This window comes from Mesorhizobium sp. B2-2-4 (assembly GCF_006442375.1).
Classification (GTDB): Bacteria; Pseudomonadota; Alphaproteobacteria; order Rhizobiales; family Rhizobiaceae; genus Mesorhizobium.
Map to the genome: position 1 here is coordinate 1 of NZ_VFWB01000007.1, position 223,503 is coordinate 223,503.

Annotated in this window: 219 protein-coding genes, 2 tRNA genes and 1 riboswitch; of the genes, 130 read left to right on the forward strand and 91 right to left on the reverse strand. The window is 63.2% G+C overall.

Features of this window, described 5'->3' with window-relative positions; all coding sequences use genetic code 11:
* Positions 1-385 precede the first annotated feature (385 nt).
* From FJ959_RS18565 to FJ959_RS18585, 6 genes are all read left to right on the forward strand, one after another.
* Entirely contained in the window at positions 386-595 is a 210-nt protein-coding gene (locus FJ959_RS18565) for a cold-shock protein (protein ID WP_010915421.1), read from the forward strand.
* 334 nt (positions 596-929) lie between these two features.
* Entirely contained in the window at positions 930-1,157 is a 228-nt protein-coding gene (locus tag FJ959_RS18570; protein ID WP_140515521.1) for a hypothetical protein, read from the forward strand.
* The gene (locus FJ959_RS18575) at positions 1,157-1,561 is read left to right on the forward strand and encodes a hypothetical protein (protein ID WP_140631394.1); all 405 of its coding nucleotides are present in this window, start codon (positions 1,157-1,159) and stop codon (positions 1,559-1,561) included. The genes FJ959_RS18570 and FJ959_RS18575 overlap by 1 nt, the downstream gene beginning before the upstream one ends.
* A gap of 1 nt (position 1,562) precedes the next feature.
* Positions 1,563-1,730, forward strand: a complete 168-nt coding sequence (locus FJ959_RS31835; RefSeq protein WP_181165129.1) for a hypothetical protein — start codon at positions 1,563-1,565, stop codon at positions 1,728-1,730.
* A 60-nt stretch (positions 1,731-1,790) separates the two neighbouring features.
* On the forward strand, positions 1,791-2,117 hold the full coding sequence (locus tag FJ959_RS18580; RefSeq protein WP_140583833.1) for a YkgJ family cysteine cluster protein: 327 nt from the start codon (positions 1,791-1,793) through the stop codon (positions 2,115-2,117).
* 77 nt (positions 2,118-2,194) lie between these two features.
* Positions 2,195-2,806 (forward strand): LysE family translocator, encoded by a 612-nt coding sequence (locus tag FJ959_RS18585; protein WP_140494286.1) that lies wholly within the window; start codon positions 2,195-2,197, stop codon positions 2,804-2,806.
* 100 nt (positions 2,807-2,906) lie between these two features.
* Here FJ959_RS18585 and FJ959_RS18590 read toward each other — a convergent pair whose 3' ends face one another.
* From FJ959_RS18590 to FJ959_RS18605, 4 genes are all read right to left on the reverse strand, one after another.
* The gene (locus tag FJ959_RS18590) at positions 2,907-3,185 is read right to left on the reverse strand and encodes a hypothetical protein (protein WP_140494284.1); all 279 of its coding nucleotides are present in this window, start codon (positions 3,183-3,185) and stop codon (positions 2,907-2,909) included.
* Between the two features lie 106 nt (positions 3,186-3,291).
* A complete protein-coding gene (locus FJ959_RS18595) occupies positions 3,292-3,666 on the reverse strand; it encodes a nuclear transport factor 2 family protein (protein ID WP_140583819.1) in 375 nt (124 codons plus the stop codon).
* A 17-nt stretch (positions 3,667-3,683) separates the two neighbouring features.
* Positions 3,684-4,130 (reverse strand): OsmC family protein, encoded by a 447-nt coding sequence (locus tag FJ959_RS18600; protein WP_140631396.1) that lies wholly within the window; start codon positions 4,128-4,130, stop codon positions 3,684-3,686.
* The gene (locus FJ959_RS18605) at positions 4,127-4,963 is read right to left on the reverse strand and encodes an NAD(P)-dependent alcohol dehydrogenase (protein WP_246678982.1); all 837 of its coding nucleotides are present in this window, start codon (positions 4,961-4,963) and stop codon (positions 4,127-4,129) included. The genes FJ959_RS18600 and FJ959_RS18605 overlap by 4 nt, the downstream gene beginning before the upstream one ends.
* Positions 4,964-5,063: 100 nt before the next feature.
* On the opposite strand from FJ959_RS18605, the gene FJ959_RS18610 reads away from it, so the two are divergent.
* On the forward strand, positions 5,064-5,675 hold the full coding sequence (locus tag FJ959_RS18610) for a TetR/AcrR family transcriptional regulator (RefSeq protein ID WP_140494276.1): 612 nt from the start codon (positions 5,064-5,066) through the stop codon (positions 5,673-5,675).
* Positions 5,676-5,775: 100 nt separating this feature from the next.
* On the opposite strand, the gene groL is transcribed toward FJ959_RS18610, so the two are convergent.
* From groL to FJ959_RS18625, 3 genes are all read right to left on the reverse strand, one after another.
* Positions 5,776-7,431: a chaperonin GroEL gene (groL, locus tag FJ959_RS18615; RefSeq protein WP_140494274.1), complete on the reverse strand. Its 1,656-nt coding sequence runs from the start codon at positions 7,429-7,431 to the stop codon at positions 5,776-5,778.
* Positions 7,432-7,500: 69 nt separating this feature from the next.
* Positions 7,501-7,797: a co-chaperone GroES gene (gene groES / locus FJ959_RS18620; RefSeq protein WP_006203049.1), complete on the reverse strand. Its 297-nt coding sequence runs from the start codon at positions 7,795-7,797 to the stop codon at positions 7,501-7,503.
* Positions 7,798-8,190: 393 nt separating this feature from the next.
* Positions 8,191-8,817: a TetR/AcrR family transcriptional regulator gene (locus tag FJ959_RS18625; protein ID WP_181165128.1), complete on the reverse strand. Its 627-nt coding sequence runs from the start codon at positions 8,815-8,817 to the stop codon at positions 8,191-8,193.
* A gap of 126 nt (positions 8,818-8,943) precedes the next feature.
* Here FJ959_RS18625 and FJ959_RS18630 point away from each other — a divergent pair, with 126 nt between their 5' ends.
* From FJ959_RS18630 to FJ959_RS18640, 3 genes are read left to right on the forward strand one after another with little or no spacing between them, the layout of a single operon-like run.
* Positions 8,944-10,125, forward strand: a complete 1,182-nt coding sequence (locus tag FJ959_RS18630) for an MFS transporter (RefSeq protein WP_140583816.1) — start codon at positions 8,944-8,946, stop codon at positions 10,123-10,125.
* A gap of 12 nt (positions 10,126-10,137) precedes the next feature.
* Complete coding sequence (locus tag FJ959_RS18635) at positions 10,138-11,430, forward strand: D-arabinono-1,4-lactone oxidase (RefSeq protein WP_140631399.1); 1,293 nt, start codon at positions 10,138-10,140, stop codon at positions 11,428-11,430.
* Positions 11,427-12,566, forward strand: coding sequence for an alanine racemase (locus FJ959_RS18640; protein WP_140631400.1), 1,140 nt, complete (start codon positions 11,427-11,429; stop codon positions 12,564-12,566). The genes FJ959_RS18635 and FJ959_RS18640 overlap by 4 nt, the downstream gene beginning before the upstream one ends.
* Before the next feature lie 139 nt (positions 12,567-12,705).
* Here the strand turns inward: FJ959_RS18640 and FJ959_RS18645 are convergent, their stop codons facing one another.
* From FJ959_RS18645 to FJ959_RS18675, 7 genes are all read right to left on the reverse strand, one after another.
* Positions 12,706-13,161: a DUF2442 domain-containing protein gene (locus FJ959_RS18645; RefSeq protein ID WP_181167562.1), complete on the reverse strand. Its 456-nt coding sequence runs from the start codon at positions 13,159-13,161 to the stop codon at positions 12,706-12,708.
* The gene (locus FJ959_RS18650) at positions 13,154-13,381 is read right to left on the reverse strand and encodes a DUF4160 domain-containing protein (RefSeq protein WP_140515532.1); all 228 of its coding nucleotides are present in this window, start codon (positions 13,379-13,381) and stop codon (positions 13,154-13,156) included. The genes FJ959_RS18645 and FJ959_RS18650 overlap by 8 nt, the downstream gene beginning before the upstream one ends.
* Before the next feature lie 219 nt (positions 13,382-13,600).
* Positions 13,601-14,644, reverse strand: coding sequence for an ABC transporter permease (locus FJ959_RS18655; protein WP_140565109.1), 1,044 nt, complete (start codon positions 14,642-14,644; stop codon positions 13,601-13,603).
* On the reverse strand, positions 14,641-15,438 hold the full coding sequence (locus FJ959_RS18660) for an ATP-binding cassette domain-containing protein (RefSeq protein WP_140560600.1): 798 nt from the start codon (positions 15,436-15,438) through the stop codon (positions 14,641-14,643). The genes FJ959_RS18655 and FJ959_RS18660 overlap by 4 nt, the downstream gene beginning before the upstream one ends.
* Before the next feature lie 85 nt (positions 15,439-15,523).
* Positions 15,524-16,531, reverse strand: coding sequence for a substrate-binding domain-containing protein (locus FJ959_RS18665; protein WP_140631403.1), 1,008 nt, complete (start codon positions 16,529-16,531; stop codon positions 15,524-15,526).
* Positions 16,532-16,616: 85 nt separating this feature from the next.
* Entirely contained in the window at positions 16,617-17,522 is a 906-nt protein-coding gene (locus FJ959_RS18670) for a sugar phosphate isomerase/epimerase (RefSeq protein WP_181171938.1), read from the reverse strand.
* 2 nt (positions 17,523-17,524) lie between these two features.
* Positions 17,525-18,556, reverse strand: coding sequence for a Gfo/Idh/MocA family oxidoreductase (locus FJ959_RS18675; protein ID WP_140631406.1), 1,032 nt, complete (start codon positions 18,554-18,556; stop codon positions 17,525-17,527).
* Positions 18,557-18,737: 181 nt separating this feature from the next.
* Between FJ959_RS18675 and FJ959_RS18680 the strand changes: the two genes are divergently transcribed.
* The 7 genes from FJ959_RS18680 (at position 18,738) to FJ959_RS18710 (ending at position 26,727) form a co-directional block, all read left to right on the forward strand.
* Positions 18,738-19,763, forward strand: coding sequence for a LacI family DNA-binding transcriptional regulator (locus FJ959_RS18680; RefSeq protein ID WP_140631409.1), 1,026 nt, complete (start codon positions 18,738-18,740; stop codon positions 19,761-19,763).
* A gap of 62 nt (positions 19,764-19,825) precedes the next feature.
* A riboswitch (cobalamin riboswitch) is annotated at positions 19,826-20,035 on the forward strand.
* A gap of 256 nt (positions 20,036-20,291) precedes the next feature.
* Positions 20,292-21,080, forward strand: a complete 789-nt coding sequence (locus FJ959_RS18685) for an ABC transporter ATP-binding protein (RefSeq protein ID WP_140631411.1) — start codon at positions 20,292-20,294, stop codon at positions 21,078-21,080.
* A gap of 45 nt (positions 21,081-21,125) precedes the next feature.
* Positions 21,126-22,073, forward strand: coding sequence for an ABC transporter substrate-binding protein (locus FJ959_RS18690; RefSeq protein ID WP_140631414.1), 948 nt, complete (start codon positions 21,126-21,128; stop codon positions 22,071-22,073).
* An 8-nt stretch (positions 22,074-22,081) separates the two neighbouring features.
* The gene (locus FJ959_RS18695; RefSeq protein ID WP_181165125.1) at positions 22,082-23,101 is read left to right on the forward strand and encodes an iron ABC transporter permease; all 1,020 of its coding nucleotides are present in this window, start codon (positions 22,082-22,084) and stop codon (positions 23,099-23,101) included.
* A 128-nt stretch (positions 23,102-23,229) separates the two neighbouring features.
* Complete coding sequence (locus FJ959_RS18700) at positions 23,230-23,709, forward strand: MarR family winged helix-turn-helix transcriptional regulator (RefSeq protein WP_140495025.1); 480 nt, start codon at positions 23,230-23,232, stop codon at positions 23,707-23,709.
* Entirely contained in the window at positions 23,706-24,884 is a 1,179-nt protein-coding gene (locus FJ959_RS18705; protein WP_140494249.1) for an HlyD family secretion protein, read from the forward strand. Before FJ959_RS18700 ends, FJ959_RS18705 begins: the two co-directional genes overlap by 4 nt.
* A gap of 310 nt (positions 24,885-25,194) precedes the next feature.
* On the forward strand, positions 25,195-26,727 hold the full coding sequence (locus tag FJ959_RS18710) for a DHA2 family efflux MFS transporter permease subunit (protein ID WP_140494247.1): 1,533 nt from the start codon (positions 25,195-25,197) through the stop codon (positions 26,725-26,727).
* A gap of 38 nt (positions 26,728-26,765) precedes the next feature.
* On the opposite strand, the gene FJ959_RS18715 is transcribed toward FJ959_RS18710, so the two are convergent.
* On the reverse strand, positions 26,766-27,272 hold the full coding sequence (locus tag FJ959_RS18715; protein ID WP_140631417.1) for a CAP domain-containing protein: 507 nt from the start codon (positions 27,270-27,272) through the stop codon (positions 26,766-26,768).
* A gap of 329 nt (positions 27,273-27,601) precedes the next feature.
* Between FJ959_RS18715 and FJ959_RS18720 the strand changes: the two genes are divergently transcribed.
* Entirely contained in the window at positions 27,602-28,426 is an 825-nt protein-coding gene (locus FJ959_RS18720; protein ID WP_140515546.1) for a DUF2189 domain-containing protein, read from the forward strand.
* 22 nt (positions 28,427-28,448) lie between these two features.
* Here FJ959_RS18720 and FJ959_RS18725 read toward each other — a convergent pair whose 3' ends face one another.
* The 3 genes from FJ959_RS18725 to FJ959_RS18735 form a co-directional block, all read right to left on the reverse strand.
* Positions 28,449-29,081, reverse strand: a complete 633-nt coding sequence (locus FJ959_RS18725) for a LysE family translocator (RefSeq protein ID WP_140494241.1) — start codon at positions 29,079-29,081, stop codon at positions 28,449-28,451.
* Between the two features lie 114 nt (positions 29,082-29,195).
* Entirely contained in the window at positions 29,196-31,172 is a 1,977-nt protein-coding gene (locus FJ959_RS18730) for a TadE/TadG family type IV pilus assembly protein (RefSeq protein WP_181169905.1), read from the reverse strand.
* Between the two features lie 195 nt (positions 31,173-31,367).
* Positions 31,368-33,287, reverse strand: coding sequence for a pilus assembly protein (locus tag FJ959_RS18735; RefSeq protein WP_140565125.1), 1,920 nt, complete (start codon positions 33,285-33,287; stop codon positions 31,368-31,370).
* Between the two features lie 249 nt (positions 33,288-33,536).
* On the opposite strand from FJ959_RS18735, the gene FJ959_RS18740 reads away from it, so the two are divergent.
* A complete protein-coding gene (locus FJ959_RS18740) occupies positions 33,537-34,397 on the forward strand; it encodes a TIGR01459 family HAD-type hydrolase (RefSeq protein ID WP_140557138.1) in 861 nt (286 codons plus the stop codon).
* A gap of 6 nt (positions 34,398-34,403) precedes the next feature.
* Positions 34,404-35,384: a bifunctional riboflavin kinase/FAD synthetase gene (locus tag FJ959_RS18745; RefSeq protein WP_140495019.1), complete on the forward strand. Its 981-nt coding sequence runs from the start codon at positions 34,404-34,406 to the stop codon at positions 35,382-35,384.
* 174 nt (positions 35,385-35,558) lie between these two features.
* Here FJ959_RS18745 and FJ959_RS18750 read toward each other — a convergent pair whose 3' ends face one another.
* Positions 35,559-36,113 (reverse strand): HdeD family acid-resistance protein, encoded by a 555-nt coding sequence (locus FJ959_RS18750; RefSeq protein ID WP_140521651.1) that lies wholly within the window; start codon positions 36,111-36,113, stop codon positions 35,559-35,561.
* 229 nt (positions 36,114-36,342) lie between these two features.
* On the opposite strand from FJ959_RS18750, the gene FJ959_RS18755 reads away from it, so the two are divergent.
* A complete protein-coding gene (locus tag FJ959_RS18755) occupies positions 36,343-37,113 on the forward strand; it encodes a MipA/OmpV family protein (protein WP_224519163.1) in 771 nt (256 codons plus the stop codon).
* 12 nt (positions 37,114-37,125) lie between these two features.
* Here FJ959_RS18755 and FJ959_RS18760 read toward each other — a convergent pair whose 3' ends face one another.
* Entirely contained in the window at positions 37,126-37,560 is a 435-nt protein-coding gene (locus FJ959_RS18760) for an RES family NAD+ phosphorylase (protein ID WP_140494233.1), read from the reverse strand.
* 2 nt (positions 37,561-37,562) lie between these two features.
* Positions 37,563-38,006, reverse strand: coding sequence for an antitoxin Xre/MbcA/ParS toxin-binding domain-containing protein (locus tag FJ959_RS18765; protein ID WP_140557104.1), 444 nt, complete (start codon positions 38,004-38,006; stop codon positions 37,563-37,565).
* Between the two features lie 296 nt (positions 38,007-38,302).
* Between FJ959_RS18765 and ileS the strand changes: the two genes are divergently transcribed.
* Together ileS and FJ959_RS18775 are read left to right on the forward strand one after the other, a co-directional pair.
* Entirely contained in the window at positions 38,303-41,266 is a 2,964-nt protein-coding gene (gene ileS / locus FJ959_RS18770) for an isoleucine--tRNA ligase (protein WP_140631419.1), read from the forward strand.
* A 202-nt stretch (positions 41,267-41,468) separates the two neighbouring features.
* Positions 41,469-42,146: a hypothetical protein gene (locus tag FJ959_RS18775; protein WP_140494227.1), complete on the forward strand. Its 678-nt coding sequence runs from the start codon at positions 41,469-41,471 to the stop codon at positions 42,144-42,146.
* 43 nt (positions 42,147-42,189) lie between these two features.
* Here the strand turns inward: FJ959_RS18775 and FJ959_RS18780 are convergent, their stop codons facing one another.
* Positions 42,190-42,639: a nucleoside deaminase gene (locus FJ959_RS18780; RefSeq protein ID WP_140522168.1), complete on the reverse strand. Its 450-nt coding sequence runs from the start codon at positions 42,637-42,639 to the stop codon at positions 42,190-42,192.
* Between the two features lie 182 nt (positions 42,640-42,821).
* Here FJ959_RS18780 and FJ959_RS18785 point away from each other — a divergent pair, with 182 nt between their 5' ends.
* The 5 genes from FJ959_RS18785 (at position 42,822) to FJ959_RS18805 (ending at position 49,162) form a co-directional block, all read left to right on the forward strand.
* Entirely contained in the window at positions 42,822-44,843 is a 2,022-nt protein-coding gene (locus tag FJ959_RS18785) for a pseudouridine synthase (protein ID WP_140631421.1), read from the forward strand.
* A complete protein-coding gene (gene rsmD, locus FJ959_RS18790) occupies positions 44,840-45,394 on the forward strand; it encodes a 16S rRNA (guanine(966)-N(2))-methyltransferase RsmD (protein ID WP_140494223.1) in 555 nt (184 codons plus the stop codon). Before FJ959_RS18785 ends, rsmD begins: the two co-directional genes overlap by 4 nt.
* Before the next feature lie 140 nt (positions 45,395-45,534).
* On the forward strand, positions 45,535-46,917 hold the full coding sequence (locus FJ959_RS18795; protein ID WP_140631424.1) for a pitrilysin family protein: 1,383 nt from the start codon (positions 45,535-45,537) through the stop codon (positions 46,915-46,917).
* 2 nt (positions 46,918-46,919) lie between these two features.
* Entirely contained in the window at positions 46,920-48,296 is a 1,377-nt protein-coding gene (locus tag FJ959_RS18800; RefSeq protein ID WP_181165171.1) for a pitrilysin family protein, read from the forward strand.
* On the forward strand, positions 48,293-49,162 hold the full coding sequence (locus FJ959_RS18805) for a patatin-like phospholipase family protein (protein WP_140494217.1): 870 nt from the start codon (positions 48,293-48,295) through the stop codon (positions 49,160-49,162). The genes FJ959_RS18800 and FJ959_RS18805 overlap by 4 nt, the downstream gene beginning before the upstream one ends.
* 97 nt (positions 49,163-49,259) lie before the next feature.
* On the opposite strand, the gene FJ959_RS18810 is transcribed toward FJ959_RS18805, so the two are convergent.
* The gene (locus FJ959_RS18810) at positions 49,260-49,802 is read right to left on the reverse strand and encodes a dihydrofolate reductase family protein (protein ID WP_140515556.1); all 543 of its coding nucleotides are present in this window, start codon (positions 49,800-49,802) and stop codon (positions 49,260-49,262) included.
* A 171-nt stretch (positions 49,803-49,973) separates the two neighbouring features.
* On the opposite strand from FJ959_RS18810, the gene FJ959_RS18815 reads away from it, so the two are divergent.
* Positions 49,974-50,873 carry an HNH endonuclease gene (locus FJ959_RS18815; protein WP_140515558.1) on the forward strand — a complete coding sequence of 300 codons (900 nt, stop codon included), beginning with the start codon at positions 49,974-49,976 and terminating at the stop codon, positions 50,871-50,873.
* A 37-nt stretch (positions 50,874-50,910) separates the two neighbouring features.
* Here FJ959_RS18815 and efp read toward each other — a convergent pair whose 3' ends face one another.
* The gene (gene efp, locus FJ959_RS18820) at positions 50,911-51,480 is read right to left on the reverse strand and encodes an elongation factor P (RefSeq protein WP_140494213.1); all 570 of its coding nucleotides are present in this window, start codon (positions 51,478-51,480) and stop codon (positions 50,911-50,913) included.
* Positions 51,481-51,603: 123 nt separating this feature from the next.
* Between efp and epmA the strand changes: the two genes are divergently transcribed.
* Entirely contained in the window at positions 51,604-52,650 is a 1,047-nt protein-coding gene (gene epmA / locus FJ959_RS18825) for an EF-P lysine aminoacylase EpmA (protein WP_140565133.1), read from the forward strand.
* 26 nt (positions 52,651-52,676) lie between these two features.
* Here epmA and FJ959_RS18830 read toward each other — a convergent pair whose 3' ends face one another.
* The gene (locus FJ959_RS18830; protein WP_140494209.1) at positions 52,677-53,093 is read right to left on the reverse strand and encodes a VOC family protein; all 417 of its coding nucleotides are present in this window, start codon (positions 53,091-53,093) and stop codon (positions 52,677-52,679) included.
* Between the two features lie 157 nt (positions 53,094-53,250).
* Here FJ959_RS18830 and FJ959_RS18835 point away from each other — a divergent pair, with 157 nt between their 5' ends.
* From FJ959_RS18835 to lpxK, 6 genes are all read left to right on the forward strand, one after another.
* Positions 53,251-54,594: a TldD/PmbA family protein gene (locus tag FJ959_RS18835; RefSeq protein ID WP_140494207.1), complete on the forward strand. Its 1,344-nt coding sequence runs from the start codon at positions 53,251-53,253 to the stop codon at positions 54,592-54,594.
* Positions 54,581-55,384 (forward strand): 3'(2'),5'-bisphosphate nucleotidase CysQ, encoded by an 804-nt coding sequence (locus tag FJ959_RS18840; RefSeq protein ID WP_140631429.1) that lies wholly within the window; start codon positions 54,581-54,583, stop codon positions 55,382-55,384. The genes FJ959_RS18835 and FJ959_RS18840 overlap by 14 nt, the downstream gene beginning before the upstream one ends.
* A gap of 76 nt (positions 55,385-55,460) precedes the next feature.
* On the forward strand, positions 55,461-55,706 hold the full coding sequence (locus FJ959_RS18845; RefSeq protein WP_140494203.1) for a DUF4170 domain-containing protein: 246 nt from the start codon (positions 55,461-55,463) through the stop codon (positions 55,704-55,706).
* Between the two features lie 5 nt (positions 55,707-55,711).
* Positions 55,712-56,503: a lysophospholipid acyltransferase family protein gene (locus FJ959_RS18850; protein WP_140521674.1), complete on the forward strand. Its 792-nt coding sequence runs from the start codon at positions 55,712-55,714 to the stop codon at positions 56,501-56,503.
* Positions 56,500-57,816, forward strand: coding sequence for a lipid IV(A) 3-deoxy-D-manno-octulosonic acid transferase (waaA, locus tag FJ959_RS18855; RefSeq protein ID WP_140494199.1), 1,317 nt, complete (start codon positions 56,500-56,502; stop codon positions 57,814-57,816). Before FJ959_RS18850 ends, waaA begins: the two co-directional genes overlap by 4 nt.
* A 1-nt stretch (position 57,817) precedes the next feature.
* Positions 57,818-58,849, forward strand: coding sequence for a tetraacyldisaccharide 4'-kinase (gene lpxK, locus FJ959_RS18860; protein ID WP_140631432.1), 1,032 nt, complete (start codon positions 57,818-57,820; stop codon positions 58,847-58,849).
* Positions 58,850-58,941: 92 nt separating this feature from the next.
* On the opposite strand, the gene FJ959_RS18865 is transcribed toward lpxK, so the two are convergent.
* Positions 58,942-59,175: a DUF2093 domain-containing protein gene (locus tag FJ959_RS18865; RefSeq protein WP_140494196.1), complete on the reverse strand. Its 234-nt coding sequence runs from the start codon at positions 59,173-59,175 to the stop codon at positions 58,942-58,944.
* Between the two features lie 380 nt (positions 59,176-59,555).
* Here FJ959_RS18865 and FJ959_RS18870 point away from each other — a divergent pair, with 380 nt between their 5' ends.
* Positions 59,556-59,897 (forward strand): hypothetical protein, encoded by a 342-nt coding sequence (locus FJ959_RS18870; protein WP_140631435.1) that lies wholly within the window; start codon positions 59,556-59,558, stop codon positions 59,895-59,897.
* A 3-nt stretch (positions 59,898-59,900) separates the two neighbouring features.
* On the opposite strand, the gene FJ959_RS18875 is transcribed toward FJ959_RS18870, so the two are convergent.
* On the reverse strand, positions 59,901-60,827 hold the full coding sequence (locus FJ959_RS18875; RefSeq protein ID WP_140494194.1) for a LysR substrate-binding domain-containing protein: 927 nt from the start codon (positions 60,825-60,827) through the stop codon (positions 59,901-59,903).
* A 93-nt stretch (positions 60,828-60,920) separates the two neighbouring features.
* On the opposite strand from FJ959_RS18875, the gene FJ959_RS18880 reads away from it, so the two are divergent.
* Positions 60,921-61,814 carry an EamA family transporter gene (locus tag FJ959_RS18880; protein ID WP_140631438.1) on the forward strand — a complete coding sequence of 298 codons (894 nt, stop codon included), beginning with the start codon at positions 60,921-60,923 and terminating at the stop codon, positions 61,812-61,814.
* 135 nt (positions 61,815-61,949) lie between these two features.
* Positions 61,950-62,693 carry a hypothetical protein gene (locus tag FJ959_RS18885; RefSeq protein WP_140631464.1) on the forward strand — a complete coding sequence of 248 codons (744 nt, stop codon included), beginning with the start codon at positions 61,950-61,952 and terminating at the stop codon, positions 62,691-62,693.
* 37 nt (positions 62,694-62,730) lie between these two features.
* Here FJ959_RS18885 and mutL read toward each other — a convergent pair whose 3' ends face one another.
* Positions 62,731-64,608 carry a DNA mismatch repair endonuclease MutL gene (gene mutL / locus FJ959_RS18890; RefSeq protein ID WP_140631731.1) on the reverse strand — a complete coding sequence of 626 codons (1,878 nt, stop codon included), beginning with the start codon at positions 64,606-64,608 and terminating at the stop codon, positions 62,731-62,733.
* 67 nt (positions 64,609-64,675) lie between these two features.
* A complete protein-coding gene (locus FJ959_RS18895; RefSeq protein ID WP_140631467.1) occupies positions 64,676-65,578 on the reverse strand; it encodes a LysR substrate-binding domain-containing protein in 903 nt (300 codons plus the stop codon).
* A 92-nt stretch (positions 65,579-65,670) separates the two neighbouring features.
* Here FJ959_RS18895 and FJ959_RS18900 point away from each other — a divergent pair, with 92 nt between their 5' ends.
* From FJ959_RS18900 to FJ959_RS18920, 5 genes are all read left to right on the forward strand, one after another.
* The gene (locus FJ959_RS18900; protein WP_140515574.1) at positions 65,671-67,218 is read left to right on the forward strand and encodes a trimethylamine methyltransferase family protein; all 1,548 of its coding nucleotides are present in this window, start codon (positions 65,671-65,673) and stop codon (positions 67,216-67,218) included.
* Between the two features lie 39 nt (positions 67,219-67,257).
* Positions 67,258-68,907 carry an ABC transporter substrate-binding protein gene (locus tag FJ959_RS18905; RefSeq protein ID WP_140631470.1) on the forward strand — a complete coding sequence of 550 codons (1,650 nt, stop codon included), beginning with the start codon at positions 67,258-67,260 and terminating at the stop codon, positions 68,905-68,907.
* 115 nt (positions 68,908-69,022) lie between these two features.
* Positions 69,023-71,005 carry an FAD-dependent oxidoreductase gene (locus FJ959_RS18910; RefSeq protein WP_140631473.1) on the forward strand — a complete coding sequence of 661 codons (1,983 nt, stop codon included), beginning with the start codon at positions 69,023-69,025 and terminating at the stop codon, positions 71,003-71,005.
* A gap of 140 nt (positions 71,006-71,145) precedes the next feature.
* Complete coding sequence (locus FJ959_RS18915; protein WP_140565146.1) at positions 71,146-71,625, forward strand: DUF3828 domain-containing protein; 480 nt, start codon at positions 71,146-71,148, stop codon at positions 71,623-71,625.
* Between the two features lie 4 nt (positions 71,626-71,629).
* Positions 71,630-72,235 (forward strand): hypothetical protein, encoded by a 606-nt coding sequence (locus FJ959_RS18920; protein ID WP_140631474.1) that lies wholly within the window; start codon positions 71,630-71,632, stop codon positions 72,233-72,235.
* A 9-nt stretch (positions 72,236-72,244) separates the two neighbouring features.
* Here the strand turns inward: FJ959_RS18920 and queF are convergent, their stop codons facing one another.
* Positions 72,245-72,706 (reverse strand): preQ(1) synthase, encoded by a 462-nt coding sequence (gene queF / locus FJ959_RS18925; protein WP_140515582.1) that lies wholly within the window; start codon positions 72,704-72,706, stop codon positions 72,245-72,247.
* Between the two features lie 141 nt (positions 72,707-72,847).
* Between queF and FJ959_RS18930 the strand changes: the two genes are divergently transcribed.
* Entirely contained in the window at positions 72,848-74,893 is a 2,046-nt protein-coding gene (locus FJ959_RS18930; RefSeq protein ID WP_140631477.1) for an NADH:flavin oxidoreductase, read from the forward strand.
* A 128-nt stretch (positions 74,894-75,021) separates the two neighbouring features.
* Here FJ959_RS18930 and FJ959_RS18935 read toward each other — a convergent pair whose 3' ends face one another.
* Complete coding sequence (locus tag FJ959_RS18935) at positions 75,022-75,429, reverse strand: hypothetical protein (RefSeq protein WP_140560537.1); 408 nt, start codon at positions 75,427-75,429, stop codon at positions 75,022-75,024.
* A gap of 146 nt (positions 75,430-75,575) precedes the next feature.
* Here FJ959_RS18935 and FJ959_RS18940 point away from each other — a divergent pair, with 146 nt between their 5' ends.
* A complete protein-coding gene (locus tag FJ959_RS18940) occupies positions 75,576-75,974 on the forward strand; it encodes a MarR family winged helix-turn-helix transcriptional regulator (RefSeq protein WP_224655784.1) in 399 nt (132 codons plus the stop codon).
* Between the two features lie 67 nt (positions 75,975-76,041).
* Here the strand turns inward: FJ959_RS18940 and FJ959_RS18945 are convergent, their stop codons facing one another.
* Together FJ959_RS18945 and FJ959_RS18950 are read right to left on the reverse strand one after the other, a co-directional pair.
* Positions 76,042-76,776 carry a polysaccharide deacetylase family protein gene (locus tag FJ959_RS18945; RefSeq protein ID WP_140631480.1) on the reverse strand — a complete coding sequence of 245 codons (735 nt, stop codon included), beginning with the start codon at positions 76,774-76,776 and terminating at the stop codon, positions 76,042-76,044.
* Positions 76,777-76,848: 72 nt separating this feature from the next.
* Positions 76,849-78,921 (reverse strand): EAL domain-containing protein, encoded by a 2,073-nt coding sequence (locus FJ959_RS18950; RefSeq protein WP_140631482.1) that lies wholly within the window; start codon positions 78,919-78,921, stop codon positions 76,849-76,851.
* A 306-nt stretch (positions 78,922-79,227) separates the two neighbouring features.
* On the opposite strand from FJ959_RS18950, the gene FJ959_RS18955 reads away from it, so the two are divergent.
* Complete coding sequence (locus FJ959_RS18955; RefSeq protein WP_140565147.1) at positions 79,228-80,415, forward strand: glycine C-acetyltransferase; 1,188 nt, start codon at positions 79,228-79,230, stop codon at positions 80,413-80,415.
* Positions 80,416-80,467: 52 nt separating this feature from the next.
* On the forward strand, positions 80,468-81,502 hold the full coding sequence (gene tdh, locus FJ959_RS18960) for an L-threonine 3-dehydrogenase (protein ID WP_140494176.1): 1,035 nt from the start codon (positions 80,468-80,470) through the stop codon (positions 81,500-81,502).
* A 39-nt stretch (positions 81,503-81,541) separates the two neighbouring features.
* Here the strand turns inward: tdh and FJ959_RS18965 are convergent, their stop codons facing one another.
* The 4 genes from FJ959_RS18965 to FJ959_RS18980 all read right to left on the reverse strand — a co-directional run bounded on the left by FJ959_RS18965 (position 81,542) and on the right by FJ959_RS18980 (position 84,380).
* Entirely contained in the window at positions 81,542-82,189 is a 648-nt protein-coding gene (locus FJ959_RS18965; RefSeq protein WP_181165122.1) for a CDP-alcohol phosphatidyltransferase family protein, read from the reverse strand.
* Positions 82,190-82,193: 4 nt separating this feature from the next.
* Positions 82,194-83,144 (reverse strand): phosphatidate cytidylyltransferase, encoded by a 951-nt coding sequence (locus tag FJ959_RS18970; protein ID WP_140631484.1) that lies wholly within the window; start codon positions 83,142-83,144, stop codon positions 82,194-82,196.
* On the reverse strand, positions 83,141-83,779 hold the full coding sequence (locus tag FJ959_RS18975; protein ID WP_140495013.1) for a lysophospholipid acyltransferase family protein: 639 nt from the start codon (positions 83,777-83,779) through the stop codon (positions 83,141-83,143). The genes FJ959_RS18970 and FJ959_RS18975 overlap by 4 nt, the downstream gene beginning before the upstream one ends.
* Before the next feature lie 157 nt (positions 83,780-83,936).
* Positions 83,937-84,380, reverse strand: coding sequence for a MarR family transcriptional regulator (locus FJ959_RS18980; protein ID WP_140494170.1), 444 nt, complete (start codon positions 84,378-84,380; stop codon positions 83,937-83,939).
* 99 nt (positions 84,381-84,479) lie between these two features.
* On the opposite strand from FJ959_RS18980, the gene hmgA reads away from it, so the two are divergent.
* The 3 genes from hmgA (at position 84,480) to FJ959_RS18995 (ending at position 87,481) form a co-directional block, all read left to right on the forward strand.
* Positions 84,480-85,793, forward strand: coding sequence for a homogentisate 1,2-dioxygenase (hmgA, locus tag FJ959_RS18985; protein WP_140631486.1), 1,314 nt, complete (start codon positions 84,480-84,482; stop codon positions 85,791-85,793).
* A gap of 118 nt (positions 85,794-85,911) precedes the next feature.
* Positions 85,912-86,925, forward strand: a complete 1,014-nt coding sequence (locus tag FJ959_RS18990) for a fumarylacetoacetate hydrolase family protein (RefSeq protein ID WP_140521711.1) — start codon at positions 85,912-85,914, stop codon at positions 86,923-86,925.
* A 19-nt stretch (positions 86,926-86,944) separates the two neighbouring features.
* Entirely contained in the window at positions 86,945-87,481 is a 537-nt protein-coding gene (locus FJ959_RS18995) for a DinB family protein (protein WP_140494164.1), read from the forward strand.
* 9 nt (positions 87,482-87,490) lie between these two features.
* Here the strand turns inward: FJ959_RS18995 and FJ959_RS19000 are convergent, their stop codons facing one another.
* The 3 genes from FJ959_RS19000 to hppD form a co-directional block, all read right to left on the reverse strand.
* Positions 87,491-87,868, reverse strand: a complete 378-nt coding sequence (locus FJ959_RS19000; RefSeq protein WP_140494162.1) for a type II toxin-antitoxin system VapC family toxin — start codon at positions 87,866-87,868, stop codon at positions 87,491-87,493.
* Positions 87,865-88,089: a type II toxin-antitoxin system prevent-host-death family antitoxin gene (locus FJ959_RS19005; RefSeq protein ID WP_140557060.1), complete on the reverse strand. Its 225-nt coding sequence runs from the start codon at positions 88,087-88,089 to the stop codon at positions 87,865-87,867. Before FJ959_RS19005 ends, FJ959_RS19000 begins: the two co-directional genes overlap by 4 nt.
* A gap of 69 nt (positions 88,090-88,158) precedes the next feature.
* Complete coding sequence (hppD, locus tag FJ959_RS19010; protein ID WP_140631488.1) at positions 88,159-89,271, reverse strand: 4-hydroxyphenylpyruvate dioxygenase; 1,113 nt, start codon at positions 89,269-89,271, stop codon at positions 88,159-88,161.
* 138 nt (positions 89,272-89,409) lie between these two features.
* Between hppD and FJ959_RS19015 the strand changes: the two genes are divergently transcribed.
* A complete protein-coding gene (locus FJ959_RS19015) occupies positions 89,410-89,877 on the forward strand; it encodes an Lrp/AsnC family transcriptional regulator (protein ID WP_140494158.1) in 468 nt (155 codons plus the stop codon).
* On the opposite strand, the gene FJ959_RS19020 is transcribed toward FJ959_RS19015, so the two are convergent.
* The 4 genes from FJ959_RS19020 to aztA form a co-directional block, all read right to left on the reverse strand.
* Positions 89,874-90,212 (reverse strand): TIGR01244 family sulfur transferase, encoded by a 339-nt coding sequence (locus tag FJ959_RS19020; RefSeq protein ID WP_140494156.1) that lies wholly within the window; start codon positions 90,210-90,212, stop codon positions 89,874-89,876. The two genes, FJ959_RS19015 and FJ959_RS19020, sit on opposite strands and share 4 nt — an antisense overlap.
* Before the next feature lie 144 nt (positions 90,213-90,356).
* Positions 90,357-91,298, reverse strand: coding sequence for a zinc ABC transporter substrate-binding protein AztC (gene aztC, locus FJ959_RS19025; protein ID WP_140631491.1), 942 nt, complete (start codon positions 91,296-91,298; stop codon positions 90,357-90,359).
* Between the two features lie 29 nt (positions 91,299-91,327).
* Complete coding sequence (aztB, locus tag FJ959_RS19030) at positions 91,328-92,203, reverse strand: zinc ABC transporter permease AztB (RefSeq protein ID WP_140631493.1); 876 nt, start codon at positions 92,201-92,203, stop codon at positions 91,328-91,330.
* Positions 92,203-93,036, reverse strand: a complete 834-nt coding sequence (gene aztA, locus FJ959_RS19035) for a zinc ABC transporter ATP-binding protein AztA (RefSeq protein WP_140494152.1) — start codon at positions 93,034-93,036, stop codon at positions 92,203-92,205. The genes aztB and aztA overlap by 1 nt, the downstream gene beginning before the upstream one ends.
* A gap of 220 nt (positions 93,037-93,256) precedes the next feature.
* Between aztA and FJ959_RS19040 the strand changes: the two genes are divergently transcribed.
* Positions 93,257-93,601 (forward strand): RidA family protein, encoded by a 345-nt coding sequence (locus tag FJ959_RS19040; protein WP_140631496.1) that lies wholly within the window; start codon positions 93,257-93,259, stop codon positions 93,599-93,601.
* Positions 93,602-93,662: 61 nt separating this feature from the next.
* On the opposite strand, the gene hutC is transcribed toward FJ959_RS19040, so the two are convergent.
* The gene (gene hutC, locus FJ959_RS19045) at positions 93,663-94,409 is read right to left on the reverse strand and encodes a histidine utilization repressor (RefSeq protein WP_140557053.1); all 747 of its coding nucleotides are present in this window, start codon (positions 94,407-94,409) and stop codon (positions 93,663-93,665) included.
* 13 nt (positions 94,410-94,422) lie between these two features.
* Positions 94,423-95,778 carry a formimidoylglutamate deiminase gene (locus FJ959_RS19050; protein ID WP_140631498.1) on the reverse strand — a complete coding sequence of 452 codons (1,356 nt, stop codon included), beginning with the start codon at positions 95,776-95,778 and terminating at the stop codon, positions 94,423-94,425.
* 96 nt (positions 95,779-95,874) lie between these two features.
* Here FJ959_RS19050 and hutI point away from each other — a divergent pair, with 96 nt between their 5' ends.
* From hutI to FJ959_RS19090, 8 genes are all read left to right on the forward strand, one after another.
* On the forward strand, positions 95,875-97,110 hold the full coding sequence (gene hutI / locus FJ959_RS19055) for an imidazolonepropionase (RefSeq protein WP_140631501.1): 1,236 nt from the start codon (positions 95,875-95,877) through the stop codon (positions 97,108-97,110).
* Positions 97,107-98,642: a histidine ammonia-lyase gene (hutH, locus tag FJ959_RS19060; RefSeq protein WP_140631504.1), complete on the forward strand. Its 1,536-nt coding sequence runs from the start codon at positions 97,107-97,109 to the stop codon at positions 98,640-98,642. The genes hutI and hutH overlap by 4 nt, the downstream gene beginning before the upstream one ends.
* Before the next feature lie 70 nt (positions 98,643-98,712).
* Entirely contained in the window at positions 98,713-99,528 is an 816-nt protein-coding gene (gene hutG / locus FJ959_RS19065) for an N-formylglutamate deformylase (RefSeq protein WP_140494141.1), read from the forward strand.
* A 36-nt stretch (positions 99,529-99,564) separates the two neighbouring features.
* Positions 99,565-101,235, forward strand: coding sequence for a urocanate hydratase (gene hutU, locus FJ959_RS19070; protein ID WP_140631507.1), 1,671 nt, complete (start codon positions 99,565-99,567; stop codon positions 101,233-101,235).
* A gap of 11 nt (positions 101,236-101,246) precedes the next feature.
* A complete protein-coding gene (locus tag FJ959_RS19075) occupies positions 101,247-101,834 on the forward strand; it encodes a HutD family protein (protein ID WP_140583760.1) in 588 nt (195 codons plus the stop codon).
* 267 nt (positions 101,835-102,101) lie between these two features.
* Positions 102,102-110,678 (forward strand): glucoamylase family protein, encoded by an 8,577-nt coding sequence (locus tag FJ959_RS19080; protein ID WP_140631510.1) that lies wholly within the window; start codon positions 102,102-102,104, stop codon positions 110,676-110,678.
* A 354-nt stretch (positions 110,679-111,032) separates the two neighbouring features.
* Positions 111,033-112,805 carry a glucan ABC transporter ATP-binding protein/ permease gene (locus FJ959_RS19085; protein WP_140494133.1) on the forward strand — a complete coding sequence of 591 codons (1,773 nt, stop codon included), beginning with the start codon at positions 111,033-111,035 and terminating at the stop codon, positions 112,803-112,805.
* A 165-nt stretch (positions 112,806-112,970) separates the two neighbouring features.
* Complete coding sequence (locus tag FJ959_RS19090; protein WP_140521733.1) at positions 112,971-113,735, forward strand: heme ABC transporter permease; 765 nt, start codon at positions 112,971-112,973, stop codon at positions 113,733-113,735.
* 24 nt (positions 113,736-113,759) lie between these two features.
* Here FJ959_RS19090 and FJ959_RS19095 read toward each other — a convergent pair whose 3' ends face one another.
* Positions 113,760-114,818, reverse strand: coding sequence for a D-TA family PLP-dependent enzyme (locus tag FJ959_RS19095; RefSeq protein WP_181169604.1), 1,059 nt, complete (start codon positions 114,816-114,818; stop codon positions 113,760-113,762).
* Between the two features lie 185 nt (positions 114,819-115,003).
* On the opposite strand from FJ959_RS19095, the gene FJ959_RS19100 reads away from it, so the two are divergent.
* Positions 115,004-115,690: a D-lyxose/D-mannose family sugar isomerase gene (locus tag FJ959_RS19100; RefSeq protein WP_140560557.1), complete on the forward strand. Its 687-nt coding sequence runs from the start codon at positions 115,004-115,006 to the stop codon at positions 115,688-115,690.
* A gap of 94 nt (positions 115,691-115,784) precedes the next feature.
* Here FJ959_RS19100 and FJ959_RS19105 read toward each other — a convergent pair whose 3' ends face one another.
* The 4 genes from FJ959_RS19105 to FJ959_RS19120 form a co-directional block, all read right to left on the reverse strand.
* Positions 115,785-116,789, reverse strand: coding sequence for a L,D-transpeptidase (locus FJ959_RS19105; RefSeq protein WP_140631515.1), 1,005 nt, complete (start codon positions 116,787-116,789; stop codon positions 115,785-115,787).
* A 352-nt stretch (positions 116,790-117,141) separates the two neighbouring features.
* Entirely contained in the window at positions 117,142-117,636 is a 495-nt protein-coding gene (locus tag FJ959_RS19110) for a hypothetical protein (RefSeq protein ID WP_246673005.1), read from the reverse strand.
* A gap of 148 nt (positions 117,637-117,784) precedes the next feature.
* A tRNA-Gln gene (locus FJ959_RS19115) sits at positions 117,785-117,858 on the reverse strand.
* Positions 117,859-117,981: 123 nt separating this feature from the next.
* Complete coding sequence (locus FJ959_RS19120) at positions 117,982-118,914, reverse strand: lysylphosphatidylglycerol synthase domain-containing protein (protein WP_140494126.1); 933 nt, start codon at positions 118,912-118,914, stop codon at positions 117,982-117,984.
* Positions 118,915-119,341: 427 nt separating this feature from the next.
* Here FJ959_RS19120 and FJ959_RS19125 point away from each other — a divergent pair, with 427 nt between their 5' ends.
* Together FJ959_RS19125 and FJ959_RS19135 are read left to right on the forward strand one after the other, a co-directional pair.
* Entirely contained in the window at positions 119,342-120,691 is a 1,350-nt protein-coding gene (locus tag FJ959_RS19125; RefSeq protein WP_140557040.1) for a Ppx/GppA phosphatase family protein, read from the forward strand.
* 343 nt (positions 120,692-121,034) lie between these two features.
* Positions 121,035-121,748 (forward strand): RlmE family RNA methyltransferase, encoded by a 714-nt coding sequence (locus tag FJ959_RS19135; RefSeq protein WP_140557038.1) that lies wholly within the window; start codon positions 121,035-121,037, stop codon positions 121,746-121,748.
* A 56-nt stretch (positions 121,749-121,804) separates the two neighbouring features.
* Here FJ959_RS19135 and FJ959_RS19140 read toward each other — a convergent pair whose 3' ends face one another.
* Positions 121,805-123,226, reverse strand: coding sequence for an MFS transporter (locus FJ959_RS19140; protein ID WP_140557037.1), 1,422 nt, complete (start codon positions 123,224-123,226; stop codon positions 121,805-121,807).
* 209 nt (positions 123,227-123,435) lie between these two features.
* Between FJ959_RS19140 and FJ959_RS19145 the strand changes: the two genes are divergently transcribed.
* The 5 genes from FJ959_RS19145 (at position 123,436) to FJ959_RS19165 (ending at position 126,796) form a co-directional block, all read left to right on the forward strand.
* Complete coding sequence (locus FJ959_RS19145; protein ID WP_140521745.1) at positions 123,436-123,681, forward strand: type II toxin-antitoxin system prevent-host-death family antitoxin; 246 nt, start codon at positions 123,436-123,438, stop codon at positions 123,679-123,681.
* Positions 123,678-124,127: a PIN domain-containing protein gene (locus FJ959_RS19150; protein WP_140515645.1), complete on the forward strand. Its 450-nt coding sequence runs from the start codon at positions 123,678-123,680 to the stop codon at positions 124,125-124,127. Before FJ959_RS19145 ends, FJ959_RS19150 begins: the two co-directional genes overlap by 4 nt.
* A 137-nt stretch (positions 124,128-124,264) precedes the next feature.
* Positions 124,265-125,767, forward strand: a complete 1,503-nt coding sequence (guaB, locus tag FJ959_RS19155) for an IMP dehydrogenase (RefSeq protein ID WP_140494114.1) — start codon at positions 124,265-124,267, stop codon at positions 125,765-125,767.
* Positions 125,718-126,347: a hypothetical protein gene (locus tag FJ959_RS19160; RefSeq protein ID WP_140494112.1), complete on the forward strand. Its 630-nt coding sequence runs from the start codon at positions 125,718-125,720 to the stop codon at positions 126,345-126,347. Before guaB ends, FJ959_RS19160 begins: the two co-directional genes overlap by 50 nt.
* 29 nt (positions 126,348-126,376) lie before the next feature.
* Entirely contained in the window at positions 126,377-126,796 is a 420-nt protein-coding gene (locus FJ959_RS19165; protein WP_140557035.1) for an MAPEG family protein, read from the forward strand.
* Between the two features lie 30 nt (positions 126,797-126,826).
* On the opposite strand, the gene rnd is transcribed toward FJ959_RS19165, so the two are convergent.
* The 3 genes from rnd to FJ959_RS19180 all read right to left on the reverse strand — a co-directional run bounded on the left by rnd (position 126,827) and on the right by FJ959_RS19180 (position 130,402).
* Entirely contained in the window at positions 126,827-127,978 is a 1,152-nt protein-coding gene (gene rnd, locus FJ959_RS19170) for a ribonuclease D (protein ID WP_140631518.1), read from the reverse strand.
* Positions 127,979-128,053: 75 nt separating this feature from the next.
* Positions 128,054-129,298 (reverse strand): MFS transporter, encoded by a 1,245-nt coding sequence (locus tag FJ959_RS19175; RefSeq protein ID WP_140557032.1) that lies wholly within the window; start codon positions 129,296-129,298, stop codon positions 128,054-128,056.
* Positions 129,299-129,397: 99 nt separating this feature from the next.
* A complete protein-coding gene (locus tag FJ959_RS19180; RefSeq protein ID WP_318012625.1) occupies positions 129,398-130,402 on the reverse strand; it encodes a DMT family transporter in 1,005 nt (334 codons plus the stop codon).
* On the opposite strand from FJ959_RS19180, the gene FJ959_RS19185 reads away from it, so the two are divergent.
* The gene (locus tag FJ959_RS19185) at positions 130,402-131,268 is read left to right on the forward strand and encodes a LysR family transcriptional regulator (RefSeq protein WP_140557030.1); all 867 of its coding nucleotides are present in this window, start codon (positions 130,402-130,404) and stop codon (positions 131,266-131,268) included. The two genes, FJ959_RS19180 and FJ959_RS19185, sit on opposite strands and share 1 nt — an antisense overlap.
* A 179-nt stretch (positions 131,269-131,447) precedes the next feature.
* Entirely contained in the window at positions 131,448-133,238 is a 1,791-nt protein-coding gene (gene aspS / locus FJ959_RS19190; RefSeq protein ID WP_181165169.1) for an aspartate--tRNA ligase, read from the forward strand.
* A gap of 123 nt (positions 133,239-133,361) precedes the next feature.
* On the opposite strand, the gene FJ959_RS19195 is transcribed toward aspS, so the two are convergent.
* Positions 133,362-134,552 carry a hypothetical protein gene (locus tag FJ959_RS19195; protein ID WP_140557026.1) on the reverse strand — a complete coding sequence of 397 codons (1,191 nt, stop codon included), beginning with the start codon at positions 134,550-134,552 and terminating at the stop codon, positions 133,362-133,364.
* 312 nt (positions 134,553-134,864) lie between these two features.
* Here FJ959_RS19195 and parC point away from each other — a divergent pair, with 312 nt between their 5' ends.
* Both parC and FJ959_RS19205 read left to right on the forward strand, forming a co-directional pair.
* A complete protein-coding gene (gene parC, locus FJ959_RS19200) occupies positions 134,865-137,117 on the forward strand; it encodes a DNA topoisomerase IV subunit A (protein ID WP_140631521.1) in 2,253 nt (750 codons plus the stop codon).
* Positions 137,118-137,359: 242 nt separating this feature from the next.
* Positions 137,360-138,559, forward strand: coding sequence for an AI-2E family transporter (locus tag FJ959_RS19205; RefSeq protein WP_140515657.1), 1,200 nt, complete (start codon positions 137,360-137,362; stop codon positions 138,557-138,559).
* Here FJ959_RS19205 and FJ959_RS19210 read toward each other — a convergent pair.
* From FJ959_RS19210 to FJ959_RS19220, 3 genes are all read right to left on the reverse strand, one after another.
* A complete protein-coding gene (locus tag FJ959_RS19210) occupies positions 138,547-139,443 on the reverse strand; it encodes a DMT family transporter (RefSeq protein ID WP_140631524.1) in 897 nt (298 codons plus the stop codon). The genes FJ959_RS19205 and FJ959_RS19210 overlap by 13 nt on opposite strands.
* A gap of 126 nt (positions 139,444-139,569) precedes the next feature.
* Positions 139,570-140,334 carry an arginyltransferase gene (locus FJ959_RS19215; protein WP_140494092.1) on the reverse strand — a complete coding sequence of 255 codons (765 nt, stop codon included), beginning with the start codon at positions 140,332-140,334 and terminating at the stop codon, positions 139,570-139,572.
* Positions 140,335-140,472: 138 nt separating this feature from the next.
* Positions 140,473-140,943 carry an RDD family protein gene (locus FJ959_RS19220; RefSeq protein WP_140521755.1) on the reverse strand — a complete coding sequence of 157 codons (471 nt, stop codon included), beginning with the start codon at positions 140,941-140,943 and terminating at the stop codon, positions 140,473-140,475.
* A 201-nt stretch (positions 140,944-141,144) separates the two neighbouring features.
* Here FJ959_RS19220 and sthA point away from each other — a divergent pair, with 201 nt between their 5' ends.
* Positions 141,145-142,533, forward strand: a complete 1,389-nt coding sequence (sthA, locus tag FJ959_RS19225; protein ID WP_140494088.1) for a Si-specific NAD(P)(+) transhydrogenase — start codon at positions 141,145-141,147, stop codon at positions 142,531-142,533.
* A gap of 24 nt (positions 142,534-142,557) precedes the next feature.
* Here the strand turns inward: sthA and FJ959_RS19230 are convergent, their stop codons facing one another.
* Positions 142,558-143,748: a TCR/Tet family MFS transporter gene (locus FJ959_RS19230; RefSeq protein ID WP_140631527.1), complete on the reverse strand. Its 1,191-nt coding sequence runs from the start codon at positions 143,746-143,748 to the stop codon at positions 142,558-142,560.
* Between the two features lie 80 nt (positions 143,749-143,828).
* Between FJ959_RS19230 and FJ959_RS19235 the strand changes: the two genes are divergently transcribed.
* Entirely contained in the window at positions 143,829-144,449 is a 621-nt protein-coding gene (locus FJ959_RS19235; RefSeq protein ID WP_140494084.1) for a TetR/AcrR family transcriptional regulator C-terminal domain-containing protein, read from the forward strand.
* A gap of 24 nt (positions 144,450-144,473) precedes the next feature.
* On the opposite strand, the gene FJ959_RS19240 is transcribed toward FJ959_RS19235, so the two are convergent.
* The gene (locus tag FJ959_RS19240) at positions 144,474-145,133 is read right to left on the reverse strand and encodes an alpha/beta hydrolase (RefSeq protein ID WP_140494082.1); all 660 of its coding nucleotides are present in this window, start codon (positions 145,131-145,133) and stop codon (positions 144,474-144,476) included.
* Between the two features lie 201 nt (positions 145,134-145,334).
* Here FJ959_RS19240 and FJ959_RS19245 point away from each other — a divergent pair, with 201 nt between their 5' ends.
* Complete coding sequence (locus tag FJ959_RS19245) at positions 145,335-146,513, forward strand: OpgC family protein (protein ID WP_140631529.1); 1,179 nt, start codon at positions 145,335-145,337, stop codon at positions 146,511-146,513.
* Between the two features lie 15 nt (positions 146,514-146,528).
* On the opposite strand, the gene FJ959_RS19250 is transcribed toward FJ959_RS19245, so the two are convergent.
* Positions 146,529-147,605, reverse strand: coding sequence for a substrate-binding domain-containing protein (locus FJ959_RS19250; protein ID WP_140560566.1), 1,077 nt, complete (start codon positions 147,603-147,605; stop codon positions 146,529-146,531).
* Positions 147,606-147,770: 165 nt separating this feature from the next.
* Here FJ959_RS19250 and FJ959_RS19255 point away from each other — a divergent pair, with 165 nt between their 5' ends.
* Together FJ959_RS19255 and FJ959_RS31840 are read left to right on the forward strand one after the other, a co-directional pair.
* Positions 147,771-147,914, forward strand: coding sequence for a hypothetical protein (locus FJ959_RS19255; protein ID WP_140494076.1), 144 nt, complete (start codon positions 147,771-147,773; stop codon positions 147,912-147,914).
* 64 nt (positions 147,915-147,978) lie between these two features.
* A complete protein-coding gene (locus FJ959_RS31840) occupies positions 147,979-148,128 on the forward strand; it encodes a hypothetical protein (protein ID WP_181165119.1) in 150 nt (49 codons plus the stop codon).
* Positions 148,129-148,143: 15 nt separating this feature from the next.
* On the opposite strand, the gene FJ959_RS19260 is transcribed toward FJ959_RS31840, so the two are convergent.
* Complete coding sequence (locus tag FJ959_RS19260) at positions 148,144-148,509, reverse strand: DUF423 domain-containing protein (RefSeq protein WP_140521759.1); 366 nt, start codon at positions 148,507-148,509, stop codon at positions 148,144-148,146.
* Positions 148,510-148,545: 36 nt separating this feature from the next.
* Positions 148,546-149,799, reverse strand: coding sequence for a multidrug efflux MFS transporter (locus FJ959_RS19265; protein ID WP_140521761.1), 1,254 nt, complete (start codon positions 149,797-149,799; stop codon positions 148,546-148,548).
* 118 nt (positions 149,800-149,917) lie between these two features.
* Here FJ959_RS19265 and FJ959_RS19270 point away from each other — a divergent pair, with 118 nt between their 5' ends.
* Positions 149,918-150,583, forward strand: coding sequence for a GntR family transcriptional regulator (locus FJ959_RS19270; RefSeq protein ID WP_140494070.1), 666 nt, complete (start codon positions 149,918-149,920; stop codon positions 150,581-150,583).
* A gap of 130 nt (positions 150,584-150,713) precedes the next feature.
* On the forward strand, positions 150,714-150,947 hold the full coding sequence (locus FJ959_RS19275; RefSeq protein WP_246678980.1) for a DUF982 domain-containing protein: 234 nt from the start codon (positions 150,714-150,716) through the stop codon (positions 150,945-150,947).
* A 27-nt stretch (positions 150,948-150,974) separates the two neighbouring features.
* Here FJ959_RS19275 and FJ959_RS19280 read toward each other — a convergent pair whose 3' ends face one another.
* Positions 150,975-151,121 (reverse strand): hypothetical protein, encoded by a 147-nt coding sequence (locus FJ959_RS19280; RefSeq protein WP_140494066.1) that lies wholly within the window; start codon positions 151,119-151,121, stop codon positions 150,975-150,977.
* Positions 151,122-151,201: 80 nt separating this feature from the next.
* Positions 151,202-152,245 (reverse strand): aldo/keto reductase, encoded by a 1,044-nt coding sequence (locus FJ959_RS19285; protein ID WP_140515679.1) that lies wholly within the window; start codon positions 152,243-152,245, stop codon positions 151,202-151,204.
* Between the two features lie 239 nt (positions 152,246-152,484).
* Between FJ959_RS19285 and ppk2 the strand changes: the two genes are divergently transcribed.
* A complete protein-coding gene (gene ppk2, locus FJ959_RS19290) occupies positions 152,485-153,405 on the forward strand; it encodes a polyphosphate kinase 2 (protein ID WP_140494062.1) in 921 nt (306 codons plus the stop codon).
* 90 nt (positions 153,406-153,495) lie between these two features.
* On the opposite strand, the gene FJ959_RS19295 is transcribed toward ppk2, so the two are convergent.
* The 3 genes from FJ959_RS19295 to FJ959_RS19305 all read right to left on the reverse strand — a co-directional run bounded on the left by FJ959_RS19295 (position 153,496) and on the right by FJ959_RS19305 (position 156,315).
* The gene (locus FJ959_RS19295; RefSeq protein ID WP_140557014.1) at positions 153,496-154,143 is read right to left on the reverse strand and encodes a dihydrofolate reductase family protein; all 648 of its coding nucleotides are present in this window, start codon (positions 154,141-154,143) and stop codon (positions 153,496-153,498) included.
* 221 nt (positions 154,144-154,364) lie between these two features.
* Entirely contained in the window at positions 154,365-155,396 is a 1,032-nt protein-coding gene (hemB, locus tag FJ959_RS19300; protein WP_140631536.1) for a porphobilinogen synthase, read from the reverse strand.
* Between the two features lie 88 nt (positions 155,397-155,484).
* A complete protein-coding gene (locus tag FJ959_RS19305; RefSeq protein WP_140631539.1) occupies positions 155,485-156,315 on the reverse strand; it encodes a DUF2066 domain-containing protein in 831 nt (276 codons plus the stop codon).
* Between the two features lie 195 nt (positions 156,316-156,510).
* On the opposite strand from FJ959_RS19305, the gene FJ959_RS19310 reads away from it, so the two are divergent.
* The 13 genes from FJ959_RS19310 to FJ959_RS19370 all read left to right on the forward strand — a co-directional run bounded on the left by FJ959_RS19310 (position 156,511) and on the right by FJ959_RS19370 (position 169,109).
* A complete protein-coding gene (locus FJ959_RS19310) occupies positions 156,511-157,554 on the forward strand; it encodes an enoyl-CoA hydratase/isomerase family protein (protein WP_140515689.1) in 1,044 nt (347 codons plus the stop codon).
* Positions 157,551-157,973, forward strand: coding sequence for a DUF6163 family protein (locus FJ959_RS19315; protein ID WP_140515691.1), 423 nt, complete (start codon positions 157,551-157,553; stop codon positions 157,971-157,973). Before FJ959_RS19310 ends, FJ959_RS19315 begins: the two co-directional genes overlap by 4 nt.
* Positions 157,974-158,210: 237 nt before the next feature.
* Complete coding sequence (locus FJ959_RS19320) at positions 158,211-158,726, forward strand: winged helix DNA-binding protein (protein WP_013896002.1); 516 nt, start codon at positions 158,211-158,213, stop codon at positions 158,724-158,726.
* A gap of 349 nt (positions 158,727-159,075) precedes the next feature.
* Positions 159,076-160,329: a murein L,D-transpeptidase gene (locus FJ959_RS19325; RefSeq protein WP_140494050.1), complete on the forward strand. Its 1,254-nt coding sequence runs from the start codon at positions 159,076-159,078 to the stop codon at positions 160,327-160,329.
* A gap of 163 nt (positions 160,330-160,492) precedes the next feature.
* Positions 160,493-162,133 carry a Na+/H+ antiporter gene (locus FJ959_RS19330; protein ID WP_140631542.1) on the forward strand — a complete coding sequence of 547 codons (1,641 nt, stop codon included), beginning with the start codon at positions 160,493-160,495 and terminating at the stop codon, positions 162,131-162,133.
* A 181-nt stretch (positions 162,134-162,314) separates the two neighbouring features.
* Positions 162,315-163,628: a serine hydroxymethyltransferase gene (glyA, locus tag FJ959_RS19335; protein ID WP_140494046.1), complete on the forward strand. Its 1,314-nt coding sequence runs from the start codon at positions 162,315-162,317 to the stop codon at positions 163,626-163,628.
* Between the two features lie 81 nt (positions 163,629-163,709).
* Positions 163,710-164,294 carry a hypothetical protein gene (locus FJ959_RS19340; RefSeq protein ID WP_140631545.1) on the forward strand — a complete coding sequence of 195 codons (585 nt, stop codon included), beginning with the start codon at positions 163,710-163,712 and terminating at the stop codon, positions 164,292-164,294.
* Between the two features lie 139 nt (positions 164,295-164,433).
* Positions 164,434-164,913, forward strand: coding sequence for a transcriptional regulator NrdR (nrdR, locus tag FJ959_RS19345; protein ID WP_010915593.1), 480 nt, complete (start codon positions 164,434-164,436; stop codon positions 164,911-164,913).
* On the forward strand, positions 164,910-166,040 hold the full coding sequence (gene ribD / locus FJ959_RS19350; protein WP_181171940.1) for a bifunctional diaminohydroxyphosphoribosylaminopyrimidine deaminase/5-amino-6-(5-phosphoribosylamino)uracil reductase RibD: 1,131 nt from the start codon (positions 164,910-164,912) through the stop codon (positions 166,038-166,040). Before nrdR ends, ribD begins: the two co-directional genes overlap by 4 nt.
* Before the next feature lie 11 nt (positions 166,041-166,051).
* Complete coding sequence (locus tag FJ959_RS19355) at positions 166,052-166,669, forward strand: riboflavin synthase (protein ID WP_140515697.1); 618 nt, start codon at positions 166,052-166,054, stop codon at positions 166,667-166,669.
* Between the two features lie 237 nt (positions 166,670-166,906).
* Positions 166,907-167,401, forward strand: a complete 495-nt coding sequence (gene ribH / locus FJ959_RS19360; protein WP_140494037.1) for a 6,7-dimethyl-8-ribityllumazine synthase — start codon at positions 166,907-166,909, stop codon at positions 167,399-167,401.
* Positions 167,398-167,898: a transcription antitermination factor NusB gene (gene nusB, locus FJ959_RS19365; RefSeq protein ID WP_140521777.1), complete on the forward strand. Its 501-nt coding sequence runs from the start codon at positions 167,398-167,400 to the stop codon at positions 167,896-167,898. The genes ribH and nusB overlap by 4 nt, the downstream gene beginning before the upstream one ends.
* Entirely contained in the window at positions 167,895-169,109 is a 1,215-nt protein-coding gene (locus tag FJ959_RS19370) for an MFS transporter (RefSeq protein ID WP_140494033.1), read from the forward strand. Before nusB ends, FJ959_RS19370 begins: the two co-directional genes overlap by 4 nt.
* A 14-nt stretch (positions 169,110-169,123) precedes the next feature.
* On the opposite strand, the gene FJ959_RS19375 is transcribed toward FJ959_RS19370, so the two are convergent.
* Positions 169,124-169,696: an NADPH-dependent FMN reductase gene (locus tag FJ959_RS19375; RefSeq protein ID WP_140494031.1), complete on the reverse strand. Its 573-nt coding sequence runs from the start codon at positions 169,694-169,696 to the stop codon at positions 169,124-169,126.
* Between FJ959_RS19375 and FJ959_RS31845 the strand changes: the two genes are divergently transcribed.
* The 5 genes from FJ959_RS31845 (at position 169,613) to FJ959_RS19400 (ending at position 173,974) form a co-directional block, all read left to right on the forward strand.
* On the forward strand, positions 169,613-169,822 hold the full coding sequence (locus FJ959_RS31845) for a hypothetical protein (protein WP_181165181.1): 210 nt from the start codon (positions 169,613-169,615) through the stop codon (positions 169,820-169,822). The genes FJ959_RS19375 and FJ959_RS31845 overlap by 84 nt on opposite strands.
* Positions 169,823-169,901: 79 nt before the next feature.
* Positions 169,902-170,813, forward strand: coding sequence for an ABC transporter substrate-binding protein (locus FJ959_RS19380; protein WP_140515701.1), 912 nt, complete (start codon positions 169,902-169,904; stop codon positions 170,811-170,813).
* A 316-nt stretch (positions 170,814-171,129) separates the two neighbouring features.
* Positions 171,130-172,293 carry an ABC transporter permease gene (locus FJ959_RS19390; protein WP_140631550.1) on the forward strand — a complete coding sequence of 388 codons (1,164 nt, stop codon included), beginning with the start codon at positions 171,130-171,132 and terminating at the stop codon, positions 172,291-172,293.
* Positions 172,290-173,228, forward strand: coding sequence for an ABC transporter ATP-binding protein (locus tag FJ959_RS19395; protein ID WP_140631553.1), 939 nt, complete (start codon positions 172,290-172,292; stop codon positions 173,226-173,228). The genes FJ959_RS19390 and FJ959_RS19395 overlap by 4 nt, the downstream gene beginning before the upstream one ends.
* Positions 173,225-173,974, forward strand: a complete 750-nt coding sequence (locus FJ959_RS19400; protein WP_140494023.1) for an ABC transporter permease — start codon at positions 173,225-173,227, stop codon at positions 173,972-173,974. The genes FJ959_RS19395 and FJ959_RS19400 overlap by 4 nt, the downstream gene beginning before the upstream one ends.
* Before the next feature lie 25 nt (positions 173,975-173,999).
* Here FJ959_RS19400 and FJ959_RS19405 read toward each other — a convergent pair whose 3' ends face one another.
* Complete coding sequence (locus tag FJ959_RS19405; protein WP_224519177.1) at positions 174,000-174,341, reverse strand: hypothetical protein; 342 nt, start codon at positions 174,339-174,341, stop codon at positions 174,000-174,002.
* On the opposite strand from FJ959_RS19405, the gene FJ959_RS19410 reads away from it, so the two are divergent.
* Both FJ959_RS19410 and FJ959_RS19415 read left to right on the forward strand, forming a co-directional pair.
* Positions 174,313-174,813, forward strand: coding sequence for a DUF2165 domain-containing protein (locus FJ959_RS19410; RefSeq protein WP_140494019.1), 501 nt, complete (start codon positions 174,313-174,315; stop codon positions 174,811-174,813). The two genes, FJ959_RS19405 and FJ959_RS19410, sit on opposite strands and share 29 nt — an antisense overlap.
* Positions 174,814-175,043: 230 nt before the next feature.
* Positions 175,044-177,185 (forward strand): sodium-translocating pyrophosphatase, encoded by a 2,142-nt coding sequence (locus tag FJ959_RS19415; protein ID WP_140521791.1) that lies wholly within the window; start codon positions 175,044-175,046, stop codon positions 177,183-177,185.
* Positions 177,186-177,428: 243 nt separating this feature from the next.
* Here FJ959_RS19415 and FJ959_RS19420 read toward each other — a convergent pair whose 3' ends face one another.
* Positions 177,429-177,944 (reverse strand): outer membrane protein assembly factor BamE, encoded by a 516-nt coding sequence (locus FJ959_RS19420; protein ID WP_140494015.1) that lies wholly within the window; start codon positions 177,942-177,944, stop codon positions 177,429-177,431.
* Between the two features lie 114 nt (positions 177,945-178,058).
* Between FJ959_RS19420 and FJ959_RS19425 the strand changes: the two genes are divergently transcribed.
* The 7 genes from FJ959_RS19425 to FJ959_RS19455 all read left to right on the forward strand — a co-directional run bounded on the left by FJ959_RS19425 (position 178,059) and on the right by FJ959_RS19455 (position 182,914).
* Positions 178,059-178,607, forward strand: a complete 549-nt coding sequence (locus tag FJ959_RS19425; protein WP_140494013.1) for a ubiquinol-cytochrome C chaperone family protein — start codon at positions 178,059-178,061, stop codon at positions 178,605-178,607.
* A complete protein-coding gene (locus FJ959_RS19430) occupies positions 178,604-179,152 on the forward strand; it encodes a DUF177 domain-containing protein (RefSeq protein WP_140515709.1) in 549 nt (182 codons plus the stop codon). Before FJ959_RS19425 ends, FJ959_RS19430 begins: the two co-directional genes overlap by 4 nt.
* Positions 179,153-179,271: 119 nt before the next feature.
* A complete protein-coding gene (gene plsX / locus FJ959_RS19435; protein ID WP_140494009.1) occupies positions 179,272-180,342 on the forward strand; it encodes a phosphate acyltransferase PlsX in 1,071 nt (356 codons plus the stop codon).
* A 9-nt stretch (positions 180,343-180,351) separates the two neighbouring features.
* Positions 180,352-181,323 (forward strand): beta-ketoacyl-ACP synthase III, encoded by a 972-nt coding sequence (locus FJ959_RS19440; RefSeq protein WP_140494008.1) that lies wholly within the window; start codon positions 180,352-180,354, stop codon positions 181,321-181,323.
* Between the two features lie 100 nt (positions 181,324-181,423).
* Positions 181,424-181,747 (forward strand): integration host factor subunit alpha, encoded by a 324-nt coding sequence (locus tag FJ959_RS19445; RefSeq protein ID WP_140494007.1) that lies wholly within the window; start codon positions 181,424-181,426, stop codon positions 181,745-181,747.
* Positions 181,748-181,971: 224 nt separating this feature from the next.
* A complete protein-coding gene (locus tag FJ959_RS19450; protein ID WP_140494005.1) occupies positions 181,972-182,511 on the forward strand; it encodes a MerR family transcriptional regulator in 540 nt (179 codons plus the stop codon).
* A gap of 100 nt (positions 182,512-182,611) precedes the next feature.
* The gene (locus FJ959_RS19455; RefSeq protein WP_140515713.1) at positions 182,612-182,914 is read left to right on the forward strand and encodes a hypothetical protein; all 303 of its coding nucleotides are present in this window, start codon (positions 182,612-182,614) and stop codon (positions 182,912-182,914) included.
* 282 nt (positions 182,915-183,196) lie between these two features.
* Here FJ959_RS19455 and FJ959_RS19460 read toward each other — a convergent pair whose 3' ends face one another.
* Together FJ959_RS19460 and FJ959_RS19465 are read right to left on the reverse strand one after the other, a co-directional pair.
* On the reverse strand, positions 183,197-183,382 hold the full coding sequence (locus FJ959_RS19460) for a hypothetical protein (protein WP_140494001.1): 186 nt from the start codon (positions 183,380-183,382) through the stop codon (positions 183,197-183,199).
* A gap of 220 nt (positions 183,383-183,602) precedes the next feature.
* Complete coding sequence (locus FJ959_RS19465) at positions 183,603-184,214, reverse strand: hypothetical protein (protein WP_140583720.1); 612 nt, start codon at positions 184,212-184,214, stop codon at positions 183,603-183,605.
* 285 nt (positions 184,215-184,499) lie between these two features.
* On the opposite strand from FJ959_RS19465, the gene FJ959_RS19470 reads away from it, so the two are divergent.
* Both FJ959_RS19470 and FJ959_RS19475 read left to right on the forward strand, forming a co-directional pair.
* The gene (locus tag FJ959_RS19470) at positions 184,500-184,784 is read left to right on the forward strand and encodes a helix-turn-helix transcriptional regulator (RefSeq protein ID WP_140493999.1); all 285 of its coding nucleotides are present in this window, start codon (positions 184,500-184,502) and stop codon (positions 184,782-184,784) included.
* A gap of 138 nt (positions 184,785-184,922) precedes the next feature.
* Positions 184,923-185,384, forward strand: a complete 462-nt coding sequence (locus FJ959_RS19475; protein WP_140521801.1) for a YbaK/EbsC family protein — start codon at positions 184,923-184,925, stop codon at positions 185,382-185,384.
* A gap of 46 nt (positions 185,385-185,430) precedes the next feature.
* Here the strand turns inward: FJ959_RS19475 and FJ959_RS19480 are convergent.
* Positions 185,431-185,507: transfer RNA gene (locus FJ959_RS19480), tRNA-Pro, on the reverse strand.
* 389 nt (positions 185,508-185,896) lie between these two features.
* Between FJ959_RS19480 and FJ959_RS19485 the strand changes: the two genes are divergently transcribed.
* The 3 genes from FJ959_RS19485 (at position 185,897) to FJ959_RS19495 (ending at position 188,573) form a co-directional block, all read left to right on the forward strand.
* Positions 185,897-187,294: a cytochrome B6 gene (locus tag FJ959_RS19485; RefSeq protein ID WP_140631556.1), complete on the forward strand. Its 1,398-nt coding sequence runs from the start codon at positions 185,897-185,899 to the stop codon at positions 187,292-187,294.
* A 49-nt stretch (positions 187,295-187,343) separates the two neighbouring features.
* Entirely contained in the window at positions 187,344-187,946 is a 603-nt protein-coding gene (locus FJ959_RS19490) for a DUF4142 domain-containing protein (RefSeq protein ID WP_140493992.1), read from the forward strand.
* A gap of 117 nt (positions 187,947-188,063) precedes the next feature.
* A complete protein-coding gene (locus FJ959_RS19495) occupies positions 188,064-188,573 on the forward strand; it encodes a DUF892 family protein (protein ID WP_140493990.1) in 510 nt (169 codons plus the stop codon).
* A gap of 80 nt (positions 188,574-188,653) precedes the next feature.
* Here FJ959_RS19495 and FJ959_RS19500 read toward each other — a convergent pair whose 3' ends face one another.
* From FJ959_RS19500 to FJ959_RS19515, 4 genes are all read right to left on the reverse strand, one after another.
* The gene (locus FJ959_RS19500; protein ID WP_140493988.1) at positions 188,654-189,928 is read right to left on the reverse strand and encodes an O-antigen ligase family protein; all 1,275 of its coding nucleotides are present in this window, start codon (positions 189,926-189,928) and stop codon (positions 188,654-188,656) included.
* Positions 189,925-191,460, reverse strand: coding sequence for an undecaprenyl-phosphate glucose phosphotransferase (locus FJ959_RS19505; RefSeq protein ID WP_140493986.1), 1,536 nt, complete (start codon positions 191,458-191,460; stop codon positions 189,925-189,927). The genes FJ959_RS19500 and FJ959_RS19505 overlap by 4 nt, the downstream gene beginning before the upstream one ends.
* 93 nt (positions 191,461-191,553) lie before the next feature.
* Positions 191,554-192,684, reverse strand: a complete 1,131-nt coding sequence (locus tag FJ959_RS19510; protein WP_140631559.1) for a glycosyltransferase family 4 protein — start codon at positions 192,682-192,684, stop codon at positions 191,554-191,556.
* A 9-nt stretch (positions 192,685-192,693) separates the two neighbouring features.
* On the reverse strand, positions 192,694-193,257 hold the full coding sequence (locus FJ959_RS19515; RefSeq protein ID WP_140493982.1) for a polysaccharide biosynthesis/export family protein: 564 nt from the start codon (positions 193,255-193,257) through the stop codon (positions 192,694-192,696).
* A gap of 253 nt (positions 193,258-193,510) precedes the next feature.
* On the opposite strand from FJ959_RS19515, the gene FJ959_RS19520 reads away from it, so the two are divergent.
* Complete coding sequence (locus tag FJ959_RS19520; RefSeq protein ID WP_140631562.1) at positions 193,511-195,760, forward strand: exopolysaccharide transport family protein; 2,250 nt, start codon at positions 193,511-193,513, stop codon at positions 195,758-195,760.
* A 46-nt stretch (positions 195,761-195,806) separates the two neighbouring features.
* Here the strand turns inward: FJ959_RS19520 and FJ959_RS19525 are convergent, their stop codons facing one another.
* Positions 195,807-197,033 carry a GNAT family N-acetyltransferase gene (locus FJ959_RS19525; protein ID WP_140631565.1) on the reverse strand — a complete coding sequence of 409 codons (1,227 nt, stop codon included), beginning with the start codon at positions 197,031-197,033 and terminating at the stop codon, positions 195,807-195,809.
* Positions 197,034-197,121: 88 nt separating this feature from the next.
* Here FJ959_RS19525 and FJ959_RS19530 point away from each other — a divergent pair, with 88 nt between their 5' ends.
* Complete coding sequence (locus tag FJ959_RS19530) at positions 197,122-198,180, forward strand: polysaccharide deacetylase family protein (protein WP_140631567.1); 1,059 nt, start codon at positions 197,122-197,124, stop codon at positions 198,178-198,180.
* 17 nt (positions 198,181-198,197) lie between these two features.
* Here the strand turns inward: FJ959_RS19530 and FJ959_RS19535 are convergent, their stop codons facing one another.
* Positions 198,198-198,413, reverse strand: a complete 216-nt coding sequence (locus FJ959_RS19535) for a DUF2842 domain-containing protein (protein ID WP_140556977.1) — start codon at positions 198,411-198,413, stop codon at positions 198,198-198,200.
* A gap of 183 nt (positions 198,414-198,596) precedes the next feature.
* On the opposite strand from FJ959_RS19535, the gene FJ959_RS19540 reads away from it, so the two are divergent.
* Positions 198,597-199,685: a COX15/CtaA family protein gene (locus FJ959_RS19540; RefSeq protein WP_140565223.1), complete on the forward strand. Its 1,089-nt coding sequence runs from the start codon at positions 198,597-198,599 to the stop codon at positions 199,683-199,685.
* Positions 199,686-199,767: 82 nt separating this feature from the next.
* Here the strand turns inward: FJ959_RS19540 and FJ959_RS19545 are convergent, their stop codons facing one another.
* The 3 genes from FJ959_RS19545 to speB are packed head-to-tail and all read right to left on the reverse strand — an operon-like array spanning position 199,768 to position 202,570.
* The gene (locus FJ959_RS19545) at positions 199,768-200,610 is read right to left on the reverse strand and encodes an aminoglycoside phosphotransferase family protein (RefSeq protein ID WP_210239535.1); all 843 of its coding nucleotides are present in this window, start codon (positions 200,608-200,610) and stop codon (positions 199,768-199,770) included.
* Positions 200,607-201,533 (reverse strand): N-acetyl-gamma-glutamyl-phosphate reductase, encoded by a 927-nt coding sequence (gene argC / locus FJ959_RS19550; RefSeq protein ID WP_140493968.1) that lies wholly within the window; start codon positions 201,531-201,533, stop codon positions 200,607-200,609. The genes FJ959_RS19545 and argC overlap by 4 nt, the downstream gene beginning before the upstream one ends.
* A gap of 29 nt (positions 201,534-201,562) precedes the next feature.
* Positions 201,563-202,570 (reverse strand): agmatinase, encoded by a 1,008-nt coding sequence (gene speB / locus FJ959_RS19555; RefSeq protein WP_140631572.1) that lies wholly within the window; start codon positions 202,568-202,570, stop codon positions 201,563-201,565.
* A 122-nt stretch (positions 202,571-202,692) separates the two neighbouring features.
* Here speB and FJ959_RS19560 point away from each other — a divergent pair, with 122 nt between their 5' ends.
* The 3 genes from FJ959_RS19560 to FJ959_RS19570 all read left to right on the forward strand — a co-directional run bounded on the left by FJ959_RS19560 (position 202,693) and on the right by FJ959_RS19570 (position 206,524).
* Positions 202,693-203,901 (forward strand): acyltransferase, encoded by a 1,209-nt coding sequence (locus tag FJ959_RS19560; RefSeq protein ID WP_140631575.1) that lies wholly within the window; start codon positions 202,693-202,695, stop codon positions 203,899-203,901.
* A gap of 95 nt (positions 203,902-203,996) precedes the next feature.
* Positions 203,997-205,055 (forward strand): glycerophosphodiester phosphodiesterase family protein, encoded by a 1,059-nt coding sequence (locus FJ959_RS19565; protein ID WP_140521825.1) that lies wholly within the window; start codon positions 203,997-203,999, stop codon positions 205,053-205,055.
* 80 nt (positions 205,056-205,135) lie between these two features.
* Positions 205,136-206,524 carry an MFS transporter gene (locus FJ959_RS19570; protein ID WP_224646253.1) on the forward strand — a complete coding sequence of 463 codons (1,389 nt, stop codon included), beginning with the start codon at positions 205,136-205,138 and terminating at the stop codon, positions 206,522-206,524.
* Between the two features lie 61 nt (positions 206,525-206,585).
* Here FJ959_RS19570 and rpsI read toward each other — a convergent pair whose 3' ends face one another.
* The 4 genes from rpsI to FJ959_RS19590 form a co-directional block, all read right to left on the reverse strand.
* The gene (rpsI, locus tag FJ959_RS19575; protein WP_140493960.1) at positions 206,586-207,068 is read right to left on the reverse strand and encodes a 30S ribosomal protein S9; all 483 of its coding nucleotides are present in this window, start codon (positions 207,066-207,068) and stop codon (positions 206,586-206,588) included.
* Position 207,069: 1 nt separating this feature from the next.
* Complete coding sequence (gene rplM, locus FJ959_RS19580) at positions 207,070-207,534, reverse strand: 50S ribosomal protein L13 (protein ID WP_010915638.1); 465 nt, start codon at positions 207,532-207,534, stop codon at positions 207,070-207,072.
* 273 nt (positions 207,535-207,807) lie between these two features.
* Positions 207,808-208,380, reverse strand: a complete 573-nt coding sequence (locus FJ959_RS19585) for a LysE family translocator (RefSeq protein WP_246671730.1) — start codon at positions 208,378-208,380, stop codon at positions 207,808-207,810.
* A gap of 137 nt (positions 208,381-208,517) precedes the next feature.
* Positions 208,518-208,964, reverse strand: coding sequence for a PaaI family thioesterase (locus FJ959_RS19590; protein ID WP_140493956.1), 447 nt, complete (start codon positions 208,962-208,964; stop codon positions 208,518-208,520).
* A 152-nt stretch (positions 208,965-209,116) separates the two neighbouring features.
* On the opposite strand from FJ959_RS19590, the gene FJ959_RS19595 reads away from it, so the two are divergent.
* From FJ959_RS19595 to FJ959_RS19620, 6 genes are all read left to right on the forward strand, one after another.
* Positions 209,117-209,938 carry an enoyl-CoA hydratase gene (locus FJ959_RS19595; RefSeq protein WP_140493954.1) on the forward strand — a complete coding sequence of 274 codons (822 nt, stop codon included), beginning with the start codon at positions 209,117-209,119 and terminating at the stop codon, positions 209,936-209,938.
* 11 nt (positions 209,939-209,949) lie between these two features.
* The gene (locus FJ959_RS19600) at positions 209,950-210,372 is read left to right on the forward strand and encodes a VOC family protein (RefSeq protein WP_140515744.1); all 423 of its coding nucleotides are present in this window, start codon (positions 209,950-209,952) and stop codon (positions 210,370-210,372) included.
* The gene (locus FJ959_RS19605) at positions 210,372-211,154 is read left to right on the forward strand and encodes an AAA family ATPase (protein ID WP_140515746.1); all 783 of its coding nucleotides are present in this window, start codon (positions 210,372-210,374) and stop codon (positions 211,152-211,154) included. Before FJ959_RS19600 ends, FJ959_RS19605 begins: the two co-directional genes overlap by 1 nt.
* Positions 211,151-211,672, forward strand: a complete 522-nt coding sequence (locus FJ959_RS19610; RefSeq protein ID WP_140521835.1) for a CoA-binding protein — start codon at positions 211,151-211,153, stop codon at positions 211,670-211,672. The genes FJ959_RS19605 and FJ959_RS19610 overlap by 4 nt, the downstream gene beginning before the upstream one ends.
* 157 nt (positions 211,673-211,829) lie before the next feature.
* On the forward strand, positions 211,830-213,110 hold the full coding sequence (locus tag FJ959_RS19615; protein ID WP_140493947.1) for an O-acetylhomoserine aminocarboxypropyltransferase: 1,281 nt from the start codon (positions 211,830-211,832) through the stop codon (positions 213,108-213,110).
* An 83-nt stretch (positions 213,111-213,193) separates the two neighbouring features.
* Positions 213,194-213,544 carry a cupin domain-containing protein gene (locus FJ959_RS19620; RefSeq protein ID WP_181165167.1) on the forward strand — a complete coding sequence of 117 codons (351 nt, stop codon included), beginning with the start codon at positions 213,194-213,196 and terminating at the stop codon, positions 213,542-213,544.
* Between the two features lie 35 nt (positions 213,545-213,579).
* On the opposite strand, the gene FJ959_RS19625 is transcribed toward FJ959_RS19620, so the two are convergent.
* Positions 213,580-214,830, reverse strand: a complete 1,251-nt coding sequence (locus FJ959_RS19625) for a cytochrome P450 (RefSeq protein ID WP_140631577.1) — start codon at positions 214,828-214,830, stop codon at positions 213,580-213,582.
* A gap of 104 nt (positions 214,831-214,934) precedes the next feature.
* Here FJ959_RS19625 and FJ959_RS19630 point away from each other — a divergent pair, with 104 nt between their 5' ends.
* On the forward strand, positions 214,935-216,038 hold the full coding sequence (locus FJ959_RS19630) for an FAD-dependent oxidoreductase (RefSeq protein WP_140631580.1): 1,104 nt from the start codon (positions 214,935-214,937) through the stop codon (positions 216,036-216,038).
* Positions 216,039-216,040: 2 nt separating this feature from the next.
* On the opposite strand, the gene FJ959_RS19635 is transcribed toward FJ959_RS19630, so the two are convergent.
* Complete coding sequence (locus FJ959_RS19635; RefSeq protein ID WP_140493941.1) at positions 216,041-216,631, reverse strand: hypothetical protein; 591 nt, start codon at positions 216,629-216,631, stop codon at positions 216,041-216,043.
* A gap of 335 nt (positions 216,632-216,966) precedes the next feature.
* Between FJ959_RS19635 and clpP the strand changes: the two genes are divergently transcribed.
* The 4 genes from clpP (at position 216,967) to FJ959_RS19655 (ending at position 222,319) form a co-directional block, all read left to right on the forward strand.
* Complete coding sequence (gene clpP, locus FJ959_RS19640; protein ID WP_027028064.1) at positions 216,967-217,596, forward strand: ATP-dependent Clp endopeptidase proteolytic subunit ClpP; 630 nt, start codon at positions 216,967-216,969, stop codon at positions 217,594-217,596.
* Positions 217,597-217,891: 295 nt separating this feature from the next.
* Positions 217,892-219,166 carry an ATP-dependent Clp protease ATP-binding subunit ClpX gene (gene clpX, locus FJ959_RS19645; protein ID WP_140493939.1) on the forward strand — a complete coding sequence of 425 codons (1,275 nt, stop codon included), beginning with the start codon at positions 217,892-217,894 and terminating at the stop codon, positions 219,164-219,166.
* A gap of 272 nt (positions 219,167-219,438) precedes the next feature.
* Positions 219,439-221,850, forward strand: a complete 2,412-nt coding sequence (lon, locus tag FJ959_RS19650) for an endopeptidase La (RefSeq protein ID WP_140493937.1) — start codon at positions 219,439-219,441, stop codon at positions 221,848-221,850.
* Between the two features lie 196 nt (positions 221,851-222,046).
* Complete coding sequence (locus tag FJ959_RS19655; protein ID WP_006201846.1) at positions 222,047-222,319, forward strand: HU family DNA-binding protein; 273 nt, start codon at positions 222,047-222,049, stop codon at positions 222,317-222,319.
* A gap of 93 nt (positions 222,320-222,412) precedes the next feature.
* On the opposite strand, the gene FJ959_RS19660 is transcribed toward FJ959_RS19655, so the two are convergent.
* Positions 222,413-223,435 (reverse strand): aldo/keto reductase, encoded by a 1,023-nt coding sequence (locus FJ959_RS19660; RefSeq protein ID WP_140515754.1) that lies wholly within the window; start codon positions 223,433-223,435, stop codon positions 222,413-222,415.
* Positions 223,436-223,503: the final 68 nt, after the last annotated feature.

Consider the following 223,503-nt stretch of genomic DNA (forward strand, 5'->3'; position numbering starts at 1 on the left):
GACATGCCAAGCAACTCCCCTGCCTCCATCATCGAAAGATCGCCGCCATTCCAGCGGCTCAATACGTCCCGAAACTTTTGCATTCTCCGGTCCTGTAGCCATGCCGTCCGCTTCATCCCCAGCCTCCATCCGCTGGCGATAAAACCGGACAACTCACGTGCTACCTAATCCGGACAACTCATGTGCTTACGACAGGCGGGTGAGCCAAGAATTGACATGGCCGTTTAAATAGCTTACAAGACCTTTGTCGATATTTGTTGACTGACTTTTGTTATCCGCGCTTTGCAGCGCGCCTTTGACGAACTTCCCACATCAAAAATCGAGACAAACGACGTTGTGCATCCGCATGACGGCGAACGAGTATTTGCCATGGAAAGGGTTCGTCATGAGCACCGGCACAGTTAAATGGTTCAACGCCACCAAAGGTTTTGGTTTTATTCAGCCTGACGACGGCTCTGCCGACGTTTTCGTCCACATCTCGGCCGTAGAGCGCGCCGGCATGCGTGACATCGTCGAGGGCCAGAAGCTCGGCTACGAGATGGTCCGCGACAACAAGTCCGGCAAGATGTCGGCCGACCAGTTGAAGGCGGCCTGAAAAAGGATTCAGCCTTCCCGGTGACCACGGATGTACTGGCACTGGTGAATGGCGAATTCGGGCGCATGGCGGCGGAAACCTGAGTTTTCGCACGCTGCGTGCCGGAGCGTCCTGTGCATCCACTGGATGCGCGACGCTCTCATGGAAGGTCAGGCGGTGCCTGGCCTTTTTCACTTTGTGGGTCTCGCCGCCGAAAATGCGCTGCGCGTCGGCCTGAACGTGCTAAGGGACGCTCCAGCAAGTTGAATCCGCCGCCCCAATGCTTTTGTGCGTGGGTCCTGACTGAAGACCGGTCTTGCCCTATCGGCACGAGACTCCTGACAGGAGAAAGATTTTGACCGCCAATTCGAAAACAGCTGCTGATCAGGCAGTGCCCTTGTTCAGCAAGACGCAAACCCAGTCGATGTCGCTCAACCGCATCATTTCCGAACGCGATGCCCTCACCCAGGCGCGTGAAGCCAAGACCGCGCGTTTGCGCGAACTGCGCCTGGAAAAAGAGGCAGATGAAATGGCTGCGGCGGCCGCACAGGCGGCGTTGCCGAAACGGGCCGGAAGACGCTGATGGCGACGAAGCGTGTGCCGGCGACACCAATCGCCGCTGATGCGACCATCGCCGATATGGTCGAAACATTGGACAAGCCAGTCGAATATGTCCGGCGTGTGCTGGAAAAACTCGAACGCTGCAAGCGCGTCCATGGCGATGCACAGGTGCGCGTCGGCGTGCGGGGCCGCGCCGAGTGCCCGAACTATTTGATCGAATATGTCCGCCAAGACGCCAAGACCCACGAGCCGGTGACCCATCAGGACGCCGCCTACAGCGGCAGCACGCATCGCGAACTGGCGCCGCATCACATCGCGGAGGCGAGGAACTGGTCGCCTGAGGAAATGAACATAACGGCGGTTTCGGCCCTGATCGGCCGTTTGCGCAGTCCGCGCGCACCATCGCGCTTCGCCGACGAGGACTGAGATGGCCATAAAATTCTCCGCCAAGGATCACCCGCCGGCGCCCGCCGCCGCTGCAAAGCCGGTCAAGCCGGGTGCCGCGCCGAAGGCCGATGTAGCTGTCGAGGCCGCGACCGATCTATTCAAGTCGCCGACCGAGGCGCCGTCGCGCAAGGCAGGCAAGAAGAAATAGCGCCTTGCCGCAAGACGCCGACCGCAATCTGCTGTGCAGGGACCGTTCTCGTTGGTGACCGTGGCAAGCCTTTCATCGCCCCAACGAGGCACCGTCCCGGCATTTGATTGCCAGAGCTGCGGCGCCTGTTGCTCCTACTCGGCCGAGTGGCCGCGCTTTTCCACCGAGGACGACGCGCAGCTCGACCGTATCCCGGACAAGTATGTCGCGGCCGATCTATCGGGTATGCGTTGCGAGGGCCCGCGCTGTTCGGCTCTCTGTGGCGCAGTGGGCAAGGCAACCGCTTGCGGCATCTACGAGTTGCGCCCGGATGTCTGCCGCGCCTGCATGCCCGGCGACGAGGATTGCCTGATGGCGCGTCGGGCGCATGGGCTGCCTGTCCTCTGATCTGACGGCGCCGCGGCTTGTGCGCGGGGATTTCGCTGCTACGCTGCCCGCCGGGCAGCACAGCGGAGAACCAAATCGTGAGCATCGAATTCTTGTTGACGTCGCTGATCGTGGTGGCTTCGCCCGGCACCGGCGTCCTCTACACGCTGAGCGCCGGGCTTTCCCGCGGCGCCCGCGCCTCCATCGTCGCCGCTTTCGGCTGCACGCTCGGCATCATCCCGCATATGGCTGCCGCCATCACCGGCCTCGCCGCGCTCCTGCACACCAGCGCGGTCGCCTTCGAGACGCTGAAATATCTGGGCGTCGCCTACCTCCTTTACATGGCCTGGAACACGCTGAAGGAGAGGGGTGGTCTGAACGTCGAGGACAATGTCGCGCCGCGCTCCACCGGCAAGGTGATTGCGAGAGGCATCCTCGTCAATGTGCTCAACCCGAAGCTGTCGATCTTCTTCTTTGCCTTCCTGCCGCAGTTCGTCAGCACGACCGAGCCGCACGCGCTGTCGAAGATGCTGGAACTGAGCAGCGTCTTCATGCTTTTGACCTTCGTCATCTTCGTCGGCTATGGCATCTTCGCCGCCTCGATCCGCAGCCATGTCGCGTCGCGGCCGAGGGTGCTGACCTGGATGCGCCGCACGTTCGCCGGCGCTTTCGTCATGCTCGGCGCCAAGCTTGCGCTGGCGGACAGGTAGAATTCGTTCGCCTCGCCTTGGCACGAAATCGATGCCGAACAATGAGAAGGCGAGCCTTGGCCCGCCTTCTTTTGTTCTTCAACTCCGGACTAGCCGGCAATCATTTGTTCGCGCCGCCGAGCGCCTTCAATTTTTCGCAGAACGGGGCATACGGCTTGCTCATCGCCGCATCCTGACATTCCTTCATCATCATGGCTTGGTCGTCCTTGGACATTTTTGCCCAGGCGGCTTTCATCTCGGCGTCGGATTTCATCGTCTTCATGCTCGCATCGGTGAAGAACGGTTCCATCATCTTGGGCGAGTCGAGCGCTCCGGCAAGTGCCGTGCCGCTGAGAACGGTCAACGCGAGTGCTCCAAAGCAGGCGGTTCTGATGTTCATGACATTAGTCCTCCCTATGGTCTTTCTCGATCGTCGAATGGCGGTCGGACTCTATTCCTAGCACAAACCGATGTGTATTAGGAGTAACTCATATGGTGAAGCCGGCCTATCCCTTGACGTAGCCCATCGCCTCGACGATCCGCCCGCCCTCGACGCGCATCAGATTGACGCCGCGCAGCGAATTGCCGTCCGCCATCCAGTAGCGCCAGCGGATCGTCGCCCGCTCGCCGGCGACGAAGGTCTCCTCGATGTCGAAGCGCGTGCCGGGCTGGGTCGCGATCGCCGTCCATAGCCCGACGCAGGCCGCCTTGCCGGCATGGCGCGCACCGTCCGGTGCCGGCACGGTGTTTTCAATCACGCAGTCCTCGCCCACCAGCTCGGCGAGCGCCGACGGTTCGTGCAACTGGAACACATCGTTGAAGCGCCGCATGATCTCGGCTGTCCGCCGCGACTCTGGATGGCTGTCCATGATGCTGCTCATCTCGTGCTTCTCCTGATTCATTGTTGCGCGGCGGTACCCACGAGGGTCGCCTTGAGGTTGATCTGGGCCACGCCGGCCAGCGCGCGCGAAACGAGACAGCTCGCCTTGGCGGACTGGGCAAGGCGCTCGAACTGGTCTTCGGCGAGCCCCGCGACGTCCACCGCCGTTTCAAGGTCGATGCGGGTGATGGTCGGCCCGGCCTCCGTCGCTCCGAGGTGCACCCTGGCGATGGTGCGGATGTCCCGGGGAATATGACCTCCCTGGCCAAGGATGAAGGTCAGCGCCATCGAGAAGCAGCCGGCATGCGCGGCCGCAATCAGTTCTTCCGGGTTGGTGCCGGGGCCGTTCTCGAAACGCGACGGAAAGGAATAGGCGCCTTCGAACACACCACTGCCGAGCCACAGCCGGCCTGAACCTTCCCTCAGCGTGCCTTGCCACTCGGCCGAAGCTTCACGAATTGTCATTGCTGTTCTCCCTTCTGGTTCGATCGATATGAAAGATCAGGCTCCGTCGATGACGACCTTCCCGAACACGTCGCATTGCTGGAAATAGCGGTAGGCGTCGCGGGCTGCGACTGCGCGAAGGTCGGCGGGCCGCCGGTTTCGACGGTAAGGTCGATACCGCCGGTTTCGCCACGCACCATCGCCCCCCATTCCGGCATGTCGGTCGAGGACACGACGAGGTCGGCCCCCATCGCCCGCAGCTTGCCGACCTTCTCGGCGCGAGAGGTGACGGCGACGACGCGGCAGCCGAGCAGCTTGGCGAACTGCAACGCGAACAGCGAGACGCCGCCCGAGCCTATGACCAGAACCCATTGGCCAGGCTTGGGAATCTCCGCCCCGGTCAGTGCGTTCCAGGCTGTCAGGCCGGCGCAGCTCAGCGTTGCCGCCTCGCGCCAGTCGAGATGCTCGGGAAGTCGCACCGCCCATTGCTCGTCAAGCACGGCGTACTCGCCGAGCATGCCATCCAGCGTGCAGCCGAGCTGGTCGATCAGTCCGGCATTGATGCGGCCATCGATCCAGCGGGCGAAATAGCTGCCGGTGACACGGTCGCCGACGGCAAAGCGTGTGACATCATCGCCGATGGCGACGACCTCGCCGGCGCCGTCGCTGAGCGGAACGATCCCGCGGCGCGGTGTCAAGGGGTAGGTGCCATTGAGGATCATCGTATCGCGTCGGTTGAACGAGGTGGCGCGCACCCGCACCACGATCTCCTGGGGCCTTGGCTCCGGCCGCACCTCTTCCCGCATCACCAGACATTCGGTTCCGCCCAAACCTTCAAGACGATAGCTGCGCATTTCGGCTTCCTTTAATATATAGACTGATCTACATATTATATAGACCGGTTGTCATATTCATGGCAAGGCTTATAGTGACCCTCTCCTGACAGAGGTTGACATGGCCAACGATACGAGAGCCCGCATACTCGAAACGACCGGATTGCTGCTCAGGCGGCGCGGCTATCACGGCACTTCGCTCAATGACATACTGAGCGCCAGCGGCGCCCCGCGCGGCTCGCTCTATTTCCACTTTCCCGGTGGCAAGGATCAGCTGGTCGTCGAAGTGACGCGCGCCAGCGTGGCCGAGGTGACTGAGAGGCTTGGCGCCGAGCTCGCGGCGGAAAGCGATCCGGCGGTTGCCGTTCACCACATTTACCAGTCGGTCGCTCGCATGCTGGAGGACAACGAATTCTCGCTCGGCTGCCCGATCGCGCCGGTCGTGCTCGATGCGCCGAACGACGTGCCGGACTTGGAGGAAATCTGCCGCTCCGCTTTCGAGCAGTGGATCGGCCTGCTGCGCCAGGCGTTTGTCAGGGCAGGGGTGGTCGAGCGCCGCGCACGGGCGCTGGCGCTGTTGGTCGAGTCCTCGCTGGAAGGCCTGATGGTGATTGCCCGCGCCACCCGCGATCGCTCATCGATCAACGTCGTGGCCGATGAGGTGGCTACCCTGATCGAGCAGGCAGTCCTCGCCGGCAAGGCGACGCGGCAAGCGGAGAGCACTGCTGTCTGACGCTGGTTCCAACCGACTACGCTGAAGCAAAGCCTGAATGTGCAAAGAAAAGGGCGGCATCGCTGCCGCCCTTTCCGCATGCATAAAGCAGATGGCTGGATTAGAAGTCCATGCCGCCCATACCGCCCATGCCGCCGCCGCCCATGCCGCCAGGCATGCCGCCGCCAGCCGACTCCTTCTTCGGAGCCTCCGCGATCATGGCTTCGGTGGTGACCAGCAGGCCGGCGACCGAGGCCGCGTCCTGGAGAGCCGTACGCACGACCTTGACCGGATCGACGATACCCATGGCGATCATGTCGCCATATTCGCCGGTCTGGGCGTTGTAGCCGAAGGTCGCGCCCTTGTTCTCGAGGATCTTGCCAGCAACGATCGATGCTTCCGCACCGGCGTTGGCAGCGATCTGACGGGCCGGGGCCTGCAGTGCGCGGCGAACGATGTTGATGCCGGCGGCCTGGTCGGAGTTGACGCCGGTGGCCTTGAGGTTGCCCGAAGCGCGCAGCAGGGCCACGCCACCGCCGGCAACGATGCCTTCTTCTACGGCCGCGCGGGTCGCGTTGAGGGCGTCATCGACGCGGTCCTTCTTTTCCTTCACCTCCACTTCGGTCGCACCGCCGACGCGGATAACGGCAACACCGCCGGCGAGCTTGGCCAGACGCTCCTGCAGCTTCTCCTTGTCGTAGTCCGAGGTGGTCTCCTCGATCTGCTGCTTGATCTGGGCAACGCGGCCCTGGATCTCGGCCTTCTTGCCGGCGCCGTCGACGATGGTGGTGTTCTCCTTCGAGATCGACACCTTCTTGGCGCGGCCGAGCATGTTGAGGCCGACATTCTCGAGCTTGATGCCGAGGTCTTCGGAGATGACCTGGCCACCGGTGAGGATGGCGATGTCTTCCAGCATGGCCTTGCGGCGATCACCGAAGCCCGGAGCCTTGACGGCAGCGATCTTCAGGCCACCGCGCAGCTTGTTGACGACCAGCGTGGCCAAGGCCTCGCCTTCGACGTCTTCCGAGATGATGAGCAGCGGCTTGGAGGTCTGCACGACCGCTTCCAGGACCGGCAGCATGGCCTGCAGATTGGAGAGCTTCTTCTCGTGGAGCAGGATGTAGGCGTCCTCGAGATCGGCAACCATCTTATCGGGGTTGGTGACGAAGTAGGGCGAGAGATAGCCGCGGTCGAACTGCATGCCTTCGACGACTTCCAGCTCGGTCTCGGCGGTCTTGGCTTCCTCGACGGTGATGACGCCTTCGTTGCCGACCTTCTGCATCGCTTCCGCGATCATCTTGCCGACCGACTCGTCGCCATTGGCCGAGATGGTGCCGACCTGGGCGACTTCCTCGGAGGTCTTGATCTTCTTGGCGGCCTTGCCGAGAGCTGCGACCACTTCGGTCACGGCCAGGTCGATGCCGCGCTTCAGGTCCATCGGGTTCATGCCGGCGGCAACCGCCTTGTGGCCTTCCTGGACGATCGACTGCGCCAGAACGGTCGCGGTCGTGGTGCCGTCGCCGGCGATGTCGTTGGTCTTCGAAGCCACTTCGCGCACCATCTGCGCGCCCATGTTCTCGAACTTGTCCTCAAGTTCGATTTCCTTGGCGACGGTGACGCCGTCCTTGGTGATGCGCGGTGCGCCGAACGACTTGTCGATGACGACGTTGCGGCCCTTGGGGCCGAGCGTGACCTTCACCGCGTCGGCGAGGATGTTGACGCCGCGCAGCATGCGCTCACGGGCGTCGCGGGAGAATTTTACGTCTTTGGCAGCCATGTTCAACTCCTGGCAGGGGCTCGGATCGAGCCCGAAGATTCAAGATTCAGTTGATGGAAAGGCCGATATTCAGCCGATGATGCCCATAATGTCGGATTCCTTCATGATCAGAAGGTCTTCGCCATTGAGCTTGACTTCGGTGCCCGACCACTTGCCGAACAGGATGCGGTCGCCAGCCTTGACGTCCAGGGGCACGAGCTTGCCAGCTTCGTCGCGGGCGCCGGAGCCGACGGCGATGATCTCGCCTTCCTGCGGCTTTTCCTTCGCCGTGTCGGGGATGATGATCCCGCCGGCGGTCTTGGATTCGGATTCGACCCGGCGTACGACCACGCGGTCATGAAGCGGGCGGAACTTCGACTTTGCCATGTTTTCTTCCTCGATGAGAACGGTGAGAAACAGTTCCTCCGTCCGGCGAAGCCGGACAATCTACAAAGCCCGGCGGTACCGGACCTGTGGTTAGCACTCACCCAGGGCGAGTGCTAACGTGGCGGTGAAATAGGCTGCTGGCTGGCGAGAGTCAAGGCGCGCGCGAGCGGGCAGCGGCGCGAAATTTTGTTTTCCGCGAAAGCCCGCTCGCAGAACGTGCCAGTTGCCGCTGGCCTTTCATGCGAAATGCGCCGGTTCCTCCCGCAATCGACGGCAAAACAAGGCGCGGAGGGGTGCTCTGCCGCTATCGGTCAGAGATCCTGCCGCCCGATACTTCGATACGCAAGACGTGTCGATGTCACGGGAGAGGGGCGCGAAAGCCGCCGCCGAAAACTACAGAAACAATCTCAGCTGCGTATGGATGATGGACCTGTAGTCGTCGATCGTGCGGCGGCCTTCCTTCTCGTCCTGCGTCAGCGCTAGCCGCACGACGCCGCCGGCAAGCTGGAAGATCAGGAACACCACGCGCGCGAAGTCTTCGCGCCGGTCGGGCCGCAGCATCGGAGCGACGTGGTCGCAGAACATCTTGGCCTGGTGCCTTGTCTCAGCAATGTCGAGGTTCTGCAGCGCCTTGTCAGCCTGTATCGCGTTCTGCAGATCCTGGATGGCCGGGTCGTCGGCCACGCGCCGGTAATAGTCCTCGATCATGCGGTCCGCGGCAGCCGTCACGTCCTCAAGCCCACTTATTTCGGCGATGATCTCGCCGAAGCGTGCGCGGCTTTCCTCCGAGAAGCGCTCATAGAGCATCGCCAGGATCGCCGATTTGTTGGGGAAATAATGGTAGACGGTGGCGATCGGTCCGCCCGCCAGTGCGCCCACTTCCTTCATCGTCACCGCGTCGATGCCTTTTTCGCCGATCAGCCGCATGGTCGTCGAAAGGATCGCGTCGATGCGTTCGCGGCTCCGCTCCTGCTTGGGCCTGCGCCTCGGCGCCGTCGCCATCCGCCTTGCTTCCGCCATGCGCCCAATCTCTCGCGAGAGCTTCAAAATTCCCGGTTGACAAGAAACATGATCAAGTATCAGTTTCGTAATGCTGACAAGTTGTCAGCTTTTTTATCGCACTGCAAGGACGTTGGGAGGCGCCTCGTGACTGCGACGCAAGCCGTACAAGCGGAAAATGGCGATTGGCTGGTCGGCAACCCGACCGGCGTCGAGCTCGGCTCCGCATTATGGATCGGCTCGGTCGGGCTGCTGATCCTCGGGCTTCAGCCCGTGCTGCTTGGCGCGCTCTACACCGAGGGCCATGTCAGCGGCGATGAACTGGCGCTGGTCGCCACGGCGGAGATGATCGCGATCGCCATCGGTTCAGCCGTGGTGGCGATGCTGCTTTCCGCGCGCAACATGCGCTGGAAAAGCGCCGTCCTTTTGATCCTGCTGGCCCTGGCGAATGTATGGACCGCCCATGCCGCAAGCGCCAATGCGTTGATCGCCGCCCGCGCCATCGCCGGGCTGGCTGAAGGTGGTCTGGTCGCGATCACCACCGAACTGATCGCCCGTTCGCGACGGGCGGAGCGCATCGGCGGCTATTTCGTGACGCTGCAGACCCTGGCGCAATGTGCGCTCGCTCTGCTTTTGGCACTCTATGTCATTCCCGAGGCGGGGTCGTCCGGCGGCTTCATCGTGCTTGCCGTCGTCTGCGTCGTTTCGCTGGCGGCCGCTTTCACCGTACCCGGTGACTACGCCGACCTGCCGAAAGAGGAGAACCTGGCCAATGTGCTGACGGTTCCGTCGATCACCGCGCTATTGTCGGTCTTCTGCTACTTCATGTTCTTCGGCGCGATCTGGGCCTTCCTGGAACCGCTCGGTGCGCAGTATGGGATTGATAGCTGGACCGTCGGTCTGATCGTCTCGGCCAGCCTGGCGACGCAGGTCCTGGGCGCGATGACGGCGACCGTGTTCGAGGCGCGCATCGATTACCGCATTGCCATTACGGCCATCGGTGCCGTCGCGCTGGTCTCCTCCCTTGTTCTTGCCAGCGCACCTGGCCTGACGACATTCTGGATCGCCGCCTTGGTCATGGGCTTCATCCTGTTGTTCATCGTACCCTATCAGATCCGGCTGGCGATCACGGCCGACGAGACGCGTACCGCCGTGCTGCTGGTGCCGGCTGCACAGCTCTTCGGCCTGGCGATCGGGCCGGTCGCGGCGTCGCTGCTCATCGACGGCAAGGATTTCCGGCCCGTGCCGGAATTCGCCGCGGCAAGCGCGTTTGCCAGCGTGGCCCTGCTTGGCCTGTTCGTGGCCACTATGCGCCGTCGGCGCGTCTGACGGGACGGCTGGATGTCGACGATCACCGCGCGGAACTGGAGCAACTGGTCGGGCTTCGTGCGCGCCGAGCCGAAGCTGGTCGCCACTCCAACCGACGCCGGCGAGCTTGCCGATCTGGTGCGCACGGCACCTGGGCCGCTGCGCGTGGCGGGTGCTGGCCACTCCTTCACGCCGCTGGTGGCATCGCAAGGCTCGATCGTTTCCCTGGAGAAGATCGAGGGGCTGGTCTCGCACGATGTACAAAGCCATCGCGCGCGGGTGCGGGCAGGGACGCGGCTCGGCCCGCTGATGCACATACTGCAAGGCCTGGGCCAGGGCCTGCCCAATATGGGCGACATCGACCGTCAGGCGATCGGCGGGGCGCTGGGCACCGCCACCCATGGTTCCGGGCTGACGCTGGGCGCTTATCACACCCAGTTGGAGACGGTGCAGATCGTGGACGGGCGGGGCGAGTTGCGCGAATTCGATCGGACCCGCGACCAGGATATGATCCATGCGATGGGGGTCGCTCTCGGCGCCTTCGGCATCTTGAGCGAAGTCACGCTGAACAACATCGCGACCTACCGGCTGCGCCGCCGCAAGTGGGTGCTGCCGATCGCCGACATGCTGCGCGATTTCGAGACGATGATGGCCGCGCACCGGTCGGCCGAATTCTACTACATCCCGTTTTCCGGCTACGCGCAGTTTATCGCCAGCGACCTCAGCGACGCGAACCCGACCACCAGGCCTACCGAGCACGACGAGGCCGGCCTGGCGACGCTACGCAAGCTGAGCAGGGCGCTGCGCCGGCTGCCATGGCTGCGCCGCTCCTTGATCCGCGGCGCCGTGAAAAAGGTGCCGGCCGAGGATTATGTGCAGGACTGGCTCAATGTCTATGCCAGCGACCGCCAGACCAAGTTCAACGAGATGGAGTATCATCTGCCTTTCGAGGAGGGGCCGAAGGTGATCACGCAGATCATCGAGCTGACCGAGAAGCACTTTCCAGAAGTCTATTTTCCGATGGAGGTGCGCTCGGTGGCACCCGACATGTTCTGGCTTTCGCCCTTCTACAAGCGTCTGACCTGCTCGATCGCCATTCACCACGATGCCGCCAACGACCCTGAGCCCTTCATGCGGGCGGCCGAGCCGATCTTCCGCAGGCATGGCGGCCGGCCGCATTGGGGCAAGATGCACAGCCTGAAGGCGGCGGATCTCAAAAAGCTCTATCCGCGCTGGGATGATGCGATGGCCGTTCGGCGAGACATCGATCCCGAGAACCGTTTCGTCTCGCCCTACATGGCCGGCCTATTCGGCATCGGCCAATGAGCGGCTATTTCACCACGCTGTCGGATGCGTTGAGGGCGGCCGGCGTCTTTCAGCCTTGTCTGGTGCTCGACCGCGACCGGCTGGACCGCAACATCGACCTGGTGAAGCAGAGACTGGCGCCCGGCCTTGCCGTGCGGCTGGTCGACAAGTCGCTTGCTTGCCTGCCGCTGCTTTCGCACATCGCCGGGGCGCTCGGCACCCATCGATTCATGACGTTTCATCCGCCGATCACAAGGGCCGTGCTCGACGCTTTTCCCGATGCCGACATGCTTTACGGCAAGCCGATGCCGGTCGGCGCGGCAAGGCAAGCGATTTCAAGCGGTACCGCCGACTGGTCGCGCGCCTGCTGGCTGATCGACAGCGAGGAGAGACTGGCGGAATACGGCGCTCTGGCCGCCGAACTCGACGTCGGGTTGCGCATCGCTTTCGAGATCGATGTCGGGCTGCATCGGGGCGGGTTCGCCGAACCGCGTGCGCTGTCGAAGGCATTGAACGTGCTGCCCGCCCGGTTGCGCTGCGAAGGCGTCATTGCCTACGAGGCGCACGCGCCGCACATTCCCGGTCTGTTCGGCGGTCCCAAAAAGGCGCTGGCAGAGGCGTCGCAGCGGGCCGCGGCGTTCATCGCGGCTCTCGGCGAGGACCAGCGCCGAACACTGAACATCGGCGGCTCGAAGACCGCGTTGCTTCATCGTGGCGGCATGGCCAACGAAGTGTCGGTCGGCTCGGCCTTCGTGCTGCCCGGGGATTTCGACACGCCCGGCCTCGACGGCTTCCAGCCCGCGGCCTTCATCGCCACGCCTATCCTCAAGGTGGTCGAGCCGATGCTGCCAGGCCCGCCGGCGGTCACCCGCCTGCTGCAGACGGTCGGCCGGTTTCCGCGCAAGGGTTGCTATCTCTATGGCGGCAAATGGATGGCCGAACCGGTGTTTCCCGAAGGCATGGAGACCAATGGCCTGCTTGGCCTTTCCTCGAACCAGCAATTCATGGGCCTGCCCGGCGATGCCACCACCAGGTCAGGCGACTACGCCTTCCTGCGTCCGACGCAAAGCGAGGCGGTGCTGCAGCAGTTCGGATCGATCGCGGTTTTTTCGGGCGACAGGCTCGTGGACCGCTGGCCCGCGCTGCCAATGGGGTAGGCATGGTGCCTCGTTACGATGAGTCCAAACCAGACGCTTCGATGTAACAGACCGACCGTCAACCCAAAGCCACGATGCGCCGGCGACCAGCAGCCGCATGCTTGGAACAGTCAGCGAGCCTATCCGCCTCCAGACGGGGTCATCGTTGACCGGCCTTCTCGGCGAGATATCGAGTAGCCAACGCGATTGAATTGGGGATAGGTGTCGATCCTCTATAGTTGGCAATTTGGCGCCTGGAGATTTCCAACTGGAGCGCCATCCCCTCAAGCGAGAATTTCAGCAGATCGTCCATGATATGGCGGAATTCCCGGTTCTCCATACCAATTGAGGGCAGGGTATCGATCCATTCGGCTGTCAACTCGACTCCCCCGTCCCACTCGATTGCATTGCCGTCTTCGTTAACCCGCATGGTTCCAAACAGCTCGTCATTGTCGCGAAGCGGAATGAAGTGTCGATGGCTATTCAATACTGGATTCAGGTCAACCGTATTGGAGCGGCCGTCTCGCCAGGTGATGCGCACGCGGCGGCCATCAATCATGGTGACCGAGGCGATCCTGGGGAGCGGATTGCCGACTGTTACGATGTCGTCAACCATTGAGGCGGGTCCATTCATTGCGCAACTCCTCTTCATGCGAGTTAGCCCAAGCGATTACGGCATCGAGGTCTTTGCGATGCATTTGGCCACGCAACACGTTCCATGAGCCAATCCTGATCAGGACTTCATACTCACCCTTCAACGCGTGAAAGTGAGGCGGGTTATGGTCATCCGCAAAGACCTGAATCTTGATGCCGTCGAGAACCTTCAAAGTGGGCATGTGGCTGTTCCATCGCGCCAAATTTAATGCAGAGGGTGCACTAAATCAAGCGAAAGTGCACTGGGTGCACCCAAAGCGTCGCATTTCATCAGTTTGATCGATATTGCGCGTGACGTAAATCGACGACCCCGGCCCTGCGTTCTCGTCCGCGCGGCCGCCGTTGTAGCTACCGGATTGAGCTCGGACGGTCGCGCCGAACGGCCGGCCCTGGGCAGCGTTTCAGCGGTAGCGCGCCTGGTTCCAGCGGTGGCCAAGCAGCGACAGGATGATGATCAGCCCGTTGAAGAACTGCACATAGAAGCCGCTGAGGCCGGCAGCGACGACGCCGGTCTGGATGAACGCCACCGTCAGCGCGCCGATAGCGCCGCCAAACACGGTACCGATGCCGCCCCAAGTCGGCGTGCCGCCGACGAACACCGAAGCCAGCACCGGCAACAGATAGCCGTCGCCGGCGGTTGGCCACCAGGTGAAGTTGATCATCGTCGAGAAGGTGCCGCCGATCGCGGCCCCGATACCGACGAAGACGAACACCTTGACCTTCACCCGCTTGACGTCGATGCCCATCTGCTGGGCGCTGTCGGGATTGTCGCCGACCACCTTCACCTGCGCGCCGAAGCGGTGGCGGTTGTAGAGCAGCGCGGCGAACACGACGAAGGCGAGCGCCCACAGGATCTGTACCGGAATCCCGTAAACCTGGCTGGAGAAGATCGTATAGGTCCAGCTTTGCCCGAGCGTCGGCAGCGCGGTCGACTTGCCTTCGTTGATGATCTGGATCAGCCCGCGCAGCAGGAAGTTCATGCCGAGCGTGGCGATCAGCGACGACAGGCTGCCATAGACGACCAGCACGCCGACCAGGAAGCCGAGCAGCATGCCGGTGGCGAGTGCTGCGACGATGCCGAGGAAGGGATCGTAGCCGGCCTGAACGACCAGCGCGAAAACCCAGGAGGCAAAACCCATCGTCGCCGGAAACGACAGGTCGATTTCGCCGGCGGTAACGACAAAGACCAGCGGCACGACCACGAACAGCGCCACCGGCAGCGTGGTCAGCACCGAGCTGTAGAGGAACCAGGTGGTGAACACCGTCGGATTGGCGATGGTGAAGGCGACCATCATCACCACGAAAACGCCGAGCGTGCCCAGCGCCGCGCGATTGTCGAGAACGAAGCCGCGCAGCAAATGATCCGACGGGTGCTTCCACGCCGCTTCGCCCATTTCGGTATGGGGCGAGGGAGCCTGGCGATTGGGCTCGGCGATGTTGCTCATGGCCTTGTGTCCTCCGCGCGCTGGGCTTCGCCCAAGCCGGGCAGTCCGCCGGGATGCGCGAGGTCTTCCATGAAATTGACGAGCGTGTCGGCCGACTTGATGTCGCGCTTGTCGGCCTGCAGCGCCACAGTGCCACGATCGAGCACGACGAAACGGTCGGCGATGTCGAAGACATGGTGGATGTTGTGGCCGATGAACAGGATCGAGCGCCCGCTCGCCCGCACCTGGCGCACGAAGTGGAAGACCTTGGCGGTTTCGGTCAGCGACAGAGCCGTTGTCGGCTCGTCGAGGATGATCAGGTCGGCCTGCTTGTAGATGGCGCGCGCGATCGCCACGCCCTGGCGCTCGCCGCCGGAAAGCTGGCCGACGACGGACTGCGGCGTGAACACTTTCGAAGTGAAGCCGATCTCGCGCATAAGCCGGCTCGCCTCCCTGATTTCGGTGCCGACTTTCAGCCAGCCGAGGAAGCCGGTGAGTTCGCGTCCCATGAAGATATTGCGCACGATGGTCTGCTGCACGGCCAGCGCCCGGTCCTGGAACACGGTCTCGATGCCGGCGTCGCGCGAGCGCGCCGCGTTCCAGCCGGTGACCGGCTTGCCGCGAACGAGGATCTCGCCGTTGGTCGGCTTGACCGCGCCGGCGAGGATCTTGATCAGCGTCGACTTGCCGGCGCCATTGTCGCCGATCAGTCCGACCACCTCGCCGCGGTCGACGCTGAGATTGACCCCGCCAAGCGCGTAAACCTGGCCGTAGGATTTCGTGATGTCGCGCAGTTCGATGATGCGTTCGGCCATCGGGTCCTCGCTTGCTTGTCGCATGCCGGGCCTCGCCGGCGGTCCCGCCGGCCGGGCCTGAGCCCCCGGCCGGCGGCTTGGGAGGTCAGCGCAGTGCCAGCTTGGCCAGTTCGGCGACGATCTTGTAATTCTCAGGCGTGACGAAGCCGGCGCCGGTATCGACATTCATCGGTGCCAGCCCCAGCACCACTTGCTGGCAGAGGCTGAGGATCGGCAGATAGCCCTGCATGAACGGCTGCTGATCGGCGGTCAGCTGCACCCAGCCGCCCTTGAAGGCCTCGACGATCTGCGGGCTGGTGTCGAAGCCGAAATTGAAGATGTCGCCCGGCTTCCGGCCCGCCGCCGTCATATAGGTCTGGACGTTGCCGAGCATCTGTCCGCCGGGGTAGCCGACGGCCTTTACGCCGGGGTTGTTGAGCAAGGCGGCGGTGATCACCGGGATCGCCAGATTCGGATCGGCCGCCCATTCGGTTGCGGAATTGATTTGAACGACATCGATGCCGGCCTCTTTCAAGGCGGAGACGGTTCCTCGCTCGCGGGCGCCGCGGCTCTCATTCTCGAACGGGCCGATCATGATTGCCTTGTCACCGGCCTTGAGCTTGGCCAGCTTGAAGGCTTCCGCGCCGAGCGCGCGGCCCTGCTGTTCCTGCTGCGCGCCGACATAGCCGCCGCCGAAGGCCGTCACCACCGTCGGCACCGGCACGTTCTGGTACATCATCTTGATGCCGTCCTTATGCGCTTGTTCGGCCAGCGGCATGATGGCGGCGTCGCCGGGGTGGCCCATCATGGCAATACCGTTGGGCTTGACGGCGACCGCCTCGCGCAGCTGCTGGACCATTTTTTCGATGTCCCAGCCTGAGAAGATGTAATCCACTTTCGGTCCGAGATCGGCCGCAGCCTGCTTGGCGCCATTGTAGACAATGGTGCCGAAAGCGTCGCCCTCGGCGCCGCCGACGAAGAAACGGATGTGGACGTCCTTGCACCATTGCGCGTCGAGCGCCTGTGCCGGCAAGGTGGAGATGGCGGCGGCGAGCGCCGTGGCGGTCGCCACCACGGTCGTGCGCAGAAGTGTCGTTCTCTTGGCGATGCTCATGCACGTTCCTCCCTTTTGTCCTCGCGAGCGAGGGTTTCGACATCTGCTTCGGCAATCCCGTCCGGCTCCTCCCGCCGGCCAATCCTCACGTCGGGTTCGGCAGGTAGCTCAGGCCTCCCCTGCATTGCTGGAGGTATTCCAGCGCGCGGATCTGGCCTGTCATTTCAAGATCGTCGCGATAGACCGGGTCGTGCCAACCTTCGATGTCGATGGCGCCCTTGTATCCGGCCAGCCGCAATTCGCTGATCACCCGCGTCCAGTCGCTGTCGCCGAAGCCGGGCGTGCGCATCTGCACGAAGGGCAGGCGGCCGAAGACGCCGTGCTCGCGTATGACATCCCAGCGCACCGTCGCGTCCTTGCCGTGGACATGGAAGATGCGATGCGCCCATTTGCGGATCTGCGGGATCGGGTCGATCAGATAGACCAACTGATGGCAGGGCTCCCATTCCAGACCCAGATTCTCATCCGGCAATTCGTTGAACATCAGTTCCCAGGCGTCCGGATTATGGGCGATGTTCCAGTCGCCGGCGGCCCAGTTGCCATCCATGGCGCAATTCTCGAAGGCGATGCGCACGCCCTTGTCGGCCGCGCGTTTGGCCAATTCGCCCCAGACTTCGCGGTAGCGCGGCAGGCTGTCGGTCAGCGGCTTGCCGCGGATGCGGCCGGTAAAACCGCTGACCAGATTGGTGCCGAACAGATGCGCGCTGTCGATCGCCGTTTCCCAGGCCTTGAGCACGCCGCGGTCGGTGTCGCCGCTCTCGAGTGGATTGCCGAACACGCCGATCGAGCTGACGCTGACATCGGCATCGCCGATCGCGTCGCGGATCTCGCCGGCGAGCCGCCCCAGGTCCTTGCCGCCCAGCGTCTGCCAGAAGAAGGGCTGGACGCTCTCGAAACCGAGCGGCAGGATCTGCCTGACATAGGCGGCCGGGTCTTCGAGATTGGCCCGCACCATGGTGCCGATCCTGATGTCGAGAAGCGGGTCCGCCATGGTCATCCTTCCTGCCTGGGGATTTCGATCCGGCGCCCGGTCTCGGCGCTTTCGATCGCCGCGAAAACCATGGCCAGGCTCTTGATATTGTCGGCGCCGCGCGTCTCCGGCTCGGTGCCGGTTTCCACGGCGCGGACGAAATCTTCCATGACGCCGAGATGCCCGCCGATGCGGTCGGCAGGGTCGAGCGGCGGCACCGCTACCGGCACGACCTTGTCGAGCAGGCCTTCGCGTTCCGGCAGCACGGCTTCGGCCTTCAACTCGTCATGACCATCCCAGGTCAGGCTGCCGCGTTCGCCGACGATGCGCCAACTGCCTTCCCAACTGGTGCGGAAACCGTCGGCGCACCAACTGCCGCGATAGGTGAACATCTTGCCCTGGCCGAGCTCGAAGGTGGCGCTTGCCGACGATCCCTGCCGGTACCAGGAATTGGCCGGCTCCCATTCCCGGCAATACACTTCGGTCGGCTCGCCATCGACCATGTAGCGGGCGGCGTCGAATGTATGGATCGCCATGTCGAGCAGCAGCACATGGCGCATGCCTTCGCGGAAACCGCCGAAATGCGGCGCAATGAAAAAATCGGCATGGATGCTGGTCGCAGCGCCGATGGCGCCGGAGCCGAGGAAGCGCCGGATGCGCCGGACGTTGGCGACGTAGCGGCGGTTCTGCACCACGGCATGGATGCGCCGGGCGCGCCGCGCATCGTCGATGATGGCGCGCGCATTGTCCGGGCTGTCGGCCAGCGGCTTTTCCGTCAACAGATGACAGCCATGGGCAAAGGCCGAATTCGCCACGGCGCGACGGGCGGCAGGCACGACCACGTCGAACACCGCATCGGGTCTGGTCTGGGAGAGAACGACGTCGAGATCGGTCCCGATCGCGACCCCGGCGAGGTCGTATTCGCGTGCCCGCTGGCGCGCCCTGTCGGCGTCGAGGTCGACGAGACCGACGATCTTGACGGCAGGGGATTGGCTGATGGCCTCGAGCCAGGTTTTGCTCATGGCTCCGCACCCGACCAGGACGACGTGCATCATCCAGCGCTCCTCCGGCCAACCCCTCCTGGCTGGCACCCACGGCAGTCCGTAAATGACTTCCGTAAACGTTTACGATGACACACCCGATGGCATATATTGTCAATCGGATTTGTACCGTCGGCTCTGAAACGCCTTGGCCGCACGACCGGCTGGTGCTAGCCAGAAGCAGGAGGGGGAGGTCTTGGCGTCCAGCATTCACGATCTTGCGCGGCACCTGAACATTTCGATCGGTACAGTCTCGCGCGCGCTTAACGGGCGCGCCGACGTGAACGCCGAGACACGCCAGCGCGTGCTCGAGGCGGCCCGGAAGCTCAATTATTCACCGAACCACTCGGGCAGGAACCTACGCCGCGGCACCACCCATGCCGTGGCTTTCATGCTGCAGCCGCATCCGGGCGACCAGCAGTATGGCGAGCCGTTCTTCATTCCGTTCCTCACCGGACTGCAAGCGACATTGGCCGAGTGCGGGCTGGACCTGATCATCGTCATGGGCGCGCCGGCGGATTATCAACAGGAGCGGCTGCGCCGCGTCGTCGAGACGCGTCGTGCCGATGCCGTCGTACTGGCCTGGACGCGGCGCGAGGACGATCGCATCGACTATCTGAGCAAGGCCGGCTTTCCCTTCGCGACGCTCGGCCGAAGCCGGTCCGGCGACGACAGCTATCCCTCTCTGGATCTGGATTTCGAGAAGGCGGGCGCCGATGCGGTCGACCGGCTGGTTGCGCGTGGCCACCGCCGCATCGCCGCCATCCGGCCGTCGCTTGACCTGAATTTCGGTTATCTGTTTCTGGAGGGTTATTGCAAGGCGCTGCGGCGGCACGGCATCGAAGTCGATCCCGGCCTGATTGTGGACGGTTTTATCAACGAAGCCAGTGGCTACGCGGTGACACCGCAAGTCATGCGGTCGAAGGATCCGCCGACCGCGATTATCTTCAACAACGACTCGATGGCGCTCGGCGGCTGCAAAGCGCTCGCCGAAATGGGGATCAAGCCCGGGCAGGATGTCGCGGTGATCGTCATCGTCGACACGCCGCTCTGCCGTTATTTCTCGCCGGCGCTGACCGGCTTTCGTCCGAGCCTTGACCCGATGGGGCGGCGGCTCGGCGAAATCCTGCTCGCCTCGCTCCCGGCTTTCGCCGGCGCGAAAGGGCCAGAGATCATTCGCGAGGTCTGGCCGCTGGAACTGGTGGCGCGCGATAGTGATTGACCACACGTTTGTATCGTTATAACAGAACATGCATCGACCTTGCCTCGACGCTGCCTGCATCCTAGGCTGCGACTCGTGATGGTCCCCGCGCCGCAAGGCGAGGGGTGAAAAGGGAACATGGTGAGGCCCGATTTTCGGGTCGAAGCCATGGCTGCCCCCGCAACTGTAAGCGGCGAGCAAAATCCGAGAAGCCACTGGCCGGCAAGGCTGGGAAGGCAGGATGGCGCAACGACCCGCGAGCCAGGAGACCTGCCATCTGCATGGGTTGACCGGACGGGGTGTGCCGGGAGGAGACGCGGGGTTCGGTCTTGTCGACCGGTTCAAGCCAGCTTCCTTCCGTCGCCATTTTTGAAAGTGACGGAAGTTGGACGGCTCCATCGATCGCATTCACTGCATTCCCATGCATCGCATCATCGTGTGCACGCTTTGCCGCGATATCGCCACCGAGGTGAATTCAGGCCAGCGTCCGGCAGGATTGGCAAGCAAGACGCTGGCCCGTATTCCGGCAGGCCCTGCAAGGAATTGCCCATGACCGCGCCGCTTCTCGATGCCCGCGACCTGGCCGCAGCGGCGGATGGCCTGCATCTGGTGTATCCGGTCAGCCTTTCGGTGGCGGCGGGCGACCGTCTCGCCATCATCGGTCCCAACGGCGCCGGCAAGACGACATTGCTGCGCATGCTATCGGGCATGCTGAGGCCGAGTTCGGGCGAAGTGAAGCTAACCGGGCGCTTGCTGGACAGGATTTCGACCGCCGAGCGGGCGCTGCACATCGCCGTCGTCGGCCAGACCGATCAACCGGATCCACGGCTGGCGGTGATCGACTATGTCGAGCTCGGCCGGGTTCCGCATACCGGCCACAGGCACAGGAGCGAGGAACGCGACATTGTCGTCGAGGCGCTGCGCCGGACCGGGCTGTTGCCGCTGCTTGGCCGCACCATCGGCTCGCTGTCGGGCGGCGAGCGCCAGCGCGCCCAGCTTGCCCGCGCCATCGCGCAGGAGCCGAAGATCCTGTTCCTCGACGAGCCGACCAACCATCTCGACCCGCGGGCGCGCAGCGAGTTGCTCGAACTGGTTGCAGGCCTCGGCATGACCGTGATCGCGGTGCTGCACGATCTGGCGCTGGTGACGCCTTTCGCCACCAGGGTCGCGGTGATGAGCCATGGCCGGTTGCATGTGCTGGCGCCGCCACGCGAAGCACTCACCCAGCAGCTGATCCGCGAGATCTTCGGTATCGAGGTCTTTAGGTTGCGCCACCCGACGGAGGACCGCGAGCTGACGGTGTTCGAGGTTCCGAACCGTGCCGCGCCATCTTCGTGATCGAAGCCATTTCCGGCAGATCCTGTTCAACAAGGAGCAACATCCGTGAAACGCCTTGCCGTGTCTCTTGCCTTCTCCCTGCTCGGCTCTACGGCCTTCGCCTTTCCGGTGACGGTCGACAGCTGCGGCAAGCCGCTGACCTTCGACGCGCCTCCAAAGCGCGCCGTCATTCACGATCTCAACATGGCCGAGATGGCCTTCGCACTGAAGCTGCAGCCGTCGATCGTCGGCCTGACCGGCATCACTGGATGGTACAAGGTCACTCCCGAATTCAAGGCCGAACAGAGCTCGATCCCCGAACTGGCGCCCAAATATCCGACGCTGGAAAACCTGGTCGCTGTCGAGCCCGACTTCTTCTTCGCCGGCTGGTATTACGGCATGAAGCCGGGCGGCGAGGTGACGCCCGATACGCTGGCGCCACACGGCATCAAGACCCTGGTGCTGACGGAAAGCTGCGTCCATCTCGACAAGAACCGGCCCGCCGCTTCGATGGACCTGCTCTATGGCGATGTCGAGAAGCTGGGCAAGATCTTCGGCAAGGAGGCCGAAGCGGATAAGCTCGTCTCCGGCTGGAAGGCGCAGCTCGCCGAAATCACGGCCAAGGTCGGCGACCGCAGGGGAACGCGCGTCTTCCTCTATGATTCCGGCGAGGACAAGCCGTTCACATCAGGCAAGTTCGCCATTCCCAACGCCATGATTTCCGCGGCCGGCGGCGACAACATCATGGCCGACATGGACACCAGCTGGGGCAACACGGATTGGGAGACGGTGGCCTCGCGCAATCCGCAATTCCTCATCCTGCTCGACTATCAGGATGGCGGCGGCTACCGGAAGCTGCTCGATTTCCTGAAAGCGCATCCGGCAATGAAGGAGACGGACGCGGTCAGGAACGAACGCTTCGTGGCGCTTCGCTATGCCGAACTGACCCCCGGACCGGCCAACATCGAAGCGATCGGCAAGATCGCCAGGGCGATGCATCCGGAAGCATTTTAACCGGGAACATGACTTTGCGGCACAAGGCATTCCTATTGGCCATGACGGCGGCGGCGTTGGCAATCGCCGCGTTCGCGCTGCTGTCGATCGCCTATGGCTCGACGATGATTCCGCTGGGCGACGTCGTTGCAGCACTTGGCCATGCGATCGGATTGAAGGGGCATGACGTGTCCGGCCCGGTCGGCAGGATCGTCGTCGACCTCAGATTGCCGCGCATAATCCTGGCCATCTGTGTCGGCGGCGGCCTGGGCGTGGTCGGCGCGCTGTTACAGACGGTGACGCGCAACGATCTTGCCGATCCGTTCCTGTTCGGCCTCTCGTCGGGAGCCGCCGCCGGCGCTGTCTCCGTCATCACCGTCTTCGGCGACAGTTTCGGGATCTGGACGCTACCGATCGCTGCGTTCACCGGCGGTATTCTGGCGGCTTGCGTTGTGCTTTTGCTGGTTGCGCGGGTGAGGGGACAAGGCCCCGAACGGCTGATCCTCGCCGGACTTGCGGTCTCCTTCATGTTCACCGCATTGACCAATTACCTGGTCTTTGCCGGTGACCAGCGCGCCGCCCATTCGGTGCTGTTCTGGACGATGGGCGGGCTCGGCCTTGCGCGGTGGGACAATATCTGGCTGGGTGCGCTTGGGGCCGGCACGATTGCGGCGTACGGGCTGTGGAATCATCGCCGGCTGGACGCTTTCCTGGCCGGCGAAAATGCCGCCGAAAGTCTTGGCGTGCCGGTGGCGCGAATGCGACGGACGACGTTTCTGGTCGCCGCTTTTTCGACCGCGATCCTGGTTTCGGTCGCTGGCGTCATCGGCTTCGTCGGCCTCATGATCCCGCATCTGTCGCGGCCGCTGGCCGGCGCGCTGCATCTGCGCCTGATCGTAAGTTGCGCGCTGTTCGGGGCCGTGCTGTTGCTGGCAAGCGACCTTCTGGCGCGCACATTGCTGCCGCCGCAGGAACTGCCGATCGGCATCATCACCAGCTCGCTCGGCGCCTTCTTCGTTGTCACCATGCTGATCCGCAACCGCTTGTAATGGGTGTCGCGGCGGCCGAAACCATCGGACGCAGCCATGATTGTGCTGCACGGCTGCCATGCACGTTTGCCGGCTTCTGGAACAATGCCGGACTTGAATGATAAGCACGCTTATTATATATGCCACTCATGGTTTCCGAAGGCGTAGACAGATTGGGATTTTTGATCCACGACGTGCAGCGGCTGATGCGAAAGCGCTTCGAAGCGCGCGCCAGCGGCCTTGGCCTGTCCTCGGCGCAATGGCGCCTGATGGTTCGCGTCGCCAAGGAAGCGGGCGTTTCGCAGGCGCGGCTTGCCGAACTGCTTGAAATCGAGCCGATCAGCGTCTCGCGGCTGGTTGACCGGATGGAGGAGGGCGGCTGGATCGAGCGCCGCTCCGACGCCGCCGACCGCCGCGTGCGCATGATCTTCCCAACTCCCAAGGCAAGTGCCGCGTATGCGGAGGTCAAGAGCCTCGCCGGCGAAGTCTATGAGGAGTCGCTGACCGGCGTTTCGCCGGACGATCGCCGCGTCCTGATCAGGGCATTGGATGCGATGGCACAGAATCTCGCGGATGGCGATTCACCGTCCTGCGACAAGGTCAAGAATACGGAAGGCGCAGCAGCATGAACGCGGTAGCCAAGGTCGACGAAAACGCCGCCAAAGTGGAAATGGAAGCGCCGCAGCAGCCGGCCGCGGCCCCTGTTACAATGACACCTCCGGCAGAGCCGGCGCCGGTGCCAAAGAAGAAGCGCCGTCTCGGCCGCTTCTTGTTGATGTTCGCACTGCCGGCGGCGTTGGTCATTGGTGGCGGCTATGTCTGGGTCACTGGAGGGCGCTACCAGGAGACGGAGAACGCCAACCTGCAGCAGGCCAAGGTATCGATCGCCTCGGACACGGCGGGCCGCATCGTTCAGGTCGCCATCTCGGACAATCAGAGGGTGAAGCAAGGCGATCTTCTCTTCGCCATTGACCCCGAGCCTTACCGGATCGCACTTGCGCAGGCCGACGCGGCGGTGGCCGCCGCGCGGCTCAACGTCGAACAGCTGCGCGCCGCCTACAGCCAGGCCATGGCGCAGGAGAAATCCGCCAGCAGCGAAGTTGCCTATGCCCAGTCGCAATACGACCGTGCCGCCGATCTCGCCCAGAAAGGCATCAACGCCAAGTCTTCGCTCGATGAGGCCAGGAACGATCTCGATAAGGCAAAGCAGCAGCTTGCCGTCGCCCAACAGGGCATCGTCAGCGCCAAGGCGGCGCTGGGCGGCAATCCCGATATCGAGACCGACAAACATCCGACCGTGATGTCGGCGCTCGCAGCGCGCGACAAGGCTGCCTACGACCTGGCGCAGACCACGGTGAAGGCGCCTGCCGATGGCGTCGTCTACCAGGCCGCGTCCTTCAAGGTCGGCCAGTATGTCGGCTCCGGCACGCCGCTGTTCTCGCTGGTCGAGACCGGCGATACCTGGATCGACGCCAATTTCAAGGAAACACAGCTGACCAATATGAAGCCGGGCCAGAAGGCAGAAATCGTGGTCGACACCTATCCGGGCAGGACCTTCGAAGCGACCGTCAAGGCTATCGGCGCCGGCACCGGAGCGGACTTCTCGCTGCTGCCCGCCCAGAACGCTACCGGCAACTGGGTCAAGGTCACCCAGCGCATTCCGGTCCGCCTGGAGCTGAGCGATCCCGACGCCAAGATGATGCTGCGCACAGGCATGAGCGCGGCCGTTACCGTCGACACGGGCGTGGCGCGCGGCCTGCCTGGCATTTTCGGCCACGCCACGGCTGGCGAGGTCGCGAAGTAAATCAGCGGAAGCCCGCGGGGATCATGCGGGTGGACGCACTGAGCAGGGGGATTGGTCTGATGGGAGGAGTTGAAGGGGCAGCCTTCGGGGCAAACCGCATCGCGGCTTGATCGAAAGCTGAAATCTTCGACACGGACCCGTCGGTCCTCATGTTTCCGGGCGGCAGGCATCCGCTCAATCGAGACTTTCGGTCGATGTAACCCCCACATCGATAATCGCGTCCCACCGCGATGAGGGTCTCTCAACGGAAGGCTTTGCCGCCCGGAAACCCTGTGTACACGTTTTTGTTACCGGCTGGAAGTTCCGCATTATGAGCACGCCAGAACCTTTCAAAGAAGTGCCGCATCGTGGCCTGATCACGGTTGCGCTCATGCTGGCGACGATCATGCAGGCGCTCGACACCACGATCGCCAACGTCGCGCTACCGACCATGACCGGCGATCTCGGCGCCTCGCCCGACAACATCAACTGGGTGCTGACCTCCTACATCGTGGCGGCGGCGATCATGACGCCGGTCACCGGCTGGCTTGCGGACCGTTTCGGCCGCAAGGAACTGTTCCTGACGGCGGTGGTCGGCTTCACCATCTTCTCGATGCTGTGCGGCCTGGCCTGGAGCCTTGAAACCATTGTGTTGTTCCGGCTCATGCAAGGCGTGTTCGGCGCCGCGATCGTGCCTCTGTCGCAGACCTTCCTGCTCGACATCAACCCGAAGGAACGCCACGGCCAGGCAATGGCCATCTGGGGCGCCGGCATCATGCTGGGGCCGATTCTGGGTCCGACGCTTGGTGGCTGGCTGACCGAGAATTTCAGCTGGCGCTGGGTGTTCTTCATCAACCTGCCGGTCGGCATCGTCGCCTTCCTTGGCATGGCCGCTTATCTGCCGGCCATTGCGCGGCGGGTGCGAAGCTTCGACTTCTTCGGCTTCGCCATGATATCGCTCGGCGTCGGCGCGCTGCAGCTGCTGCTCGATCGTGGTGGCGAGGTCGACTGGTTCTCGTCGGTCGAGATCTGGATCGAGCTTGGCCTTTCGATAACCGGCTTCTGGGTGTTCATCATCCATACGATGACCGCGGAACATCCCTTCATCGACCCCAAGATCTTCCTCGACCGCAATTTCGTGACCGGGCTGGCGTTCATCTTCGTCATGGGCGTGCTCATCCTGGCGAGCATGTCGCTGCTGCCGCCGATGCTGTCGACCATCTTCGGCTATCCGACCATCACCATCGGCATCGTGATCGGGCCGCGCGGCGTGGGGACGATGATCTCGATGCTCGTCGTCGGCCGGCTCATGAGCAAGGTCGACGCCAGAATCCTCGTCGTCATCGGCTTCCTCCTGACCGCGCAGTCGCTCTACACGATGGCCGGCTTCTCGCCTCAGATGGACAACTGGCTGATCATCACTTCCGGCATCATCCAGGGCCTGGGAATGGGAATGGTATTCGTGCCGCTGTCGACGGTGGCCTTCGCCACGCTTGACGTGCGCTTCCGCACCGATGCCACGGCTTTGTTCAGCCTTGTGCGCAACCTCGGCTCGTCCATCGGCGTATCGGTCGTGACGGTGCTCATGGTGCGCAACACACAGATAAATCACGCCGAGCTTTCCACCTTTATCAATCCGTTCAACCCCAATCTGTGGGCGGTTTCGCCGGCGGCGGCCGGCGGCGACCAGATGGCATTGTCCCAGGTCGACAGGATGGTGAACATCCAGGCGATGATGATCTCCTACGTCAACGACTTCAAAATCCTGATGATAATGACGCTGGCCGCCATTCCGTTCGTGATCCTGCTGCGCAAGCCGAAGACGGCGCCGGCTGGCGGCGCGCCGGCGGCACATATGGATTGATATTCGCCGACGGCTGTCCGCTGCCGGCGATGGCTTTGCTACCTTCCGAGCACCAGGGCCCAGTAGCGGAGGCTGGGGTCGCGGCCGTCGCGGACATAGGCAAGCCCGAAACGGCTGAAGTCCGGGTCGAGTATGTTGCGCCGGTGGCCGGTCGAATGCATCCAGATATCGAACAGTTTCTGCTGGTCGAAGCGGCCTTCGGCGATGTTCTCGGCCGCAGCGCCGTGCACGCCATTGTCCTTCATGCGCGAGGCGAAATCCTTGCCCCAGCCGGTGGTGTGACTCATGCGCGTCCGCGACGCCATGTAGCCGGCTTGCTGCAACGCCGCCTGTTCGAGCTGGGTGTCCGCGGTCAGCGGAGTCCGCCCGGCCGCGGCGCGCAAGTTGGCCAGGGTGGCCGTGGCGGAGGAAGAGACACCTGCGCCCTCACCGGTGGGCACGGAAACGGTGCTGCAGGCGGCAAGCCCGGCTATGGCCGCAAGACCGATCAGCAAGGAGCGCCTTGTCCGGCGCGGTTCTGGAGGGAGGTCGATGACAATGCTCATTCCTACCTGCATAGTCGCGATCATGGCTTTTGACGGGCAAGCCGAAAAAACTGTCGAGGAAATTGATGCCTTGGCCTTCGCTGATCGCACCGCGCAGTCTTGAAGCGTTGCGTTCGGCCATCCAGCTCCGAATGGCCCATCATCCGAGAAATCCGATGCCGAAGATCGCGCGGCTTCTGCCGGGCAGCGATGACAATCCCGTGATGGCCTGTCCGGAACCATCGATTTGGCGACAGCCCCTGGCAAATCGGGTATGCTGTTACATCTACTAGTGGCAGCTACGGGCGGCCATCACGGTGGTGACCGCCCCCGACAACGGGAGGAAGCTTATGGCCAGCTTTCATGTCATGGCGGACGCGCGCGGAATGCATGTGCAGCCCACGGTGCGCCACATCACCACATCGGACCTCTGGGATGCGCTGCGGCTCGGCGCTGAGGATTTCTGGGCAAAACCGTCTCACTACGTTTTCCTGTGCCTGATCTATCCCATCGTCGGCCTGATCCTGACGCAGTGGACGTCTGGCTCCAACGCCATTCAGCTCGTCTATCCCTTGATGTCGGGTTTCGCCCTTGTCGGCCCTTTCGCCGCGCTCGGCCTCTACGAGATCAGCCGCCGGCGCGAGCTCGGCATGAACACCAACTGGCGACATGCCCTCGATGTCCGCCACTCGCCGGCGGTGCCTTCGATCGCGGTCATCGGCATCATGCTGTTCGTGCTGTTCCTGTTGTGGCTGTTCACCGCGCAGTCGATCTACACCAGCCTGTTCGGCGACCAGCCGCCGGCTTCGATCGGCGCCTTTGTCCGCGACGTGCTGACGACCAGCAAGGGCTGGACGTTGATCCTTCTCGGCAACGCCGCCGGCTTCGTTTTCGCCGTGATCGTGTTGGCCACCACTGTCGTCGCCTTCCCGCTGCTGCTCGACCGTGACGTCGGCGCCGTTTCGGCCATAGAAACCTCGGCGCGGGCGGTGATGGCAAATCCGCTGCAGATGGCTCTTTGGGGCCTGACGGTCGCGGTGCTGCTGGTGATCGGTTCGATCCCGCTGTTTGCCGGGCTCGCGGTCGTTATGCCTATCCTTGGCCATGCCACCTGGCACCTCTACCGCAAGGTGGTGGAACCGGAGCGGACCCAGCAGACAAGGCGGCCGATGTAGACCAACGCCGGGACCGCCGCCCTCAGCGCTGTGCGTCGGTCGCCATCTTCAGCGCCAGCGCCGTCAGCACCCCTCCCATCATCCAGCGCTGGATGACCAGCCACAAAGGCCGCCCGGCGAGAAACGCGGCGATCGAGCCGGCCGTCACCGCGATGATGGCATTCACGGTCAGGCTGATCGAAATCTGCGTCGCGCCGAGCACAAGAAGCTGAGACAGGACATGGCCTTTGCCAATGCTGATGAATTGCGGCAGCAGCGACAAATAGAGCACCGCCACCTTCGGATTGAGCAGATTGGTCATCAGGCCCATGGCGAACAGCTTGCGCGGCCCGTCTTTCGGCAGGTCGCGCACCTGGAATGGCGAGCGTCCGCCCGGCTTCACGGCCTGCCAGGCCAGCCACAGGAGATAGAGCACGCCGGCAAAGCGCAGCGCGTCATAGGCGAAGGGTACGGCCAGCAGCAGCGCCGTGATTCCGAATGCCGCCGACAGCACATAGAAGAGAAAACCGACGGCGACCCCGCCAAGCGAGATCAACCCGGCCTTCGGCCCTTGCGACAGGGAGCGCGAGATCAGGTAGATCATGTTTGGACCCGGCGTCAGCACCATGCCCAGGCAGACCAGCGCGAAGGCGAGGTGGTTGGCGGTATCGGGCATTGTTCGTCCCCAGGCGTGCCGCGATGGATGCGATCCAGCGTGCAGCCATTATGTGCCCGTTGCGGCAGGCGCCCACAAGGGCTTGGCGGCGTCGGGCGTTGCGCCAGAGTTCGGTTAACCGACCACGCGCAGGTTCGACAATTCGTTGCCGATTTCCTTGAAATCGTTGGACAGGCTGGCGCCCGTCGCATTCCAGAACAGCTTGGCGGGTTTGCTCGGGTCCGCCGGGTCCTTGCGGAAGCGCGAGACCGACGAGCATGATTTCAGCGCATCGATGGCGTTCTTGTCGGTGGTCTTGGTCGTGGACAGGTCGAGAGCCACTGTCATCACCATGATGTTGGCCGCCTTGGCGTTGTTGCAAAGCGTCGTCATCTGCTCGTTGAGCGCGCTGGTGTAATTGCCGTTCGAATAGTCGAACTGGCCGATGGCGCTCGATGTGCCCATGAACAGGCGCCCGACCGAGGTGCCGGCATAGCCGGGCTTGAGATAGCCGTAGGACGCGTAGGTCGACTTCGAATCGGCGGGGTCGGAATAGCTGAGCGAAGACGGCGTGTAATAGGTGTTGGCGCCGTCGGTCAGCACGATCACCACCTTGTCGTTGCCTTTTTCTGTTTCCGGGCGCCCCTGCGTGAACGGCTCGCCGCTCGAGACCACCCGCCAGCCCCAGCCCATGCCCTCGGGAACATTGGTGCCGCCATCCGGCTGCATCAGGTCGATCGCGGCTTTGATCGTGGCGAGCCCATCGGCGACGCTGACGTCGGTCAGCGGCGTGATCGGGTTGGTGGTGCAACTGTAGTTCGGGCCGTTGCCTGCGGGCAATACCGGCGCATCGATCGGCCGCGGCTGGAAATATTTGGTCATGTTGCGCAGCCGGGCTTGGCCGCTGCTGCTCGAAGGATCGTCGTTCCACCAGCTGTTGATGGCGCCGTAGGTCTTTGGTGCGGCTTCGTTGGGATCCTGGGTGATCTTCCAGTGATTGCCGGGTTCATCCGGGGCGAACATCGGCACGAACATCGTCGCCGGATCGCCCACGCCTATCCCGGTGTTGGCCGAGCCGCCGGACGGCGGGGCGTCGTTGACATTGTAGGGGTAGGGCCGGGCTTCGACACAGCCTTGCCAGCTGGCGAACGGACCGTAGGAATCGACATAGTCGTATGCGTCGTAACTGCGCTTGCAGGTATTGTTCCAGTTGTATTCAGCACAAACAACGTGCTTGCTGTTTTTAACACGCTCATGGCTGGTGACGACCTTCATGTCGCGGTAGAGCGAAAACCGGGTCAGCATCTGGCCTTCCTCGTCGCCCCAGCCGGTGCCGCGTTTGTACCAGATGCCGTTGGTCTGCTGGGCGTATTTGTTGGCGGCGTTCAGCGTCGACCAGTCGAAATTCTCGTTCGACACCGGTGACAGGCCCTCGGTGTCCATCCAGGACGCATTGCCATTGCCAGGACCGACATTGACCGAGGCGGCAAAGGGTACGAGGCCGAACTGCACCGGCTTGTCGACCTGCTTGATCATCGCGGCCTGTTGGGCAAGCGTGTCGACCAACTGCTTCGCCGCGGTCTTGAGGAGATCGATGCGCTTCTGCCCCGAGCCGGTTCCGGGCGTGACCATCGATCCGGAATTGTCGAGCACCAGCGCTACTTCGAGCGTGTTCTTCAGCCGCACCTCCGAGCACGCGGTGAAGCCGATATTGGTGGCGCCGGTGCCGCCGAGCAGTATCTTCGCCGTCGGCAGGAAGTAAGGATTATAGGTCAAGGTGCCGCAAAGCTTCATTGTTCCGCCGCCAGCGGCGTTGCTGGGCAAAGTGAGGTTGAGCGTCGTGTTGGCGGGATCGACATCGTTCAGATTGGCATTGAAGAAGTCGAGCGCATAGGCCCTAAGCTGGTCGTCGGTGGCGCCTTCCGTCACGCGGCGCGCCGTGGCGAAGTTGGCGGCGTCGAGCGCGTTCAACACCGTCTGCTTTTCGCGGTTCATTTCCGTGAAGTCGACCGCGAGCGCCAGCCCGCCCATCAGCGGGACCATCGCGAAGGCCGTCACGAGAGCATAGTTGCCGCGCCTGTCGCGGCGGAATTGATGCCAGATTTCACGCATGTCTTGCAGCGGCCCCCGCCGGCGGATTCTCGTTCGATGCCAGCTTTCCACAAAACGCTGAAGGACGGGTTTGGGAAACCGCTCGATTGCTTGGTTCGCGCTTCACCAAGCACTAACCAATCTGGAGCGGCCCCCCGGTGCCTCCAAAAAACGACACCCCGCCGGATGCAGGGCGTCGACGTGGAATTCGTCGGATCAGCTGACGATGCGCAGGTTGGACAGCTCGTTGCCGATCGCCTTGAAATCGTCGGACAGCGTTGCGCCCGTCGAATTCCAGAACAGCTTCATCGGCTTGCTCGGATCGGTCTTGTCCTTGCTGAAGCGGGAATCCGAAGAACAGGCCTTCAGCGCATCCATCTGCGTTTTCTCCGCTGTCTTGGTGGCGTCCAGATCAAGCGCGATGGTCATGACCATGACCCCGGCGGCCTTGGCGTTGTTACACAGGGCGGTGAAATGCTCGTTCATCGCTTTGGTGTAGTTGGCGTTGGAATAATCGTCCTTCGCGACATTGGCGCTGGTCCCCAAGAACATGCGGCCATAGCTGTAGCCGTTGCTGTAGGGGACGACGTAACCGAGAGCCGAATAGATCGCCTTGCTGCCAGCCAGGTCGTTACCGCCAGAACTCCAATTGGTTCCAGAGTAGGTCTGCGCCGTCACCGAGGTCGGCGTGTAGTAGGTGTTGGCGCCGTCGGTCAGCACGATCAGTACCTTGTCGTTGCCTCTTTCCGTTTCGGGCCGGCCCTCGGTGAAGGGTGCCGTGCTGGAAAGGGTCCGCCAGCCCCAGGCCATGCCTTCCGGCACGTTGGTGGCGCCGTCGTCGGCCATGGCATCGATGGCGTTTTTGATCAAAGTTGCGCCGGCTGTCGTGGAAACATCGGTTAGTGGCGTGATTGCCGTCGTGCTGCAGCTTGTATTCGGCCCGGCGTCCATGCCGTAGGCCGGCGTGACCTTGTTCACCCAGTCGAAATATTTTGGCATGTAGCGCTGGCGTGCGGCGTCGGACGCGCCTGAACTCACTGGGGCGTCGACATCCCAATTGTTATTGGCTGGCCTTGAAGAGCTATCGACGCGGTCGGTTTCGTCGGGCGCGAACATCGGCACGAAAAGCGTTGCAGGCAGTGTTGTCGATGCAGCTGTGTCCTGGATATTGTATGGATATGGGCGCGACTCGACGCAGCCACCCCAACTCGCGACCGGCGCATAGGTGAAGGTCGCGTTCGATGCACAAGTACCGTCCCCATTCTTGAGACTGCACGCTGAAATGCGTTTCATCTGTTTGTAGATCGAGAACCGGGTCAGCGGCTGGTCTTTCTGGCTCGCGTCCCAGCCGGTGCCTTTCGCGTACCAGATGCCGGCAATCTTCTGCGCGTATTTGGTGGACGAAAAGGACGAACTCATGGTCGTCCAGTCGAAATTCTCATGATGGATAGGCGATATGCCGGTCGTGTCCATCCACGCCGCCGAAGCGTTGCCCGCACCGACATTCACCGAGGCGGCAAAGGGAACGAGGCTGAACTGGACCGGCTTGGTGACCTGTCTCATCTGCTGGGCCTGGCCGGCCAACTGGTCGACCAACTGCTTGGCGGCGCTCTTGAGAAGGTCGAACCGCACCTTGTTCGAGCCTTTGCCGAGCTCCTTCATCGAACCGGAATTATCAAGCACCAGCGACACTTCCAGCGTGTTCTTCAGGCGCACTTCGGAGCAGGTGCTGAAGCCGATATCGGTGCTGCCGGCGCTGCCGCCCAGCAGTAGTTTAGCCGTCGGCTCGAAATAGGGCTTGTAGACCAAGGTCGCGCAGAGCTTCAGCGTCCCGCCGCCTGTGTTGTTGTTGGGCAGCGTCACGGCCAGCGTGGTGTTGGCCGGATCGATATGCGCGAGATTGGCTTCGAAGAAATTCTTGGCATAGGCCACGGCGTCGGCGTCGCTGGCGCCGGCAACGATCTGCTGGGCCGTGGCGAAGCCGGCCGCGTCCAAGGCGTTCAAGGCGTTTTGCCTTTGGCCCACCATTTCCGTATAATCGACGGCGATCGCCACGGCGCCCATCAGCGGCACCATGGCGAGCACGGTCATCAGCGCATAATTGCCACGCCGGTCGCGTCCGAATCTTCGGATCATTGTCACAGCTGCCCCGCCAAATCGATAGTCAGTGGGGACGGTGTCATAAATCGTTAAATTTCAGGTTTCTGGAATATATCCAAGGTCAGGCTGCATTTTCAAAGCTCGTTAACCAACCAGTGAACGGTGGCGGATGCCGGTACAGGCGGGCGAAAGCTGGTGACAGGCTGGGCCGGTTCGGATAATTCCAACCGGCTGCGGCGAACCGTCGGCTGCGGCACCGCAACGATCATGACTGAAGGATACGGCATGGCGGCCTCGCCTGACATCATCGGTTCGCTCGAAGACGTGTCGAAGAACTATTCGGCCATTCTCTGCGATGTCTGGGGCGTGGTGCACAATGGCGAAAGGCATTTTCCCGCGGCTGCGTCGGCGCTGGCGGCAGCCCGTACGGCCGGCATTCCCGTCGTCCTGATCACCAATTCGCCGCGCCGCAGCGCCGACGTCGTGGCCCAGATGAACGTCATCGGCGTTCCCCCATCGGCCTACGACCGCGTGGTCACCTCGGGCGACGTGACCCGCGACCTGATCGTGGAAGGCCCGCGAAAGATCTTCCATGTCGGCGCCGAGCGAGACTTGACCCTCTATGACGGGCTCGACGTCGATCTCGTCGAGGAGTTCGAGGCATCCGGCGTCGTCTGCACCGGCCTGTTCGATGACGAAGTGGAGAAGCCCGAAGATTATGCGGAGCTGCTGCGGCGGCTGCGCGCCAGGAACCTGCCTTTCATCTGCGCCAACCCGGATATCATGGTCGAGCGCGGCGAACGCATCATCTGGTGCGCCGGCGCTCTGGCGCGCGACTACGCACAGCTCGGCGGCCGCACGCTGATCGCCGGAAAACCTTATGCGCCGGTCTATGATGTGGCGATGAAGGAGGTGGCGGAGATCCTTGGCCGGCCGGTCGAGCGCCGCCAGGTGCTGGCCATCGGCGACGGCATGCTGACCGATATCAAGGGCGCGGCCGACAACGGTTTCGACGTTCTCTATGTCTCAGGCGGCATTCATGCCCGCGACTATGGCGATGCATCGCAACCGGATCCCGCAAGGCTCGCCGCGTTTCTTGACAGGCACGGCTATCATCCAGTGGCCGTCATTCCCAGGCTGCGGTAGATGGCGATGGACGCTTTCCAGCACCTTTCGGCAACCGCTCCGCTGCCCGCCGATTTGCGCGGCGGCGTTGTCGCGATCGGCAATTTCGACGGTGTCCATCGCGGTCATCAGGCGGTGCTCGAACGGGCATTGGCGGAGGCGCGGCGGCGTGGCGTGCCGGCGCTGGTGCTGACTTTCGAACCGCACCCGCGAAAGATATTCAGGCCCGAGATACCGCTGTTCGTGCTGACGCCGCCGCCGATGAAGGCGCGGCTCCTGTCGCTGCTGGGCTTTGCCGCGCTCGTCGAACAGCCTTTCACGCGCGACTTCGCCTCGCTATCGGCGGAAGCCTTCGTGACCGACGTGCTTGAGAGAACGCTTGGCATCACCCATGCCGTGACCGGCTTCGATTTCCATTTCGGCAAGGACCGCCAGGGCGGGCCGGCCTATCTGATGGCGGCTGGCGAGCGCCATGGCTTCGGCGTCACGCTGGTCGATGCATTTCGGGACGAAAGCGCCGAGGTGGTTTCATCGAGCCGCATCCGCGCCTTGCTTTGCGAAGGCGCGGTGGCCGAGGCCGCCGGCCTGCTCGGCTATCGCTTCACGGTGGAGAGCGAAGTCGTGGGCGGCCAGAAACTGGGGCGAACGCTCGGCTTTCCGACCGCGAACATGAGGCTTCCCGCCGAGGCCACCCTCAGGGAAGGCATCTATGCCGTTCGCTTTCGCCGCGCCGACGGAAGGCTGCATGATGGCGTTGCCAGCTTTGGCCGCCGTCCGACCGTCGACGATGATGGCGCGCCGCTTCTGGAAACCTTCGTCTTCGATTTTTCCGGTGACCTCTATGGCGAGATCTGCCAAGTGTCGTTCTTCGGTTACCTGCGCAGCGAGGTCAAGTTCGACGGGCTTGATGCGCTGGTCGCGCAGATGAAGCGCGACGAGGCCGAGGCGAGAGCACTGCTGGCCGGCGTCAAGCCGCTTTCGCAACTCGACGCGGCCATGGCTTTTTGAAGCATGGTCCCGAAAAGTGGAGTGCGGTTTTCGGGCAAGATCATGCTTTAACAAAATGAGCATGGTCCCGAAAAGTGGAGTGCGGTTTTCGGGCAAGATCATGCTTTAACAAAATGAGCATGATCCCGAAAAGTGGCGCCCGGTTTTCGGGTTAGATCATGCTCGAATCAGACGTTACTTTTTCAGCGCCAGACCGACGGCGATGAAGGTCCAACCCTGGAAGATCAGGTCGATTGCCAGGAACAGGCCGAGCACCCATACGCTGTTGACCGGCCAGCCCATAGCTATGATCAACCCGGCGATCACGCTGATGGCGCCGGCCGCGACGATCCAGCCCCAGCCGCGCTCAGGCCGGTGGCTGTAGCCGACCCAGGCGCGCAGCACGCCGGAAGCGACAAGCGCGACGGCCAGCAGGAAGGTCAGCACCGCCGAGGCCAGCAGCGGGTTGTCGAAGGCGAAAAAGCCCGCGACCGCGTAGAGCAATCCGCTGAGCAGCCAGTAGAAGAAGCGGCCCCACGTCTTGACCCCGAAGGCATGCATGATCTCGATGATGCCGGCCACCAGCATCAGCCACCCCACGACATAGACGGAAGCCACCGTGGCGATGAAGAGGTTGCCAAAGGCAATGCCGCCGAGGATCAGCAGCAACACGCCCAGACCAACAAACCACCCCCACTTTCCTCGCGTCTGTCCGATCGCGTTCTTCAGTGCATCGCCGTGCAAGGTCATGTCGCCATCTCCATCGAGGACCGCCAGCAGGGGATGAAGTTACCCTTGGTGCCGACCCGCGTCCAGCCGACGGCGGCCGGATGGTGCAAGCAATGCGAGCCGGACGTCTCGACCTTAAATCAAATTTTACCAAAGCCTCTTCAAAGCTGTGACCGAAAGACAATCGTATTGTGTTAATGGGGTAGCCATGAGTCCGGTCGGGAAAATTTCTGCAGCCTTGGCTACCGTCATGCTGGCTACCTCGGGTGCGGCCGATGCCGGCGAGGGCGCCTTCGGCTGGCTGTCCGGCGATTGGTATCTGACGGTCGGCGCCACCGGCATGGTGGCGCCCAATTTCGAGGGCGGCAAGAAGTACCTGCTCAGCGCCTCGCCGATCATCTCCTTGGGCAAGGCTGGCCCGGCGGCCCGCTTCACCTCACGCAACGACAACATTTCGCTGGCGCTGGTCGATGACGGCGGCGTTCGCGCCGGCCTGACCGGCAAGTTCCTGTTCTCGCGCGACGATGGCGATGCCGACGAGTTGAAGGGCCTCGATCCGGTCCGCTGGGGCGGCGAGGTGGGCGGCTTCTTCGAATTCTATCCGACGGACTGGATACGTGCGCGTGCCGAGCTGCGGCACGGCATCCGCGCCCATAACGGCTTCGTCGCCGACATCGCCGCCGACGCCTTCTACGATGTGACGCCAACCGTCAGGATCTCTGGCGGGCCGCGCGTCTCGTTCGCCTCCGCCAAATATTTCGACGCCTATTACGGCGTCGACGCGCAGGAAGCCGTGGCCTCGGGGTTGAACCAGTATAATCCCGGCGGCGGCCTGAAATCGGTCGGCCTTGGCGGTGCGGTGACGTGGAAGGTGACCGACCCGATGACCGCCAGCCTGTTCGGGGAATATTCACGCCTCGAAGGCCCGGCCGCCGATTCCAGCCTGGTCAAGGAGCGCGGCGACCGCAACCAGTTCATGATCGGCGTATCGACGACCTATCGCTTCGATTTCAAGATGTAGCCGGTATCGGCCTTATTCCAGCAATCGCGTATCGATCTGATGACTTGTGGTGCCGACGATGGCGATGCCTTCGCGTTCCAGCAAGGCGGGATTGAGAATATAGTTTCTGGCGAAGGGAACGATCACGCAAGGAACTTCCATGACTGGATGGCTGGCGGCACTGACAAAATCGCTGCCAATCTCGCGTGTCTTGGCCGGATTGTCTTTCCAGCCCTCGGGCAAATCGGGGACGGCAATGGAGACGCCGTCAGGCACTTCGATTTCCAGGAGCTGGAACGTGGGCGGCAAATCTTCCACGTCGACATGAACGAGAATTTCAAGAAGCGCCGTGGCGGGATGATCCGCGCAGTACACAATGGCGGTGCCCTTGATGTTCCAACGGCCGGAGCTAAGCATGCCGCCCCGGCCGGACAGGTCGGCGAAGTTGGAGATACGCCATAGACGCATCGTCAGGCGAAAATGCCATAATCGATGCGATGCAGTTCCTCTTCCACCAGGGAAGCACCGGTTTCCGACTGCAGGAGCGTGATAGGCGCTTCGTTGAGCACCCGGCTGCGTTTGCGCAACCAACGTTGCGCTTTTTCGTGGTCTCCGAAAACACGATCCGCCATTGTGGAAATGCGCTCGATGCGCATGACGCGATCGGACTCGGCAATACTCAGTTTCTCATTGCGTTCTTTCCTGCGCGCCAAAGTGCGCCGCGATCCTACGATCTTGTAGATTTCGTCATTGCTGAACCCACGGTGGCGGAGTTCTTCCACCTTGGTGAAGCTGACCAGGAATTGCCCCGTTGCGGCATCCCGGACCAAGCCATCCTGCGCAAGCTCGACCTTCTCCTTACGGGCGGCCCGTCTGGCAGCCGGCACGTGGACCTTGCGATGCGGATTGGACATGACGCGCCTCCGGTGCCATTTGCCCAAACATATATGCGCAATTGGCACAAGCGGCAAGGCGAGTGCCTTGGAGTTCGGGCTTTCCAAGCTGGCCCACCTCGTTTAAAAGCGCGGCCATGACAGTGGTCTCGCGTTCCGTCGCGATTACGATACGAATTACCAGCCCGGTGTTCCGGACGGCCTGAGAGCTGTCGGAGCCGCCGGGAATCTTGCGCGCGACCCCTCGCGCTTTTTCCAGATCATGATAGTTCAGGCCCGAGCTCCCTTGCCGCCGGGCAATCCACAATGGCAGATCAATGACCGATACAGCTGAAACGATCGACTATTCCAAGACGCTTTACCTGCCGCAGACGGACTTCCCGATGCGTGCCGGTTTGCCCGAGAAGGAGCCGGTGCTGGTCCAGCGCTGGCAGGAGATGGATCTCTACCGCAAGTTGCGCGAGGCCTCCGCCGGTCGCCCGAAATACGTGCTGCATGACGGCCCGCCTTATGCCAACGGCAACATCCATATCGGCCATGCGCTGAACAAGATCCTCAAGGACGTCATCAACCGCTCCTTCCAGATGCGCGGCCGCGACGCCAATTACGTGCCCGGCTGGGACTGCCACGGCCTGCCGATCGAATGGAAGATCGAGGAGCAGTACCGCGCCAAGGGCAAGAACAAGGATGAGGTGCCGGTCAACGAGTTCCGCAAGGAATGCCGGGATTTCGCCGCTCACTGGATCGGCGTTCAGGGGGCGGAATTCCAGCGCCTTGGCGTCATCGGCGACTTCAAGAACCCGTATACGACCATGGCCTTCCACGCCGAGGCGCGTATCGCCGGCGAACTGTTGAAATTCGCCATGTCGGGCCAGCTCTATCGCGGCTCCAAGCCGGTGATGTGGAGTGTCGTCGAGCGCACCGCGCTCGCCGAGGCCGAGATCGAATACCAGGACTACGAGTCGGATACGATCTGGGCGAAGTTCCCGGTCGCCAGTCTGGTGCGCCCCGTGGCTGACGGAGAGGCCGCACTGACCGAGAGCGCTCTCGATCTGCTGCAGGCCCATGTCGTCATCTGGACGACGACGCCTTGGACGATCCCCGGCAACCGTGCCGTCAACTATTCGCCGCGCATCGACTACGGTCTCTACGAGGTCACGGCAGCCGAGAACGCCTTCGGCCCGCAGCCGAGCGAAAAGCTGATCTTTGCCGATACGCTGGCCGAAGAGGCTTCGGTCAAGGCCAAAGTCACCTTGAATCGTCTTCGCAGCGTGTCGGCGCAAGAGCTTGGAAGTCTTACGCTTTCGCATCCCTTCAAGGGTCTTGGCGGCGGTTACGAGTTTCCGGTGCCCATGCTTGCCGGCGACCATGTCACCGATGATGCGGGCACCGGGTTCGTTCACACGGCGCCGGGCCATGGTCGCGAGGATTTCGACGCCTGGATGGAGGCGGCCCCGGACCTGCGCGCGCGCGGCGTCGACACCGCGATCCCGTTCACCGTCGACGATGCCGGCTTTTTCACCAAGGACGCGCCGGGCTTCGGTCCGGATCGTGAGGGTGGCGCGGCGCGCGTCCTTGACGACAACGGCAAGAAGGGCAATGCCAACCAAGCGGTCATCGATGAGCTGATCAAGCGCAACGCGTTGTTCGCGCGCGGTCGGCTGAAACACTCCTATCCGCATTCCTGGCGGTCGAAGAAACCGGTCATCTTCCGCAACACGCCGCAATGGTTCGTCTACATGGACAAGGACCTCGGCGACGGCACGACGCTGCGCAGCCGTGCGCTGAAGGCGATCGACGACACCCGTTTCGTGCCAGGGGCGGGGCAGAACCGCATTCGCGCCATGATCGAGGAACGGCCCGACTGGGTGCTGTCGCGCCAGCGCGCCTGGGGCGTGCCGATCGCGGTCTTCGCCGACGCCGACGGCAATGTGCTCCAGGACGAGGCGGTCAACCAGCGCATCATGGACGCTTTCGAGAAAGAAGGCGCCGATGCCTGGTTCGACGCCGGTGCCAAGGAACGTTTCCTCGGCAATCACGATGCCTCCAGATGGAAGCAGGTCACGGATATCCTCGACGTCTGGTTCGATTCAGGCTCGACCCACGTTTTCACGCTGGAGGATCGTCCGGACCTCAAATGGCCGGCCGATGTCTATCTCGAAGGCTCCGACCAGCATCGCGGCTGGTTCCACTCCTCACTGCTCGAAAGCTGCGGCACCAGGGGCAGGGCGCCCTACGATACCGTCGTCACCCATGGTTTCACCATGGACGAGGACGGCCGCAAGATGTCGAAGTCACTCGGCAACACCGTCGTCCCGCAGGACGTGATCAAGCAGTCCGGCGCGGACATCCTGCGCCTGTGGGTGGTGACGACCGACTATTGGGAAGACCAGCGCCTCGGCAAGAACGTGCTCCAAACCAACATCGACGCCTACCGCAAGCTGCGCAACACCATCCGCTGGATGCTGGGCACGCTCGCCCATGACGATGGCGAGGAGGTGCCGCTGGCAGGGATGCCGGAGCTGGAACGGCTGATGCTGCATCGCCTCGCCGAACTCGATGAGGTGGTGCGCCAGGGCTACGATGCCTTCGAGTTCAAGCGCATCACCCGTGCGCTCCTCGATTTCATGGTGGTCGAGCTGTCGGCCTTCTATTTCGATATCCGCAAGGACGCGCTCTACTGCGATGCGCCGTCGAGCGCGAAGCGCAAGGCCTCGGTGCAGGTGGTGCGCCACCTTTTCGACTGTCTGGTGAGATGGCTGGCGCCGATGCTGCCCTTCACCATGGAAGAGGCCTGGCTCGACCGCCACCCCGATGCCGTCTCGGTGCATCTCGACCAGTTCCCGGCGATCCCGGAAAACTGGAAGAACGAGGCGCTGGCGGAAAAATGGCGTAAGGTGCGGCAGGTGCGCCGCGTCGTCACCGGTGCGCTGGAAATCGCGCGTGCCCAGAAGGTGATCGGCTCGTCGCTGGAGGCGGTGCCGGTCGTTACCATCGACGATGCGGCGCTCGAAGCCGCGATATCGGATGTCGACATGGCCGAAATGGCGATCACCAGCGATCTCGTCATCGCCCATGGCGAGGCGCAACAAGGCGCCTTCACGCTCGAAGACGTCAAGGGCGTCGCCGTGGTGATCGAAAAAGCCGAGGACCGCGGCCTGGTCAAATGCGCGCGGTCGTGGCGTTACACCGCCGATGTCGGGCAGGATCCTGCCTTTCCCGATGTCTCGGCGCGCGACGCCGCCGTGCTGCATGAGCTTAGGGCGCTCGGCCGGCTTTGAAGGCCAGGCATATCGGTGCACAACTGCCACGCCGGTCGGTGCAAATCCGTCCGCGCGTTGCCCTTAACGAGTGGTTGAGGTAAACACGCGAAACTCCGGAAGACAAATTGTCGCCGGATTTTCGTCGCAAGTGCTTGGACACGGGGACCGGACCTTGGGGCCGGCGGCGATCGAGAGGCTGTCTAGAGTGGGACTTTTTGGCATGACCGAGAGATTTAACGCGCGCCTCGCGCTGTTGGCGCCGCTTGTCGCATCGGGGCTCGCTCTGTCCGGATGTGTCGGTTCTCCGACCTACGGCACCGACAAGACCGCCGGCGAACAATTGGCCGGCGATCTCACGGGCGCTTTTTCGTTCGCGCCGAAGCGGAAGGAACACATCGATTACAAGCCGCGTCCGACCCTGGTGAAGCCGGCGCCTGGTCAGAAGGAAGCGCTGCCGGCGCCACAGGATAGCATCGAGACCGCAAGCGCCGAATGGCCAGAATCGCCCGAGCAGCGCCGTGCCCGCCTGCGCGCCGACGCCACCGCACACCAGGATGATCCGTCCTACCAGTCGCAGATCGTCGACGACGTGCAGACGGATCCGGCCTCGGTGAAGAAGGCGATGGAAGAATCCGGCTCGAGTCACCCGCCGCGTTGGACGCCTGCCGATTCCGACAAGGGCCGCGCCGCCGATATCCAGCGCCGCCTTGCCGAAAGCAAGCAGGGCGATCCGAATACCCGCAAATATCTGAGCGAACCGCCCCTTGCCTATCGCGTCGCATCCGGCACGGCGCCGCAAAACGAACTCGGCGAAGACGAGTACAAAAAGGAACGCCGCCTGAAGAGAGAGGCGGAAGGCAAGAAGGGCGGCTGGTTCGACTGGCTGCCGTCCCTGTAAAAAGCGGGGCGCATTTGCTTTGCTGACGGGTATCGCACCCCGTTCAGTCGCGGCGTTCCCGAAAGAAATCCTTCAGCAGCAGGGCCGATTCGGCCTCCGCGATGCCCGCATAGATGTCAGGCGTGTGATGGCAGGTCGGCGAAGCGAAGAAGCGCACGCCGTTGACCACCGCGCCGCCCTTTTCGTCCGCGGCGCCAAAGTAGAGCCGGCGCAACCTGGCGAAGGAGATGGCGCCGGCGCACATGGCGCAAGGCTCCAGCGTCACATAGAGATCGTGTCCGGTGAGCCGCTCGCTCGACAGCCTTCGGCAGGCTTCGCGGATGGCCAGCATCTCGGCATGGGCCGTCGGATCGGCAAGCTCCCGGGTGCGGTTGCCGGCACTGGCCACGACCGTGCCGGCGCTGGCGATGACGGCGCCGACCGGCACTTCGCCGCGCGAGGCTGCCGCTTGCGCCTCCTCCAGCGCCAGCGCCATGAAATCGGGCCGCTTCACGCGGGTTTCCATTCCGATTATCTCCTCGCCACTCGACGGTGATCCTGTTATTGAGCGCATAACCTCGAAAATCGGGTACGGTTTTCGGAAATGATCATGCGCCAAATCAAAAATGCTACAGCGTTCGTTGCGCGCCCGAAAGGATGCGCCACGCTGTAGCAGCGCAAACGGACAAAGGCCACATGGACGACAACGACAAGAAATCTCCGCGCCAGAAGGGTCCGGGCAAAAGCGGTCCGAAACCGGCGGGCGCGCGTGGGCGCGATGCCGGCAAAGGCGGGAAGCCAGCCTTCGGCGCCAAGAAACCGTTTGCCAAGCGTGGCGACGGCGGCAAGCCCTTCGAAAAGCACGAAGGGCCGCGCAAACCCTACGCGCCGCGCGGCGAGCGGCCGATGGCCGCCGATGGCGAACGGCCCCAGAAGCGTGAGTACAAGCCGCGCGAAGGCGGCGAAGGCGGGCGCCCGGAGCGGCCCTTCAACAAGGGTCCGCGTCCGCAAGGCAAGCCTTATGAAAACCGCGAAGGCCCGCGCAAGCCCTACGCACCGCGCGGCGAGCGTCCAATGGCCGCCGATGGCGAACGGCCCCAGAAGCGTGAGTACAAGCCGCGCGAAAACGGGGAAGGCGGGCGCTCGGAGCGGCTCTTCAACAAGGGTCCGCGTCCGCAAGGCAAGCCATATGAAAACCGCGAAGGCCCGCGCAAGCCGTATGCACCGCGCGGCGAGCGGCCAATGGCGGCTGAAGGTGCGACGGGTGAAAGACGCTTCGATCGTCCTAAGCGTGATTTTGCCGATCGGCCCAAGCCCGACTTCTCTGACCGTCCGAAGCGCGATTTCGCTGCCGACCGGCCGCAAGGCGGTTTCAAGTCCCGTCCGCGTCCTGCGGAGGCGCCCGAGGAAGCCGGCGAGCGGATCGCCAAGCGGCTGGCTCGCGCCGGGCTTGCCTCGCGCCGCGACGCCGAGGAGTTGATCGCGGCCGGCCGCGTCAAGGTCAACGGCCGGGTTTTGTCTTCGCCGGCCTTCAATGTGATGCCGGGCGACATCATCCATCTCGACGGCATGGAGATCCCGCCGATCGAGCGCACTCGGCTGTTCCTGTTCCACAAGCCTGCCGGTGTCGTGACCACCAACCGCGACCCAGAGGGCCGCAAGACCGTCTTCGACGTGCTGCCGGCTGAATTGCCCCGGCTGATGACCATCGGCCGGCTCGACATCAACACCGAAGGCCTGCTGTTGCTGACCAATGATGGCGGCCTGTCTCGCGTGCTCGAACTGCCGGCCACCGGCTGGCTGCGCCGTTACCGGGTGCGCGTCCATGGCAAGGTCGAGGAAAGTGCGCTTGCGGGTTTGCGCGAAGGCATTGCCGTGGACGGCGTTTTCTATGGCGCCATCGAGGCGAGCCTCGATCGCGAGCAAGGCTCGAACGCCTGGCTGACGATCGGCTTGCGCGAGGGCAAAAACCGCGAGGTCAAGAACATTCTCGGCGCGCTCGGCCTCGACGTGACGCGGCTGATCCGCATCTCCTACGGCCCGTTCCAGCTCGACGAGCTCCCCGAAGGCCATGTGCTGGAGATCAAGGGCAAGGTGTTGCGCGATCAGCTCGGCGAACGCCTGATAGAGGAATCCGGTGCCAATTTCGATGCCGAGATAACAAAACCGTTTTCCAACTCGCCGGTGCGGCGGGTCGAGCCGCGCCGCGAGGAGGCCGAGCGGCCGAGATTTTCGCGCGAGGGTGACCACCGGCCGATCGGCGAGGGTGGCCTGATCAAGAACCGTAAGCGCCGCGAAGGCAGCCGTGACGAGGCGCTGGGCAAACTGTCGACCAGCCCCGACAGAGGCGCGAGGCCGGAAAAAAGCTTTGGTGACCGCGGCCCGAGACCCGAACGCGGTAGCTTCGGCGACAAGCCGCGCGGTGGTTTTGGCGGCAAACCGGGCGGCAAGAAATCCGAGCGCGAGCAGCGGCCGATCGAGCCGCCCGGCCAGCGCAAGGCCAATGTCTGGATGGCGCCGGGCGCGCGCCCAATCGGCAAGGGCAGGGCGGAAGCGGACGCTGCCAAAGCCGCTGAGGCCAAGGCCCGCAAGGCGTCTTTCAAGCCGGCCTATGGCAAGCCCGGCGGCCCCAAGCCGTTCGGCAAGCCGCGTGGCGAACGTCCGGGTGGCGGCGGCGAGCGGCCGCGCGGCGGTTTCAAGGGTCCAAGGGCGAAATGAGGATCGTCGGCGGCGAGTTTCGCGGGCGCCCGCTGGCGACGCCCCGCGGCAGCGCCATCCGCCCCACCACTGACCGCACCCGCGAGGCTGTTTTCAATGTGCTGGCGCATCGCTTTGCCGATCGGTTGCAGCGCGCGCGCGTGCTCGACCTGTTCGCAGGCACAGGCGCGCTCGGGCTCGAGGCGCTATCGCGCGGCGCGTCCTATGGCGTCTTCATCGAGGAGTCGGCCGAAGGCCGCGGCCTGATCCGCGACAATGTCGAGGCCTTCGGCCTGACCGGCCGCACCAAGATATTCCGGCGCGACGCGACGGCTCTGGGCGAGGCCGGCACGCTGGCGCCGTTCGACCTCGTTTTCGCCGATCCACCTTACGGCAAGGGTCTTGGCGAACGCGCGCTGAGGTCGGCCAAGCAAGGCGGCTGGCTGCGTCCCGGCGCGCTGTGCGTGGTCGAGGAGGCAGCGGCGGCGCCTTTCGAGCCGGGACCGGGATTTTCAGTTGTCGACGAGCGCCACTATGGCGAGACGCTGATCCGGCTTGTCGAGGCCGCCTGAGTTAAGCTTCATTTGCGGGCGAAGATGGAATGCGAGCCCTCTTCCCAGGGGAGCAGGTCGTGCCATGCCAGTAATCAACAATTCACTTTCACAACATCGGCTCGCCGCCTATCGTCCGTCATGAGAAACCGGAGCCATTGATGACATTTCAGGCTGAATGGCTGCGCAAGACGCTCTTGGCCACATCGCTGGCTTTGGTCATTGCCGGACTGGCCCCGGCGACCTTCGCCGCCGACAAGCGGCCGGCCGAGTTCAAGGTAACGGATTTTCTGCTCGACAATGGCATGGAAGTGGTCGTCATTCCCGACCATCGCTCACCGATCGTCACCCATATGGTGTGGTATAAGGTGGGCAGCGCCGACGAGCCGCCAGGCAAATCCGGCATCGCCCATTTCTTCGAGCATCTGATGTTCAAGGCGACGGCCAATCACGCCGCCGGCGAGTTCGACCGCGCCGTCTCCGACATAGGCGGCTCCAACAATGCCTTCACCTCCTACGACTACACCGCCTTCCACGAGACGGTGGCGCCGTCGGCGCTCGAGCTGATGATGAGCTTCGAGGCCGACCGCATGCGCAAACTCATCCTCACCGACGATGTCATCAAGACCGAGCGCGACGTCATCCTGGAGGAGCGCCGTTCGCGCATCGACAACAGTCCCGAGGCGGTGCTCGAAGAGGAACTCGACGCCACGCTGTGGCAGAACCAGCCCTACCGAATTCCGGTCATTGGCTGGATGCAGGAGATGGAGCAGTTGAACCGCACCGACGCCATCGCCTTCTACAACAAATACTACCAGCCCAACAACGCGGTGCTGATCGTGGCCGGTGACGTCGAGCCCGACACGGTCAAGGCTCTGGCCGAGAAAACCTACGGCAAGATCGCGCGCGGGCCCGACCTGCCGCCGCGCGTCCGCCCGGTCGAGCCGGAGCAGAACACCAGCCGCACGGTGACGCTGTCCGACGCCCGCGTCAGCGTGCCGAATTTCTCCACCCAATGGGTGGTGCCGTCCTACCACACGGCCAAGCCCGGCGAAGCCGAGGCGCTCGACCTGCTGGCGGAAATACTGGGCGGCGGCAACCGCAGCCGGCTCTATCAGGCGCTGGTGGTCAGGCAAGGCATCGCTTCCAACGCCGGGACCTATTTCCAGGGCACCATGCTGGACGACACCAACTTCACCGTCTATGGCACGCCGCGCGGCGACGCCAGGCTCGTCGATGTCGAGGCGGCCGTCGACGCGGAGGTCGTGCGCATCGCCAGGGAAGGCGTCACCGTCAAGGAGCTGGACAAGGCCAAGGACCGCTATGTCCGCTCGATGGTTTTCGCCCGCGACAAACAGGATTCAATGGCCAATATCTATGGCGCCGAGCTTGCCACCGGCGGCAATGTGCAGGACATCGAGCAATGGCCGGAGCGCATCCGCAACATCACTCCCGGCGAGATCAAGGCCGTCGCCGCGCGCTATCTGGTGCTGGCCCGGTCGACGACCGGCTATCTCTTGCCGCAGCAACAGGCGGGGAATTGATGATGAAGAGCGAGCAACACGGCTCTTTCCCGTCTCCCAAACGGGGAGAAGGGAGGGCACGCGCAGCGCTTGTCACTTTGCTCCTTTCCATCTTCTTCCTGGTCCTGCCGGCGCTTGCCGCCCGCGCCATGGACATCCAGCAGGTCACCTCGCCCAAGGGCGTCACCGCCTGGCTGGTCGAAGACTATTCGGTGCCGATGGTGGCCATCCGTTTCGTCTTTGGGGGCGGCTCGACGCAGGATCCGCCGGGCAAGGAAGGGCTGGCCAATCTGATGACCGGTCTGTTCGACGAAGGCGCAGGCCCTCTGGACAGCGACGCCTTCCAGGTGAAGCTCGACGACGCCGGCGCCGAGATGAGCTTCGAGGAGACCCGCGACGGCATCTACGGTTCCATGCGCATGTTGGCCGAGCAGCGCGACGAGGCGTTCGACCTGCTGCGGCTGGCGGTCAACGAGCCGCGTTTCGACCAGGCGCCGATCGATCGCATCGGCGCTCAGATCCTGTCCGGCATCATCGCCGGAGAGAACGACCCCGACACGATCGCGCAGGACAGATGGGCGCGCGCGCTCTATGGCGATCATCCTTATTCGCGCTCCGATCAGGGCACCAGGCAGAGCATCGCCGCCATCACGCGGGACGATCTGAAGGCGCTGCACAAGGCGGTCTTCGCGCGGAGCGGGCTGCATGTCGCGGTGGTCGGCGCCATCGACCCGGAAATGCTGAAGAAGAAACTGGACATGGTGTTCGGCAACCTGCCGCAGAACCAGGCGCTCGCTCCGGTTGCCGACGTCGAGCCGAATCTGGCGCGGCATATCGAGGTCGACTACGACCTGCCACAGACCTCGCTTCAGCTTGCCTGGCCCGGCGTGAAGCGCAAGGCGGCGGATTTCTTCCCCGCGGTTCTGATGAACGAGATCCTCGGCGGCGGCACTTTCACCTCGCGCCTGTTCCAGGAGGTGCGCGAGAAGCGCGGGCTGGCCTACAGCGTCAATTCCTCGCTGATCAACCAGGATCATGCCGACGCGCTGATCGTCACCACCGGCACGCGATCGGACCGGGCCGCCGAAACCCTCGGCATCGTGCGGGACGTGGTCAAGCGGCTTGCCGAAGACGGCCCGACCGACGCGGAACTGGCGGCAACCAAGAAATACATGATCGGCGCCTACGCCATCAACAACCTGGACTCCTCCAGCGCCATCGCCGCGACCCTGGTCGAGCTGCAGCTCGACGACCTCGGCGTCGATTACATTCAGCGCCGCACCGGCCTCATCAACGCAGTGACACTCGACCAGGTCAAGGCCGCGGCGAAGAAGCTTTTGTCGGCCGAGCCGACCATCATGGTCGTCGGACCGCCCTTGGCCGGAGCCAACAAGGGATGAGCCTCACCTTCGGCATCGCCTTTGGCGGCGGCGGCGCGCGCGGTCTGGCGCACATCCATGTCATCGAGGCGCTGGACGAACTGGGCATCAGGCCGGTCGCAATCGCCGGCTCGTCGATCGGCGCCATCATGGGCGCCGGCATGGCCTCCGGCATGACCGGCAAGGACATCCATGATTATGCCCGCTCGATCCTCGGCCGTCGCGCCGAGGTGGCGAGCCGCATGTGGCGGGCGCGGCCCGGCACGATCGCCGAGGCCATGCAGGCCGGCATCCGCGTCAGCCAGTTCAATGTCGAACGCATCCTCAAGGCATTCCTGCCCGAAGCCATTCCCGAAACCTTCGCCGAGCTGAAAATCCCGCTGAAGGTGACGGCGACGGACTATTTCGGCCACAAGCTGGCCGTGTTCGCCGAAGGCGACCTGCATTCGGCGCTCGCGGCGTCAGCGGCCATTCCTGCCGTGTTCCGCCCGGTGATGCGCGACGGCCGGCTGCTGATCGATGGCGGCATCTACAACCCCGTGCCCTTCGACCTTATCGAGGATGATGCCGACATCATCATCGGCGTCGACGTGGTCGGCGCGCCGGAAGAGGCCGACCACAGGCGGCCGACCTCCGTCGACCTGATGTTCGGCGCCACTCAATTGATGATGCAGTCGATCATCGCCAACAAGCTGAAGCAGTGCCAGCCCGACATCCTGATCCGCCCGGCGGTGTCCAAATACCGCGTGCTCGACTTCCTCAAGATCGAGGTCCTGATGACCGAGACGGCGGATATCAAGGACCAGCTGAAGCGCGAGGTGGAGAGGGTTGTGGAGGCTAGGGAAAGTGCTGCTGTCGAGCAAAGACGGGGAAAGCAGACCGGGTGACGCGAGGTCCACACGTTGCCTCACGTCACCGCTATAGTTTTGATCCCGAAAGCCAGGCGCCCTCCAGTCCTCTCTGGAAGAAGGGCACTCTAACCGATTACGATTTCGCCAGCACCGGCGCATACTCCAGCGCCACCACCCCATTGCTGAATGGCTTGGCGGAAATCAACTCAAACGACACCGGATCGCCGGCCGGAAACAGCTTTTTGCCTTGGCCAACGGTGCCGGGGTAGCTCAGCAGCCTGACGCGGTCGACCAGACCATGGCGCAACAGTTCCTGCGCGACGCTGAGGCTGCCATGCACATAGATGTTGCCGCCGCTACCTAGCTTCAGTGTCCTGACCGCCTCCGGCAGCGGCCCCCTGAGCAGCTCGGCCGGTTTCCAGTCGAGCACCTTCAAACTGCTGGACGCGACGTATTTCGGCAGCGCGTTGAACCGGTCGGCGAAGTCTCCGGTTTCGCTCGGCCACGAGCCGGCGAAAATCTCGTAGGTTGTGCGTCCCAAAAGCATGGCGCCGCTGTCAGCCAGCTCGTCCTCCTTGAACCTGTTCATCTCGTCGTTCCAGGTCACGCCAGGCAGTTTCTCGACTTCGGCGATGCCATCGACGCTGATGAATTCGGTGACGATAAGCTTTCTCATTGGCGTTCTCCTTCTTCACCCAAAGGACGAACTGCGCGAGCCATTTGCGACAGCTCTGTAAAAATCCGGGGAAGTTTATCGGAGAGGGGAGTTTCTCAAGGTAGAGTAAGCTCCCAAGATCGAGTTTTGGTGCTACATCTCCACGGATATCCCCCAAGCTGCAGGAAGATAATGGGATTCGGGGTCTTCATTCACCGGTCAGATTCGATCTACGATGACAGTCCCGCTGAGCGATATCAGTTTCCTAGCCAGTATCTGCGTCGTGTGGAAGCATGCGTCGGTGACTGGATCATCTACTACGAACCTAGCAAAGTAGACGATACCCGTGGCTATTTCGCCGTAGCCAAGGTCCAGCAGGTTCTCCCAGATCCAGTAGCGCCTGGTATGTATCTGGCTCTGATTGAGCCGGGAACCTACCTCGATTTGGCCACTCCTGTTCCCTTCAATGGGACGGATGGTCTCGTTGAACGCGGCCTGCTTAACGACCAAGGAAGGATTTCTGGTCGCGCCCAATCGGCCGTCCGACCAATCAGTCCAAGCGACTTCAATCGCATTATCGATCTGGGCTTTGACGACCATGAGCCGTTGCTGCCACGTGTGGATCAGATCGGCATTTCATCCGGGTTTCAGGACGAAAAGGCTCCATTCCAGTTCGAGGAGGGCCGTAGTCGTGTAAGCTATATCGGATCGCGAATTGTGCGGGATCGCATTTTTCGTCGCGTTGTCTTGCGCGCCTATGACGAGCGTTGCGCGATCTCAGGTCTCAAGTTGATAAATGGCGGCGGCCGGGCGGAAGTTTCTGCCGCCCACATTCGACCGGTTGAAAAGAACGGACCCGACATCGTCAACAATGGCATCGCGCTATCCGGCACAGCGCATTGGATGTTCGATCGCGGATTGATCAGCCTGTCCGATGATCTGGAAATACTGGTATCAAGGCAGGTTAACGACCTGGAGAGTGTGCAGGGATTCATAAACAGGAGCCGCCGCGCGCTTCCACCCCGTCGGCAGGTCGAGCGCCCACATCCTCGCTTCCTGCAATGGCATCGCGAACACTGTTTCAAACAGTGAGGCGGCGCTGGCTTCCGGGTAGACGTAAGAGTTCGCCTCAGTCCTTCGCGCGCTCCACATAGGACCCATCGGCCGTCATCACCACCACGCGGGTGCCTGGCGCGATATGCGGCGGCACGGCGGTGCGCACGCCGTTGGAGAGCAGGGCGGGCTTGTAGGAAGAGGACGCCGTCTGGCCCTTGGTCGTGGGCTCGGTCTCGACCACTTCGAAGGTGGCCCGCTGCGGCAGCACCAGGGAGATGGCGATGCCGTTGAACTGCGAGACCTGAACCGGCATGCCTTCCTGCAAATAGGGGGCGGCATCGCCGACGACGGCTTCCGACACCGCCACCTGGTCGTAGGTCTCGGGGTTCATGAAGTGATAGCCTTCGCCGTCGGCGTAGAGGAAGGTGTGCTCGCGCTCCTCAACATAGGCGCGCTCCACCTGTTCGGTGGTGCGGTAGCGTTCCGAAACCTTCACCCCGTCGCCGATGCGGCGCATGTCGAGCTGCGTCACGGGCGTGCCCTTGCCTGGGTGGATGTTTTCGGCAAAGAGGATCACATAAAGCTTGCCGTCCTTGTCGACGACATTGCCTTTGCGGAGCGAACTGGCGATGACTTTCACCACGGTTTTTTATCCTGCGAGAGTTGACGGGTCTTTGCCGGCTTGTGCGGCTTTGGATGGGGGCCTAGCGCATCTCGGCGCGAACCGCCAGCCCCCAACGCAAACCAGCGCGCCTTCAAACCGCCCATGACCGCCGCTTCGCCCTGGTGGACGCCGCATGTGCATGCCGATCGCCGTTCGCGCCTGATGCTGCGCAACGGCCTTGCCGCCGCCTTGCGCGACTGGTTCGCCCGTCGCGATTTCATCGAGGTGCAGGCATCGGCCCTGCAGATATCGCCCGGCAACGAGGCGCATCTGGCGGCCTTCGCAACCGAGGCGGTCGCGCCGGACGGGCAGCGCAAGCCGCTCTATCTGCACACGTCGCCGGAATTCGCCTGCAAGAAGCTGCTCGCTGCCGGCGAGACCAGGATCTTCAGCTTCGGCCCGGTCTATCGCAACCGCGAGCGTGGCCCTTTGCACCATCCCGAATTCACCATGCTCGAATGGTACAGGGTCGGCGAAGCCTATGAGAGCCTGATGCGGGATTGCGCGGATCTGCTGGCGCTGGCCGCGACAAGGGCAGGGGCCACGCGCTTCAGCTTTCGCGGCCGCGACTGCGATCCTTTCGCGGAGCCGGAGCGGCTGACGGTGGCGGACGCCTTCGCGCGCCATGCCGGGATCGATCTGCTTGCGACGGTCAGCGCCGACGGCATCACCGACCGCGATTCGCTCCATCAGGCCCTGACCGGTGCCGGCCTGCGTACCGCGCCCGACGACGGCTGGGCCGACCTGTTCAGCCGGGTGATGGTGGAGAAGATCGAGCCCAATCTCGGTATCGGCCGCGCGACCATCCTTTGCGAGTACCCGGTCGCCGAGGCGGCTCTGGCGCGACCGAGCCCACGCGACCCCCGCGTCGCCGAGCGCTTCGAGCTCTATTGCTGCGGCGTCGAACTTGCCAACGGCTTCGGCGAGTTGACGGACGCCGAGGAGCAGCGCCGGCGCTTCATCATGGAAATGGACGAGAAAGAGCGCGTCTATGGCGAGCGCTATCCGCTGGACGAGGATTTTCTCGCGGCACTCGCGGTCATGCCACAGGCCAGCGGCATCGCGCTCGGCTTCGACAGGCTGGCGATGCTGGCCACGGGCGCGCAAAAAATCGAGGATGTGATCTGGACGCCTGTTGCCGGGTCCTGAGTCCGCGCGCCACGGCTTGCACCATGTCAATGCGCGAAAATCTGCTCCAGCGAACGAAAGCCCTTGAATTCCAGCGCGTTGCCCGAGGGATCGCGGATGAACAGCGTCGCCTGTTCGCCGGGCTCTCCCTTGAAGCGGATCATCGGCCGCTCCAGCCAGTCTATGTCGGCGCGTGCTTCCAGCCGCGCGGCAAGCCGCTGCCAGTCATCCATCAAAAGCACGGCGCCGAAATGCGGGATCGGCACCGCCATGCCGTCGACCTTGCCGTCGCTGGCAGCCGGCGCGGCCGGTGGCCGCAGATGCGCCGACATCTGGTGGCCGAACAGGTCGAAATCGACCCAGGTCTCCGAAGAGCGGCCGATGGCGCAACCCAGCACCTCGCCATAGAAAGCGCGTGTTTCATCGAGATCACGGACCGGGAAGGCAAGATGGAAAGGCGTCATTGGAAATGCTCCGTGCTGGCGATGCGGTGCCGCGCTTCGCGATGGGCGGCTGAACCGATGCATTTTGATTGAAGCTTGTGCCATTGCACAAGCCGGACCGGAACAATAGATGGGGGACGGCGGCTCTCGGGCCAGCCGCAACAGCAGGATCACGCGCATGAGCGATATATCGGACGCATCAAGATTGACCGACCGCGTCGCGGCCCTGGTCGAGGCTGCCAAAAAAGCTGGCGCCGATGCCGCGGATGCCGTCGCGGTGCGTGGCCGCTCGACCGGTGTGTCGGTGCGGCTGGGCAAGGTCGAAAACACCGAGGCCTCGGAAGGCGACGACGTTTCGCTGCGTGTCTTTGTCGGCCAGCGGGTGGCAAGTGTTTCCGCGACTGCCGCGTCCGACCCGAAGGCGCTTGCCGAACGTGCCGTCGCCATGGCCAGGGTCTCTCCCGAAGATCCCAACCAGGGCCTCGCGGATCCGGCGCTGCTGGCCAGGCAGACGCGCGATCTCGACCTGTTCGATGCAACAGAAGTATCGGCCGACCAGTTGAAGGAAGCGGCACTGGCCGCGGAAGCGGCGGCCCTGGCCGTCAAAGGCGTGACCAATTCGGCGGGCAGCAATGCCAGCGCCGGGCTCGGAGGGCTGGTATTGGCCACCTCGCACGGCTTCCTCGGCCATTATGTCGCCTCGCGCTTCTCGCGCTCCACGAGCGTCATCGCCGGCGAGGGTACCGGCATGGAGCGCGATTATGAATTCTCCTCGCGCCAGCATTTTGCCGACCTGGATGCGCCGGAAGACATAGGCCGCAAGGCCGGGGAACGCGCCGTGCGCCGGCTCGGCGCGCGCAAGGCCGCGACCGGACCGGTCGACGTGGTGTTCGATCCCCGCGTGGCGCGCGGCATTGCCGGCCATCTCGCGGGCGCCATCAACGGCGCTGCCGTCGCACGCAAGACGTCGTTCCTGCGCGACATGATGGGCAAAAAGGTGGCTGCATCGGCCATTACCGTCACCGACGAGCCGCTGAGGCGGCGCGGCCAGGCCTCGCGTCCGTTCGACGGCGAAGGCGTCGAAGGCGACAAGCTTTTGATGATCGAGAACGGTGTGCTCAACCACTGGTTCCTGTCGACCTCGGCGGCGCGGGAACTGGGTCTCGTTACCAATGGACGCGGTTCGCGCAGCGGCTCGTCCGTCTCGCCGTCTTCGACCAATCTTGCCATCGAGCCGGGCGAGCGCTCGCCGGAAGAACTGATCGCCTCGCTCAAGACGGGCTTCTACGTCACCGAGGTGTTCGGGCAAGGTGTCGACATGGTGACCGGCGAATACAGCCGCGGCGCTTCCGGGTTCTGGATCGACAACGGCCAGCTTGCCTACCCCGTCGCCGAAGTCACGATCGCCTCCAACCTGAAGACGATGTTCCTCAACATGGTGCCGGCAAGCGATCTCGATCGCAATTTCGGCACCGCCGCCCCCACGTTGCTGATCGAAGGCATGACCCTTGCCGGAGCATGATCTGACCACGACTGGCGCCACGGAGGATCTGCCGCTGCTGCGCGACGCTGCCCGCGAGGCCGGCGTCATCGCCATGCGTTACTTCGGGAACAGCCCGCAGGTCTGGATGAAGGGCGGGACCTCGCCGGTCAGTGAGGCCGATCACGCCGCCGATGCGTATTTGCGCCAGACCCTGCTTGCGGCGCGGCCGGATTATGGCTGGCTGTCCGAGGAGACGGTCGACGATCCAGTGCGGCTTTCGGCGCGCCGAACCTTTGTCGTCGATCCGATCGACGGCACCCGCGGCTTCCTGGAAGGCCAGCGCACTTGGTGTGTCAGCGTCGCCGTCGTGGAGCATGGCCGTTCGCTTGCCGGCGTGCTCGAGTGTCCGGCGCTTAACGAGACTTACTGGGCGCTGCCTGGCCAGGGCGCCTTCTGTGACGGCAGGCGCATCGCGGTGCGCCAGCCCGGCGACAAGGCCGAAATTTCCGGATTGAAGCAGTTGCTCGACAGGATACCGGCCGGCTGGCAGGAACGGCTGAAGCGGGCGCCCTACAGCCCTTCGCTTGCCTATCGCCTGGCAATGATCGCCAACGGCACGCTCGATGCCACTTTCGTAAAGCCGAACGCGCACGACTGGGATATCGCCGCCGCCGACCTTATCCTGCGCGAGGCGGGCGGCCAGTTGCTCGACCCGCATGGCCGCGCGCCGCTCTATGCCGGCGAGGTGACCCGCCACGGCGCGCTCGCCGCCGGCAGCGGTGAACTGCTGGCGGTGCTCGTGGGCGTCATTGCCGGACTGGATGATTGAAAGCATTATCGAAGGTTCCAAAGTCGGCGGCTTTGGTCTAGACCTGTCACAAACTCACAATATGTGAAGGACCGAAATGGCCGCGGAAGACGGAAAGAAACAGCTTTTGCACCTGGTGTTCGGCGGCGAACTGAAGAAGCTTGGCGGCACCGAATTCCGCGATCTTGACGCGCTCGACATCGTCGGCATCTATCCCGACTATCAATCCGCCCATACGGCATGGAAAGCCAAGGCGCAGGCCAGCGTGGACAATGCCCATATGCGTTATTTCGTCGTGCACCTGCATCGGCTCCTGGACCCCGACCACAAGGCTGTCGGTTGACTTCGATGGATAATGATCTGGCGAAAGCGCCGCCCGGCCAGGCTACGCCGACGGGAAGGGGCCGCAGCCGCGCCACCAAGGCCTTCTGGCGCAGGATCCGCAAGCCGCTGGCGCAGTCGCGATTCGTCAAGAACATCATCGTCGGCCTGCTGGCGCAGTTCGTTCGGCTGGTGCGCCTGACCAACCGCGTCGTCGACGGCTCGGCGAAATTGACCGGCGGTGCCTATGCCCAGTTCGAGCCCGGCATCATTGCGCTCTGGCACGGCCAGCATCTGTTGACGCCGGCCTACTACCCCAAGGGCAGGCCGCTCGTCGCCATGGTGTCGCGCAGTGCCGATGCCGAACTCAACGCCCTGATGATCGAGAGATTCGGCATCGAGGCCGTACGCGGCTCCGGCGGGCGCGATAATGCCAAACATCTCGACAAGGGCGGCGCCAAGGCACTGATCGCCCTGAAAAAGTCGCTCGTCGCCGGCAAGAACGTCGCCATGATCGCTGACATCCCCCATGGCACGCCGCGCGATGCGGGGCTTGGCATCGTGCTCCTGGCGCGGCTCTCCGGCCGGCCGATCCTGCCGGCGGCCATTGCCACCAGCCGCCGCAAGGTGCTGGAGAAGAGCTGGGACAAGACGACCATCAACCTGCCGTTCGGCCGCTCGTCCATCATCATCGGTACACCGGTTTTCGTGCCGGCCAATGCCGATGACGCCGAGATGGAGCGCAAGCGCCTCGAAGTGACGGCCTCGCTCAATGCCGCGACCGCCGAGGCCTACCGTCTCGTGGATGCCCCGCGATGAGCGGTCGCTGGGCGCGTACCATGCTGACGGCATATCGTTTGGCGGGCGCTGTCGCCTATCCGCTGGTCGGACCCTATGTTGCCTGGCGCACCTCGCGCGGCAAGGAAGACCGCAACCGCCGCCGCGAACGCTACGGCGTCGCCGGCCGGCCTCGCCCCGATGGGCCTGTTATCTGGATCCACGCCGCGAGCGTCGGCGAAACCATAGCTGTCGTTCCCCTGGTCGAGAGCATACTCGACTACGGGGTCAACATCGTGCTGACGACCGGCACGGTAACGTCGGCCAAGGTCGCCGACGAGAGATTGGGCGACCGCATCATCCACCAGTATGTGCCGCTCGACCTCAAGCCGGCGGTCAGCCGTTTCCTCGACCATTGGAAGCCGGATCTGGCGATCATTGCCGAATCGGAGATCTGGCCGATGACGATTCTCGAGCTTGGCGCCCGCCACGTGCCGCAGGTTCTGGTCAATGGCAGGCTGTCCGACCGCTCCTTCACGTCCTGGAAGAAGCGCCCCAACATCGCCGAGGCGCTGTTCGAGAACCTTGCCCATGTCGTTGCCCAGTCCGATGTCGACGGCGAGCGTTTCCGCGCGCTCGGCGCCCGGCCGGTAACCGTTTCCGGCAATCTCAAGGTCGACACCAACCCGCCGCCCGTCGACGAACGGGCGCTGGCCACCTTGCAGCGGCAGATTGGCGGCCGTCCGACCTGGGCGGCGATCTCGACCCATGACGGCGAGGAAGTGGTTGCCGCCGAGGTTCATGCGATGCTGCACAAGCGTCACCACGGCCTGCTGACGATCGTCGTCCCGCGCCATCCCGACCGCGCCGGGGCCTTGGCCGAGCAGATTTCCGGCATGGGCCTCAAGGTAGCGCGGCGCAGCAAGGCCGACAGGATCGGGCCCGATGTCGACATCCTGCTCGGCGATACTATCGGCGAGATGGGACTCTATCTCAGGATGACCGAGATCGCCTTTGTCGGCCGTTCGCTCACCTCCGAAGGCGGCCAGAACCCGCTCGAGCCAGCCATGCTCGAGACGGCGGTCCTTGCCGGACGCAACGTGCAGAATTTCCGCGAGGCCTACCAGCGCCTGCTCGACAGCGGCGGCGCCAAGCTGGTGCGCGACCGCGACATGCTGGCCGGTGCGGTCAACTTCCTGCTCACCAACGAAGTCGCGCGCCATGAGATGATGGCGGCCGGCGCCGCGACCGTCGATGAGATGCGCGGCGCGCTGGCGCGCACGCTGAAGTCGCTTGAGCCCTATATCCAGCCGCTGGTCGTCAAGGCGCGCCTGAAGGGCGCGAACGGGCGCTAAAATGGCCTCCGAAGCACCGCCATTCTGGTGGGAGGAGCCGGACTGGCGCGTTTTCGCGCTGTCGCCGCTGTCGGCAGTCTATGCATTTGTCGCCGGACGTGGCATGCGGCGGGCCAGGCGCGAGAAGATCGAAGCGCCGGTTCTGTGCATCGGCAATTTCACCGTCGGCGGAACGGGCAAGACGCCGGTGGCGATCGCCATGGCCGAACACGCCAGGCGCATGCGGCTCAAACCCGGTTTCCTCTCGCGCGGCCATGGCGGCTCCTTCGCCGAGCCGCATGTCGTCGACATCAAACACGACAGCGCCAGGCATGTCGGTGACGAGCCACTGCTGCTGGCCGAACACGCGCCCGTGGCAGTGACGCCGCACCGCGCCGCCGGAGCACGGCTGCTCATGGAAAACCATGGCTGCGATTTCCTGATCATGGATGACGGTTTCCAGAGCGCGCGCATCCATATCGACTATGCGCTGGTCGTCGTCGATGCGCGGTACGGCATTGGCAACGGCCGTGTCATCCCGGGCGGGCCGCTCAGGGCCAGGGTCGTCGATCAGCTGGTCTTCACCAGCGGGTTGCTGAAGATGGGTGACGGCACCGCCGCCGACGCGGTGGTGCGCCAGGCGGCGCGCGCCGGCCGGCCGATCTTCGAGGCTCACACCGAGCCGAGCGGCAAGGAACGCCTCGCCGGCAAACGCTATCTTGCCTTCGCCGGCATCGGCCACCCCGAGAAATTCTTCGACACGGTAGAGGAGGCCGGCGGCGAGGTGGCTTTGAAGCGGCCGTTTCCGGATCATCATTTCTACGCCGAGGATGAGCTTGCCGAACTGGCGGCCACCGCGCGCGCCGAAGGGCTCGGCCTCATCACCACGGCCAAGGATGCCGCCCGGCTGCGCCACGGCGCTTCGAAGGACTTTCTCGATCGTCTCGACGTGCTGGAAATCGACGCGGTCTTCGAGCTCGACCACGTTCCCGAACATATCATCGAGGAGACGCTCGATGCCTGGCGCCAGCGTAAACTTAAGCTTAAGGGCTAAGGCGTTCAGCCTTCGATGGAATCGCCGACCCGCTCTGCTTCTTGGTTTTTACGCAACGGCGGATAGAAACCGCTGCGCATTCCGGGATTTGCTCAGCTTCGCTTGCGCAATTCCGGATGCGCCTCGATCTCGCGGCGCAATGAGGCCGCGGCGTTGATGTAGGGCTCCTGCCTCTCGACGCTCCAGTACTTCAGCTCATCGAGCGGAATGCTTTCGCCGGTCACGGCGCAGCGCACGAACGCGCCGGGGCTCGTCACCTGGAAGTCGCCGTCGAGATAGCGGATACGGGCTTCCTTGCCGCCGGGGCCTTCGAAACGGTTCATCATGCTTTGGTGCCGAGCTTCATGCCGAGTTCATCGCCACAAATTGCCGGCAAGGTCAAGCATGGGACAAGCTCGAGGCAATGCTGATATCCTATTTGATGAGCCGAAGAGTACCATTGGTGGGGACATCATGGACATTTCTTCCGCTCGGCCGGCTTCCTTGCTCAAGGAGGCGATGACGCCGCAGGCGGTGCCGTCGGCGAAACCCGATGCGCTCAAGGCAGCGCTGGTCAAGATGGCCATGCAACCGCCGCTACCGGTCTTACGCCCGCAACCGGCCTTGGAAGCGTTGGCGGCCCTGCCGCCCGCGTCGGCCGAGACGTCGCAGCAATTGGCCGCACCGCAGATCGTACGGGGCCTATCAGGCGGCGATGGAGCCGGACATGGACACCGCCGGAAAGACCGTTTCCGAGATTGCGGCGCGCAAGCAGACGTCGCCAGGCGACGAGGCTCAGCGCGGCGTGCCAGTGGCGGTCACAAGAGCCGAAGACGGTGGGGCTGCACGGCCCGCGCCGCTCTCATGGCTGGCGTTCATCTCGCCGCAGGTGTCTGGTGTGCAAAAGGCGTCGGCCGACAATGTGGTGCCGGGGCGCATGACCGGCCAGCCAAATGACGCCGCATCCGGGGATCGCAAACAAGGCACGGCCGGTATCGGGCGGGCTTCGGTTGCGATGGGGCTGCTGGTTGCCGCGCTCATTGCATTTGCCTGGCTGGCCATTCGCTGAAACCTACGTGTCGGCTTCGATGAAGTGTTCGATCTTTTCCGCCGACACACCGGCCTGCGCCGCGATGCGGCGCGACAGGTCGGCGGCAGCGGCGCGGGGCCTTCCGGCGGGACGATCGAGCCAGTAGGAAACGGGATTGAGCACAACACGATCGTCGACGGCCACGACGCGCCCCGACCGTATCTGGTGTTCGGTGAGCGGCGGGCGCGCCAGGGCGATGCCCAGGCCGTGTGCAGCGGCATCGAGCACCAGATTGTAGTCTTCGAAGCGTCGGTCCTGCGGGCGCGGCCGGTAATCCATGTCCTGCGCGGCGAACCATGCGCGCCAGCCGGATGCGTCGGAATCGTTGATCAGCGGGAATTTGAGCAGCCGGGCCGGGTCGCCGCAGCCGATCTCCGGCGCGAGGCTCGGCGAGGCGATCGGAAACAGATACTCCTCGAACAACTGCATCGAAACGCGGCCCGGGATGCGGCCGCGTCCGCAGCGCACCGACAGATCGATGCCTTCGTCGGCGAGATCGGCCTGGCGGTTGTCGACATCCAGCACGATGCGCAGGCGGGTGGGATCATTCTCAAGCGCCGCCATGCGTGGCATCAGCCACAAGCCGCTCACCGAAGGGATCGAAGCCAGCCGCACCACTGCGGTGCCGCGCGGTTCAACCCAACGGTCCGAATTGACCGAGATCAACGCGAAGGCTTCTGTGGTCCTGAGATGCAGGCGATTGCCTTCGTTCGTCAGCGTTACGCCGCGCGCCCCGCGTTCGAAAACCTTCAGGCCAAGCCAGTCCTCCAGCTTGGCAATCTGCCGGCTGACAGCGCCATGGGTAAGGTGGAGCCTCTGCGCGGCTGCCGAAAAACTCCCCGTGCGTGCCGCTGCATCGAAGGCGCGCAGTGTCTCGAGCGGCAAGATGCCGTCTAAGCTGTGATCCATAGTCACAGCTGACCCTCGATTTGGTCGTTTGTCAATTGGTCCGAAAAAGCGTTTTCTCCCCATCGAGAGGCGAAAGAACGGGAGGACGATGAGATGAGGGCGATGACGAGCACGTTGAATCCAGCACAGCGGATGGACACCACCGCGGCCGTAGCGGTGGCGCTGACGGTGATTGGCTGGGCCTCGGCCTTTCCGGCGATCCGGGCTGGCCTCGCCGCGTTCGGGCCGCTCGAACTCGGCGCCCTGCGCTTTGCCATCGCCGCGGTACCTGCGGCGATCTTCCTTGCTGTCAGGCGGCCGACGCTGCCGCGCATAGGCGAGTTGTGGCGCCTGGCCTTTGGCGGCGCCGTTTTCGTCGCGCTCTACACCGCCATGCTCAATTTCGGCGAACTGACGGTTTCGGCCGGTGCTGCCGGATTCATCATCAATGTCAGCCCGATCTTCACCGCCATCATGGCGATGGCGCTGCTCGGCGAACGATTCTCGACGATGGCCTGGGTCGGTACTGCCATTTCCTTCAGCGGCATCGGCATTATCGCCATGGCCGACGGACAGGGCCTGCATTTCGACACGGGTGCGCTCCTGGTGCTGGGATCGGCGCTCTGTTCGGCGGTCAACACCATCGTCCAGAAGCCGCTGTTCGCCCGCCATCATCCACTGACCATTGCGGCCTCGAATATGGTGCTCGGCGCGCTCTGCCTGGCGCCCTTCCTGCCGGCAGCTTTTTCGCAGGCGGCGGTCGCCGATATGCCGGGGCTGGGCGCGGTCATCTATCTCGGCGTCGTGCCGAGCCTGATCGCCTATGCCGCCTGGGCGACGGCGCTTTCGCGCTTGCCTGCGGCGCGTGCCTCGAACTTCCTTTATCTGGTCTCTCCCATGTCCGCCCTGATCGGTTTCTTTTGGCTGGGCGAAGTCCCGACGCTGCTCGGCCTGCTTGGCGGCGCGCTGGCGCTAGGGGGCGTCATCGTAGTGAATTTGAAACGATAAATCAGAGAGTTGCGGCTGTTTTCCGACTCAAATCCACAAGTCGCGCTGCTTCAACCGGCAACCCCTGTGATACGGGCATAAGGCGCGCTATCCTGATTTGCGCTGATGGAGGGGATCGGGATGGGAAGAGCGTTCGTGGCCGCGTTTTTCTGCTTGCTGCTGCTGAGCCAAAAGGCCGTCGCCGGCTGGTATCACGTGGAGAACTACGAAGGGTCGATAGGACCCGATCCCGTTCATCTATCGCTTCAGACATATGACAGCTATGGCAGCGGCATAACGGTCGAGGGAAGTTACTTCTACGACGCCAGGCAGAGTCCGATCGCGCTCTACGGCACGGTCAGCGGCACCAGGCTCTCGCTGTGCGCGATTTCGGACGACCAGGAATTTGAACGCATCATGGTGATGGGATCGAAGACACCAGTCGATACCACGAATTGCCCGCTTTCCCTCGACATCGGCGAAAGCGCTGCGAGAGGGACCTGGCGCAAAGGCGCGGACAAATTTCCGGTCACGCTGAAGAAGGTTGCAAGCCTGGACGACACGGGCGAGGCGAAACTCGACGGAACTGTCGAAATTCCCTTTTGGGCTGAGACCGCTGCCGACCGGTTTGCCGGACTTTACACAAACACCGGTTCAGGGATTTGCATGACGAAAATGCAGGTCATCAAGAAGACCAGCGGCAAGGTCGTCCAGCAAATCCCTTTCGATGACGATGGTTGCGATGCGGGCATGTTGATGACGCCTATCTACATGAACGTCCAGAAATGGGTGGAGCGTCGCAAGGACATCATCTCCGTGAACTTTCGTGGCGGCGGCAACGGACACACGATGGATTACATTTTCAATCGTTCCGCCAGGAAATACCAGCAAAAGAAGTGACCGATGGCGCCCGGCCTTGCCGACATAGGGCCAAACTTCACCGCCGCCCGAACAGCCTTTCGATGTCCGCCAGCTTGAGTTCGATATAGGTCGGGCGGCCGTGGTTGCAGGTGCCGGAGCCGGGCGTAGCCTCCATCTGGCGCAGCAGCGCGTTCATCTCCTCGGCCTTGAGCAGACGGCCGGAACGCACCGAACCATGGCAGGCCATGGTCGCCGCGATTTTGTCCAGCCTTTCCTTCAGCGTGTCGACGGTGTCGTTATCGGCGATCTCGTCGGCAAGGTCGCGCACCAATTGCTGAACATTGGTCTCGCCCAGCATCGACGGTGTCTCGCGCACGGCCACGGCGCCCGGCCCGAAACGCTCGATGCCGAGCCCGAAGCGGGCGAGCGTTTCGGAATGCGTGGCGAGCCGTTCGGCATCCTCTTCAGGCAGGTCGACGATCTCCGGCAGAAGCAGCATCTGCGACGGCACGGCGCGCGCGTGCAGCGCGTTCTTCAACGCCTCGTAGACCAGCCGCTCATGCGCGGCATGCTGGTCGACGATGACAAGTGAGTCCCTCGTCTGGGCGACGATATAGTTCTCATGCACCTGCGCCCGTGCCGCACCGAGCACCGTGTCAAGCAGCGTCTCCGCCGCTTCGCCCTGTCCCGCCCGGGCGTCGGCGCTGGCGATCGGGCCGGCATCGAACGCCGCCTGCTCGTTTTCGCCGAACCCGCCGTTTCGTTCGAATCCTGAACCCTGGAACTCCATGTCGAGTGGCCGTTGCGGCGAGCGTGCGTGGTCGAAACCGGCAGAGCCCGAGGCGCGGTAGGCCGCTTCGTAGCTGCGGTGACCATTGGCCGGGCCGCCATGGGCATATGACGCCGCTCCCGGCCGGAACGCCGCCATCATGCCGGCGGCACCGGAAGTGGCGGCGCGGATGCCGGCTTCGGCAAGCGCCTGACGGATGGCGCCGACGATCAGCCCGCGCACCAGGCCGGGGTCGCGGAAGCGGACATCGGCCTTGGCTGGGTGGACATTGACGTCGACGATCGCCGGGTCGAGTGTCAGGAAAAGCACCGTGACCGCATGGCGGTCGCGTGGCAGGACGTCGGCGAAGGCGCCTCTGATAGCGCCGGCGATCAGCTTGTCGCGCACTGGCCGGCCATTAACATAGGCATATTGCTGCAGCGCGTTTGCGCGGGTGAAGGACGGGATCGATACATGGCCGGTCAGATGCACGCCTTCGCGCATCGCATCGATGGCAATGGAATTGTCGGGAAACTCGGCCCCCATCACCTGGGCGATGCGGCGCAGGCGTCCGTCCGCGCTGTCATCGGTCGCCGGCAATTCAAGCGTCGAGCGGTCGGAACCGCTGAGCGTGAAGCGAACGGTCGGAAAGGCGATCGCGATGCGCTTGACCACGTCGCTGGTCGCCGAGCTTTCGGCGCGCTCGCCTTTCATGAATTTCAGCCTTGCCGGGGTGGCGAAGAAAAGGTCGCGCACCTCCACGGTGGTGCCGCGATTGGCCGCCGCCGGCCTGACGGGCGAGATCCTGCCGCCCTCGATGCCGATCTCGGCGGCGCTGTCGCTTGCCGCCGTGCGCGAGCGGATCGACAAGCGCGATACTGAGCCGATCGATGGCAGCGCCTCGCCGCGAAAGCCGAGTGAGCGGATGTCGTGGATGTCTTCGGCAAGCTTGGAGGTGCAATGGCGTGCGATCGCCAGCGAAAGCTCCTGTTCGGGGATGCCGAAGCCGTCGTCGGTGACACGGATCAGGTTCAACCCGCCGCCTGATGTGACGACCTCGACCTTTCCCGCACCGGCATCAAGCGCGTTCTCGACCAGTTCCTTCACCACGCTTGCCGGACGCTCGATGACTTCGCCGGCGGCGATCTGGTTGATCATCGTTTCGGAAAGCTGGCGTATGGGCATGATGACAGTATAGGCGGATTCGTGCAGAGCGGGCGAGGGTGAAGTACGGTGAAAACAGTGAACGACCTCACGCTTGCGCTGCCAGCCAATCCCGTACCTTGCGGGCATTCTCGCTAAGCTCCCGGTTCCTCGGCCAGATGACATAGAACGCCTTGCCGGTCCTGAGCACATGGTCCGTCACCGGCACCAGCAGTCCCGTCGCGAGCATCCGCTCGGCAAGGTGGCGCCAGCCGAGCGCGATGCCTTGCCCTTCCATGACGCCCTGGATTACCAGCCCGTAGTCGTTGATGCGCAGGCCGCGCGCGGTATCGCCGAGACGGGCGCCGGCCGATTCGAACCACTCATTCCAGCTCGCCGCCTCCCGATAGGGCTCCTCAAGATGGATGAGACGGTGCGTGGCCAGTTCCGCGACCGATTTGGGCAGGCCGAACTTCGCCGCGTAGCTGGTGCCGGCGACGGGAAAGATCTCTTCGTCGGCAAGCCGCAGCGAATGATAGTCCTGCCAGTCCCTCGGTTCGCCGCCGCGCACGGCAAGCGGGATCCCCTCTGCGATGATGTCGAGGTCGCGGTCGGCGGTCTGGATCCGCAGATCAATGCCCGGCAGTTCGTCGCGGAACTGCTGCAGCCGCGGCATCATCCAGAAGGAGCCGAACGCAGTCGAGGCGGCAAGCGTCACGTGGCCTCCGGTCGCCTGCAGGCGCAGATCCTCCGCCGACTTTCGGATGTGGGACAGGCCCAGCGAAACGTCGGCGTGGAAACGCTCGCCGGCCTCCGTCAGGCTGACCTGCCGGTGACGGCGCTGGAACAGCTTGGCGCCGAGCTGTTCCTCCAGCCCGCGCACCGCGTAGGAAACGGCGGCCTGGGTCATGCCGAGCTCTCGCCCGGCGGCGGTGAAGCTCGACAGGCGGCCCGCCGCCTCGAAGACGATCAGGCTGCCGGCCGAGGGCAGGAGGTGGCGCAGGTTTCGCATAAGCAGAGCTTATACAAGAGATCAGGATTTTCCAGCGTCACATTCCTGTTTTGTGCGTCTAGGCTGCGAGGTATAAGAGGAATGGAGTTGCCATGAACGCACCGGCCGCTGTGACCGAACACGCCAATCGTCGAGCCGGCGGCCGCCTGGGGCGCAAGGCGCTGCGGGGAGCTCCGGTAACGTCGTTTCCGACACTGGTCCGCCAAATCCCCGTCTATCAGATGGTGCCGGACGAGGCAGTGGAACTCATACACCAGGAATCGCTCGCCATCCTGGAGGACGTCGGATGCGAGTTCCGCGACGATGAGGCCATCGAAATGTGGAAGGCCGCCGGCGCGGACGTCTCCGAGACAAGAGTGCGGATCGACCGCGCCTTGCTGATGGAGCTCGTCTCGAAGGTGCCGTCGGAGTTCACGCTCAACGCGCGCAACCCTGAGCGTACGGTGCGCGTGGGCGGAAAGAATTCCATCTTCGTGCCGATGTATGGCGCGCCTTATGTGCGTGACCTCGACAATGTCAGGCGCTACGGCACGCTCGCCGACCTCAACAATTTCCACAAGCTCGCCTACATGGCGCCGGCCCTGCATTCCTCGAGCTCGATCATCTGCGAGCCGATGGAAATAGCGGTGCCCAAGCGTCACCTCCACATCATCCATTCGGCGCTGAAGCATTCCGACAAGCCGTTCATGGGCATCGTGACGTCGAAGGATCGGGCGGAAGACACGATGGCGATGGCGGGCATCGTGTTCGGTGAGGATTACGTGCGCGACAACCCTGTGCTGGTGTCGATCACCAACTGCAATTCACCGCTGGTATGGGATGCCACCATGCTGGATGCGATGAAGGTCTATGCCCGTCACAATCAGCCGCTGATCCTGGCGCCCTTCGCGCTCTGCGGCGCCTCGACCTCGGCCTCGGCCGTGGGCGCGGTGGCGCAGGTCAATGCCGAGGCGCTTGCCGGTGTAGCGTTCACCCAGCTCCTGCGTCCCGGCTCGCCTCAAATCTACGGCCAGTTCATGGTCACGGTCGACATGAAGACCGGCGCTCCGATGGGCGGCACGCCGGAGGCCGCGCAGATGATGTATCTGATGGGCGCGCTGGCGCGGAAATACGGGCTGCCGTGGCGCACGTCCGGCTTCCATGTCGGCTCGAAGCTGAACGATGCCCAGGCCGGCTACGAGGCGAACATGCTCATGCATGCCGCCATCCTTGCCGGAGCCAACTACATCTGGCACTCGGCCGGATGGCTCGAGGCGGGTCTCACCTGCGGCTATTCGAAGTTCGCGACCGATTGCGAACAGCTCGTCGGCTGGTACAAATATGCCGGCGGGCTGCCGTTCGACGATTTCAAGGAAGCGATGGCCGCCATCCGCGAGGTGGGGCCGCAGGGCCATTTTCTCGGCACCCAGCACACGCTTGAGCATTTCGAGCGGGCCTTCTTCATGCCCAGCATCATGGATTTCAATTCCTATGAACAGTGGAAGGCCGAAGGGGCGAAGGACCACGACACGCGCGGCCGGGAGAAAGCGCGTAACATGCTGGCCGATTATGAGGAGCCGAAGCTCGATGTGGGCATCGCCGACGGTCTCAGGGATTTTATCGCGCTGCGCGAGGAGAAATTGCCGGACAGCGTTAGCTGACGGGACGAAGATCTGACGGGAACCACAAGGGAGGAAAAAATGACGCTTTTCAAAAGCAATGGTGATCGTGTTCCAAGCGCCATAGAGGAGATGGCCAACGAGGCGCGTGCGGGTCGGTTCGATCGGCGCGAATTCCTGGCGTTGGCAAGCGCCTTCGGGGCATCGACGGCTCTGGCCTATGGCATGATCGGCCTTGCCGCGCCGACGAACGCCTTGGCCGAGGAGCCGAAGAAGGGCGGAACGCTGCGTGTCTCGATGTCGGTCAAGGCGCAGAAGGATCCGCGCACCTATGACTGGGTTGAGCTTGCCAACATCTCGCGCACCTGGCTGGAGCCGCTTGTGCGCTATACCAGGCAGTTCACCTTCGAGCCGGTGCTGCTCGAAAGCTGGGACATCAACGACGACGCCACCGAATATACGCTGCATGTGCGCAAGGGCGTCACCTGGAACAATGGCGATGTCTTCAACGCCGATGATGTGGTGCACAATCTGACGCGCTGGTGCGAGAAGGGCGTCGCCGGCAACTCCATGGCCGCGCGTGTCGGCGCGCTGATCGACGCCAAGACCGGCAAGGCGAGGGACGGCGCGATCACCAAGGTCGACGACAACACGGTCAAGCTGAAGCTCTCCGAGCCCGACATTTCGCTGATCCCGAACTTCACCGACTATCCGGCGCTCGTCGTCCACCGCAATTTCGATGCCGATGGCGCCGATCCGATCAAGAAGCCGATCGGCACCGGACCCTTCGAGCTGGTCTCTTACGATGTTGGCCAGAAGGCTGTCGTCAAGCGCCGCGAGAACGGCAAATGGTGGGGCGGCGAAGCTCCGCTCGACGGCGTCGAATTCATCGACTACGGCACCGATTTCAACGCCACGGTGAATGCCTTCGATTCCGGCGAAATCGACCTCAATTTCGAGTCGCCTGCCGATTTTATCGACATCCTCGACAAGATGGGGCTGGAGAAATCGGAGGTGGCGACCGCGACCACCCTGGTTGCGCGCACCAACGTCACGCACAAACCCTACGATGACAAGCGTGTTCGCAACGCGCTCCAGATGGCGGTCGACAACAACGCGGTGCTGCAGCTCGGCTACAGCGGTCGCGGCACGGTCGGCGAAAACCACCATGTCAGCCCCATCCATCCGGAATATTATCCGCTGCCCAAGAAGGAGCGTGATGCCGCCGGCGCCAAGAAGCTGATGGCGGAGGCGGGTCAGGCCGACTTCGAGCATGAGCTGATCACCATCGAGGACGATTGGCAGAAGAACACCGGCGATGCCATCGCGGGCCAGCTGCGCGAGGCCGGAATCAAGGTGAAACGGACGGTGCTGCCGGGCTCGACGTTCTGGAACGACTGGACGAAATATCCCTATTCGATGACGATCTGGTACATGCGCCCACTCGGCGTCCAGGTGCTGGCGCTCGGCTATCGCACCGGCGAGGCCTGGAATGAATCGGCGTATTCGAATCCCGATTTCGACGCCAAGCTCAAGCAGGCGCTATCGCTGATCGACGTCGCCAAGCGCAAGGAGGTGATGAAGGATGTCGAGCAGATCCTGCAGGATTCCGGCGTCATCATCCAGCCGTTCTGGCAGAAGCTCTACAGTCATACGAGCAAGAAGGTGAAGAACTACGGCGTCCACCAGACTTTTGAAATGGACCTCCAGAACGTCTGGCTGGACGCCTAGCTGCAATGGTTGGCGAATGCCGGCACCCTTTCAGGTGCCGGCTGTCCGGCAAATCGATTATGGCTGCGGGCGCTGGCGCTCGGGTGCTGCCGCTAGGGCTTTTGAGGAGCGGTACATGTCTGGGCAGGTCTTCAACCGGTTGTTCACGCCGATTGCTCTGCGCGGCAAGACCTTACGCAACAGGATCGTGTTCGGAGCCCATACCGCGAACATGGCGGTAGAGGGACTGCCGACAGAACGGCATGTCGGCTATTATGCCGAACGCGCTATCGGCGGCGCGGGCATGATCGTCGTCGAGCCGATGCCGGTGCACCGGGCCGCGGTTCTTACCCGCGGCAACTTCCGTCCTTCCGACGAGAGCGTGATCCCCCATTTCCGCAAAGTGACGGAAGCGATCCGCGGCAACGGCGCCGTCGCCATCCAGCAGCTCTATCATGTCGGTCAGCACGCGGACGCGGACAACTCGTTCCATGCCGGCTGGTCCCCTTCCGGACTGCCGAGTTATCACGACTCTGACGGTTCGCATCGAATGTCCGAAGCCGAGATCGAAGAAACGATCGACGGTTTCGTGCAGGCGGCGCGCCGTTGCCGCCAGGCCGGTTTCGACGGCGTCGAGGTCTGGGCGGCGTATCATTCGATGCTGGACCAGTTCTGGACGCCCTGGTCGAATCGCCGCGACGACCGGTGGGGCGGCAGCCTTCAAAATCGCACCCGGATGAGCCGTGAGGTGATGAGCAGAATTCGCCGGGAATGCGGCGATGATTTCATCATCGGCCTTGCGGTCAACGACGAACCGGAAGTCGAAGTGGCGCTGAAGCGCGAAGCATTGGCCGAGATAATCGACCTCCATGACCGCGATTCTTTGATGGATTATGTGACTTGTGGAACGGGCTCCTACTTCGATTTCTACAAAATCATCCCGACCTTTGTTTATCCGGAAAAGCTCGGCGCCGACCTGGCGTCCGTGCTCAAATCCACCGTGCGCCACGCGTTGGTCACCGCCGAGAGTCACATCCGTACGCCGCAGAATGCCGAAAGTGTGCTGAGCGAAGGCCACGCTGATCTGGTTTCCATCGTGCGGGGGCAGATCGCCGATCCGCACCTGGCCGCAAAGGCCGCCGCCGGACGGCCGGAAGACATTCGCGGGTGCCTGTCCTGCAACCAGATGTGTTGGGGCCGACGCAGCCGCGACTACTGGATCAGCTGCGTCATCAATCCCTCGGCGGGGCGGGAATGGGAATGGGGCGGAGATCGCTTCGCCCCGGCTAGCCAACCCAAGCGCGTACTGGTCGTCGGCGGCGGTCCCGCCGGCCTCGAAGCGGCGCGTGTAGCAGCCGAACGCGGTCACCGTGTCACGCTGGCCGAGGCTTCCGACCGTCTTGGGGGGCAGTTCCGCCTTGCGGGGCTGCAACCGCGCCGCGCCCAGATTCTGGATCTGATCGACTGGTACCAGCGCCAGCTCAGCCAGCTTCAGGTCGACGTCCAGTACGGACAATATGTCGAGGCGGAGGATGTCGAGCGCGAAGGCGCGGACCACGTCATCATCGCAACCGGCTCGATGCCGTCAGACGGCGCTTTCCAACGGGCATTGCCGCAGTGGGAAAGCATCCCGGGCGGCGGGCTGGTTCTCTCGGCCGAAGCCGTGATGGCCCGTGAGGCGAGACCAGGCAAAAATGTTATCTTGCTCGACGATGGCGGCAATTGGAAAGGGTGCGGCACCGCCTGGAAACTCGCCGAGGACGGTCACAATGTGACGCTTGTGACACCCGACGCCCTGGTTGGCAAAGAGCTTCAGCGAATGGCAGTCGACGCGCCGCTGCGCCGCGCACTCGCCAGGCTGCGGGTGCGGTTTTTGACCGAGAGCGCCATCGTTCATTGGGACGGGAAGGCCGCCAGGGTCGCTTCCCTGCTCGACGGAACCGAGCAGGACGTCGAAGCCGATGCGCTGGTCTTCGCCACGACGAATATGGCAGCCGACATGCTTTCCGTCGAACTCGACAGGCGCAAAATTGCCCACACGTCGATTGGTGATTGTACCGCCTCAAGGCAGGCGGCTTTTGCCATCCATGATGGCCGCAAGGTGGCGCTTGGTCTCTGATCGCAGTCTTGGCACGCACGACTGTCGGATGACCTGCATCGGCCGCGACGCGGCCGCGGGCTTCATGAGCCGCAAAAAAGCCGATATGCAGGATGCGTGCTACTGGATTGCGCCAAGCCATCAAAAGCCGGAGATTCTGCATGAGACTGACAGTGCTCCTTGCCGCCCTTGCGACGGCCTTTCCCGCTGTCGCCCTGGCCGGTCCGGCGTCGGACGCCGTGAAGTTCTTCTATGTTCCGGATGTCAAGTTCGAGGCCGACGCAAAATACCGGGATCGCTTCACCGAGCCGGTGACGAGACTGTTCGACCTCAACGATCAGGCAACGAGGAAGAATCCGGACCAGGTCGCCTGCATCGATTTCGATCCGGGCCTCGATGCGCAGGATTTCGACCAGAAGACCGTCTCCAAGACCCTGAAAGTGTCCGAGATGGTGGATGGCGATACTGCCCAGGTGGTGGCGAGCTTCAGCCTCTTTCCGGAAGGAGACGATGCACAACGCGAAATGCATTGGTCGCTGAAGAAGATCGACGGCAAGTGGAGGATATCGGACATCGCATCGAAGACCAGCGATTGGACGCTGAGCCAGCTCGAATGTCTGGCGGGCCAAGATCCGGAGTGATCCGATGGCCCGCCGCCGGTTCCTGGCACTGTCGGCCGTGTGCATTATGGCGGCGGACTTGAGTGGCGCCGCCGCGCAGGGGCTGCTCGGCACGCCGCCGGCGAATGCTCCGGCTACCCCCGCGCCCGATGACCACGGGTCGCCGCCAGCGTCTGCACCTGGCGCAGCCGCCGAGCCGGCAACGCCACCGGCTGCCTCGCCGAGCGTACCTGCCGCCCCAATTCAGCCGGGCTCGCCGACAGCGGTGGTGCGGCCATTCTACGACCAGGTCGGCTTGGAGGTCGATCCGTCGCAGCGCCGCCATTTCGTCGATCCGGCGAAAACGGTGCTCGACAAGAGCGATGCGCTGCGCAAATCCGGGCAGGGCGAGTGCCTGGACCCCAACATGGCGCTCGACAATGCTGACTATGACAAGGGCGAGATCGACAAGAGCCTGAAAACGCTCGAGGCGATCAATGGTGACCAGGCCAAGGTCATCGTCGCCTTCGTCGTCGCCGGCAACCCGCACCGCCTTGAGTGGAAGTTCAAGAAGGTCGATGGCGAATGGAAGATATCGGACCTGCTATCGGTGACCGGTGAATGGGCACTCAGCCAGTACCAATGCGAATGATGGTTCGAGCTAGCCTCGCCCGCGATAGGGCGCCACTCCGGTCTCGGGCAGCCAGGCGCCTTCCGGCGGTGCGCCCGTCTGCCAGAACACGTCGATCGGAATGCCGCCGCGTGGATACCAATAGCCGCCGATGCGCAACCATAGCGGGCTCGTTGCCGCCACGATGCGGCGGCCGATCATGACGGTGCAATCCTCATGGAAAGCACCATGATTGCGAAACGAGGTCATGAACAGCTTGAGCGACTTCGATTCCACCAGAGCCGCGTCGGGTGCGTAGTCGATGACGATATGGGCGAAATCAGGCTGGCCGGTGACCGGGCACAGCGAGGTGAATTCCGGGCAGGTGAAGCGCACGATGGCCGGCGGGCCGTCGCCGCGCGAAAACGGCACGGTTTCCAGGACCGCCGCTTCCGGGCTCTGTGGCGTCTCGACATGCGCGCCGAGCTGGGTGAGGGTTTTGGTATCGATCATGGACGGCTCCTTGCCTGCCTGTCGCCGGAAGCACGCTTCCATGGCGGTCGGCGCGAACGAAGATTGGAATAAACGCCGCAATCCACTCAGGGGCGGCGCATCTGGCCGCTCAATAACACAATTTGAAACCGCAGGAAGACGATGACCAGCAACGATCCGCTTCTCCAGCCCTATCAGCTCAAGCATCTGACGTTGAAGAACCGGGTGATGTCGACCAGCCACGAGCCTGCCTATTCGGAAGACGGCATGCCCAAGGCGCGGTACCGGCTCTACCACACGGAGAAGGCCAAGGGCGGCATGGCGCTGACAATGACCGCCGGCTCGGCCATCGTTTCACGCGACAGCCCGGCCGCCTTCGGCAATTTGCATCTCTATGATGACGGGATCGTGCCATGGCTCGCGGAACTGACCGACGCCTGCCACGAGCATGACTGCAAGGTGATGATCCAGATCACTCATCTCGGCCGTCGAACCGGCTGGAACAAAGCCGACTGGCTGCCCGTGCTGTCGGCTTCGCCGGTGCGGGAGCCGGCACATCGCGCCTTTCCCAAGACCATCGAGGATTGGGATATAGAGCGCATCGTTTCCGACTATGCTTCCGCCGCCCAGCGCTGCCAGGCCGCCGGTCTCGACGGCATCGAATTCGAGGCTTACGGCCATCTGATGGACGGCTTCTGGTCTCCGTCCACCAACCATCGCGACGACGAGTTCGGCGGCTCGCTCGACAACCGGCTGCGGTTCACCGACATGGTTCTCGACGCCGTGCGGGCGGCCGTCGGCGAAAAATTCGTCGTCGGCATACGCATGGTCGCCGACGAGGATTTTTCGCAAGGCCTGTCGAAAGAGGAGGGCGTCGAGATCGCCAGGCGGCTTGCCTCATCAGGCAAGGTCGATTTCCTCAACATCATCCGGGGCTCGATCGAGACCGACGCGGCACTGACCAAGGTCATTCCGGTGACCGGCATGCGCTCATCGCCGCATCTCGACTTCGCCGGCGAGGTGAGGGCGGCGACGAAATTCCCGACCTTCCACGCGGCGCGAATTTCCGACGTCGCAACTGCGCGCCACGCCATCGCCGCCGGCAAGCTCGACATGGTCGGCATGACCCGCGCCCACATCGCCGATCCGCACATCGTCCGCAAAGTGATGGAAGGGCGCGAGCACGAAATCCGCCCGTGTGTCGGAGCCACCTACTGCCTCGACCGCATCTACGAAGGCGGCGAGGCGCTCTGCGTCCACAATGCGGCGACCGGCCGCGAGGCGGACATTCCGCATATCATCACCAAGGCCGAGGGACCAAAGCGAAAAGTCGTCGTCATCGGCGCTGGTGCAGGCGGACTGGAAATAGCGCGCGTGGCCGCGGAGCGCGGCCATCAGGTGACGGTGCTGGAGGCATCGGGCCAGGCCGGCGGACAGGTCAGGCTGGCGACGCAGAACCCGCGCCGCAAGGAATTGATCGGCATCGTCGACTGGCGGTTGGCCGAACTCGACCGGCTCGGCGTCGAGATCCGCTACGACAGTTGGGCCGAGAAGGACGACGTTCTGGCGTTGTCGCCCGATGTCGTGGTGATCGCCACCGGCGGACTGCCGCAGAATCCGCCGCTGACGGCGGGCGACACTCTTGTCACATCGAGCTGGGACATCATGGCTGGCAGCGTCAAGCCGGCTGAAAACGTGCTGCTCTATGACGACAATGGAGGCCATCAGGGAATGGGCGCTGCGGAACTCGTCGCGGCTGCCGGTTCGAAGCTGGAACTGGTTTCGCCGGAGCGATTCTTCGCGCCGGAAATGGGCGGCATGAACCACGTACCCTACATGCGCGCCTTCCAGGAGAAGGGGGTCACCATCACTATCAACACAAGGCTGCGCTCGGTGCGCCGCGAGGGCAATCAACTGGTTGCCGAGCTTGCCTCCGATTTCGCCGACGGCTGGCGCGGCGAGCGGCGGGTCGACCAGGTGGTGGTCGAGCATGGCACGGCGCCGCTAGACGACCTTTATCTCTCGCTGAAGCCATTGGCGACGAACGGCGGCGCCATAGACTATGAGCGGCTGGTGAGTGGCGGCGACATTTTTCCCGAGCGCAATCCGCAAGGATCTTTCGTACTGTTCCGCATCGGCGATGCCGTCGCCTCGCGCAACATCCACGCCGCCATCTATGACGGCATCCGGTTCGGGCTAAGGATTTGAAAGGCTGCTGTCGCTAACAATTTCGAGGAGGCGCGCAACGGAACCTCCGCAAGGAGAGCCATCTGCTGCCTTGGTTCGTTGCGCGCCGCGTACGCCGCCTGCTTGCGCCGGCACCGTACGATCCGTGATCAGAACATTCTGGCGGTGGCCATGCAGAGCACGGTGAGAACCAGCAGCCAGGCGGCGATTCGCTCGCCTTGGGCCATCTTCGCGCGCAGGGCAGGTTCGGTGGCCGCGTCGGCGCCAACAAGCTGCGTGCTGGTGCGGCGGACCATGGCGCTGAGCACTCCAGCCGCGGCGAAAGCGGCAACGATGCCGAGGGCCAGCACCATTTCCATCGAGCCGAAATAGGCACCATGGAAAAAATACCAGAGCAGCGCACCGGTGAGAAACACCATGCCGGCCGCTCCCATTTGCGGTCCAATGAAGCGTTCAGCCCGGATCTCGGGGTCGCGCGCCAGCGTGATGGTGGTGCCGGCCCAGAACACCCCCGCCATGACGTGAAGACCGATGGTGATGATGTAGACATATTGCATACCAGCTCTCCTCTCTTGCCCGCCGTCGCCTAAACAGTTAGATATCTAACTGTTAGATGTCAATGTATAAATGAGTGCCAGTTCCATCCGTGGAAAACACCGTCTAGTGTCTTGCCATGACGCCCTTTGAACGCCCGCCGGTCGGCATGAATCTCGGCCGCACCGCCAAGCTTGTTGCACAGGCCTTCGACACCGCGTTGGTTGAAGCGGGCGGCACGTTGCCCGTCTGGCTTACTCTGCTGTCGGTCAAATCGAGCGAGCTAGCCAACCAGCGCGAGCTCGCCGGAATGATCGGCATACAGGGAGCGACGCTCACCCATCATCTTAACGCGATGGAGGCGCAAGGATTGCTGACGCGCCGCCGCGATCCCGTCAACCGCCGGGTCCATCTGGTCGAATTGACAGAGGCCGGAGAAGCGATGTTCGAGACACTGCGCAAGGCGGCGCTTGCCTTCGACAAGCGGCTGCGCGTGGGCCTGTCAGACGACAGGCTGGCGGAGTTTGCGCAAGTGCTGGCGACCTTGCGGGCCAACGTGGAAAGCTGACGATGTCCAAGGCGCGCCGCGTGAATCTCTTCGACACTACGCGCTGTAGGAAAGCCGGATCACCGCCTCAGTCGTCATAACTCTGGATTGTCCCAAAGGCATAGCCGCGCTGCTTCAGCGCGGTAATCAGCATGGCCAGTTTCGTCTTGCCGTCGAAGCCGTCCTGGAACATCTCGTCATGCATGAGCAGGATCATCTTTCCGTGCTTGACGAAGCGGCCATAGCCGAACAGGTGATCGATCTCGCTGACCAGGTGGTCGACGCTCTGCACCGGCTTGCCTGTGTCGTCATGCACCCACTCATGGTCCCAGCCATAGAGATAGAAGCCGGAAGCGGCGACGAATTCGTAGTCCGGCTCCTCCCGGCCTTCCTGCGCAAGGCCGAGCGAGGTGTCGTTCTTCGACATTGAGGGCAGTCTGAACACGTCGCGCCCAGGCAGCCTCGCATGAACCTCCGGAGCGAGCCCGAGCACGGCGTTGGCCCGCAGCATGTCGGCCACCACGCCTTCCGTATCGGCATAGAAATGCTGGTAGCGGTTGTTGGCGTGGCTGTAGCTGTGATTGCCGACCGTCACCAGCGGCAGAGCTTTTGCGCGTCTGACTAATGCCTTGTTGCCCGCGCTCGCCTGCGCATGCATGCCGACCATGAACAACGTCGCCGGCACCTGCTGCGCCTCCAGCACGTCGAGGATGTTGCTGGTGCCGTTCAGCGGTCCGTCATCGAAAGTCAGATAGATGGTGCGATCCGCTGCATAAGCGGGAAATGCGGCGAGCATGGTCAGCAAAGCAAGCAGAAGCGGCATCGGGACTACCCGTTTGCGATCGTCACAGGGCGCCATCTCGGTGATGAGTTGTCAAGCGCGGGTGAGGGCTGCCTACGCCAGGCTTCCCTGCAGCACCGTTAGCCTGGCCTTCTTCGGCATGCGGGCGCTCAGCCAGTCACGGGCTTTGTCCTGCGGCATCGGGAAGGCGATGGAGTAGCCCTGCACCTGGTCGCATCCGATGGCCATCAGTGAATCGAGTTCGGCCTCGGTCTCGGCGCCCTCCGCGACGATCGAGATACCAAGGCCGCGCGCGAGCTCGGTGATGGCGCGCACGATCTTGGAGTTGTCACCGTTCTCATGGATGTTCTGGACGAAGCGGCGATCGATCTTCAGCCGGTCGATCTCGTTGGGATTGACGTGGCTGAGCGACGCGTAGCCAGTGCCGAAATCGTCGAGCTCAAGATGGACGCCGGCGGCCCTGATATGGCGTAGCTTTGCCGCGATGCCTGTCTTCTCGTCATCGAGAATGACGGATTCGACGATTTCCAGCGACAGTTTCTGCGGCGGTAGGCCGGCCTTCTCAAGCGTCTCGAACAGGAAAGCATCGAAGTCGTGCTCGCGCAATTCGGTTCCGGATACGTTGACCGCAAGTCGTCCGAAAGCAATGCCGTCGCGGTTCCATTCGGCGGCTTCGTTGATCGCCTTGCTGATGACGATGCGGCCGATATCAGGCATGAAACCGCATTTCTCGGCGACGGGAATGAATTCGCCAGGCGAGATCATGCCGCGCTCGGCATGGTTCCAGCGCACCAGCGCCTCGATGCCACTGATCGTGCCGTCGCTCAGTGAAACCTGCGGCTGGAAATAGACCTGGAATGCCTGCTGTGAAATGGCAACCTTGATGTCGTGCTCGAGTTGCTTGCGATAATCGAGTTCGCGACGCAATTCCTCGGAGAAGAACGAGAAATTGCCGCCGCCCATCTTCTTGGCGGAGTAAAGCGCCAGATCGGCGTGAACCAGCAGGTCCTGGGCGTTGTCGGCGTCGATCGGATAGACGGCGATGCCGCCGCTGGCGCCCGGTAGAATGGTCGTGCCCTGGAAGACGATCGGCTCGTTGATGTGCGCAAGAATGCGCCGTGCCAGCATGTTGATGTCTTCGCTGCCGCCGGCGCCGTTGAGGATCATCACGAACTCGTCGCCACCGAGGCGCACGCACAGATCCGACGCCCGACAGGAATCGCGCATGCGCTGGGCCGTGATGACCAGCACATAGTCGCCGGCGGCGTGGCCGAGCGTGTCGTTGATCTGCTTGAACCGGTCGAGATCAAGCTGCACCACCGCAAGACGTTCGCGCCGACGATGCGCGCTCTTGATCAGCGTGTCGAAATGGTCGGTCAGGAATGTGCGGTTGTGCAGACCTGTCAGCCCGTCATGAACGGCGATGAAGGCCATCGAATTGCGCGCATCGACGAGTTCGCGCGTCTTGCGCAGGATCGCGTTTGACATGGGCTGGAAGATGAACAGCGCCACCAGAACGATGACGCCGATCGTGGCGTAAAACAGCGTGCGGTGCAGATCGAGCATCTTTTCGGATCGTTCGTCGGCGAAAGCGCTGATGCGCTGGCCCAGCGCCGAATAGCCCGACAATGTTGCGTTGGCGACCGAGGCGTCGAGGGTGACGCGCTCGTAACCGCCCTTGTAGCCGCCATTGTCGCCGAGTGCGAGTTGGGACGAGAAGGCCGATACCAGGCGTTCGCCATTGGCGACCAGCCCGACGGAAAAATAGTCGAGATGGAAAGGCTTGCCGAAAAGGACGTTCTCGATCGTCTTCGGATCGAGCCTGGCCGGCGACTTTGGATCGGCGGCCGTCTGCTTGAGCAGCAGGTCATAGTTGGTTTCGAACTCCGCCGTCGCCTGCTTGAGCGCGTTGACGAGCGCCGGCTGCTTGTCGCGCGAAGCAGCACCGGTCGCACCGGCGAGGAAGACGATGCGCTGCGACAGCGTCTTTTGCGTGCTGACGATATCGAGCAGCGTATGGTTGTGCCGTTGGGTGGCCATCACCTGCTGCAGCAGGATGAAGGAAGCCACCACCATGGCGGCGATGATCAGCAGCGCCAGCCAATAACCAGCCTTGATCAGCAGTATGAGCTTGCCTGAAACGGTTTGCACCGGCTGCTGCGACATCTTGGGGGGCGGCCCTCTCGCCAACGGATTCCTGTATGAGCATCATTGAACTGCAAACATTAACAGGACTGGAAATCGACAGCTGGCCGACAAGGGGAAAGGCTTAAAGGTCGCGAAATGGTTATCGGCCTCTTTCGCGGCCGGTCCGCATTTGAACATTCGCCGGCCCATGTGATCCGGATCGTCCCTCGAGCCATGCCTGCGGCATCCGTTCGACATTACCCAGCCACCTGATCCGGTCGCTTTTGCGGTGGATTTTTTGTGCGTGCGGGACGACAGTCGGCCCACGTCAAACGAGGCACGATCATGACCGCAGCATTTCTCTCCCATATCGACGGCGAACTTGAGGGGCTCAGATCGGCCGGACTGTACAAGTCCGAGCGGGTAATTTCCTCCACGCAGTCGGCTGAGATCGAGGTCGGCGGCGAGAAGGTGCTGAATTTCTGCGCCAACAACTATCTCGGCCTCGCCGACAGCCCCGACCTGCGCGAGGCGGCAAAGCACGCGCTCGACCGCTACGGCTACGGCATGGCTTCGGTGCGTTTCATCTGCGGCACGCAGGAGGAGCACAAGCAGTTGGAAGCGACGATATCGTCCTTCCTCGGGATGGACGACACCGTCCTCTACGGCTCCTGCTTCGATGCCAATGGTGGACTGTTCGAGACGCTTCTGGGCGAGGAGGACGCGATCATCTCCGATGCGCTGAACCACGCTTCCATCATCGACGGGGTCAGGCTGTCCAAGACCAAGCGCTTCCGCTACGCCAACAACGATATGGCGGATCTCGAGGCGCGGCTGAAGGAGGCGAAGGATTGCCGGTTCCGGCTGATCGCCACCGACGGCGTGTTCTCGATGGATGGCATCATCGCCAATCTCGCGGGTGTGTGCGATCTGGCCGAAAAATACGATGCCATGGTCATGGTCGACGACAGTCACGCGGTCGGCTTCGTCGGCAGGAACGGCCGCGGCTCGGCTGAGCATTGCGGCGTCGAGGGCAGGGTCGACATCATCACCGGTACGCTCGGCAAGGCGCTGGGCGGCGCTTCCGGCGGCTACACGTCCGGCAAGAAACAGGTGGTCGACTGGCTGCGCCAGCGCTCGCGGCCCTATCTGTTTTCCAACACGCTGATGCCGGCGATCGCCGGCGCCTCGATCAGAGTGTTCGACATGATCCGCAATGGCGATGCCCTGCGCGAGCGCCTATATGCCAATGCGGAACGGTTTCGGACACAGATGGGGAAGCTCGGCTTCACGCTGGCAGGCGCCGGCCATCCGATCATCCCGGTCATGCTGGGCGATGCGAGCTTGGCGCAGGAGATGGCGGCGCGCATGCTGCAACGCGGCATCTATGTCATCGGCTTCTCCTTCCCGGTGGTGCCCAAGGGCCAGGCGCGCATCCGCACGCAGATGTCGGCTGCGCATTCCAGCGCCGACATTGATCGGGCGGTCGAGGCTTTCGGTGCGGTTGGCAAGGAACTAGGTGTGATTTCCTGAGCGACCGGCGCCGCAAACCGCTTCCGGATCAAGAGATTCAAGGGACAAAAGAATGTCGAACATGATGAAGGCGCTGGTGAAGGCCAAGGCCGAGCCGGGCATCTGGATGGAAGAGGTGCCGGTGCCGGAAATCGGCCCCAACGACGTCCTGATCAAGGTGAAGAAGACTGCGATCTGCGGCACCGACGTCCACATCTACAATTGGGACCAGTGGGCGCAGAAGACGGTGCCCGTGCCGATGGTGACCGGCCATGAATTCGTCGGCACCGTCGCGGATTTCGGCGCCGCGGTCACCGAATACAAGGTCGGCCAACGCGTGTCGGGCGAAGGCCACATCGTCTGCGGACATTGCCGCAACTGCCGCGCGGGCAGGGGGCATCTGTGCCGCAACACGCTCGGCGTCGGCGTCAATCGCCCGGGCGCCTTCGGCGAGTACCTGGCGATCCCACAGCACAATGTCGTGCCGATCCCGGACGATGTGCCGGACGAGATCGCCGCGATCTTCGATCCCCTGGGCAATGCGGTTCACACCGCATTGTCATTTGATCTGGTCGGCGAGGACGTGCTGGTCACCGGCGCCGGACCGATCGGCATCATGGGCGCGCTGGTGGCGCAATGCGTCGGCGCCAGGAAGGTCGTTATCACGGATATCAATCCGGTTCGGCTGGATCTTGCGCGCAAGCTTGGCGTCCAGCACGTCGTCGACGCCTCCAAGGAAAAACTGAGCGACGTGATGCCGGCGCTCGGCATGACGGAGGGTTTTGATGTCGGCCTGGAAATGTCGGGGGCAGCCCCCGCCTTCCGCGACATGATCGACACCATGAACAATGGCGGCAAGATCGCCATCCTCGGCATTGCGCCGACCGGGTTCGAGATCGACTGGAACAAGGTCATCTTCAAGATGCTGCATCTCAAGGGCATCTATGGCCGCGAGATGTTCGAGACCTGGTACAAGATGATCGCGCTGGTCCAGGGCCCGCTCGACGTCTCAGGCCTGATCACGCACCGCATCGGCATCGATGATTTCCAGGTTGGATTCGACGCGATGCGCAGCGGCAGTTCGGGCAAGGTGGTGATGGACTGGTGATCGATGCGCCGGGAGTCTCAGGCTTCGAGGCTGGCGATGCTAGGGTCGCCTGGTTTTCAGCCATCGCACCTGTCGCCATGCGCGCCGCAACGCAGTTGCGGCGGCGCCGATGGCAATGGCGGCGAGCGCAAGCGTCAAGACTTCGTTGTGGCCATTCCAAAGGAATTCTCCGGTAGATAGCAGTGCCGCGACGGTTGCGACTGCCATGCGATGTGGCTTGGCCATCGGTCCGGTGAAATCGCTCGGCGTCTCGTTGGCCCGCCCCAATTCCCGCACATAGGCGGTGAGAACCGAAAAACAGGCCGCTGCCCAGCCAAGGCCAGGCATGCCGATGCCGTAACCTATGCCGGCCATGATGGCGATATCGGCGAGCCTGTCCGGGAACTCGTTCCAGAACGGCCCGTCGGCCGACGCCTTGCCGCCCTCGACGGCGACCATGCCATCGAACAGATTGCACAGCAGCCGCAGTTGGCAAAACAGCGCCGCGCCCAGCAACAGCAGCGAACGAGAAGTGCCGCCGCTCTGCCCGCCAAGCCAGAAAGCCGTGCCTGCCAGCGCGCCGGCGAGGATACTGGCCTGCGAAATCTGGTTGGGGGTCACGGAGAGTGCGGCGAGACGTCTGGCCGTCGCTTGTGCCCAGCGCGTGTCGCGGCTTGCAAGTGGTCTGCGATCGCCCGTGTTCATCACTGCCTCATCCCGGTGACCAGAAATAACGAGTGAGATGGAAGAAGATCGGAGCGGAGAAAACCACCGAATCCAGCCGATCTATCAGGCCGCCATGGCCGTCGATCAGATGGCCCCAATCCTTCACGCCGCGGTCACGTTTGATGGCGGACATCACAAGGCCGCCGAAAAAACCCATCAGCGTGATCAGGAAGGCCATCGCGCCCGCCTGAAGCGGAGAGAACGGCGTGATCCACCACAGGCCAGCGCCGATGAGGCTGGCGCTTGCAACGCCGCCGAGGAAACCTTCAAGCGTCTTGGACGGCGAAAGCTTTGGTGCGATCTTCGTATGCCCGATCGCCTTTCCCCAGATGTATTGCAGTACGTCGCTCAATTGCACGACGATGACAAGGAAGGCTATCAGAAGCACATTGCGACCCTCGTAGCCGGGAATATGCAACGTCAGAAGAGCCGGGACGTGGGAGGCGCAGAAAACGCAGATCATCAACGCCCATTGCACCTCGGCAATTCGAACGAGGAAGTGCTGGGTGTCGCCCCGTGTGGCTGAGATGATTGGCATCAACAGGAAGGCGTAGACCGGGATGAAAACAGAAAAGATCCCGTAGTCCTCGATCCAGAGCAGCACATACTGTGCCGGCAGCACGACGAAAAACGCCGTGGCCAGCGCCCAGTGGTCGGCACGCCGGGTGTTGGTCAGCGTCACGAATTCGCGAAGTGCGGCGAAGGAACAGAAGCCGAAGAGAAGCAGGACGCCGATCCGCCCGGCGATGAATGCTATGGCGATGAGGATCGCCATTACCCACCAGGCATTGATACGGGCGTTGAGGTTCTCGATGGCTGGGTTGAAGCCTTCTGGCGACAGCCGTCGCTCCAGGATATGCCCCACGAAAGAGGCCACGAGCAGGATCCCGCAGACGCCGAGCACGAGAACCATCATATCGAATTGGGTTGAGCTCATTCCGCTGCCTTTTTCGGTGCCAGCGCCAGCAGCGCCCCACGTGCCCGCTCGAGGAATATATCCTTGCTCTCGCCATCAGCCAGGTTCATTGGCTCGCCGAACGTCACGGTGCAGATCAGCGGGATAGGCACGAATTCCCCTTTCGGCATCACCCGGTTGAGATTGGCGATCCATACCGGCACCAACTCGAAATCCGGGTGCGATGCCGCTAAATGGAACAGGCCGGACTTGAATGGCTGCAAGGACGCGTCGGATTGGTTGCGCGTGCCTTCCGGGAAGAGAATGAGCGAAGAGCCTTCCCTCATCGCCTCTCCCATGCTTTCGACAGGATCCATCGTGCGTCCATCGCGATTGCGCTCGATCAGGACGGCATTGAAAACGTCACGGCCGATGAAGGCTCGGACTTTTGATTTCAGCCAGTAGTCGGCACCCGCTACGGGACGCACCCGCCGCCGCAGGCGCGGCGGCAGAACAGCCCAGATCAAGATGAAATCGCCATGGCTGGAATGATTGGCAAAGAAGATCGAGCGACGCCGAGGCAATCTGCCTTCATGCCAAAACGGCCGCACAGCGGTGATGGCTCTGGCAAACAGCAAGACGACCACGGCCACCGGCCTCGCGAGCAGCGACTTCATTCTTCCCCCAATTCGCCCGTCGATGATCACTGGCTGACATACAGCACTGAAAATCCGCCACCGAGCAAGCAGCGATCGAAAATGACCGCCAGACAGTCTCTGCTTCAAGGCGCTGTCGCGTCGAGCCACCGTCTCATATTCTATCGGCCGATAGCCGCTATCTCAGACCCAACGCGCTTTCCAATGACGCAACGCCTTTGACGATGGAGGCTTGCTGGTCGGCGCTCAGCTGGGCCAGCAGTTCCCGTTCGAAAGCCTTCGCCAGTGGCACCATCTCGCTATAGGCCGCAAGTCCGGCTCTGGTCAGCGCCAGGTGCTCGACGCGGCGATCGTTCTCGTCAGTGGTTCGGATGAGCCAGCGGCGACGCTCAAGCTCCGCCACGGCACGCGAAACCTTTGTCTTGTGCATCGCCGACTGCGCGCCGAGTTCCGTCGCGGTCATTGTGCCGCGCTGGCCAAGCCCCGAAAGCGTACGCCATTCCGGCCGTGTGAGGCCGTGACGCTCCTTGTAGATCCGAGAGAATTCGCGGCTCAGCGCATCGGCCAGCCGATACAGCCGGTAGGGCAGAAAGCTTTCGAGTTCCAGGATTTCGGATTCCATGACCAGCCATCGAGAAATGCCCGCGCACGGCATTGATAGTTACATTTTGGATGGTTACAAATGAAACCAATTTGGTCAAGCATTCGCGAGGAGGAAGCGATGGCCTTTTCCTACATGCCGGGTTTCGGTAACGATTTCGAAACCGAAAGCCTGCCGGGTTCGCTGCCGCAGGGGCGTAATTCACCGCAGCGGCCGGCCTACGGCCTCTATGCCGAGCAGCTCTCCGGTTCGCCCTTCACCGCGCCGCGCGGCACCAATGAGCGCTCCTGGCTTTACCGCATCAGGCCGAGCGTCAGACATACCGGGCGCTTCAAGTCGGTGAGCTATCCCTTCTGGAAAAGTGCGCCCAATGTCGGCGATCATGAGCTGGCGCTCGGCCAGTATCGCTGGAGCCCGGTGCCGATGCCGAAGGAGCCGACCGACTTCATCGCCGGCATGCGCTCGATCACCACCGCCGGCGACGTGCTTGGGCAGACCGGCATGGCGGCGCATGTCTATGTCGCCAACAGGTCGATGGTCGACGACCATTTCTTCAACGCCGACGGCGAGTTGCTGGTGGTGCCGCAGGTAGGCGCCTTGCGCTTCGTCACCGAGATGGGGGTCATCGAGCTCAGGCCCGGCGAGATCGCGGTCCTGCCGCGCGGCCTCGTGTTCAAGGTCGAACTGGTCGATGCCGAAGTGCGCGGCTATGTCTGCGAGAACTACGGCGCCAAGCTGACGATGCCCGACCGCGGCCCGATCGGCGCCAACTGCCTGGCCAATCCGCGCGATTTCAAGACGCCCTGCGCCTGGTTTGAGGAGAAGGAGACGCCCTGTCGGCTGATCGTCAAATGGTGCGGACATTTTCATGTCACGGAAATCGGCCATTCGCCCCTCGATGTGGTGGCGTGGCACGGCAACTATGCACCCTATAAATATGATCTGGCGGCGTTTTCGCCGGTTGGTGCGATCCTCTTTGACCACCCCGATCCGTCGATTTTCACGGTGCTGACGGCGCCGAGCGGCGAGGAGGGCACCGCCAACATCGATTTCGTCATCTTTCCGCCGCGCTGGCTGGTGGCGGAGGATACGTTCCGCCCGCCCTGGTATCACCGCAACATCATGAGCGAGTTCATGGGGCTGATTCACGGCCAGTACGACGCCAAGGAAGAAGGGTTCGTTCCCGGCGGCATCAGTCTGCACAATCTGATGCTGGCCCATGGCCCGGATGCACCTGGCTTCGAAAAGGCCTCGCGCGCGGATCTGAAACCGGTCAAGCTCGACAACACCATGGCCTTCATGTTCGAGACCCGGTTCTCGCAGATGCTGACCCGCTACGCTGCCGAACTCGACACCAGGCAGGACAATTACATCGACTGCTGGGCCGATCTGAAGAAGCGCTTCAATGGCACGCCCGAGGGCGATTGGTCCTGAAGGATCGCTGCCGCCGGAAAACTGCCTTCAGGAAAGTTGAGCCGGCGGCTTGACGATTGCCCATAACAGCCTTGTTGTGGGCCAAGCGGCGCAAGGCCGCGTCAGGAGAGGAAACCGCATGAAGCTTGCCACATTGAAGAACGGGACGCGCGACGGAAAGCTCGTCGTCGTCTCGCGCGATCTTACACGCTTCACCGATGCCTCCTTCCTGGTGCCGACGCTGCAGGCGGCGCTCGACGATTGGCGGCGGATTTCGCCGCATCTGGCCGCAATGGCGGAGTCGCTCGAGAGCAATGCGGTGCCGTCGGCGCGCTTTCACGAACATAATGCCCATTCGCCGCTGCCGCGCGCCTATCAATGGGCTGACGGTTCGGCCTATGTGAACCATGTCGAGCTGGTGCGGAAGGCGCGCGGGGCCGAGATGCCGGCGAGCTTCTGGACCGACCCGCTGATCTATCAGGGCGGCTCCGACAGCTTCATCCCGCCGCGAGACCCGATCCGCATGGCCGACGAGGCCTCTGGCATCGACATGGAGGCGGAAGTCGCGGTCGTTGTCGATGATGTGCCGATGGGCGCCAGCCTCGAAAAAGCGCGGGAGGCGATTCGCCTGGTGATGCTGGTCAACGACGTGACGCTGCGTGCGATCACCGGACCGGAACTCGCCAAGGGGTTCGGCTTCTTTCAATCCAAGCCGTCCTCGGCCTTCTCGCCGGTCGCGGTGACGCCGGACGAGTTGGGCGAGGCCTGGGACGGCGGCAAGGTCAGCCTGCCGCTGCTTGCCGACCTCAACGGCAAACCTTTCGGCCGGGCGAATGCCGGCGTCGACATGACGTTCGATTTCCCTGCGCTCATCGTGCACGCGGCGAAAACACGGCCGCTGGCGGCCGGCACCATCATCGGCTCCGGCACCGTCTCCAACAAGCTCGGCGGTGAGCCTGGCAAACCTGTCTCGGCCGGCGGCGCTGGCTATTCCTGCATCGCTGAACTGCGCATGATCGAGACCATCGAGAGCGGCGAGCCGAAGACGCCGTTTCTGCGTTTCGGCGACACGGTGCGCATAGAGATGAAGGACAAGGCCGGGCATTCGATCTTCGGCGCCATCGAGCAGACGGTCGAGAAATATGAAGGGTGAGAGCGCAAGAAGTTGAAGGATGAACCTGCTTGATCATCTGCGCCGAATGGCCCGCAACAACCGCTGGTCGAACGACCGGCTCTACCGCGCCGTGCTTATGCTGGGGCCTGGTGAATTCGAAGCCAATCGCATCAGCTTCTTCCCGTCGATAAGGGCGACGCTCAACCACATCCTTGCGGTCGATCTTCTCTATCTCGATTTTCTGGAGCAGGGCGGTATCGGCGCCGCGGTGTACGATGATTTCGTGCCGTTCGATAACGCAGCCGATTTGTCAGTGGCCCAGATCAAGTTCGACCGCAGGCTGATCACCTTCTGCGATGCCTTGTTGGAAGCCGACCTCGACCGCCATGTCATCACTGACCGGCGTGGAGACGGCATGATCCCGGAAAAGATCGGCGATATCCTCGCCCATGTTTTCCTGCATGACATCCACCATCGCGGCCAGGTGCACGCGATGCTGTCCGGCACGTCGGTCGCGCCGCCGCAACTCGACGAGTTCCTGCTCGATTATGATTTGAAGCTGAGGCAGGAGGAGGTTGGACGGCTGGGTTTGTGAGACCACTGCTTATGTCAGGGCGACGTCGTAGCGGGCGAAATGCGGGTCGGATGTCATGATGGTTAGTTTGTCCATTTGCGCCTGCGCAATCAGTAGTCTGTCGAATGGATCGCCATGGTGGTGGGGTAGGCCAGCGACAGCGTTCGCATGCTGGAAGGTGACGGCGAGCGGCTGAAATTGCATCCTTGGAAGCAGTGTTGGCAGATCATCCGGCGCATCGAGTTTTCTGATTGAGCGCTTGATGGCAATTTCCCAGACGCTTGCCGCGCTGGCGAACACCACCGCTTCCGAAGCCAGGATGGCGCGGTAGTGCTTGCTGAGACGTCGATCGTCCGAAATCGACCAAAGGATGATATGTGTATCGGCGAGAAACGGGCCGATCATCATTTGACGTACTCGTCCCATTCGGGGCCGAGTTCGTCAAAATCGTCCGCAATCCAGATCTTGCCTTTCAACGCGCCGATACGCGGCAAGGGTTCCGCCGTTGCCGGAGGCACGATACGCGCAGCTACCTTGCCGTGGCGCGTGAGTACAATCTCTTCACCGGCTTCCGCGCGGCTGACGAGTTCCGACAATTTGGCCTTGGCCTCGGCGATGGAAACATTCATGGCTCGATCCTTTGTGACCATAATTTAGGTCATAATTTATCGAACCGCAAGCCGCCGGTCGGGATCGATCTACTCCGCGGCCTGCACCTTGATCACGCCGCGCTTGATCTGGTCCTGCTCGATCGATTCGAACAGTGCGCGGAAATTGCCTTCGCCAAAGCCTTCGTCGCCCTTGCGCTGGATGAATTCGAAGAAGATTGGTCCGATCACGGTCTTGGAGAAGATCTGCAAGAGGATCTTCGTCGTGCCGCCGTCGACCACACCTTCGCCGTCGATCAAAATGCCATGCTTCTTCATGCGTTCGAGCGGCTCGTCATGGCCGCTCACGCGTGCATGCGACATCTCGTAATAGGTCTCCGGCGGGCCGGGCATGAATTTCAGCCCGTTGGCGGCAAGCTTGTCGGTGGCCTCGTAGATCGCGTCGGTGCCCACCGCTATGTGCTGGATGCCCTCGCCATTGTACTTCTTCAGATATTCGGCGATCTGGCTGGTGTCGTCCTTGGACTCGTTGAGCGGAATGCGGATCTTGCCGCAGGGCGAGGTGATCGCCCGGCTGACCAGCCCGGTGATCTTGCCGTCGATGTCGAAGAAATGGATCTGCTTGAAGCCAAACAGGTCGCGGTAGAAATCCCACCATTTGTCCATGTTGCCGCGGTAGACATTATGCGTGAGGTGGTCGAGGAAATAGAAGCCGACGCCTTCCGGCCTGGGGTCGCGTTTGCCCAGCCATTCGAATTCGGCATCATAGGCCGAACCCCTCTCGCCATAGGTTTCGATGAAGTAGAGCAGCGAGCCGCCGATGCCAACGATCGCCGGCACGTCAAGCGTCTTGTCGGCGCCTTCGTAAGGCGTGGCTCCTTTCGATACCGCGTGTTCGAAGGCATGCTTGGCGTCCACGACCCGCCACGCCATCGAGGAGGCGCATGGGCCATGCTTGTCGACGAACTTCATCGCATGCGAGCTGGGCTCGGCGTTGACGACATAGTTGATGTCGCCTTGCCGCCAGACGGTGATGTCCTTCGTGCGATGCCTGGCCACGGCTACGTAGCCCATGCGGGTGAACAACTCGGCCAGCTTCCGCGGCTCCGGATGCGCGAATTCGACGAACTCGAAACCGTCGGTGCCGGCAGGGTTCGCCTTGCTGATCTTGGCGGGCGGGGCGTCGTGCGGGAAAGGACCCATGATAATCCTCCGGAAGCTGGCTTGGCCTGGATGGGCCATCTCAACTCATCATAGCGCGGGCAGGTCGCACGGTGCTTGCATTCAAACGCTTGAAATGTTTATCTGATGCATGAAATGTGCATGGTTTTTGGAAGTATCATGAATGATACGCGTCTTGATCAGTTTGATCGCAAGATATTGGCGCTGTTGCAGTGTGACGCACGGCTCACCAACAACGACCTTTCGGAGCGGGTGAACCTCTCGGCCTCGCAATGCTCGCGCCGCCGCCAGCGGCTTGAGGAGGACGGCTATATCAAGGGCTATCGCGCCGTGCTTGACCGCGACCGGCTGGGCTTTTCGCTGGTCAACGTCATCTCGGTGACCTTGGCCACGCATAACCGCGACAATGCGCGGCGCTTCGGCGAACTGGTGGCGCGGCTGCCCGAAGTGCAGGAGGCGCACGCGCTGACCGGCGAAATGGATTATATCCTGAAGGTGGTTACGCCCGACCTGAAATCATTGTCGGAGTTCGTCAATGGCGTGCTCTTGCCGCACGAATCCGTGCAGCACGTCAAGACGGCGATTGTGCTCGAGACGCTCAAGGAGACGGGCGCGCTGCCAATCTAACCCTTCGACTGCTGAATCAGCCCATAGAGATTGGTGCAGCGGGCGCCGGAACGGCAGTAGGCGAACACCGGGCCTTCCAGCTCGTCGAGCGCTTGTCCCTGGTCCTCGACATTCTCCGCGGTGATCTGGCCGCTGATGACGGGAATGTAGCGGAAGGCCAGCCCGGCAGCCTCGACTGCGGCCTTGAGCGTGTCGGCCGAAGGCTGGCCGGGCTGCTCGTCGTCCGGCCGGTTGCAGATCACGCTCTTGAAGCCTGCTGCCTTGATGGCGGCGACGTCCTCGGGCTGGATCTGGCCCGAGACCGAATAGTCCTCGCTGATCTCGCGGTATTCCATTGTGGTGTCCTCGCAATCTGGTTGGGCAGTCTTGCCACTCCCCGGCACGGCCGGCAATCCACGCCGAGGGATTTCTCTGCCAAATAGCGAGTGCTGACCGGAAAATCCAACCGGGCCGCGAGGGCCCGGTTGGGTCGGAGCGGCTCAACTGCCGAGGATCGCGCCTTTGATCTGCGTGATGTTGTTGTGCATCATGTCGACATAGGTCGAGGCCGGGCCGTCGGGCTGCGACAGCGCGTCGGAATAGAGCGTGCCGCCGACCTTGATGCCGGTCTCGCTGGCGATCTGCTCGATCAGGCGCGGATTGGTGATGTTCTCGACGAAGATCGCCGCCGCTTTGTCCTGCTTGACCTGCTCGACCAGCTTGGCGACGTCGGCGGCCGACGGTTCGGAGTCCGTCGAGACGCCCTCCGGCGCTAGGAAGGTCAGGCCGTATTCGTGCTCGAAATAGCCGAACGCGTCATGCGAGGTGATGACAACGCGTTTTGCCTCGGGAATGGACTGGATCGCCGCCTTCACTTCACCTTCGAGCGCGTCGAGCTTCTTTGTGTAAGCCGCGGCGTTGGTCTGGTAGCTGACGCAGCCATCATTGTCGGCCGCACAGAACGCCTCGGCAATGTTCTTCACATAGATCTTGGCGTTGGCGATCGACTGGAAGGCATGTGGGTCGGTGACCGTCTTGCCGCCGCCGGTACCCGCGCCCTCCGCCGCGTCCGCATCGGCGAATTCCGGTTTGAAGTCGATCGCCGCCACGCCCTTGGTCAGGGTGACGATCGAGGCCTTGGTGGCGCTGGCATCGACCAGCCGCTGTAGAAAGCCCTCGAAATGCAGGCCGTTGACCAGCACCAGATCGGCGCCCGCCATGGCGACCGCATCAGCCGGGCTCGGCTCGTAGACATGCGCATCGCCGTCGGGTCCCACGATGGTGGTGATGTTGACGCGGTCGCCGCCAACATTCCTGGCGAAATCGGCAATGACGGTAAAACTTGCGACCACTTTCAAGGGCGCCGCAAAGGCCGACGACGCGTCGAGAGCAGTTAATGTTATAACGCTCATCGTAAGGGCGGCGCGGATCGATTTCAACATGGGCGGTCTCCTTGGAGGCTGGGGATGGATCAGGCCGTCCGATGACGGTGATGGACGATGCGGGCGCGCAGCGCGCCGCGTGTGCCGAACAAGATCGAGGCGAAATAGACGACGCCTGCCGACAGGATGATCGCCGGGCCTGAGGGCAGCGAGGCGTGGTAGGACAGAAGCAGTCCGGCGATGCAGGAGGCAAAGCCGATCAGCACGGCCAGCACGCACATCGGTTCGACGCGCACGGTCCAGAAACGGGCCGCGGCGGCCGGCAGCATCATCAGCCCGACCGATAGAAGCGTGCCCAGCGCCTGGAAGCCGCCAACGAGGTTGAGCACGACGAGGCCGAGGAAAATGAAATGCACCGGACTGCCCCACCGGCTGACCGAGCGCAGGAATAGCGGGTCGAGGCATTCGGCGACCAAGGCCCGCCAGAAGATGGCAAGGCTGGCGAGCGTCACCAGCACGATGCCGCCGATCAGCGTCAGCGCTTCATCGTTGAGCGCCAGCACCGTACCGAACAGCACATGCATGAGGTCGACGCTGGAGCCGCGGACCGAAACCATCAGCACGCCGACGGCGAGCGAAATCAGATAGAAGGCGGCCATCGAGGCGTCTTCGCGCTGGATGGTGAATCGCGAGACGGCGCCCGCGCCGAGTGCAACGACGATGCCGGCGATCAGGCCGCCAATGGTCATCGGCAGGATTTCCAGCCCGTAAAGCAGGAAGCCGGCGGCGGCGCCCGGCAGGATCGCGTGCGCCATGGCGTCGCCCGAGAGGCTCATGCGCCGCAACATCAGGAACACGCCGACCGGACAGGCGCCGAGCGACAGCATCAGCGAGCCGAACAGCGCCCGCTGCATGAAGGCGAAATCGGCGAAAGGCGCGATGAAGAGTTCGTAGAATACGTTCATCATGCAGCCCTTGGTCCGGCGCCATGATGGTGGTGACGATCCTGTGCATGGGCAGGCTCATCATGATTGTGATCATGTCCGTCATGGTCATGATCGGGTCCGCCCGGCTCGCACCATGGCGCGTTCTCTTCCCACGCTTCATGGAAGCGCCTGGCCCGCAGGAGATTCTCAGGCCGCAGCGTCTCCTTCGTCTCGCCCCAGGCGACAGGCTGGCGGGCCAGCAGCAGCGTTTCGGGAAAATTCTGCCGGACAAGGTCGAGGTCGTGGACGACGACCATGATTGTGCGTTCCTCGCCATGCCAGCGCTTGATCAGCGCAATAAGATCGCCCATCGTCTTTGCATCGACGGCGTTGAACGGCTCGTCGAGCAGGATGAGATCCGCATCCTGCAACAGCACGCGGGCAAACAAGGTGCGCTGCAACTGGCCGCCCGACAGCGTGTCGATCGGGCGGGTCTCGAAGCCGCCAAGGCCGACCGCCATCAACGCCTCGCTGACGGATTGGCGATCCTCCTTGGTATGGCGGCCGAGCAGCCCGCGTTTCGGCCACAGGCCGAGCGAGACCAGGTCGACGACCCGGGCCGGAAAGCTGCGGTCGAGTTCCGATTGCTGCGGCAGATAGGCGGCGCGCACGCCTGGCGCCCGTGTCACCGCGCCGGCCATCGGCTTCAGCACGCCTACGATACCCTTCATCAACGTCGACTTGCCCGAGCCATTGGCGCCAACGACGGCGGTCAGCGAGCCTTTGCGTATGATGCCGTCCAGATGATGGATCGCCGGATGGCTGTTATAGCCAAGCGTCAGGTCACGGAATGTCAGGCAGGTTTCGGTCATTTGACGGTCCGTGGGGCGGTAGTGCGGCTGCCGGGCAGCGCCGATTGGATATGTGATGTTATTACATTAGTCAACAAGCCAATCGAGCGGAATTGTGGCTGCCGGCTCAACTTGCCGTGACTCTCCGGCGCCGCTGGTCCAAGGGGATTTGGAACGCTCGGCCTTGCCCGAAGCCGGTGCCAACTTTAAAGAGGCGCGATCACAAAGGAAGGAAACTCCCATGAGCATTCGTCGCATCGATGTTGGCCCACGCATGAGCCAGATCGTCATTCACGGCAATACCGTCTATCTGGCCGGCCAGGTTGGGGAGCCGGGCGGTAATGTCGCCTCGCAGACCCGCGATATTCTGGCGACGATCGACGAATTGTTGGCCAAGGCCGGCACCGACAAGACCAAGATCGTCCAGGCGATCATCTGGCTGGCCGACATGGGTACTTTCGCCGAGATGAACTCGGAATGGGACAAGTGGGTGCCCCAGGGCCACACGCCCGTTCGCGCCACCGGCGAAGCCAAGCTCGCCGGTCCGGAATATCTGGTCGAGATCATTATCACCGCGGCGATCTGAGGCGCTGCGCTTTCCCTTCTCCCCTTCCTTGCGAGGCAAAAAGGGGAGAAGGGAAGAGATGCTATCCGTGTGACGGCGTGAATCTTGCCACCAACGTGTGGCTCTCGGCTGCATAGGTGAAGCGCACATGCGTAACCGGGTGCTCGGCACTCCATGTCCGGCGCTCGACCACAAGACAGGCCGCACCAAGGCCGATGTCGAGGGCATCGGCAACACGCTCGTCGGCGGCAACAGCACGAATGCGATGCTCGGCCTCGCTCCACGGCACACGGCCGATCAGCCACGGGCCCGGTGCAATGTCGAGGAACTCTTCCTCGCCGGCTTCCGTGACGGCGGAGAGATTGATCAGCCGCTCTTCGAGCGCGAACGGCCGCTCTCCGGCGAAATGCAGGCATTCCAGCGATAGTACCCAACCCGAGGCAGAAAGCCCGAGCAGCGACCGGTCTTGCGCGCTGCTGCGCCGCTTCAGGCGCGCCAGCCGCTCATAGCGATAGGGCAGGCCGAGCGCTTCGACCTCGATCCTGATGTCGTGGATTTCCAGCACCGCCGCTTGCGATTGCGGCTGACGCACGAAGCTGCCTGAGCGCCGGCGGCGTTCGATCAGTCCTGACTTGGCAAGCTGCGACAGCGCCTTGTTCACCGTCATGCGCGAGCAATCATATTCGGCCGTCAGCTCGTGCTCGAACGGGATGCGATGCCCCGGCGCCCAGGCGCCGGACAGGATTTTCTCGCTTATGTCCGACAGGATGCGCTGATGCAGCGACACCGTCTCGCCGCCCTCCGTCTCCGCTGTCGCCACCATGCTCATGGGCTGTCCCTGATCAGCCTGCCGAAAGCGCGGTCATGACATTGCGGAAACACGCCGCGATGGCGTCGCGCCTGGCGTGCCTGCCGCCGCTGACTTGCTTTTGGCCGTGCACCCAGACGCAATCGACCTTGGTGCCGTTGGCGAAGATCCAGGCGTCGAGGATCGCGTCTCCGGTCTTGCCGGCAAGCGAAGCCTGGCTGTGGTCGAGCGATACGAGGTCGGCGGATGCGCCAATGGCGATCCGCGAGGCGCCGGCGCCAAGGGCGACGCTGCCGCCGTCAAGCGCTGCGTCGAACAGCGCGCGGCCGGTCGAGCCGCCGGCGACCGCCAGCACGTTGCGGGCGCGGTGGGCAAGACGCTGCGAATATTCGAGTTGCCGAAGTTCGTCCGGCAGCCCGATCAGCACGTTGGTATCGGAGCCGACGCCGAAGCGGCCGCCATGTTGCGCGAACAGCGGCGCCGCAAAAATGCCATCGCCGAGATTGGCTTCGGTGATCGGGCACAGCCCAGCGATCGCGCCGCTTTTTGCCATCGCCATGGTCTCGGCATCGGTCATATGGGTGGCATGGATCAGGCACCAGCGCCGGTCGACATTGGCATGGCCAAGCAGAAACTCGACCGGACGCGCCCCCGACCAGGCAATGCAGTCCTCGACCTCCTTCACTTGTTCCGCGACGTGGATGTGGATCGGTCCGTCCGGCGCCATCGCAGCGACTTGTCGCAACTCCTCGACCGTCGCGGCACGCAAACTATGGGGGGCGACGCCGATGACCGCTTGATTCAAGGCGCGAACGCATTCGCGACTTTTCTCAACCAGGCGTGAGAACCGGTTAACATCATTGAGAAATCTGCGCTGACCTTCGTTGGGAGCCGCGCCGCCGAAAGAAGAGTGTGCATAGAAGACCGGCAGCAGCGTCAAGCCTATGCCGGTTTCTGCGGCGGCGGCCGCGATGCGCTCGGCCATTTCGGCAATGTTGGCGTAGGGCTTTCCGTCGCGGTCGTGATGCAGATAATGAAATTCGCCCACACGCGAAAAGCCGGCCTCCAGCATCTCGACATAGAGCTGGGCGGCGACCGCCTCGACCTGGTCGGGCGTCATCGACAGCGCGAAACGGTACATCACCTCGCGCCAACTCCAGAAACTGTCGGCCGACGGGCCGCGCAACTCGGCAAGTCCGGCCATGCCGCGCTGGAACGCGTGGCTATGCAGGTTGGGCATGCCCGGCAGGACGATGGCGTGGCGTTCGTCGCCGGTGTTCGGCGCAACCCCGGCGTCGATTGCCGCAACGCGGCCTCCGCCCAGGGCGATGCGCACATTGCTTCGCCAGCCTTCCGGCAGAAGCGCCTGTTCCGCAAAGATCGCCGTCACGTTGTTCTCCGAATCCTGGCTTATGATGACAATAGCACTTGCGGTGCTTTTTAATATGTATATACATAACCGCCATCCTTTCAAAGGGAAAATATGATGGCTGGAGAAAGCAGAGGCCGGGCGGCGGCGGTTCGCATATGGCGCAATGCGCGCCTGGCGACTTTTGCCGAAGGGGCAGCAGGGCAGGGCGTCGTCGAAAAGGGCGCCGTCGCCGCGCGTGACGGCACCATCGTCTATGCCGGCGCCGAAGCCGATATTCCGGCGGCGTTCGAGCAGCGTGCCGAGATCGTCGATTGCGAGGGCCGCTGGATCACGCCCGGCCTGATCGACTGCCACACCCATCTCGTCCATGCCGGCGACCGCGCCAACGAGTTCGAGATGCGGCTGGCAGGCGCCACCTATGAGGAGGTCGCCAAGGCCGGCGGCGGCATCGTCTCGTCGGTCAGGGCCTTGCGTGCCGCGGGTGAGGACGAACTGGTCGCTCAGACACTGCCGCGTCTGGATGCGCTGATCGCCGAGGGTGCTACCACCGTCGAGGTCAAGTCCGGCTATGGCCTTGACCTGGAAAACGAGAAAAAGTCGCTGCGCGCGGCGCGCCGCCTGGGCGCCGAGCGCCCGGTGACGATCCGCACGACCTTTCTCGGCGCCCATGCCTTGCCGCCGGAAGCCAAGGGCGACAAGGACGCCTTTATCGATCTCATGGCCGCCACGATCCTGCCGGCCATCGCTGCCGACGGGCTTGCCGACGCCGTCGATGGTTTCTGCGAAGGCATCGCGTTTTCGGTCGAGCAGATGGCACGGGTCTTCGAAGCCGCAAAGGCGCTTGGCCTGCCGGTAAAGCTCCATGCCGACCAATTGTCGAACCTGCATGGCGCCGAGCTTGCCGCGCGCTATGGCGCGCTGTCGGCAGATCATCTCGAATACACCGATGAGGCAGGCGCGGCGGCAATGGCTGCATCGGGCAGCGTGGCGACGATCCTGCCCGGCGCTTACTATTTTATTCGCGAGACGAAGAAACCTCCGATCGAATTATTCCGCAGGCATGACGTCAGGATGGCCGTCGCCACCGACAACAATCCCGGCACCTCGCCGCTGACGTCGTTGCTGCTGACCATGAACATGGCGGCGACCTTGTTCGGCATGACGGTCGATGAATGCCTCGCGGGCGTGACCCGCGAAGCCGCCCGCGCACTGGGTCTGCTCGGACAGACCGGCACGCTGGAGGCGGGCAAATCCGCCGATCTAGCGATCTGGAGCATCGAGCGCCCTGCCGAACTCGTCTACCGCATGGGCTTCAACCCCTTGCACGCGCGCATCTGGAGAGGACAATGACCGAACTCGTACTGAAACCCGGCAACGTGACCCTGGCCGACTGGCGCGCCATCTATCGCGGCGCCGTGCCCAGGCTCGACGATGCCTGCCGGCCAAAGATCAAGGCGAGTGCGGAGGCTGTCGCACGCATCGTCGCCAAGGGCGAGCCGGTCTATGGCATCAACACCGGTTTCGGCAAACTGGCCAGCGTCCGCATTCCTGCCCAGGATCTCGAAACGCTTCAGCGTAACATCGTGCTCTCGCACGCCGCCGGCGTCGGCGAGCCGATGCCGGTCGCTGTTTGCAGGCTGATGATGGCCTTGAAGCTTGCCAGCCTGGCGCAGGGCGCCTCCGGCGTGCGGTCGCGCACCATCGAGCTGCTGGAAGCGATGCTGGCCAACGATGTCATCCCGGTGGTGCCGGCGCAAGGTTCGGTCGGCGCCTCCGGCGACCTCGCGCCGCTGTCACACATGACGGCCGTGATGATCGGCGTCGGCGAATGCTTCACCCCGCATGGCCGCTTCCCGGCCAAGGTCGCCTTCGTGTCGCATGGGCTGGAGCCTGTCATCCTTGGCGCCAAGGAAGGGCTGGCGCTGCTTAACGGCACGCAATTCTCGACCGCCTACGCGCTGGCGGCCCTGTTCGAGGCCGAGGTTCTCTACCAGTCGGCACTGGTCGCGGGTGCATTGTCCACCGACGCAGCGAGGGGCTCGGACGCCCCCTTCGATCCGCGCATCCATCTCTTGAGAAGGCATCGCGGCCAGATCGAGACGGCGGATGCGCTGCGCAATCTGATAGCCGGCAGCGCCATCCGCGAATCGCACCGCGTCGGCGACGAACGCGTACAGGATCCCTATTGCCTGCGCTGCCAGCCGCAGGTGATGGGGGCGGCCCTCGACGTGTTGCGCAAGGCGGCCGACACGCTCGGCACGGAAGCCAATGGCGTCACCGACAATCCCTTGATCTTCGCCGAGGACGACACGGCCTTGTCGGGCGGCAATTTCCATGCCGAACCGGTGGCTTTCGCCGCCGACATGATCGCACTCGCCGTCTGCGAGATCGGCTCGCTGTCGGAGCGTCGCATTGCCATGCTGGTCGACCCGGCGCTGTCGGGCATGCCGGCCTTTTTGACGCCGAAGCCGGGCCTGAATTCCGGCTTCATGATCCCGCAGGTGACAGCGGCGGCGCTGGTTTCCGAAAACAAGCAGAAGGCCTACCCCGCAAGCGTCGATTCGATCCCGACCTCGGCCAACCAGGAGGATCACGTTTCGATGGCCGCGCACGGTGCGCGCCGGCTGATCGGCATGGTCGAGAACGCCACGGCCGTCATCGGCATCGAGTTGCTGGCCGCGACCCAGGGCTGCGATTTCCACGCGCCGCTCGCTTCCAGCGCCGCACTCGAAGCGGTGCGCAAAATGGTCAGGGCCGAGGTGCCGCATCTCGACAACGACCGGCATTTCCATCCCGACATGGAGAAAGCCATCGCCATGGTGCGCAGCGGTGGGGCGGTGAAGGCGGCGAGCGCCGTGGCACTGCCGGGGATTGCCTCATGAGAGTGCTTGGCATGATAGGTCGCGTTCCTTCGCACCCCAGCCGTAGAGCTCCAAATTGCGGAGATCTCGGATGACACCTCCTTGGCTGACGGTAAAACAAGGCACCGCACCGCTGCTGGTTTCCATGCCGCACACCGGCATCGATCTCGCCGGTCTGGACAACCGGCTGGTCTCGAGCTGGCTTGGCCAGCGCGACTGCGACTGGTGGATCGACAAGCTCTATGATTTCGCCGCAGGTCTTGGCGCCACCGTCGTGCACACCGCCATCTCGCGCACCGTCATCGACGTCAATCGCGATCCGTCCGGCGCCTCGCTCTACCCTGGTCAGGCGACGACCGGGCTGTGCCCGACCGAAACCTTCGACGGCGATCCGCTCTACCGTACAGGCGAGGAACCGGGGCCGTCGGAAATCGACGAGCGCCGCCGAAAATTCTTCATGCCCTATCATGCCGCGCTCCAGGCCGAGATCGACCGGCTGCGCGGATTGCATGGCAAAATCGTCCTCTATGACTGCCACTCGATCCGCTCTGTGCTGCCGCGCCTGTTCGATGGCACGCTGCCGGTCTTCAATCTCGGCACCAATGACGGCAAGAGCACGGATCCGGCGCTGCAGGAAAAGGTCGCCGGGATCCTGGCCGAGACCGGCGAGACCTTCGTGGTCAATGGCCGCTTCAAGGGCGGGTGGATCACGCGCCATTTCGGCCAGCCGCAAAACGGCGTCCATGCGCTGCAGATGGAACTGTCCAACCGCGGCTACATGCGAGAGCCCGAAGGCAAGGGCGCGCCCGACAACTGGCCGGTGCCTTACGACGCCGCCTTCGCCGCGCCGATCCGCGCCACGCTGACATCCATCCTCGAGACCGCGATTTCGTGGGTCGAGAGCTGACGCCTCGCCGCACTCATCTGAAAGGGAAGTGACGACATGACCGATCCTCGCCACAACATCCGCGAAGTGCGCAGCCCCCGCGGCAACAAGCTCAATGCCAGGTATTGGACGACCGAAGCGCCGCTGCGCATGCTGATGAACAATCTCGATCCCGATGTCGCCGAAAATCCCAACGAACTGGTCGTCTATGGCGGCATCGGCCGGGCCGCGCGCACCTGGAACGATTTCGACCGCATCGCCGCTTCGCTGAAGACGCTTGGCGAGGACGAGACGCTGCTGGTGCAGTCCGGCAAGCCGGTCGGCGTCTTCCGCACCCATCCCGACGCGCCGCGCGTTTTGATCGCCAACTCCAATCTGGTGCCGCATTGGGCGACCTGGGAGAAATTCAACGAGCTCGATAGGAAAGGCCTGATGATGTACGGCCAGATGACGGCCGGCTCGTGGATCTATATCGGCACGCAAGGCATCGTGCAGGGCACCTACGAGACCTTCGTCGAGGCCGGCCGCCAGCACTATGGCGGCGATCTCAGGGGCAAATGGATCCTGACTGGCGGCCTCGGCGGCATGGGGGGCGCCCAGCCTCTCGCGGCCGTCATGGCCGGCGCCTGCTGCCTGGCCGTCGAATGCGATCCCGACCGCATCGATTTCCGGCTGCGCACCCGCTATGTCGACGAGCGTGCCGATACGCTTGACGAGGCGCTGGAGAAGATCGCGCGCTGGACCAGGGCGGGCGAGGCGAAGTCGGTCGGCCTGGTCGGCAACACCGCCGATATCGTGCCCGAGCTGGTGCGGCGCGGCGTGCGCCCCGATATGGTCACCGACCAGACTTCGGCGCACGATCCGTTGAACGGCTATCTGCCCAAGGGCTGGACGCTGGCCGAGTGGCGCGAGAAGCGCACGTCCGACCCGAAAGCAGTCGAGAAAGCCGCCCGCGCCTCGATGCGCGAGCATGTCGAGGCGATGGTGGCCTTCTGGAACGCCGGCGTGCCGACGCTCGACTACGGCAACAACATCCGCCAGGTCGCCAAGGAAGAAGGCTTCGAGAACGCCTTTGCCTTTCCCGGTTTCGTGCCGGCCTATATCCGCCCGCTGTTCTGCCGCGGCATCGGCCCGTTCCGCTGGGCGGCCCTTTCCGGCGACCCGCAGGACATCTACAAGACCGACGCCAAGGTGCGCGAACTGACGCCCGGCAACACCCATTTGCACAACTGGCTGGACATGGCGCGCGAGCGCATCGCCTTCCAGGGCTTGCCGGCGCGCATCTGCTGGGTCGGCCTCGGCGACCGCCACCGGCTGGGCCTCGCCTTCAACGAGATGGTCGCCAAAGGCGAACTCAAGGCGCCTGTCGTCATCGGCCGCGACCATCTCGATTCCGGCTCGGTCGCCTCGCCGAACCGCGAGACAGAGGCGATGAAGGACGGCTCGGATGCTGTTTCCGACTGGCCGCTGCTCAACGCTCTGCTCAACACGGCATCGGGCGCTACCTGGGTGTCGCTGCACCATGGCGGCGGTGTCGGCATGGGCTTTTCCCAGCATGCAGGCATGGTCATCGTCGCGGACGGCACGCCTGAGGCAGCCAGGCGCCTGGAGCGGGTGCTGTGGAATGATCCGGCGACCGGCGTCATGAGGCACGCCGACGCCGGCTACGACATCGCCATCGACTGCGCCAGGGAACATCAGCTCAATTTGCCCGGCATTCTGGGATAACAGGCCGACCGATGCGCGTCCTGCGGGCAGCCGAATACAAATCGATGCCATGGAAGAACGGCGGCGGCGTGACGACGGAAATCGCCGTCTCGCCGGCCGATGCCGGGCTCGACGCCTTCGACTGGCGTGTCTCGATGGCGCGCGTCGAGAGCGGAGGGCCGTTCTCCAGCTTTGCCGGCATCGACCGCACGCTGTCGGTGCTGGAGGGCGAGGGGATCGTTCTTGATGTCGCCGGCCAGCCGCCGGCGCGCCTGACCGCCGCTTCAGCCCCGCTTTCCTTTCCGGCCGACCGGCCGACCGGTGCCGAACTGATCGCCGGCCCGATCACCGATCTCAACGTAATGACCCGTCGCGGCCGCATGAGGCATTCCGTCGAACGCCTCGTAATCTCGAACCCTTTGGAAATCGGAACTGAAAGCCGGGCGACCCTCGTCCTGTGTCTGGGTGGGGAAGTCGTGGTTGCCGCCGCTGAGCCTGTTCGCCTTGGCCACCTCGACGCGCTCCTGACTGCCTCAGCCACAACTGGCCTGCGCATCCAGCCGATCGACGACACGACAGTATTCGTGGTCCGGATCGATGGCATTCGAGCCAACGATTAACGCTTGTTTCCAAACATGATCGCGATGCCGGCGAAATATAGGGTAAGCTCCAGCCGGGATCACGAAAAAGCCTGAATCCTTTCCGTCGATCGGTCTCGGCGGGAGTGAGAGGCGTTCGTCTTTGAAACGGTCGAAAAGACGATGCCTTGTCGTGGTGCGGAAACAATTTTCGGCAAAAGCTGGGCATGCAACCAATTGCATTTGAATCGGTTTTAGGGCCATTGCCGTGGCGGTGACGCCGCTGAGTGCCCGCTTACGGAATTTTCAATGAATATTCAGACGAATCCAGCACAAATCGAAAAGACCAGCGCGAGCTTCCCGCCCATCACGGAAGAACCGATAAGATCCATTTTCCTGCCGGAGGAACGCCTTCGGCTGCTCGGTGAAAGCCTGGCCAAGGGCGATCTCGCGGATCTGTTCGGCCTGACGCCATTCGATTTCCAGGCCCGCATCCGCGACAGCGCCAAGAAGATCCTCGAAGTCTACCGTTCGACCAACGCCGCGCAGGCGAGGGGCGAGACCATCACGCCCGCGGCGCAATGGCTGCTCGACAACAACTATCTGGTCGAGGAAACCATTTTCCAGGTCAAGCGCGACCTGCCGCGCCGCTTCTATCGTCAACTGCCGACGCTGAAGCTGCCGGACGGCGGCGGCGTGCCGCGCGCGCTGGCGCTGGCCTGGACTTATGTGGCGCATTCCGACAGTTCCGTCTCCGCGACCATGTTCAAGGCCATCGTCCAGGGCTTCCAGTCGGTCGAGCCACTGAAGATCGGCGAACTCTGGGCGCTGCCGTCGCTGTTGCGCTTCGTTCTGATCGAAAATCTTCGCCGCCTTGCGGTCAGGGTCAACCGCACCCGGCAGATGCGCCAGATCGCCAATGATGTCGCCGACAAGGTGCTGGCGACCGACGATACCCGCGACCGGCAAGCGATCCTGGCCAATTTCAGCGCGCACGCCCAGGACACCACCTTTGCCACGCAACTGCTCTACCGCTTGCGCGACGGCTCGCAGAATGCAGGCAAGGCGCTGGAGTGGCTGGAAGGCGAACTCGAGAAGACCGGCTCGGACGCTGAGGAAATCATCATTTCCGAGCATCATACGCTGTCCAGCGGCAATGTGACGACCGGCAACATCATACGCGGCCTGCGTCTCATCAACGATATCGACTGGACGGTGTGGTTCGAGGGCGTCAGCCGTATCGACACGGTGCTGCGCGAGCGCACCGACTTCGCCGCGCTCGATTTCTTCTCGCGTGACCAGTACCGGACCGCGATCGAAGAGCTGGCCCGCCGCTCGAATCTGTCGGAATATCGCGTCGCCGAAAAGGCGATCGAACTGGCCGGCCAGATCACCAACGAAATTGCATCCGCCGCCGACGGCGCAGATGGCCTTGCGGCTCCTTTAGCGCACACGGATGTCGGTTTTTTCCTTGTCGGGCCACGCCGGCTGGAGCTGGAAAAGGCGATCGGCTACCGACCGACCGTCAGTCAGACCGTCAAGCGCACCTTTGCCAAGACCGGATGGCTGGGCATCGTCCTGCCGGTCTTTGCGCTGACCGTGCTGCTTCTGGTGGTTTCCGGCAATGCCCTTGCCAATCTCGGCCTGTCTGTGCCTTCGATCGTCTTGATGCTGGCGCTATTTGCCGTGCCGGCCAGCGAAGGCGCGCTCGCTTTCTTCAATACCGTTGTCTCGCTGTTCCTCAAGCCGACGCGCCTTATCGGCTATGACTACAGGCACGGCGTGCCGTCCGAGGCACGCACGCTGGTGGTGGTGCCGTCGCTGATCGGCTCGCGCGACGACGTCGAGGAAAACATCCGCAACATCGAAGTGCACTACCTCGCCAATCTGGCGGACGAGATCCACTTCGCCCTGCTGTCGGACTGGCCCGACAGCAAGACCGAGATCGACGCGGCCGACACCGAGATTCTCGAATTCGCCCGTGACGAGATCGCCCGCCTCAACGCCCGCTATCCCGCCGAAGGCGCGCCGCGCTTCTATCTCCTGCACCGGCGCCGGCTCTATAATGCCGCGCAGGGATGCTGGATGGGCTGGGAGCGCAAGCGCGGCAAGCTGCACGAGCTTGACCTGCTGCTGCGCGGCGACAGCGACACCACCTTCCTGCCGCTCGATGTGCCGCTGCCGGAAAAAGTCGTTCACGTAATGACGCTCGACGCCGACACGCGCACCACCCGCGATGCGGTCGCTACGCTTGTCGGCAAGCTCTGCCACCCGCTCAACCGCCCGCATTTCGATGCCACCAGGCGCGTCGTCACCTCGGGCTACACGATCCTGCAGCCACGCATCACCGCTTCGCTGACCAGTGGCGACGAGGCGTCGTTCTTCCAACGGGTCTTCTCGGCCAATCGCGGCCTCGATCCTTATGTCTTTGCGGTGTCCGACCTGTACCAGGACGTCTTCGGCGACGGTTCCTTCACCGGCAAGGGCCTCTACCACGTCGATGCCTTCGAGGCCGCGTTGCAGGGCCGCATCGAGGAAAACACCATCCTCAGCCACGATCTGCTCGAAGGCGCGCTGGCGCGTTCGGCGCTCGTCACCGACGTCGAATTGGTCGAGGATTACCCGACCCGCTATTCGGTCGATGCCTCGCGCCACCATCGCTGGGCGCGCGGCGATTGGCAGCTCCTGGGCTTCATCCTCGATCCGCGCTCCGGCGTCCCGGCACTGTCGCGCTGGAAGATGGTCGACAATCTGCGCCGCTCCCTGACGCCGATCTTCTGGGTGATGGCGGCGATCGCCGGCTGGACGCTGCTGCCCTTCACGCAGGCAGCACAATGGCAGGCATTGCTGATCCTCAGCCTGTTCATGGCGCCCACTTTCGACGTCGTCAACGCCATACTGCCCAAGAGCGGTGACCAGACGCCGCGCGGCCATTTCTCCGCACTGGCGCGCGACGTCGCCTTCGGCACCGCCATGGTGGCCTTGAAGATCGTGCTGATGGCGCATAACGCCTGGATGATGGGCGACGCCATCGTGCGCACGCTCTACCGGCTGTTCGTCTCCCGGCAGAACCTGCTGGAATGGCGCACCGCCTCGCAGGCGCACAAGGCCGGCGACAACGATCTCGGCTCCTACTACGGCATGATGTACGGCGCCGTGATCATCGGCTTCGTCGGCCTCGCCATTCCGGTGCTGGCCGATTCCACCGGCGCCTTCGTCGCCTTTTTCTTCGCTCTGTTCTGGATCGGCTCCCCGGCGATCGCCAGCTGGATCAGCCGTTCGGCCGAGACCGAGGACCGGCTGCGCATATCGCAGGCCGACATCCATGCGCTGCGCACGGTGGCGCGCCGCACCTGGCACTATTTCGAAACCTTCGTCACGGCCGAGCATCATCATCTGCCGCCGGACAATTTCCAGGAGAGCCCGGCGCCAGTGGTCGCGCCGCGCACCTCGCCGACCAACATCGGCGTCTATCTCCTGTCGGTCGTCTCGGCCCGCGATTTCGGTTGGATCAGCCTGTCCGATGCCATCACCCGCATCGATGCCACCATGACGACCATCGAGAGCATGCCGCGCAACCGCGGCCATCTCTTCAACTGGTACGACACCACCACACTGAAGCCGCTCTATCCGCTCTACATCTCGGCTGTCGACAGCGGCAATCTCGCCGGCCATCTGGTGGCGGTGGCGGCGGCCTGCGCCGAATGGGCCGAGGCGCCGTCCGTTCATCTCCAGGGCGATTTCGAGGGCATCCTCGACACAGTGACCATCCTCGGCGAGAGCCTGGATGAGCTGCCCGACGACCGCCGTCAGCTGCGTCCCTTGCGCCAGCGTCTGGCCGACCGCCTCGACGGCATGCGGCGCGCCGTCGACACCATCAAGGCGCAGCCGGAAATGGCCTCGATCCGCACCATCAATTTGGCTGTGCTGGCCGGCGAGATCCGCAAGCTCGCCACCGCCATCCACACCGAGGCGGCATCGCCACAGAGCGATGTCATCGTCGACTGGGCGGCCAGGCTCGAAGCCACCTGCGAGGCGCATGTCCACGACGCCCACAGCGACGACAACGCCGTAGAGGCGCTGCGTGCCAAGCTGCTCACCCTGCGCGAGCGCACGCGCCGCTTCGCCTTCGAGATGGAGTTCTCGTTCCTGATGCGGCCGGAGCGCAAGCTGCTGTCGATCGGCTACCGGGTCGAGGAGCACCAGCTCGACGAGAGCTGCTACGATCTTCTGGCCTCCGAGGCGCGGCTGACCAGCCTGTTCGCCATCGCAAAGGGCGACCTGCCGACTGAGCACTGGTTCCGGCTTGGCCGGCCGATCGTCGAGATCGGCTTCCAGGGCGCGCTGATGTCCTGGTCCGGCTCGATGTTCGAGTATCTGATGCCGCCGCTGGTGATGAAGGAACCGCAAGGTTCGATTCTCAACCAGACCAGCAAGCTGATCATCAAGCGCCAGATCCAGTATGGCCGTCAGAAGAATGTGCCCTGGGGCATTTCGGAAGCGGCCTACAATGCCCGCGACCGCGAGCTGACCTACCAGTACACCAATTTCGGCGTGCCCGGTCTCGGGCTGAAGCGCGGCCTTGGCCAGAACACGGTGATCGCGCCTTACGCCACCGTGCTGGCCGCGCAGTTCAACCCGCGCGAAGCGGTGCAGAACCTAGCGCGACTGCGGGAGCTCGGCGCGCTTGGCCGCCATGGTTACTACGACGCGGTCGATTTCACGCCGCAGCGCGTGCCGGAAGGCACCGATCACGTCGTCGTGCAGAACTACATGGCCCACCATTCCGGTATGTCGATCGCGGCGGTCGCCGATGCCATTTTCGAGGGTCGCCTGCGCGACCGTTTTCACAGCGATCCGGTCATCGAGTCGGCCGAACTTCTGCTCCAGGAGAGGGCGCCGCGCGACATCCCGACTGCGACCGTCAGAACCGAGGCGGACGAACGGGCGAAGGACGAGACCGAAACCGAGAGTCCCGACACCCGCATCGTGCTCGATCCTGTGCGGGCACTGCGTTCGACCAACGTGATGTCGAACGGCCGCTATTCGGTGATGGTCACCGCGACAGGCTCCGGCTACAGCCGGTGGGGCGATCTGTCCGTCACGCGCTGGCAGCCGGATCCGACCGAGGACCGGCTCGGCTCCTACATCTTCTTGCGCGACGCAGGCAGTGGCGACTGGTGGTCGGCGACGGCGGAGCCCAAGCGCGCGGCCGAGGAGCGCACCCAGACGCTGTTCTCCGACGACAAGGCGAGCTTCGTCAAACTGGTCGGCACGCTGCGCTCCGAGGTCGAATGCATCGTCATCTCGGAAGGCAATGGCGAAGGCCGCCGCGTGACGCTGTTCAACGAGGGACCGACCGACCGTCACATCGAAGTGACCTCCTTCGCCGAGCTGGTGCTGGGCCTGGAGGTATCCGACAATGCCCATCCCGCCTTCTCGAAAATGTTCGTGGAGACCGAAATTGCCCCCAATAATGGGGCGATCTTCGCCACGCGGCGCAAGCGCGAGACCAGCGAGCCAGACGTGACGATGGTGCATTTCGTCACCGACCCGTCCGGTCCGGCGCGCGACGCCGAAGCCGAGACCGACAGGCGCGCCTTCATCGGCCGCGGCCGCACCATCGTCGACGCTGCGGCGTTCGATCCAGGCGCTCGGCTTGGCGGCCATTCCGGCTTCACCCTCGATCCCGTCGCCTCGCTGCGCCGCCAGGTGCGCGTGCCCGCCAACAAGAAGATATCGCTGACCTTCTGGACCGTCGTCGGTTCCAACCGCGCGGAGCTGGAGGAGGCCATTGCCCGGCTCGACCACCCGGAGAGCTTTGCCCGACAGGCAATGCTTGCCTGGACGCGCAGCCAGGTGCAGACCCGGCATCTCGGCCTCAGCCTGGCCGACGCCGCCAACGTACAGAAGCTGGCGCGCTATCTGATCTATCCCGATCCATTCCTGCGCCTGCCGGCCGAATCCATCGCTTCGGGACTGGGCAAGCAGTCGAGCCTGTGGCCGACCAGCATCTCCGGCGATTTCCCGATCTTCCTGGTCAGGATCGGCGACGTCGCCGATCTCGAAATCGTCGCCCAGGCGCTCCGTTTCCAGGAGTACATGCGCACCCGTGGCATGATGATCGATTTCGTCGTCGTCAACGAACAGGCGTCCTCCTATGTGCAGGACCTGCAGCGAGCAGTCGAATCCCTGTGCGAGAACAGCCGCTTGCGCGGCAAGGAGCTCGGACCGCGCCAGCACATATTCGCCGTGCGCCGCGACCTGATGGACGAGACCACCTACAAGACGCTGCTTGCGGTTGCCCGCGTGGTTCTGCACACGCGCAACGGCACCATCTTCGATCAGATCGAGCGGGCCGAAGTGGCCGCCTTGCAGGCGCGCGATGCCCAGCAGCCGGCGGCATTGCCCGAATTGGGGCCTATGACGCATTCCTTTGGCTCGCAGGCCCTGGCGGCGGACGGGCACGGGCTCAGCCAATGGAACGGGTTCGGTGGTTTCGAGGGCGACGGGCGGCATTATGTCGTGCGCCTGGCCGGCCGCAGCACCACGCCCCAACCCTGGATCAATGTTATTTCCAATGCCTCGTTCGGCTTCCACGTCTCCGCCGAAGGCGCTGCCTTCACCTGGAGCCGCAACAGCCGCGATTACCAACTGACGCCGTGGTCGAACGATCCGGTTTCGAACCGGCCCGGTGAGGGCATCTATATCTATGATCACGCCAGTGGCCGGGCATTCTCGCCGCTCGCCGCCGTGGTGCGCGATCCGTCGATGACTTACGAGACGTGGCACGGCCAAGGGTTCTCCACCTTCCGGTCGAAGCGCGGCTCATTGTCGATGGACCTTACCCATGTCGTCGACCCTGTCGACCCGGTGAAGATTTCCCGCCTGCGCATCCAGAATACCGGCCCGGCGCCGGCCAGGCTGCGCGTCTATGCCTATGCCGAATGGGTGCTGGGCGGACATCGCTCGCGCACGGCGGCGACCATCGTTCCGTCGCGCGATGCCGCCACCGGCGCCTTGCTGGCACAGAACCCCTACGGGCTCGATTTCGGGGAGCGCGTCGCCTTCCTCGCCGCCGATGACGGCGTGCATTCGGTGACAGCAGACCGGACTGAATTCCTGGGCCGGCACGGCACCAGCGAGTTTCCGCAGGCGGTGCTGAGCGGCGCGGGACTGTCAGGCCGCGTGGAGGCCGGCGACGATCCCTGCGCTGCAATCGCCCGCGACATCGATGTTCCGGCCGGCGGCGACGTCACGCTGTTCTGGCTGCTCGGGGACGCCGGCTCGGCCGCGGAAGCGAGCGCCCTGGTGCGCAAGCATCGGGGCAGGGATTTCGACCAGCATCTGGCCGACAACGAGCGCGAGTGGCGCGGCTTCCTCGACACCATTCAGGTCGAAACGCCGGACAAGGCGCTCGACGCCATGGTCAACCACTGGCTGCCCTACCAGAGCCTCGCCTGCCGCATCCGCGCCCGCTCTGCCTTCTATCAGGCCAGTGGCGCCTTCGGCTTCCGCGACCAGTTGCAGGACACGCTGGCTCTGCTGGCGCACGATCCCAAACTGGCGCGAGACCAGATCCTCAACGCGGCGCGTCGGCAGTTCCCTGAAGGCGACGTGCAGCATTGGTGGCTGCCGCGCACCGGGGCGGGTGTGCGTACGCTGATCTCCGACGACGTGGTCTGGCTGGCCCATGCCACCGCGCGCTACCTGCTGGTGACGGGTGACGCCACCATCCTGAAGGAGCAGCTGCCCTTCATCGATGGACAGCCGCTCGGCGAGGGCGAGCACGATGCTTTCTTCACGCCCGAAATTTCGAAAAAGACGGCGTCCCTTTACGAGCATTGCGCGCGTGCGCTCGATCTTGCCATTGCGCGCAGCAGTCCCGCCGGGCTGCCGCTGATCCTCGGCGGCGACTGGAATGACGGCATGAACCGCGTCGGCGAGCAAGGCAAGGGCGAGAGCGTCTGGCTCGGATGGTTCCTGCTGCGGACGCTGGGCGACTTCGCCGCCGTGGCCAAGACGGAGGGTGATGCCAAGCACGCGCAGGCCTGGGCAAAGCATGCCGACGCGCTGAAACGCGCGCTGGAGAGCACGGCGTGGGACGGCGAATGGTATCGGCGCGGCAGTTTTGACGATGGCACGCCGCTCGGTTCGCGCTCATCCCAGGAGTGCAGGATCGACTCCATCGCCCAGTCCTGGAGCGTGCTCTCGGGCGAGGGCGATCCGGCGCGTTCGACGACGGCGATGCAGCAGGCGACCAAGCTGCTCGTCGACGACGAACTCAAGATCCTCAAGCTGTTCACGCCGCCCTTTTCGAAGACGAAGAAGGATCCGGGCTACATCAAGAGCTACCCGCCGGGCGTTCGCGAGAATGGCGGCCAGTACACCCATGCCGCCACCTGGTTCGTCATCGCGCTGGCCGAAATGGGGCTGAACGACGAGGCCTATCGCTGCTTCTCGATGCTGAACCCGGTCAACCACGCATTGGACGAGGCCTCGGCCGAGCGTTACCGCGTCGAGCCCTACGTGGTTGCGGCCGATATCTACGCCGGCGACGGCAATGCCAGCGACAACAAGGGCGGCCGCGGTGGCTGGACGTGGTACACGGGCTCGGCGGGCTGGCTGTACCGGGCGGCGGTCGAAGGCATTCTCGGCATCGAGCGGCGTGGAAAGCAGATCACGTTTAGGCCGAAACTGCCCAGCCATTGGGATGGCTACGCCGCCACGCTCAAAATGCTGGGGGCCGAAGTCACGGTGCGTGTCGTCCGCGACAAAAAGACCAAGTCGATCTCGCTTGAAGTTGATGGTTCGAAGACGAAATCCGCGTCTTTCCAACCGAAGGCTGGTAGCAAGGTCGAAGTTGTCGTGAAGATACCCTCGTAAAATCAACAGCTTCAACCCTGTCCCGCGCATCCTCCGGAATGCGCGGGATAGTCTTTTGTCTATTTGCAGATCTCCGCTTGGGCAGCCGGCGGATCCGGTCGGGCCATGCCGGGCAAGATCGCCGTGATTAAAAATGTGGCAGCGCTCAGCGGCTGCCATGATTTTGCCGCAAGGCTGACATTTCACCTTTTATCTCAACCCGTTAGGTGATCACGTGAGATTTCGCATCGTCGTCATCTTTTGTTCGCTAAACGGGAACGGAAGGGATAGACGGGCATTGTTTTGCGACGCGTTAACCGATACGTGTCAAGAAATGGTGCGGTGCACAATAAATGTTTTGGCGGAGTAGCTGAAGTGTCCCTTCTGCAAATCTACTGGCGAGCGCTCGGTTATTTGGCAGCTGATAGGAAACGCGTAGCGCTGATCTGCTCAGCCAATGTCGCGCTGGCCATCATCGCCATCCTGGAGCCGATCATGTTCGGTCGCGTGATCGACGCGATTTCCGCACACGGCTCCGTCTTTTCGACCCTCGCCCTCTGGGCCGGCCTGGGCGCCTTTAACATTATCGCGTTCGTTCTTGTGGCGCGCGGCGCCGACCGCTTCGCCCACGCCCGGCGCAGCGAAGTGCTCTGCGACTCCTTCGAGCGCGTCATCACCATGCCGCTCGCCTGGCATCATCAGCGCGGCACGTCCAATTCCCTGCACACGCTGCTGCGTGCCGTGGAGACCTTGTTTAGTCTCTGGCTCGAATTCATGCGCCAGCATCTGTCCACGGCCGTCGCGTTGTTCCTGCTGATCCCGACCGCGCTCAGCATGGACGTGCGCATGTCGATGGTGCTGCTGGCTCTCGGCGTGCTCTATGTCGGCATCGGCCGGCTGGTGATGAAGCGGACCAAGGCAGGCCAGGCCGCCGTGGAGCGCCACTATCACACCGTATTCGCCCATGTGACGGACTCGGTCAGCAACGTCGCCGTTTTGCAGAGCTACAACCGCCTCGGCCATGAGGCCGATACGCTGCGCCGCTACGTCAAGAACCTGCTCGATGCGCAGAACCCTGTGCTCGACTGGTGGGCCATGGCCAATGCGCTGCATCGTCTGTCGTCGACGATTTCGATGATGGTGGTGCTTTTGATCGGCGCCTATCTGGTCACCCACGGCCAGCTGCGCATCGGCGACGTCATCGCCTTCACCGGTTTTGCAACGCTGCTGATCGCACGTCTCGACCAGATGTCGGCATTCGCCAACCAGATTTCGGAAGCCCGCGCCAAGCTCGAGGATTTCTACCATCTCGAGGACTCGGCGGCCGACGCCGCCGAACCGGACGGGCTGCGCGATCTCACTAACGTCACCGGCCATGTCCGCTTCGAGAATGTCGGCTTCGAATTCGCCAATTCGGGGCAGGGCATCCACGACGTCTCCTTCGAGGTCCAGGCGGGCCAGACCGTAGCCATCGTTGGGCCGACCGGCGCCGGCAAGACCACGCTCATCAATCTGTTGCAGCGCGTCTTCTCGCCGTCCACCGGCCGTATCCTGATCGACGGCATCGACACCCGCACCGTGACCCGCAAGTCGCTGCGCCATTCGATCGCCACCGTGTTCCAGGATGCAGGCCTGCTCAACCGCTCGATCGAGGACAACATCCGCGTCGGCCGCTCCGATGCGACCAACGACGAGATCCATGCCGCCGCCAACGCGGCTGCCGCACAGGACTTCATCCTGGCCAAGAGCAATGGCTACGACACGGTAGTCGGCGAACGCGGCGGCCAGTTGTCTGGCGGCGAGCGCCAGCGCATCGCCATTGCCCGCGCCGTGTTGAAGGATGCTCCGATCCTGGTGCTGGATGAGGCGACCAGCGCCCTCGACGTCGAGACGGAAGACCGCGTCAAGGAAGCGATCGACGAATTGCGCCGCGACCGCACCACCTTCATCATCGCCCACCGCCTGACTACCGTCCGCGACGCCGATCTGGTCGTGTTCATGGACAAGGGCAGGGTGGTCGAAATGGGTGGCTTCGCCGAGCTGTCGCTGCGCAACGGCCGTTTCGCCAGCCTGCTGCGCGCCGGCGGCCTGCTCAACGACGAAGAGGTCCGCCGCCTCAGCCGCTCGATACAGGGCGAGGCCGCCTGAGCGGGTTCTTTTACCTCCCCCCGTGGAAGGTCGGACCGAAGGTCCGGTCGGGGAGCGCCGCCGTCCTCACCCCGCTGCTTCGCAGCAACCCCCCAAGGGGAGGTGACAAGGCCTGCGACACTCCCTCGATTGCCCCAGACGCATAGCCGGGCTATTTAAAGCGGCATGAGCGACAGCACTTCACGCCTGAGCGGCTGGACCGATCTTGCCAACCCGACACGGTTCGTGGCGCTTGCCGACCGGGTGGTGCCGTGGCTGGCGACGATTGCGGCGCTGACCCTTGCCGCCGGCCTCTATATGAGCTTCACCGCGCCCGAGGACTTCCAGCAAGGCATCACCGTCCGCATCATGTACATCCATGTGCCTTTCGCCTGGTTGGCCATGATGTGCTACACGCTGATGGCGCTCTCGGCGCTCGGCACATTGGTCTGGCGCCATCCGCTGGCCGATGTCGCACTGAAATCGGCGGCCCCCATAGGTGCCGTCTTCACCGCGCTGGCGCTGGTCACCGGTTCGATCTGGGGCAAGCCGATGTGGGGCACCTGGTGGGTGTGGGACGCGCGGCTGACTTCGGTTTTCGTGCTGTTCCTGATGTATCTCGGCATCATCGCGCTGACCCGCGCGCTCGATGATGCCGGCCGCGCCGCCTGGGCCGCCGCCATCATCACGCTGGTCGGCTTCATCAACATCCCGATCATAAAATTCTCGGTCGATTGGTGGAACACGCTGCATCAGCCGGCCTCGGTGTTCCGCATGGGCGGATCGACCATCGACCCCTCGATGCTATGGCCGCTGCTGGTGATGGCCATCGGCTTCACGGTGCTGTTCTTCGCGCTGCACCTGATGGCGATGCGTACCGAAATCCACCGGCGGCGGGTGATTGCGATGCGCAGGGTCGCGGCCCGGCAGGCTGAGCGTCAGCCGGCTTGAATCACCCGCGCCTGGCCAAAGAAGTCATCCCATCCGCCCACGTGCGGCCACCGGCAGGGTTTCCAGCACCGTCTCGCCGTCGATCAAATTGACCTCATTGAACAGGTTGGTGACGACGCAGCAATGGTCGGGCACCACGCGCACGCGCTCGCCGATGCGAAGCTTGCCATCGCCTGAGAGCGTGACCGTGCCGTGTTCCTCGCTCAGGCTGGTCACCCGTGCTCCCGCAACGCCGAGCAACTCGCCGAAATCGGCGAGCCCCAGCGTGTCGCTCGACAGCGCCTTGCTGCCGGCGTCGAGAATGGCACGCGTCCGGGTCGGATGGCTGACCACGGTCGACAGCACGCTCAGCGCGCAATCGTCGAGGCTGCCGACGCCCTTGGCGACCTGGTAGCGGTCGAGATAGATGTAGGTGCCGGGGCGGTATTCCGTGACGACGCTGTCTTCGCCCGAGCGCCACATGTCGGGCGTGCCGCCGCTGGAGATGCGCGCGCAGGCGAGACCGCAGGCGGCCAGCGCCTGCCTGGCGCCGGCGAGCCAGGCCTCGGCCTCCCCCGCACGGCCCGCGGCCGGATAGGTCATCAACCCGCCGAAGGTGAGGCCCTTTGCCGTCTCGATCTGTCTTGCCAGGCCAACCGCTTCACCGGCCGTCTGCACGCCGCAGCGCCCCATGCCAGTGTCGCACTCGACCAGCACCGGCAGGGGATGGCCGGCATCGGTGAAGGTGGCGGTCAAGCCTTCGATCGTCTCCATGCTGTCCGCCGTCACCGACAGGGTGACGCGCCCATGCAGCGCCTTCAGCCGCTCCAGCTTGGCGCGGCCAAGGATGTTGTAGGGGAGAAAAATGTCGGTCAGCCCGGCATCGGCCATCACCTCGGCCTCGCCGATCTTCTGGCAGGTGATGCCGACCGCGCCCGCCGCCACCTGCTTCTTCGCCCAATAGGGCAGCTTATGCGTCTTGATGTGCGGCCTGAGCTTCAACCCGTGGCGGTCGGCATGCGCCTGCGCGCGGGCAATATTGGCTTCGGCGCGCGCGGCGTCGATCAGGATCGATGGCGTATCGAGGTCGTGAATGGTCGGCATTATCTGTCACCCTGTGGAATCCGCAGGGGTTATGGCCCTGAAAGTGCCTTGTGTCACCCGGCCAGCCGAGCGGATCCGTGATTCCATGCGGCCACGCCGCAAGCCGGGATCGGGCAATACGGATCGACACCGCATCGGCGTTCGGCTATGCGATTGTCGGAAAAGTCGACACGAGGACCACGATCATGAAACGCTCCGCCATCAACGACATCATCCGCGAAGCCGACGCTTTCATCCGCTCGTTCGGTTACATCATGCCGCCCTTCGCCTATTGGTCGCCGGAAGAGATGAAGGCGCGCCAGGTCGATTCCTCTGCGATCTTCACCTCACGGCTCGGCTGGGACATCACCGACTACGGCCAGGAAAAGTTCAAGGAGCTCGGCCTGTTCCTGTTCACCGTGCGCAACGGCCGCTACGAGGACATGAAGAAGGGCATGGGCATGCTCTATGCCGAGAAGATCATGATCTCGCGCAAGGACCAGTTGTCGCCGATGCACCGCCACAACATCAAGGCCGAGGACATCATCAACCGTGGCGGCGGCAAGCTGGTGCTGGAACTGTTCATGCACGATCGCGACGGCGGCATCGATCCCAAGGCCGAGGTGTCGGTGCCTGTCGACGGCACCATCCACCGGTTGCCGGCGGGCGGGCTGCTGAAGCTCGATCCGGGCCAGAGCGTCACGCTGCTGCCCGGCGTCTGGCATGCCTTCTGGGCCGAAGGCAAGGACGTACTGATCGGCGAGGTGTCGACCGTCAATGACGATCTCACCGACAATGTATTTCGCGAGCCGATCGGTCGCTTCTCCAACATCGACGAGGACGTCGCCCCGCTGCACCTGCTGGTGTCCGACTATGAGAAGTGGCTGGGGTAACTTCGCAGTAAACTGAGGCGCCGGCCGGCTAACGGCCAAGGCCGGCAGCGCCTCAATGGCAGCAGCCAAGTGAAAGTGAGTCCCCCGGTTGCCTCTACGGCGATCCCTGGTCGATCGATCCCACCGCTTCGCCGGTGAAGATGACCTTCGTGCCCTCGTGCACTTCGGAGGCGAGATCTTCGGCGTCCCAATTGGTCAGCCTGATGCAGCCATGCGAGAAGGTTTTCCCGATCTTGCTCGGGTCCGGAGTCCCGTGAATGCCGTAACTTTCGATGGACAAATCAATCCACACCGATCCCACCGGATTGTTTGGCCCGGCGGCGATCGTGAAGGGGCGCTTGGTCCTGACCCCCTTGAAGGCGAAGTCGGGATCGTAGTGATAGGTCGGGTTGTGCACCACGCGTTTGACCTCTGCCTGGCCGCTCGGCGCCGGCTTCTCCTGGCTGCCGATCGAGGCGGGGTACACCGCAAGCACTTTGCCGGACGGGTCGAGCACGCGAAGCTGGCGCGCGCCCTTGTCGACCTCGACCTCAGCAACACCCGCGGGCGGATCGCCTCGGGTGACGGCAGGCACCAGCACCTTTTGCCCGGCCTTCCTGAAGCCGACGCCAGGGTTGAGCCGTTGAAGCAACTGTTGGCTGACGTGGAAGCGCTCCGCTATTTTTTCCGCCGCGTTGTGGTAGCCGAGCCTGCGCAGGCGGGCCATTTTCTCCATGCGCGCCGGAATTCGCCTGGTAAACGGTCCGCGCACATCCTTGCGCGTCAGCTCGTACGTCTCGAGCGCCGGGCTCGGGGAGGTCGCGACCAGCTTGTCCCAGGTCTGGCGGGTGAGCTTACCATCGGCGGGCAGCCCGTTGGCCGCCTGAAACGCCCGGACCGCCTTGGCGAAGTTCTCTGCTGCGCGGCCGTCGATCAGGCCCGGCGAGAAGCGCGCGCGATCCAGAAGGATCTGTGCCTTCAGCACGGTCGCACTGACGCCTTTTGCTTCGCTGTCGTCGAATTGCGTGTTGTTGACGGTTGCGACGTCCAGCTTTGCCGCCGCCGATACGTCACATGCCATGGCGAGCACGACAGCCGCGACGAGAAGGAGCCTGGTCATCGACGTCACACTCCTGCATGAGCACCTGCTTCTATGACGTTGCAGGGCCGATCTGGTTCCATTCCCCCTGCATTTGAGCCGCGATCACCGACCGCCAGTATGAGGAATACGGATCGGGACGTCCGGCAGTCGCGCGGATGCATGTGATGATAGACTTAACGGGAAGAACTCGGCGCCGGCTGCACGCTCGTCCTGCACACAGGCATGACGAGCTGATTGGTACATCCGTCTTGGCCAACCTTGCTTGCAGCGCCGGCAACGCCTCGCTCTCGCCGCGCCGTGTCAGGCATTCCAGCAGCCCGTGCAGCGCCTATGACAAAGCCGGGCTCACCCGCATCGGTGCCGAACGCCCTTAACTGCCAGGCCTGCCCTTGTTTTGTTTGCGCGCATAGACGACGCATGCGTCGACGGCGCTGACACACAGCCCATCGCGGCGGTTTGGAAGGTTGTTGTCGCCCGCATAGGCGACCTCCGCCACACGGCCATCGACGATGCGCACCTGTGTGTTGCAATAACCGCCCGGAGCGACATTCACCGAACCGCCGACGGAAGGGATAGGGCCCACCGCGAAGGTGGGAAGCACGACATTGACATTGCCCCGCTGCACCGCGCGCTCGTAACTCCAGATTTGCCCCGATGCTCCTTCGTCGGCGGTGGCGGTGGGGAACCCCGCGCACATTCGCAGATCCGCTTCGCTGAGACCGACCATTTCCTTTTGGGCGGCCGCCGTCGTGGGATCCTCTTTCGCAAGCTTGGACGTATCGTCGGGAACGACGCAGGACCAGAGCGCGACCGTGCCGGTGAGAAGAAACAGAATAGCCGGTAGTCGAATCCCGCGAGACGCCAAAACCGCTCTCCGATCTGCTGGATTGTTCGCCCGCCCTTCACCGAGGTAAGAGGCCGTCCCGATATTTCAACCCGCGATCGGGCTGCCTGTTCGATCGCGAGACGGCGGATCAGGCTGGTTGGTCTGGTGCGGACGGTGGGAGTGAAGCTGGCTGGGGAACCTGGATTCGAACCAGGACTAACGGAGTCAGAGTCCGTGGGTCTACCGTTAACCTATTCCCCAGCAGGCGAGGTCATAAACCGCGCGGGCCGAGCGGGCGAACCGCTGTGAGCGCTGCCTTGTAGCCGCCAGCAGAAAATAGTCAAGCCTGCCGGTGTTTCAATTGTGATGTTTCGGCGCGGCTTTTCAATTGCCTGTCCGCCCGAACTGCGAGCGCTCGAAATAGAGCACGATGCCCAGGCCCAGAAACAGCGGGACGATGAGATAAAACAGCCGGAATACCAGCAGGGCCGCCAGCACGCCCACGGGGTCCATGTCGGAGAGCCCGGCCAGGAACACCACCTCGAACACGCCCAGCCCACCCGGCGCGTGCGAGATCTGCGCGATCGAGAAGGAGACGAGGAACACGCCGAGCACCACGAAATAGCCGGGGTTATGGGTCCCGGGGAGGGCAAAGAAGATGATCGCGGCTGCCGCCAGGAGTTCGATCGGGCCGATCAGTAATTGTCGCGCCACGATCGGCAGGGCCGGATAGTGAATCTGAAAGCTGCCGATCTTCAGCGGCCGCAGATGCAGCCAGCTGCCGAAGATATAGGCGGCGACGACGGCAAGCATGACGATGCCCGCAGCCCGCGACAGGCCGTGATGTGCTATGCCGGAGAAGCGGTCGATGATCTGCGGTTCGAGCACCAGAACGAGGCCGGAGGCAAGTACCGTCGACAGCACGAAGGTAATCCAGCAGATCGCCACCAGCACGCCGACGTCCTGTCCGCTCAATCCCCTCGTGCCATAGGCGCGATAACGGATGACGGCGCCCGAAAACACCGAGCCGCCGATATTATGCGACAGCGCGTAGGTGGTGAAGGAGCACAGCGTCACGAACAGCCACGACACGCGTTTGCCGATATGCAGGAGCGCGATGTGGTCGTAGCCGGCGAGCGAGGCATAGGCGACAACCGAGCTCAGCCCCGCGAGGATCCAGCCGCGGGCCGGGATCGCCGCAATACCGTCCCAGACATCATCCAGCGAAATGCCGCGCAATTCGTGCCAGAGCAGCAGGAGCGAGAAAATCACCGCCCCGACGCCGACGACCGGCCAGAAATAGCGTCTCCAGTTCATTGCCTGACTGCCATGCGTTGCGGGCCCGTTGCCTTCGCTGTCATTGCGGGAAAGCGGTCGGCGATTCCGATCGCTTTGCCCCCTCTATTTCAGAGATGCCTCATCGAAGCCGGCTATTCAACCGCCGGCCCTTGCCGCCATGGCAAGCCGCAATCGTTATCGTCGTCGAGAGGCGGAAAATCGACAGCCGAGCGGGAATATCGGCCCGGCCATGCGACCGTCCCCACACGCATTTGTGCCGAAAGTCGCTGTTTACCCCCACTTTGCGTAAGACGCGGCAGCGGGCGGTTTGCGGACAGCCCGGCAAAATTCGTGCCACGCGGCACTTGGTGATCCGGGCCGGCGCTGTTAGTCTGGCGGCAACTTGAAACAAAGAAGCGCCTGCTGCGTCCGTTCGCCGGTTCGCGCGGCGCCGGAAGGAACGACAGTGGAAGACCGCGACACCGGCGCCGGCGCGCCGGAGGTGGGCGCGTCCAGCGCTTCCCCGAGGCCGGCAGGCCCGGGGACCGCCAAATGGCAGCAACGCCGCCCGACGGAGCCACGCTCCGCCGACGGGCAGGCGAGCGACGCGAACCACCACCAAAAGGGCAAGGCCAAGAAAAGGCGCAAACGCCGGCGCGGGCGCAAGGTTTTTGCGCGCGACGATATCCGTCCCGCGGCGAATGGGGCGCCGGCGCCACGCGCCGCCGCGGCTGGCGCGGCGCCTGCAGGCATAGCCACACCGCCCATCGCGGTGGCTCGGCCCGAACCGGGGGCCCGTCGCCCGACGATGCCGGAATTGCCGGTATTTGCCGCGCTCGATCTCGGCACCAACAATTGCCGGCTGCTGGTCGCCGTGCCGGCGCGTCATGGCCAGTTTCGTGTCATCGACGCCTTTTCGCGCATCGTGCGACTGGGCGAGGGGCTCACGGCCAGCGGCCGCCTCGGCCAACCGGCGATGGACCGCGCGGTCGAGGCCCTGAAGGTCTGCGGCGAGAAACTGCGCAACCGCAAGATCAGGAAGGCGCGGCTGATCGCCACCGAGGCCTGCCGCTCGGCGGCGAACGGCGTCGAGTTCCTGGAGCGCGTCGAGCGCGAGGCTGGCCTCAAGCTCGAAATCATCGACCGACAGACCGAAGCGCGGCTGGCGGTGTCCGGCTGCGGTTCGCTGGTCGAGCGCGACACGCAGGGCGTCGTGCTGTTCGACATCGGCGGCGGCTCCTCCGAGATCGCGCTGATCGATCTCACCGGCCGCCGCTCGCCGCGGCTCGCCAACCATATCGTGTCGTGGACGTCGCTGCCGGTCGGCGTCGTCTCGCTGGCCGAGCGTTTCGGCGGCCGCACGGTGACGCGCGAGATTTTTGGCGCCATGGTCGACGACGTCGCCGCCCGGCTCGCCGCCTTCGATGGCCGCGATCGGCTTAGCCACCTCAAGGCCAGCCCGAAATTTCATCTGCTGGGCACTTCCGGAACGGTGACGACGCTGGCTGGCGTCCATCTCGATCTCGAGCGCTACGACCGCCGCCGCGTCGACGGCCTGTGGATGGACAGGGACAGCGTCGACCGCATGGTGGAAAAACTTGTCGGCTGGGATTTCCAGCAGCGTGTCGCCAATCCCTGCATCGGCGCCGACCGCGCCGACCTGGTGCTGGCCGGCTGCGCCATCCTGGAAGCGATCCGTGCCGTGTGGCCGTCGGAGCGGCTGCGCGTCGCCGACCGCGGCCTGCGCGAGGGCATATTGAGCGAGCTGATGGCCGATGACGGCGTCTGGCGCAACGATGGGCGCGGCAGAGCATGATCCCTAACCGCAGGACCGCGTCAGCGAAAAGTGGCGACCGGTTTTCGCGGACAAACGGCTCCGTTTGTCCAGAAGTCACGCTCGGGCAAGCTGGCGCAAGCGTTGCTCCGGTGAGCAGTCGACCCCCACTCCGTCGAGCTTCGCTCGACACCTCTCCCCCGATCGACGGGGGAGAGGAATGGCGCGAGCTAGCCAATCTTGGCGCCCTTCCTCTCCCTCCGGAGGGGGGAGAGGTGGCGCTGCGAAGCAGCGACGGAGTGGGGGAAGCCGTTTGCCAAACGCGCTGCCGCCGAAAAACGGCCACAACCCGGCAAGCGAGAAAACTTGGACAAGAAGTCAACCAATGACCAAGAAACCGGAAAAGCCGGGCTCGGCCGGCATTCGCGTGCTGAAGACGCGGATCAAGAAGAAAAGCGGGCTGAAGGAATCGTCGCGCCGCTGGCTGCAGCGCCACATCAACGATCCCTACGTCCAGCGCTCCAAGGCTGACGGCTACCGCTCGCGCGCGGCCTACAAGCTGATCGAGATCGACGACAAGCACCATCTGCTGAAACCCGGCATGAAGGTGATCGACCTCGGTGCGGCCCCCGGCGGCTGGTGCCAGGTCGCGGCCGCGCGGACCAAATCGACCGCGGAAAATCCGCATGTCGTAGGCATCGACTATCTCGAGATGGATGCGGTGCCCGGCGCGCCGGTGCTGTTGATGGATTTCCTCGATCCCGAGGCGCCGCGGAAGCTGGCCGAGGCGCTTGGCGGCGATCCCGATGTCGTGCTGTCCGACATGGCAGCGCCCACCACCGGCCACAAGCGGACCGACCACATCCGTACCATGCATCTGTGCGAGGTGGCCGCCGACTTCGCGCTGTCGGTGCTGAAGCCGGGCGGACATTTCCTGGCCAAGACGTTCCAGGGCGGCGCCGAAAACGAGCTGCTCTCGATGCTGAAGAAGAATTTCCGCTCCGTCCACCACGTCAAGCCGCCTGCGTCGCGCGATGAATCGGTGGAGCTGTATTTGCTCGCGAAGGACTTCAAAGGGCGTGAGTCCGATCGGGGATAGCGCCTCCCTTCTGCCCTTGCCCGTCCTTTGGACCCCGCAAGGGGAGAAGGGCTGCATCACTCCCCCGGCGACCTCACCGGTTCCAGGGGCTTGGGCATGGTCAATCGGCCGTGGCCGGAGACGGCGTTGCCTGCATCGGGCGCCAGCCGCATGAACGACAGCGATGCGGCGGCGGAAATTGCCGCGACGATGAAGAAGGCGGTATGGAAGTCCGGCAATGTCAACGGGCCGCCGTGGATACTCGTCGATATCTCCAGGATGCCGCCGGCAACCGCCACGCCCAGCGCGATCGACAGTTGCTGGAACACGGCGGCGATCGGCGTTGCCTTGCTCGTGTCCTCGGCTGAAACCTCGGCGTAGGCGAGGGCGTTGATGCCGGTAAAGAACATCGAGCGGATAAAGCCGCCCACCAGCAGCATGGCCAGCATCAGGAGATAGGGCGTATCGGGCGTGAACAGGCCGTTGACGGCGATCGACGCGGCGGCCACCAGCGAGCCGACGATCAGCACGCGACGAAAGCCGACGACGCGGAAGATCAGCGCTGTGACGAATTTCATGCCGATGGCGCCGATCGCGGAGACGAAGGTAATCATGCCGGACTGGAACGGCGTCAGCCCGAAACCGATCTGGAACATCAGCGGCAGCAGGAACGGCACGGCGCCGATGCCGATGCGGAAAAGTCCGCCGCCAAGCACGGAGGAGCGGAATACCTGGTTGCGGAACAAGTCGAGCGCCAGCAGGGGGTTCCTGGCACGGCGCGCATGCATGAGGTAGAGAGCGCCCGACACCAGCCCGACGCCCACGGTGATGAAGCCGGTCGCCGGCGGCAGATAGGGCAAGCTGATCACTGACAGGCCGAACACGACGCCGGACGCCGCCAGCCCGCTCAGCACGAAGCCGACGAAATCGAGCGGCGGCGTCTCCATCGATTCGGTTTCCGGCAGGAAGCGGGTGGCCAGCCAGATGCCGATCAGGCCGATCGGCACATTGATCAGGAAGATCCAGTGCCAGGTGAAGTAGGTGGTGATGAAGCCGCCGATCGGCGGTCCGACCAGCGGGCCCACCAATGCCGGCACGGTCAGCCAGGACATCGCCGCGACAAGTTCGCTCTTGGGCGTGGCGCGCACCAGCACCAGGCGCCCGACCGGCGTCATCATGGCGCCGCCTATGCCTTGCAGGAAGCGCGACACCACGAAGGCCGGCAGCGAGCCCGAAACGGCGCAGGCGACCGAACCGACGATGAACACCGCGATCGCGGCGCGGAAAACGTTCTTGGCGCCGAAGCGATCCGCCATCCAGCCGCTGATGGGAATGAAGATCGCCAGCGACACAAGATAGGAGGTCAACGCCAGCTTGAGCGCGATCGGGCTGGTGTGGATGTCGAGGGCGATCGCCGGCAGCGATGTGGCGATGACGGTCGAATCCATGTTTTCCATGAAAAGAGCGACCGCCAATATGAGCGGAATGGTTCGGTTCAAAGGAACGCGTCCGGGCTTGATTCCAGATGTTGCCGACCGGGAGTTTGCCGGCAGGCAGGGCGGTTATCACGGCTGGACACCAATGTCGTGTTAAATTGCTGTCACTTTTATGCGACCGCAACCTCCGGTGGCGGCTGCGATACACGATTGCTTGCAAAAAGCGGACACTATCCCTATTGTAGTGAAAATAACTACAGGACATTATGATCATGGAAGAGGCCGTTTCGGCAGCCGATGCCAATCGCAGATTTTCTCGCATCCTGCGTGAGGTACGCGAGGGCCAGAGCTACGTCGTGACAAGCCATGGTCGGCCGGTGGCACGGATCGTGCCTGCGGAGAGGCACGAGGGTGTGGCCTCCCGCTCGCGCGCGGCATTGCTGTCGCGACTCGAACGGCAGCCAGTTGCCGATGCAGGACGCTGGACCCGCGATGAGCTCTACGAGGATGACCTGTGAGGGTCGCGCTCGACACCAACATTCTTGCCTACGCAGAGGGCGTTAACAACGTAGACAAACGCGACCACGTTCTCGAACTGCTGCGCAAGGTTCCACAAGACGCTGCCATTGTTCCGGTCCAGGTGCTGGGTGAACTGTTCAATGTCCTCGTCCGCAAAGCCGGAAGGTCGCGCCAGGAGGCTCGGGATGCGCTGCTTAGCTGGCGCGACGCGTTCCCGGTTGCTGGGACGACGCCGGAGGTGATGACGATGGCTGTCGATCTTGCGGCGGACCATCGCTTCGGCATCTGGGATGCCGTCATTCTTTCGGCTGCATCCCAAACGGGTTGCCGGCTGCTTCTGTCGGAAGACCTGCAGGACGGCTTCACCTGGGGCGGTGTAACCGTCGTCAACCCCTTTGCATCGCCGCGTCACGCTTTGCTGGATGCTTTCCTTGGTTCGCAATAGAAGCTGAAGCGTCCGCAACGATCGGCTTTTCTTCCGTGCCGGGACGTGGTACCAGCCACCGCCAATCCTGAAAGGGAAGAAGAGAGTCGCGCTGTCCATCCCGGTCCAGCGCTTTTCCCGCATTCAAAGGGCTGGCCATGGCAAAAATCATCGAAACGTCCACCGGCGCGCTGGCGCTGACCTTTGACGACGTGCTTTTGCAGCCCGGCCATTCCGAAGTCATGCCCGGCCAGACCGACATCCGCACCCGGATTGCCGGCGACATCGACCTCAACGTGCCGATCCTGTCGGCGGCCATGGATACCGTCACGGAGGCAAGGCTTGCCATCGCCATGGCGCAGGCCGGCGGCATCGGCGTCATCCACCGCAATTTCTCGCCGGCCGAGCAGGCCGAGCAGGTGCGGCAGGTGAAGAAATTCGAATCCGGCATGGTGGTCAACCCGGTCACCATCGGTCCCGACGCGACGCTGGCCGACGCGTTGTCGCTGATGCGCACCTACTCGATCTCGGGTATTCCGGTGGTCGAGAATGGCGGCTCCGGCGGCCACAAGAGCGGCCGGCTGGTCGGCATCCTGACCAATCGCGACGTGCGCTTCGCCTCCGATCCGGCGCAGAAGGTCTACGAATTGATGACCCGTGAGAACCTGATCACGGTCAAGGAGAATGTCGACCAGGACGAGGCCAAGCGGCTTCTGCATCAGCACCGCATCGAAAAGCTCGTCGTCGTCGACAAGCAGGGCAATTGCGTGGGGCTGATCACCGTCAAGGACATCGAGAAATCGCAGCTCAACCCGCACGCCACCAAGGACGCGCAGGGGCGTCTGCGCGCCGCGGCCGCCACCAGCGTCGGCGACGACGGTTTCGAGCGCGCCGAGCGCCTGATCGAGGCGGGCGTCGACCTTCTGGTCATCGACACCGCGCATGGCCATTCGCAGCGTGTCCTCGATGCCGTCACGCGGGCGAAAAAACTCTCCAATTCGGTGCGCATCCTGGCCGGCAACGTCGCCACCGCCGAGGGCACCCAGGCGCTGATCGATGCCGGCGCCGATGCCGTCAAGGTCGGCATCGGCCCCGGCTCCATCTGCACCACCCGCATCGTCGCCGGCGTCGGCGTGCCGCAGCTGTCGGCCATCATGTCGGCGGTGGAAACTGCGCACAAATCGGGCGCCTCGGTGATCGCCGATGGCGGCATCAAATATTCCGGCGATCTGGCCAAGGCGCTTGCCGCCGGCGCCAGTGCCGCCATGATCGGCTCGCTGCTTGCCGGCACCGACGAAAGCCCGGGCGAGGTCTATCTGCACCAGGGCCGCTCCTTCAAGGCCTATCGCGGCATGGGTTCGGTCGGCGCCATGGCGCGCGGCTCGGCCGACCGATACTTCCAGGCGGAGGTTCGCGACACGCTGAAACTGGTGCCGGAAGGCATCGAGGGGCAGGTCCCCTACAAAGGACCTGTGTCTGGCGTGCTGCACCAGCTTGCAGGCGGCCTGAAAGCCGCTATGGGTTATGTTGGTGGCCGCGACCTTGCCGATTTCCGCGAACGCGCCACCTTTGTGCGCATATCCAACGCCGGACTTCGTGAAAGCCACGCCCATGACGTCACGATCACCCGCGAAAGCCCCAACTATCCCGGCGGAGCCTGATCGGCCCGACCAGTACACGTTCTGGCGCAATCTGGCCGCGACCATCTTGCGGCTATCGCGCCACGCTGCCGCCCTTTGCACCGCATCGGTGGCGGTTTTCATCGCCATGACGCTCATGGAGTTCTTCTATTTCCGCCAGTTGAGTGGCGGTTTGCCGTCGCTCGACATGCGCGTTTTTGGCTTCACGCCGGATGAAGGCATGGCCTGGCTGACGGCGCTCGGCCGGCGCGGCGGCGAGATCATCCTGGTCTGGCACTATCTGACCTTCGATCTTCTGTTCCCCGCGCTGTTGTCGGTGACGCTGGTCAGCCTGATCCTGGCAACGGGAAGGCGGTTGAGGAATTTCCGCGTGCTTCCGGGCCAGATGCAATCGATCTTCGCACTGATCCTGGTGCTGCCCTACACGATCGCCAACTACGCCCAGAACATCGCCGTGGCCCGCCTTCTGTCGGATTTCCTGTCGGCCAATCCCGATTCCCTGGGTCTCGCCTCGGCGCTGATCGTCACCAAATTCGCGCTGCTCGCAATTCCGGTGATCGTCATCGCCGTCTTCTGGCTGGCAGGTCAGAAACAGAATTGATCTGACCCGGCACCGGGCGGGGAGGGTTCATGAACCAGACATCGATTTTCTGGCCTATTCTGGCGCACGTGTTGCTGGTCTACATCGTCTATAGCGCCATGGCCCGGCGCAGGTATGTCGCCATCCAATCGGGCGAAGCCAAAGTCAGCCAGTACAAGGCGCGCTCCACCGAGCCGGCCTCCTGCGTGACGGTTGCCAGCAACCTCAGCAACCAGTTCGAACTGCCGGTGCTTTTTTATGTGCTGTGCCTGATGCTGCACCTGACCAACGGCGTCAACTATCTGACCTTGGCCCTGATGTGGATCTTTGTCGCGACCCGCTATTTTCATGCCTGGGTTCACCTGACCAGCAACAATCTGCTCCTGCGCAGCCGGTCTTTCTCCCTGGGGGCAGTGATTCTTTTGCTGGGCTGGATCTGGTTCGCGCTGCACCTGCTCCGGGTGGTTTGAGCAGTACTCCCCTTCGTTGGGGCGCTCCGCCTACAAATCGAACACCGCTATTTTGCGCTTGTCGAACTTGATGCCGATCTCGCCGCGCACCAGCTTCAGCGCCGCCTCGCCGAACACGGCGCGGCGCCAGCCCTGCAGCGCCGGCACGTCGGCGGCTTCGCCTTCGGCGGCGATGCGGTCGATGTCGTCGCTGGAAGCCAGGACCTTCGATGCGACGCCTTGCTTTTCGGCCACGATCCTGAGCAGCACCTTCAACAGTTCCGCCGCGGCGCTCGAGCCTTCGGGCGGCTGAAAACTCTTCGGCAGCTTCGGCAATTGCTCCTTGGGCAGAGCTAGTGCGGTGTTGACCGCGCCAAGCAGCGCCGTCGCAGTCGAGGAGCGCTCCCAGCCCTTCGGTATCGTGCGCAGCTTGGCCAGCGCGGCCGCGTCGCGCGGCGCCTGCTGCGCCACCTCGTAGATGGCGTCGTCCTTGAGCACGCGGCCGCGGGGTACGTCGCGTTCGCGCGCCTCGCGCTCGCGCCATGCCGCCACGGCCTGCACGATCGCCAGCTCCTGCGGCTTGCGCAGCCGCATCTTCAGCCGCTTCCAGGCATCCTCGGGGTGCGGATCGTAGGTTTCGCGCGAGGTCAGGACGTCCATCTCCTCGTTCAGCCAGTGGGCGCGGTTCTCCCGCTCCAGTTCGGCGCTGAGATGCTGGTAGACCTCGATAAGATGGGTGACGTCGGCAAGCGCATAGTCGAGCTGCTTTTCGGACAGCGGCCGGTGGCGCCAGTCGGTGAAGCGCGAGGACTTGTCGAGCCGCGCGCCGGTGACGCGCTGCACGAGCTGATCGTAGGAAACGCTGTCGCCGAACCCGCAGACCATCGCCGCAACCTGGGTATCGAACACCGGATGGGGAACGAGATCGCCCAGATGGACGATGATTTCGATGTCCTGCCGCGCGGCATGGAAGACTTTGACGACAGATTCATTGGCCATCAGCCTGAAAAACGGCTTCAGGTCGATGTCTGGCGACAGCGGATCGATCAGCGCCGTTATTCCGGGCGCCGCCATCTGGATCAGGCACAGGATCGGCCAGAAGGTCGTTTCCCGGATGAATTCGGTGTCGACGGTGACGAAATCCGATTTTTCGAAAGCGGCGAGAACGGTCTCGAGTTCTTTTTGGGTGGTGATGACGTGCATCAAATCGCTTTTGGCAGGAGTAGGGTCTTCCTAGATTTCAGCCGGGAAGGCTTTCGTCAAGCGTTGGCGCTCGCATCACGGCCCGTCCGGCCCGTCCGGATCGCCGTTTCTTCTCGCCAGCCGGGCGAAAACCGTCGAGGTGCGCAACAGCGCGGTGAAGCGGCTGCGCTTGCCAGCCGGCACGCCCGATCGTGCCCGCATCCGATAGAGGATGACGGCGATGAAGATTGCATAGACCAGCGCGCTGAACACGAACAGCGCGCTTGGGCCAAAATACTGCATCGCCGTCGATGCGGCGAAAGGGCCGCCAATGGCGCCGAAGGAATAAAACAGCATCAAGGCGGCGTTGATCAGAACGAACTCGCCCGCGCCGGCGCGGTCGTTGGAGTGCGCCGCCGACAGCGAGTAGAGCGGCATGGCGAAACAGCCGAAGATGAAGATGATGAGGAAGTTGAGAAACGGGTCGGCTCCCGCCACGAACGCAAGCGCCAGCGCTGCCAGCATGGCGCAGCATGTCGTCGCCAGCAGCACCGAGCGCCGGTCCCAGCGATCGGAGAGATAGCCTAGCGGGTATTGGATGAGTGCGCCGCCGAAGATACCGACGCTGACGAAGGTGACGACATCGGCGACAGACATGCCGATCTGCTCGGCATAGACCGGCGACAGCGTGCGGAACGCGCTGTTGGTGACGCCGACGGCGATGCAGCCGAAACAGCCGAGCGGCGAGATGCGCCAGACCCGCGCCAGGTCGAGCTTGACGTCTTCCGGCGGCGTCGGGTTGGAGCGATCGCCCAGCGATACCGGCACCAGCGACAGCGTGATCATCATCGATATGATGGCGAATATGGCGAAGCCGCCCGCTCCGAAGATCGGGATGAGGAACTGCGCGCCGGTGACCGAGCCGATGTCGACCATGCGGTAGATGGCAAGCACGCGGGCGCGGTCCTTGTTGCTGACCCCGGAGTTGAGCCAGGCCTCCATCACCGTGAACAGGCCGGCGAAGCAGAAACCGCCGGCAAAACGCACCGCGCACCACATCACCGGGTCGATGACCAGAACCAGGAGCAATGTGCCGGCCGAGGCGGCCGCGGCCAGCGCCGAGAAGGTCCTGACATGGCCGACCGCCTTCAGGATGCGGGTGACGGCCAGGCAGCCGAGCAGGAAGCCGGCGAAATAGAACGTGCCCATCAGGCCGATGTCGGAAGCCGAAAAACCTTCCTGCGCGCCGCGCAGCGCGATCAGCGTGCTTTGCAGCCCATTGCCGCCGAGCAGGATGCCTGCGGCGATGAGGAGCGGGATCAGCGGACGGATGGAGGACATTAAGAGGCGATCACATGTCTGTGATCCCTTCTTGAACCATCGCTTCCGTCAATACCAGCGGCAATTCCCCGCGCCAACAGGATGTGTCCGCCTTTCCGTTCAAGGAAGTCGGCGCCTGCCTCCTCGACGTCCCACGGCGAACCGCCCGGCTGCTCCCGACGCGATGGCTATTCCCGCGAGGACAGCGATGAGCCCGACAATTAGGTTTGCATTGATTTGCTCACCGAGAAAGACGGCGCCGAAGATCGATGCCGTCACGGGGTTCACGGCAACTGAAACGGCAACCAGCGTTGGCGGCGCACGTTCAAGCGCGAACGCCCAGAGGAAGAAGATCAGGGCGCCGCAAATTACGGCCAGGTATCCGCTGGCAACCCATTGCGACGCCTCAAGCGCGGCAAGTCGCGTCAGGCCTCCAGTCAAAGTCGACAGCGCCAACAGGCAGGCCGTGCCGACGGCCATGCCAAACGCGGCGAATGATGTCGGCGCGCAGCGGGTGAGAAAAGGTCGCGACCAGACATTGTAGAGCGCCATGCAGAATGCCGCCGCGATCATCAGGAGGTCTCCGCGCCAGGCGCCCTGGGGAGCTGTCGTCAGGCTGCTGCCAAGCGCGACAGCCACTCCGGCCATCGCGACCAGGACGCCGACGATCTTGCGCGTCGTCGGCGGTTCGATCCCTAGAACCGCGCCTGCGAGCATTGTGAGCACAGGCAGCGTCGAAAGCGCCAGAGCTCCTCGCGCCGCCGTCGTGTAGACAAGGGCTCCGTTGAAGAGCACCGGGAATAGGCCGAAGAACAGCAGGCCCAATGCGGCGGCGCCCGGCCAATCGCTTTTCGCAGGCCACTTGTCCCGCCGCAGAAGCGCTACGGCGGCGAGCACTAGAAAACCACCCCCGAACCGGATCGCGCCGATGGTGAGCGGATCCAGCGAACGCGCGAGATAGCGCGTTGCACCGACAGCGGTGCCGCCAAAGGCGCTGGAGAGAATCGCCGCGAGCACGCCTCCAGTTTCCATCGCTTCCCCTCTGCCAGTTCGGAGTCCAGCGGTATCGGGCAAACCGGGTAAAAGGAATCGAATAAATGCAATGAGCTTGATAAGCTTGCGCAATGAGCAGTCGGAGTCTCGATCCGGAATTGTTGCGGACTTTCGTCGTCGTTGCCGAGCGGCTCTCTTTCACGCGAGCCGCCGAGCAGCTCAATCGAACGCAAGCCACCGTCAGCTTGCAGGTGAAGCGCCTTGAAGAGCGCCTTGACATTTCGCTGTTCCGTCGATCGACGGCCCATGTCGAGCTTACGGCCGCCGGCGAGGGGTTTCTGATCGACGCACGCCGCATTCTTGCACTTAACGAGCAGGCGATTGCCCGTGTCTCCAACCAACGGGTAGCGGGACGCATCCGGATAGGCGTCATGGAGGACTACGGCACCAAGATCCTGCCACGCCTCCTCGCCGATATCGCCGTGCGATTTCCGCTCATGCAGGTCGAAATGGAGATCGGCCTCACGGCGCGGCTGCTGAAACGGCTCGGCTCATCATTTGACGCGGTCATCGCCATGCATCCGGAAGGTGTGGCCGAGGGCGATCTGATATGCCGCGAAAGAGCGATATGGGCGGCGGCGAGGACCCACTCTGTCGAAGAACTCGATCCGCTGCCCGTCGCGTTGTCGGACCCCGATTGCTTGTTTCGCGCATGGGCGATTGACGCGCTCGACAGAGCGGGCCGGCCGTGGCGACTGGCCTATGTCAGCCCGAGCCTTGCCGCGACGGAGGCGATCGTCGAGCAGGGCCTTGCGGTTACCGTGGTCAAGGGCAGCATGCTCGCGCCCGGCCTGCGCGATGTCCATCCTGGCCCTTATGTGCCGCCGCTGCCCGGGGCGGAGATCCGCCTTCATCGGGCCACAACGTCTTCCGCAAGCGCCGCATTGGTCGTCGATCACCTCGCGCATCGCCTGCGGCTGTCAAGCCTTGGTTCATAGGGCGACCTGCGCGCCGGCGAATGCTCCGAAAGAACCCGTCAACCCGGGTTCGTTGCCCTGGCCCTCCGCCCACTCGCCTTGACAAACCGGGCCTCCCATGCGCTTTTCGCGCAAATTTTTCAGGCCGGGCCGCGATGCTTCGGCCGGCAACCCAACATCCCGGACTTTTGCCCATGACAATGCACCGTTACCGCAGCCATACCTGTGCCCAGTTGAGAAAGAGCGACGTCGGCGCTTCCGTTCGCCTGTCGGGCTGGGTGCATCGCGTGCGCGACCATGGCGGCCTGCTGTTCATCGACCTGCGCGACCACTATGGCCTGACCCAAATCGTCGCCGATCCCGATTCGCCGGCCTTCAAGATCGCCGAAACAGTGCGCGGCGAATGGGTGATCCGCGTCGACGGCGAGGTCAAGGCGCGCCTGCCTGAAACCACCAATGCCAACCTGCCGACCGGCGAGATCGAGATTTTCGCGCGCGAAATCGAAGTGCTTTCGGCGGCCAAGGAATTGCCGCTGCCGGTCTTCGGCGAGCCGGACTATCCCGAGGACATCAGGCTGAAATACCGCTTCCTCGACCTGCGCCGCGAGACGCTGCACAGGAACATCGTGGCGCGCACGAAGATCATCGCCGAGATGCGCAAGCGCATGGGCGAGGTCGGCTTCACCGAATTCTCGACGCCGATCCTCACCGCATCGTCGCCCGAAGGCGCGCGCGACTTCCTGGTGCCGTCGCGCATTCACCCCGGCACTTTCTATGCGCTGCCGCAGGCGCCGCAGCAATACAAGCAGCTGATCATGGTCTCGGGTTTCGATCGTTATTTCCAGATCGCGCCCTGCTTCCGCGACGAGGATCCGCGCGCCGACCGCCTGCCCGGCGAATTCTACCAGCTCGACCTCGAAATGAGCTTTGTCGAGCAGGATGACGTGCTTTCCACCATGGCGCCGGTGATGACATCGGTCTTCGAGGCCTTTGCCAACGGCAAGCCCGTCACGAAGGACTGGCCGCGCATTCCCTATGATGTTGCGATGCGCAAATACGGTACCGACAAGCCGGATCTGCGCAACCCGATCGAGATGCAGGCGGTCTCTGACCATTTTCGTGATTCCGGCTTCAAGGTCTTCGCCAACATCCTGGCCAACGATCCCAAGGCCGAGGTCTGGGCCATTCCGGCCAAGACCGGGGGCAGCCGTGCCTTCTGCGACCGCATGAACAGCTGGGCGCAAGGCGAGGGGCAGCCCGGATTGGGCTACATCTTCTGGCGCAAGGAAGGCGAGAAACTCGAAGGCGCGGGTCCGCTTGCCAAGAACATCGGCGAGGAGCGCACCGAGGCGATCCGTCTTCAACTGGCCCTTGCCGATGGCGATGCCGCCTTCTTCGTCGCCGGCGATCCCAAGAAATTCGTCTCCTTCGCGGGTGCTGCGCGCACCCGCGCCGGCGAGGAACTGAACCTGGTCGACCGCGACCGTTTCGAGCTGTGCTGGATCGTCGACTTTCCGTTCTTCGAGTGGAACGAGGACGAGAAGAAGATCGATTTCGCCCACAATCCGTTTTCGATGCCGCAGGGCGGCATCGACGCCCTCAACAACCAGGAGCCGCTCGGCATCAAGGCATTCCAGTACGACGCCGTGTGCAACGGCTTCGAGATTGCCTCGGGCGGCATCCGCAACCATTTGCCCGAAACCATGGTCAGGGCCTTCGAGATGGTCGGACTGGATCGCCAGACCGTCGAGGAGCGCTTTGGCGGCCTTTACCGTGCGTTTCAGTACGGCGCCCCGCCGCACGGCGGAGCGGCATTCGGCATCGACCGCGTCGTGATGTTGCTGGTGGGCGCCAAGAACCTGCGCGAGATCACCATGTTCCCGATGAACCAGCAGGCTTACGACCTGTTAATGAATGCGCCGTCGGAAGCCACGCCGCAGCAGCTTCGCGACTTGTCGCTGCGTGTCGCACCGATCAAGAAAGAGGCATGATGGCGCTTCGGACGGCGCTTTAAAGAAGCCTCCGAAGTGACTCGTTCGATTGAGAATCGCAGACAAAAGCCCGGCATCGCTGCCGGGCTTTTCGTATCTTGAAGCAAGTCGAGGTCGCTTCGATCAGTCTTCGTTGGCCTTGACGGTGACGCCGAGCGTCTTCGGCAGGTCGGTCGGATTGGACATGGCGCCCGCCATGATCAGTGCGAACGGCACCGACGCCGGCGGCTTAGCCGAGATTTCGAGGCTCTTCGGATCGTCGAGATATTTGCCGACCGCCGCCGTTACCTGCGCCGTCAGCTCGGGATTGTTGAGCTGCGCCATGCCGAACGGCACGATCGCCTTGGCCTGGTTGGCGATATCCTTGCCCGACATGCCTTGCTGCTTGCCGACATAGTCCAGCACCTTGCCCGTCAGCGAATCGTCGTCGAAACGGATCGAGGCGCTGTTGAAGGAAAGCTGCTGCAACAGGCCGAGCATGGCCATGCCTTGCGCCGAGTTGTCGGCCCCTTCGGGCTGCGCGGCCATCTTCTTCTGCATTTCCTGCAGCGACTTGATGAAGTCGAGCGTGTAGCCGCCGAGATCGAAGGTCATGCCGAGCGTGCCGGCATTCTCGACCGAAATGTTGTATTTCGACAGCTCCATCTTGCCGTCAGTGGGCTGCCAGGTGCCGGCCATCTCGAAATTGCCCGCAATGTTCTGGTAGCCGAGTGCGTTGATGACTTCCTTCGACTTGGGATCCTCGACCAGCGTCAGGTCGGCATTGAACTTCTCGGTGGTGCCGGTGAATTTCATCGCTTGGCCGTCGGCCGGCGGCGTGATTTCGATGGCAAGCCCGTCCATCGAGAAAGCGGTCTTGTCGGCGATCTTGACCCTCATGTTCGAGAGTTCGGCGGACTTGTACATCATCAGCGAGCCCAGCGGGCCGCTGGCGCCGCTGGCCGGAACCATCATGTCGTGGATGACGAGGGGGCTTAAATTGAGGGTGACGCCGTCCTTGCTATGTTCGAATGCCGAGGTCGACACGGTTGCGATATCATAGCCGCCATTGGCTTCGGTCACGCCCTCGAGTTTGACGTCGCCGATCGCAAGGGCTTCTTTTTCCGCGCCCGGTTTGATGGATACGCCCTGCAACACCATGCTGGCGTTGTCGCCGGTCACGCCGGTCCAGGAGATGTTGACGCCCTGCGCGGCAAGTGCCGCCTTCAGCCGGTCGGCGACCGCGGTGTCCTGGGCGAGCGCCGCGTTCAGCGGCAATGTGAGCAAGAAGGTCGAAAAGGCGAATTTCCTGAGAGTCGAGCGTTTGATTGTCATCGCGAATGCCCCTGCGAGTGTCCTGAAAATTATTTTTCAATTTTTGGCGCCATCACCCTTCAGTGACGAACTGGACGGGAAAAAGGCGCATCCCGCCACAATGGTCAAAAATCGCGGCGAAAGGCAAACTCGATCCGAACATGCTGGAGACCGGGCCGCCGAGCGTCGTCGCGCTTCGCAATAGAGACGGCATGTAACGGATTGATGTTGGCTGGCGGGCTTGCCTGCGACTTCGTATTGCAGGGCAGGGCATGCACCCACTTCAAGGCTTGCCCTCTTGCCGCGAATCACCCGCTCGGCTAGTTCCAGCCCATGGGAAAAAGGCTTTTGCCGCCTGACAATGGTGGCGGCGATCACATCGAACCGGTCGATCTGAAGAAGGCGCTCGAAGAGCGCTATCTTGCCTATGCGCTGTCGACCATCATGCACCGGGCGCTGCCCGATGTCCGCGACGGGCTGAAGCCGGTCCATCGCCGCATCATGCACGCCATGCGCCTGCTGCGCCTGAACCCCGACCAGGGCTTCGCCAAATGCGCTCGTATCGTCGGCGAGGTGATGGGCAAGTTCCACCCGCATGGCGACCAGTCGATCTACGATGCGCTGGTGCGGCTGGCGCAGGATTTCTCGATGCGCTACCCCTTGGTCGACGGCCAGGGCAATTTCGGCAACATTGACGGCGATAACGCCGCCGCCATGCGCTACACCGAAGCGCGCATGACCGATGTGGCGACCGAGCTGCTCGCGGGCATCACCGAGGATGCCGTCGACTACCGGCCGACCTACAATGAGGAGGACGAGGAGCCGGTGGTGCTCCCGGGCGCCTTCCCCAATCTGCTGGCCAATGGCTCGTCCGGCATCGCTGTCGGCATGGCGACATCGATCCCGCCGCACAACGCGGCCGAACTTTGCGACGCCGCCCTTCACCTGATCGAGCATCGGGACGCGTCGGTGGCCAAGCTGATGGATTTCGTCCAGGGCCCGGATTTCCCGACCGGCGGCATCATCGTCGATAGCCGAGCCTCCATCCTCGAATCCTATGAAACCGGCCGTGGCGGCTTTCGCGTGCGGGCAAAATGGAGCCAGGAAGACCAGGGCAGGGGCACCTGGAGCATCGTCGTCACCGAAATCCCCTATGGCGTGCAGAAGGCGCGGCTGATCGAGAAGATCGCCGAGCTCCTGATGGCGCGCAAATTGCCGCTGCTCGAGGACATCAGGGACGAGAGCGCCGAGGACATCCGCGTCGTGCTGGTGCCCAAGAGCCGTTCCGTCGATCCCGGCATCCTGATGGAATCGCTGTTCAAGCTCACCGAGCTTGAAAGCCGTTTCCCGCTCAACATGAACGTGCTGTCGCGCGGCAAGGTGCCCAATGTCCTGTCGCTGAAGGGCGTGCTGCAGGAATGGCTCGAGCATCGCCGCGACGTGCTGATCCGCCGCTCGAAACATCGCCTCGGCGAGATCGAAAGACGGCTGGAGATCCTTGCCGGCTACCTGATCGCCTATCTCAATATCGACGAGGTGATCAAGATCATCCGCGAGGAGGATGAGCCCAAGCAGGTCATGATGGCCCGCTGGTCGCTCACCGACACCCAGGCCGAAGCCATTCTCAACATGCGCCTGCGCGCCCTGCGCAAGCTGGAAGAATTTGAGATCCGCAAGGAATTCGACGGCCTCACTGCCGAAAAGAAGCAGATCGAGGCGCTGCTTGCGTCCGAAGCCAAGCAATGGGGGACGATCAAGTGGGAGGTTGCGAGCCTGCGGGACAAATTCGGCCCCGAGACCGAGCTCGGTAAGCGCCGCACCCAGTTCGCCGATGCGCCCGAGCATGACCTGACCGACATCGCACATGCCATGATCGAGCGCGAGCCGGTCACCGTGGTGGTTTCGGAAAAGGGCTGGCTGCGTGCGATGAAGGGTCATCTGACCGATCATTCGCAGCTTGCGTTCAAGGAAGGCGACAGCCTGAAACTCGCCTTCCATGCGCAGACGACCGACAAGATCCTGGTGTTCACCACCGGCGGCAAATTTTACACCATCGGCGCCGATCGGCTGCCGGGCGGGCGCGGCCATGGCGAGCCGATCCGCATCATCGTCGACATGGACAATGACCAGGACATCGTCACCGCCTTCGTCCACGATCCGAAGCGCAAGCTGCTGCTGGTCTCGCATGACGCCAACGGTTTCATCGTGCCGGAGGAAGAGGTCGTCGCCAACACCCGCAAGGGCAAGCAGGTGATGAACGTCAAGGCGCCCGACGAAGCCAAGCGCTGCGTGCCGGTCGGCGGCGATCATCTGGCCATCGTCGGCGAGAACCGAAAGATGCTGGTGTTTCCGCTGTCCGACATTCCGGAAATGAGCCGCGGCAAGGGCGTGCGGCTGCAGAAATACAAGGATGGCGGGCTTCTCGATCTCAAGCCGTTTACGCTGGAGACCGGCCTTTCCTGGCAGGATTCGGCCGACCGCACCTTTACAAGGTCGCGCGAGGAATTGGCCGAATGGATCGGCGCCCGCGCGTCGGCTGGCCGCATGGTGCCGAAGGGTTTCCCGAGGACCGGGAAATTTGGGTAATCTCCCCCCTCGAGGGGAGATGCCGCCGAAGGCGACAGAGGGGGTCGGTTCGACTGGACGCAACCTCATCGCTTTGAACAAAGAATGCTAGCGCCTTACGCGCGGCTACCCCCTCTGGCCTGCCGGCCATCTCCCCCTCGAGGGGGGAGATCCGCAGCTTCACCATCACCTTTTGAACTATCGTCACGATTGCTGCACTATATCAGAGCATAAGCAGCGGGATGGCCGGGAGAGACGAGCGTTTGAAGGAAGCGAAGATCCAGAAACCGGGGCAGCGCCTGTTCGGCCTGTCGACGCCGCTCAGAGCCGCCGTCATCCCCCCGCTCTCGGCGGCGCGCTGGCTGCTGGTGCTGATCGTTGCCGCCGGCGTCTATTTCTTCCACGGCTTCCTGTTCCCGGTGCTGGCCGCGCTGGTCATCGCCTTCGCGAGCTGGCCGCTCTACCGGCGGCTTTTGGCCGGTGTCGGCGGCAACCGCACCATCGCCGCCACCTTCGCCATATTGTTCATCCTTGCCTTCCTGGTCATACCGATCGCGCTCGCGGGCACCTACGCCATCAACGAGGTGCGCGAATGGGTCGGCTGGGCGATCGAGACCAACCGGCACGGCGCCCCGACACCGCACTGGATCGCCACGCTGCCTATCGTAGGAGAATGGCTGAACCAGCAATGGACGACCAATCTCGGCCATCCCGGCGGCATCGGCGAACTGATCCAACTGGTCAGCGGCGCCAATATCGGCAGCATCTATCGCGGCGTCCTTGCCGCTGGCGGCAGCGCCTTCGGCCTGCTTTTGACGCTTTTGTTCATGATGATCGCGCTGTTCTTCGCCTATCGCGACGGCGAGCATTTCGCGGGCCAGGTCGATCGCCTGGGCGAGCGCATCCTGCCGACGAGGTGGGAGCGCATCTCGCGGGTCGTGCCGGCGACCATTTCCTCGACCGTGACCGGCATGACCGTCATCGCCATCGGCGAGGGATTGGTGCTCGGCATCGCCTACTGGCTGGCCGGCGTGCCGTCGCCCGTGACGCTTGGCGCGCTCACCGGGGTCATGGCGCTGATTCCCGGCGGGGCACCGCTGTCCTTCACGCTGGTTTCGATCTATCTCGCTGCCAGCGGCTCACCGGTGGCCGGCCTGGCTTTGTTCATCTGGGGGACGGTCGAACTGTTCATCGTCGACAAGACCTTGCGACCGAAGCTCGTCGGCGGGCCGATAAAACTGCCCTTCCTGCCGACCTTTTTCGGCCTGATCGGCGGCGTCAAGACGATGGGCTTTCTCGGCCTGTTCATCGGCCCGGTGCTGATGGCACTGCTGGTGGCGATCTGGCGCGAATGGCTGCGCGAGGTGGAAATGATGGACGAGATGCCTGCTTCCCCTGAACAGGAAGGCTCGCCGTCGCTGATCGAGATCGACGGCGAGGCGAAGAAGATTCAGGCCGGATGACGCACCGCAAGGGCGGCGCGGCGCCTGCGTCCGTCATGCAACTGCCACACCGAATGGACCACCAATGTGACGATCAGGATCGCGCCGCCGATCAGGCTGTTGCGTGACGGCGTTTCGGAAAAGATCAGCCATACCCACACCGGTGCCAGCACGGTCTCCAGAAGGTAGAACATCGCCACTTCCGGTCCGGAGATGTATTTGGGGCCGGCCGCCAGGCAGAAGAACGAAATCGGCATGATCACGGCGCCATTAAAGATGATCCACCAGGGCGCGCTCACATGGATGTCTTCACCTGACACCATGAAGGCCGCCAGCACGAGCGACGGAACCACCCCGACGAGCGCCGTGAAGCCCATGTCCTTGCCGCTGGCCCGCGAAATGGTGATGGCCACGGAAATGAAGAAGGCCGAACACAGCGCCATGAAATTGCCGAACAGGTGTCCGGTGCCGACAGATCCGCCGACGATTACCAGCACGCCGAGGATCATGACCAGCATCGCCGCGAGCGTCACCGCCCGCGGCTTTTCCTGGAGAAACAACCAGGACAAGAGCGCGGCGAACACTGTGTTGAAGGCCAGGATGAACACCAGGTCGGCGGTCGAGGTGTAGAAGACGGCGGTGACGAAGGTGATCGAGGTCAGCCCGTAGCATATCGCGGCCGCCAGTCCCGACCAGCCTGGAATGAGCTGAGGCGCGTTTCGGCTGAGCGCCCGCCAGACAGCCCAGATGATCATTGCGGCGATGAAGGTGGCGGCCCCGCGCAAGAGCAGGATCGTCCATGCGCCGCCATCGGCGAGGCGGATCAGCGGAATGTCGAGGGTCAGCGTCAGGCCGCCAATGGCGGTTATCAGAAGGCCCTTCTGGTGGTCGCTGTGGGACGTCATTTGCAAACTTTCGTAATGAAATACAGATGGGACAGCCGATCGGCGCAATGACGCACTCTCCCGCCAAGCGGCTGAAAGACCAGCATCCCCTGCGTTGAAACAGTTAAACGTGGATCTTGGAAAAACTCAGCGTGAGACCGCTTCGTTGGTGTAGCGCTCCCAGCCCTTCGGGCCGAGATGCTCCTGCGGCATGAAGCGCATCTTATAATTCATCTTGCGCGAGCCGTTGACCCAGTATCCCAGGTAGACATGGGGCAGCCCCATCGCCCTGGCGCGAGCGATGTGATCGAGGATCATGAACGTGCCGAGAGACCGCTCCTCGAAGTCGGGATTGAAGTAGGAATACACCATCGACAGGCCGTCGGCCATCTTGTCGGTGAGCGCCACCGCGATCAGCTCGCCCTGTCCCTTGCCGGTGATGAAAGTATCGGGCCCGCGCCGGCGATATTCGATGACCTTGGTGTCGACATGGGTGTCCTCGACCATCATGGCGTAGTCCAGAACCGTCATGTCCGACATGCCGCCGCGGCGGTGGCGGGCATCGAGATAGCTGCGGAACAGCGAATATTGTTCGGTCGAGGGCTCGGCATTGTGCATGGCGCCGACGAGATCGGAATTGTGCTGCAGCACGCGCTTCATGTTGCGGCTGGCGACGAATTCCTGCGCCAGGATGCGCACGGAGACGCAGGCGCGGCAGGTTTCGCAGGCCGGCCTGTAGGCGATGTTCTGGGAGCGGCGGAACCCGCCTTGGGTCAGGAGATCATTCATCTCTGACGCCTTGTCGCCGACCAGATGCGTGAACACCTTGCGCTCGAACTGGCCGTCGAGATAGGGGCACGGCGACGGCGCGGTCAGGAAGAACTGCGGCGACTGGGTCGGGTGCTGCGTCATCGAGTCTCGGAAACACTCCTTCGAATCGCTCTACCTTTGGCGCGGAAAGCGAAAAATTCAACAGGATTGTGAAGGCGTGGCCATGCGGACGCCTTCACATTTGTGCCGACGCCGCGGCGATGCTTGCGAAAATGCGCCTCAGCGGCCGGTGCGGCTGACCACCGTGCCGAGCAGCAGGTCGTGCAGCGTGCGCTTGCGATCGGAAAACAGCGTCACCAGCAGCACCAGCGGCGACAGGATGACGTTGCCGGCCCAGAACAGCACCGAATGGACCACTGCCGTGAGCCCGTCGATCGGCCTGCCGTCGAGCCGATCGAGCCGGATGCCCATCATCTTCATGCCCGTGGTCGCCTGGTTGGCGCTGCCAAGCGTGTTCCAGATGTAGAGAATCGCGACGGCCGGGACCAGGACGCCGAACAGCATCCAGCCAAGGCCGAGGGTCAAAAGCCCGAGGAAGAACACTAATATGGCGACAGGGATGATGAGCAGCGCGACAATGACATAGTCGATCATGACCGCCAGGACACGCCGCGTGCGTACGCCTTCATAGGCCCTCACGTCGTCGAGCCTGGTATTGATGATTTCACCGTCGAGAACGCGAGCGTTCATGTAATTTCCTCGTAACAGGGGCCTGCTTAGCCTGCGCCCCACCTGCTGGGAAAATGGTAAAGGCTGATGGCGGAATCAAGATCGAGCCTTTCCCGGTGCGCAAGGCGGGGGAAGCGGCCGGCGGGCCGGTTGAATTCGCGCCTGACATGGCGTTAGCTTGTTGCGGCGCACCAAAAGCGCCAAGGGGCAGGGACGGGCAGGATGGATTACGACATGCTGGTCATTGGCAGCGGCCCTTCCGGCCGTCGTGCCGCTGTACAATCGGCCAAACTCGGCAAATCGGTACTGGTCGTCGACAGGGGGCGGCGCCTGGGCGGCGTTTCCGTGCACACGGGCACCATTCCGTCGAAGACGCTGCGCGAAACCGTGCTCAATCTCTCGGGCTGGCGTGAGCGCGGCTTCTATGGGCGCGGCTATCGGGTTAAGCAGGACATCTCGGTCGGAGACTTGGTCGAGCGCCTGCACAAGACGCTCGACCACGAGGTCGAGGTGCTGCAGCACCAGTTCATGCGCAACACGGTCAAGAGCTCCCGCGCCGCGGTGAAATTTCTCGGGCCCAACAGGGTCAGCCTGACATCGGACAATGGCGACTACAGCGAGGTCGGCTTCGCCAATGCGCTGATCGCCGTCGGCACCAGGCCGCACCGGCCGGGCGACGTGCCGTTCGACAAGAGCCGCGTGTTCGACAGTGACGAAATGCTCGAGCTCGACCGCTTGCCGCGCACGCTGACGGTCATCGGCGCCGGGGTCATCGGCGTCGAATACGCGACGATCTTTTCGGCACTCGACGTGCCGGTGACGCTGGTCGAGCCGCGCAACACGATCCTCGATTTCGTCGACCGCGAGATCGTCGACGACTTCATCCACCAGATGCGCGACCGCGGCATGACCATCCGGCTGGGAAGCGCCGTGAAGGAGATTGCCTCCAGGCCCGACCATGCAGAGGTCACGCTGGCCGACGGGCGCACCATACGTTCCGAGATCGTGCTCTACGCCGCGGGCCGCACCGGCAATGTCGGTAGCCTCGGCCTCGATGCGGTCGGCATCGAGGCTGACTCCAGGGGACGCATCAAGGTCGATCCGCACACCTTCCAGACCAGCGTGCCCAACATTTACGCCGCCGGCGACGTGATCGGCTTTCCGAGCCTGGCCTCCACCTCGATGGAGCAGGGCCGGGTAGCCGCGTGCCATGCTTTCGGCGTGACATTGCCGCCGCCGCCGGAAACCTTTCCTTATGGCATTTACGCGGTGCCCGAGATCTCCACCGTCGGCCAATCCGAGGAACAGGTGCGCGAGAGCGGCGCCGCCTACGAGGTTGGCGTGGCCCGTTTCCGCGAGACCTCGCGGGGCCACATCATGGGCGTCAACACCGGCTTCCTGAAGCTTCTGTTCTCGATCGAGACACGCCGCTTGCTCGGCGCGCATATCGTCGGCGAGGGCGCCACCGAACTGATTCACATCGGCCAGGCGGTGATCAATCTGGGTGGCACGGTCGACTTCTTTGTCAACAATACATTCAACTATCCCACGCTGGCCGAGGCCTATAAGATCGCCGGGCTGGACGCCTGGAACAGGATGGGGCAGGGATAAACCTGTCGCCAGCCACTATTATCCTCACTCCGCCGCCTCCCGTTTGGCCGTGGGCAATCCGGTTGCGAGCAGCAGGGGCAGGCAGAGGACATAGAGGGTCGCGCCCGCGACCCACACCATGCCTGGGAAGACCATTCGAGTGCGAAAATAGAGCATGGCGATCACGAGTGGTCCGAACACCGAGACCAGGCTCGTCATGCTGGTGAGCACACCTTGCAATCGCCCCTGGTGATTTGCCGCGACACGTGACGTCAGCAACGATTGCAGCGCCGGGGCTCCGATGCCGCCGAGACAGACAAGCGGCAACAGCGCGAACGCCATCCAGCCTTGCCAGGCCAGCGCGATCGATACATAGGCCGTGCTGTCGGCAAGGATGGCGACCATGAGCGCTCGCCTTTCGCCCCAGCGCTCGGCGATCGGTCCGGCGACGAAACCCTGGGCCCCGGCATGGAAGAGGCCGAACAATGCCAGCGAGATGCCCACGGTGAAAAGGCTCCAGCCGAATTTGTCCTGCACGTAGAGAACCCAGACCGTGCCGCCGACTTCGCCGACAAGGCCGAGCACGGCAAAGGCGCCGAGCAGCGGCAGGAGGGCCGGAAAAGTCAGGGCCCAACGCAGCGGCGCCAGCGGGTTGAACGACAGCGGCTCGCCTGTGCCGCCGACCCGCTCCGGCTCCGGCAGCAGAAGGAAGGCCAGCGCCAGATTGATGCCGGTGAACCCTGCCGCCGCCAGGAACGGCGCGCGCAGCCATACATCGCCGAGCAGGCCGCCGAGCGCCGGACCGGCGATGAATCCGACGCCAAAAGCGGCGCTCAGATGGCCGAAGGCGCGGGCGCGCCGCTCTTCGCTGCTGATGTCGACCATATAGGCGGAGGCCACCGCCATACTGGCGCCCGTTATGCCGGCGATCAGTCGGCCGACGAACAGCAGCGGCAGCGACGGCGCGAAGGTCATGAACAGATAATCGAGCATCGACCCGGCAAGCGACAGAAGCAGCACCGGCCGGCGGCCGTAGCGGTCGGACAACGCGCCGAGCAGGGGCGAAAACAGCACCTGCATCGCGGCATAGGCGGCGAGGAACGCGCCGAAAATCCAGCCGATGTCCTCGACATGGCCAACCTCGCGCAACAGCCCCGGCAGCACCGGCATGATCAGCCCGATGCCGGCCGCGTCCAGCGCCATTGCCGTCAGCACGACAAGATAGGCCCTTTTCATCGAGATGCTTCTTTCCTAAAATTTATCGGTGATAAGGTGGCGTTTATCACCGATAAATTGGCTGGGCAAGCGAGGTGCATATGAAGCTGGACAAGGCGCTGATCGTCGCGCAGGCGCTCGAGCTGTTGAACGACGTCGGCATCGATGCGCTCTCGACCCGGCTGCTGGCGCAGCGGCTCAAGGTCCAGCAGCCGGCACTCTACTGGCATTTCAGGAACAAGCGCGCCCTGCTCGACGCAATGAACGAGGAGATCCTGCGGCGCGGCCATGGACATCAGGTACCGCTGCCGGGCGAGAGCTGGCAGGAATTCGTACGCAACAACGCCCGCAGCTTCCGCGGCGCCTTGATGGCCTATCGCGACGGTGCGCGCGTCCATGCCGGTACCGAGGCCGATCCGGGCGATCTCGAACATGTCGAACGGTTGCTCACTTTTCTGCGCGAGGCCGGCATGCCTTCCGTCATGGCCATGCGGTTGCTGATGATCGTCGGGCGCTACACGGTGGGCTGCGTCCTCGAGGAACAGGCAGAATATCCGGCCGGCCCGGGTCGAGGTGCGGCGCTCGATGCCAAGGCAAGCGGTTACCCGCTGCTCAGCCAGGCCCTGGCCGATTATCGTGCGGGCGGTCACGAGGCGCTGTTCGAAAGCGGCCTCGACTTGCTGATTGCCGGGGCGCAGGCCGGCATCGCTGAAGGAGGCTGAGCGCGGCGATCCGCGTCTTGCCCGTCAGGCGGCAGGAGCGGGCGGGGCAAGCCATTGCCGCACGATCGCGGCATCGGGGTCGCCGATTTCATGGCCCGAAGCGACGATACGCGCGTCGACCTCGGCGCCGCGCTGGCTGAGCAGCGTTACCAGCGCCGGCGCGAAGGGTCCGTAGGTCAGGTCGGCGGCGCCGGCGACAATCAGCGCCTTGATGCCGGTCAGATCGGTTGCCGGCGTCTCGTCCAGCACCGGCATCGGCCGCAGCAGTGCCGCCCGTCCGACAAGGCCGGGATGGAGCAGCATCAGGCTGGAAACCAGATTGGCACCATTGGAATAGCCGAGAAAGGCCATGCGCTTCGGATCGATCCGGTGCCGCTCCATGGCCTCGGCCACGAAGCGCGCGAAAGCGGCCGTCTCGCGGCGGATGCTGGCCTGCTCGAAGCTGGTCGGCGTGATTCGCTCGAACCAGCGGAAGCCGTCATCCTGAACGATGCGGCCACGCACGGCGACCAGGCAGGCATGCGGTGCGATCTGCCTCGCCAGCGGCACCAGGGTCGTCTCGTCGACACCTGATCCATGCAGCAGGAACAGGCATTCGTCGCTGGCCCCGCCGGATCCGAAGAAGCGATAGGGGAAGGCCAGATCCAGCCGCGGCAGGCTGTTTTCGACGCTTGTATCGCTCATGCCATATCCTTTTGATTACATTTCATTTCACTCAATTTGCCGGCTTCAAAACGCAATATTTTCATGCTCCGCGAAAGTTGATTGAACCGGGCGCATTTCAGTCCGTTTCTGCGCCGATATACTCCCTCGCGGAGGAATCGAAGCGGTGCGCCGGGGGTCGCATTGCTGGGCATGAACAACCAGCTTTGAGGCCTTTTGTCGATGACCACCCCAGTTCCAACCGAGCGCGATACGCGCATCGATGTGCTGCGTGCGCTCGCGCTGCTGACGATCTTCGTCGACCATGTGCCGGGCACGGCTTTCGAGACCCTGACCTACAAGAATTTCGGCTTTTCGGATGCGGCCGAGGCTTTCGTGCTGATATCGGGCATTTCGGTCGCGCTTGCCTATGGCACGAAGTTCCGCCCGGGAGGCCGGCTGCTCGCGACGCTGAAAATGTGGCGGCGGGCAGGCGTGCTCTATATCGCCCATATCGTCACCACGATGGCGGTGATGGCAATGTTCTGTGCCGCGGCGGTGTTCGGCCGGCGGCCGGAACTGCTGAAGCTGATCAACATCGAACCGCTGATGAAGGACACGCCCGAGGTGCTGGTCGGTATCGTCACGCTCGGCCACCAGCTCGGCTACAACAACATCCTGCCGGTCTACGCGGTCCTGCTTTTGCTGGCGCCGGCCTTCTTGCTGTTCATCAGCTACAGGCCGCTTGCAGCGCTGACAGTGTCCGGCTTGCTATGGCTTGTTGCCGGCATCTGGCAGATCGCCCCGCCGAACTATCCCGAGCCCGGCCTCTGGTTCCTCAACCCGCTGTCCTGGCAGATCCTGTTCAACATCGGCCTTGCCGCCATGCTGCATGTCAGGCGCGGCGGCGTCGTCCCGGTCAACCGCTGGCTTATCGGCGCGGCCGCGGCCTATGTCCTGGCCGCGCTGGCATGGGTACATAGTCCGCTTTGGGGCCAGGTGACCTGGTTCGACCTGCCGGTGGTGCTGACCGGCTTCGACAAGACATTCCTGTCGCTCCCGCGGCTGCTGCACATCCTGGCGGTCAGCTATCTGGTGGTGGCACTGCCTGTGGTCTCGAACCTGTTCCGCACCGGACCCGACCATCCGCTGGCGATACTCGGCAAGCGCTCGCTGCCGGTGTTCATCGCCGGCACGCTGATCGCCATGGTCGCCCAGGTGATGAAGCTGATCAATCCCGGCGGCCTCGCCTATGACAGCCTGCTGCTCGCCGCCGGCATCGCCATGCAGTTCGCGCTCGCTTTCTACCTCGAATGGTTGTCGACCATCGGGGGTTCGGGGAAAGCCAGGACGACGCAAAAGGACGCCAAGCCCGTCCAGGCGTCGTTCGGTATCTCGGCCGTGGCTAGAGCCAACCGCTGAGGTCGGCGAGCCGGTTCAGCGGCGCGGTGGAGCCGAGGAGGCGCGCACGATCAGTTCGACCGGCAGCAATTGCCGACTGACCTTGCCGTCGTTTTCCAGGATCGCCTTGACCGCAAGCCGGCCCATCTCGGCGATCGGCTGTGCGACGGTGGTCAGTGGCGGCTCGGATAGCGCTGCTTCGGGAACGCCGTCGAAACCGATGACCGAAACATCATCGGGGACATTCAGCCCGCGCGCGCTCAGCCATTCAAGCGTTGCCAAGGCCATCCTGTCCGACATCGCCAGGATGGCCGTGGGTGGTTCGCCGGAAGCAAAGATCGTTTCCAGCCCCGCCTTTGTGGTGGCGGCATCGTTGGCGGTTTCGTAGACGGGCACTTTGGATGTATCGATGCCAACCCGCGAAAGCTCCCGGAAGTAGCCGGTGAGGCGATCGCGTGTCCCCGCATAGGCCGCGGCGCGAAGCTCCTCGGGTGAAATGATGCCTGTCCTGCCGTCGGCGAAAGGCAGCGCCAGCACGGCAAAGCGGCGATGCCCGAGTTCCGTCAGATGGCGCGCCGCCAGGCTGGCGCCGGCGATGTTGTCGACGCCGATCGCCGCGACGGACCCGTCTTCCGAATCCAGATCCAGCGCCACGAACGGCAGTTTGCGCTCACGCGCCAATTCGACAAGGCGCGAGCCGCCTTCGATACAGAAGACGATGAAGCCGTCGACAAGGGCGCTCTGGATATTCCAGGCAAGCTGTTCGGTGTTGGCCGCCGAGACCAATGAGATCCCGGCCCCGGTCGCATCGCAGGCCTGCGAGATACCCGCCATCATCACGCGCGCGAAGGGATCCTCGAAGAAATAGGAGAGGGGCTCTGCGGTGGCCACGCCAATGGCGTTGACCTTCCCGGCCCGCAGCAGGCGGCCCTTGGGATCGGGGCCGGCATAGCCCATCGCCTCGGCCGCCGCACGGACCCGTTCGCGGACTTCTTCGCGCACGATCTCGGGGCGGCTGAAAACGTTGGAGGCGGTGCCGTGCGAAACACCGGCTGCCTTGGCGATGTCGGCCAGCCGGACGGGTCGTCGATTGCCTGCGGTGAGTGACGCCATTTGCGCGTGCCTCCTGACATGCATTTAGCACGTTCCCGATTTGCATCTAGCACTTTCGTTGGATCGATTCAAATTTTGCTTGACCGGCGGCTTCCATAGGCCTATCTTTGAATCGATCCAACTAAGAATCTGCCTGCTGGATTAAACCTAGATGGGAGGTGCGCCATGCATCCTGTTAACTATCTGTTCGAAGACATCTATCGCAACGACTGGAGCATCGGGTCGGCCGCCAACAAGTCCAAGCGCCGCGGCGGAACAAGCCCGTGGATTCGCGATCTGCGCTTCCTGGTGGCGCGCAAGCGGAGCTGACTGGCGTGAATTTTTTGCGTCGGCCTATTGGATCGATTCAATTCAAATCAAGAGGAGAAGAGCCATGCATCCCATGAAGCATCTGTTCGACGACATTTATCGCAATTATTGGGGCATCGGCACGGCCGCGGAGCGGCCAGAGGCGCCGCGCCGCGCGACGCTCTCGGCGCGCAACCGCGATCTTTGGATCCGACTTGAACGTCGCCGGGATTGAAACCGGCCGCGCATCTCAGGGTCGCCGACGCACCACGGCGGAGACAGCTATGGTCAGCCAGCCTGCGATGAGCAGGGTGCCTCCGATCGGCGCCGACATCGGAAACAGCCTCGATCCGAGAAAATCGCGGGCGAGAAGATCGCCCGTGAAAAGCACGAGCCCGACGAGCAGCACCAGGCTGGCTAACCGCAGCGGGCGATTCGCGTCGAGGAGACCGACGGCGAGAAACACCGGTGCGTGCATCAGCAGGAACGATGCCGCCGTACCGGTGAAGGCGCCGCCGAGATGTGCGGCGGCCGCCGACAGCGCCACGCCGGCCGCGCCCACGATGCCGGCGGCGAGCACAAGCAGACGGCTGCCGGTCGTTTCGGTCAGGTTCATGTCGACGCTCCTTCGGTTGATCGGCTGGGCAGTTCGTCAGGGCTTGCCCGCTTCCATCAACATATTCCGCGTCCGCCGCGCCTGGACAATCCAGTTGTAGACCGCGCCGAGCGCCATCAGCACCGACGTGCCGAGAAACACCGCCCGCATGCCGAAATGGCCGCCGACGAAACCGCCGGCAAGCGGTCCGGCGACCTGGCCGACATATTGGGCCGAGATCGAAAGACCGAGCACGTTGCCGCCGACGCCGTCGGGAATGTTGTGGCGGATGACGCTGGTGATGCAAGGCAGCAAACCGCCGAGCGCCAGGCCCATCAGGAAGCGCAGCCCGATCAGTTGCCAGCCGTCGGTGACGAAGGCCTGCGGAATGAGCAGCAGCGCCGACACGGCCAGCGCGCCGACGACGACGTTCCAGTGACCGACGCGGTCGGCGAGCCTGCCAAGCCATGACGCCGACAGGATTGCGCCAAGGGCGGCCGCCGACATCACCACGCCGGCAACGAGCGTCACCCGGCTCTGGTCCTCGATCAGCTGCTGCACATAGACGGTGATGATCGGCTCGATCGACATGGTGGCGAAGGCCAGCAGCATGCCGGTCGTCAGCATGGCCACGACCGGACGCTTGTCGGCAATTTGCGACCAGCCGCTCTTCGGCTTTGCCGCCGTCGCGGCTTTGCTTGCTTGCGGGCGCTGGTTCTCCTTGATCAGGAATGTCGTCGCCAGAAAGGCAAGGAAGATGACGCCGCCGGACAACAGAAAGGTCGCGCGGATGCCGATTACCGGCGGCAGCGCGCCGCCGAGCAAGGGGCCGACCAGCGAACCTGCCGTGATGCCAGCGGACAAGACACCGAGCGCCCAGCCGGAGCGGTCCTTCGGCGTCTGCATGGCCACCAATATGGTCGAGCCGGAGGAATAGCCGCCGGCAAAGCCGATCAGCAGGCGCAGCAGCACCAATTGCCAGACCGTCTCGACCATTCCGGTCAGCGACATGCAGATCGCCATGCCGAAGGAGGCGCGCACCAGCATCAGCTTGCGGCCGTAGCGGTCGCCGAGCCGTCCCCATAACGGCGCAACGAGCGCCGCCGCGAAGAAGGTCGCCCCATAGGCGATGCCCGACCATTGCACGATCGCCGCATGGCCCTCGACGCCCAGTTGCTCGACATAGAGCGGCAGGAACGGCAAGAGCAGGGTCATGGCGATGAGCGTGCTGAACGAACCCGCGAAGCAGACGGCGAGATTGCGCCGCCAGTGGATATTGTAGCCGCCCTGTTCCGTATCGTTCTGCGTCATGCCGTGCCTGCGTGTGCCAGGGATTGTTGTGGATACCATTTTGGGATACCAAGTCGGTATCCGTCATGGACCCACAGCCCGACCGCTGTCAATGCGGGCACGTGAAAAGGCAACAACGATGTCGCAGATGCACAACGTCGAACGGCAGCTCCGCGAGATGATCCTTGGACTTGAGATCGGCCCGGGTGAGAAACTCACCGAGCGCTGGATCGAAAGCCGCTTCGGCGCCTCGCGCACGCCGGTCAGGGCTGCGCTGCTGCGGCTCGAAACCGAAGGGCTGGTCGGCAGGGACGGGCGCGGCTGGACGGTCTCGCCCATCAACCTGGCCGAACTCGAGCAGATCGCGGTCTACCGCGAAGCGGTCGAGGTCGCGGCCTTGCGGCTGACATGCGGGCTTGCCGACAGAAGTGCCGTCGATGTCATCGAGGCTATGCTCGTCTCTTGCGACGACGACACTCCGCGCGAGGAATGGCATCGCGTCGGCATGGATTTCCACATCGAGCTGGCGCGACTGTCCGGCAATGAATTCCTGTTTCGGGCCGTCCGCGACGCGATGACCAGGCTTTCGCGCGCCCGTTGGCTGGAGGTACGCGATGGAGCGGCCCTTGGCCGCGCCTGGGCCGAACATCATGCCATCCTGGCCGCCGTGCGGAGCGGCGATGCACAGGAAGCCGCGCGCTTGCTCTCGCAGCATATCGTGGGCAGTCGCGACCGTCTGTTGACGTCGCTGGCCAATGATCGCCGCGGCCTTCGCGCCAGGGGATTTGCCGTCGTGGCGGCATAATGCGGCCTGCAGGGCAGGCCACTCGCCGCCGAAAAAAGGACCACCGGCCCCGAGCCCCACTTTCGGCCTCGCTTCGCGGACGCCGATGGCGTAGGACCGGGCGATGGAAAACAACCGATTTGAAGTACCCGTGACCGTCAAATCAGCCACGGCGGGAAGTACACAGCTCTTACGCTCGGCCCGCGAGGCTTCCGACTATCTCATGAACAGCTGGCCCGGCAAGCGCACCCCCAAGCATCGCGCGGCGCTGCAGGCCTGCCACGATGCGCTGGCCGGCGACAAGCCGGCCATGAACGCAAGGCGCGCCTTTATCGCGGCGGCGCGTGAAGTGGACGTCTTCGTCAGCGACAAGGCGCCGGCCTGATCCAGGCCGGATTGCCGCCGCGCGCCGTCATTCCTCTGTTTCAATCTCGGCGTCAGTCTCGGGTTTCTGACGCTCCCGCGCCGCAGCCTTGGCCGCCAGCTTTTCGGCCTTCTTGGCCGCCTTCTGGCGATCGCGTTCTTTGCGTTCCTGATCGTAATTTGGTGCTCGTGCCATAGCGGCTCCTTTTTTGCTGTTCTTGTGGGCTGACTACGCGTCGTTCGCCTTCCGACGTCTCGGAGCCAGCACCAGGGTTCCTATAAGCTGCTTCGGTCGATCACAAGGTCGGCGGCGCCGAAACGCTCCTTTGCCGTCAGCTGCTGATGCCAATAGGGATAGAGCAGGGGCGGGCGGCTGACCGCGTCGAGGCGATCACGTTCCTCGCCGGCCAGCGTCAGGCTGGCCGCCGCGATATTGTCCCTGAACTGGGCCTCGTTGCGCCCGCCGATCACAAGCGAGCTGATAGCCGGCCGGCCAAGCAGCCAGGCAAGCGCCACCTGTGCGGCGGACACACCGCGGGCCTTACCGATTTCGACCAGCACATCGACGATCCGCCACAGCCGGTCCTCGTCGCGGATTGGCGGTTCGGACCAGCCGGCGACCTGGCGCGCGGTCGGGCTGTCACGGTGATACTTGCCCGACAGCAGGCCTCCCGCCAGTGGGCTCCACACCAGCACGCCCAATCCCTGGTCGACCGAGATCGGCAGCAGCTCGTATTCGGCTTCGCGTGCTTCGAGCGTGTAGTGGATCTGCTGGGTGACGAAGCGCGGCTGATGGCGGGTGTCACTGATGGAGAGCGCCTTCATCACCTGCCAGCCGGAATAGTTGGAGCAGCCGATATAGCGGATCTTCCCCTGGCCGACCAGCGTGTCGAGCGCGGCGATGGTCTCTTCGAGTGGCGTCACGCCGTCCCATTCGTGCAGGAAATAGATATCGATGACGTCGGTCTTGAGCCGCTTAAGGCTTTTCTCGCATTCGCGGATCAAATGATGGCGCGACAGGCCTTCGTCATTGGGACCGTCGCCGATGCGCATGCGCGCCTTGGAGGCGATCAGCACGTCGTTCCTGCGCTTGCCGCCGAGTGCCTCGCCGATGATCTCCTCCGACAGGCCGTCCGAATAGACATTGGCCGTGTCGATGAGATTGATGCCGGCATCGATGCACAGATCGATCATGCGCTTCGCCTCGGCGAGATCGCTGTTGCCCACAGCCGCGAACGGGCCGGCGCCGCCAAAGGTCATGGTGCCCATCGTCAGCGCCGAAACCTTCAGGCCGGAACGGCCGAGAGTGCGGTATTCCATGTCAGTCCTCGCGATTGAGAAGAATGGCCCGATCAGGTTGCTGGATTTGTAGGACAATCCGTGCGGCTTGTCGCCCTCCGGCCCCAGCACACCGATGAGCGGCCGTGGCGTGCCCCTGCAATAAAACCGTCATTGCCGGCCTATACTCGGTCGATCAGGGCGTTGCGCGCCGCCGTCAGGACGCGACCAGTGCGCCCGGTCGTTGCCGGAGGCGGCAGCTTGCAGATGGAGGAACACCGATGAATGAATCCATACCCAAGTCCGGCGCCCGGGACTGGCTGGAAGCCGAACTCGCCGACACGCTCGACGAGGACTATGAACTGGAGATGTCGGAACCGGCGCTGTCGCTGGAGATCGCCAGGATCTACAAGAACGCGCATCCGCCTTCTATCGACCGCATGCAGTATTTTCGCGACCTGATCGGGCTGCAATCCGAGCTGATCAAGCTGCAATCCTGGGTCGCCTACCACAAGAAGAAGCTTGTGGTGATCTTCGAAGGCCGCGATTCGGCTGGCAAGGGCGGCGTCATCAAGCGCATCACCCAGCGGCTCAACCCGCGGATCTGCCGCGTCGTGGCGCTTCCGGCACCGACCGAGCGAGAGACGTCGCAATGGTATTTCCAGCGTTATGTGCCGCACCTGCCGGCCGGCGGCGAGATCGTTCTGTTCGACCGCTCCTGGTACAACCGTTCCGGCGTCGAGCGGGTGATGGGTTTCGCTGGGCCCGATCAGGTGGAGGAATTCTTCCGTGACGTGCCGGAGTTCGAGCGCATGCTGGTCCGTTCGGGCATCACGCTGGTCAAATACTGGTTCTCGATCACCGACGAGGAACAACAGATGCGCTTCCTGATGCGCATCCACGATCCGATGAAGCAGTGGAAGCTGTCGCCGATGGACCTGCAGTCGCGGGTGCGCTGGGAACAGTACACCAAGGCCAAGGAAGAGACCTTCGCCCGTACCAACATTCCGGAGGCGCCCTGGTTCATCGTCGAGGGCAACGACAAGAAGCGCGCCCGGCTGAACTGCATCGACCACCTCTTGCAGCAGGTTCCCTATGAAGAGGTGCCGCACGAGGAGATCACGCTGCCCGAGCGGGTCTTCAATCCCGAATACGAGCGCCAGGTGCTGCCGCGCGAGCTCTACGTGCCCGAGAAGTATTGAACGAGAGTTTGTCCTTCTCCCCGTATAGTGACGGGGAGAAAGGATCTGCACCAAGGGTTGCCAATTCCCACTGTCGCAGACAACTAATTCCTAAGTCCGCTTGATGACGACATGCGTGGCAAGCGGCGTCGCTACTTGTTCGCTGCACGCGTAGCCGAGCTTCGGCATATCAATCCCGGCGAAGAGGTGCTCGCCGGAGCCGAGCAGCACCGGCGAGATCGCCAGATGCATCTCGTCGATGAGCCTCTCCTGGAGGTACTGCCGGATGGTGGCGACGCCGCCGCCGACCCGCACATCGCTGCCATTGGCCGCTGCCCTTGCCTGCTCGAGCGCCGAATGGATGCCATCCGTAATGAAGTAAAAGGTCGTGCCGCCCTCCATGACGATCGGCTCGCGCGCATGGTGGGTCAGCACGAAGACCGGCACATGATAGGGCGGGCTGTCGCCCCACCAGCCCTTCCAGTTTTCGTCAGGCCATTCGCCGCGGATCGGCCCGAACATGTTGCGGCCGAGGATCCAGGCGCCGACATTCTCGAAGCTGCGCGCCGCGAACGCCTCGTTGGTATCGGTTGTGCCGCCGTCGTCTCCGAGCACCATCTTGCGGAAGGTGCGGGTACCGATCATCCATTTGTGCAGGGCTTCCCCGCCGACCCCGAGCGGGTTTTTCAAATCCTGGTCGGGACCGGCGCCGTAACCGTCGAGCGACAAGGTGAATGCGTTGACGCGAAGTCTGGACATGGAAAGCCTCCTCAGACCAGTTGTATTTTGCAAGCAGTTACTTTCTAGCAAACCGATTGCAAATTGCAAGTAGTATTTTCAGCGATCGAGAAGATGCATATCCGTACTTCGCCCATGCGATGTCCAGAGTGAAAGTGGCGGCTGCCGAGACAGCCGCCATACCGGCTCATTCGCCGGTGAGTTCCATGAAGAGCATATGGTTTGAAGGCGCTGGGAGGAAACTATGCTCTCAGCATCTCCGCCACCTCAGGGGCGAAATAGGTCAAAATGCCGTCGCAGCCGGCGCGTTTGAACGCAAGAAGCGATTCCAGCATAGCCTTTTCGCCGTCGATCCAGCCATTGGCGCCCGCCGCCTTGATCATCGAATATTCGCCCGACACCTGGTAGGCGAAGGTTGGCACCGCAAATTCGTCCTTCAGCCTGCGGATGATATCGAGATAGGGCAGGCCGGGCTTGACCATCAGCATGTCGGCGCCTTCGGCCAGGTCCTGCTCGGCCTCGCGCACCGCTTCGTCTGAATTGGCGTGGTCGATGTAATAGGTCTTCTTGTCGCCCTTGAGCAGGCCGGCCGTGCCGACCGCCTCGCGGTACGGCCCGTAGAAGGCGGAGGCGAATTTCGTCGCATATGACATGATCGCCACGTCCTGGAAACCGTTTGCGTCGAGCGCGTCGCGGATGGCGCCGATGCGGCCGTCCATCATGTCGGACGGCGCGATGATGTCGGCGCCGGCCGCTGCTTGTATGACGGCCGCCGCGGTTACCTGTTCCACCGTCTCGTCATTGACGATGAGGCCGTCGCGCAGGATGCCGTCATGACCATGGCTGGTGAACGGGTCGAGCGCGGCGTCGGTGATGACGCCGATCTCAGGCACCGCGTCCTTGATCGCGCGCGTGGCGCGGTTGATGACGTTGTCGGGGTCGAGGATATGCGAGCCGGTCTCGTCGCGCAGCGAAATGTCCACATTGGGAAAGGTGGCAAGCGCGGGGATGCCGAGCTTCGCCGCGCGTTCGGCCTCCTTGACGGCAAGGTCGATCGACAGGCGGAAGACGCCCGGCATGGCGGCGATCGGCTCGCGCACTTGTCTGCCGTCGACGACGAAGATCGGCCAGATCAGGTCGTCGACGGAAAGCCTGTTCTCCTGCACCAGGCGCCGCGACCAGTCGGCCTTGCGCATGCGTCGCAAGCGGCGGCTGCCGGTGATGTCGTCGACGCTGCGCGCGCCGGCAGGTTTTGCGGGGGTGAATCTGTTCATCGCCAAAACTCTCGTTTGGCCGGCTTTTATCACGCACCCGTGGTGCTGACCAATGCGACACGTTTGTGCCAGCAATCCGGCCGGGTCCTTATTCGGGTTGCCCGTTGCCCGAAAGGATCTGCGCCGCACCGCGCATGCCGACACGGAACGCCTCGTCGAAGCCGACGCCGCGCACTTGCCAGGCGTAGGTCTTGCCGGCCTTCGCCAGCCGCCAGTCGGCGATCCAGCCCAACTCCTTGTCGCTCCAGACGATGCTGCCGGAAAGCGCTTGGTCGGCGCCGGCCATTTTCGCAACCGTGTCCAGCTTCGCCATGTCGGCCTCGCGCATGATCCTGTCGTCCAGCCCCGCCTTCGACAGCAGCGCTGCCGTTGGGAAGGTTACCTGCATGGCAACCGGCGCGGCGGCATTGCCGAACGACTCGCGCATCAGCACGCCGCGCTCGTCATCGGCATCGAGCGCGAAATGCCTGACCCCGCGCTCGGTCGACAAGAATACCGCCAGCCCTGGGCGTTCGGTCAGCCACGGCCTGCTGCCGAGCGAAGCCAGCACCGGATCGATCATCGCCGGGCTGTACTGGCAGTAGAGATTGTGAGGCCGATCATACGTGCCCTGATCGTCATGGTTGGGAATGCCTTCCATGCGATCGCGGTAGCGAAAGGCCGCCACGAAGCTGCCGGCCTTGTCGCGCAGCGCCGCCATCTCCGGTTTCGCCGGCAGGCGCTGGTCGCCGGAAACCCGGACCAGAACCGCGTCGAGGCAACGTTTGAAGCCGGCCTGGCGGTTCTTCTCGTACCGACCGTTGACGATGGTCTGCGACTGGTAAAGATCGGCGAGGCTGGCCGCCAGGGTCGATTGCAAAGCCAGGCAAATGACGATCAGCCCGATCGTCATCGGCACGAGGCGCGCAAATCCAGCCATGAGCCACACCCATTGGAAAACTTGCTACAGCTGCGCAGTCGCCGTGCGGTTCCCGGCGTTGCGGCGACAACGGCTCTTTTAGCACTAGGCTCCGGCCCGAGCCAAGACGCGCTGCCGGCATGCCGGCATTGACGCGGCCATGGGCCACGCTTTAGCACTTCAGTCCCGGCGGAGCGGGGGAGGGATTCTTTCACGATGGATTTTGGCGGAGGCGACGAGATCCGCTTCGAACATCTGGGCCGGGCCGGCATCGTCACGTTGACGCGGCCGCGGGCACTCAATGCGGTCACGCACGGGATGGTCAACGCGCTCGCCAAGGCATTGCACGCTTGGGAGCGGGACTGGAGCGTCGATGTCGTCGTCGTCAAGGCCGAGGGCAGGGCGTTTTCGGCCGGCGGCGACATTCTCCACATCTACGAGGCCGGCCGGGCCGGCAAGCCGCCCGTCGAGTTCTTCACCGACGAATATCGGCTGAATGCCCAAATCGCGCGTTTCAAAAAACCTTATGTGGCGCTGATCGACGGCATCGTCATGGGTGGCGGCGTCGGCATCTCCTTTCATGGATCGCATCGGGTGATGACGGAAAATGCGCAGTTCGCCATGCCGGAGGTGGGAATCGGCTTTTTCCCGGATGTCGGCGCCAGCCATCTGCTGCCCGATCTTGGCGGTTCCTTCGGCATGTACCTGGCGCTGACCGGCAATCGTATCCGCTATGGCGACGCGTTGTGGTCCGGGCTGGCCACGCATACGATCAAGGCGCAGGACCAGGCTGGCTTTCTCGACCAGCTCGCCGCCACCGGCGATCCCGAATCGGTGCTGCGCGGCTTCTTCATCCCGGCGAAGCGCGAGACGGACAGGCAGGTGCTGGAGGCGATCGCCCACCACTTCGCGCAGGCGTCGCTTGCCGATATCATCGGCAGCCTGGAGCAGGCGGCAGGGAGCGATGAGTTTGCGGCAAGGACGCTGGCGACGATCCTGACGCGCTCGCCGACCAGCCTTCGTGTCGCCTGGCGCCAGATCACTGCCGGCCTGACGCTGCCGATGGATCAATGCATGAAGATGGAGTTCCGCATCCTCAACCGGATGCTCGCGGGCCACGATTTCTACGAAGGCATACGCGCCACCATCATCGAAAAGGGTTCCAAGCCGCAATGGCTGCCGGCAACCCTCGATGCGGTCGACGACGCGGATGTCGATGCCTATTTTGCCTCGCTCGGTGAACGGGAACTCGCGCTATGAGTGAGGTGACGTCCAGACGCGTCGTGCTTCAGCCTTCAGGGGTGGAGGTTATCTTCGCCTGGTTCCAGCGAATCATATCAGGATACTGCCTGCTGTTCGGTATCCTGTACTGGATCAGGCTTATCGGCTTCTATCCCGGCTCGCTGTGGCGCTTCGACCTGATGCCGGTCCACTGGCAGGTGACAGCGGTGATGCTCGCCGTGTTTTTTCCCTTTGCCGCAGCCGGCCTATGGATGCTGGCTTCCTGGGGGCCGGTGATCTGGTTCATCTGCGCCGCGACGGAGATCGTCATGTATGCCGGCTTTCCCGAACTCTTCGGCCGCCGCCCGCTCATCGTCGTCTCGCATGCGGGGGTGGCGCTGCTCTATGTCGTTTTCCGCCTCGTCATCTATCTGCAGAAGCGGACGCCCCGGACCTGAAGCCGGCACGCGCCGCCGGCGATCCGGCGGATCGGATTTCGCCCTGAAATCATTGGCTAAATCTTTAGGTTAATTATCCTTGCTCGAGTGACCGTTCGTTAAGCGTCTTGCGAAACCTATTACCGGTAAGCTCTTGTTAGCCTTGGCGTTTAAGTCGAATTTTATGAGTATTCGATAGTGTCGCGATCAAGGTGAAAAACAAAAAATCACCAGGGCGACAAACGAGAGGCAAAGACAATGATCAATTCGCGTCCGGCGGCAAAGACCGCCAACGTTTCCGACGATCGCCGCGAGGCAATCCGTTCCCTTTACATGGAATCGCTCCAACTGGTCGAGCGCCTGCACCGCCGTCTGCTCGACGTGATCAAGGACGAGTTCGACCGCAATGGCCGTTCCGACATCAACGCCATCCAGGCGCTGCTGCTCTTCAACATCGGCAATTCGGAGCTGACTGCCGGCGAGTTGCGCTCGCGGGGCTACTATCTCGGCTCGAACGTCTCCTACAATCTCAAGAAGCTTGTCGATCTCGGCTTCATCAACCACCAGCGCTCGCGCATCGACCGTCGTTCGGTCCGCGTCTCGCTGACGCCGAAGGGCAACGAGGTGGCGGACGTGGTCGCCGGTCTCTATGAGCGCCATGTCGGCTCGATCGAGCAGGTCGGCGGCATCAACACCGACGAATTCAAGCAGATGAACCGCGCCCTCCAGCGCCTCGACCGCTTCTGGAACGACACCATCGCTTACCGGATGTAAGCCACATCCCCAATCAGAAGCCGCGCCACAGAAGCGCGGCCGCAACAGCGACCTCCAGTCAGGGCCGGTGCCGAAAAGCATCGGTCTTTTCTTTTCGTTGCGCTGGCCGAAGCAAATTGCGGGCCAAGGCCACGTTGCCGCCATATTCCAATGGAACCGAAGATGGCAGTGATGCTGTGGTGAAGACCATGAGTTCACCCGCAGCCGCGTAGCCTTGCGCGTTTTCACACCGAGGTGATGCGGACCATGGTTGGCTAATTGTTAAGATTGCCAATTTTAGAGTGCGGGCGAGATCGCCCGATGATCAACGCAGCAAGTGTTCGAACTGCTACAAATGTCTGGAACGTCCATGAGAACCAGCCGCCGTTTCTTCCTTTCCGGAGCCTCCGCGCTCGCAGCCGCCGTTGTTGCCGGCCGCGCCAGCGCGCAGGATGTGATCGGGGACATCCTGAAGTCCTCGGCGCGCGGCAACTGGGACGATCAGTTCGACGCCCGCGCCAGCGCAGGCGGCAAGGTGGCCTCGACGCTGCCGATCTTCAGCCCGCAGACCGTCGCCTTCACCGAGCAGGCTGTGGCGCAGTACCAGAACATTGTCGGGCAGGGCGGCTGGGTCGAGGTTCCCGCGACCAAGAAACTGCAGCTCGGCGTCGACGATCCCGATGTCGTGCCGCTGCGCAAGCGCCTGATGGTCGCCGGCGACCTGTCGCAGAGCGCCGGCATCTCGACGGCCTTCGATTCCTATGTCGACTCGGCGGTCAAGCGCTTCCAATTGCGCCACGGCCTGCCGGCCGACGGAGCGCTGGGCAAATATACCTACGCGGCGATGAACGTTTCGGCGCAGATCCGGCTCGGCCAGTTGCAAACCAATCTCCAGCGATTGAAGGAGAAGGCGGGCACGCTTGGCAGCCGTTATGTGCTGGTCGATATTCCGGCAGCGCAGGTCGAGGCGGTCGAGAACGATCGCGTCGTGCTTCGCCATACCGCGATCGTCGGCAAGATCGATCGCCAGACACCGATCGTCAATTCCAAGATCAACGAGATCATCGTCAATCCATATTGGAACGCGCCGGTGTCGATCGTGCGCAAGGACATCATCCCATTGATGCGCAAGGACCCCGATTATCTCAAGAACAGCCATATTCGCCTGTTTGCGCCAGATGGCAGCGAAGTCGATCCGATGAATGTGGACTGGTCGACCGACGACGCGGCCAAGTACCGTTTCCGCCAGGATCCCGGTTCGGACAACGCCATGGCGTCGGTGAAGATCAATTTCCCGAGCCCGGACGGCGTCTACATGCACGATACGCCGCAGCAGAGCCTGTTCGGCAAGATGATGCGCTTCGATTCCTCGGGTTGCGTACGCGTGCAGAACGTGCGCGACCTCGTCACTTGGATCCTGCGCGACACGCCCGGCTGGGACCGTCAGCATTTCGAGGCTGCGATCAAGACCGGCGAAAACACGCCGGTCCAGGTCACCAACCCGGTGCCGGTGCATTTCCTCTATCTCTCGGCCTGGTCGACGGGCCCCGGCGTCGTCCAGTTCCGCGACGACATATATGGCCTCGACGGAAACAACGAGCTGCAGATCACTTCGTCGCTCTAAGCAATTGATTATTCAGGGAAAAGGCCGCTCTTGAGCGGCCTTTTCTGTCGTCGCCGCCAGGCCGTTCACACCGCCGCTGACCTCCAACTCTGCGTAGGCGCGCTCCGGCTGGACGAAGCGCGGGCGATTGCGCATGGTCGGCAAAACTGCCGGAAATCGGACCATGCAAGTTGCCGTCTTCATCCTCGTAGTGCTCGTCCTGGTGGCGCTTTCCGGTGCATTGGTGCGGCTGGTGCGGCTGCCGCTGCCGGTGCTGCAGATCGCCATGGGTGCTGCGCTGGCCTGGCCGGCGCGCGGGCTGCATGTCGAGATCGATCCGGAACTGTTCCTGCTCGTATTCATTCCGCCGCTTCTGTTCGCCGATGCCTTTGCTGCGCCCAAGCGCGAGCTTGTCGCCTTGCGTGGCCCCATCCTCGACCTTGCCATCGGACTGGTCTTCTTCACCATCGTCGGATTTGGCTACGCCTTGCATTGGCTGGTGCCCAGCATCCCGCTCGTCGTCGCTTTCGCGCTCGCCGCGGTGCTGTCGCCGACTGACGCGGTGGCGGTGTCTTCCATAGTCGACAGGAACATCGTTCCGGCGCGGCTGATGCATATATTGGAAGGCGAGTCGCTGCTCAACGACGCCTCGGGCCTAGTCATGTTCCGCTTTGCCGTGGCGGCGGCATTGACCGGCAGCTTTTCCTTCGCCGCGGCCTCGCTGAGCTTTCTCTATGCCGTGGCTGCCGGCATCCTCGCCGGCATGGCGGCGCTGTTCGTTGCCGCCAAGGCGCTGCAACTGCTCAACCGCATCGGCGGCGTGCCGGCGGAGGCGCAGGTTCTGGTCATGATCCTGGTGCCTTTCGTCTCCTATCTCGGCGCCGAGCATATCGGCGCCTCGGGCATCCTGGCGGCGGTCACCGCCGGCCTGTTGACCGGAGTTTCCGGCATGTTCCGCTTTCTCGGTGTCTCGGCGCGCATGCAGACGATGTCGCTGTGGTCGACGCTGTCCTTCGTCTTCAACGGCGCGCTCTTCATCCTGCTTGGCCTGCAATTTCCCGATATCATCCGTAAGGTGCCGCCGGAGTTGTCCAGCCGGCACTGGATCATCGAGCCGGTGCTGACAGTCCTGCTGCTGACCCTTTGCCTGATCGGCCTGCGTTTCCTGTGGATATGGATCGGCGACATGGCGGGCGCCATGGCGGCGCGGCTCGGCAAGCGAAAGGCCGAGCCGTTCGGCCTGCGCGTGCGGCTCGCCGGATCGGTCGCCGGCGTGCGCGGAGCGATCACGTTGGCCGGTATCCTGTCGCTGCCGCTCACCTTGCAGGACGGCTCGCCGTTCCCGGCCCGCGACGTGGTGATCTTCCTCGCCGCCGGGGTCATCATCTGCTCGCTGGCCATCGCCAGCCTCGCGCTGCCGAAGATCGCTCGCGGGCTGGTCGAACCGGGCGAGGACCCGGCAGCGGCCGAGGAGCGCCGGGCGCGGGTCGGCGCAGCCAATGCGGCGATCGCCAGGATCGAGAGCATCGCCAATGAGGCAGGCGAGGGCGGGGCCGTCGAGGCACGGCTCGCCGTTGCCGACAGCATCGTCGCCGGCTACCGGCGCCGCATCGCCGCCTCCGACGAGGCCGACGAAGCGCGTGCCGAGGCGCGTGAGGCGAGCCGTCTGGAGCTTGAACTCAGGGCGGCCGGCATAGAAGCCGAGCGCGCCGCGCTACGCGCCATGTTTCTCAGCCGCGAGATCAATGACCATACGATGCGGGCGCTGTTTTCCGAGATCACCTTGACCGAGGCTCTTCTGAAGCGGCGGCGCGACAGGAAATAACGGTTCGCCGCTCTGCTTGCCGCAATCGGGCCAGCAAATTTCGCGCCGCAAACGTGGCGAGGCGAAAACAACTGTGTTAATGGCGCGGCGAACCCAATCCTGTCACACAAAAATGTGCAGGGGTTTGGGACAACGGCATGCGCAAGACAAAACCGACCTCCGGACCTAAGGAATTCAGGCCATGGCAACAGCAGCGGCAGCGTCGAACAAATTCGAATCCTTCTTCGAAACCACGCTGGAAGATGCCGATCCGGAAATTTTCGGCGCGATCCGCAACGAACTCGGACGCCAGCGCCACGAGATCGAACTGATCGCGTCTGAGAACATCGTCTCGCGCGCCGTGCTCGAAGCGCAGGGTTCGATCATGACCAACAAATACGCCGAGGGTTATCCGGGCAAGCGCTACTATGGCGGCTGCCAGTTCGTGGATGTCGCCGAGGAGCTGGCGATCGAGCGCGCGAAAAAACTATTCGGCTGCAACTTCGCCAATGTGCAGCCCAATTCCGGCAGCCAGATGAACCAGGCGGTGTTCCTGGCTCTCTTGCAGCCGGGGGACACCTTCATGGGCCTCGACCTCAATTCCGGCGGGCATTTGACGCACGGCTCGCCAGTCAACATGAGCGGCAAATGGTTCAAGGTCGTGTCCTACGGCGTGCGTAAGGACGACCACCTGCTCGACATGGACGCCATCGAGAAGACGGCGCATGAGACGAAGCCGAAGCTGATCCTGGCCGGCGGCACCGCCTATTCGCGCATCTGGGACTGGAAGCGCTTTCGCGAGATCGCCGATGCGGTCGGCGCCTACCTCATGGTTGATATGGCCCACATCGCCGGCCTCGTCGCCGGCGGCGTGCATCCCTCGCCGCTGCCGCATGCCCATGTGGTGACGACCACCACGCACAAGTCGCTGCGCGGCCCGCGCGGCGGCATGATCCTGTGCAACGACGAGGAGATCGCCAAGAAGATGAACTCGGCGGTGTTCCCCGGCCTGCAGGGCGGACCGCTGATGCATGTCATCGCCGCCAAGGCGGTTGCCTTCGGCGAGGCGCTGAAGCCGAGTTTCAAGCTCTATGCGGAGAGCGTCGCCGCCAACGCCAAGGCGCTGGCGTCCAGCCTACAGGAGACTGGCCTCGACATCGTGTCGGGCGGCACCGACAACCACCTGATGCTGGTCGACCTGCGCCCCAAGAATGCCACCGGCAAGCGCGCCGAGGCAGCGCTTGGGCGCGCCAACATCACATGCAACAAGAACGGCATCCCCTTCGACCCGGAAAAGCCCTTCGTCACCTCCGGCGTGCGGCTCGGCACGCCCGCCGGCACAACGCGCGGCTTCGGCCAGGCCGAGTTCCGCGAAATAGGCAAGCTGATCGCCGAGGTGCTGGATGGCCTCAAGGCCGCCAATTCCGATGAGGGCAATGCCTCGGTCGAGGCCGCGGTCAAGGCCAAGGTCGTGGCGCTGACCGATCGATTCCCGCTCTACCCTTATCTCGGTTGACCTCGCGCCACGCGTCATCTCTTATCCGCCAGCGGCGCGCCGACCCCCGATCGGTCGACGCGCCGAACTGGAGACCAGACGATGCGTAATTTCCGTACCGCCATCCTTGGCGCCCATGGCTTGCTGGCCGTTTCCCTGACATTGCCCGGGACTGCCCTTGCGCAGACCGCCCCTGAAGTGCCCGCCACCGCTACCTTCGGCAGATGGACAACCATCGTCGATACGCTCGACACCGGGCAGGATGCGCGCAAGACCTGCGCCGCTTCGACTGCCTTTTTCGATGCCAGCGGCAATTCGGGCACGCTGACGCTGTCGATCTCGAACGGCGACGCCATGCCGCCGGACGCCTACCCGGCCATCATGCTTATTGTCGACAACCGGAACCTGCCCACTGGCAAGAAGATCGCCGCGACTTTTGGTGATCCTGGCGTCAAGGTTTCCGCCACCGTCTATTCGAACGATGCCGTGAACGGCCGTCCCAGCTGGACGGTCGACAACCAGCCCAAGACCAGTCTCGCGCTCTTGCGAGCCATGCGCAAAGTCACCTCGCTCGATGTCGCTTTCGGCAAAGAGGCTTTCGCCAGCATTCCGATGGACGGCTTCACTAAAGCCTACCGCAACCTCGGCACATCATGCGGCTTTCCGACCAAGGACGTTGCACCCTAGCCAAGCGCGCGAAGGCGGGTGCTGGCAATCTGCCTCGCGGCTCGCTATCTCTGACGCGAAAGGGTCTGCGTGCCTTGCCATCGTGGCAAAAGGCTCTAAGCCTTTTCGCCTCACCAGATTCGTGAACCCAAGGCTCTCAATGCGCTGTCCCTATTGCCAGTCCGAAGATACGCAGGTGAAGGATTCGCGCCCCGCCGAGGATGGCGCGGCGATCCGCAGGCGTCGCGTCTGCCCCGATTGCGGCGGCCGTTTCACCACCTTCGAGCGCGTGCAGTTGCGCGACCTCGTCGTGGTCAAGAAGTCGGGGCGAAAAGTGCCTTTCGACCGCGACAAGCTCTTGCGCTCCGTCGAGATCGCGGTGCGCAAGCGCAATGTCGATCCCGAGCGCATCGATCGTGCCGTGACCGGCATCGTGCGCCAGCTGGAAAGCTCCGGCGAGACCGAAGTGGCCTCGGGCGAGGTTGGGCGGCTGGTCATGGAAGCGCTGAAGTCGCTCGACGACGTCGCCTACGTCCGCTTCGCCTCGGTCTACCGCAATTTCCGCGAGGCCAAGGATTTCCATGAGCTGCTGGGGGAATTGAAAGGCGACGAGGACAAGAGCGAAGAGGACGCTGGCTGAGCATGGCGGAACGCAGCGAGGCCGGACAGGCAGCCCTTGACCGCCGTTTCATGGCAGCCGCACTCAGACTGTCGCGCAGGAATGCGGGCCGGACCTCAACCAATCCTTCCGTTGGTACACTCATCGTGCGCGACGATGGCTTGGGCCCGATGATTGTCGGCACCGGCGTCACCGCTGTCGGCGGCCGCCCGCATGCCGAGACCGAGGCGCTCGCCGAAGCGGGCGAACTGGCGCGCGGCGCCACCGCCTATGTCACGCTGGAGCCTTGCGCGCATCACGGACGCACGCCGCCTTGCGCCAATGCACTGGTCACTGCCGGCATCGCGCGCGTCGTTGGCGCCGCCAGCGACCCCGATCCGCGCGTGTCAGGCCAAGGCTACGCGATCCTGCGCACCGCGGGCGTCGAGGTTGTGGAGAATGTCCTGGCGGCGGAGGCCGCCGAGCAGATGGCCGGCTATCTCATTCGATCGCTTAGGAAACGGCCGGAAGTGTCTCTCAAGCTAGCGCTTTCCAGCGACGGCAAGATCGGCATGGAAGGGGCTGGGCAGGTGTCGATCACAGGCGACATTGCGCGCCGTGAAGTCTATCTAATGCGCGCCGAAGCCGATGCCATCCTGATCGGCATTGGCACGGCGCTGGAGGACGACCCGGCGCTGACGGTGCGCTTGCCGGGATTGGAGAACCGGTCGCCGGCGCGCATTGTGCTCGACAGGCAGATCAGGCTGCCTGAGACTTCGAAACTGGTGTCCGGTGTCGACCGGGTGCCGCTCTACGTCGCGGCTTGCCTGGAAGCCGATCCTCTGCGGCGGGCAACGCTCGAACGCGCCGGCGTGCGTTTCATCGGCACCGAGACGCATGCAGGCGGCGTGGCGCTGCCGGAACTGCTCGAGGATATTGCCGCGCTCGGCATGGCCAGCGTGCTGGTCGAAGGCGGAGCCAGGGTGGCCAGCGCCTTCCTGTCGGAAGGCCTGGTCGACCGCATCGTGCTGTTCCGGGGGCCGGAGGCGATCGGCAAGGGGGGCATTGCATCGCCCATCGATGCCAACCATGTCCCAGCGGGATTTCGCAAACTGCGCGAGATGCGGTTCGGCGAGGACAGCTACGCCGAGTGGATAAGAGACTTTTAGGATCAACACCGATGTTTACGGGCATTGTTACAGACATAGGTACCGTCGCGGCCGTCAAGCCGCTGCGGGAAGGCGTGGGATTGCGCATCGACACCGCCTATGATCCCGAAACCATCGCCATCGGCGCCTCGATATCATGCGGCGGCGTTTGCCTTACCGTGACGGCCTTGCCCGACAGCGGCTCGAACGCGCGCTGGTTCGAAGTCGAGGCCTGGGAGGAGGCGCTCCGGCTGACGACGGCGATGGGCTGGAAATCGGGCACGCGGATCAATCTGGAGCGGGCGTTGAAGATCGGCGACGAGCTTGGCGGCCACATCGTGTCGGGCCATGTCGACGGTACCGCCGAGATCGTCGAGCGCAAGGATGAAGGCGACGCCGTTCGCTTCACGCTGGAAGCGCCGCGCGGGCTGGCGAAGTTCATCGCGCCGAAAGGCTCCGTCGCGCTCGACGGTACCTCGCTCACCGTCAACAAGGTGGAAGGCACCCGCTTCGACGTGCTTCTGATCCACCATTCGCTGACCGTCACCACCTGGGGTGAGCGCCAGGTCGGCGACCGCGTCAATCTCGAGATCGATACCATGGCCCGCTATGCGGCCCGCCTGGCGGAAGCGGCGAAAGAGGGGCTTTGAGCATCGCCGAGCTGTTCATGAGGAACTAGCGGTGATGGAAAACAGGAATTCCAAAGTGCAAGCGCGGCTGGGGTGGCCGATGTAGATGCTGGCCGAGTAGTGGCCCACGCCATTGTTGCCTGGGCTCAAAGCCTCGCTACAGACTGTCCGATCTCGGTACCCCGTCCCAATGAGGCAATCTTGTGCTTGCGATCAATCCGGCTTCGGCCTAAGTCACCGGCGATCCCGGAGACATTTATGGCTGGCACATCCCAACACGGCAAAGCGTTCATTCGCCCGAAGAAGAAGGCCCACCTTCTCGTTATCGAGGCACGCTTCCACGACGATCTTGCCGACGCGCTGCTCGAAGGCGCGACGAGCGCGCTTGACGAAGCGGGTGCGACCTACGACGTCGTCACCGTTCCAGGTTCGCTCGAAATTCCCGCCGTCATTACCTTCGCGCTGGACGGCGCGGCGGAAGGCGGCATGAACTATGACGGCTTCGTCGCGCTTGGCACCGTCGTCCGCGGGGACACCTATCACTTCGATATCGTCGCCAATGAATCCAGCCGCGCACTGATGGACCTGTCCGTGCAGGACTCGGTCTGTATCGGCAACGGCATCCTGACCACGGAAAACGACGCGCAGGCCTGGACGCGAGCCAAGCGTTCGGAGGGCGACAAGGGTGGCTTTGCCGCGCGCGCGGCGCTGACCATGATCGCGCTCAAGGAACGACTGGGAGCGCGATCGTGAGCGACCCCGCTTCGCCCGGACAGCCCACGGTGCGCCACGCCAACAAGCGCGGCGCGGCGCGGCTTGCCGCCGTGCAGGCCCTCTATCAGATGGATGTCGCCGGCAGCGGCGTCTTCGAGATCACTGCCGAATACGAAGCGTTTCGCCTTGGCAAGGAAGTCGATGGCGCGCTTTACCGCGAGGCGGATGCCCAATGGTTCCGCGCCATCCTCACCGGTGTCGTCGAGGACCAGAAAACCATCGATCCGGTTATCCGCCAGGCGCTGACCGATGACTGGCCGCTGTCGCGCCTCGATTCGACACTGCGCGCAATCCTGCGCGCCGGTGTCTACGAACTGATAAAGCGCGAAGACGTGCCGGTGGCGGTGATCGTTTCCGAATACGTCGATATCGCCAAGGCTTTCTACGAGGAAGACGAGCCGAAGCTGGTCAACGCCGTGCTCGATCGCGTCTCCCGTCGGGTGCGTGGCGAGGGACGCGGCAAGGACGCTTCATGACGGCGGTCGCCATCGAGGCGGCCAGGGAGGCGCGGCGCACCGCGTTGATCCTCGCCGCCTCGCAGGCGATCATCGGTTCGGCAGCGCCCATCGCCATCTCCATGGGCGCGCTTGCCGGTCAATATCTGCTCGGCCCGGACAAGTCGCTGGCGACGGCGCCGATCACCGGCTTCAATCTCGGCGTGGCACTCGGTGCGCTGCCGGCGGCGGCCATCATCCGCGCCATGGGCCAGCGCGGCGGCTTCATGACCGGTACGATCGTCACCGCGCTTGGCGGTCTGGTCGCGACGCTGGCACTCTTCCATGGCAGTTTTTGGCTGTTTGCCTTCGGCCTGACGGTGATCGGTGTCGGTGGCGCCTTCGTCCAGCAGTTCCGCTTTGCCGCCGCCGACAATGCGCCGCCGCAATTCAAGGCGCGCGCCATCTCCTTCGTGCTGGCGGGCGGCATCATCACCGCCATTCTCGGACCGCAGATCGTCATCTTCACCCGCGAGTTGTTCGCACCGGTGATGTTTGCCGGTTCGTTCGCATCCATCCTGGTGCTAGCCGCCGTCGGCGCGGCGATCCTGTCATTGCTGCGCCTGCCGGCGAGGGCCGCCGCCGGCGGAACGGAAATTGCCGGCAGCGATGCCCGGCCCTTGGCCGAGATCGTCACGCAGCCGCGTTTCGTCGCGGCACTCTTCTGCGCGGTCGGCAGCTATGCCCTGATGAGCTTCGTCATGACCGGCGCGCCGCTCGCCATGGTCGGCTGCGGCCTGTCGGAGGACGATGCGACGCTCGGCATTTCGTGGCATGTCATGGCAATGTTCGGGCCGAGCTTCTTCACCGGATCGCTGATCCATCGCTTCGGTGCTGAACGCATTGTCGCGGTCGGCCTCCTGCTGCTGATCGGCTGTGCGGTCGTCGCGCTGTCCGGCTTGGCGCTATGGCAATTCTGGACGGCGCTGATCCTGCTCGGCCTCGGCTGGAATTTCGGCTTCATCGGCGCCACGGCCATGGTCGCGGCAAGCTACCGGCCTTCCGAAAAGGGCAAGGTGCAGGGGTTCCACGACTTCGTCCTGTTCGGCTCCGTGGCCTGCGCCTCGCTGATGTCGGGCATGGTCTACAATGCCTGGGGCTGGACCATGCTGAACTGGATGATCTTTCCCGTCACCGTGCTATGCTTCGTCGCGCTCGGCGCGCTGAGGATTGCGAGCTTGCGTCTGGCTTGACGCCCAATTTGAATTTATGCGTCCGGCGGCAGAACCTGAAGCACTCGCGCTATGAACATGTGAAACTCAGCCATGTAGTTGCGCAGGAAGTCCTCAGTGGATTCGACCGTCACCTCGCCGTCGTCGGTGATCAGCCCCGGCGTGAACTGTATGTAGGCTTCAGGCGCATTCATCTGGGGCGAATTGCAGAAACTCAGAACGCTTCGAAGGCTTTGTTGGGCGACGGCGGTCGCGATGGCGCCCGGCGATGTTCCGATGACGGCCGACGGTTTGCGCGCGAACGAATTCTTGCCGTAGGGCCGACTGGCCCAGTCGATTGCGTTCTTCAATCCTCCAGGGATCGAGCGGTTGTATTCCGGGGTGACGAACAATACGGCCTGGACGGAGGCGATTGCCTTTTTGAAATCCCGGGCTGCCGGTGGGAAGTCGGCGTCATAGTCGTAGCTGTACAGTGGCAGATCCTTGAAGGCGATTTCGGTCATGTCGAGTTCGGGAGGGGCAAGTTGAACGAGCGCCTTCGCGAGCTTGCGGTTGATGGATTCCCGGGCAAGACTGCCGATGAGGTAACCGACTTTGTGTATGGCCATGACACGCTCTCCGTGTTTGCCACCCGCACCCTCACCGCATTATCCGCCAGATGGCAGCAGATCGCCAGCGTCGCGTCGCAATTGGCCTTCCGAACAAAAATATTGCGTCTGTACCACTTGTTATGAAACCGTGTGCCCCGACGAGACGTTGGAGCCGTGCTCATATGCGGCACCGAATTCCGGTTCACAGCAAGGGATTTTCACAATGTTTTCAATCAAGCTTCTGGCTGGCGCGGCGCTCGCGCTCGGCATCACGGCGGCATCGGCGAATGCTCAGGTGGTTGTTTCCTCAAAGATCGACACCGAGGGCGGCGTGCTAGGCAATATCATCCAGCTCGTCCTCAACGCCAACAACATCAAGACCACTGACCGCATCCAGCTCGGCGGCACGCCGGTGGTGCGCAAGGCGATCACCGCCGGCGAGATCGACATCTATCCCGAATACACCGGCAATGCCGCCTTCTTCTTCGAGAAGACCGACGACCCGGTTTGGAAGGACGCCGCCAAGGCGTATGAGACGGCCAAGAAGCTCGATTACGACGCCAACAAGATCGTCTGGCTGTCGCCGTCGCCGGCCAACAACACCTGGGCGATCGCACTGCGCAAAGAGGTGGCCGAAACCAACAAGCTCGCCACCCTGTCCGATTTCGGCAAATATGTCGCCGGCGGCGGCAAGGTGGTGCTCGCGGCCTCGGCCGAGTTCGTCAATTCAGCCGCGGCCCTGCCGGCGTTCCAGACTACCTACGGCTTCACGCTGAAGCCTGACCAGTTGATCACGCTCTCCGGCGGCGACACGGCCGCGACCATCGCGGCGGCAGCCAACCAGACCAATGGCGCCAACGCCGCCATGGTCTACGGCACTGACGGCGGCATCGCGCCCTCCGGGCTGGTCGTGCTCGACGACGACAAGGGCGTGCAGCCGGTCTACCAGCCGGCGCCGATCATCCGCGAGGCGGTGCTGAAGGAGCATCCCGAGATCGAGACGTTGTTGAAGCCGGTCTTCGCCAAGCTCGACCTCATCACGCTGCAGGAACTCAACGGCCGCGTCCAGGTCGGCGGAGAGCCGGTCAAGGGTGTGGCGGAAGACTTTTTGAAAAAGAACGGGTTCTTGAAGTAGTCAGCGCTTAGCTGACCGTGATGCTGGTGCGAGGCGCCCCCCTCTGGAAGCTGCCGATCTCCCCCCTTGCGGGGGAGATGTCCGGCAGGACAGAGGGGGGTGCTGTCCCGCCGACCTCTCAACTCGTCACAGCTGCGCGCTCGGACAGGACCGTTTTCGAACAAGCCGACGCTCGAAAGTTGGCGATCCTTCACACCCCCCTCTGGCCTGCCGGCCATCTCCCCCGCAAGGGGGGAGATCGGAAATCGCGTCGGCTTTCGCCAGTCGCCAGCCAACTGTGTACCTCGTGGCAGATTTCCCCCTTTGAGGGACAGCCATGACCCTCCGCTTCGACAAGCTCGGCTTGGTCATCGCCGCGATCGCTGCCTACGCGGCTTTCGCCGCTCCTTTCGCCACGTTCCGCGCCAATCGCATCGTGCCCGGCCAGGCGCGCTCGATCGTTGAGGCACTTCCGGCAATGGCCGGCCCGCTGCTTTTGGCCATCGTTGTCGCAGCCGCGCTTGTCGCGCTGCTGAAAACGCCGCTCGTCCTGCGCCTTGCCGCCAGCGTGATCACGCTGGCGGCTCTCGCGCTGTTGATCGGCGTCACCGGGACATTCCTGACCCCGGCAGGCAATACCTTCGCGCGCGTTTCGCCCGCCTCCGGGTTCTGGCTGCTGATCTTCGCCTTTACCCTCCTGCTGGCCGACGTGCTGACGAGAATGAACCTGTCTCCCTGGTCACGTGTTGGCGTGCTTGTCGTTGCCGCGCTCGCCATCGGGCTGCTGCTGATATCGGGATCCTGGGACAGCCTTTCGATCCTCAAGGAATATTTCAACCGTGCCGACAGTTTCTGGGCCGAGGGCGCCAAACATGTCACGCTGGCGCTTGGTTCGCTGGCGGCGGCGGTGATACTGGGCCTGCCGCTTGGCATCCTGTGCCATCGCGTCGAGCGCCTGCGCGCCGGCGTGCTCAACGTGCTCAACATCGTCCAGACCATTCCCTCGATCGCGCTGTTCGGCCTGCTGATCGCACCGCTCGGCTGGGTGGCGGCGCATGTGCCGGGAGCGGCCGCGCTCGGTATCCGCGGCATCGGAACGGCACCTGCGTTCGTGGCGCTGTTCCTCTATTCGCTGCTGCCGGTCGTCGCCAATACCGTGGTCGGCCTTGCCGGTGTGCCGCGTGCCGCCAATGACGCGGCGCGCGGCATGGGCATGACCGATCGCCAACGCCTGTTCGGCGTCGAGTTTCCGCTGGCCTTCCCAGTGATCCTCACCGGTATCCGCATCGTGCTTGTGCAGAACATCGGCCTCGCCACCATCGCCGCCCTGATCGGCGGCGGCGGCTTCGGCGTGTTCGTGTTCCAGGGCGTCGGCCAGACCGCGATGGACCTGGTGCTGCTTGGCGCCGTGCCGACGGTTGCGCTCGCCTTCGCTGCTGCCATCATTCTCGACGCGGTGATCGAAATGACCTCAACCAAGCGCAGGGCGGACCCCGCATGATCGAGATCGAAGGCATTACCAAGCGCTACGATGCGACCACGGTGGTCGATGAAGTCTCGATGATCATCGAGCCCCGCACGCTTTGCGTCATCGTCGGCACCTCGGGCTCCGGCAAGACGACGCTGCTTCGCATGATCAACCGGCTGGTCGAGCCGACTTCCGGCGTCATCAAGCTCGACGGCGCCGACAACCGCTCGGTGCCCGGCTACGAGCTGCGGCGCAGCATCGGCTACGCCATCCAGGGCCACGGCCTGTTCCCGCACCGAACGGTGGCGCAGAACATAGCCACCGTGCCGGTGCTGCTTGGCTGGGATAAGGATCGCATCAAGGCGCGCGTCGACGAACTGATGACGCTCTATCAGCTCGACCCGCAGACCTACGGCCCGCGCTACCCGCACGAGCTCTCCGGCGGCCAGCAGCAGCGCGTCGGCGTCGCCCGCGCGCTCGCGGCCGAACCCAACGTGCTGTTGATGGACGAGCCGTTCGGCGCGCTTGACCCCATAATCCGCACCAAGGCGCAGGAAGACCTTCTTGCGATCCAGAGGCGCTTCGGCACCACCATCATCCTCGTCACCCACGACATGGAAGAGGCCGTGCATATGGGCGACAAGATCGCCGTCATGGATGCCGGCAAGCTGGTACAATATGCCAGGCCGGCGGAGATACTGGCGAGGCCGGCCAGCGGCTTCGTCGAGACCCTGGTCGGCGCCAGCGAAAAACCGTTCCGGCTGCTGTCGCTCGGCCGCGTGCGCGACGCAGTCGAAAAGGGCGCGGCGGAAGGTGAGGCGATTCCTGGCGACGCCAGCCAGCGCGACGCGCTGGCCGAACTTCTCTGGTCCGGCCGCCCGGCGCTGCCGGTCAAGGATGCCGACGGCAAGCCGCTCGGTCGCGTTACCGTCGACGGCTTGGTGAAGCGTGCGGCGAGGCCGGCATGAAAGCCTGGCTGCCGTTGCTGCTCAGGCTTGCGCTGGTGGTGCTGCTGGTCGCTTTCGTCACCAGTCCCGGCTGGTTCGAGCCGCTGCTCAAGCCGCTGACCGAGAACGGCGCGCCGGTGATCTACAATCAGGGTAGCCTGCTGACGCTGATGCTGCTGCACCTGCGCACCGTGCTGATCGCCACGCTCGCCGCCACCATCGTGGCGGTCGCGCTCGCCATCCTGGTCACCAGGCCTGCCGGCGCCGAATTCCTGCCGCTGTCACGCAGCCTGGTCAATATCGGCCAGACTTTCCCGCCGGTGGCGGTGCTGGCGCTTGCCGTGCCGGCGGTCGGGTTCGGCGAGAAGCCGACGCTGATCGCATTGTTCCTCTATGGTCTGCTGCCGATCTTCGAGAACGCGCTGACCGGCCTGACGACGTTGCCCGGCAATGTCATGGAAGCGGCGCGCGGTGCCGGCATGACCGGTTGGCAAAGGCTGCTGAAGGTCGAATTGCCGCTCAGCGCGCCGGTCATCCTCGGGGGCATAAGGCTGTCGGTGGTTATCAGCCTGGCCACCGCCACCATTGGCTCGACGGTTGCAGCGAAGACATTGGGCGAGGTGATCATTGCCGGGCTCTTGTCCAACAATCTCGCTTTCATCTTGCAGGGCGGCCTGATCGTCGCCGCCTTGGCCGTGCTGATCTATGATGGGTTGTCGGCGGTCGAACGCTATGCCGCGCGGCGCATGGGGCGCCAGGCCGAGTAGGCTTCTGTCCCGGTGCTCCGATCTTTCAACGTCCACTTGAACGGGCAGGGTGGTCGAGCGTCAGTTCGAGTTCGATGCCTTGCTCTTTGCAGATCCAGCGGCGGCAGATGACGGCAAAGTCGTGTTGTGTGCCGGCTTTCACGAGCGAGACAAGATCACCCACGGCGCAATCGCTGCCGAGCTGGAGCGCCTCGATGGGTTCGGCGATGACTTGCTTGCCGGCATAATGTCTTGCGCTGGCCGTGAGCGTAATCAACACCCGCCTGCCAGTTGCGCGATCTTCGGGACTCGGCGATTGATTGGGCCGATGCCCCGATCCTTCAGCAGGAGTTCTTGCCATGACCTTGCGCTTCTCCAAGATCGTCATGTGTCTCTGTCTGGCGGCTTTCGCCTTTCTTGTCGCTTTCGGCAACGTCACCGATTACGGCTCAAACTTCGCCTTTGTCCAGCACGTGCTGAGCATGGACACGACCTTTCCCGGCAACGCGCTGATGTATCGCTCGATCACCAACCCCTCGCTATGGACGACGGGCTACTGGCTCATCATCGCCGGCGAGGCGCTGACCTGTCTGCTCTACCTGATCGCGGCCTGGAACCTGTGGCAAGCGCGCAATGCCAGCGGAGAGGTTTTCAACGATGCCAAGAAATTCGCCGTTATCGCCGCGACGATGGGATTCCTGATCTGGTATCTTGGATTTATGGTGGTGGGCGGCGAGTGGTTCGCCATGTGGCAATCGAGCATCTGGAACGGCCAGCAGAAGGCATTCATGTTCTACATGACCATGCTGGCGGTGCTGATCTTCGTCATCCAGCCAGACGGTGATCTGCGCCAAACCTGAGTGCTGATCCGTGATTTCAATCGATATAAAGCAGCAGCGGCATGGCGACACCTGCCGCCGTCTGGCTCTTTTGGGCGAAAGCCGGGCAAAAACCGAACAATATCTTGACGTTCGCGGCCCTGTTTCGCATACACCGCTGCGAAGAGGGGGATTCCGCGCACGGGATTCCGTCTTTGTCTCAACGGCCCAGGGAGGGGTTCTTTTGGGCCAGCAATCGAGGAAAACCCGGCATGACCATAATTTCCGCCGTCATCGCCTGCGGCCTGCTTTCTGTCCTTTACGCCATCTGGGCGACACGTTCGGTCCTCGCGTCGGACCAGGGCAATGCACGCATGCAGGAAATCTCCGCCGCCATCCGTGAGGGCGCGCAAGCCTATCTGGCGCGCCAGTACACCACCATCGCCATCGTCGGCGTGGTCGTGCTGCTGCTCGCCTGGTGGCTGCTGTCCATCACCGCCGCGATCGGCTTCCTGATCGGGGCCGTGCTTTCGGGCGCGGCCGGCTTCATCGGCATGCATGTTTCGGTGCGGGCCAATGTTCGCACGGCACAGGCCGCTTCCAACAGCCTTGCCGCCGGCCTCGACATCGCATTCAAGTCGGGCGCCATCACCGGCATGCTTGTTGCCGGCCTTGCCCTGCTTGGCGTGTCGATCTACTACCTGATCCTCACCCATTTCATGGGGCTTCAGCCCAATGACCGTATCGTCATCGACTCGCTGGTTTCGCTCGGCTTCGGCGCCTCGCTGATCTCGATCTTCGCCCGTCTCGGCGGCGGCATCTTCACCAAGGGTGCCGATGTCGGCGGCGATCTGGTCGGCAAGGTCGAAGCTGGTATTCCCGAGGATGATCCGCGCAACCCCGCCACCATTGCCGACAATGTCGGCGACAATGTCGGCGACTGCGCCGGTATGGCGGCCGACCTGTTCGAGACCTATGCGGTGACAGTCGTCGCCACCATGGTGCTGGGCGCCATCTTCTTTGGCGGCACCGCGGTTCTGAGTGCCGCGATGCTCTATCCGCTCGCTATCTGCGGCGCCTGCATCCTGACCTCGATCGTCGGTACTTTCTTCGTCAAGCTCGGCTCCAACGGTTCGATCATGGGCGCGCTCTACAAGGGGCTGATCGTCACCGGCCTGTTGTCCATCGTGGGCTTGGGCGTCGCCACCTCGGCCACGCTTGGCTGGGGCGAGGTCGGCACTGTCGCCGGCATGGTCATCACCGGCAAGAACCTGTTCATCTGCGGCCTGATCGGCCTCGTGGTGACCGGTCTCATCGTCGTGATCACCGAGTACTACACCGGCACCAACAAGCGTCCGGTCAACTCGATCGCCCAGGCGTCGGTGACCGGGCACGGCACCAACGTCATCCAGGGCCTTGCGGTCTCTCTGGAATCGACGGCACTGCCGGCCATCGTCATCGTCGGCGGCATCATCTCGACCTATCAGCTCGCCGGCCTTTACGGCACGGCGATCGCCGTCACCACCATGCTCGGCCTTGCCGGCATGATCGTCGCGCTCGATGCCTTTGGCCCGGTCACCGACAATGCCGGCGGCATCGCCGAAATGGCCGGCCTGCCCAAGGAAGTGCGCCACTCCACCGACGCGCTCGACGCGGTCGGCAACACCACCAAGGCGGTGACCAAGGGCTATGCCATCGGTTCGGCGGGCCTCGGCGCACTGGTGCTGTTCGCGGCCTATTCGAATGACCTGAAATTCTTTGCCGCCAATGGCGACAAATATCCCTACTTCCAGGGCATGGGCGAGGTCTCCTTCGATCTTTCCAACCCCTACGTCGTCGCCGGCCTGATCTTCGGCGGCTTGATCCCGTATCTGTTCGGTGGCATCGCCATGACGGCCGTCGGCCGCGCGGCGGGCGCCATTGTCGAGGAGGTGCGCAAGCAGTTCCGTGACGACCCGGGCATCATGGCCGGCACGTCCAAGCCGAACTATGCGCGCGCGGTAGATCTTCTGACCAAGGCGGCGATCCGGGAAATGATCATCCCGTCGCTGCTGCCGGTGTTGGCGCCGCTCGTCGTCTATTTCGGCGTGCTGCTGATCTCGGGCTCGAAAGCCTCGGCCTTTGCGGCTCTCGGCGCCTCTCTGCTCGGCGTCATCGTCAACGGCTTGTTCGTCGCCATCTCGATGACTTCGGGCGGCGGCGCCTGGGACAACGCCAAGAAGTCGTTCGAGGACGGATTCACCGACAAGGACGGCATCAAGCACCTGAAGGGTTCCGAGGCGCACAAGGCCTCGGTGACCGGCGATACGGTCGGCGATCCCTACAAGGACACGGCCGGCCCGGCGGTCAACCCGGCGATCAAGATCACCAATATCGTGGCGCTCCTGCTGCTGGCGGTGCTGGCGCACGGCTGAGCGGCAAAGCTCGACATTGAAAACCCGCGGGGAGCAATCCCCGCGGGTTTTTATTTGACGGCGGTTTTGGAAGGCGGAAAACGAATTTCAACGGCTGCGTCCGCGTCCTGCCGTCGCTGTCTGCCCATCGCCGACGAGCCGGCCTCTCCCGCCCCATGATAACAAAAACCCGTGGGATCGCTCCCACGGGTTCTTGGTCGCCTGAGATGGTGCTGCCATCCCCAAGGGGAGGCGGGTCTGAGATCAGGGAGTGCCGCCGCCGGGAATGCCGGGCGCCAGCTTGCTGGCGCCGTTGATGATCTGGCTGAGGAAGTTCTGGTCCTTGCCGCCAGTCGGCGTGGTACGCGATATGAAATCGAAGATCTTGCCGTCCTTCAGGCCGTAATTGGCGATCTGGGTGACCCGCCCATCGGCCCCGAAATAAACCGCCAGCACATGCTGATCGATCAGCCGGGGCTTGTCGAAGGCGACATAGCGCTTGCGAGTCTGCGAGATGTAATAGAAGGCCTCATTGTCGAAGGTCGCCGTCGTCGAGGGCGTGCCGAGCGCGAGCAGCACCTGCTCGCGGCTTGAGCCGACCGGCACCGAATCGATCGCCTGCTGATCGATGACATACCCCTGCGTCAGCGTTTCGCTGGGGTTCAGATCACCGATCATCTTGGAACTGTTGCAGGCCGAAAGCGCCGCAATGATGGCCAGCAGCGAGATCGCGCCAGCGGGCCTGGAAGAGAAGGTCGACTTGAAATTCAGCGCGCGCAACAACAATTCTCCACTATATCGCCGCAACTTGCGCTGGGCCGCAAAACCGGTAAACCAGCTTGCTTGCCGATGCAACAAGGCCAATTCAACAAACGGTCCCCGGAGACCATCCCCATGTTCCAGCGCCTTTTTGGTCGCGAACGCCACGCCAACCGCGCCATCACCGACGCGCTTTACGCACAAATCGTGGCGGCCGCGCGGCAGACCGTATTTTATTCCCACTGGAATGTGCCGGACACGCCGCTTGGGCGTTTCGAGATGCTGTCGCTGCACATGTTCCTGGTCCAGCACCGGCTGCGTGGGGAAGACGGCGTGGCGCAGGAGATCGCGCAGGTGCTGATCGACGAGTTTTTCCTCGACGTCGACCATTCGCTGCGGGAACTCGGCATTGGCGATGTCGGAGTGCCCAAGCGCATGAAAAAGCTGGCGAAGATGTTTTATGGCCGCACCGCCGCCTATGACGACGCATTGGAGCGCAATGATCATGATGGGCTCACCGCCGCCCTTGCACGCAATGTCCGGCCCGACGCCGCGGCCTGGGCGGAAGCGTCACGACTGTCCGACTATGTCGCCGATGCCCGCAACCGGCTGGCCACGCAGCCGTGCCGGGCGATCGTCTCCGGCACGGTGACCTTTCCGCTCGCCCAGGAGGCAGATCGATGAAGCACGCCGATCCGCAAAGTCCGGTATCGTTTTTTGCCAACGTCGCCCGCCTGCCGCAGAAGGGCCTGCCGGTGGTCATCGAGGCCGACGCCACCCAGCGCGCGACACTCGCCGAAGAGCACAGCTTGCTCTCGGTCGAAGCCTACCGTGCCGAATTCCTGGTGACGCCGTGGAAACGCAATGGCGTGAAGGTCAGCGGCCGGGTCGAGGCCGACATCACCCAGGCCTGTATCGTCACGCTCGATCCGGTCGGGGCGCATATCGACGAATCATTCGAGGCTCTGTTCCTGCCCGAGGATTCCAAGCTTGGACGACAGGGATTCGAAGGCGGCGGCGAGATCCTGCTCGACGCGGATGGACCTGACAGTCCCGAAACTTTTTCAGGCGACACGATCGATGTCGGGGCACTCGCCGAGCAGTTCTTCGGACTGGCCATCGATCCTTATCCGCGCAAGCCGGGTGCGTCGCTTGATGCCGGCCGCGAGGCCGAACCGGTGGAGAATGAATTTCAGCAGAAACTGCGGTCGCTGTTGGGAAAATCCTGAAAACCTCACCCGCGACGGAAAAGTCGGTTGTGCGAATGTCCAAAACCGCTATTTTCGCCGAACCTTCGCGATCACTAAAACGATCCGCCGCCTAAGCAAAACCGTGAGATGAATACCGCGTGATCAGGATTTCCATCGATGCCATGGGCGGCGATCACGGACCAGCCGTGGTCATTCCGGCGCTCATGACGGTCGCGACCCGCCGTCCCGACGTCCGCTTCGTCATCTACGGGCGGGAGGAGGCCGTACGACCCGAACTGGCCAAATTTCCCAAGCTGGCCGGTGTGAGCGAATTCTTCCACTGCGAGGTGGCCGTCAGGATGGACGACAAGCCGAGCCAGGCGCTGCGCCATGGCCGCTGGAAATCGTCGATGTGGAAGGCTGTCGAGGCGGTCAAGTCGGGTACGGCGGACGCGTGCGTCTCGGCCGGCAACACCGGCGCGCTGATGGCGATGTCGAAATTCTGCCTGCGCACCATGGCCACCATCGACCGCCCGGCGATCGCGGCACTTTGGCCGACGCTGCGCGGCGAAAGCGTGGTCCTCGACGTCGGCGCCACCATTGGCGCGGATGCGCACCAGCTCATCGATTTTGCCATCCTTGGAACCGGCATGGCCCGATCGGTCTTCGGCGTCTCGCGGCCCAGTGTCGGCCTACTCAATGTCGGCGTCGAGGAGATCAAGGGCCAGGAAGAGGTCAAGGAGGCTGGGCGCATGCTGCGTGAAGCCAATATGGCCTCGATGAACTATCACGGTTTCGTCGAGGGCGACGATATCGGCAAGGGCGTGGTCGACGTCGTCGTCACCGAAGGCTTCGCCGGCAACATCGCCCTGAAGACGGCGGAAGGCACGGTGCGCCAGATTGGCGGCTACCTGCGGGCGGCGATGAGCCGTACGCTGATGGCCAGGATCGGCTATATCTTCGCCAAGGGCGCGTTCGATCGCCTGCGCGAAAAGATGGATGTCGGCCGCTCCAATGGCGGCGTTTTCCTGGGGCTGAACGGCATTGTGGTGAAAAGCCACGGCGGCGCCGATTCGGATGGTTTCGCCGCCGCCATCGAACTCGGCTACGATATGGTGCGCAACAATCTGCTCGACCGCATCGAGGCCGACCTGGACTTGTTCCATGCGCGCAATCCGCATGCCCAGACATCTAGGAAATCCGACGTCGTCAGCGACGCAAAGGAATAGGAAAGAACTTTGATCAGATCAGTCGTGCGCGGCATGGGCGCCGCGCTGCCCCGCCGCATCATGAAGAATGCCGACTTTGAAGGCATGGTCGAAACCTCGGACGAGTGGATCGCCCAGCGCACCGGCATCCGCCAGCGCCATATCGCGGCCGACGACGAGACCACCGCTTCGCTGGGTGAGGCGGCGGCGCGCGCAGCGCTCGCCGATGCCGGCCTGACACCCGGAGACATCGACCTGATCGTGCTGGCGACCTCGACACCCAACAATACTTTTCCGGCCACGGCCGTCGAAATCCAGAACCGGCTCGGCATGCATCACGGCTTTGCCTTCGACCTGCAGGCGGTATGCTCGGGCTTCGTCTATGCGGTAACCACGGCCGACCTCTATATTCGCGGCGGCTTGGCCAAGCGCGTGCTGGTGATCGGCTCGGAGACCTTCTCGCGCATCCTCGACTGGACCGATCGCTCGACCTGCGTACTGTTCGGCGATGGCGCCGGCGCCCTGGTTCTTGAAGCCGGCGAAGGGGGCGGCAGTATTGCCGACCGCGGCGTGCTGGCGATGAGCCTGCGCTCCGACGGCGCGCACAAGGACAAGCTCTTTGTCGACGGCGGGCCTTCGACGACAGGAACGGTCGGCTATCTCAGGATGGAAGGCCGCGAGGTCTTCAAACATGCGGTGGGCATGATCACCGACGTCATCGAGGCGACGTTTTCGCAGGCCGGCATCACCGCCGACGACCTGGACTGGTTCGTGCCGCATCAGGCCAATAAACGGATCATTGACGCTTCCGCCAGGAAGCTCGGGATAGCTGAGGAAAAGGTGGTGGTGACGGTCAATCTGCACGGTAACACCTCGGCTGCTTCCGTGCCGCTGGCGCTTTCCGTGGCTGTTGCCGATGGCCGCATCAAAAAGGGCGACCTTGTGCTTCTGGAAGCGATGGGCGGCGGCTTCACCTGGGGCGCGGTTCTGCTTCGCTGGTAAGTGCCGAACGGTCCGGTTCGGTCCTTGACCTTGCCGGATCAATTACTTAGGCTCTGCCGCTGTTGTGTCGATTTTATGTTTGAGCTGATGGGACGGTCGCATGGGGGGAAAGACACTTACGCGCGCCGACCTTGCCGAAGCCGTTTACCGCAAGGTAGGTTTGTCGCGCACTGAATCGGCCGAACTCGTCGAGGCGGTGCTGGACGAGATCTGCGAGGCGATCGTCCGTGGCGAGACGGTGAAACTGTCGTCTTTCGCGACGTTCCACGTCCGCTCCAAGAACGAGCGCATCGGGCGCAATCCCAAGACCGGCGAAGAGGTGCCGATCCTGCCGCGCCGGGTGATGACCTTCAAGTCGTCGAACGTGCTGAAGAACCGCATCTTGCGCTCCCACCAGAGCGGCAAGGCAAAGGGCGGCAAGTAGGCTCGCTGCAAATGCACGGTTGAAAACAGGCCTTGCGATGATGCCGGGCTTGAATATTGCCTCACAAACCGCTGAAATGAGACCCGATTCGGCAACATGGCCGGATTGGTGTTCCGCGTGATCGTTACGCGCAGCCGGAATGAGCTCCCCTCCTGTCGAGGGAATCTCGTTCGAACGCCGGTTCCCATGTCCCGGGATCATGCTCCAGTGTGAGGATTTCGCCCATGGACAAGAGCCCTGACGCCTTTCGCACCATCAGCGAGGTCGCCGAAGACCTCGATCTGCCGCAGCACGTGCTGCGCTTCTGGGAAACGCGTTTCAACCAGATCAAGCCGATGAAACGCGGCGGCGGCCGCCGCTACTACCGGCCGCAGGATGTCGAACTGATCAAGGGCATTCGCCATATGCTCTACGACCAGGGCTACACCATCAAGGGCGTGCAGAAGCTGTTGCGCGAAAACGGCAACCATTTCCTGGTTGCCATCGGCAATGGCGATATGGCCGCCGTCGAGGCGATCTCGCAACGAAAGCAGGCCGACCAGGTGCCGTTGACGGCGGCAGCGCAGCCGCGCGGCGGAGATGACGAACTGGTTGGCCAGCCGAGGGTCAAGCCCAGCCGCCGTTTCTTCGGTCTTGGCAAGAGCGACGAGGAAGGCCCGGTCCAGCCGGACGCTTCGAAACTGTCGCGGGACAATCGCGCGCTGTTGCAGGAAGCGTTGTTCGACCTCCTCGAATGCAAGCGCCTCCTCGACCAAGTGCGCTGACGGGCAACCGGCCGGCGCCTGAAGAACGGGAACCCGCCTTTGGGTGATGCGTTACGTTTTCTTGAGCAAGACAAGGCTTGAGCAGACAAGGAAACGCATCATGGCATTATTCTCGACCCTCTCGGACGTCGATCTCGACAGGCGGGTCGCTGCACTCTCCAGGGAATTGGCGGCCCTGAAGAAGGCTGCGTCCAGGCGGGGCGGCGCCTATTACGAAGACGGTCGCGACGCGGCGCTTGACACGTATTCCGACCTTGCGGAACGTCTGCACGATGCGTTGCCGGCGATCCGCGAGCGGGGCAGGGCGATCGAGAAATCCGCCCGCGAGCATCCGGCGACGGCCGCGGCGATCGGCTTTGTGGTGCTTGGTCTGGTCGCCAGTCTGCTGTTCAGCCGGCGCTGACCTTTATTTATTCCTCGGTTCCGCTGGATCGGTGCGCGGGCGATTCATGTTGCCCGAAAGTGCACCCGGTTTAGGACAGCGGCGCCTGTGGGTGCCACGAAAAAAGGGCCATAGCCCCAGCTTGTCGGTCTGCAGCACGAACAGGGGTTTTTTCGTCAGAGCAGGCGCTCGTTGTAGCGCTGCGAGATCGCGCTGATACGGCGCGTATCCGGAGGAAACCAGGAGAAGACCGGCTTCGAACAAGAAGCCAAAGCCGGTCTTCTCATTGGCAGTCGGTTAAGCTCAGGCCTTCTTGCCCATAACCTTGTGGTGGTGGTGATGATGGTAGTGGTGGCTGCGATGGTGCTTGCGATGATGACGGTGATGCTTGTGCATCGGCGCGGCATCAGCGCTGGTCGCGCCGAGGATTGGCATGGTGAATGCAAGTGCAACTGCAAGCCCGAGGGCCGAGAGGAGGGACTTCTTCATGGATATCTTCCTTTTTTCGCAGGCAATCTGAATCAGGCCAACAGCCTGTTCGCCGCGAGCGGGATTACGCTCCCGATTTTTTTCGTCAGTATTTCCCGAATATAGAATTTTGTTTCTGGAATGTGTCTGGCGGCGCAGCCTGTGGGCTCCGCCGACAGGCTGAGCCCACAGCGCCGATGAGCGGGAGAAATTTCGGTACGGGGCCGCAGACGCAACCGGCTTACATGGGCGGGACCACGCCATTGTTGCCGACCACGACGCGGTTGGCACTCAGCGTGCCGTCGGCGCCGCGCGTCGCGGTGACCACGACGGGCGCGCCGGGCTTGAGATCGCCCGGCGTGGCCGGCGCGAAGGTGACGACCGGTGTCTTGTCGGGGATTGAGATCTTCTTTGTCTGGCCGTTGTCATAGGTCAGCGTCACCGCGCGGCCATTCACGTCGGTCACGTCGGCGACGGTGCCGTTGGTCATGCGGCTGTTGGGCTTGAGGTCCCAGGCGCGGTCGCCTTCGCCCGTGCCTTTCAAGGCTGCGGGAAACACCACGACCTCGAGCGCGCCGCTGCCGCCATCGGCTTTCGACACGGATGCTATGCCGAGGAAATCGCCGAGCTTGATGTCCTTTACCGACGCGCCCGCGACGCCCGATATCTTCCATCCGGCAGCGAGCTTGATCTTATCCATGCCACCCTGGCGGTTTTTCACCGTCAGCTGGGATTGGTCGGAACTGGCCACGACGCCGCGCACCCGCACCGTGTCTGCCGCCGGCGCGCTGGTTGCAGCAAGGCCAAGGCTGGAAAGCGTGCCGAGCACGATCATGATTGTCCGCAATTTCATCGCATTGATCCTTTCAGGAAAATGACAGCCGCGCCGGCAACGTCTTGGGTTTCGCGCCGGCGCAATTGAACCAACGAACGGGGTCGTAAAAATCATCGAGGGACGAGGTGATCAGGTGTTCAAAAGAACTTGATCGAGAGCGGTTGCGAGCGGCGTCCGCCAGGCATGGTTCACGATGCTGTGACGGCCAGTTTGTGACTTGGCAAATCACCCGCAAGCGGGCATGTTCTCGCCGTCTCAGGCAACACCATTTTCATCAAACTCTTTCAGCCAACGGAGTTGCCAATGCCATACAGTGCAAAGCGCGAACCCCTCCCGGAACTGGTTGCCAGCGAAGCCGGGCAAGGCCATAGCGCCCTCAGAACGATTCGGGAAACCAGGGGATACAGTGTCGAGGAGCTTTCCCTGACAACCGGTCTGTCGGTCGACGAAATCGAGGATATCGAGAACGGCAGGACGGCCGATCCGTCGCAACTGCGCCGTATTGCGTCGGCGCTTCGGCTTCCTCAGGAGGCGCTGCTCGGCACGGCCGTGCAGGCGCGGGCCGCGCAAGACCGCCCCGCGCTGTAGCGCCAGTGCCATGCATGTTCGAAAACCCGCCGGGGACCTTGGCGGGTTTTCTGTTTGCCGTGACTGAAGGCTTCGGCACGTGTTTATGGACGCGCCGGCCTAGCTTGCTGCTTCGTCATTTCGATCCGCGGGGTTTCGATGAGCTTGGAATCCGTTCGTGCCTTCTTTGCCAGCAAGGCGCCTGACATCGACGTGATCGTGACTGACGCGAGTTCGGCAACCGTAGCATTGGCTGCGCAGGCGCACGGCGTGTTGCCGGCGCAGATCGCAAAGACGATCTGCCTTCGCGTCGGCGAACGCACCATGCTGGTCGTGACCAGCGGCACCGCCAGGCTGGACAATCGCAAGTTCAAGGATCGGTTCGGCAGTAAGCCGCGCATGCTGGAGGCCGCTGAGGTTATCGAGGCAACCAGCCATCCGGTCGGCGGTGTCTGCCCCTTCGGCCTGCCGGCGCCGCTGCCGGTCTATTGCGACGTGTCGCTGCGCGGTTTCGAAGAGGTGGTGCCCGCCGCCGGCGCCACCAACGCGGCGGTGCGGATCGCACCGCAACGCATGGCTGATCTCACCGGCGCCGAATGGGTCGATGTGTGCCAGGGGTAGATGGCGATAGATGAGACGGACTTTGGGGGTAAGTCCTTGTTTAAAATGGTCGGAGTGGCCGGATTCGAACCGACGACCCCTTGACCCCCAGTCAAGTGCGCTACCGGGCTGCGCTACACTCCGGACCGCGCAAAGCCATATATATTCGAGGCTTGGCGCGCAAGCGCTAAAACCGCCTCCGGAAGCAGAACCAACCATCGCCGATAAATCGCGTCAAACCTGACCGGAAGTCCCACGGGCGTTCCCGGGTCGCTCCGTGGACCATGCCATGAGCAAGGCTTCCTTCAGAGTAAATGCCTCCACCTGTCGGGGCCCTCTTGGCCGGGAATTGCTTTCCAAACGTGGCGTCGCCGTTCGAGGCGGGGAAGATGTCGCCCTGCATTCAGAGATGACGGGCCCGGCGATGGCTCAATCCGGTGGCGGAAATAAATTCCCTTTCGCCAACTCCCGCCTTGGAACAAACCGCCCCCGGTCCGGTTTGGCAACCGTCCGGGGAACTTAGGAGGGACGAAATGACCGGCAAACTCCATATCGGCCTTCCGTGCGCGATCATCGTCGCGGCGGCCAGCATCAGTGCGTTCTCGGATCCGCTGCCTCCTGACATCACCTATCGGCCATTGCCGAGCCAGCCCTTTTCCGCGGTGAAAGCCGATGACGAGGCGCAGAAGCCTGGCGTGACGGAGCGTCAGAAGAAGCTTTTGGAGCAACGTTATGATCTGGCTGACCGTCCGATACCGGGCGTGATGATGACCGACGGCAAGAAGCCGGTCCAGGGTGGCGTCAGGGTCAAGCTGGCGGGTGGCTCGACCTGGGACAGGCTAAGCTCGATGAGCCCCGGCGATATTCGTGACCAGGGTCTTCTGCCGGCTGGCTTCCTGCCGCTACCTCATGTCAAGCAGGCTGCCGGAGGCCAAGTGTTTCCCGAGAAGGAAATCCGCGAGATCGGCCGCCAGGAAGGCCGTGATCTGCGCCGCTTCGACGTCGATTTCGATCTTCCCGATCACCTGACGCCCGAATTCCCGCCACCGATTTTCCTGACCACCCACCCTGAACTCGGCGATGTCTCGCGCGGCGAACTGCTTACCATCCGCAATTACTACGAGATCATGAACGGCATCATCACCCCAGTACAGATGGAGGGTTTGCGGCTTCTGCTGACGCCATTCCCGCAGGAAGAGTTCAATCAGACCGAGGACCGCAAGGTCGCTGGCCAGAGCATGGGTGTCGCCTGCCTTGATTGCCATTCCAATTTCAACACTAACGCCGCCTTCCATCAGACACCCGACATCAGGCCGCAGGCGGCGCGCTTCCGTCTCGACACCACCAGTCTGCGCGGCCTCTTCAACCAGCAGATACATGGATCGAAGCGCTCATTGCGGTCCGTGGAGGATTTCACCGAATTCGAGCAGCGCACCGCGTATTTCAATGGCGATCATGTCAGTGCCACCCGCAAGGGCGTCAACCTGCCTGACCGCCCGAACCAGGTGGCGATGATGGCACAGATGCAAAACATCATCGATTTCCCGCCGGCGCCTAAGCTCGATCCGTTTGGCCGCCTCGATCCGGCACTGGCGTCAGCAGAGGAATTGAAAGGGGAAGCGGTGTTCATGGGCAAGGGCCGCTGCTCCCAATGCCACAATCCGCAGACGTCCTTCATGGACAACAACATGCACGATCTGAAGCTCGATCGTTTCTACAAAGCAGGACAGACCGTCAACGACATGGTCGAGCTTCCCGACGGTCCGATCAAGACGTTCACGCTGCGCGGCATCAAGGACACGCCGCCCTATTTGCATGACGGCCGCCTGATGACGCTCGCCGACACGGTCGAGTTCTTCAATCTGGTGCTGGGCACCAAACTCGACCAATCGGAAAAGGACGCGCTGGTCGCCTATCTGCTCGTGCTCTGAGAAAGCGCGCCGTGATATCCGGCGCGATACGCTTCCCGAGGAGGTTCGCATGCGTCTACTCGCAACTGTCGTGGGGCTTGCGCTTCTGCCTGCCGCCACCGCCTTCGCCCAGTTCGGCAATCCGGCTGGCATGGCGCCGGACACGATGAAGGAATCTCCCGGCAAGCCAATGCCTCACCAAACCAACTATCAGGACCGGCTGTTCGCGCAGCTTACCGCTGCTGGCGGTCTGGCCGAGGTCCGCTTCGGCGAGCTTGCCGGAAAATCCGAAAATGCCGCGGTGAAAGACTTTGCCCGCAGGATGGTTGACGACCACCAGAGGGCGAACGACAGGCTGAAGTCGCTCGCCGAAGCGGCCAAGATGCCGCTTCCGCCTGGGCTGGATGCCGAGCACGAGGAGATGCGTACCAGGCTGGAAAAGCTTACAGGCGTCGAATTCGATCTGGCTTACATCAGCGGCCAGATCGTCGAGCATCAGAAGACTGTGCAACTCCTTGAATGGGAGATCGGCTCCGGCCAGGATCCGGATGTCCAGCATTTCGCCTCGGATATCCTGCCGGCCGTACTGGAGCATCTGCGAATGGCGCGGGACGTCCGCAGCAAGCTGGTGAACCCGGCATTGGCCGATGCCTCGGGCCAGAGCAAGAAGTGACCGTCGCGTCGGCGGCCAATCCGCGCGTTGGCAGCGCCTCTGGCCGAACCTGCCATAGCCCGGGCGGAACAATGCTCTCCACTCGCGGTTTGGGCGAGCAACCCAAGGGAGACCTTCATGACACAATCGCGCGACTGGTTGATACAGTGGCTGAGAGACGCTCACGCCATGGAGGAGCAGGCCGAGACGATGCTCTCCGGGCAACTGTCACGCCTCGAAAGCTATCCGGAACTCGGCGACCGCATCCGTCAGCATCTCGACGAGACGCGGCAGCAGGCCTCGCGCCTCAAAAGCTGTCTTGACCGGATCGGAGAGGGATCCTCCGCGATGAAAGACGCAGGCGGCAAGCTCACCGCCATGGCCCAGTCGATCAGCGGCGTGTTTGCCGGCGACGAGGTGATGAAGGGCTCGCTCGCCAGCTATACTTTCGAGCATATGGAGATTGCCTCCTACACGATGCTCATCGCCGCGGCCAACGCCGAAGGGGAGGCCGAGGTGGCGCGTGTGTCTGAGCAGAATCTGCGCGAAGAGGAGGCGATGGCGGATTGGCTCAAGAGCCATCTCGCCGAGACGACGCAGATGTTCCTGTCTCGCGCCGCGGCCGACAGCGATGCCGCAAAACGATAATCGGGCCTGTCATCGCGTCGAATTTCGCCGGCCATGATCGTGCGACAGCGGCAGCGCGCGCTGCCTGTCGGCGGCGGCGACTATCGAGCCGATAGCGCTCCGCGGTCACGTGAAGCTTTCGGCATCGCCAGCCGTAATTGCCGCTGATGACGGTGTTCCAGCGCGATCGCGCCCCAGACCAATCCGAGCAGCAGGTAGACGTGGCGCCAATGGTCGATATCGATGAAGGTGCCGAGCCCGACATTGCCGATGAAGGCGACATAGGCGCACAGGAGATAAGGCTGCCATGGCCGGTCGCGCAGCAGGATGCGGAATCCGGCACATATCGTCCAGATGACGAGCGTCAGGAACGACACGAAGCCGAGCCAGCCATAGTCCATCAGCATCTTCAGCCAGATATCGTGGGTGTCCTCGCCGAAGATGGTGCCGAACACCAGAGGCCCGATGCCGAACGGATGCTCCATCGCCATCTGGAAGCCGATCGCATAGCGGGCGAAGCGGCCGAGGCGGGCGGTGTCGTAGCTCTGTTCGAGATGGGCACGGTTGGAGAACATCTCCGCCACGCCGGGCAGCTGCAGGATGACGATCATGGCGATCGCCAGCAGCGACAATGCCGCGATGGTCATCACCACCACGCGCAGCCGGAACATGCCGCTGTTGCTCTGAAGGAACAGACAGCCGGTGAGCAGAACGGCAGAGACGGCAAACATGCCCCACGCGCCGCGCGAGAAGGAAAAGAAGATGCCTGATGTGATGATGAGCAGCGGCACCGCCAGCAGCGGCATGCGCGAGACCGGCCCGGTCAGCAGCAGATAGAGCAGATAGATGCCGGGCAGCACCAGGAACGGCCCGAACACGTTCGGGTCCTGGAAGGCGCCTGCGGCGCGGTCGTATTTGGTGAACATCTCCGCGCCCGGGAAGGCATGGAAATACCCTGCTATGCCGAGTAGCGAAGTCATCACCGCGGATACGACATAGGCAATGAAGATCAGCCGGTAGAGGCTCGGCTGCGTGGCGGTGACCGATGCGAAGAAGACCGCGCTGAAGGCGAGAAACAGCGACACTGCAAGGTAGAGCGGCGTGTTGGCGAGGTCTGACATCTGCGTCATGGCGATCATGCCGCCGATATTCATCGTCACCAGAAGCACCAGCAGCGGCGCGGCCGCGTGCGAAATCCTCAAACCGAAAAGCGCCCAGATGGCGATCAGGCCGGCCATGTAGATCTCGTAAGGAGCCGGCTCGCTGATGACGAAGCCGGAAAGCAGGATGCCGAGCCCGACCGCGCCCGAGGAAATCAGCGCGATCAGCTTCGCATTGACCGCCGCGCGCGGCAGGTCATGGGTGACCGCGCTCAATAGGCGTTTTCCGTGTTGAGCAGCCGAATCGGCGTCAGGAACAGGATCCGCAGGTCGAACAGCATCGACCAGTTCTCGATATAATAGAGGTCGTATTCCGTCCGCATGCGGATCTTCTCGTTGGTGTCCATCTCGCCGCGCCAGCCATTGATCTGCGCCCAGCCGGTAACGCCGGGCTTGACCTTGTGGCGCGCGAAATAGCCGTCGACCACTTCGTTGTAGAGCAGGTTGTGCGACTGCGCGGCAATCGCGTGCGGCCGCGGGCCGACCAGCGACAGCGAACCCAAGAGCGAATTGAAGAACTGCGGCAGCTCGTCGATCGAGGTCTTGCGGATGAAGCGGCCGACGCGGGTAACGCGCGGGTCGTTCTTGGTGACCGTCTGTCTGGCGGTCGGGTCCGACCGGTCGGCATACATCGAGCGGAATTTGTAGACTTCGATCACCTCATTGTTGAAACCATGCCGCTTCTGGCGAAACAGCACCGGTCCCTTGCTGTCGAGCTTGATGGCGATAGCGGTCGCCAGCATCACCGGTGAGAACACGACGATGCCGATCAGGCTGAAAACGATGTCGAAGGCGCGCTTGGCCACCGAATCCCAGTCGTTGATCGGCTTGTCGAAGATGTCGAGCATCGGCACCGAGCCGATGTAGGAATAGGCGCGTGGACGAAACTGCAGCGCGTTCGAATGCGCCGACAGCCGGATGTCGACCGGCAGCACCCACAGTTTCTTCAGCAATTGCAGCACGCGCGATTCGGCGGTCAGCGGCAGCGACACGATCAGCATGTCGATGCGGGCGATGCGGGCGAATTCGATCAGCTCCGAGATTGTGCCGAGCTTGGGATAGCCGGCGACGATAGGCGGCGAGCGTTTGTCGCTGCGATCGTCGAAAATGCCGCAAATGCGGATGTCGTTGTAGGGCTGCCTCTCGACCGAGCGGATCAGGACCTCCGCTGCCTTGCCGCCGCCGACGATGACGGCGCGCCGCTCCATGTGGCCGTCGCGCGCCCAGCGCCGGATCAGCTTCGACATCACCAGCCGCAGGCCGAAGATGAGAATGAAACCGACGGCGAACCAGGTGCCGAACAGCAATCGTGAATAGTTTTCAGATATCTTCATCACGAATGCCGTCAGCGCCATGAGGGCGAACGTGCCGGCCCAGACCAGCAGCAAACGTCCAAAATTGGCGATCGGCCGCATGAGCGAGACGATCTGGTAGCAATCGGTGACGTCGAGCAGCACCACTGCAAGGAACGACGCGGCGGCGATCGTCAGCGGATATTGCCAGGCGAAATAGTTGAAGAAGCCGACAAAGTAGAAATAGACGCCGAGGCCGGAAAGGAACAGCACTGCGAACTCGACCATCCGCAGGACGCCGCTGACCATGATCGGCGACATCGTATCGCGCCGGTATTGCGAGGCGACCTGACGGGCGACATCATTCATGCCGCCCGGCATGCCGCCATCGGTCGGGGTGTCGAGTTTGCGCACAGCCTCTGCCGAAAAGCGGTGCACGGGATCGATCTCGTTCATGGGATTTCCGCAAGCTTCCCCCAGGCAATAGCAAAAGAGAGCTAAGAAACCCTTGAAACAACGCGTGGCTTTGGAAGGGCTTGGGCCGGTGGTTTATTTGGCCAGCGCCGCGAAATACGCTTTCTCGATCTCGGCAGCCATGACATCGGCTCCGAAGCGTGCCTCCAGATCGGCGCGATCGGGCATCAGTTTTCGATAGGCGGCGGGATCGGCCAGCGCTTCGGCGATCTTGTCGGCAAGCTGCAACGGATCAGGTCTGATCAGGGCAGGGGAATCGGCGCCGAAGATCTCCGGTATGCCGCCAACGGCCGTGGCGATCATCGGTTTTCCCGCCGCCAGCGTCTCGAGCACGACATACGGCAAGGCTTCGGCGCGCGAAGGAACGACGACCAGCGCGGCCAGCGCAAAGGCATCCCTGGCCGGCATCGGCGGCAGGAAACGCACATTGCCGTCAAGCCCGAGCCGCCTCACTTGCGCGCGGTACCGAGGCAGGTTGTCGCCGTCGCCCACCATGACCGCGCCCAGCGGGCGTCCGAGCCGTGTCCCGGCAAGGGCCAGCGCGTCGATGAAGATGTCGGGTCCCTTGAGGTCACGCATCATGCCGATGTAGAGCAGGTCCACCATTCCGGGCTTCTCCGGAACGGGGTCGAACTCAGCCGCGCGCAGGCCATTGTAGACCAGCGCGTTCGGAATGGGCGCCTCGCCGACCTTCCTGCGATAGGTGCGTCGCTCATAGTCCGAGACGAACAGCAGACAGTCGGTGAAGTGAGCCATGGATTGCTCGAGCGCGAAGAACAGCTTTCCCGTGAACGTGCTCTCGTCATAGTGGAGAGAACCGCCATGCGGCGAATAAAGGCGGGCTACGCGAGACCTTGATACCCGCAACAGTGAGCCGAACAGACGGGCATAGGCGCCACCCTTGGCGCCGTGCCCGTGCAGCACGTCCGGCCGCAATTCCTTGATGATTCCGTAGGTGCGCCAGGCCGAGGCGAGATCGCCCAGTCCGACATGGCGCTGCATCGGCGTGCGATGGATGCCGAGCGCCAGCATGGCCTTCATCCGCTCGAACAGGCGCTCCTCGTATTCCCCACCTGTGGCCGAATCGCACACGATGCCGACCGAATGGCCGGCGGCGACCTGAGCTTCCGCGAGGTCCCGCACATGCCGAAAGATCCCGCCGACAGGTGAACGAAAGCAATGGACGATCCTGAGTTTGTCCGCCACGTGTGTTCGTCAGAACAGACGTTCACGCACATAGACAGTATCTCCGGGCAGCAGCGGGTCTGACGTGACAACCCGGCCGGTCATCACCTTGCCGTTGATATCTCGGGTGATGTCGACGCTTTCCTGGTTGGCGCGCGGCGTGAAGCCGCCGGCAATGGCGACGGCTTTCTGAACGGTGAGGCCGGGCACATAGGAATACTGGCCGGCGGCGCCCACTTCGCCCATGACGAAGATAGGCCTGTAGCGGTCGATCTCGACGGAAACATCGGGATCGCGCAGATAGCCTTGGCGCAGTTTGTCGGCGATTTCCTTTTCCATCTGCTGGGCGGTGTGGCCGCGGGCCGGCACGGCGCCGACCAGCGGGAAGGAGAGATATCCGGACTGGTCGACACTATAGGTGTTGGTCAGCCCGTCCTGCTCGAACACGGTGACGCGGACGCGGTCACCCGCGCCCAGGCGATAGGGTTGATCGAGCACCTCGTGGAAGGCGGCCGGCGTCGGCCGGTAGCTGGAGCAGCCAGCAAGCATCGACACGGCAAGCAGCGCGCGAAAGAGGGAAGCAGTGCTTTTCATGACAGGACACATACCTTCGACTGGCCGCTGCGGCGTCGCAGCAAACATCTGAGAGCGCGTCCGTTATCGTCCTGTTAGGGTTAATGGCCGGTAAAGGGCGCGATCGATACGGCATCGATCGGCAGGAGTTTTATAACTTTGACGGTTTTGCTTGGCGCCTGCCAGTAAGTCCTGACGGAAGCTTCCTGTGATCTTAACGGCTGAGTTACCATAGTTGTTTACGGTGCATGCGATCCGTATCGGAGTAGGATGCATGTCCGTTCAGTCCACGGCCGCAGACGTTGACGTCGATCTCAGGCAGCTCTTCGCCAGCCTGGCGAGGAACTGGCTGCGAATATTGGTCGTCTCCCTGGTGGTTACCGGGTTGGCGTTTGCGCTCGCTTCGCTGGCAACCAAGCACTACAAGGCCCAGACGCAGGTTCAGATCGATACGCGTGAATCCGTCTACACGCGCCCGGCCGGCAGCAATGACAGCGACAAGCCTATCCTCGATGAGCAAGGCGTCGCCACCCAGGTCCAGATCATTTCGTCCAACGAAATCCTCAAGCAGGTAGCGCAGAAGCTTGATCTGTCGCGATTGCACGAATTCGACGAAACTGTCGATATGTCGCCTCTCAACCGCCTGCTGATCCTGGTGGGGTTGAAGAACGATCCCATGGATATTCCGGTCGACGAACGCGTCCTGAAGAAGATGCGCGAGAAGCTCAACGTCTATGGCGTCGAAAAGACGCGTATCATCGCCATCGAGTTCTCCTCGGAAGATCCCAAGCTCGCGGCTGCTATCCCCGATGCCATTGCCGCCGCCTACATTGCCGGGCAGGGCGCGGCCAAGCTCGAATCCAACACCGCCGCGGCGGACTTCCTGGCTCCCGAGATCGCCGATCTGCAGAAGCAGGTCAGGGATGCCGAGGCCAAGGTCGCCGCCTATCGCGCCCAGTCGGACCTTCTGGTGGGCGGCAACAATTCTGTGCTCGCCACCCAACAACTGGCCGAACTGTCGACCGAATTGTCGCGGGTGCGGGCCAACCGCGCCGCCGCCGAGGGCACCGCCGACAGCGTGCGCAAGGCGCTGCAGAATGGCGGCTCGCTGGATTCGCTGCCCGAGGTGCTGTCATCCGCTCTGATCCAGCGCTTGCGCGAACGGCAGGTCGAACTGCGCGCTAACATCGCCGACCTGTCGACGACGCTGCTCGACAATCATCCGCGCATTCGCGCGGCAAAATCACAGCTGGCCGATCTCGACGCGCAGATCCGCAGCGAAGCTCAGAAGGTGATGAAGGGGCTGGCTATGCAGGCCGATGCCGCCAAGTCACGTGAGAGCCAGCTCGTCGCCGACGTCAACACGCTGAAGGCGGCTTCCGCGGAGGCAGGCGAACAGCAGGTCGGTCTCGATGCGCTGCAGCGTGACGCTGCCGCCAAGCGCCAGCAGCTCGAACTTTACCTGACCAACTACCGCGAGGCGGCTTCGCGCCAGGATCGCAATTACGTGCCGGTCGACGCGCGTGTCATCTCGAAGGCCGTAGTGCCTTCCGAGGCCTACTTCCCCAAGATCGGGCCGATCGTCGGTGCTGCTTTTGCCGCCTCGCTTTTGCTCATGTCGGTGTTCACGCTGCTGCGCGAACTCTTTTCCGGCCGCGCCATGCGCCCGGCCAGCGGCGCTCGCTTCGAGCCGATCGACGAGGTGGCGATGCCGGTCGCGGCCAGGGAAACGACGATCATTCCAGAGTCCGGGCCTGAGCACCACGCTGAGAAAGCGGTGAAACCGGAGATGATGGTGGAACCGGATCTGCCCTCGCCGGCGGAATCTGCCATAGAGGTCGAACCCGCCGCCGGCGCACCGGTCGCCGAAACCGTCCCTGTTGCCGAGGCCGTCCCGGTCGCCAAAACCAGGCCGCGTTCGGTGCTGGGCGAGATCGACGTTGAAAAAGCGGCGGAAAAGCTGATCGCAAGCGGCGCCGCGCGCGCCATCTTCGTGTCGCCCGAAGGTGACGAGGCGGCCGCGTCCGCGATCCTGGTGGCGCGTGAGGTCTCCGACGCCGGCCTGCGCGTGCTGCTGCTCGACCTCACGGCTTCCGGCGCCGCCTCGCGACCGATGCTCGACAGCGGACTGTTCCCGGGCATCACCAATCTGCTCGCGTCGCAGGCGCAGTTCAGCGAAGTCATCCACCCCGACCTCTATTCCGACTGCCATGTCATTCCTGTCGGCACCGCCGATCCGGTTCGCGCCATGCGCGCCGCCGACCGGCTGCCGATCATCATGCAATCGCTGACCACCGCCTATGACCTGGTGGTGGTCGAATGCGGTCCCGCCGACGCCCAAGGCATCAGCCGTCTGGGTGGCGATGCGACCGAGGTGTTCCTCTCCATGCTGGAGCCGGATGATGAGGTGACGCAGGCCGCCGTCAAGCTTATCGAGAATGGCTATCCGGAGTTGACGCTGGTGACCCCGCTCGGCCACGAACCGCCGGGCACCCCGGTGCCGGGAAGGCGCTCGGCGGCTTGAGTCCGATGAGCGGCGCTTGTGGTCATCACGTTGGAAGGTGGGCGGGTTAGCTACCGTCCTCGGCGGGCGCCGGCGCCTGGCCAGCGGCCTTGCGACGCAGCAGCTTGGTCAGCTTCCAGATCGTCGGACTGTTCTTGACGACGGCTTTCAGCCTGGCGCTTTGCCGCAGCCCCAGCGCCAGTGCGCGGCCTTTCGACGTCAGCGGAACCAGCACCTCGAAGTGCTGCGTTTCGATATCGCACCATAAACGCTTGTACGGCTCGTCGCCGACCGAGAAATCATAGACGTCGAAACCCGCCTCGCAGGCTTCCTGGATATTGTCGAAGAACAGGAAGTCGCCGGGGCTGGTGTGGGCGAGGTCATCCTCGGCGATCGCGCCGAACTCGCAGATCAGCCGTTTGCCCGAGCGGCTCGATCCGGTCACGGCGCGAAGCTTGCCGGCGACCTCGAGCCCGTGCAGCACGAAGGAGGGCTTATCCTCGGCAAGCGCCTCGGTGAACAGAGCACGGAAGAACGCGCGCACTTGATTGTCGCCGAAGACGTTGGCGATGCCCATCCTGCGGAAGCGGGATTCCTTCATCTCGAAAAAGCCGTCGAGCAGCCGGCCGACCTCGTCCACGGTCCGCGCCTCGATGCGCCGATGGCTGCCGATGGCCTCGAACTTGCGCGTCTGCGAGCGGTGCTTCTTGCGTTTGCGCTTTCCGTTTGCGCGAGAGAGCAGTGCATCCAAACCGCCAACCAGGTCGACGGCGAGCGACAGGTTCGGGCTGTCGAAATAATCGAACGAGGCGAGTGGGTTGGCTACGCCATCGAGGTCGGGCAGCAGGCGTTCGAAGGCGACGAGATCGATGTCGGGGCGAGCCTCGGCTATGGCCGCCAGGGTCGAACGAATAGCCGCACTGTCCGCCCTGGCAAGCCATTGCGGGTCGGCGGCGACGAAATTGCCATTGGCGTGGCGGCCGCCCATGAAGCGGGCAACACGGAATGGCCCATGGCCGACGACCTCCAGCGCCAGTGCGAAAACCGGTCTGCCTTCGCAATTCAGCATCGCCACGACCGGGTCCGGCTCGACCTGCGCGGCCCAGTTGCGGATCCAAACCGCGCTCTGCGCCGGCGCGAACACGGCGGAGCGGCAGAACGCGGCATAGGCCGCGAGCCCATCGGCGGAAGCGGTGGAAACCGACAGCCCAGCCGGCTCTATTGGCGGCACACTGGGCGGGGCTTCGATTGCCGCCAGGCGATTGCCGTCAAATGACGCGGCCGCGTCAACCATACCTCAATCCTTAGGGCGTATTGCTGCCGATTTGGGGGCGCTCAGGCGTATCCGTGCTTGGTTCAGCCTAGGCGCAAAAGGTGAAGGAATGATCGACGGCGGGGAGGCAATCCGAAAGCTGGCGCTCAACGTCGCCCGCTACACCGGCCTCGCACCGCTGGCCAAACCGCTGGTCGGCGGTATTGGCGCCATCCTCATGCTGCACCGCGTTACGGCAAAGCCCGAAAAGCCCGACAGCGTCAACCGTCATCTCAACATTGCGCCCGGCTTCCTCGACGCCATGATTGCCGGCCTGAAGGCGGATGGCTACGCCTTCGTCTCGATGGACGAGGCGGTGGAGCGTATCGCGGCGCGCCGCAAGGGCGGCCAGTTCGCCGCCATCACCGCCGACGACGCCTATCGCGACAACATGACCGAAGCCTTGCCGGTGCTGGAAAAGCACGGCGCGCCGATCACCATCTATGTGGCTCCGGGGCTGATCAACGGCACTGCGGATCTGTGGTGGGACGTGGTCGAGGATCTCGTCAACGCGGGCGATCGCCTGACCCTGACGACGTCCGACGGGCAAACGACGATCGACTGCACCAGCCCGGCCAAAAAGCTCCAGGCCATCGCACGGCTGCACACCTATCTCACCACCGAGGTTCGCGAGGAGGACCTGCGCGCCGTGCTGCGCGAACTGGCGCATGCGAAAGGCGTCGACGCCGGCCGGCCGCGCGTCGACACGCTGATGACCTGGTCGGAGATCCGCGCGATCGCAGCGCATCCGCTCGTAACGATCGGTGCTCATACGATCAACCACAGCAATCTGAAGCGGCTTTCAGAAGCCGACGCGCGGCACGAAATCGTCGGGGTGAAGTCCATCCTGCGAGCCGAGCTGGGCGAGGAGCCGCGCCATTTCGCCTATCCCTACGGCTATGCCAGCGCTGTCGGCTGCCGCGAAGTGGGCTTTGTCCGCGATGCCGGCTACACCTCGGCCGTGACCACCCGTCATGGCGTGCTGCGCGCCGAACACGCCGGCTTCCTGCACGCATTGCCGCGCATCTCGGTCAACGGCCGTTATCAGAACCTCGCCCACATCCGCACCATGCTGTCTGGCGTGACGACGCCGCTCGCCAACGCCGGAAAGATGGTGGTCACCATCTGAGGCCGGCCGGCAACGGTTCAGCGCTTGGGCCGAGGCTCCAGCATCAGCCATTTGATGATGCCCATGGCCGGCAGCACCCAGAGCAGGCCGCTTAGCAGGAAGAACAGGAAATGTGTCCACGGGCCCGCCTCGGACAGCCGGGCGACCGCGAAGATCGATGCGACCAGCGCGTAGATGACGACAAGCGCCACCAGCAGGAACATTCCGATCAGCTTTTTCAGGCGCACGGGCATGGTTGGCCTCCTGGAGCCGGGGTAAAGTGCGGCCCAGCTCAATGTGTCGGCTTGGCCATAGGCCTTGACGCGAAGCTGTGCAACCCGACAGACGCGGCGCGACGGCGTGCCGCGCCGCCCGGTCTTGCATGCGGGAATGCGATGGTCCACCAATCCGCGACTTCAACCTGCCGGGATAAATCCATGGCCGCCATTACTGCCGCGCCTTACGAGGCGCGTGACCGCGATCTGCACAACCGCGCGCTGGTGCGCGGCTGGCTCTACGTGGTGCTTCTGGTGCTGTTCGCGCTGGTGCTGGTCGGCGGCGCCACAAGGCTCACCGAGTCCGGCCTGTCGATCACCGAGTGGCAGCCGATCCACGGCGTTATCCCGCCGCTCAACGACGCCGAATGGCAAGAGGAATTCCAGCGTTATCAGCAGATCCCGCAATATGCCGAGCTCAACAAGGGCATGAGCATCGAGGCATTCAAGTCGATCTTCTGGTGGGAGTGGGCGCATCGGCTCCTGGCGCGCAGCGTCGGCCTGGTCTTTGCCTTGCCGCTGCTGTTCTTCTGGGCGGCGCGCCGCATCGAGCGCGGACTGGGGCCGAAGCTGGTCGGCATCCTGCTTCTCGGCGGTCTGCAAGGCGCCATCGGCTGGTGGATGGTTGCCTCGGGTCTGGTCGACCGCGTCTCGGTCAGCCAGTACCGGCTCGCCACCCATCTGACGCTTGCCGCCCTGATCTTCACGGCGACCATGGTCGTCGCGCGCGGCCTGGCGCCGCATTCGGAACCTGCGGCCGATCGTTCGACCCAGAAACTGGCTGGTTTCATAGTGCTTCTGGCGCTGATCCAGATCTATCTCGGCGGTCTGGTCGCCGGGCTCCACGCTGGCCTGAGCTACAACACCTGGCCGCTGATGGACGGCAAGATCATTCCCGGCGATCTGCTGATCCTGGAGCCGGCATGGCGCAATTTCTTCGAAAGCCCCAAGACGGTGCAGTTCGTGCACCGGATCGGCGCCTACACGGTGTTCGTCGTCGCCCTGTGGCACATGATCGCCACGCGTCGCCGTCTGCCCGGTTCAACGCATGCTCGTCGCGCGACGCTGTTGTTTGCCCTGGTGCTGGTGCAGGCCTCCGTCGGCATCGGCACGCTGTTGATGCATGTGCCGCTGCACATGGCGCTGATCCACCAGGGATTCGCGTTGATCGTGCTGGGGTTCGCCGCCGCGCATTGGCGCGGCACCAAGGGCGCATATCCCTTGCCCCACGAGATCGCCCTCGGACGCTGAGTCTCTCCGGTCACATCCAGAACGTTCGACTGCGCCATCGTCTTGTCGCCGTCGAATTCCGCCTGACGCAAGGCGGCACGGATCAGAAGCCGAGCCGTACCGTTCGGATCGCTGCTGCGACCGACAGTTCGCGGTTCTCCTCGATCGCGTTGTCGTCCTCATGGTGCCAGGAAGCCGACAGGCAGCCATAGGCGATGGCTTGATCCAGTATTGCCGCCGGCGTCTGGCTCAGCGTTCGCGCAAAGACTTCAGCCATCCCGGCAATCCGTGGGGGATCGAGACAAAGGTCGTCGCGATCAAGAGGATTGTAGAACATGTTCGCGGCATCGAATCCCGGGTCGCCGAGAACGCTCTTCGGATCTATCACCAGCCAGCCGCGTGCTCCGTGCATGATGTTGTCGTGATGGAGGTCGCCATGCAGCGGCCTGACATCATGCGGACCACCCAGCAGCCGGTCGGCGATTTCCGCCGCTTCGACATAAAGGCTGTTCCGGCCAACGACACGGTCGGCCTCCGCTTTCTTGAACAGGCTGGAAAATCGTTCCCGAAGCGGCTGCAGGTCGGGCGGAGCGGGGTGATCCGATGGCGAAAACAGCTTTGCCATCACCTCCGCCGCGATTTCCGTGGCGGCCAAATCTCCCTGCTCGGCAAGAACATGCGACAGCATGGTCTCCCCGGCATATTCGAGCAACATGGAATGCCCGTCGCGGCCCAGCAGCCGCACGGCGCCTTCGCCGCGCCGCCAGGCAAGGAAATGCTCGCCGCGCAACTCGTCTGCGACGTCATCGAATGGCTTCAGCGCCTTGACGATCGCCGGCGAGCCGTCCTCGCGCCGCACCTTCCAGATGCGGCTCGAAAAGGTCTCGGCGATGAGCTCGGGCGCGCTGATCTTCCAACGGTCCGGAAATGCCGGTGCCGCCATCAGAGGCCGAGCATCAGGTCCATGTTCTGTACGGCAGCCCCCGATGCCCCTTTGCCGAGATTGTCGTAAACGGCGAGCAGCAGGGCCTGCGCGCGCTTGTCATTGGCAAAGACGTAGAGCTTCATTCGGTTGGTGCCATTGTAGATTTCCGGATCGATCTCCGGAATGCGCTCCACATGCGCATAGGGCGCCACTTCGACCACGCCGCCCTTGATGGCGGCGAAATGGTCGGCGATGGCTGCATGGAGTTCCGCACCGGTCGGCACATGGTCGAGGCCACCGAGCTGCAGCGGCACCACCGTGATCATGCCTTGCGCGAAATTGCCCACCGCTGGCTGCATGATCGGATCGTGCGACAGTTTCGCATAGGCCCTGAGCTCCGGCACGTGCTTGTGCTGGAGGGTGAGCCCGTAGGGCAGGAATTCAGAGGCGTCCTCGCCCTTGGCGACATAGTCCTCGATCATCGGGCGGCCGCCGCCCGAATAACCCGAGATGCCGTTGACTGTGACCGGGAAATCCGCAGGCAGCAGGCCGGCGGCGACCAGCGGCCGCAGCGTCGCGATCGGTCCCTGCGGCCAGCAGCCGGGATTGGCGACGCGTTTCGCCGCCCCGATCTTCTTCGCCTGCTCCTTGTCCATCTCGGCAAAGCCATATTCCCAGCCTTGCGCTACGCGATGCGCGGTCGAAGCATCGATGACCCTGGTGGTCTCGTTGGAGATCAGCGACACGCTCTCCTTCGCCGCATCGTCCGGCAGGCACAGGATCGCAACGTCGGCGGCATTGAGGAATTCGGCTCGCGCCGCCGTTTCCTTGCGGCGCTCGGCGGGAATTGAAATGATCTCCAGGTCGCCGCGCTCGGCAAGCAGCGCCCGGATTTGGAGACCGGTGGTGCCGTGCTCGCCGTCGATGAAGATTTTCGGTTTCATTGGCTGATCAAATTCCCTGATATCGAAAACTATATGCCGTTGCCTTGGTTCACCGCGGCACCGTTGTGGCTGCCGTTGTTCAGCTCTTCGAGCCGTGCTTTCCGCTCGGCCAGCAGGCCGAGATACTGCATGGCGATCATCGAGCCGGCAATCGCCGTTATATCGGCGTGATCGTAGGCCGGCGCAACCTCCACGACATCGGCCCCGACAATATCGATCTGGTTGAGCTGGCGCAGCGTCGACAGGATCTTTGCAGAGGACGGCCCGCCGGCGACCGGCGTGCCGGTGCCGGGTGCATAGGCGGGATCAAGGCAGTCGATATCAAAGGTGAGATAGGTCTTCTTGCCGCCCGTCCTGTCGACGATGGCGTAGGCGATGTCGGATGCACGCATCTCCTCGATCTCGTGACCGTAGAGGATCTTGATGCCGAACGTGTCAGGCGCGTGGGTGCGGATGCCGATCTGGATCGAGCGGTCGGGATCGATAATGCCTTCCTTGACCGCGCGGCCGACGAAGGATCCATGGTCGATGCGTTTGCCGTCATCCTCCCAGGTATCCTGGTGCGCATCGAACTGCACCAGAGCGAGCGGGCCATGGATTGCGGCATGTGCCTTGAGCAGGGGCCAGGTGACGAAATGGTCGCCGCCCAGCGACAGCAGGAAAGCACCTGACTTCAGGATCTTGGCCGCCTCGCGTTCGATCGTCCCCGGCGTCTTCTGGTGGTTGCCGGTATCAAGCAGACAATCGCCATAGTCGACCACCGCGAGGTGCTCGAACAGATCGCGCGAAAAGGGATATTGCGGATCGTTGTCGAGGATTGCCGAGGCGCGGCGGATCGCCTGCGGCCCGAAACGCGCGCCGGGCCGATTGGTGACGGCGGCATCGAAAGGGATGCCCCAAACCACAGCGTCCGCGCCCTTCACATCCTTCGTGTATCTGCGTCGCATGAACGACAGTGCGCCGGCATAGGTCGGCTCCAGTGAAGCGCCCGTCTTTGAGCGGGCTGTGAAGGCATGGTCGATGTTCTTGTTCGCCATTACGGATCCTTGGTTTTCATCGGGTGCAACAACTACAGAACCGGCACGCAACATGCCAGTCACAGCTTGGGGAAACGAAACGGCGCGGCCGCGGTGCCGCCGCGAGACAGGATTGTATCATCATGACACAGACCGCGTTTCTTGATTCTCCCCACGGCGCGGTGTCGATCCAGGCCGGCACGGTGGCGGGTGAGCGGTTCCTGGTTCTCGATTCGTGGCGCGGCATCTGCGCCCTGCTGGTTGCGCTGTTCCACTTCCCGACCGCTTCGACGATCTCGCAAAGCGCCTTTGTCGGTTCGTCCTATCTGTTTGTCGACTTCTTCTTCGTTCTCTCCGGTTTCGTCATCGCCAGCTCCTATGGCTGGCGGCTGAGCCAGCCGCGGGAGGTCGCACGCTTTGCGGTGGTGCGCTTCGGCCGCATCTATCCGCTGCATTTTCTCATGCTCGCCGCCTTTGCCGGATTCGAGCTGCTGCGGCTGATGCTGCCGCAGGTGCATGGCGCCGGTGCCGCTCCCTTCACCGGCGGCTTCAGCCTCCAGAGCCTGCTTGCCAACCTGCTGCTGCTCCAGGGGGTCGGCTTCGAGGACCAATTGACCTGGAATGCGCCAAGCTGGAGCATTTCGGCGGAGTTCTTCGCCTATCTGTTGTTCGCGGGAGTGGTCTTCACCGCAGGCGCGCGCGCCTGGGTGTGGTTCGTCGCCGCCGCCATCGCCGCGCCGCTGTTCCTGCTTGGCTTCTCGACCCACCACATGGATGTCTCCTTCGATTTCGGCTTCATACGCTGCCTGTACGGCTTCTCGCTCGGCGCCTTGCTTGCCTGGTTCCAGCATGATTCCATTGCAGGCGCGCGACAGGCGCTTGCCCGGACCGGCCCGCTGCTGAGCTGGACCCTTGCAGAAATCGTCATGGCGGCTGTCATTGTGCTTTTCATCGCGCTGGCGGGCGACAATGATGCCGGGATAGCAGCACCGCTGGTGTTCGCGCTGGCGCTGTTCCTCTTTGCCCATGAGGGCGGCTGGATCAGTGTCTTCCTGAGAACCCCTTTCATGCTGACGCTCGGCGCGCTGTCCTACTCGATCTACATGGTCCACATCTTCGTCCAGGCGCGCATGATCAATGTCGCCGGCCTGGTCGAGCGCAAGCTCGGCCTCGGTCTTGTCGGCGACATCGTCTTGCGCGGAGAGCCGGCGACCGGCTTCGGCGCCGGCTGGGCGGGGGACGTTGCGATCCTCGTCATGCTTCTTGTCACGATAGGTGTCTCCTGGATCACCTGGCGTTGCGTCGAGATGCCTGCGATGGCCTGGTTCCGCCGACTGTCGAAACGCATCTGAGGCGACATATCGCGGCAACCGCTAGCCGGCTTCGTTCACCTAGATGTCACGGGCATCGCCTATTCCCGGTTTGATCCGGAATGGAGCGATTCTCGATGCGGACCTTCTGGCCGAGCCTTCTGCTTTCCGTCACGCTGGCGGCTTCCGCCAGCCAGTCAATGGCGGGCGAAACCCGCGCCAGGCAGATCCTCGACCGCTTCGAACATGCCAACCATTGGCGCGACCACGTCATGGTGGCCGCGCATCGCGCCGGCAGCATGCAGACCGGCAAGAGGCTGTATGCGGAAAATTCGCTCGCCGCCGTCGAAGGCTCGATCGCGATTGGCGCCGAGATCGTCGAGGTCGACATCCGGCGCTCGAAGGACGGCGAGTTTGTCGTCATGCATGACAGCTGGCTTGATCGCACCACGACCTGCAAGGGTGAGGTGGTTAAGTACACGCTGGCCGAACTGAAGAGCTGCCGGCTGGTGATCGAAGGCACGGGCGCCGTCACCGACGAGACAGTCTCGACGCTGCGCGAGATGCTGCTGGCGACCCGGGACAAGATCCTCATCAATCTCGACAACAAGCTCGAGGTTGGGGACCTGTCGGGTATGGTCGCGGTGGCGCGAGATCTCGGCATGGCCGACCAGGTCATCGTCAAGGAAAACCTGTGGAGCCAGACCAGGATCGCTACGGTGAAGGCTGCCATGGAAGCGGTCGGCAGCGGCTTCCAGTTCATGCCGATCATCGCCGACGACGCAGTGCATGACGCCGGTTTCGTCGCGACGGTCGACCATGCTTTTGCGCCGCGCGCGATCGAGCTGATCAACTGGCGCGCCGGCGCGGAGACGTTGACCGAGACTGGCGGAGCGCTGTTCAGCACGCGCATGCGCGCGGCCGCGGTGAGGGGCGACTGGCACATCTGGGCCGACACCTACGCCATCGTCAACAAGCCCGGCGGCTTCCTTGCCGGCGGCCGGGGCGATGAACTGGCGGTTCAGGCCAGCCTGCCGCGTGAAGCCTGGGGCTTCTGGGCCGATCGCGGCGCCACCATCATCCAGACCGATGAGCCGAAGGCGGCGATAGGCTGGCTGGCGGCAAATGGGTTTCGCGTGCCCTATGCGGGGACGGGCGAACGCGTCGAACCTGCCGCGACCGCCAGCATCAATTGATTTGCGCGGCTGAAGTTCCGGCCTGGTTGTCGCAGGCCGGCGCCTGCTGACGCAACGGTGTCAGGGGAAACCCGTTATCCATGGGCATGCCCGATACCATCGTTATCAAGCGCCCTGCCGCCTATGCCGCCACCGTTGCTGCGACCAGCCTCGGCTTCGTGGTCGTGCAGCTCGATGTCTCCATCGTCAACGTCGCGCTGAACAGGATCGGTACTGGGCTGTCGATGGGGGTCGGCGGCCTGCAATGGGTCGTCGACGCCTACACGCTTGCCTTCGCCTCGCTGCTGCTCGCCGGCGGCGCCCTCGGCGACAGGGTCGGCGCTCGCCGCGTTTTCGTTGGCGGCATGGCGCTGTTCAGCATTGCTTCGCTGGCTTGCGGCCTGGCTCAGAGTGCCTGGTTGCTAATTGCGGCGCGCGCTGCACAAGGCGCGGGTGCCGCCTTGCTGATGCCGTGTTCGCTGGCACTCCTCAATCGCGCCTACGCATCCGACAAGGCGCGCCGGGCACGCGCCGTTGGGCTGTGGACGGCGGCGGGCGGCATCGCGCTGTCGGCAGGGCCGGTGCTCGGCGGCTTCATGGTCGCGTCGCTTGGCTGGGCCAGCATCTTTCTGGTCAACCTGCCCATTGGCGCTCTCGCCATCTGGATGGCTTATCGGTTTCTGCAGGAAACGCCGCTCAAGGCCGAGCGGCCGCCGATCGACTGGGTGGGGCAGGGACTTGTCGTGCTGGCGCTGTTTTCGCTGACCGGCGCCTTTATCGAAACCGGTTCATCGGGCTGGACCTCGATGCCGGTCATCGGCGGACTGGTATTGGCGGCGGTGGCCGCAAGCCTGTTCCTGCTGGTCGAGAGCCGGACGAGGGCGCCGATGTTTCCGCTCGGTCTCTTTGCCAGCCGCGTGCCGGCTGTGACGAGCCTCGTGGGACTGGCCGTCAACCTGACGCTCTATGGCACGATCTTCATGCTCAGCCTGTATTTCCAGCAGGAAAGGCATTTTTCTCCCGAAATGACAGGGCTGGCCTTCCTGCCGTTCATGGCGGCAGTCACCCTGTCGAACATTGCCGCCGGGCGCATTGCCGCAAATCATGGCCCACGATCGCCCATGGCGATTGGCCTGTTCGTCGGGGCAGCCGGTTTCGGACTGATGGCGCTGATCCAGGCCGATACGTCCTACCTGTCGCTGCTGTGGCGCCTGCTGTTCCTGCCGGTCGGCATTGGTCTTGCCGTACCGGCCATGACCACCGCGCTGTTGTCTTCCGTGCCGGCGGAGATGTCGGGAACGGCATCGGGCGTGCTCAACACCGTGCGCCAGTCGGGTGGCGCGATCGGGGTGGCGCTGTTCGGATCCGCCTTGGCGCTGGGCACGATCGAGGGCATGCAACTGGCATTCCTGGCCTCGGCGCTCGCGGTGGCCGGCTCGGCACTTTGCGCGTTCCTGTTCATCCGCGACGCCGACCATTCCGCTCAATAGTGATGCGCAACGCAAAAAGGCCGCCCGGAGGCGGCCTTTCGGTTGTGAAGCTGCGATGCGCTTAGCGCTTCGAGAACTGGAACGAACGACGGGCCTTCGCCTTGCCGTACTTCTTGCGCTCGACGACGCGGCTGTCGCGGGTCAGGAAGCCGCCCTTTTTGAGCACGGCACGCAGCGCCGGCTCGTAATAGGTCAGCGCCTTGGAGATGCCGTGACGCACAGCGCCGGCCTGGCCCGAAAGGCCGCCGCCGATGACCGTGGCGACGATGTCGTACTGGCCCGAGCGGTTGGCGGCGATGATCGGCTGGTTGAGGATCATCTGCAGGACCGGACGCGCGAAATAGGTCGCGAATTCCTTGTCGTTGACGACGATCTTGCCCGAACCTGGCTTCACCCAAACACGCGCGATGGCGTTCTTGCGCTTGCCGGTGGCATACGCGCGGCCCGACTTGTCGAGCTTCTGGACATGGACGGGTGCCGCGGCCTGCGTATTGGTGTTGCCGGTGGCGGCGCCCAGTTCTGCGAGCGAGGAAAGCTCAGCCATCTTATGCGACCTTCTTGTTCTTGGAATTCAGCTTGGCCACGTCGAGGACTTCTGGCTGCTGGGCGACATGCGGATGCTCGGCGCCTGCATAGACGCGCAGGTTCTTCATCTGGCGACGGCCGAGCGGGCCACGCGGAACCATGCGCTCAACGGCCTTCTCGACGACACGCTCGGGGAAACGGCCTTCGAGCAGTTGGCGCGCGGTGCGCTCCTTGATGCCGCCGGGGTGCCCGGTGTGCCAGTAATAGACCTTGTCGGTGAACTTCTTGCCGGTGAACACCACCTTGTCGGCATTGATGACGATGACATTGTCGCCGTCGTCGACATGCGGGGTGAAGGTCGGCTTGTGCTTGCCGCGAAGATGATTGGCGATAACGGTGGCGAGCCGGCCGACGACGAGACCTTCGGCGTCGATCAGGATCCACTTTTTCACCACATCCGCAGGCTTCTGCGAAAAGGTTGTCATGTTTTCTGCTTTCGGTTCGGACCTTCCCCAATCCACAAACGATAAGGAAGGCGTTTCTTGTTGCTTGGATTGGCGAAAAGCGCTTGCCCGCCGCCAATAACAAAACGGCGGCCTTTGCGGGCCGCTGCTTCGTGAGGGCTTATAGGGGAGAGAGTAGCCCTCGTCAAGCATCATTGGGAGTCAACGAAATCGAAAAACCGTTAAATTTCAAGTGCTAAACTATGTGGTATTATTTTACAACACGGCCTACCGCCAAAACGGCTGGTATTTCGCTCACCGCCGGCCACTCGTCACTGCAAGCAGGAGTCTGATGCCAACGCCGACCATAATGGCTCCGGCCAGCCTTCCCTGCCACACGACGAAGCTGCTTCGGCGCGACAGCCAGCCGCCGACCGCGCCGGAGGTCAGCGCGACAGCGCCGAGGACAAACATTCCCATCATCTTCATAGTCGTGCCGAGAATGACGAACTGCAACGCCGCTGGACCGGCCCAAGGGTGAACGAATTGCGGCAGCACCGCTAACATGAAGGCAAGCGTCGTCGGATTGGTGAGATTGCAGATCATGCCCTGCCGGAAAGCGGCTGTAGTGCCACCGGTGTTGGCAAAGGCAAAGGTACGACTTTCATCCTGCCGGCGCGCCAGCAGGAATTTGACCCCGATGGCGATCAGATAGATGGCGCCGACGATTTGGAGAAAGCTGTAAAGAGGCGGCGAGGATGTGATCAGCGTGGCAAGTCCCATCGCAAGTAATGGAATTTGCACGACGCCGGCCGATACGCAGCCCGTCGCGGCCGCCAGCGCGTGGCGCCAGCCCTGTCCGACGCCGCGACTGATCACAAGCATCATATCGGGCCCGACGCCGGAAAGCTGGTAGGCAAGCACGGCGCCGAGAAAGGCAAGGTATGTGGTCAGATCGGGCATGCCGCAAAACGGACGTGTCGATCGGGAGTTCCGGCCAGGATGCCGGATCGGCCTTCTCCGTGTCAGCGTTTCGGCGGGATCGAATAGGTTCCGGTGGCGTGCGCCACTGTCTGCCCCTCCGGGCCGGCGACGATGTCGATGTCGAAGACCATCAGGTTCTTTCCGAGCTTCAGAATGCGGCAATGGCCATCGATCGGTCCTGCCTCGGCCTTGCGGACGAAATTGATGTTCAGATTGGTGGTGACCGAGAGCGCATCGGGCCCGGCATGGCTGAGCACGCAGACATAGCCGCCAATGTCGGCCAGCGTGAACAAGGCAGGGCCGGACACCGTACCGCCGGGACGCAAATGCCGTTCGCCGGCATTGAGCCGCACGGTGCAGCCGCCGGGAAACACGTCGGTTGCCTCAAAGGCCGCGCCCTTTTCGTTGAGCTGCGGAAACACGGTCTCCATCAGCGCATTGACCTGGGCTGCTGTCAGCACCGGCTCGAGCTTGGTCTGGGCGGGCATCTCGGTCCTCATTCTGCGCCAAGCCTGTATGGGCGAAGCGGCGCGTTTCTGGCAACACCTTCATCCTACTGGCGCAAGCGATACGGTGTTGATGAAACCCCAGCCGATATTAGATACCTTGCCAGCGGAACGGAATCGCGGAGACCTTAGCCATGGCCGAAATCCTTGCCATCAAGCCTGTCGCAGTTGAAGGGCCGGTTGTGGCTAGGCGCGACGAGGGCCTGCTGCGCCTGACGCTTGCCAATCCCCCCGCGAACGCGCTTTCCCTGGCGGCGATGACGGCGCTGACGGAGGAACTGGACCGTGCCAGGGCCGACAAGGCCGTTCGCGTCATAGTGCTGTCGGCGGCCGGAAAGGTATTCTGCGCCGGCCACGATCTCAAGGAGATGACAGCGCGCCGCGCCGACGCCGATCGCGGCAAGGCCTTCTTCGAAGAGACGTTTGCCGCCTGCGCTACGCTGATGCAGGCGATCGTGCGCCACCCCAAGCCGGTGATCGCCGAAGTGGATGGCCTTGCCACCGCCGCCGGCCTGCAGCTTGTCGCCAGTTGCGACCTCGCCATCGCCTCGCATGAGGCGACGTTCTGCACGCCGGGCGTCAATATCGGCCTGTTCTGCTCGACGCCGATGGTGGCGCTGTCTCGCAACGTCTCGCGCAAGCACGCCATGGAAATGCTCCTGACTGGCGAAACCATCGATGCCGCGACCGCCAAGGAGTTCGGCCTGGTCAACCGCGTCGTGCCGCGCGAGTACCTGAATCAGATTGTCAACAAATACGCCCAAACCATTGCTTCAAAATCATCTTCGGTGCTGAAGACCGGCAAGGAAGCGTTTTATGCGCAGGCCGAGATGGGGCTGGCGGATGCCTATGGCTATACTGGCCGGGTCATGGTCGAGAACATGCTGGCGCGTGACGCCCAGGAGGGCATCGGCGCCTTCATCGGCAAACGCAAGCCGGAATGGACCGACGAATAAGGACGAAAGTCATGGAGCCGCGCATCTCCATCATCACCATCGCCACCGATGATCTCGATCGTGCGGTGCGCTTCTACGAGACGATGGGCCTGAAGCGCCATGCGGGCATCACCGATGGCGTCGCCTTCTTCCAGATGGGTGGTGTTATACTCGGCCTGTTCCCGCGCGCCAGCGCCGAGGAGGATTCCGGCATCACCTTCGCCAAGGCGCCTGCCGCCGTCTATCTCGCCTACAACACCCGCTCCGATGCCGAAGTGGACGCGGTGCTTGCGATGGCTGAAGAGGCCGGCGGCCGCATCGTCAAGCCGGCAGGCCGTGCCTTCTGGGGCGGCTGGTACGGCTATTTCGCCGATGCCGACGGACATGTCTGGGAAGTGGCGCACAACCCGGCCTTTCCGATCACGGAAGACGGTACGATCTCGCTGCCCGATTGATGGCTTACCGCAGGCAGTTGACGCGGCTCAAGGCGCCCTATCTCAAGCGCATTCTGCTCGATTCCGAGCGGGTGACCGATTGGGAAAAATACCCGTGGAACCTGCCGCTGTTTCGTGGTCACGCCTTCGAACTCGAATTCACCACACCAATTACCATCATCGTCGGTGAGAACGGCACCGGCAAATCGACATTGCTCGAGGCGATCGGCGCGCTCGCCGGTTACGACGAAGCCGGAGGCGGCAAGGGCTACCGGCCTGTCGACCATTCCGGCGCCATCGACAGGAGTGGTGCCGCGCTGGCAGATACCTTCCGTGGCCATTGGTTGCCAAAAGTCACCGCCGGCTGGTTCTTTCGCGCCGAATCCTTCTACTCGGTGGCTCGCTATCTTGACCAGGTGGCCCTGGAAGATCCGTTCAAGCCACCTCCGCCCGACTTTCTGTCCTGGTCGCATGGCGAAGGGTTCATCCGCTTCTTCGAGGAACGTTGCCGCAGGCAAGGCATCTACATCCTCGACGAGCCCGAAAGTGCGCTGTCTCCATCGCGCCAGATCGAACTTCTCAAGATGCTGCGGCGCATGGATCGGTCGGGCACTGCGCAAGTGATCATGGCGACGCATTCGCCGCTGCTGATGGCCTGTCCAGGCGCGCGGCTGTTCCGCATCAGCCGGTTCGGGCTAGATTCGACCGATTTTCGTGATACGGACCACTTCCGCATGATGCGCGATTTCAGCAGTGATCCTGATGGCTTTCTCGCCGAGGCGTTGTATGAGGACGAGCCATGAATCACGATAGCTATGACAACGCCTACATCGCCGGCATCCTCAATTCGGTGAAGACCATCGCCATGGTCGGCGCGTCCGCCAACGACGTTCGTCCAAGCTATTTCGTGTTGAAATACCTGCTGGCCAAGGGGTTTGAGGTGTTCCCCATCAATCCGGGCCATGCTGGCAAGGAGATACTCGGCCGTACGGTCTATGGCAGCCTTGCCGAGATTGCCCAGCCCATCGACATGGTCGACATCTTTCGCGCCTCGGCGGCGGTGGCCGGCGTTGTCGACCAGGTACTGAAGCTCGATCCCCTGCCGAAAGTGATCTGGATGCAACTCGGCGTGCGCCACGACGAAGCCGCCGCACGCGCCGAAGCCGCCGGCGTTAAGGTGGTGATGAACCGCTGCCCCAAGATCGAATATGGCAAGCTGTCCGGCGAGATCGGCTGGACCGGGGTCAATTCCGGTGTGCTGTCGTCGAAGAAGCCGCTGATGCGGTCGGGATTCCAGAGTTTCGGCGTGCGGCAAAAATAGACAAGGGGAAGGCGCAAAATTATTCCGGCAGGAGCCGTATTTTCCTGCTGCCTGGTCGAAGATGACACGCCGAAGGGTATTTTCTTCTTTGCATTCGTGGTCGAGCTTGGCCAAGAATGGCCGGCGAATTTCAGAAGTTTTTTCGAGGGAGGTTTCAGTGACCCGCACGCCCGGTTTCAACACGCTCGCCGTCCATGCCGGTGCCAAGCCCGATCCGGCCACCGGCGCACGCGCCACGCCGATCTACCAGACGACCTCCTTTGTTTTCGACGACGCCGATCATGCCGCCTCGCTGTTCGGGCTGAAGGCCTTCGGCAACATCTACACCCGCATCATGAACCCGACGCAGGCGGTGCTCGAAGAACGCATAGCGGCGCTCGAGGGCGGCACGGCCGCCCTTGCGGTGGCGTCCGGCCACGCCGCCCAGGTAATCGTGTTCCACAATCTGTTGCAGCCGGGCGACAATTTCGTCGCCGCTAACAAGCTCTATGGCGGTTCGATCAACCAGTTCGGCCATGCCTTCAAGAACTTTGGCTGGGAGGTGCGCTGGGCCGAAGCGAACGATCCGTCAACCTTCGAGAGCCAGATCGATGACAAGACCAAGGCGATCTTCATCGAGAGTCTGGCCAATCCCGGCGGCACCTTCGTCGACATCGAGAAGATCGGCGACATCGCGCGTAAGCATGGCCTGCCGCTGATCGTCGACAACACCCTGGCCTCGCCCTACCTGATCCGGCCGATCGAGCACGGCGCCGACATTGTCGTCCATTCGCTGACCAAGTTCATTGGCGGTCACGGCAACTCGATCGGCGGCGCCATCGTCGATGGCGGCACGTTCGACTGGTCGAAATCAGGGAAGTACCCGATGCTGTCGGAACCGCGCCCCGAATATGGCGGCCTGGTGCTGCACGAAACCTTCGGCAATTTCGCCTTCGCCATCGCCGCGCGAGTGCTTGGCCTGCGCGATCTCGGCCCGGCGATTTCGCCGTTCAACGCCTTTCTCATTTTGACAGGCCTCGAAACCTTGCCGCTGCGCATGCAGCGCCATTGCGACAATGCGATCACCGTCGCGGGCTGGCTGTCCAACCATCCCAAGGTGGCCTGGGTCAACTATCCCGGCCTTCCCAGCGACAAGAACAACGCCCTGCAAAAGAAATACTCGCCGCAAGGCGCCGGCGCGGTCTTCACCTTCGGCCTCAAGGGCGGTTACGAGGCCGGCGTCAAATTCGTCGAAGCGTTGGAGTTGTTCTCGCATTTGGCCAATGTCGGTGACACCAAGTCGTTGGTCATCCATCCGGCGTCGACCACGCACCGACAGCTGTCCGACGAGCAGAAGGTCAAGGCGGGTGCGGGACCGGACACGGTGCGGCTGTCCATCGGCATCGAGGACGTCACCGACATCGTCGCCGATCTCGAACAGGCACTCGCCAAAGTTTGATCTATCCTCCCCCTCGTGGGAGGGTCGGCGCAAAACGCCGGGGTAAGGCGAGCCGGCCCGAGGCCGGTTCTTCATGGAGGCAAATCCTGTCCGAGCATTACCTGACGATATCGACGGATTCTGTCGACGCCGAAGAAGGCGCGCCGGCGCCCGATCGCCTGATCTCGGGCGATCCGAAATTCCGCACTTGGAACGTCGAGGAGCGCGAAGGCGGTCTTTATGCCGGTATCTGGGAATCGACTCCGGGCAAGTGGCGCATCGTCTACGACGAATGGGAATTCTGTCACATCCTTTCCGGCGTTTCGGTGATCGAAGAGGAGGGTGGCGAAGCGCGCACCGTCAGGGCCGGCGACAGCTTCGTGCTGCGACCTGGCTTCAAGGGAAGCTGGGAAGTGCTTGAAACCACCCGCAAGGAGTATGTGATCAGGCTGTGAGCTGCGCGCAGCTCACAGCTCAGGCCTGCGCTCCTTCAGAAGCCGACGGTGAGCGCTTCCAGCCCATGGAAATGATACGTGTCACGGAAGCTTGGGCTTTGGGCAAGACGGAGCTTTGGGTGCCGCTCGAACAAGGTTTTCAGCGACACCTGCAATTCGAGCCTGGCCAGGGGCGCGCAGATGCAGAAATGGATGCCGGCGCCGAACGACACGTTCTTCTGGTCGACACGACCCGGCCGGAAGGCCCGCGGCTCGGCAAAGGCATGAGGGTCATGGTTGGCCATGCCAAGCAGCAGACCGATCGTCTGGCCGGGCGGCACGACGATCCCGGGAGCGATTTCGATCTCCTGGTAGGCGTAGCGGGTGAACATGTGCAACGGCGCGTCGAAGCGCAGGCATTCTTCGACAGCGGCCGCTGTCGCCTCGGCTGAGGTGAAGAAACGGCGCGGGTCGCCACCTTGCGCCAAAATCGAGCGCACCGCATTGCCGGTCTGGTGCACGGTCGCTTCGTGGCCGGCATTGAGCAGCAGGATCGCCGAGGACACCATTTCGTCTTCCGACAATTTTTGGCCGTCCTCCTGCGCCGAGATCAGCAGCGACAGCAGGTCGTCGCCGGGATTTTTGCGCCGTTCGGCGATGGTGCCGCGCAGGAAATCGGCGAAATCCTGCGCCGCGCGATTGGCCGTCTCCTCGATCTCGCGAGTGCGGCCATGCACGTACATGGCGACCATTCGATGTGACCAGTCGAGCAGTTGCGGTCCCATTTCGACCGGCACGCCGAGCATCTCGGCAATGATGGTGATGGGCAGGGGAGAAGCGAAGGCGGGCAGCAGGTCGACTTGCTTGCCCGGCTCGAAACGATCGATCAGTTCGTTGGCGAGTGCCTCCACGCGCGGCCGCAGCCGCTCGACCTGGCGCGACACGAAGGCGCGGTTGACCAGTGTTCGAAGCTGCGTGTGTACCGGCGGCTCCAGTTCCAGCATGGAATTGGCTTCGATGCCGTCGAATGCCTTGAGATGTGTTCTATCCCGGCCGATGCCACGACTGTCGGGAATGCCCGCCGGGTTCTGGCGGCCGAAGCGGCGGTCGCGCAACAGCTTGTTGACGTCGTCGAAGCCGCCAAAGCACCAGAATCCGAATTCTTCCCAGAAAAAGGCATTCGATGCATCGTGCAGGAACGTGTAGGCCTCGTACGGATCCTGGAAGAAAGCCCGCTCGTGCGGGTCAAGCCTCAGGTGACGGGTCGCTGGATCAAAGGCGAGGTAGGATGGCGTCGATTTGGTCATGCCAGACCAATAGCGCGGCTTGCCAGCCTGGTTCCAGACCGTATGTTGGCGGCCGCAATCCAATGCGTTGAGCCAGCCGCAACGGCTGCGGAAAGTCTGATTTGATGAATGTGATCGTTGTCGGCGCGGGCATCGCCGGTCTCTCCACCGCATGGTCGCTGGTCAAGGCTGGCCATAGCGTTTCCATCGTCGAGCAGGGGCCGATCCCCAATCCGTTGGCGGCATCCGGCGACCATCACCGCATCATTCGCCGTGCCTACCGGGCCGGGACCGGCTACGGCCGGCTGATCAGCGAGGCCTATGAAGCCTGGGACGAAATGTGGGCCGACCTCGGCGAGAACCATCTCGATTCCAGGGGCTTCCTCTGCGTCTCGCGCGAGCCGGGCGACGAAGCCGAGGAATACCGGGAAGGGCTGGAGGAGGGAAACTATCCGTTCGACCTGCTGGAACCTGATGCCGCGGTCGAACGCTGGCCTTTCCTGGAGCCGGGCTCGTTCCGCTACGCCTACTTTTCGCCGGAAGGCGGCGCGCTGCATTGCCGCAAGATCGCGTCCGGCCTGGCCAAGTGGCTGCGCGCCAACGGCGCCAACGTCTACGAGAACAGCAAGGTGACGGCGGTCGACTCCGAGGCAGGGCATATCGTGCTCGCGTCCGGCGAGACGATGCAGGCCCACCGCATCGTCGTCGCTGCGGGCGCCTGGGTGCTGAAACTGTTCCCCGAACTCGGCGGCGAACTGAAGACGTACCGAACCGCGCTCGCCTATGTCGAACCGCCGGCGGACCTCAAGGCCGTCTGGGAAGTTGCGCCCGTGGTCCTCGATGTAGGTGGCAAGACCGACGGCTACATGATTCCGCTGACCCGAGGTGCCGGCATGAAATTCGGTTCAGGCCTGCACAGGGTGCCGACCAGCGACGCCGACTGGAACCGGCAGCCGGTGCCGGGCGAGGGCGAGGCGATCCGCAACCTGTTTTCACCGCCGATCGCCCGCATCGAGGAGTATGAGGTGACCGAAGTGGTCACCTGCGCCTACACATTCACGGACGATGAGAAATTCCTGGCGCATGAGACGGGCAAGTGCCTGATCGTCTCGGCCTGCTCGGGCCATGGCTATAAATTCGGGGCGGCGGTCGGCCGGCGTGTGGCGGCGGCTGTCGATGATGGCGATATTGCCGGCCTGAAACGTTGGTTGCGAGCCGAAATCGCCTGAATTCAGTCCTGGCAATGCCTGGGAATATGCACGCGCCGCCAGCCGGATGAGCCTTCGCGCACCAGCACGCGCCGCGCGACGGTCTGGTAGGCGCCGGGAATGTCGATGACGCGCCTTTGCTCCGGTCGCACCAGCACCTCCTCGGCGATCCTGTCATATTGCGCCGGAATGACGACGCGCCTTGTGCGCTCCGGCCGGATCACCACCGTTTCGGCGACGCGTTCATAGCGCGCCTTGTGCCGGACCTTGCACAGCACCTTGCGGCCGTGGATGACGCGCCATTCCCAGGAATAGCCGCCATCATCGACCTTGACTGTGTGGTAGACCGTACGGGTGATTGCGGGCACCACCTCATAGGTCACCTGTGCCGGAACCGTCATCACCACCCGCTCGCGCGTGCCGTAGATCGGCGCTTCATAGTCGACCTGCTGGCTGGGCGGACTGATCATCACGTCCTCGTAGACCGTGTCATAGACATCAGGCGTTTGGACCGGCTCATAGCATTCGACGGCGCGGCCGCCGGCCGCCGTCTGCGAAATCGAGCCGAGCATGGTCAGCCCGGCCATGGCGAAGCATGCGGTTTTCCTGGACATGACGTTCCCCCTGTTGAACCGCGGACACAAGTTCAACGTTGAATTGTAGGGGAAGCGGTCCGCGAGAAAAGCGGGTTCGGCGCATTCGTTAAGTGACGCGGTTAAGAAACTGCTACCTGTCAGGCCGCAGGTGCCGTCGCGAGCCGGCGGAAGCGCCCGCCGTTGCGAATCTCGCCTGGAAAGCTTGATTCGACTTACCCAGATGGCTAGGAGGGGTCGGCCTTGCACAAGGATGAGCCGGCATCCTATTTACACAATAACGATCCAGAACCGATTCTGCCCGAGTTGCCAGCATGTCCGGCGCCGGAATCCCACCGCGAGACAAGAGATAACGAATGAAGAACCCCGTCGAAACCTACATGAACCTCGTTCCGATGGTGGTCGAACAGACCAATCGCGGCGAGCGGGCCTACGACATTTTCTCGCGCCTCCTCAAAGAGCGCATCATTTTCATCACCGGTCCGGTCGAGGACGGCATGGCGACGCTGGTCTGCGCGCAGCTTCTGTTCCTGGAAGCCGAGAATCCGAAGAAGGAAATCAACCTCTACATCAATTCGCCCGGTGGCGTCGTCACCTCGGGCATGGCCATCTACGACACCATGCAATTCATCAAGCCGGCCGTGTCGACGCTGTGCATCGGCCAGGCGGCCTCCATGGGCTCGCTGCTCCTGACCGCCGGCCACAAGGACATGCGCTTCGCCACGCCCAACGCCCGCATCATGGTTCACCAGCCGTCCGGCGGCTTCCAGGGCCAGGCGTCCGACATCGAGCGTCATGCCCAGGACATCATTAAACTGAAGCGCCGCCTCAACGAGGTGTACGTCAAGCACACCGGCAAGAGCTACGACGAGATTGAAAAGACGCTCGACCGTGACCATTTCATGACCGCGGACGAGGCCAAGGACTTCGGCCTGATCGACAAGGTCATTTCGTCGCGCGAAGCGGCCGAAGGGGCGCTGGCATAACGGCATATTGGCAGTTGGATGGCGGCATCACGCGCTTTTGGCGCGTCTTGCGGCATTTCGGCCACAATTGGCTGTTCCCTCGACGATCGGGATTGCCTACGTTAAGGCTATGTTGATTTTCGACGGCTTAGCTTTGTGTGGGGTTGCTGCGAATCATTGCCACGTTTTCTGATTTGTGTTTCGTACGGAATACGTTGCGGGAGCCGGGATACTGGCGGCGGCGGATTCCCGCGATAAATAGAGTATGCGCCCTTTCAGCCAGACCATCGGCGGGCGGCCATGAAAGGACATGAAAATGAGCAAAGTCGGCAACAACAGCGGCGATTCCAAGAACACGCTTTATTGCTCGTTTTGCGGCAAAAGCCAGCATGAGGTGCGCAAGCTGATCGCCGGCCCGACGGTCTTCATCTGCGACGAATGCGTCGAGCTGTGCATGGACATCATCCGCGAGGAGAACAAGACCTCGATGGTGAAGTCGCGCGAGGGTGTGCCGACCCCGCAGGAGATCCTCAAGGTTCTCGACGACTACGTTATCGGCCAGCCCTACGCCAAGCGCGTGCTCTCGGTGGCCGTCCACAATCACTACAAGCGCCTCGCCCATGCCGGCAAGAACAACGATGTCGAACTGGCCAAGTCCAACATCCTGTTGATCGGCCCGACCGGTTGCGGCAAGACGCTGCTGGCGCAGACGCTCGCCCGCATCATCGACGTGCCCTTCACCATGGCCGATGCCACGACGCTGACCGAGGCCGGCTATGTCGGCGAGGACGTCGAGAACATCATCCTGAAGCTGTTGCAGTCGGCCGACTACAATGTCGAACGCGCCCAGCGCGGCATCGTCTACATCGACGAGATCGACAAGATCTCGCGCAAGTCCGATAACCCCTCCATCACCCGCGACGTGTCGGGCGAGGGCGTGCAGCAGGCGCTGTTGAAGATCATGGAAGGCACTGTCGCCTCGGTACCGCCACAGGGCGGCAGGAAACATCCGCAGCAGGAGTTCCTGCAGGTCGACACCGCCAACATCCTGTTTATCTGCGGCGGCGCCTTCGCCGGGCTGGATAAGATCATATCGGATCGTGGCCGCAAGACCTCGATCGGCTTCGGCGCCACCGTGGCATCGCCCGAGGATCGCCGCACCGGCGATGTCTTCCGCCTTGTGGAGCCAGAGGATCTCTTGAAGTTCGGCCTCATTCCCGAGTTTGTCGGCCGTCTGCCGGTCCTGGCGACGCTGGAAGACCTCGACGAGCCGGCGCTGATCCAGATCCTGACCGAACCGAAGAACGCACTGGTCAAGCAATACCAGCGGCTGTTCGAGATGGAGAATGTCGACCTGACCTTCCACGAGAACGCATTGTCTGCGATCGCCAAGCGCGCCATCGAGCGCAAGACCGGCGCGCGTGGCCTGCGCTCCATCATGGAAGCGATCCTGCTCGACACCATGTTCGAACTGCCGGCGCTCGAAGGCGTGCGCGAAGTGGTGATTTCGGAAGAAGTGGTGACCGGCAGCGCCCGGCCGCTCTACATCTATTCCGAACAGAAGGAAAAGAAGGGCAATGTCAGCGCCTGACATGCCACTTGAGCCCATATTTTTGTGGAACGGCGCCCTCGGGGCGCCGTTTTGCCATGAGGGGCGTGCGACCTTCGTGATGGAATGGAAAGCCGGCGATGTTAACTCTTGATCTTTGGCCCTCCTGCATCCACCTAACATGGGAAGGCCGAGGTGCCCGATTTCTGTGCTGTAAAACTCCCGTCACAACGGTGGTAGGCGGAACGATCCCCGGTCGTTAATATAAGATTCGCGGTTGGCCGATTGGCGGCCGCGACATGAAAGGTTGGACAATGGCCAAAATAACCAAGGCTCCCAGCGACGGCGTCTTCGCAGTCCTCCCACTGCGCGACATCGTGGTGTTCCCGCACATGATCGTTCCGCTCTTTGTCGGGCGTGAAAAGTCGATCAAGGCGCTGGAAGAGGTGATGGGTCAGGAAAAGCAGATCCTGCTCGCCACCCAGATGAATGCCGCCGATGACGATCCGGAGCCCGATGCCATCTTTGATATCGGCACGCTCGCCAACGTGCTGCAATTGCTGAAGCTGCCCGACGGCACCGTCAAGGTGCTGGTCGAAGGCGCCTCGCGCGCGAAAATCACCGCCTTCACCGACCGTCCCGACTTCCATGAGGCCCGCGCCACCGCGCTGGTCGAGCCGGAAGAGGAAGAGGTTGAGGTCGAGGCGCTGGCTCGTTCGGTCGTCACCGACTTCGAGAACTACGTCAAGCTCAACAAGAAGATCTCGCCCGAGGTGGTTGGTGCCGCCAGCCAGATCGACGACTATTCCAAGCTCGCCGACACGGTCGCTTCGCACCTCGCCATCAAGATCCCCGAAAAGCAGGAGATGCTGGCCACGCTCTCGGTCAAGGAGCGGCTGGAAAAGGCGATGGGCTTCATGGAGGCCGAAATCTCCGTCCTGCAGGTGGAGAAGCGCATCCGCTCGCGCGTCAAGCGCCAGATGGAGAAGACGCAGCGCGAATACTACCTCAACGAGCAGATGAAGGCGATCCAGAAGGAGCTCGGCGAAGGCGAGGATGGCCGCGACGAGGCCGCCGAGATCGAGGCCCGCATCAAGAAGACCAAGCTCTCCAAGGAGGCTCGCGAAAAGGCGGAAGCCGAATTGAAGAAGCTGAGGACGATGTCGCCTATGTCGGCGGAATCCACCGTGGTGCGTAATTATCTCGACTGGATCCTGTCGATTCCGTGGGGCAAGAACTCCAAGGTCAAGCAGGACCTGGCGTTCGCGCAGAACGTGCTCGACACCGACCATTTCGGTCTCGACAAGGTCAAGGACCGTATCGTCGAGTATCTCGCCGTGCAAAGCCGCCAGAAGAAGCTCAAGGGGCCCATCCTGTGCCTCGTCGGCCCTCCCGGCGTCGGCAAGACCTCGCTCGGCAAGTCGATCGCCAAGGCGACCGGCCGCGAGTTCATCCGCATGGCGCTGGGCGGCGTGCGTGACGAGGCCGAGATCCGCGGCCACCGGCGCACCTATATCGGCTCGATGCCCGGCAAGGTCATCCAGTCGATGAAGAAGGCGAAGAAATCCAATCCGCTCTTCCTGCTCGACGAGATCGACAAGATGGGCCAGGATTTCCGCGGCGATCCGTCGTCGGCTTTGCTGGAGGTGCTCGACCCCGAGCAGAACTCGACGTTCATGGACCACTATCTGGAGGTCGAGTACGACCTGTCGAGTGTGATGTTCGTGACGACGGCGAACACGCTGAACATCCCTGCGCCCTTGATGGACCGCATGGAAATCATCCGTATCGCCGGCTACACCGAGGACGAGAAGATCGAGATCGCCAAGCGGCATTTGCTGCCGAAGGTGGTGCGCGATCACGCGCTGCAGCCGAAGGAGTTCTCCGTCAGTGAGGACGCGATCCGCGCCATCATCCAGACCTACACCCGTGAAGCGGGCGTCAGGAGCCTGGAGCGCGAGCTGATGAAGCTCGGGCGCAAGGCGGTGACCGAGATCCTGAAGACGAAGAAGAAGACTGTGAACATCACGGCGGACAATCTCGCCGATTATCTCGGTGTTCCGCGCTTCCGCTTCGGTCAGGTCGAGGCAGACGACCAGGTCGGCGTCATCACCGGACTTGCCTGGACGGAAGTCGGCGGCGAGCTGCTGACGGTCGAAGGCGTCATGATGCCCGGCAAGGGCCGCATGACGGTGACCGGCAATCTGCGCGACGTGATGAAGGAATCGATTTCGGCGGCGGCCTCCTATGTCCGCTCGCGCGCTCTCGATTTCGGCATCGAGCCGCCGCTGTTCGACAAGCGCGACATCCACGTCCACGTGCCGGAGGGTGCCACGCCCAAGGATGGGCCGTCGGCCGGTGTGGCGATGGCGACCGCGATCGTCTCCGTGCTGACCGGCATTCCGGTCAGGGCCGATGTCGCCATGACCGGCGAGATCACGCTGCGCGGCAGGGTGCTGCCGATCGGCGGTCTGAAGGAGAAGTTGCTTGCCGCACTGCGCGGCGGCATCAAGAAAGTGCTGATCCCGGAAGACAACGCCAAGGATCTGGCGGATATTCCTGACAACGTGAAGAACGGTATGGAAATCATCCCGGTCTCGCGGGTCGGCGAGGCGTTGCGCCACGCGTTGGTGCGTATGCCGGAGCCAATCGAATGGGTCGAACCGGTCAATCCTCCTGCCGCGACGGACACTGCGGATGACGCCGGAAAGTCGCTTGCGCATTAGTTCTTGCTAAAGTTGCAGCGCACAAACAGAAAGCCGGGCCTCGCGCCCGGCTTTTTCATGTGAAAAACCCCGGAATTCCGGGCTTTTTTCCATTCTTTCCCGGCTTTTCGACTTGGTTGCGCGAGCGCTTCTTTCTAAAGTCCGTTTCCTGCCGGATGAGTCGTGAGTTCCGGTGTTCTCATGGAAGGGAATTTTTATGAACAAGAACGAACTGGTGTCCGCTGTTGCCGACGCCGCGAGCATTTCGAAGGGTGACGCGCAGTCGGCTGTCGATGCGGTATTCTCCGTCATCACCGGCGAACTGAAGAAGGGCGGCGATGTCCGGCTTGTCGGCTTTGGCAATTTCACCGTGTCAAAGCGCGCAGCCTCGACCGGCCGCAACCCTCAGACCGGCGCCGAAGTAAAGATCCCGGCGCGCACCGTGCCGAAGTTCTCGGCCGGCAAGGGTCTCAAGGACGCCGTCAATTAAGCGCCTTTTTTAAATTTCAAAATATCAGAAAAGCCGGGCAAGCCCCGGCTTTTCTTTTGCGCTCCTACTGGTCGATAGGTTCGTGATTGCGAGCTACCCGGTCGGCGCGTCCGCCCGCATCAGGCCGTCCTTCTTCAGGTCGGCCCAGAGTGCCGCCGGCAGTCTCGCATCGAGCAGTGACCGATTGCTTTCGACCTCGCTTGGCCGCTGGCCACCGGGGATCACCGACACGACGGACGGATGCAGCAACGGGAACTGCAGCGCTGCTTCGATCAAGCGCACGTCATGCCGTCGGCAGACCGCCTCGATGCGCGCCACCCGGTCGAGCACGTCCCGCGGCGCTTCGGTGTAGTTGTAGAAGGCACCCGGCTTCGGCCCCGTGGCCAGGATTCCGGAATTGTAGGGGCCGCCCAAAACGATGCCGATGCCGCGCTTCTGGCAGAGCGGCAGGAAGGATGTCAGCGCCTCCTGCTCGAGCAGCGTATAGCGGCCGGCGAGCAGGAACAGATCGAAATCACCGCGCTCGGCCAATGTCTGGGCAACCTGCCATTCGTTGATGCCGCCACCGAAGGCCTTGATGACGCCCTGGTCGCGCAAGGCAAGCAGCCCGTAATAGCCGGAGCGCATAAACTCCTCTATGCGCTGGTCGGACGCTTCCTTGCTGCCATGGGTGAAGATGTCGACGTCGTGCACGAACAGAATGTCGATGCGGTCGACGCCGAGCCGTTCCAGGGACGCTTCGAAGGAGCGCATCACGCCGTCATAGCTGTAGTCGTAGACCTCCTTGCGCGACGGCGTGTCGAAGAACTTGCCGATGCCGGTGCGCTCTTGCGGCGGACAGGCGCGCATGATGCGGCCGACCTTGCTCGACAGCACGTAGTCGTCGCGCTTCTTGCCGCGCAGGAAGGGGTTGAGCCGCGTCTCCGACAAGCCAAGCCCATAGAGCGGCGCGGTGTCGTAATAGCGGCAGCCGGTCGCCCATGCAGCCTCCAGCGTCGCATTGGCGTCCTCGTCGGAGACCGCGCGGTAGAGGTTGCCGAGCGGCGCCGTGCCGAAGCCGAGTTCGGTGAAGCTGATGCCGCCATTGCCGATGCGGTCGAAATGCCGTGTCTTCATATCCTGCCGTTTGCCTCATTGATTTGTCTGACATGACACTATCACGCTCGTGGCACAGCAAAAGCGCG

What these genes read in the sequence shown, in the direction of transcription:
- FJ959_RS18645 (WP_181167562.1), bottom strand. Translation starts at nt 13,161, where the DNA reads ATGGTTGACGACATCGTAACAGTCGGCAATCCGCTCCCCAGGATCGCC.
- FJ959_RS18850 (WP_140521674.1), top strand. Translation starts at nt 55,712, where the DNA reads ATGGATAATGATCTGGCGAAAGCGCCGCCCGGCCAGGCTACGCCGACG.
- waaA (WP_140494199.1), top strand. Translation starts at nt 56,500, where the DNA reads ATGAGCGGTCGCTGGGCGCGTACCATGCTGACGGCATATCGTTTGGCG.
- FJ959_RS18640 (WP_140631400.1), top strand. Translation starts at nt 11,427, where the DNA reads ATGAGCGGCTATTTCACCACGCTGTCGGATGCGTTGAGGGCGGCCGGC.
- FJ959_RS18880 (WP_140631438.1), top strand. Translation starts at nt 60,921, where the DNA reads ATGAGGGCGATGACGAGCACGTTGAATCCAGCACAGCGGATGGACACC.
- FJ959_RS19295 (WP_140557014.1), bottom strand. Translation starts at nt 154,143, where the DNA reads ATGTCCAGACTTCGCGTCAACGCATTCACCTTGTCGCTCGACGGTTAC.
- FJ959_RS18685 (WP_140631411.1), top strand. Translation starts at nt 20,292, where the DNA reads ATGACCGCGCCGCTTCTCGATGCCCGCGACCTGGCCGCAGCGGCGGAT.
- FJ959_RS18725 (WP_140494241.1), bottom strand. Translation starts at nt 29,081, where the DNA reads ATGCCCGATACCGCCAACCACCTCGCCTTCGCGCTGGTCTGCCTGGGC.
- FJ959_RS18810 (WP_140515556.1), bottom strand. Translation starts at nt 49,802, where the DNA reads ATGAGAAAGCTTATCGTCACCGAATTCATCAGCGTCGATGGCATCGCC.
- FJ959_RS18600 (WP_140631396.1), bottom strand. Translation starts at nt 4,130, where the DNA reads ATGACAATTCGTGAAGCTTCGGCCGAGTGGCAAGGCACGCTGAGGGAA.
- FJ959_RS19135 (WP_140557038.1), top strand. Translation starts at nt 121,035, where the DNA reads ATGACCAAGAAACCGGAAAAGCCGGGCTCGGCCGGCATTCGCGTGCTG.
- FJ959_RS19600 (WP_140515744.1), top strand. Translation starts at nt 209,950, where the DNA reads ATGGAGCCGCGCATCTCCATCATCACCATCGCCACCGATGATCTCGAT.
- FJ959_RS19330 (WP_140631542.1), top strand. Translation starts at nt 160,493, where the DNA reads ATGCAAGTTGCCGTCTTCATCCTCGTAGTGCTCGTCCTGGTGGCGCTT.
- FJ959_RS19260 (WP_140521759.1), bottom strand. Translation starts at nt 148,509, where the DNA reads ATGAACCTGACCGAAACGACCGGCAGCCGTCTGCTTGTGCTCGCCGCC.
- FJ959_RS18830 (WP_140494209.1), bottom strand. Translation starts at nt 53,093, where the DNA reads ATGACGCCTTTCCATCTTGCCTTCCCGGTCCGTGATCTCGATGAAACA.
- FJ959_RS19380 (WP_140515701.1), top strand. Translation starts at nt 169,902, where the DNA reads ATGTTTTCAATCAAGCTTCTGGCTGGCGCGGCGCTCGCGCTCGGCATC.
- FJ959_RS19395 (WP_140631553.1), top strand. Translation starts at nt 172,290, where the DNA reads ATGATCGAGATCGAAGGCATTACCAAGCGCTACGATGCGACCACGGTG.
- FJ959_RS19230 (WP_140631527.1), bottom strand. Translation starts at nt 143,748, where the DNA reads ATGAAAAGGGCCTATCTTGTCGTGCTGACGGCAATGGCGCTGGACGCG.
- rplM (WP_010915638.1), bottom strand. Translation starts at nt 207,534, where the DNA reads ATGACAACCTTTTCGCAGAAGCCTGCGGATGTGGTGAAAAAGTGGATC.
- FJ959_RS18945 (WP_140631480.1), bottom strand. Translation starts at nt 76,776, where the DNA reads ATGCCGCTTCTGCTTGCTTTGCTGACCATGCTCGCCGCATTTCCCGCT.
- FJ959_RS19100 (WP_140560557.1), top strand. Translation starts at nt 115,004, where the DNA reads ATGAAACGCTCCGCCATCAACGACATCATCCGCGAAGCCGACGCTTTC.
- FJ959_RS18990 (WP_140521711.1), top strand. Translation starts at nt 85,912, where the DNA reads ATGAAGCTTGCCACATTGAAGAACGGGACGCGCGACGGAAAGCTCGTC.
- groES (WP_006203049.1), bottom strand. Translation starts at nt 7,797, where the DNA reads ATGGCAAAGTCGAAGTTCCGCCCGCTTCATGACCGCGTGGTCGTACGC.
- FJ959_RS19015 (WP_140494158.1), top strand. Translation starts at nt 89,410, where the DNA reads ATGAATGATACGCGTCTTGATCAGTTTGATCGCAAGATATTGGCGCTG.
- ribH (WP_140494037.1), top strand. Translation starts at nt 166,907, where the DNA reads ATGGCTGGCACATCCCAACACGGCAAAGCGTTCATTCGCCCGAAGAAG.
- FJ959_RS19280 (WP_140494066.1), bottom strand. Translation starts at nt 151,121, where the DNA reads ATGGCACGAGCACCAAATTACGATCAGGAACGCAAAGAACGCGATCGC.
- FJ959_RS18930 (WP_140631477.1), top strand. Translation starts at nt 72,848, where the DNA reads ATGACCAGCAACGATCCGCTTCTCCAGCCCTATCAGCTCAAGCATCTG.
- rpsI (WP_140493960.1), bottom strand. Translation starts at nt 207,068, where the DNA reads ATGGCTGAGCTTTCCTCGCTCGCAGAACTGGGCGCCGCCACCGGCAAC.
- FJ959_RS19075 (WP_140583760.1), top strand. Translation starts at nt 101,247, where the DNA reads ATGCGCGTCCTGCGGGCAGCCGAATACAAATCGATGCCATGGAAGAAC.
- FJ959_RS18655 (WP_140565109.1), bottom strand. Translation starts at nt 14,644, where the DNA reads ATGAGCAACATCGCCGAGCCCAATCGCCAGGCTCCCTCGCCCCATACC.
- FJ959_RS18915 (WP_140565146.1), top strand. Translation starts at nt 71,146, where the DNA reads ATGAGACTGACAGTGCTCCTTGCCGCCCTTGCGACGGCCTTTCCCGCT.
- FJ959_RS19250 (WP_140560566.1), bottom strand. Translation starts at nt 147,605, where the DNA reads ATGGCGTCACTCACCGCAGGCAATCGACGACCCGTCCGGCTGGCCGAC.
- hppD (WP_140631488.1), bottom strand. Translation starts at nt 89,271, where the DNA reads ATGGGTCCTTTCCCGCACGACGCCCCGCCCGCCAAGATCAGCAAGGCG.
- FJ959_RS18765 (WP_140557104.1), bottom strand. Translation starts at nt 38,006, where the DNA reads ATGTCCAATCCGCATCGCAAGGTCCACGTGCCGGCTGCCAGACGGGCC.
- FJ959_RS19255 (WP_140494076.1), top strand. Translation starts at nt 147,771, where the DNA reads ATGCATCCTGTTAACTATCTGTTCGAAGACATCTATCGCAACGACTGG.
- FJ959_RS19660 (WP_140515754.1), bottom strand. Translation starts at nt 223,435, where the DNA reads ATGAAGACACGGCATTTCGACCGCATCGGCAATGGCGGCATCAGCTTC.
- aspS (WP_181165169.1), top strand. Translation starts at nt 131,448, where the DNA reads ATGCACCGTTACCGCAGCCATACCTGTGCCCAGTTGAGAAAGAGCGAC.
- ileS (WP_140631419.1), top strand. Translation starts at nt 38,303, where the DNA reads ATGACCGATACAGCTGAAACGATCGACTATTCCAAGACGCTTTACCTG.
- FJ959_RS19005 (WP_140557060.1), bottom strand. Translation starts at nt 88,089, where the DNA reads ATGAATGTTTCCATCGCCGAGGCCAAGGCCAAATTGTCGGAACTCGTC.
- FJ959_RS19210 (WP_140631524.1), bottom strand. Translation starts at nt 139,443, where the DNA reads ATGACGTCCCACAGCGACCACCAGAAGGGCCTTCTGATAACCGCCATT.
- clpX (WP_140493939.1), top strand. Translation starts at nt 217,892, where the DNA reads ATGAGCAAAGTCGGCAACAACAGCGGCGATTCCAAGAACACGCTTTAT.
- hutG (WP_140494141.1), top strand. Translation starts at nt 98,713, where the DNA reads ATGACACCTCCTTGGCTGACGGTAAAACAAGGCACCGCACCGCTGCTG.
- aztA (WP_140494152.1), bottom strand. Translation starts at nt 93,036, where the DNA reads ATGACCGAAACCTGCCTGACATTCCGTGACCTGACGCTTGGCTATAAC.
- FJ959_RS18775 (WP_140494227.1), top strand. Translation starts at nt 41,469, where the DNA reads ATGACCGAGAGATTTAACGCGCGCCTCGCGCTGTTGGCGCCGCTTGTC.
- FJ959_RS19490 (WP_140493992.1), top strand. Translation starts at nt 187,344, where the DNA reads ATGCGTCTACTCGCAACTGTCGTGGGGCTTGCGCTTCTGCCTGCCGCC.
- parC (WP_140631521.1), top strand. Translation starts at nt 134,865, where the DNA reads ATGGGAAAAAGGCTTTTGCCGCCTGACAATGGTGGCGGCGATCACATC.
- guaB (WP_140494114.1), top strand. Translation starts at nt 124,265, where the DNA reads ATGGCAAAAATCATCGAAACGTCCACCGGCGCGCTGGCGCTGACCTTT.
- FJ959_RS18650 (WP_140515532.1), bottom strand. Translation starts at nt 13,381, where the DNA reads ATGCCCACTTTGAAGGTTCTCGACGGCATCAAGATTCAGGTCTTTGCG.
- nrdR (WP_010915593.1), top strand. Translation starts at nt 164,434, where the DNA reads ATGCGCTGTCCCTATTGCCAGTCCGAAGATACGCAGGTGAAGGATTCG.
- FJ959_RS18970 (WP_140631484.1), bottom strand. Translation starts at nt 83,144, where the DNA reads ATGAGCTCAACCCAATTCGATATGATGGTTCTCGTGCTCGGCGTCTGC.
- FJ959_RS19475 (WP_140521801.1), top strand. Translation starts at nt 184,923, where the DNA reads ATGAGCTTGGAATCCGTTCGTGCCTTCTTTGCCAGCAAGGCGCCTGAC.
- FJ959_RS19530 (WP_140631567.1), top strand. Translation starts at nt 197,122, where the DNA reads ATGATCGACGGCGGGGAGGCAATCCGAAAGCTGGCGCTCAACGTCGCC.
- FJ959_RS19165 (WP_140557035.1), top strand. Translation starts at nt 126,377, where the DNA reads ATGAACCAGACATCGATTTTCTGGCCTATTCTGGCGCACGTGTTGCTG.
- FJ959_RS19585 (WP_246671730.1), bottom strand. Translation starts at nt 208,380, where the DNA reads ATGATGCTTGTGATCAGTCGCGGCGTCGGACAGGGCTGGCGCCACGCG.
- FJ959_RS19245 (WP_140631529.1), top strand. Translation starts at nt 145,335, where the DNA reads ATGACCACCCCAGTTCCAACCGAGCGCGATACGCGCATCGATGTGCTG.
- FJ959_RS18800 (WP_181165171.1), top strand. Translation starts at nt 46,920, where the DNA reads ATGAAGAGCGAGCAACACGGCTCTTTCCCGTCTCCCAAACGGGGAGAA.
- FJ959_RS19565 (WP_140521825.1), top strand. Translation starts at nt 203,997, where the DNA reads ATGCGGACCTTCTGGCCGAGCCTTCTGCTTTCCGTCACGCTGGCGGCT.
- FJ959_RS19270 (WP_140494070.1), top strand. Translation starts at nt 149,918, where the DNA reads ATGTCGCAGATGCACAACGTCGAACGGCAGCTCCGCGAGATGATCCTT.
- FJ959_RS19145 (WP_140521745.1), top strand. Translation starts at nt 123,436, where the DNA reads ATGGAAGAGGCCGTTTCGGCAGCCGATGCCAATCGCAGATTTTCTCGC.
- FJ959_RS18735 (WP_140565125.1), bottom strand. Translation starts at nt 33,287, where the DNA reads ATGATCCGAAGATTCGGACGCGACCGGCGTGGCAATTATGCGCTGATG.
- hmgA (WP_140631486.1), top strand. Translation starts at nt 84,480, where the DNA reads ATGGCCTTTTCCTACATGCCGGGTTTCGGTAACGATTTCGAAACCGAA.
- FJ959_RS19265 (WP_140521761.1), bottom strand. Translation starts at nt 149,799, where the DNA reads ATGACGCAGAACGATACGGAACAGGGCGGCTACAATATCCACTGGCGG.
- FJ959_RS18740 (WP_140557138.1), top strand. Translation starts at nt 33,537, where the DNA reads ATGGCGGCCTCGCCTGACATCATCGGTTCGCTCGAAGACGTGTCGAAG.
- FJ959_RS18815 (WP_140515558.1), top strand. Translation starts at nt 49,974, where the DNA reads ATGGGATTCGGGGTCTTCATTCACCGGTCAGATTCGATCTACGATGAC.
- FJ959_RS18720 (WP_140515546.1), top strand. Translation starts at nt 27,602, where the DNA reads ATGGCCAGCTTTCATGTCATGGCGGACGCGCGCGGAATGCATGTGCAG.
- FJ959_RS19460 (WP_140494001.1), bottom strand. Translation starts at nt 183,382, where the DNA reads ATGAAGAAGTCCCTCCTCTCGGCCCTCGGGCTTGCAGTTGCACTTGCA.
- FJ959_RS19320 (WP_013896002.1), top strand. Translation starts at nt 158,211, where the DNA reads ATGATCAATTCGCGTCCGGCGGCAAAGACCGCCAACGTTTCCGACGAT.
- FJ959_RS19495 (WP_140493990.1), top strand. Translation starts at nt 188,064, where the DNA reads ATGACACAATCGCGCGACTGGTTGATACAGTGGCTGAGAGACGCTCAC.
- FJ959_RS19520 (WP_140631562.1), top strand. Translation starts at nt 193,511, where the DNA reads ATGTCCGTTCAGTCCACGGCCGCAGACGTTGACGTCGATCTCAGGCAG.
- ppk2 (WP_140494062.1), top strand. Translation starts at nt 152,485, where the DNA reads ATGAATGAATCCATACCCAAGTCCGGCGCCCGGGACTGGCTGGAAGCC.
- mutL (WP_140631731.1), bottom strand. Translation starts at nt 64,608, where the DNA reads ATGCCCATACGCCAGCTTTCCGAAACGATGATCAACCAGATCGCCGCC.
- FJ959_RS18665 (WP_140631403.1), bottom strand. Translation starts at nt 16,531, where the DNA reads ATGAGCATCGCCAAGAGAACGACACTTCTGCGCACGACCGTGGTGGCG.
- FJ959_RS18995 (WP_140494164.1), top strand. Translation starts at nt 86,945, where the DNA reads ATGAACCTGCTTGATCATCTGCGCCGAATGGCCCGCAACAACCGCTGG.
- hutH (WP_140631504.1), top strand. Translation starts at nt 97,107, where the DNA reads ATGACCGAACTCGTACTGAAACCCGGCAACGTGACCCTGGCCGACTGG.
- speB (WP_140631572.1), bottom strand. Translation starts at nt 202,570, where the DNA reads ATGGCGAACAAGAACATCGACCATGCCTTCACAGCCCGCTCAAAGACG.
- FJ959_RS19450 (WP_140494005.1), top strand. Translation starts at nt 181,972, where the DNA reads ATGGACAAGAGCCCTGACGCCTTTCGCACCATCAGCGAGGTCGCCGAA.
- FJ959_RS19175 (WP_140557032.1), bottom strand. Translation starts at nt 129,298, where the DNA reads ATGTCCTCCATCCGTCCGCTGATCCCGCTCCTCATCGCCGCAGGCATC.
- hemB (WP_140631536.1), bottom strand. Translation starts at nt 155,396, where the DNA reads ATGAACAGATTCACCCCCGCAAAACCTGCCGGCGCGCGCAGCGTCGAC.
- FJ959_RS19535 (WP_140556977.1), bottom strand. Translation starts at nt 198,413, where the DNA reads ATGCCCGTGCGCCTGAAAAAGCTGATCGGAATGTTCCTGCTGGTGGCG.
- FJ959_RS18845 (WP_140494203.1), top strand. Translation starts at nt 55,461, where the DNA reads ATGGCCGCGGAAGACGGAAAGAAACAGCTTTTGCACCTGGTGTTCGGC.
- FJ959_RS19465 (WP_140583720.1), bottom strand. Translation starts at nt 184,214, where the DNA reads ATGAAATTGCGGACAATCATGATCGTGCTCGGCACGCTTTCCAGCCTT.
- FJ959_RS19325 (WP_140494050.1), top strand. Translation starts at nt 159,076, where the DNA reads ATGAGAACCAGCCGCCGTTTCTTCCTTTCCGGAGCCTCCGCGCTCGCA.
- FJ959_RS19220 (WP_140521755.1), bottom strand. Translation starts at nt 140,943, where the DNA reads ATGAACGCTCGCGTTCTCGACGGTGAAATCATCAATACCAGGCTCGAC.
- FJ959_RS18745 (WP_140495019.1), top strand. Translation starts at nt 34,404, where the DNA reads ATGGACGCTTTCCAGCACCTTTCGGCAACCGCTCCGCTGCCCGCCGAT.
- FJ959_RS18675 (WP_140631406.1), bottom strand. Translation starts at nt 18,556, where the DNA reads ATGATGCACGTCGTCCTGGTCGGGTGCGGAGCCATGAGCAAAACCTGG.
- FJ959_RS18935 (WP_140560537.1), bottom strand. Translation starts at nt 75,429, where the DNA reads ATGCAATATGTCTACATCATCACCATCGGTCTTCACGTCATGGCGGGG.
- FJ959_RS19095 (WP_181169604.1), bottom strand. Translation starts at nt 114,818, where the DNA reads ATGCCGACCATTCACGACCTCGATACGCCATCGATCCTGATCGACGCC.
- FJ959_RS19595 (WP_140493954.1), top strand. Translation starts at nt 209,117, where the DNA reads ATGGCCGAAATCCTTGCCATCAAGCCTGTCGCAGTTGAAGGGCCGGTT.
- FJ959_RS18700 (WP_140495025.1), top strand. Translation starts at nt 23,230, where the DNA reads ATGGTTTCCGAAGGCGTAGACAGATTGGGATTTTTGATCCACGACGTG.
- FJ959_RS19040 (WP_140631496.1), top strand. Translation starts at nt 93,257, where the DNA reads ATGAGCATTCGTCGCATCGATGTTGGCCCACGCATGAGCCAGATCGTC.
- FJ959_RS19560 (WP_140631575.1), top strand. Translation starts at nt 202,693, where the DNA reads ATGACACAGACCGCGTTTCTTGATTCTCCCCACGGCGCGGTGTCGATC.
- FJ959_RS19610 (WP_140521835.1), top strand. Translation starts at nt 211,151, where the DNA reads ATGAATCACGATAGCTATGACAACGCCTACATCGCCGGCATCCTCAAT.
- FJ959_RS19455 (WP_140515713.1), top strand. Translation starts at nt 182,612, where the DNA reads ATGGCATTATTCTCGACCCTCTCGGACGTCGATCTCGACAGGCGGGTC.
- FJ959_RS19410 (WP_140494019.1), top strand. Translation starts at nt 174,313, where the DNA reads ATGACCTTGCGCTTCTCCAAGATCGTCATGTGTCTCTGTCTGGCGGCT.
- FJ959_RS19630 (WP_140631580.1), top strand. Translation starts at nt 214,935, where the DNA reads ATGAATGTGATCGTTGTCGGCGCGGGCATCGCCGGTCTCTCCACCGCA.
- glyA (WP_140494046.1), top strand. Translation starts at nt 162,315, where the DNA reads ATGGCAACAGCAGCGGCAGCGTCGAACAAATTCGAATCCTTCTTCGAA.
- FJ959_RS19355 (WP_140515697.1), top strand. Translation starts at nt 166,052, where the DNA reads ATGTTTACGGGCATTGTTACAGACATAGGTACCGTCGCGGCCGTCAAG.
- FJ959_RS18610 (WP_140494276.1), top strand. Translation starts at nt 5,064, where the DNA reads ATGGCCAACGATACGAGAGCCCGCATACTCGAAACGACCGGATTGCTG.
- FJ959_RS18710 (WP_140494247.1), top strand. Translation starts at nt 25,195, where the DNA reads ATGAGCACGCCAGAACCTTTCAAAGAAGTGCCGCATCGTGGCCTGATC.
- FJ959_RS19185 (WP_140557030.1), top strand. Translation starts at nt 130,402, where the DNA reads ATGAGCAGTCGGAGTCTCGATCCGGAATTGTTGCGGACTTTCGTCGTC.
- FJ959_RS18950 (WP_140631482.1), bottom strand. Translation starts at nt 78,921, where the DNA reads ATGTCGCAGCAGCCGGTGCAAACCGTTTCAGGCAAGCTCATACTGCTG.
- FJ959_RS19470 (WP_140493999.1), top strand. Translation starts at nt 184,500, where the DNA reads ATGCCATACAGTGCAAAGCGCGAACCCCTCCCGGAACTGGTTGCCAGC.
- FJ959_RS18625 (WP_181165128.1), bottom strand. Translation starts at nt 8,817, where the DNA reads ATGGCGGAAGCAAGGCGGATGGCGACGGCGCCGAGGCGCAGGCCCAAG.
- FJ959_RS18865 (WP_140494196.1), bottom strand. Translation starts at nt 59,175, where the DNA reads ATGATGAACCGTTTCGAAGGCCCCGGCGGCAAGGAAGCCCGTATCCGC.
- FJ959_RS18875 (WP_140494194.1), bottom strand. Translation starts at nt 60,827, where the DNA reads ATGGATCACAGCTTAGACGGCATCTTGCCGCTCGAGACACTGCGCGCC.
- FJ959_RS19215 (WP_140494092.1), bottom strand. Translation starts at nt 140,334, where the DNA reads ATGACGCAGCACCCGACCCAGTCGCCGCAGTTCTTCCTGACCGCGCCG.
- FJ959_RS18750 (WP_140521651.1), bottom strand. Translation starts at nt 36,113, where the DNA reads ATGACCTTGCACGGCGATGCACTGAAGAACGCGATCGGACAGACGCGA.
- FJ959_RS18955 (WP_140565147.1), top strand. Translation starts at nt 79,228, where the DNA reads ATGACCGCAGCATTTCTCTCCCATATCGACGGCGAACTTGAGGGGCTC.
- FJ959_RS18910 (WP_140631473.1), top strand. Translation starts at nt 69,023, where the DNA reads ATGTCTGGGCAGGTCTTCAACCGGTTGTTCACGCCGATTGCTCTGCGC.
- rsmD (WP_140494223.1), top strand. Translation starts at nt 44,840, where the DNA reads ATGAGGATCGTCGGCGGCGAGTTTCGCGGGCGCCCGCTGGCGACGCCC.
- FJ959_RS19120 (WP_140494126.1), bottom strand. Translation starts at nt 118,914, where the DNA reads ATGAACTGGAGACGCTATTTCTGGCCGGTCGTCGGCGTCGGGGCGGTG.
- tdh (WP_140494176.1), top strand. Translation starts at nt 80,468, where the DNA reads ATGTCGAACATGATGAAGGCGCTGGTGAAGGCCAAGGCCGAGCCGGGC.
- FJ959_RS18605 (WP_246678982.1), bottom strand. Translation starts at nt 4,963, where the DNA reads ATGCGCAGCTATCGTCTTGAAGGTTTGGGCGGAACCGAATGTCTGGTG.
- aztB (WP_140631493.1), bottom strand. Translation starts at nt 92,203, where the DNA reads ATGAACGTATTCTACGAACTCTTCATCGCGCCTTTCGCCGATTTCGCC.
- clpP (WP_027028064.1), top strand. Translation starts at nt 216,967, where the DNA reads ATGAAGAACCCCGTCGAAACCTACATGAACCTCGTTCCGATGGTGGTC.
- FJ959_RS18695 (WP_181165125.1), top strand. Translation starts at nt 22,082, where the DNA reads ATGACTTTGCGGCACAAGGCATTCCTATTGGCCATGACGGCGGCGGCG.
- FJ959_RS19000 (WP_140494162.1), bottom strand. Translation starts at nt 87,868, where the DNA reads ATGATGATCGGCCCGTTTCTCGCCGATACACATATCATCCTTTGGTCG.
- FJ959_RS19240 (WP_140494082.1), bottom strand. Translation starts at nt 145,133, where the DNA reads ATGAGCGATACAAGCGTCGAAAACAGCCTGCCGCGGCTGGATCTGGCC.
- FJ959_RS19525 (WP_140631565.1), bottom strand. Translation starts at nt 197,033, where the DNA reads ATGGTTGACGCGGCCGCGTCATTTGACGGCAATCGCCTGGCGGCAATC.
- FJ959_RS18900 (WP_140515574.1), top strand. Translation starts at nt 65,671, where the DNA reads ATGAACGCACCGGCCGCTGTGACCGAACACGCCAATCGTCGAGCCGGC.
- FJ959_RS18835 (WP_140494207.1), top strand. Translation starts at nt 53,251, where the DNA reads ATGAGCGATATATCGGACGCATCAAGATTGACCGACCGCGTCGCGGCC.
- FJ959_RS19375 (WP_140494031.1), bottom strand. Translation starts at nt 169,696, where the DNA reads ATGGCCATACACAAAGTCGGTTACCTCATCGGCAGTCTTGCCCGGGAA.
- FJ959_RS19655 (WP_006201846.1), top strand. Translation starts at nt 222,047, where the DNA reads ATGAACAAGAACGAACTGGTGTCCGCTGTTGCCGACGCCGCGAGCATT.
- FJ959_RS18805 (WP_140494217.1), top strand. Translation starts at nt 48,293, where the DNA reads ATGAGCCTCACCTTCGGCATCGCCTTTGGCGGCGGCGGCGCGCGCGGT.
- groL (WP_140494274.1), bottom strand. Translation starts at nt 7,431, where the DNA reads ATGGCTGCCAAAGACGTAAAATTCTCCCGCGACGCCCGTGAGCGCATG.
- FJ959_RS19090 (WP_140521733.1), top strand. Translation starts at nt 112,971, where the DNA reads ATGAGCGACAGCACTTCACGCCTGAGCGGCTGGACCGATCTTGCCAAC.
- FJ959_RS18870 (WP_140631435.1), top strand. Translation starts at nt 59,556, where the DNA reads ATGGACACCGCCGGAAAGACCGTTTCCGAGATTGCGGCGCGCAAGCAG.
- sthA (WP_140494088.1), top strand. Translation starts at nt 141,145, where the DNA reads ATGGATTACGACATGCTGGTCATTGGCAGCGGCCCTTCCGGCCGTCGT.
- FJ959_RS19105 (WP_140631515.1), bottom strand. Translation starts at nt 116,789, where the DNA reads ATGACCAGGCTCCTTCTCGTCGCGGCTGTCGTGCTCGCCATGGCATGT.
- FJ959_RS18730 (WP_181169905.1), bottom strand. Translation starts at nt 31,172, where the DNA reads ATGCGTGAAATCTGGCATCAATTCCGCCGCGACAGGCGCGGCAACTAT.
- FJ959_RS19315 (WP_140515691.1), top strand. Translation starts at nt 157,551, where the DNA reads ATGAGTGAGGTGACGTCCAGACGCGTCGTGCTTCAGCCTTCAGGGGTG.
- FJ959_RS19540 (WP_140565223.1), top strand. Translation starts at nt 198,597, where the DNA reads ATGGCCGCCATTACTGCCGCGCCTTACGAGGCGCGTGACCGCGATCTG.
- FJ959_RS18980 (WP_140494170.1), bottom strand. Translation starts at nt 84,380, where the DNA reads ATGGAATCCGAAATCCTGGAACTCGAAAGCTTTCTGCCCTACCGGCTG.
- FJ959_RS19340 (WP_140631545.1), top strand. Translation starts at nt 163,710, where the DNA reads ATGCGTAATTTCCGTACCGCCATCCTTGGCGCCCATGGCTTGCTGGCC.
- rnd (WP_140631518.1), bottom strand. Translation starts at nt 127,978, where the DNA reads ATGCACGTCATCACCACCCAAAAAGAACTCGAGACCGTTCTCGCCGCT.
- FJ959_RS19080 (WP_140631510.1), top strand. Translation starts at nt 102,102, where the DNA reads ATGAATATTCAGACGAATCCAGCACAAATCGAAAAGACCAGCGCGAGC.
- FJ959_RS19305 (WP_140631539.1), bottom strand. Translation starts at nt 156,315, where the DNA reads ATGGCTGGATTTGCGCGCCTCGTGCCGATGACGATCGGGCTGATCGTC.
- hutI (WP_140631501.1), top strand. Translation starts at nt 95,875, where the DNA reads ATGGCTGGAGAAAGCAGAGGCCGGGCGGCGGCGGTTCGCATATGGCGC.
- FJ959_RS18795 (WP_140631424.1), top strand. Translation starts at nt 45,535, where the DNA reads ATGACATTTCAGGCTGAATGGCTGCGCAAGACGCTCTTGGCCACATCG.
- FJ959_RS19160 (WP_140494112.1), top strand. Translation starts at nt 125,718, where the DNA reads ATGACGTCACGATCACCCGCGAAAGCCCCAACTATCCCGGCGGAGCCT.
- FJ959_RS19285 (WP_140515679.1), bottom strand. Translation starts at nt 152,245, where the DNA reads ATGGAATACCGCACTCTCGGCCGTTCCGGCCTGAAGGTTTCGGCGCTG.
- FJ959_RS18705 (WP_140494249.1), top strand. Translation starts at nt 23,706, where the DNA reads ATGAACGCGGTAGCCAAGGTCGACGAAAACGCCGCCAAAGTGGAAATG.
- FJ959_RS18575 (WP_140631394.1), top strand. Translation starts at nt 1,157, where the DNA reads ATGGCGACGAAGCGTGTGCCGGCGACACCAATCGCCGCTGATGCGACC.
- FJ959_RS18895 (WP_140631467.1), bottom strand. Translation starts at nt 65,578, where the DNA reads ATGCGAAACCTGCGCCACCTCCTGCCCTCGGCCGGCAGCCTGATCGTC.
- FJ959_RS19310 (WP_140515689.1), top strand. Translation starts at nt 156,511, where the DNA reads ATGGATTTTGGCGGAGGCGACGAGATCCGCTTCGAACATCTGGGCCGG.
- argC (WP_140493968.1), bottom strand. Translation starts at nt 201,533, where the DNA reads ATGAAACCGAAAATCTTCATCGACGGCGAGCACGGCACCACCGGTCTC.
- FJ959_RS18975 (WP_140495013.1), bottom strand. Translation starts at nt 83,779, where the DNA reads ATGAAGTCGCTGCTCGCGAGGCCGGTGGCCGTGGTCGTCTTGCTGTTT.
- FJ959_RS19020 (WP_140494156.1), bottom strand. Translation starts at nt 90,212, where the DNA reads ATGGAATACCGCGAGATCAGCGAGGACTATTCGGTCTCGGGCCAGATC.
- FJ959_RS18565 (WP_010915421.1), top strand. Translation starts at nt 386, where the DNA reads ATGAGCACCGGCACAGTTAAATGGTTCAACGCCACCAAAGGTTTTGGT.
- FJ959_RS19370 (WP_140494033.1), top strand. Translation starts at nt 167,895, where the DNA reads ATGACGGCGGTCGCCATCGAGGCGGCCAGGGAGGCGCGGCGCACCGCG.
- FJ959_RS19445 (WP_140494007.1), top strand. Translation starts at nt 181,424, where the DNA reads ATGGGGGGAAAGACACTTACGCGCGCCGACCTTGCCGAAGCCGTTTAC.
- FJ959_RS18715 (WP_140631417.1), bottom strand. Translation starts at nt 27,272, where the DNA reads ATGAGCATTGTCATCGACCTCCCTCCAGAACCGCGCCGGACAAGGCGC.
- FJ959_RS19485 (WP_140631556.1), top strand. Translation starts at nt 185,897, where the DNA reads ATGACCGGCAAACTCCATATCGGCCTTCCGTGCGCGATCATCGTCGCG.
- FJ959_RS19390 (WP_140631550.1), top strand. Translation starts at nt 171,130, where the DNA reads ATGACCCTCCGCTTCGACAAGCTCGGCTTGGTCATCGCCGCGATCGCT.
- FJ959_RS18905 (WP_140631470.1), top strand. Translation starts at nt 67,258, where the DNA reads ATGACGCTTTTCAAAAGCAATGGTGATCGTGTTCCAAGCGCCATAGAG.
- FJ959_RS19625 (WP_140631577.1), bottom strand. Translation starts at nt 214,830, where the DNA reads ATGACCAAATCGACGCCATCCTACCTCGCCTTTGATCCAGCGACCCGT.
- FJ959_RS19415 (WP_140521791.1), top strand. Translation starts at nt 175,044, where the DNA reads ATGACCATAATTTCCGCCGTCATCGCCTGCGGCCTGCTTTCTGTCCTT.
- lpxK (WP_140631432.1), top strand. Translation starts at nt 57,818, where the DNA reads ATGGCCTCCGAAGCACCGCCATTCTGGTGGGAGGAGCCGGACTGGCGC.
- FJ959_RS18785 (WP_140631421.1), top strand. Translation starts at nt 42,822, where the DNA reads ATGGACGACAACGACAAGAAATCTCCGCGCCAGAAGGGTCCGGGCAAA.
- FJ959_RS19590 (WP_140493956.1), bottom strand. Translation starts at nt 208,964, where the DNA reads ATGCCCGCCCAGACCAAGCTCGAGCCGGTGCTGACAGCAGCCCAGGTC.
- FJ959_RS19505 (WP_140493986.1), bottom strand. Translation starts at nt 191,460, where the DNA reads ATGAACGAGATCGATCCCGTGCACCGCTTTTCGGCAGAGGCTGTGCGC.
- epmA (WP_140565133.1), top strand. Translation starts at nt 51,604, where the DNA reads ATGACCGCCGCTTCGCCCTGGTGGACGCCGCATGTGCATGCCGATCGC.
- aztC (WP_140631491.1), bottom strand. Translation starts at nt 91,298, where the DNA reads ATGTTGAAATCGATCCGCGCCGCCCTTACGATGAGCGTTATAACATTA.
- FJ959_RS18760 (WP_140494233.1), bottom strand. Translation starts at nt 37,560, where the DNA reads ATGCGTCTATGGCGTATCTCCAACTTCGCCGACCTGTCCGGCCGGGGC.
- FJ959_RS19405 (WP_224519177.1), bottom strand. Translation starts at nt 174,341, where the DNA reads ATGACGATCTTGGAGAAGCGCAAGGTCATGGCAAGAACTCCTGCTGAA.
- hutC (WP_140557053.1), bottom strand. Translation starts at nt 94,409, where the DNA reads ATGAGCATGGTGGCGACAGCGGAGACGGAGGGCGGCGAGACGGTGTCG.
- hutU (WP_140631507.1), top strand. Translation starts at nt 99,565, where the DNA reads ATGACCGATCCTCGCCACAACATCCGCGAAGTGCGCAGCCCCCGCGGC.
- FJ959_RS18590 (WP_140494284.1), bottom strand. Translation starts at nt 3,185, where the DNA reads ATGAACATCAGAACCGCCTGCTTTGGAGCACTCGCGTTGACCGTTCTC.
- FJ959_RS19195 (WP_140557026.1), bottom strand. Translation starts at nt 134,552, where the DNA reads ATGACAATCAAACGCTCGACTCTCAGGAAATTCGCCTTTTCGACCTTC.
- FJ959_RS18635 (WP_140631399.1), top strand. Translation starts at nt 10,138, where the DNA reads ATGTCGACGATCACCGCGCGGAACTGGAGCAACTGGTCGGGCTTCGTG.
- FJ959_RS18595 (WP_140583819.1), bottom strand. Translation starts at nt 3,666, where the DNA reads ATGAGCAGCATCATGGACAGCCATCCAGAGTCGCGGCGGACAGCCGAG.
- queF (WP_140515582.1), bottom strand. Translation starts at nt 72,706, where the DNA reads ATGATCGATACCAAAACCCTCACCCAGCTCGGCGCGCATGTCGAGACG.
- FJ959_RS18940 (WP_224655784.1), top strand. Translation starts at nt 75,576, where the DNA reads ATGAATCTCGGCCGCACCGCCAAGCTTGTTGCACAGGCCTTCGACACC.
- FJ959_RS19570 (WP_224646253.1), top strand. Translation starts at nt 205,136, where the DNA reads ATGGGCATGCCCGATACCATCGTTATCAAGCGCCCTGCCGCCTATGCC.
- FJ959_RS18755 (WP_224519163.1), top strand. Translation starts at nt 36,343, where the DNA reads ATGCTGGCTACCTCGGGTGCGGCCGATGCCGGCGAGGGCGCCTTCGGC.
- FJ959_RS19425 (WP_140494013.1), top strand. Translation starts at nt 178,059, where the DNA reads ATGTTCCAGCGCCTTTTTGGTCGCGAACGCCACGCCAACCGCGCCATC.
- FJ959_RS31835 (WP_181165129.1), top strand. Translation starts at nt 1,563, where the DNA reads ATGGCCATAAAATTCTCCGCCAAGGATCACCCGCCGGCGCCCGCCGCC.
- FJ959_RS18660 (WP_140560600.1), bottom strand. Translation starts at nt 15,438, where the DNA reads ATGGCCGAACGCATCATCGAACTGCGCGACATCACGAAATCCTACGGC.
- lon (WP_140493937.1), top strand. Translation starts at nt 219,439, where the DNA reads ATGGCCAAAATAACCAAGGCTCCCAGCGACGGCGTCTTCGCAGTCCTC.
- FJ959_RS19400 (WP_140494023.1), top strand. Translation starts at nt 173,225, where the DNA reads ATGAAAGCCTGGCTGCCGTTGCTGCTCAGGCTTGCGCTGGTGGTGCTG.
- FJ959_RS19235 (WP_140494084.1), top strand. Translation starts at nt 143,829, where the DNA reads ATGAAGCTGGACAAGGCGCTGATCGTCGCGCAGGCGCTCGAGCTGTTG.
- FJ959_RS19635 (WP_140493941.1), bottom strand. Translation starts at nt 216,631, where the DNA reads ATGTCCAGGAAAACCGCATGCTTCGCCATGGCCGGGCTGACCATGCTC.
- FJ959_RS18670 (WP_181171938.1), bottom strand. Translation starts at nt 17,522, where the DNA reads ATGGCGGACCCGCTTCTCGACATCAGGATCGGCACCATGGTGCGGGCC.
- FJ959_RS19515 (WP_140493982.1), bottom strand. Translation starts at nt 193,257, where the DNA reads ATGAAAAGCACTGCTTCCCTCTTTCGCGCGCTGCTTGCCGTGTCGATG.
- FJ959_RS19605 (WP_140515746.1), top strand. Translation starts at nt 210,372, where the DNA reads ATGGCTTACCGCAGGCAGTTGACGCGGCTCAAGGCGCCCTATCTCAAG.
- FJ959_RS19430 (WP_140515709.1), top strand. Translation starts at nt 178,604, where the DNA reads ATGAAGCACGCCGATCCGCAAAGTCCGGTATCGTTTTTTGCCAACGTC.
- FJ959_RS31840 (WP_181165119.1), top strand. Translation starts at nt 147,979, where the DNA reads ATGCATCCCATGAAGCATCTGTTCGACGACATTTATCGCAATTATTGG.
- FJ959_RS18920 (WP_140631474.1), top strand. Translation starts at nt 71,630, where the DNA reads ATGGCCCGCCGCCGGTTCCTGGCACTGTCGGCCGTGTGCATTATGGCG.